Raw genomic sequence first — 230,686 nt, forward strand, 5'->3', positions numbered from 1 at the left:
AAACTTACGACAATCCACGACGAACAACCAAAGGTTATTCAAGTTCCTTTTGACAATACCGATTCTCAAGCGGATGAAAATGAAGCGGTCGTCCCAGAAACACTTGAAATTTATGAGGAGTTTTCATTATGACACAAACTACTAAATTTCCGCTTGAACTCCTCACACGGCCTGCTCCAGAAAGGCTGGCATACTTTGAGAATTACACCGTAGGACATCCTCGACTTCAAGAAATCGCTGAAATTCTTATGCGAACAATTGCCGAACCCGCAGGAGCCTCATTTATCTTTGTTTATGGCCCCAGTGGTGTTGGTAAAACAACTTTACGACTGCGTGTTGAGCAGAAATTAACAGAATTAGCATTACCTAAACTGGAAAGCGATCGCGGTCGTGTTCCTGTTGTTGGTGTTGAAGCTGTAGCCCCAGAATCGAGAAACTTCAACTGGAAAGATTACTACACACGCGCCCTAATCGCCTTAGAAGAACCCTTAATTGATCACAAGTTTGATTATGGTGTGCGTGGTATCTCTCGCGATAATTTTGGAAAAATTAATGTTGAGTCAAAAGTAGTTGCACCTGCTCTACGCAGAGCTTTAGAAAATGCTCTCATCCATCGTCATCCAGACGTATTTTTTGTAGATGAAGCACAACATTTTGGCAAGATGGCAAGCGGATACAAGTTACAAGATCAATTAGACTGCCTCAAATCTCTAGCAAATATGACAGGAATTTTGCACTGTCTATTAGGAACATACGAACTACTTACATTCCGTAATTTAAGCGGTCAACTCTCACGCCGTAGTGTTGATATTCATTTCCGTCGTTATTGTGCTGACAATCCAGAGGATCTAAAAGCTTTTAAAAAAGTCTTATTAACTTTCCAGCAGAAGATGCCAGTTGCAAAAACTCCAGATTTAGTTAGTAATTTGGAATATTTTTACGAACGTACTTTAGGATGTGTTGGCATACTAAAAAATTGGTTAACACGCGCTCTTAAAGATGCTCTGGATAGAGAAGCAACAACAATCACTCTCAAAGATTTACAAAAACGCGCTTGGTCAGTTGCTCAATGCAAGAGGATGTTTCAAGAAATTGAAGAAGGTGAAAAAGAATTATCTGAAACTAAAGAAGATGTACAAAGCTTACGCCAGCTTTTAAAGTTGGAAAAAACACCAATCGCGCTACCAGAAGAAACGCCAAAAAATACTTGTCTGCAAAAAAACGTTGCCGAACGCAAACCTACAAGAGATCCCATTGGAGTGCAGCAAGATGTTAGCTAGTGCATTAGAAACATACGAATCTTGGGATTTGAAAAAGCTTTCTATTCCATCTCGTAGTCGGTTGTATCAATTACAGCCTGTTGGTATTAGAACACCAATGGTGGAAAGCCTTACAGGATATATAGAAAGATTAGCGGAGGCTCATTGTGTATCTCCAGATGTATTAATTTCACGAACAATCACACCACTACTAAAACAAATATTTTTAAAATCTCGAACTAGTAGAGATTTACGTTCTCTTTTCGACCGTGCCACAGCTATAAATGGTACAGGAAATATAGCAATAGATTTAGTACAAGCACTTAAAAACTTAACGCTTCTAAAAGATTTGGACTTACTGACCATGCTATTTTGGGCTGAAGTTATCCCCACGCGAAATTTGTTTCGTAGCCAAAGTGCTTGGTGTGCTGTCTGTTATGAAGAATGGCGTTTGACTAAGCAAGTAATTTATAAACCATTAATTTGGACTATAAATTCAGTTCAAGTATGTCCTTTACACAAAAGATATCTGTGTTTGCAATGTCATCACTGTCAGCAGAAATTACCACTACTAAGTTGGCGATCGCGACCTGGTTACTGTTCCAAGTGTGGTGGTTGGCTAGGTATGAATCTTCCTGTCAAGTCCTCCTCAGAACTTATAAATTGCTCAACTTTATCTGAAGAAGAATTACATTCGCAAACTTGGATAGTAGAGGTTATTGGTGAATTAATTTCTTCCACCCTATTTTTTAACTCTCCACCAGTAAAAGAAGAAATTACCAAATCTTTGAGTCTAGTCATAGATATAGTCACTGATGGAAATATAGCAGAGTTTGCCAGTTTGATAGGAATCCCAAAAAATACTTTATGGATGTGGCAAACGGGTAAAGCTTTACCAGTGCTTGATATGCTTCTCAAAATTTGTTATCGCTTAGAAATATCTCTGCTTGATTTACTAAAACCAGAACAACTTGCTGCTAAATCTTTTACGAAAATCTCACACAAAACTATTCGGCGATCGCCCACACGAAGAGCATCTCCAAAACTTTTCGATGCTAATCAAGTACAAGAGGCTTTGCTAACAATCCTTGCAAGCGACAATAAGCCACCACTGACAATGGAAGAAGTAGCTACAAGTCTAGGATGTAATAGGCGGACAATTTTCAGGCACTTTCCAGATTTATGCCGTGCTATTTCTGCCAAATACCGTAGTTATGGTAAAGCATGTCACACAGAAAAGATACAGCAGTCTTGCAGAGAAGTTAAGCAGATTGTACTTAAGTTGCATAATCAAGGAGAATACCCTTCAGAAGCTCGTGTGTCCGAAATAATGACTCATCCTGGATATCTCCGTTACAAACAAGTTCGTGCTGCTTTAAATGAAACACGACGTGAAATTCGAGTGTAAAGCTATTAAAATTAAAAGGGTAGACTTAATTAGCTTCTTTCTCTACAGATGGAAAATTGGAAGCATAACTTTGCCGCCCTCTAGTGGAACCATAAGCTTGCCATCACGGCAAAGTTATGGGTAAAGTCACAATAGCAAGTACTGGTAAGGACATTATCTTAAATGGACGTAACTGGATTCGAACCAGTGACCTCTACGATGTCAACGTAGCGCTCTAACCAACTGAGCTATACGTCCTTAACCACACGATTATCAATATTAACACATACATTTGTTAAAAAGCAAGATAAACAATCTAGATGATTTAAGTATGATTCGACCCTAGTGTTACGATTATTAAGGTTATCCGGTTCTGGTGTACCAGACGTAACTCTTAAAGTTCGGTGTAAATCCGCTACTTGGGAGCAACTGCGAACTGATTTGAGATTAGCTTGCCTAAGCGATCGCTTGGTTCCAAATTCAGTGAGTCAGGATGCCTACCGAAGTAGATTTATCAGTTCACATTTAAGCGAGGTACAGATGAGTGCGACTGCAAATATTTCTACAAGTGATTGTTTGGGTGTTCCCGACCACACTTTATTTGTTTGCAAAACCTGTGCCAGCGTTTGGCAAGATGGAAAACGTTTACCAGGAAGTGGCGGCGAACAACTACTAAAGCAACTTCAGCACTTAGCACAAGATTGGGACTTGCGAGATCGATTCCCAATTCAAGAGGTTGAATGCATGAGTGCTTGTAATCGTTCTTGTGTAGTTGCCTTTGCTGCCAAAGGCAAATTAACGTATTTATTCGGCGATCTAACCGTTGATGAGAGTGCATCTGCGGTATTAGAGTGTGCTAGTCAATACTATGCCAAACCAGATGGTTTACTGCCTTGGTCAGAGCGTCCAAAAGCACTGAAAAATGGCATTTTGGCCAAAATTCCACCTTTATGATTCGGATTTTAATTCTGGGTGGGACGGGAGATGCAGCACAACTAGCTGCTAGGCTCGCAACTATCCAAGGGGTAGAAGCAATCACATCTCTAGCCGGCCGCACGCGGGAACCATCAGTTCCTTTGGGTGATTTGCGCGTTGGAGGCTTCGGTGGTGTAGCTGGATTGGCTAATTATCTAGAAGTCATACAAATCGACTTGTTAATTGATGCAACCCATCCTTTTGCTTCGCAGATTTCTTGGAATGCTGTAGATGCTGCAACCAAAGTTGGAATACCCCATTTAATGTTAATTCGTCCGCCTTGGCAAAAGGTAAGTGGCGATCGCTGGATTGAAGTTGACAGCGTTGCAGCCGCAGCAACAGCCTTGCAAAACCAAGCACAGCGCGTGTTTTTAACAGTTGGTAGGCAAGAACTCGCCGCCTTTGCTCACCTCAAAGATATTTGGTTTTTAATGCGAACCATCGATCCTCCTGCTGCTGATGCTTTAGTACCACCGGGGATGTTATTGTGCGATCGCGGCCCCTTTACCCTCAATAATGAAAGCGAAATCCTAATTCACCACAACATCGATACCATAGTCAGTAAAAATAGCGGTGGTGATGCAACCTACGCCAAAATCATTGCGGCGCGAGAACTCGATGTGAAAGTTGTAATGGTGAATCGTCCAGCCATACCACCAGCAAATTACGTTACCAATATTGATGATGCATTGGCGTGGGTACTTGAAAACGGCTGACAGTTAACTGTCAACCGTCAATCCTCAACAACTAACAGGAACCGAAATCTCAAACTCTTGATTGTTTTTAATTAAACAAAAAATGTATCAACTGGTACAGAGCCAAAATCAGGTAATGTACCGTAGATTTCTAATCTAATTGACAAATCACTACTTGCTTGAAATCCTGCTACACCATCGTTGACAACCAAAAATAAATCCAAACCATTGTAGACAATAGCAGCACTATTAATACCGAGAGCTTGGTTGCCTGCCAATTTTCCATTAGCATCAATAAATACCTGTTTAACTAAATCTAACTCGGTTCCATAATAGTTATTATCTGCTGCACGAGTTAAGCTGACTGGTTTTCCTAAAGCTGTGCCATTTGCCGCGAGTAAATCGATTTTATCGCTGCCAATTGAATAGCCACCTATGACATCGGCTGCCGAAGCTGAAGATTGTCCAAACTGGAAAACGTAAATATTATTGTTGTCTATATCATCTGCGAAATAGTCTTTTCCAGCGCCACCATTAAAGATATCTTTGCCAGTGATACTATCAAGATAATCATCACCATTTCCTCCGTTGATGACATCATCACCTGCTCCGGCATAGAGGTAATCATTTCCATCTCCACCGTTGAGGGTGTCGTTGCCATTTTGACCATAAATAAGGTCACCACCTGCTAGTCCACTGAGTATATTGTTGGCGCTATCACCGCTAATTTGATTATCAAGGCTATTTCCTGTACCGTTGATATTGCCGCCATTGCCAACGAGGGTTAAATTTTCCAGATTGGCTGCTAGGGTATATGTAGCAGAAGCTTCGACTCGATCGATATCTGTAGTTGATGTTTCGATAATTACATCTAGGGTATTATCAACTATGTAAGTATCATTGCCTGAGCCACCGATTAAGGTATCAACACCTCCTTTACCATCAAGAGTGTCGTCTCCTACTCCACCGTTGAGAGCGTTATTACCAGTATTACCCGTGATTCTATTATCTAAGCTGTTGCCTGTACCGTTAATGGCAGCAGTTCCTGTAAGGGTTAATTCTTCTAGATTCGCCCCTAAAGTATAAGTAACAGAAGAGAGAATTGTGTCATAGCCATAGGTAGCAGTTTCGGAAATTACATCTCCAACGTTATCTACAACGTATGTATCTCCGCCAGCACCGCCGATGAGAGTGTCTAGGCCAGCTTTGCCATCAAGGTAATCATATCCATCACCACCAATCAGGCGATCGCTTTTACTACCACCAAATAATGAATCGTCACTAGCGCCACCATCTAGTGTAACTGAACCTAAAGTAAATCCAGATGCGTCTAAAGTATTCCAGCTACTACCACCAGTCAATACAGCTTGTTCAACGCTAATGAGTACATCAACACCATTGGCAATTAGGCGATCGTTGGTGAGAGTAAATTTAGCTAAATCGCCCGATTCTACTACTTTGTCAGTGCCAGCTCCACCATTGAGCAAATCGCTGTCAGTGCCGCCGGTGAGGATATCATTACCATCTCCACCGTTTAGAGTATCATCGCCCGCACCGCCAATTAAAGTGTCGTTACCAGCTTTACCATTAATAGTATTTTCTTCATTTCCTCCAGTCAATTTTTCACTAATATCAGTGCCATTAATTACCGTACCTGGCAAAGAAGGTGAAGGAATTGAAATTCTTAGATTGTATAACCCAGTAGCAGTACTGCCATAATATGCAGCACCAACAACAGCAAAATAATAAGTACCTATAGGAAGAGAAGTGAGGTCAATTCTTTCAGTATAGGGATAATTAGGTAATTGGTAACTAGTTACGTCATCATAACTATCTGTTGCAGGATTATACTTGAATAAAACGACATTATAAGTAGCTTTAATATTGACAACATCCGGCGAAGACAGTTCAATATAACTGTTCAGAGGTGCTGTGGAATCTAGTTTAAAAGTATACCAATCGATATCATTTGTAGATGCATTTGATGTCAGATTAGTTAAAACACCTGCACCTGTGTTAGTTCCTTTTAATGAACCTAAGTTAACTGCTAATTCTGCAATATTATTATTTTCTTTGTCAATAAAACCTAAATTATTAGGCATAAATTATTTTCCTGCAATAAAATAAATTTTTTCTGGTTGGACTGTGGTTGAATAGATACAAATTTAATTCAAGTTATGAGCAATTTAGAGTCATCAACAACAACTAAATTTAGTTAATTGACATCTAAGTAGAAGGACTAAATTAAACCTAACTTGAGGTTGCCGGGTTTCGACTACGCGGAAGTTGAGTTTCGACTACGCTCAACTTCCGCGAAGTCGAAACTCAACCCTCATTTTCTCAAGGTTCGAGCATTGAGCGCAGTCGAAATGCACCTTCTAAATAATTATGTCCACTTACTTATATGCGAGTTCGTTGATATTTTCAGATTAGACAAAAAAAGGGGAAAACTAGAGGAAATAATTCAAAATACTAAATTTGGGCAAATTTCAATACATAAAAATATCCCCGCCTTTTCAAATAAGCGGGGATATAAATAAAATCAAATTGCTATAGATATTATCCAACTGTTGCTAATGCTGGTTCTGCTAAAAAATATTTCAGATTTTCTTTATCAGCGGCAAATTTCAAATACACAGACGCCATTTCTGGGGTGAGAAATTCAATCATTAATCTGTTTTCTACCCAGAACTCAATTACATCGAAGAAAGAATCACGGTTACAGCGTACTACGCGCCAGCCTTCACGGGCACCAATTTGTTCGATTTCTTCCTGGGTACTGGATACAGAAATAGCTGCATGAATATCTGTAAACCTCGAACTAATAGCAGTATGCACAAATGCACATTCCTCGTCACCTTCACCAGGCTCTATTTGAGAACCTAAAGGATAAAGTTCAATGGCTGTACCGTGTTCATCGAAAGGTATAACCATATAACTGCCTGGGTTAGGAGGAAAAGGTACAGCTTGTGCTTTTAAAATTTCTGCAAGAACTTGGGCAACATGGTTGGGATTTCTAACAGCAATGGAAATATGGTGAATCATAATAATAATCTCAGTTCGATATCTTGTAGATTAGGAAACAATCGGGGAAAACTAGGGGAGAAAAATCAGACTAAATTTTACATTTTAAATTTTGGATTGAAGATTCAATGATATGAGGGTAAAATCTGCGATCGCCCATAGTAAAGGGTAGCCCAATAGGCTTGAAATCAGCCTACATCGCCGCAAGCCGTCGATGTAGGTAGTTCGCTTAAAATTCCCAGCTAAGTTGTAAACCAACGATATCCACACTACCTTCAAAATTACCTCTGAGGGCACCGACTGTAGAACTTGACTGGTTAATGTCACTATCGTTGACAAATACGTGAGTGTAACCAATATCGAAATTCAATGACTTGGAAGGTCGATAGCTAGCACCGAAACCAAGTAAGGTGCGATCGCCACCAGGTAAACGGGGTGTATTAAATTGTTCATCAATAGGGCTAGGGTCGTAAGTTACACCCGTTCGCAGTGTTAATTGCTTGCTCACAGCGTAATTGACCCCAACTCCAAAACGGAACGTATCATTCCAATTTTCCGGTTGTACGGTATCTGCTTGAACTGGATTGTCAAATTTAACTCGCAGTTCTTTAAAGCGGCTCCAGTTTGTCCAGGTGACATCGCTGACAATTGCCAAACGAGGATTAAGTTCGTGATATACAGCAAGCGATAAGGTATCGGGCAAGTTTAAGACTGCGTTGGCTCCTGTGTCTGTGAATTGTCCTCTAGCAGTTAAGGCTCTAGCGCTTACAGGTACTGTAAAATCAGCATTTCCCCTAATGTCTTGAGTAATTGGCGATCGATAACTCAAACCAATGCGCGTAGTTTTGGATGGTTCGTACATCACTCCTAAGTTGTATCCTACACTCCAATCAGAGCCAGTGACTTTGACAAAACCATCCGCCTGTTGTGATTGGGTGGGTAAACCAACACTTCGTCCAATTAAACCAAAGTCGATCGCATTTGAGAGTGTTGCCTGAGCATACTGTATATTTAGACCCGCACCAACAGAAAAGTTATCGCTCAACTTGGCTGCTACCGTAGGATTAATATTAATAGTTGTCAGTTTGGACTCCACTGCTTGGTAACGCCCAACCCAGTTACTCTCGTATTTCGTAGCTAGCCCAAAAGGAACGTTAATACCAATACCTAGTTTCAGGCGATCGGAAACGCTCCAAGCAGCATAAAGGTTTGGCACAATAATATCAACACCTGCTTCTCCACCGTTTCCACCTGATAATGGAACCCCTGTTGCCGTGGTAGAACCCCGATTTTGAAAAATGACTTTCGGGAAAATCACATAAGAAGCCCCAAAAATTGAATTATCTGGTAAGCGAGTCAAGCCTGCCGGGTTAAAGAAAATTGTGCTGGCATCATCAGCAGTCGCCGCACTTCCCGCAAAAGCATTTCCCAAACCCTTGACACTCTGTTCGTTTAGGGCAAATCCTCCAGCCAATGCAACACTGCCTGTACTGTTTGCTGTGAGTGCTACCAAAATTGGTATTAACAACAATTTCACTTGCAATTGCTTCAATTTATGCATTTGGAATTTTATATCTTGTGTTTGTTGTAATACTAATTTTGTATGAAAATGTACATCACAAGATTAGAATTTACGCACTAAAGCCACACAAAATTTACGTACAATATAAAGCTTGGCTATTTTAAAAAGAAATAAAAATTAATTTTGTTAGCATTCCATTACCAGAATATTTGGTATATTACCCAAGAAGTTGGTATTATCTTCAATACATTGCACAGATACACTAAATCCATTTAGAAAAATGCAAATATCACAAGAGATTTGCGGCTAATTTTGGCTGCTGAAGCATAAAACTTCAGTTTCAAAAGTAAGTAGACAGCTTGTTTTAAGCTTGAATTCTAACTTTTTAATTCTGCTGTAATTTTTTCAATATTCAACAGTAAACGGAGAAATGTCTTATGCGTTTTAGCCGCAAAATACCCATTGTATCTTTAATACTATCAACGCTGGTTTTATGGCAGCCTACTTTAGCTGACTCAAACAGCAGCCTTACCAGGGTTCGAGAACAAAAAATAGCATCTATTTGGAATAAAAATAAGTGTCCTGGAGGTATTTCACAAAGTTTTCGGTTGGATGGAGAACTCAATAATCCAACTACCTATCATTTGTACAAGCTGAAAAATTTGCGAAATACTTTAAAAAATCAAAACCCAGGATTAGTTACTGAAATCACTGTCAGCTTTCAAACCGGCTCAGGGCCAAGAACAGAAACATACTATGGAGTTCCTCTATGGGAGTTGATTAATAATCCAAAAGCCGGAGGTGGTCTAAAACCTGGAAATTCTGGAGTGAATCCTAAAAACTCTTTTCTCCGGCAATATATTTTAGTTGAAGCCACAGATTGTTATGGTGCAGTAGTGGCTATTGGAGAAATTCAACCCAACTTTGAAGGAAAAACAGTGCTAGTTGCGTTTGCAAAAAAAAGCAGTGATGGTAAAGTCGTATATTTAGCAGATGAAGGATTTGCTCGTTTAGTAGTTCCAGGTGATAAAGCTGGAGGCCGTTACGTTAGTAATGTGAGAAATATTATTGTATTATCTGCTCCTCCTTCTCCTTTGAAACCAAAATAGGCAAGAGGCAATTCTTAGTATCTTAGTTGTAAGTAGAGATAAAATCCCTGAGTTACTACATAACTTAGGGATTTGCAACTTGAAAACCCTATAACTAAGATTGGTATAGGACTTATACTGTTTCACTTTAAACTTGATACAAATACCTTGGTAAGGGCGCACAGCTGTAAAGCCCCTATGGTAGATTTATATGTATCAAGATTTTCGTGAAATGGTATTACATACAAAATATCCTCATCAATATTTATTGCCAGATGTAAATGAGGACAAACAAAATAATCCAGATGACATCGACGAAGTGCCAAAATAATGAAGTTGCATTAACGCCAAAGTGACCCGTGTTGTAGTTACCAGGGATAAAAGAGCGCACTAAAATAATCAACTGCAACAAGATACCAGTCAAAACGTGCAAACCGTGGAAACCTGTAAGCAAATAGAACGTGCCACCAAATACTCCTGAAGTGAAGCCAAAGGCCAGGCTATTCCATTCAATTGCTTGTCCAACTAAAAAGTAAGTTCCCATCGCCATTGTTGCTAAAAGAAACAGGCGAAATTTCATTAAATCGTGGCGTTGCAGGGCGCGTTCTGCTAAGTAAATTACAAAGCTACTGGCAACAAGAACTACTGTATTGATTGCCGGTTCTTTTACTTCTAGTCCAGAAACACCAGTCGGTAGCCAGTTAGGAGTTGTTGTTTTGTAGATGATATATCCTGCAAAAAAACTTAGGAAAATTACACTTTCAGAGAGTAGGAAGACAATGAAGCCAAACATTTTGTTGCCTTCTTCATCGTGGCTATGTTCTACCTCTGTGTGGTGTGATTCGTGGGAATTGAGATAGCTGTCCATTGGTAGAGTTTGGTTTTTGAGGGGTGAGTTTGAAACGCAAAGGGGAGGCAAAGGGAAGCGCACAGAGAAGCCGGAGCGGCGGCTTCCGCCGTTGGCGCAGCCCGCCGCAGGCATCTGAACTTCGGTGGTACGCGGAGGGTTTCTGCGTCTTCCCTGGCGTTATTCGGGGAGGTTTGCTGTTAAGGGTTCGGATTTGCCGTAGCCGTAGGGTTCGGAGACTATGATGGGGATTTGTTCAAAGTTTTCGACGGGGGGTGGTGAAGAAACTAACCACTCTAGTCCAATTGCCCGGTGCGGGTTTTCGGGTGCTTTCTCGCCTTGCATCCAAGAAATCACCATGTTGAAAATGAAGGGCAAGGTGGATACTCCTAACAGAAATCCGCCGATGCTGGCGATGAGATTCCAGGATGTGTACTCTGGGGCGTAGGAAGCGACTCGGCGTAACATTCCTTGCAATCCTAAGGGATGCATGGGCAAAAAGTTGAGGTTAGTGCCGATGAAGGTTAACCAGAAGTGTACTTTGCCCCAGCCTTCGTGGTACATCCGACCAGTCATTTTGGGGAACCAGTGATAGATGGCAGCATACAAGCCCATTGTCACGGTGCCGAAGAGGACGTAGTGGAAGTGTCCGACTACAAAGTAGGTATTGTTAACGTGGACATCCACTGGCACGGAGGAAAGCATAATCCCTGTGATGCCGGCGAAGACAAACATCACTAGTCCACCCAAGGCAAACAGCATTGGGGTCTTCAACCGTAATTTTCCGCCCCAAATCGTTGCCACCCAAGCAAAGACTTTTATTCCTGTGGGGACTGATACAAACATCGTTGTCAGCATGAAAATTAAGCGCATCCAACCTGGCGTACCGCTGACGTACATATGGTGTACCCAAACAATACCGCTGACTACAGCAATCAAGATGGATGAAACGGCAACAACTTTGTAACCAAATAGGGGTTTACGGGAATAAACTGGGAAGATTTCCGAGAAAATCCCGAAGATGGGCAGAATTATCACGTAAACGGCAGGGTGGGAGTAGAACCAGAAGTAGTGCTGGAACATGACTGGATTTCCACCTCTGGCAGGGTCGAAAAAGGCGGTGCCTGCGGTGAGGTCGAGTAGCAGCATTACTGCACCTGCTGTGAGTGCAGGTAGTCCAAACAATTGGATGATTTGGGCGCTAAATACTGCCCAGACGAACAAGGGCATCCGGAAGAAGCCCATCCCTGGCGCCCGCATCTTGACAATTGTGGTGACAAAGTTCACTGCTCCCATAATCGAAGACACGCCAGATACCGCTACTGCTAGCAGCCAGAGGACTTGACCGTTGATTAAGTTTCCGGTGGGATTCTGGAGACTGACTGGAGGGTAAGCCCACCAACCTGCTTGGGCTGGGCCGCCAGGAATAAAGAAACTGCTCATCAGCAGAATTCCGACTACTGGTACCATCCAAAAGGCAACGGCGTTGAGGCGGGGAAATGCCATATCTCGCGCCCCAATCATCAAGGGTACTAGATAGTTGGCAAAACCAACGAGTGAGGGAAATGTCCACAAAAACAGCATCACGGTGCCGTGCATGGTAAACATGCCATTGTAGACTGTGCGATCGACTAAATCTGATTCGGGTGTCATCAGTTCTCCCCGAATTACCATTGCAAAGATGCCGCCGACGAGAAAGAAAATAAATGAGGTAACGAGATATTGAATACCAATAACTTTATGGTCGGTGCTAAAGCTGAAGTATCGCTTCCAGTCGCCTGGAGATTCATGGTGAGAAATTTCACCAACGATACTAATGCCATCAATAGGAACATTAGTCATGAGTTAGTTTCCTTTTAAGAAATTCAGGGAGTCGGGAGACGCGATTAATCGCGTCTGTACAAGAGGTTTTTCAGCCAGGGGAATTGACTAGAGGAGGTGCGGCAGGTGGAACTGTAGCCCAACCAGTTTTGACTGACTGATTGGATGTTTGAGCATACTCATAAGCCGCTTGGTTTTTGGCTGGGGATGGCTTTTGAGTTGCGGCTTGGGATAGCCATTGATGGTATTCTTCAGGAGATTCGACAACCACATTGGCTTGCATGGTTGCAAAATATGTGCCGCTGTATTGGGAATCTGTCAATCGGTATTGGCCGGGACGGACGGGAGTAAATTCAAAGTCGATCGCATGGTTGGGAATAATATCCTGTTTAAGGCGAAATGCAGGAATGTAAAACCCGTGCAGAACGTCTTGGGAGTTTAGCGCTAAACGCACGCGGCGATCGCTCGGTAAATGCAATTCACTACTAGTGACATCTCTCTCTGGGTAATGGAAGACCCAAGCCCATTGTTTGGCTATTACATCAATTTTTTCTACTGGTTCTAAACCTGATGCCACCAAAGAACTCTCCTTGTCTCCTTGTCCTCCGAAGTTTGGATCGGAGGAAGCCTCCGCTCCAACTTCTCTCCTTATCCCCTTGTCCGTCTTGGGTGCTGCATAAGCTGATTCCATTCCCAAGGGATTATGCAGGTGAACTAATTGGGAGGGGCCTTGAATTCCCATTTGTTCGTATACTTGGTAGCTGTAACCTGCAATCCAAAACACCAACAAAATTGGGATTGCTGTCCAGACAACTTCTAAGGTGATATTACCTTCAATGGCGGGGCCGTCGGTAAAGTCATCTTTAACTGCGCGATGGAAGATGACAGAATACATCAAAGTACTCGTTACTCCCAAAAAGATGAAGCTACCAAGGGTTACTAAGAAACTAATCAAATTATCAATTAGTTGGGATTCGGCTGCTGCTTGTGGAGGAAGCCAAGAGTAAGCTTGTTGGCCGATCCACAGACTTGTAGCGGTAACTGCGATCGCGCCTGTAAGCAGCGTCAAAATATTTAAAATTTTCTGGATTTTCATGGTCAATAGTCAATAGTCATTGGTCATTGGTCATTAGTCAATAGTCATTGGTCATTGGTCATTAGTCATTGGTTATTAGTAAAAAATAAAGGACAAATGACTAATGACAAAGGACAACAGACAAAGTGATTTATTTGAGTGTTTTGTTGAGGTCTTGGCCTAGTTGTAGTAGTCTATCTGCTGTGTTATGGACGCCAAACTCGGTAGCCAGTTGCGCTCCTAGCGTGCCGTGGAGGAACATCACAAACATGACGGCTAGACCTGCGAGTAAATAACTCCATTGCACTTGTCTGTCTGTCTGTCTATATTCTTCTTTGCTCCAAACGAAGCGCTGCCATCCTCTCCAGATGGTCATGCCAACAATTACTGCTAATAAGAACACACCACCGACACCATGCCAAATCATGGTTTCCATTGCCTGCAATCCCCAGGCACTTTTCACATTAGCTGGTGGTGTTGCCAATAGCATTTCATAAAAACCTGCTCCCACCGTGAAAAATGTAATGATGCTGGAAGCGAACATGTTGTACCAGCCAACTTCAAAGAAGTTGTCACGTTCGACGGTAATTCCCAAAAATTTGAAGACCCATTTTTGGAAGGGGAACAAAACACCGACGATATCGAAGGTGATACCGATGATGAATAAACCCAGTGTCAGATGGACTAAGTTGGGATGGATGGGAATTGTGTAAGGTAGTCCGTTTGCGCCGAGTTGGCCGTGCAATTGGTCAATCAGTTCTGAGTTCATTACAATAAACCATCCTTTACGGCTTCCACAACTGGTACTGTATGCAGTCCATACACCCAAACAAGCCGATCTCCCAGATATACCTGCAAGCCAACTATTAAAGTTAAAACTAGTCCGGCTCCGAGATAATAAATCGATACTTTTTGCGGGTTACGGGTACGAATTACATAGCGCCAAGCTGTAATTGCGGCGATGATTCCGGAAAGCGACCAACCAATTAATGTATGCAAATTCAGCACTGATTTAGCTAGGCTGTAGGGTTGTGCTAAACCAGCTTCAAATTGACCGAAAATGATGGCAACAAAAATAGCGATCGTAGCGACAAACATATTCCACCAACTCACTTCAAAAAGGCGAGTTTTACCAGTGAAATAGCCAACTACATCGCAAAAAAAGGAAAACAAGACCATCGCAATTACGAAGTGGACAACGATGGGGTGAATCGTATCTGGATACGGCAAATTATGGTCATTCAAAGATGTAAAATACTCAAGCATTGTGTTCTCCTGGACATATTTACCGCACTGGAACTAAACTTCAAACTTTTATGGACACTCACTAACATCACCACAAGTATCCATCCATAAATGACCGGAATCTGTTCAACGGGAATTAGTTATCAGGTGAGAATTTTCCAGAATCATTCATTAGTAATCAGAATCCTTGCAAAATCAATGCTTCCACCCCTGCTTGATTTTGTTCGTGTTATCAAACTTGGCTATCCAAGCCTGATTAATTCTGATTCTGAATTCTGAATTCTGAATTATTACTTGATTATTCCCCCTTATAACCTCGATAACTGTTCGCTGATTTAATATTTGCGCGGTGCAATATGTTTAGTCATGTCTTAACTTTTGGTAGTCAAATCTGGTGAGTTTGCCTACAGACAATATTTTTGCTGGAGATTCCTTCCCTCATGCCGACAATTTACAACAGCAATTGTTAATCTACCTAAATCAAGTCGCTGTTGTTTGTTGATTTGCTTAACCTATCTTTTAGCTTAAGTAAATTTTTATGAATTGTCAAAAAAATAAAAAATAAAAGTTTAAAAATTATTCAACTAGCAATAAAAATACTTTTTTATGTATCTAATTTAGCATAATTAAAATATTATTAAACATAAATACAATACTTTTATGTAAACTATTTCACATTTACAAAATATTTATTTGTAAAATAAATCACAAAAATATATAATCTTCAATAGTTGTGGGAAAAGTAAGGAATAGGAAGATGGCGAGATGAGGTAGACAAGGGATAAGAATTAATAAGTAATGCCCTATGCCCCATGCCCTATGCCCTATAACCATGCCTTATAACCATATTCGGCGGGTATGAGGCCTAAATTAGTGTCATTTAAAATTGTAGTGATTGGTACTTCATTAGGTGGATTATCGGCATTGAAAATCATTCTCCAAAATTTGCCAGCGGATTTTCCAGTCCCGATCGCGATCGTGCAGCACCGTCACAAAGAGTCGAACAACGCACTGCGGCAACTATTACAAGAATCGATTTCCTTGCCGATTCGAGAAGTGGAAGACAAAGACGAAATACTCCCAAGACATATCTACCTAGCTCCAGCAGATTATCACTTGCTTGTTGAACCCGGTCACTTTGCTCTTTCCACTGATGAACCTGTTTCCTATGCCCGACCATCAATTGATGTGTTATTTGAGTCGGCAGCCGATATTTATGGCGAGCAAGTTATAGGTATAATATTGACAGGAGCCAATCATGATGGTATGGAAGGTTTAAAAAAAGTAAAAGCGCGGGGGGGAATCACTATTGTACAAGAACCCGCCACAGCAGAGAGCTGCATTATGCCAGAGGCAGCAATTTCATCTGTTGCAGTAGACTGGATTTTGACACTAAGAGACATTGCTGACCAAATGGTCAAGCTTTGTTATTTATCACGGAAATGAACCCATGCAGATGGAACCCAAAGTAAACATCCTCCTGGTAGATGATAAGCTGGAAAATTTACTCGCACTAGAGGCAATCCTAGAAAAACTAGGTGAGAATCTGGTGAGAGCTACTTCTGGGGAAGAAGCTTTAAGGTGTCTGCTGCATCAGGATTTTGCAGTGATTTTGCTGGATGTGCAAATGCCAGGGATGGACGGCTTTGAAACTGCAACTTTGATTCGCAATCGGGGGCGATCGCGCCATACACCAATCATCTTTCTTACCGCCTTCAGCACCAGCGACCAAATGCTGTTTAAAGGCTATGCCTTGGGTGCAGTGGATTATTTACTCAAGCCCATCGACCCAAATATCTTAACTTCAAAAGTCACAGTATTTGCAGAATTATTTAAGAAAACAGAAGCCGTCAAGCTACAAGCAGCCCAACTCGTAGCCGTTAATGCCGAACTCAGGCAAAGTGAAGAAAGATTTCGTTCCCTCAGTACCTGTTCCCCAGTTGGCATCTTTGAAATTGATACAGAAGGACGCTGTAGGTATACCAATCCGCGTTATCAGATAATTTGTGGTGTAAAAGCGGCGGAAAGTGTAGAAAAAAGTTGGCTGGAATCGGTTCATCCTGAAGATAGAGAACGAGCAGTAACTAGCTGGTCTAGCTATATTAATCAAGGTCGCGACTACTCCGAAGAATTTCGTTTTCAAACTGCTCATGGCAATGTTCGCTGGGTTCAGGTTCGCTCATCGCCGATGCTTTCCGGCCAAGGGGAATTACTGGGGTATGTAGGCACTCTCGAAGATATTACCGAACGCAAGCAAGCCGAAGAAGTCCGCGCTCAAGTAATTCGAGAACAAACGGCAAGACAGGAAGCTGAAGCGGCAAATCGCATGAAAGATGAATTTCTCGCGGTTCTCTCCCACGAACTCCGCACGCCTCTAACTTCCATGCTTGGCTGGTCAAAAATCCTGCGTTCTAAGAAACTTGACGATAAAGCCACTTCCCGCGCCCTAGAGGCGATCGAACGCAACGCTACATCTCAGATGCAACTAATTGAGGATATCTTAGATGTATCAAGGATTATCCGCGGTCAGTTGCGATTAAATATATGTGCTGTAAATCTGATCTCGGTGATGGAAGCAGCTTTAGAAGCAGTGCGTCCTTTAGCAGAAGCAAAAGACATTCAATTAAATACTGTGTTGGATACTTCCGTTGGTTCAGTGTATGGCGATCCAGCCCGTTTACAGCAAGTTGTATGGAATCTATTAACCAACGCCATAAAGTTTACACCCAAAGGTGGTAGGGTAGAGGTCAAGTTATCTACCTATTTTGGATATTCAATTAACGATAGCCCTGATTTAGCGAGTAATAGAGCTTCTTTGTTATTGGAATCTAAAAATGAAAATTCCAATTTAAACACTGATGAAAGTAGCAATCCAAAATCCAAAATCGTTCGGTCGAGCGAAGCCGAAGTCCAAAATCCAAAATTTCAGTACGCCCAAATTCAAGTAATCGATACAGGCATTGGCATCAGTCCAGAGTTTTTACCGAAAGTATTCGAGCGTTTCCGGCAAGCAGACAGTACCACAACACGATCGCACAATGGACTAGGACTAGGACTAGCGATCGTCCGTCACTTAGTAGAACTGCACAAAGGCACCATTTCAGCTGAAAGCCCAGGTACGGAACAGGGAGCAACCTTTACTGTCAGACTGCCATTGCTACAAGACAATCGGGGTAACAAAGGTAGTAGAGAAGCAGGAGAAATTTCCTCTGGTGGGGCTTCTACTCCCTTGGCGGGATTAAAGGTTTTAGTCGTAGATGATGAAGCAGATACCCGTAACTTTCTCAGCTTTATGTTTGAGGACTATGGCGCAGTTGCCACTGCGGTGTCATCAGTGGATGAAGCCTTAGCAGTACTAGAACAAGCCAAACCAGATATTTTGATTAGCGACATCGGCATGTCAGAACAAGATGGTTATACGCTGATTCGCAAACTCCGTTCTTTAGAACCAGAAAAAGGCGGACGCATTCCCGCGATCGCTTTAACTGCATATACGCGAGAGGAAGACCGCTTGCAAGCACTTGCAGCCGGATTTCAACAGCATCTGCCTAAGCCAATTGACCCCACTAAATTAATTCGTGTGGTTGTTAATGTGTTGAAACTACCTGTGGAAGTCCCGGTGAGTTAGTGGCACAGAGAAGGGGACGCGGGGAATGACTAATGACTAATGACTAATAACTAATTAAGAAGAAGTTAGGGCGTGTTTTTTGAGATCGTCTAAGGACACTACTTCTAACGCTCTAGGGTGAGTTGCTGAAAGGATTACTGGGGGAGCAACGCCGGCTTCGAGGGCTTCTTGCCAGCGAGAAGCACACAAACACCAGCGATCGCCAGGCTTGAGTCCAGGAAAATTATATTCAGGAGCAGGTGTACTCAGGTCGTTCCCACGGGATTTGGTAAACTCAAGGAATTCTTGCGTTAGTTCGGCACATATAACGTGCGACCCAAAATCTTGACCACCTGTACGACATAAGCCGTCGCGGTAAAACCCAGTCATGGGGGAAGTGCAGCAAACTTCTAGTTCTCCGCCGATTACGTTTGAATTCATTGCTTCACTGGCAAAAGTATCAGTTTAATTCTACCAAGGTCGGCTTGGTTCTGAGGCAGGAGGCAGAATTCAGAATTGAGTATCTGTAGGGTGCGTTATGCTTCGCAATAACGCACCCTACGTCTACGTCTATTTCAAAAATAAAATATGAGTCCTATAGAACGATTGAGTATTAAATATTACTAGAATTATGAATGTCTTTTTTTGCATAAAGTATTGACTAATTCTGAGTTATGAATTCTGAATTCTGGCTTAAATTGCCTTTTCAAATTAACCATTATTTAGTTCCATTAAAGAAAGTTTTTCGTTGGAATAAAGCCATTTTTCAAAATTGCTTTTACAGCGGGGCCATTCTTTATCTGTCATGGCAAACCAATCGGTATCTCTGTTTTTTCCACGCACAAACATATGTTGTCGGAAACGACCTTCATAAATGAATCCCATTCGTGCAGCGGTAGTCCGGCTTGCATGGTTGAGAGAATCACACTTCCATTCAACTCTACGATAAGAATGGCGATCGAAAAGATGTTGAAGTAATAAAAACTGTGATTCTGTATTGACTTTACTTTTGTGGACTGCTGGAGTAAACCATACATGACCGATTTCAGCACGACCGTGATTGTGAGCGATCGCCAGTAATGCTACAATTCCCACTGGAGTATTTGCTGAATTTTCAAACACTGTCCAAGTCAGAGGATCGGACTTACCTACTAGATTTTTTTCCATCCAATCTTTCATTATTGAAGGGCTATCAAATGGGCCGTAAAATAAATAATTCCATACGGCTTCTTTTTCAGGACTCCCGTGCGAAGCTGCATATAAAGTATCTATATCTCTTTCTAGAATTAAGGGATTAAGCGTGACAAATTGACCCTTGAGTTGTAAAAAATCGGGTAGCTGCCAAGTTCGATTTTGCATGATTTTATAACTTTCCAATTTTTGATTTTACATTTTGGATTAAAAGCCTTTGTTACAAAGCTGTTCCAATAAGTTCAAAAAATACTTATAGCGGTTCCTAAGCAAATAAGGTACAGAAATTTGTAGGGCCGCAAAGCTTTACGCCCCTACCTAGTACTTCACGCTTATCGAGAAATGCTACACAATGCGATTTTGGTATCATTTGTTATTTTTTATTTTTACAGCAATTTGCAGTTGAATAGACCACAGTAGGGGCTTTAGCATTGTTGTGCCCTTACGATAATTTAGTATTCAAGCATGTATTCCATCCAAATGAAAAGCGCTGTAAGAATTAGGTTTAATTGTCTGTTATATTAAGCTCAAAAATCTTGATGAACTGGGAATTTATCCACAAGATTACGAAAGCTTATACCAATTTAATGTGAAGCTGCACTAAATGAGTAACTCTCTATTCTTGGCGCTCTTGGCGTACTTGGCGGTTCGTTTAATATTCTGTGCATCTTCATATAGAATTGGTATTAGAAGCAAATATCTTGATTAATCGAATGTATCAAGAGCTTACCTTGTTATACGGTGGTACGCCAGATGGGAAATTTCCCGCGCTTGACTTGAGTCAACCCAGATCTGTGTTTGTTATTGCTTGGATTCAAACTCATACCAAGTTGCAATCAAACGTATATTGCCCCCCTGCTTCCCCTGCCTCCCCTGCCTCCCCTGCCTCCCCTGCTCCCCCTGCTTGCCCAAACTAATATTTTTGAACGCAACTCGGTATCAGGCGATCGCTTGCGGTACAATTATCCCACTTGGCGAAAAAATCGGCGAAATTAAACGTCTGTTTGTGGAATCGGCTTGGCGCAAACGAGGGGTGGCTAAGGCTAAGGAGGGTTTTGATTCCGTAATATCTGGAGTGTTAACCAATACCTCCTACCCTTTTGCCTCATCTTTAGGAGGATTTGGCGGACACCAAAAAAGGTTTTTGCTGGAGACGCCAAGAGATTGCAAAATTCCCCGCATCACCTGTGTGCAGTACATCCAGTGTCCTAAATCGTCATACATGCGATCGGGATTAAACTCTACGTTGTAATGCAGCACATTGGGAAGGTCTAAAAATTCATTACTAGATTCGGGAGAAAGCAACAGCAGGTGAAATGGCTTTTCCTGGCATTGTTTTCGCAGCTTGTAGACCAAATCCATCGCACCACTGCGATCGGCAATGCCTGTACGGACGAAAAGTACTTTATCGCAGTTTTGTATTGTATGCCAAAACCTTTCTGAGCGGGCGCTGTAGCGAAGGCGCATCCGTTCGTGGACGGGAGACATATCGTTAACAGGGTCGTCTGTGTCCTCGACTTCGTGAGCAAAGGATAAACCAGTCCATTTACTGTGGTAGATTCTGCGTTCATCGGGATTGTAATGCAAAAAGGCAGGATTCCACATGTCATAAAAACGGTTTTCGATGATATCCGCGATGTCTGCAATCTTGGTGGTGCGCGTTAAATCAAAGGGAAAGGCGGGACCGTCATACTCCATTTTATATAGCATCATTCTGACGGCACAGCGATCGCCCAGTGGCAGAATCGCAACTCGATTAATATCTGATAATTTACATTTATATTGGAACAGCACCGCTGACTTTGGTGGTGCTTTCACTCGACTTTCCAGCCCCTTGTTGCCAATCATCATGGTACGGAAGGGAATGTCAGGGTGCAGGGGATCTTCATAGACACCAGGCGGAATGGCTTTGAATGCTAGGCGAATCTCCTGCCACATCGGATGGATATTATACTCGTTGTCTGATTCGTTAATCACCCAGAGGTGGCGTTCGTCGGCTTGTAAAATCCCCAAATGCCCGTCATAGAATAAAAGATTTGAGTTATTGGGCGAAAACAGATTGAAAGCGGCGCTGTATTCTAAATCTGCACCAGGGGGGATGTCCACTGTGGTGGCGATCGCTCTATCTTCTTGTACGGCAAAGAACGGGAGTGTCTCTGGTTCGGCAGACTTAGCAATGTAGATACCGGGGAGCGATCCTGCCTTGTTTTTCAGTGCAGTTTGGAGTTCCTGCCAATAGGGAGCTATGGTGTAGGTGTGTTGCGATGGATTGACGATCCGCAAACGCCTCTCTTCAATACAGCTAGAGATATAAAAGCCTGCATTGTCAAGGTAAACGATGACTTCATTTGGCTGCTGGAAGCGTTGTTTTTCTTTTGCCAATTCGCTTTTGTCGATGGCAAACAAGTCTAGGTTAATTGCCTCATACATCAGGCGGTGGCCGACGGTGTTGGGGTGAGCCGGATCGAAGGATATCCCATCTTTCCACCGTCCCTGACCATTATCCAATGCTGCCAACCAATCGAGTACAGGAACGCCCCAATTCACCATCCGGTTGTGTGTGTCTTTTAAGAGCCAGTGATGTTCTGAGGAATAATCGTTGTTAGGATAGACTGCGCCGAGAATCGGACGTGCGCCCATGTCCCGCGTCATTTTCACCAGCTGCTGTAAACCGCTTTCAAACCGTCGCTGGATTGCGCGACGTTCGTGGGGAAGACAGTAGGCTAACCCTTCGTTACCCAAAGACAAAGCAATAATTACGATATCTGGTTTTTCTGGCCTGACGACTGAGGCAAATCGATTGATTGTTCTGGTGACATTCGCCCCGACTTCGGACACGTTTGCGAGTTCATGTCCATATTTTTCCTGCAAAGCCTGTGCTAATAGCCAAGCCCAACCTCTTAGGAGCCAAGCTTTATGACCTAAGGCCACAGAACTGCCGATGACCGCGATTTTCACCTTTTGGGACTCTTCGTTTGGGGGCATCGTCACAGCAGGTTCTTCAAGAAAATATCCAAAGGGATAAGGCTGCAAATAACCGAACGCGCCATCATCCACAACAATTGTTTTGGACTGATTTTCAGGCTCAATTGCCAGCCAGCGATTCGGGCCGAAAGCTTCCCAGCGAATACTGCCGTTTGAGTCTATACGCACATACTTGTATTCAACTGTCTGGCTTTTACCTGACTTCAAAGACGGCGCAAAGTTGATTTCTGTATCTGTCCACCATAAAGGATAGCGATCGCAACTTGTACGCAAAGGCACACATTTTTTGATATCCCACAGTCCCAACTTTGTAGTAGAACCTACAATACCGATGAATTCACCAGTTTGAGTAGATGCACTGATCTGGAATCGATACATAAGTTTTTCCCTGATTTAAATATTACGATACCAGATCGAAAATTTGAATCCTAAAAACTATTTTGACAATATCACATAGAAATCTTCAGAGCAATTCTCAATTCTACAATTCAGAGTTAGTATATTTTATCGGATAGATTCAAGATAGTAGCATATCTTTAGATATTATTATCTTCACTTTATTGATAATAACTAGAAATCATCTTGGTTTAATGAAAAGTAAAGGTATCTTTAAATAAAGGTAAAATTTGGCGATCGCCATACAGCAGATTTCAAACCCAGTCACCAATCCCTTTTACTTTTGGATTCTCAATTCTGCTGTATTTATTTATCATTGCGAATCCAGTCTTTCTAACAGGTCTTCGCGAGATAAATTAGGTAATTCGAGTAAAAATCTAGCAAATTCATCTGCTGGTAACTGTAAGAAACTATCGATGACTCTCGCCAATTCCTCATCCACAGAACCAAACTTGAATTTCAACAAATTTTCCATTAGCTGACGGCGTTCTTGCTGTACTCCTTGCTGTACTGTGGTTTGTTCCCATTGTTGATAAGCTTGCGATAAATTCATAATTAGTTCCCGATCTTCATCTGTTAAACTTTGTTGTTGTTGAACTATAACTATCCGCCAATTAGTAATCAGTTTGAGAGCATTTTCTCGCAAAAGATTGTTTTCTGGGAGCGCCAATAATTCACTAACAGCTTGGCGTTGTGTTTCACCTTTGCCTAAAATCCTTAACCACAATGTGTCATTAGTTATAGGTAGTTCGTTAATTGCTATTATTACCGTCCTCAAAGATTCCGGCAGCAAATAAACACCATTAGTCCAGGTTTCTAGCTCTAGTTTAGCTGCAAAACTGTTAAGCAAATTATCTGAAGCACTAGGAGCCAAAATCCACAATCGCGCTAAATTAGCTTCCGGTAAACTGGTTTTTTCGCGCTTGGCTTCACGTTGAGAATGTGCGATGACATAAAGCAATTTCAAAAGACAGTTTCGGACTTCTGTCTTGCTAGGCTGATTGCGAAATGGTTCTAGCAACGCCGTACTTGTACTAGTAGCTATTCTTCCAAGTAATCCTAGTGATTCCACTTGTTGAGAAGATGTTGCTGTCTGGGAGAATAGCACATCTACTTGGCGAACTTCGTCAGTGATTTCTTTATTTACCTCTACCTCTCCCAAAGGCGAAAGCAACTCTTGTAAAAACTGCTTTGAAAACTGGTCGTAAGGCTGTCGAGTCATAACGAACGTCTGAACTGTACTGTATTTTACAAGAGTTGGGGATCTCTCCCTCACCGCCAACACTCAACGTCAGAGACGAGTTTAATCTCTTATGTTTTCCGGAAATTAAGAGGTAATGTCAGAAAAACTAAATAATATGACTCACTGAGTAACCAGGTCATGATCCACCACATAATTGGTAAATTATTACAAGGGCGTTACCAAATTGTCCAAAGCCTGGGTGCAGGGGTGTTTGGACAAACATACATTGCCCTAGATGTAGATTACCCAGACAATGCCAAATGCGTAGTTAAGCAGATCAAAGTTAACAGTTTTGAATCTAACTACTTGGACACGCTGAGGCTGTTGTTTTTAACTGAAACTGAAACTCTCAAGCTTTTGGGAAGCCATCAGCAAATTCCTGAATTCATCGCCTGCTTTGAAGAAAACAAGCGATTTTATTTGGTGCAAGAGTATATTGAAGGACATGCGCTCACTGCGGAATTGCCCATTAATCAAGAGTGGGGGTCTGTGTGGAGTGAAAGGGAAGTTGTAGAATTTTTATTAGATGTCTTAGGTATTCTAGAATTTGTTCACTCCCAAGGTGTTATTCATTGCGATATCAAACCAGAAAATTTAATTAGACGTGCTGCTGATGGCAAGTTAGTTTTAATTGATTTTGGCTCAATCCAATCGATTGATTTTGGTATAGGTGCGGAATTGCCTATTCATAGAATTCCCGTCACTTCGTTGGGGTACATACCACCAGAACAATTTATTGGTGAAACACAACCCAACAGTGATATTTATGCTTTGGGAATGATTGCTATTCAAGCTTTAACTGGGCTAGAACCACTACAATTAAAAGCCGATCCTTATACTAATGAGATTATTTGGCGTTCTCAAAATACGCCAGTTAATGATTATTTAGCTGCTGTTCTCAGCCAAATGATCCGCTACGATTACCAAAAACGTTTTCAGTCTGCGGCTGAAGTTCTGCGAGTTCTCAAACAAATGATTTGGGAACCTCAGCCAACACAAATATTAACACCAGATATTGAAGATGATAAATCCCAGAATCCTGTTTCTGGAAAATTATCGCCATTATTTACAGGAATGAAAGTCGGACTAGCGGCTAATTCTTTGTTGATGGGAGTTGGTGTATATTCTTTAGCTAATACTTCACCTGCGTATTCAGAAACAGAGACTTTATCTCAAGCAAAAAAAGAATATCAAGCAGGGGATTTGCAAGAAGCGATCGCACTAGTTAAATCAATTCCCTCCCAAAGCAATATTTATCCAGAAGCTCAAGCCACAATCGAAGTATGGCAAGAGCAATGGCAAGTAGCTGCACAACAATATCAGTTAGCTTTAGCAGCCTCTTATGAAAGTCGATGGTCTGATGTTATTGATGCGGCTCGTCAAGTTCCAGATATTTTATATTGGCGAAATAAAACAAATAAATTAGTTCAACAAGCATACGTAAATATTCAAACACAAACCGAAGATTTATTAGCTAAAGCTTATGAAAGTGCCAGTATAAAAGACTTTTCTATGGCGTTAGAATATTTGCGCCAAATTCCTAAAGAAAGTTCTGCTGGTGCTATAGTTCAAGACAAATTAGCTGAATATAATCGCAAGCGGCAAATTAGAGCAGCTTACTTTTTGAATAAAGCCTACTATCAAGCATCGATTGGTAATTTTAATAGTGCTGTCAAGTTACTGAAAAATATTCCTAGTGATACTTTAGTTTATGCTGAAGCTCAAGTTAAATTAAATGAATATACTCAAAAACAACGCGTGTTAGCTCAATATCAAAAGGGAGCTTCTGTAAAAAGAGCAAATGAATATGTTCTTAAAAACTCAGATACTAGAATTCAATATGTTCGGGGAGTAAATTAACTGCAAGAGGCTAATATTCGGTAGTTATACTAATTCGCAATTCATAAATTATGAAATTTCTAATAGTAGCCGCCTCTCTGTAAACAGAAAGGCGGTTGGGGCTGAGTTACTATGAATAAGCATCCATTGGCAGACAAGAACAAACGAAATTCCTGTCACCAAAGGCTGCATCAATGCGGCTGACAACAGGCCAGAATTTATGTTCGCGCGTCCAAGGCGCAGGATAGGCAGCTTGTTCGCGGGAATAAGGATGATCCCATTCTCCACTGAGCAAACTTTCAGCAGTATGAGGTGCGTTCTTTAAAAGATTATCTTGGATATCTGCCTTGCCTGATTCGATTTCGGCTATTTCTTGGCGAATAGCAATCAAGGCATCACAGAAACGATCTAACTCTTGTTTTGATTCGCTTTCTGTTGGTTCCACCATGATTGTACCTGCCACAGGCCAGGAAACAGTGGGCGCATGGAAACCATAATCCATCAAACGCTTAGCGACATCATCGATTTCGATCGCCGCAGATTTTTTGAGCGATCGCAGATCTAAAATACATTCATGGGCAACTAAACCATTTTTCCCTTGATATAAAACAGGATAGTAAGATTCAAGTCGCTTAGCGATGTAGTTAGCATTGAGAATTGCCACTTTCGTTGCTTGGGTTAAACCAGCCGTACCCATCATGGCAATGTACATCCAAGAAATCACCAAAATACTTGCACTACCCCAAGGTGCAGCCGCCACAGCACCAAGATGAGATTTTCCACCTGACTTGTCGATAGTGACAACAGGATGTCCGGGTAGGAACGGTACGAGATGAGAAGCAACGCCAATAGGCCCCATACCAGGGCCGCCGCCACCGTGAGGAATGCAGAAAGTTTTGTGTAAGTTTAAGTGACAGACATCCGCGCCAATATCACCAGGACGGCAAATTCCCACTTGGGCATTCATATTTGCCCCATCCATGTAAACTTGTCCGCCGTGGCTATGAACAATTGCACAGATTTCCTTAATTGACTCCTCAAAAACACCGTGAGTCGAGGGATATGTCACCATTAAAGCGGCGAGTTCTGACTTGTGCTTTTCAGCTTTCGCTTTCAAATCCTCAACGTCAATGTTACCTTGTGAGTCGCAGGCAACCGCTACTACCTTCATACCGCACATCACCGCACTGGCTGGGTTTGTCCCGTGTGCTGAGGTGGGAATCAAACAGACGTTGCGGTGTCCTTCTCCACGGTTTTGATGATATTGGCGAATTACTAAAAGTCCGGCGTATTCACCTTGAGAACCTGCATTTGGTTGCAGAGAAATTCCGGCAAAACCAGTAATTTCAGCTAACCACGCTTCAAGCTGCTGAAACAGGATTTGATAACCTTGCGTTTGCGATGCTGGGGCAAAAGGATGAATCTTGCCAAATTCTTCCCAAGTTACCGGAATCATCTCAGCAGTTGCATTCAACTTCATTGTGCAGGAACCCAAAGGAATCATCGATGTTGTTAGCGACAAATCCTTGCTTTCTAGCCTGTGGAGATAGCGCAATAACTCTGTTTCTGAGTGATAGCGGTTAAAGACTGGGTGTGTGAGGTAGGTGCTGGTGCGGGCGAGGGTTGAATCTTGCACAGGTGATTTGCGCTGTGCTGCAATTAAGTCTCCAATTTCTTTAAAACCGAAAAATAGACTCTCAGGCGCTCCAAAAATCTCCCAAAGCTCAACTAAATCATCTACTGTAGTTGTTTCATCTAGAGAGATGCCAACGGCAGTATCATCAAAAACGCGCAGGTTAATATTCCGCCTTTGGCAACTTTCGAGAATTGCTTCCAAGTTGTGTGTTCCCAGCTCCACCCGCAGTGTATCAAAGAAATTTTCGGAACTAATTTTGTAACCCAGATGCTTTAGTCCTGCTGCCAACATTAAAGTTAGCTGATGGATATTTTCGGCAATTTGCTTGAGTCCAGCAGGGCCGTGATAGACAGCGTACATACTCGCCATCACCGCCAGCAGCACCTGTGCTGTGCAGATATTACTAGTAGCTTTTTCGCGGCGGATATGTTGTTCGCGGGTTTGTAAAGCTAAACGCAATGCAGGCTTCCCAAGAGCATCTTTTGATACTCCGACAATTCGCCCTGGAACCGATCGCTTATACTCTTCTTTAGTAGCAAAATACGCTGCATGAGGGCCGCCAAAGCCCAAGGGTATACCGAAACGTTGGGTGCTACCCACAGCAATATCAGCGCCAAATTCACCCGGAGGGGTAAGCAAAGTTAAACTTAAAGGGTCTGCTGCTACCGTCACCAATGCACCCTGAGCATGGGCTTTTTCGATAAAAGCGCGGTAATCGTAAATAGTGCCATCGCTTGCTGGGTATTGCAGAACAGCACCAAAAATCGGTTCCTCAAAATCAAATGTTTGATGGTCGCCGACAATGATTTTAATCCCCAATGGTTGAGCGCGAGTCTGCAACACATCAATGGTTTGGGGATGGCAGTCACGAGAAACAAAATAGGCATTGGCCTTATTTTTGGAAACGCCGTAGCTGAGGCTCATGGCTTCGGCGGCGGCTGTGGCTTCATCGAGTAACGAAGCGTTGGCAATTTCCAAACCTGTGAGGTCGATAATCAAAGTTTGGAAATTCAACAGTGCTTCCAATCTTCCTTGGGCAATTTCTGGCTGATAAGGAGTGTAAGCAGTATACCAACCGGGATTTTCTAGAATATTACGTACAATTACTGGAGGGGTAATGCTGTCGTAATATCCCATACCAATATACGACCGGAAAACTTGGTTTTTGCTCGCAATTTTTTTTAACAATGCCAGTGCTGCGTATTCGCTTTCTGCCTCTGGTAACTTCAGCGGTTGCTTGACCCGAATTGCTTGCGGTACTGTTTGGTCGATGAGGTCATCTAAACTAGAAAACCCCAAGACTTCGAGCATTTGCTGGATGTCATCGGAGTTCGGGCCAATGTGTCTGGGAGCAAAACTACTTAACTTTTGACTTGTTTCGTTGAGCAGATGGCGATCGCTAGACTTTAAATTAGGAAGATTCAATACCACAAATTACTCTCCAGATAATACTATATTAATATTTTGCAACAAATACTGATAAGAAGTTAGTGTAATTTATCAATTTATCTAAATTTGATAACTTAATTTTACTAAGAGTGGGGCATTGGGCATTGGGTATGGGGAAAGGGGAAGGGGTAAAGGGGAAAGGGGAAAGATTAAATTTATTCCTTTTCCCTTTCCCCTTTAACCTTTTCCCCTGCTCCCCTGCCCCCTGCTCCCCTGCCCCCCTGCTCCTCTGCCCCCTGCCCCTCCGCCCTACTCCCCTTCTACCTGAGCGCGGTATTCATCGGCAGTCAAGGCATCATTCACTTCATCGGGGTCATTGACACGTACTTTTAAAAACCATCCTTCACCGTAGGGGTCATCTGATACTTGTTCCGGATCTTCAATCAAAGGATCGTTGCGTTCTACGACTGTGCCAGTCACGGGTGAATTTAATTCTTCAACGGCTTTCACTGATTCAATAGTGCCAAATGTATCTCCCTTTGTCACTAAATCGCCAATTTCTGGCAATTCCAAAAATACGATATCGCCCAGTTCATGTACCGCAAACTCGGTAATACCAATGGTGGCAATATCGCCATCTAGTCGCACGTATTCGTGAGAATCTAAGTATCTAAAATCTTGAGGATAATCAAAAGACATATCACTACCTCTCCCTTGTCAAACAATTTATTGCCTTAATAGTCATCCAAGCCATATTCGATAATGAACCTTGCTTGATAATTGAGTAACTCACACAAGCAGTACTGAGTAATGAGTGAAAAAATGTGATTTTCACTTCTTTACTTGCTACTCGGAACTCAGCACCACTGAAAACACATTATTCCTCAAAAACCTCAGCACTTATCAGTTAGCAACACGATTTTTTGAGCGATAGAAGGGACGTTTCACCACAACTGCGGGGTAAGCTTTGCCGCGAATCTCAACTTCTAATGGCTGACCAACAGTTGCTAGCTTGGTGGGAACGTAGCCTAAAGCAATGGGATAACCAAGTGTGGGCGATAAAGTACCACTGGTGACTTCTCCCACAACTTTACCTGTTGATAGAATTTGGTAGCCATGACGAGCAATGTTGCGTCCTTGGGTTTGCAAACCTACCAAGCGCCGTTGCACTCCCGCAACTTTTTGCTGTTCTAAAACTGCCCTACCAATAAAATCGCCTTTGGTGTCTAGGTGAACTAGCCAACCCAAACCTGCTTCTAAAGGCGTGGTGGTGTCGTCGATGTCTTGGCCGTAAAGTGCCAAAGCTGCTTCTAGCCGCAGGGTATCTCTCGCACCGAGTCCACAAGGAATGACGCCATTATTATGAAGACTTTGCCACAATTCTAATGCCACATCAGGGTCTACCATCACTTCAAAGCCATCTTCTCCGGTGTAGCCTGTGCGGGCTATGAAGCCTGGTTTACCCAATACCGTGGCTTCTAGGTGACCAAATACTTTGATTGCTTGTAAGTCCTGCTGCACTAAGGGTTGGAGATATTTAATAGCTTTTGGCCCTTGTACGGCAATTAAGGCTTTTTCTGGTGAAAGGTCTTGGAATTGCACCTCATTTGGTTCGAGGTGTTGCAATAGCCATGCTTTGTCTTTGCTAGTGGTTGCCGCATTGACTATAATAAACGCCCTTTGTGTACCAGTGGTGTCTTCACCTTGATAATAGACAATGATGTCATCAATAATTCCGCCTTGGGGATTTAACAAGACAGTGTATTGTGCTTGACCGGGTTGCAACCGACTCAAATCTGAAGGTACTAAAGACTGGAGTTGGGATATGAGGTTTTTACCTTGGAGAGTAAATTTGCCCATGTGGGAAATATCGAACATGCCGGCTGCATTTCTGACAGCTTCATGTTCGCGGCTAATTCCACTAAATTGTACCGGCATTTCCCAACCACCAAAGCTGGTAAAGCGTGCTTTGAGTTCTACACCCAATTGATATAAAACAGTCCGCGCCAAAGATTGGGCGTTGTCTTCTTGATTAGCCACAGGTATTTATGCGATCGCACCTCAACATCTCTCTATCCTACGAGATGCTTTCGGGTTTGAGAGAATAGTTTGAGGTAACAAACAAAAGCCTCCGCAATCAGAACACACAATTGATAACTCAGCACTCTCTACTGAGGTTTAATAGTTAATGGTGGAAATGTTGAGATTTGTTAATTTAACATTATGAAGTATCGGCAAATACTAGCTAGCTTTATCTTAGCCATAGCTCTTTTTGTTTTTCCCCTCTCGGCGCAAGCTGCGAGTTCTTCCAGTATTACCCGTTCTGCTGGAGAGAACTTGCAGAGCAAGGATTACTCCGGCCAAAGTCTAATTGGCACTGAGTTTACCAATATCGATTTAGAAAATGCTAACTTTAGCAATGCTGACTTACGCGGTGTTGTGTTTAACGGTACTGTCTTAGAGGGAGTAAATCTGCATGGTGCAGATTTTAGTAATGGCATAGCCTATCTAGCAAGATTTAAGAACGCTGATTTAGGCGATGCAGTCTTGAGTGATGCAATGATGCTGCGTTCTACATTTGATAATGTTGATATTACTGGCGCTGATTTTACGAATGCAGTTTTAGATGGAACGCAAGTGAAAAAACTTTGTACGAAGGCGAGTGGTGTCAATTCTAAAACTGGTGTGGATACCCGTGAATCTTTAGGATGTAGTTAAAACTTAACAACCCCTTCTTCTTCCTTGGTGGAGAAGGGGTTGTTTAATACTTTTTAGTTAAGGCAATAGACGCGATAAATCGCCGTCCTTACAATACCTTCGGGTTAATTGCTTTTAGACATCATGTTTTTTATTTAATGTCAATATAAAAATAGCTTTATTTGAGCTTCAGAAGGTCAACATTGAGCTTCCGAGGGTCAACATTGAGGTTTGGAACTCGAAACAAGAAATAAGATTTACACACTCATACCAATTTTCTATAAACTTGCACTAAATAATTTAATCTCTCTTCTTGCTATTTTCTTGGCGCTCTTGGCGTTCTTGGCGGTTCGTTTTAAAAATAAAGTGCATCTTCACAGAGAAATGGTATCAGATTGCCCAACCTCCTTAAAAAGGGAGGAACCGGAATCAAAGTCTCCCTTAAAAAGGGAGATTTAGAGAGATCTAAGACTTTTGATACCAACAAGAGGACTTTTTAAACATCCTCTAATACTCGCTGACGAATCTTTGATACTTGTGAATGCAATTCAACCTTCGACCTCTCTCATAGCCGATGCCCCATGCCCCATGCCCCACATCCTAATTCCAATCTTGTTCTTCTTTCTTGCCGCGACTTTTATAAATACCGCCCAAATCATGCAGTTGACGAGTTTTTTCAAAAAGCTGGGCTTCGGTCAAACCCCACTGCTGCAAGACTTTATCTAAATCTTTTTGAATGTCTCTCGCCCCTGGAAAGCCTTGATAACGAATTCGCAATCTAGCTAATTCTGCTAAATTATAGTCTGTCGCTTGTTGAGCGAGTAAAATATCAATAAGGGGGCGATCGCGGTTATATAGAGGGTGCTGTTGTTCTTTTCCGCCCGTTGCTTCACTCATCGTAATTCCTGAGTATTGAGTGCTAAATCCTAAATTTTTAGTTTATCTGAACGTTGGGCATTGGGCATTGGGCATGAGGCATTGGGCATTGGGGACTTGTTCATCTCACTCAAAAACTCATTAATGAAGCCCAAAGACTCATTAATGCGGTTCAAAGACTCATTCATGAAGCCCAAAGGCTCATTAATGAACTTCAGAACCTTCAGAACCTCAATCTCCATGCCCAATGCCCCAGACGGCAACTACACCTGAAGTCTTACGGCTCTCACCACTGCCAGTCAAATTTAAATAAAGTTACATTAGTCCATAAGAAAATACAAAAATCTTTAGATGAGGGTGAATCTTATATCACCCAAAATCGAAGCAGCAAGGGAGCAAGAACCCGCTATGTTTGAACACTTCACTTCCGAAGCCATTAGAGTAATTATGCTAGCTCAGGAGGAGGCCCGTCGCCTGGGACACAACTTCGTAGGAACTGAACAAATTCTCCTGGGTTTGATGGGAGAAGGAACTGGGGTTGCTGCTAAAGTGCTGGCGGAATTAGGCGTTACTCTAAAAGACGCACGCCGCGAGGTAGAAAAAATTATTGGTAGGGGTTCTGGCTTTGTACCGCCAGAAATTCCTTTTACTCCTAAGGTGAAAAGCCTCTTTGAGCAATCGTTTAAAGAAGCTCATAGTTTGGGACAGAATTACATTAATACTGAACACTTACTCTTAGGATTAACAGAGGCAGGCGAAGGTGTCGCCGCCAAAGTACTGCAAAATCTAGGGGTTGATTTCAAGACAGTCCGCAGTGCGATTATTCGCCGTTTGGGTGAAAATTCACCGGCTTTCGCTGGTGGTGGTAGTCAAAAGCGCACCCAAACCCTAACTATGGAAGAGTTTGGCAGAAATCTAACTAAACTAGCACAAGCAGGTCAACTCGACCCCGTAGTCGGTCGCGAGAAGGAAATTGAGCGTGCTGTGCAAATTCTCGGTCGCCGCACGAAAAATAATCCCGTCTTGATTGGGGAACCAGGAGTTGGTAAAACTGCGATCGCTGAAGGTTTAGCTCAACGTATTGTTAATCAAGATATCCCCGAATCGTTACAAGATAAGCAAGTCATCAGCCTGGATATGGGTTTATTAGTGGCTGGAACTCGCTTCCGTGGCGATTTTGAAGAACGGATCAAAAAAGTAGTAGAAGAAGTCCGTTCTGTAGGCAATATCATCTTGGTGATTGACGAAATTCACACCTTAGTCGGCGCTGGTGGTACAGAAGGCGGCTTGGATGCAGCTAACATCCTCAAACCCGCTTTAGCACGGGGCGAACTCCAGTGCATCGGCGCCACTACCCTCGATGAATATCGTAAGCATATCGAACGCGATGCCGCACTAGAGCGTCGTTTCCAACCGATTATGGTCGGCGAACCATCAGTTGAAGAAACCGTACAAATTCTTTACGGCTTGCGCGGTGCCTACGAACAGCACCACAAAGTCACAATTTCTGACGCGGCAGTGGTAGCAGCAGCCAAGTTGTCAGACCGCTATATTAGCGATCGCTTTTTGCCAGATAAAGCAATAGACTTAATTGATGAAGCTGGCTCCCGCGTTCGTCTGCGGAACTCTCAAAATTCTGCCAATAGAGAACTCAAGCGCGAACTCGCTGGGGTGACCAAATCCAAAGAAGCAGCAGTCAAAGCCCAAGATTTTGACAAAGCCGGACAACTACGCGACCAAGAATTAGAACTCACAGCAAAACTGCAAAGTGAACTAGCAGAAAGTGAGAAAAATCTCAATACTGCTGTAGTTGATGAAGAAGACATCGCCCAAATTGTCGCTTCTTGGACTGGCGTACCAGTCAACAAGCTCACTGAATCTGAGTCAGAGTTGCTCTTGCACCTAGAAGACACTCTGCACCAGCGGCTTATCGGCCAAGAGCAAGCAGTCACATCTGTGTCTCGTGCCATCCGTCGCGCCCGCGTCGGTCTAAAAAATCCCAATCGTCCTATTGCTAGCTTTATCTTTTCCGGGCCCACTGGCGTTGGTAAGACAGAATTAGCTAAAGCCTTGGCAGCTTATTTCTTTGGTTCGGAAGAAGCAATGATTCGCTTAGATATGTCCGAATACATGGAAAGCCACACCGTCTCCAAATTAATTGGTTCGCCTCCTGGTTATGTAGGATACGACGAAGGCGGACAGCTAACCGAACTAGTGCGGCGCAAACCATACACAGTGCTGCTTTTCGACGAAATCGAAAAAGCACACCCTGATGTATTTAATATGCTGCTGCAAATCTTGGATGACGGTCAACTAACCGATGCCAAAGGCCGAAAAGTCGATTTCAAGAACACGCTGATCATTTTGACTTCTAACATCGGTTCCAAGGTGATTGAAAAAGGCGGTAGTGGTTTAGGCTTTGATTTTGACACCCAAGCCGACGCTAGTTACAACCGCATTCGCAACTTGGTAAATGAAGAACTGAAAAATTACTTCCGTCCAGAGTTCCTCAACCGTCTCGATGAAATTATCGTCTTCACCCAGCTTTCTAAGGATGAAGTCAAGCAAATTGCTGACATCATGCTCCGTGATGTTGCTAGCCGCCTAACGGAAAAAGGAATCACTTTAGAAGTTAGCGATCGCTTCAAAGAGCTTGTGGTACAAGAAGGCTATAATCCCAGCTATGGCGCTAGACCATTACGCCGAGCAATTATGCGCCTCTTGGAAGATTCTCTCGCCGAAGCACTGTTATCTGGTGAAATTGTAGACGGAGATACAGCGGTTGTTGATGTTGATGATGACTCTCAAGTAAAAGTCCAAAAATCAGCAAAACGAGAGCTGCTATTGGCAAATGTTGGCTAATATTTATACCTAATCACTTTTTGCTGTAATATTTTAGGAACACTCTAGCCTCTTGTTTAGGCAGAGCCACCACAGGGGCATCTCAGACAAACATCAGTGAAATGGTATTATATCTTTCACCTCTGGTATTTCTACCAGAGGTTTTTTTTGGATAAATTTTCTGACAATTGAGCTATATTTGCTTGCTATATTTACCCAACTCCTACCAAAGGCTGGGTTATTTCAAGTTTCTGACGTGGCGATCGCCCTGTCAACATTTCCACTACATCCATTCCATTACCAATTACACCCGGTACGCTGGGATAGCCTGCACTCGCGCCTACCAAAAAGAGGTTCGGTAATTCCGTCACATATCCCAGACGATTTAAACCAACTTGTTTGGGAATTAATTTTGCACCGTAAATATTACCTTGGGGTTGTCCGAGATAAAATTCGCTGGTGGTGGGTGTACCGTAAACTTTCATTCGCGCGTAGTTGTCCACATCTGGAATCAAATCTCGCACGCTTGTCATCATCTGCTGATAAACTTCCCGTTTTCTGGCTTTATAGGCTTTTGGGTCGGTTTTATGCAGATATTCAAATGGTTCGTAGGAACAGACAGTAGCAATTTCTAAAATGTGATGTCCTTCTGGCGCCATCCCTGGTTCGCTGGATTTCATCGTCGGACACGAGAGGAAAATCCACGGATGGCTGAGGTCTCCCTGCAATTGTTGTTGATATTCTTTGTTGAGGTTGCCTGTGGGATAATACCAAATATTCCAGTTACCGATGCCGTAGCGTTGCGGATCGAAGCGACTATCTAAACCCAGGTAAATATTAAAAGCACTAGCTGAGTATTCGTAACGGGTGAGGCGTTGACGTTCTTTGTAACTCAAAGCTTCCGAATCGTGCATCAACTCTACTGTTAATTTCGGGTCGAGGTCGCTGATATAAGCTTTACTGGCGCGATAAGTGATTCCATCGGCAAGTACGCTATGGACGGTGCGGTTGCTAACTTGAATATGGTTAACCGGGCTTGAATACTTGATTACACCTCCACCTGCGGTAATTACATCTGCAATGGTGTTAACAAAGTGTTTAAAGTGATGTTTTGGATAATAAGCGCCTTCTGAGTAGTCCCAAACTAGGGAAGTGTGGGTGAGTAGGGCAATTTCTTCGGGTGGTAGTGCATAGTCGCCACTTTGCCCCGCTAATATTGCTTGCAGTTTGGGCGATAATCTCGCATCATTATATAAATCTTGTAGTGTCCACTTCCGCTTGCAAAATAAATTAAAATATTTTGGTAACTTCAACCAATCAGATAATTTGCGATCGAACCAGCGTACTTCCTGTACCAAGTTGCGAATTTCTTGGTGGAGTCGTTGAATTTCATTGCAGTAATGGTTAATTGCTTTAGCTTCTTCTGGAAATGTGGAAAGTAAACGCGATCGCAAATTTTCCCAACCCAAAGGAATTTTAAAATCTACCTCTGGTGTAATGACGCGATCGATACATTCAGGATGGAGGCTATTAAAGGGTATATTTTGTCCAATATAATCGAGAAATTGACTTATGGTCTGACCGGAACCACATTGAGAAATATAATGAACATCAGCACAAAAACTGTATTCTCCATAATCAAAGGTGTGGCAACATCCACCAGGTAAATAATGTTGTTCTAAAACTGCTACTCGGTAGCCTTGTCGGGTTAAACAAGCTGCGGCGGAAAGTCCACCCAGTCCGGCTCCTAGAATTACGTAATCGAAGATTTCCATCTCAGCCTCCTCTGACAATATTGATTTATCTTGATTTCGGTGTTATGGTTTTTTTCACCGTTTTTTACTTGTCAAAATGGCAAAACATTCAGGATTTTTTCATCTAGCTTTGTAGTTTTCAAGCTTATGAAAATCAGGTATAGCAGCCAACAGGCTTAAAATTCTGTTTTTGCCGATGTTTGAGGATCGGTTTATGTCCTAATCTCACTAGCAGCTGCTATTGAATGACCATTGAGTAGAAGGTGTAAGGATTTTTATCGATGATAGTGGCAATTGCATCATTACTAAATGTTTTGATATTTAGCCGCGGCACTTTTGAGCCAACAACCTAATTCACATTTAGATGCCCTGAAGGGTGTTTAAAGTAGCCACATAATTTCGCTGCAAATCTTTGTGAAAACTTGCAGATAGTTAGGCGGCGATAATTTAATAATCTAAGCTTTTTAGTTCATCTTCTATGTATTCAGATTATCTAAGCTGGCAAGAATTGTTTGACAATATTTGCTTTTCTTTATAAAAACTATCTTTAGTTGAAATTAGCTAAAATGATACTTAGCAAATAAGTGTAGTAACTAATGAAAAGACTATTTTGATTAACTTAAAATTTGAAAAATTAACATTAAATTTTAGAAAATCATCTTGATAATTCCAATAAACTATAATACGTAATTTGCTGTTGTGCAGATTACAATTGACTAATGACTAATGACTGATGACCAATGACCATTAAGCCATTTGCACCACTTGTAGGGCAACAGCAAGCCATAGAATTGCTTACTGAAGCTGTTAGGCAAAAACGAGTTGCTCCAGCTTATTTATTTGTCGGTCCAGATGGTGTAGGCAGGAGTTTAGCAGCCAGGTGCTTTGTGGAATTGCTATTTTCTAGTGACATGGAAATCACTAGTGCTTTACAAAACCGTTTGCGTCAAGGTAACCACCCAGCTTTATTGTGGGTGCAACCAACTTATCAATATCAAGGACAACGATTTACAGCAGCACAAGCGGCTGAAAAAGGACTCAAGCGTAAAGCGCCACCTGTAATTCGACTAGAACAAATTCGCGAGATCGCCGAGTTTCTCAGTCGTCCACCTCTAGAAGCACCAAGGAATGTGGTAGTGCTAGAGGAAGCCCAAACAATGGCAGAAGCCGCAGCGAACGCTTTACTCAAAACTTTAGAAGAACCAGGACAAGCAACGTTAATTTTAATTGCACCTACAGTTGAGTCTGTGTTGCCAACTTTGGTGTCACGCTGTCAGCGCATTCCTTTTTATCGCTTAGATGCACAATCTTTGGCTGTTGTACTCACACAAACAGGTCATCAAGAAATTTTGCAACATCAGGCAGTATTGAATATAGCAGCTGGCAGTGCGGGAAGTGCGATCGCATCTTACGAGCAATTACAAGCTATTCCCCCAGAATTACTAGAAGATTTGCAAAAAGCTCCCAAATCCTACCGCAATGCTTTGGAGTTAGCCAAAAAAATTGATAAAGATTTAGATACAGAAGCGCAACTATGGTTAGTTGATTATCTTCAACAATTTTACTGGCAGCAGTGGCATCAAACCAAGGCGATCGAGGAGCTAGAACAAGCTCGTAAATACTTGCTTGCTTACGCTCAACCACGGCTAGTTTGGGAATGTTTGCTTTTATCTATATTTCAAAAATCAACACTTTATTTATGATAGCGATCGCCCAACATATTCACAGTTATCTATACTCTAATTCGCGATCGCTACCATACCAATGCTAATTGTATGATTATTCACACGCTAAAATAGTTGTAGCAGCTTTTTGTATCTCTCAGACACTTACTCCGATGTTTAAGTGTCAAAATACATCTTCACAAGACACTGAAAATTTACTCAATTGCCAAAAATTCTGGAAAACAAAACTCTTGGTAGAGATGACTAATCTAAGCTGCCAAATTATCGTCTTTGAAGATTCCATCCCTGGCTCATCATGAACTTAGTACGGACAATTCCAGCTCTTCTTTTAGGGGCTAGCTTGGTTGCACTTTCCCCGCAACTTTGCACTGCTTCCACCGTTCAAAAGATACCTAACCTTGCCCAAGCATCAACTAATTTGCCACTGATTAAATCAGCAGGACTGTCCCCTGATATGAATGTACCTTGGTCAAAACCCGTGAGAATCCTCGACCCTTTTGAAGGCGAGTTTTTTGGAGTTTTTGACCGCAATTATTTAGGTGGTTATTTATACCGTAATGGTTCAAAACAAGTTATTAGTTTGTGGACTCCTTCAAGCGTTAGACTACTGGTAACAGTAAATTACGGTCAAGCTGAGTCTTCTTTCTATACCGCAGGTTATCTGTATCCCAGACCAGATTATCTGAGGTTTGTGACTACCCAAAAAGTAGATAAACTTTTGGTCAAGGTCAGAGAAAAAGTTTTTCAATTAGACGGTTCAACAGGCACGTTTGTTGTTAATCAAGAACTAGCCACTGCTTTGAAAAATGCTCCAGATGAGAACTTAGACATCAGGTTAGTATTGGAAGGAGGTCAAACCGTTGATAGTGAAATTGGTAAGGGGACGGTGAAAGCTTGGCGAAGTATTTACTAAGCAACAAATTTCTCCTCTCGAACAGGAAGTTACAAATTACACAAAACCCCTGATCTTGGTTAATCAAACGCTAACATTCTTTCTTGTCTGCTTCCTTGCCCCCTCGGTTCTTCCACCTCCTCTGCCCCATTGCCCAGACCCTTTTATTAATCATTTTTATTTATTGAATTAAAAAATAAATATAATTGTTTTTATCGTTGAAAGTATTTAAAGTAGAGTTAGCCGGTCAACAATGGGTTGATTGTCAAGTTTTTCTTAGCAATAGCTTAGGGAAATGGCTTCAGTGAATTTGTATATTTAGGTGTGGGTTTAAAATATTACGCCTGTGGTAATCTCTAACAAATCAGAATACGCACTTTTAGCCCTGTTAGAGTTGGCAACTTGCTACCCTAACGGTGACGCCCTGCAAATCCGAGAGATAGCAGCATTACAAGATATACCGAACCGCTACTTAGAACAACTCCTGGCAACATTAAGGCGTGGAGGTTTAATTAAGAGCATACGCGGAGCCAAAGGTGGCTATGTTTTGGCGCGAGATCCCAGGACAATCACAGTGCTGGATGCTTTTACCTGTATGGAAGGTTCGGATGCTGTTGCCTCTACTTGCGAACCGCCTCCCAGCACAGTAGAAGGTGAGCTAATTCAAGAAGTTTGGCAGGAAGCACGTGAAGCTGCTAACTCAGTATTGCAAAAATATACACTTCAAGACCTTTGCGAACGGAGAACAATCCGACAACAGAAGGAACTGATGTATTACATTTAGTAATTTAGCTTATATCTGGGCGGGCGATACGAACGGTGTACAAATCAAAATTCTGGCAACTTGGATTTTTTATGCTGTTCTCAATCAATTATGTATTGATGTAGCGTAGACGCGTTCGCGGAGCGTCTCCGACAGGAGAAGAGAAGCGGCTTGCCTTTGGCATCGCTCTTAACCAACCTTTAGACCGAATTTCTACAGAGATGATTTTCAGGAGTTTATACCATTTCTCCCAAGCTGTTCTCCGTGGTGATGCTAGTGAGGCTATTCCTTATCTTGTCGAACATCAAAGGCTCTTTGGATTGGTAAAAACAAGGCGTAAGCGCCATCGAGAAGTTGAGGCTTACACCCAACAAATTTGGGCTTTATCTTCTTAAGTTGTGCAACAGGCGTGAGGTACAGATAATTGTAGAGAACATGGCTGTGCCCCTACCCGGATACTTCATTTATCTGAAATACGCTGTATTTTACAAATAAATAGTACAAACTAAAACCCATATTTCATAGTCAATAGTTGAGAGTTTATCAACTATTGACTACTAAATCTTGACTAATCTCTTAATAAGATACAGCCACTTTTTCATCCACTATCTGAGCATTTTCAGCAACAATTTTGCGGAATAAATCACCTTCAATTGTCTCCTGTTCTGCGAGCAAGTCTACTAAACGCTCCAAAACTACGCGGTTTTCTTGCAATAGTTCTTTTGCTTTGATGTAGGAATTGTTGACAATTTCGCGGACTTGGGAATCAATTTTGGCGGCAATTTCCTCGGAATAGTCTGATTTATTCATCCAGTCGCGTCCTAGAAATACTTCTCCACTCTGATTTTCTAGGGACAACGGGCCTAATTCTGACATCCCAAACCGCGTAACCATTTGGCGTGCCATTCCTGTAACTTTTTGCAGGTCATCTCCTGCGCCTGTGGTCACTTCTGGCTTACCAAAAACAATTTCCTCGGCAGCCCGACCGCCCAAAGTGGCAGTGATACGTGCTTTGAGTTGGGAACGGGAAATCAATCCTTGTTCTTCGTTGGGAGTAAACCAAGTTAATCCCAGTGCTTGGCCGCGGGGGATGAGGGTAACTTTTTGCACGGGGTCGTGGTCTTTGAGCAATGTACCGACTAAGGCATGTCCGACTTCATGATAAGCAATTAAGCGCTTGCTCTTGCTGTCTACCAAGGCGGTGCCTTCCATACCCGCAACTACTCTATCTACAGCGTCATCGATTTCTAAGATGGTGACGGCTTCTTTGCGTCTCCTAGCTGTGAGAATGGCAGCTTCGTTGAGTAAGTTGGCTAAGTCTGCGCCAGTAAAACCAGGAGTGCGGCGGGCGATCGCTTCTAATGATACGCTAGGGTCAATCTTCTTATTCCGGGCGTGGACTTGTAAGATTTCCAGCCTTCCCTTTAAATCTGGCGCATCCACCATCACTTGTCTGTCAAAGCGTCCTGGCCTCAGCAGGGCTGCATCTAATACATCCGGGCGGTTAGTGGCAGCAATAATAATGATGCCTGTGTTACCTTCAAAACCATCCATTTCGGTCAGCAGTTGGTTGAGGGTTTGCTCTCGCTCATCATTTCCGCCACCGATACCAGTACCCCGTTGTCTACCTACGGCGTCGATTTCATCGATAAATATCAGGCAAGGTGCATTGTCTTTGGCTTTTTTAAACAAGTCACGCACGCGGGATGCACCCACACCAACGAACATTTCCACAAATTCCGAACCGGAAATGCTGAAGAATGGTACGCCCGCTTCACCAGCGATCGCTTTTGCTAGTAAAGTTTTACCTGTACCAGGAGGGCCAATTAGCAATACTCCTTTGGGAATACGTGCGCCCACAGCAGTAAATCTTTCTGGCTGTTTCAGGAAGGTAACAACTTCTTGCAATTCTTCTTTGGCTTCTTCAACCCCAGCGACATCTTCAAATTTCACACCAGTTTTTGCTTCCATTTGGAAACGAGCTCTGGATTTACCGAAATTCATCGCTTGGCTAGAAGCATTAGTAGAACGACGCAGGAACAATAGCATTAAAGCTATCAACGGCAAAATCCACATGAGATTAATCAACAAGCCAACAGCAGCCCGACTGTTCGCAGAAGAAATCTCACCAAATTCAACATTCTTATCTTTGAGAATGTTAATCAATTCTGTATTTTGCGCTAAAAGTCTCACCTGTTGCGGTGATGTGTTCTCTTTTTGCCCTTTGAGATAAACCCTTGCTATTTGTTCGGCTTCATCAAGCTCAACTTTTTCGATTTCTCCCGCCTTCGCTTTCTTAATCAACTCACCATAATTTAAAGAGTTGCTCTCTGGTTTTTGTGCCAAAACAGGAGTACTTCCAAAAATTCCTGGCAACATCATCAAACTAGCTGCTAGCCCACCAATCCAAGCAACGCGCTTTGACGACTTCTGTTTTATCAACGCTTTTTTTCGCAAATTTGTCATAATATTTACCCTTTGTCTGCTGGCAGAAGTTGAGCTGTGGTTTTATGCCTATTCTTCTAGCAAAAATCCCAATAACTGGATATTACAGTTTTCTTATCTAGTCTAACTTCCAGACAAAAACATTCCCAAATGTCTCCCAACTATTGCATAAACTCAATCAGCTAGATAATTTACACAGAAATAGTTATAGCAGTTGCCAGTTAGATTAGGACATAAATCTATCCCAAAACCGACACCAAAATATTTTGAAGCCTGTTACTTGCTGTATAAGCCATAAGTTAGAAGACCTGCTGCAACTGGCTCCGGAATCGTTGGCGAACCATCACCCTTGGTAGGGGAAAAAACCAAGAATTTTTTCCAAAATTTTAATTTGACACATTCTGATACAAATCGCTAAAATAAACATAGTCATAACGACTTCGTCTTAAATGGCTTTGCGATCGCAGGTAATTAGTAATTTGTGAGTTAATTATGGTGAAAATTGTTGGTATTGGCGGTAGTTTAAGACCTAATTCTTATACCCAGCTGGCTTTGGAAGTTGCAATGCAAAGAATAGAAGCCTTAGGTGGGGAGGTAGAGATTCTCGATTTACGGCAGTTGCAGCTACCATTTTGTACTGGTGCAAAAGAGTATCCAGAATACCCAGATGTGAAGCGGTTGCAGGATACAGTTAGTGACGCTCATGGGTTAATTTTGGCGACACCTGAATATCATGGCGGGGTTAGTGGTGTTCTGAAAAATGCTCTGGATTTGATGAGCTTTGACCAACTATCTGATAAAGTGACGGGATTGATTAGTGTATTAGGGGGTCAGCCTAACAGTAACGCGTTGAATGACCTCAGGCTAATTGTGCGTTGGGTGCATGGTTGGGTGATTCCAGAACAAATTGCGATCGGACAAGCTTGGGGTGCTTTCAGTCCTGAAGGTAAGCTATTAGATGAGAAACTTTCTCAAAGATTTGACCAATTTGCCCAGAGTTTAGTTGATAACACTCGCAAGCTACGGGGTGTTAATTAGTTATAGGTTGAGCATGAAATTATTGTAGGGTGTGTTAGGTGCATATTTCGAGATTATTTGTCACAAAAATATGAAATGAGCGCCTAACGCACCGCTATATCTAGGAATCATATTTGATTGGAAAAAATTATTTTAAATCGAGAGAATAAAGAACATAAAAACTTTTGAAAGTATTGTATTTAATCAGCTAATTGCTCATATTAATACTAATTTTAAAAATATGGTTTCTATATTAGACATATCACGTAACCTTTGCAACTTAAATTTAATATCAGAACAAACGTACCAGCAGATAGAGTCTTCAATGGAAGAAGGTGAAATGCCTAGTCGTTCGACGTTGCTCTATAAACTTGGACAGGAGGCAGTGAACCGCCGACTTAACCTTGATTTTCCTACCTTGTTTCAAGATTTTCCTACCTTGTTTCAAGTTACTATTGCATTTGAAGCACCTGCTGAATTTACTGAAGAAATGCGCTTAGAATTACTGCAACTGTTAGAACAACTCAAACAGTCAGGAGTTATTACCGAACGTGTTTATCAAAGACTAGAAGCAGATATTAAAGCTAGTCATATCAAAATGGATATCGAGCTATTTCAGCAAGCCGAAAATCAAATGGAGGTTTATGAGAATTTACAACTCAATGATTTAAAACCCTACCTTAAAACCTTGCGTTCTAGTGGTATATTATCTGCTGATGGTTACACGAAATTAATACAAGACATCCAAACAGAAAATATTGCTAGTAACATCGACTTATTTAAACACTTTGATCGTACAGTAGTTTTTAACATCAACGATTACTCTAAAAAACTGTATGATTACTTGCCAGAAATTTATCAAAGCATTGTTAATATGCTCCATGAATCAGGCATAGCAAACATTAAAATTGGTAGTTTTTCGGTTGATGAGAAAATGATATTTTCAATATATACGAATGGAAAGAAATATCAGTATAATTTATATCCAGTTATCAAAAATAAATTTTCTATACCTATCGCTGAAAGAAGAGAATTTTTTTTCTTATTTAATAAAATACTGCGGGATATAGGTTCGTCGTATCGATTTTATGACATAGGAACTGTTAGCGACGAATTAATAGGTCTATCAGCGTTAGGACATACTAATAAATTTGGATTTATTGCACTTAACAATAAGCAATTTAAATTATTTTTGGATAAATCATATATTTTTGATCTCAATAATTTTTATGAACAAGAAAAATATTTAACAACAGGCCGGATAGAGGAAATTATTACAATTTTAGAAAAAATAGGATTATTAAGTCACTTAACAGCACAACAAATAAATATAGCTGAAGATAATATTAGACAAAGTTATATCACTAACTACAACCAATTATTGGAAGCTTTCGATACTTTTGTTCCTACTATTGATTTGGAAGCCACTTCTACAGAGGATAAATATAAGCGACTTATCCGTAAATTTGCAGAGGTTTCACGAGGTAATTTCACACCAACTGACATTTCATTTGACTGGAAAAATAATCAAACTGCTGAAGTTTCTTTTAAGTTGAATGGCAAACACTACTTTACAAATCTTGAATTTCAAGATGATTTTGTAGACGATCGTAGGCTATTTAGTTTAATTCTACAATTAGTGGATCAAACTGTAGCTAATGATGGCAGATTTTATCCACTTTATGAGAAGCGTAATTATATTACTGGGTACATTTTTCTAACTAGCGAACAGCGCAGATTACTCGAATCTGAAAAACTGCTTGTACTTTATCCATAAATATGATTTTAAAAATAAAATCCTAGCGGTATAACAAAGCGGTGCGTTAGGCTAAAGCCATAACACACCCTACTTAAAATTTACTCAATTCAGAATTCTTTAGATATTTATACTTTGGGGAATTTGAGAAGGTAGCAAGAATTTGTAAGGCATTATTCTTGTATGATTCCTTTTAGTAATTTCTTGCTCAATTGCTTTGAGTTGATTTTGAAAAGTTGCCAAGGCTGAATTAATTTGTGGCTTGGATTTAAAGTATGAGTTCGAGTATTGCCCTAGCTGTGTATAGTAAACTGAGCCAAGCAAATAAGTTACCTTAAGTTGGGTTCTGGCTTGCTCTATGGAAGGTAGCATACTCATAAAGTCGCCTTGTTCATCGAGACTTGTCGGCGCTGGGGAATAACTAGCTAGAGGAAAAGCAGGTGCGTAAGTCATGAGTTCACCTTGGGCAAAATTAACCGCAGCATGTTGAGCACTAGCTGTAAAAATAATAGTGGAAACAGCATCAATTAGATAATCTAGGGTTTTAATTCTGCCTGAAGTATCTTCACCAAAATTCTGGAGGCGGCCTCCTTGTTGTGAGATTAATTCCTTCGCCCAATTTTGTAAAGCTTGGTCTGCTAGTAGTTGTTGCTCGCTGATATAGTAACTGCTCAAATAAGCACGCACCCATTGATGAATCGCGTTCCAAATTAGCAGTCCGTCATCTCGATAAGGATATTCAGGTAATTTATGAGTATTATCAACACGGCGACTTGCTAAGATATTGGGAAACATTGCATCGTTGAAATGATGCAAATAATCTTGGGCAGCTTGAACAGTGAGTTGGCGATCGCTCTCTATTGTACTAGCTAAAAGTTCATCAACTTGACGGCGATCGGCAACTAAGATTTTATGAGCGCCGTAATTGATTAATATAGTTCCTTCAAAGTGAGGTTCCAGCAAAATCCTTAAATGATGGTTTGCTGGTAATCGTCGCTTAGTAGCAATTACGAAAGGTTCGATAAATAAGTGAGTGCGACCAAGATGGCTAACTAGTTCATGGTAATTGCTATCGGCCATTTGCACAATACTTTTGGCGATCGCCCAGTTCTCGCCATCAAGAGGTGTGAACACTGGATGTTCGGACTTACATTGAATAGCTAGCGGTACTAAAGACCGAGATGGGTTGCTAGCTGGGGGTACTACAAATAATGCTAAAGGCGAATAGATATACTTTTGCTGATTTGGAAAACTCCCATTTTTCATGTTTTTCAACATAGAATAATCAGCTTTATAAAGCCGACCTTCTTGCCTTGCAGCTTCCAGGGAATCATTAGGAATACCGACAATTCTTTGGTATTGTTCGTTGCTAATTCCTAAAGTTTTTTCTTGTTGCAATACCTGTTCCAGCATCAGCGGATTTGGCCCAGCAACCTGCATATAACCAAAAACTAAGTCCTCTTTAAATCTAGAGCTAATCTCTGGTAGAGGTATTTTCGCAAATAATTTATTATAATCTTCAATACTTGGATTCATTGTCGATGTGCCTGTAGAAAAGTCTACTTCCATAGGCAAAGGTTGATTGTTTTCTAGCTCCAACAATCTCGCATCAGAATTAATGATTTGCTTGAAAGCATTACTTAATAAATCTGTGAGTGAATCTTCTAAACTAAATGACGATAAAAATTCTACATTTCCTGATTCATTATTGAATTCAAGTAACTCAAACTGCTCGTCAACAGCTTGAAGTTTTTCTTCAAATTCAGATATCTCTGTTGCATCAAATGAAACAATATTTGATGGTTCGGCAGCAACAATTTCATCAGTAATATCTTGAGTAATTGATGCTATAGTTAAGGCAATTTTTTCTAAATCTTGGTAACTTTCAGCATCTTTAATTTTTTGCTCTATATTTTTTAAAGCTTCTACTTTATTATCTATGACTGAGGTATTATTTTCAGCATCATCTATATCGAAAGAAATACCGCCCCTGAATAAGCCCGAAAAGTTACTAATAGTATCATTTACCAAAATCAGCGTGATCTTTTGAGCTACTGCAAGTACCCATTTTAAATTAGGTAACTCTTGAATTGGGAGTTCTATTTTAATGGCTGGTAATGGCAGGGCACCTGTCATTGCCAAAGGAGGTATATAACTGTAATTGTATTCATACTGCATGTATTGTAATGATGCTTTACTAAGTTTGACTAACTTGTATAAAAGCACCAAAAGGCTTTGTAAATCTCCTTTAGACAGACCTAAAGAAGAAGATATAACGTGAGAAGTGAGAGACATTTCCGCTCCTAATTTTTAGTATTCCTTGGCCACAAACATCAACTAAACGCATCTAGCCTTAGAGAGATTTTTCTAAGATTTGTAATCTATCAAAGATAGCACAAGGCATAAAAATTCAGTAAACAATAATGATTTTTTATGTTAAAAGTTGTTAACTATTTAAGCAAAATTGTTTAGAATTATCAAAATATATTTATTAGCAATAAAACCAATTTTTACATCCGTATAAAACACAGAATAAAAAACTTTTAACAGGGTTAAAAGTTTTTTAATATATAACTCGGTTATGAAAAATTTTATTTCATTTACCTGTAATCTGTTGCATTAAAAATAATGGTTTGCAACCACGATCTTGAAAAAACATTGACATATTTACAATTTAATGCAACTAGATGCTGTGCCATAAATTTAGGAATTACCACTAGATGCAAATTAGAATTTTAGCGATTTTTTGTTTAAGTCTTATCAGTATAAAATTAATTATTGGGCAGTACCGATACCATCGCACAAATGCTTATCATCTTCTGATATGTCTTGGCTATATGTAAGATAGTTTCGCGTCCAATCACAGGCATTATTTAGGAGTGGATTTAAAGCCAGCAGATCTAAATCCCAAATAACGATCGCACTTTTATTATTGACTGTAGTAACTAAGGTTTTGCCATCAGGGCTGAAGATGACATTGCCTACAGTATGCTAACTGCAAATCAGGTTGTTTTTCCTGTAGTAGCGGTATTAAACCCCCTAACACTACCGATGATTTACCGCTACCAGAAGCACCTAACACAGCTAAAAAGTTGTGTTCGCTCAACTTTTGTTGCAGTTGGGTAATTAGTTGTTCTCGCCCAAAGAAAAATTCCCGGTTTTCCACCCGGAAAGGATACAAACCCCGGAAGGGACAACGAGAATCATAAACTGGTGGTTGGTGACCTAACGCCAAACCATGAAAGTTGATGTCTAGTATTTCCTCGCAGAGATTGTTAATTTCTTCTAAAGCTTGTTCTCGTTCTTTGAGGGCTTCTTTGCTCAAAGCTGCGGAATCTGCACCTAAGATATTTTCTAGCTTCTGGGCAGGGATCTCGAATTTTGGTTGCAGTGTTGGCGCTCTTTGTGGTAATAATTCAGCCAGACCTTGTAAACCATATTTGATTTCTGCGGTGGTTAGTTGGCGATCGAGTTGGTCAGTAAATAAAGGTCGCCCGCCCAAACGGCTAAACAATGCTGGAACTGTAATATCGCCGCGCTTTGCTAAAGCGGCTGTTGCTTCATGCAAAGCAGAGTCCACCTCTCCCGATGCTCTGAGTTGTTTATAAAAGTTTTCTATTAGCGTTTCGGCTGTTTTAATGGTGACTTTATCGGTCATTGCCACCACCGCCGGCATCCCCAAATCCCGTACTAATCTTTGTCCTAAGCCTCCTAACGATCCTTCGGCATCAGGGCTGGCGCTTTCGCAAGTACAAAGAAAGGTAAAGTGGGGTAGCCCTTTGGCTCCACGTAATGGGCGTAATCGGTCTAGTAACTGTGTTGCAGGGATGGCTTCCACTGTATTATCAGCTTTTGACCAGTAGACAATGGTTTCACCATTATCCATTACCCTACCGTGACTGACAAAATGTAGTATTGTATATTGTTTGTTGCGATCGCTCAGGTGAGTACACAGTTCGTCTATTGTGGGTAAACCAATAGCTCCATCAACTGTTGCCAAAATATCGCAAGGTATTTCCCCCAGTGCAGACTTGACGCTATTAACGCTGGCTGCAACATCAAATTGAGCTAATTTATACTTTTGGGAATCGCTGGGACTAGCAACTAAAACCAGCGCCCGCAAGTCTCGCCGTCCAATGGGGGGAAAGCGGCGGTCAGTAATTGCCGGAATGTAGAAAGAAAATGGTACTCGTTGGTTTAGTGCTAATAACTCCCATTCACCATCGATAGGGGCGCAGAGTTTTTCCCAACGTAAAGTTCTTAATTGTGGATCTGATGCTTCAATAAACAGCAACATTCTCAGTGGTTCGTCACTTTCGCGCATCGCACCAACAAAGGCATCGCGTACATCATCTCGAAATAAATTTTTTCCTAGCAATTTACCGTAATCTTTGGGCTGTCCGAGAAAACTGATGAGCTGCTGAAAATTTTCAGCACTCAGTTCGAGAGTACCTTCCGAGCGTAATGGCAGGAGTTCGCCAAATCGGGTGTGTTCTACAACAATTGGCCAGTTATTTTCTGATTTGCGCTGGATAGTAATCTCGAAGGTGTTCATATTTTGGGGGGAGATGGGGAGATTGGGAGATCGGGAGATGGAGATATGGAGAGAGGAATTTTTCTCAGTCCCCAGTCCCCAATTCCCAGTTCCTAACTTAATTTCTTCAAAGTTTCCAGTAGGCTAACTGTCGCTGAAAGTGCTGCTTGGAGCTTTTCTGTACGGTCAGCAGAAGCTTGTTCGACTGTCTGGGCAAATTGTTCTAGTGCTTGGTTGAGGTTTGTCTGAGCTTGTTGGATTGCAGATGTGTTAGATGGTTGCGGTGTTGTAGGTGCAGTCGGTAAATTTATTGCTGCGATAACTGCGCGATCGCCACTTGAATTATCGCTCACAACTAACCGAACTGCGGGGTCGCCAATAATCGCATAACTGCGGGCGTCGTTGTTTGCTGTCCACATATCAGACAAATTCATCGGATCGGCAGTTGCGCCATATTTAACTTCTTCGAGTTCGGTACTCAAATCAGATGAAAGTTCGGCGTAGCGTTCGTTGAAATATTCAACAGCTGACCCCACGGGATGACCTTCTAACAGTCTCTTGAGCGTACTTTGAAAGACTGCTAATTGTTTGCCAGTGCGTCCCCAGACAAAAGAGCAACCCCAAGCCCGTTCTACGTGACCGATGACAGCTAAAGCGCCACCTTTGGGATGGCTCAGAAGCCGACGGGGTAAAGGAGCAACAAAAGCATTAGGAGCGATTTGTAATCTTTCATTGGAGCCTTTTCTATGAGCAAACTCATCAAATTGAGGCGTACCGGCACCATAACAAGCAAAGTGAAAGGCAATTAGCCCTAGCAACTTAGCATCATCGCCAACATCGTCCGCAGAGAAGTAAAAATCTTCGGGAATTGGTTTTTTACCCCACTCTCTACCAGGCCAGTCCTGACAGAGCAAAGCACCCTGATGGCGTAGTTGTCGCTCATCACCGTTGGGAAAGCCCATACCGTGACTAGCAGTGAACAACAAAGCAGGTGTTTCTTCACCACCTAATATTTTCGCTAACCGCGCCTTTGTAGCTTCTTCTGCAAGTAAAGTTTGTACTGCCCAACTATTATCTTTGTTCTCGTCAAGCATCCAGTCAGCTAAGGGCTGAATCAAGTTTTTAGCACTGAGTTCAGTGGCCGCATCACCTTTAGTACACACACCGAAAAAGCTAGCTTTACGAGCCAGATTTAAATCAGTGGTTTCAGCCTGTACGACACTGCGAGCATACTGAGCATATTCTTGGGGCGTATCAAAGTAGATCCGACCTACAGCATATTGAACATCAAGTTGGTATTGGAAGCGATAAGGAATAGTTTCCGGATCGCCAACAATCAACAGATAATAAGGCATTTTATCTGGGTCAGCAGGGCCGGGGCCGACTCCATGACGCGACAAAAATTGATTCTTCGATTCTCCTGGACGATAGCCCTTGGCGCCGACATATTCCTGATAGTAATTTTCGTTATTTTTCGTCGCTTGCCTTTGCCGATGTTCTAACAGTTCCTTGAGTGCTTCCCTGATTGCTGGGTCGGCATTATAAGCGAAAATAACTCCCCAACCGGTTTCTGCAAGGTTTTTCGGATCTACACCTTCTATCGGCGCAAAGTCGGGTTCTAAACCTTTAACATGGGAATCTTTTCTTTTGAGTTCGCTGATTTCTGTAGGATCGAACTCTTCACCCTGAGCAATTTTAGAAACCTGCTCTGGTGTCAAAGGAGGCAACAAATAATCTCCCGATGCACCGTTAATTCCATTGAAATATAGCTCTTGTGTCAGTTGTTCAATGCTCATCTTACGCAATCCTTCTATTTCTAATTCACTGGATAAGGCAAAAATAAAAAGTTAAAAGGTAAAAGATAAAATGGTTGCGATCGCTCTAATTTTTCTGATAACGAAAAGGCGATCGCTGAAAATTTCCTAATATTAATTACAGAAATTCTCTTTTTACTTTTTACCTTTTACTTTTGACTTTTAACTACCAAAAGCTGCTGACCACACAGCATGAGCTACTTCTGGTTTATCAATGGCATTGTGAGCGCCTACAAACTGATCTAGTAAGCTAGGAGGAACATAAATATAATCATTACTGTTGAGGTTGTAAATTTTTCCCGGTTCAAAGTTGTAAGGTTTGTTCAGAGGTTGCATGTATGTTATGTCGCTGCTGATGTTCAAACCATCACCTTGGATTCCATAACAACCAATGGCACCAACACCAGGATAAATTGATGTATCAACGCTAAAGTCTATATCTTGACCGCCAAGTATTCCCAGCGTCCCCGCCATAGGATAGGCATTCTTGACAGCCTTATCATATATAGATTGGGTAGTAATAATTGGCCCTGCAACTTTATTACCAGTAATAATAGAGCGGAAGTAACCAGGACGATTGTTTCTATAGGGGACATTTGCACAGAAACCCCAGAGTGAAAAAGCGCCTTGTATTAAAGCAAGAGAATTAACCGGACGAAGTAAATTTTTCTCGTCAGTACCTGCTACGATGGCTGAGACAAAAATACATCCAAAACTGTGCCCCATCAGATGAAATCGCACACTATTATCTGTCACCTCTTGGAGTCTATTTAACAAATTGAAGCCGCTGGTTCGACCGATTTTCCTAGCTCGGTCTTTCATTTTCCAGAAAGATAACAATCTCGGAACGTTCAAGAATGCATCAGCCGCTGATTTTACACTTGTCTCAATTCCGAAACTGACATCTTCGTCTTCTTGTGCAAGGCTAGCTTCATATACACTATCGGGATCTAAATTTAAGGATTCGCTTTCACCCCAGCCATCTGCATCTTCTCCTTCACTGCTCGAAGATGCTTCTTTAATCAAAACCTTATAAGCTTCACGTACTTCAGATGGTAATGTATCGGGTGCAACGTCATATTCTGTTGCTGCTGAAAAAATTGTTCTCAGGGCATCTCTAGCAGCTTCAGTATCAGCAATACTCTGAGAATACTGATTAATTAACTCTTCCTGAGAATTATCTGTAGCCTCAAAAGACACAATTGTTTTGTCTGTGGTGACTGCATTCAGATTTTCATCTCCCCAAGGCTTACTAGGCCAATGCAGGCCAATTAACAATGGGCGAAATCCTGGCCTTAACTGTTGCATTTTTTGAATATCAGCTTCGTTTTTAGCCATAGCTGCAATCCATTTGTCATATTGATCTTTTGCCGCAGGAATGTCACCTTGCCATCCGTGGCTCATCAAAAAAACATCTGTGATTGGCTCCCCAGATTTCCTAGATTCAGATAATATATTTAGTACTGTTTGGCTGATTGACTTTCCATTGTTTGCGCGTTCTCTGCCATTAGCGTCAAAAGCGATTAAGTAGTAGGCTAAATCAGTTCCAACTAATGTTTCTGGCATGTGTAAATCCTTCTATTTCAGCATTTTATTTAATTAAAAAAACAAGAAAAACATTACATTCGTTCCACAAAAATGTGGCTGCTGTTATCAAACAGCACCCCTATTTTTTGCATATTTACTGGACAAACATTTCGCTACCAAATCTTTTTAGATACTCAATAAGGTAGCGAAATTATGGTTTTTTCCTAATCTCTTGATATTTGCGTCGGTCTAAACTTTCATCGTCATTACTAAGATTTTGGCGTATTTTTATACACAACTGGTATAAGATAGTTAACGCCAAAATTTGCTGTGTGACTGGTCATATCATGTCCCGTTAAACACTTATCATTGTGGAGGACGCTCTGACGCACAGCAATTTTAATAATAAGCGATCGCCTGGATTTCGATATCAAGAGATTGTAATCTTTTAGTACCTAGCCAATGTGATATTACTGGTTACAGAATAACTTTAACAATGCTAGCTAACCTGAGTGATAATACTGACTTTAAAGGGAATTTTACTTAAAGTGAGATGAAAAAAAATAATTGGATCTCAGTATTTTGGTGCAGACGTAAATTAACGCTTGAGGAGTATCTGCAACGGTGCGATCTAAAGACTTGAACTGTATCTGTGCTTGAAACTAAGCATCAATCTGGAGTGGGCAAAGCTTTGCCCACCCTACAAAATTAAACTTAATGGTGGTGATGATGGTGATGGTGATGGTCGGCTAATTGGGGATTAACTGCCACAGCTTCCTCTGACAATAACTGTGCAATATGAGCATCAGCCCATTGAGCCGCCATCCCTAAAAATTCCGGATGGTCGTTGACGCAAGGCATTTGTACGTAATTTATACCAGAATGCTGTTTTTCCAAAGCATGGATGATGTGATGTACATCCAACAGAGTTTCGTGGTTTTCCGTAGCAAAACCTATTGGCATAAATATCACTATTTTTGCACCCAACTGAATCAAGTTATTTGCTGCTTGTTGTGCATTTGGCTGCGTCCATTCAATCAAAGGCGTGTCGTGATTGAGCCAACCTACGGAGATTAGAGGATAGCGGTTAATCAACTTATCCCGTACTAAATCATATAGTGCCTGACTTTCGGTAATTCCAGAGGTAAATCCTTTGGCTTTGTGCGGACAGCCGTGATTCATCAGTACAATCCCGATTTGGGAAGGTAGGTAAGCTGCTGCTAAATCAGCGTTAATTTTCTCCTCAACTAAATGAGCCATCAAATCGATGTAGGCTGGTTCGTTGAAGAAAGAAGGAATATAGCGCTGTGCTTTCACCCAGTGTTCTTCACCATCAGCCAACTCAACAAGGGCATTATTAACTTGCTCGATCGCAATCCCACTAGTAAAAATAGAATCAACAACTAGCAGTGGATAAATTAGCAGCTTATCGAAGCCTTGGTTTTTGATTTCTGCCAAGACTTGTTTGGGTAAGAAGGGGGCGCAGAAGTTGAAAGCTTTGAAAACTTGGACGTTATTGCCCCATTTTTCTTGTAAATTCTTCTCAATTCCAGCCCGCTGTTGTTCAAAGATGGCATTGTGTGGAGAAATAAAATCGTGGTGTGTGTGTCCCCACTCATGACGGTCAAATAGTGCTAGAAGTCGTGCCAGCGGCGGATAAATCCAGGTTGGCACTGGTGCGAATTTGGCGGTGAGTAGATTTAAAGCCTGTTCGTTATAGTTAGCGAAATCTTCGTAGCTTTCGACTTCGCCATAGCCCATAAGCAGTACAGCTACACGGTCTTTACTTGATAATTGCTCGTGAGTATGTTGTAGTTTTTCCGGCGTTGCAACCACAATAACTTCCTCAATATAACCAGAGTGCAGAGAATTTAAAGCTAGGGGATTAGCTTGAACGTTTCCCCTATTACTAAATTATTATCACATCCCCCCGGATGGGATAAGTGTAAAAATCAAAATAATACATCAAAAGACATACTTTGGCGATCGCTAGATTTCTTGCAGAAGTTCTTGCACCGATATTGTAAGCTGCTGAGAGATCGCGGTTATATTCTTTGCCAGTTTTCAAGAGAGCTAGTAAGTAATTAACCCTTGCCTAAGTCCTGGGGAATCATAATGACTGAGTGACTTCAGGGGGCAGTTTTATGTGCCCGAACATTCCCGGCATTAAATTTGTGGCTTTTTTAAGGGCAATTTTAGCAGTAAAACTACGACTGTTGGGGTTTGCAGAAGGAATAATTTGATTTACTTGTCCGCGCACAGAACGCTTGAGAGCATCTAGCTGCACTTCCACTTCATCTCCTTGTTTCACCAAGGACTTCATTGACTCTGGTACTACAACGCTAAACTGCAAGCGATCGCTACTTTCCAATGTTACTAAAGGTTGTCCAAAATCCGCTATTGCACCTACTTCTATATGTTTCTTAGTGACGACTCCAGCGAATGGTGCTTTAACAATGCTGCGGTTTAGGTTAGCAATCGTTGGCTTTACTTGTGCTCGTGCTTGCTGAACTTGGGAACGCGCCTGCTTTACTCCTACTCGTGCTTGCTGGACTTGGAAGCTTGCCTGTTTTATGGCAATTTTGGCTTGCTCAATTTCCCGCTTGGCTTGTTCAATCCCAGCTTTTGCCTGTTGAATGCGAGCTTCAATTAATGCTACCTCTGTATTGGCTGTATTTAGTTGTAATTGGCTGACTGCACCATCTTTTTGCAGCATAGCCATGCGTTGTTGATTTAATTGAGCCTCAGCTAGTTGTCCTTGTGCTTCCTGCAATTTGGCTTCGGCTTCTTGTTGATGAACCTTTGCTCGATCGAGTTGTGCTAGCGCTTGAGTTTTGTTTGCTAAGGCTTGAGTTTCAGCAGCAGTCGCAACTGTTACACCTGCTTGAGCTTGGAAAATCACAGCCGATGCTCGATCGCGTTGTGCCTGGATATCTTTGACATCAATAAGGGCAATGATTTGACCTGCTTTAACTGTGTCACCTTCTTGCACTGGCAAAGTTTTAATTTGTCCCATAACGCGACTGGTAGTAGTGACGGTTTCTACCGCTTCTAAGGTACCATTCAAGGGGATTCTACCCAGATTCAATGCTTTGTTGGTCAGGGTCGTTTTTACTTCTATAGGTTTGACAGTGCTAGTTATAGTAGCAGTATCCGCCGAATTAGAAAAAAAGGATAACACGATAGCTCGCAAGCCTGCGATCGCTAAAAGGGCTGCTAAAAAAAACATATCGTATTTCATTCGCTTACCTTTAACGAGACTGTTACTAACTGCCAACTATACAGTTTAGTATATAATTTCACTCCCTAAGAGGCTTCCAACTAAAAAATCGCAAGGCCAACGCTAAAGGCGATCCCAAATAGCTACTATAGGGCGGAGATTGTAAATAGTTGGAACCTTAATTGTGAGTGGTAAAGATCGCCCAGTCCATCAACTAGCTCGTTCTGGAGATGTTCAAGCTCTGAGGGCATTGCTCGATCGCAATCCGGAATTGGCATTAGCCAAAGGTTGGTTCGATCGTCTCCCTATTCACTGTGCGGCAGAAGGTGGAGCAGTTGAATGCGTGCAATTGTTGATACGGATGCAGCAAGCGAGAGGTTTGTTTGGATTCGTCAGCGGCTTATCCAGTCAGCCGGCAGTTGTTGACTTGCCCGATAGTTTACACGCCTGGACTCCCCTGTTTGAAGCCGTCATCAAAGACTCTCTAGACTGCGCCAGACTGCTACTCGAACATGGGGCGAACCCAAATGCCAGAAGTACAAAAGACAATCGTCAAGAGACTCCATTATTTCATGCAAAATCCCTGGAGATGGTGTTGCTTTTGGAGGAGTATGGAGCCGATCTCGATGCCATCTCTTGTGCAAATCAATACGCCTTTGAAGCAACTGGGTGGCGATCGCTTGAACTGCTGCAATTTTGGCTGAATCGAGGTGCGAACGTCAACCATGTACCTGGTTTTCAGAGTCCACTTTTACATACTGCGATCGGTTTGCGCGAGCCTGAAGGAGGCTCTATTCCTCAAACCGAATCGGTCAATTTACTTCTTGACTATGGAGCAAACCCTAATTTACCAGAAAGGTATGAAGGCAATACGCCATTACATGTTGCAGTATTGGCAAAAAGAAGCGATATTGCGCGGTTGCTGCTCGATCGCAAAGCAAACCCCAATGCTCAGAACTATATTGGTGATACGCCGTTGCATCAAGCAACAAAACATCGAGAGGTCGAATTGTCTCAACTCCTAATTGAGTATGGGGCTGATGTGAATATTCGCAACCTGCATCGTTGCTGTGCATGGGATAATGCACGAGAATTTCCTGAATTATTAGCGATTCTAGAACCTCATTGGCTCAATCTGCCTAATCCTCGCCCTACCCCACAACAGCTAATTGAGCGCATATTATCTATTCCTGAATTTGCTCAAGCAGGGCTTACTCCTTGCTCAAAACAAGAGATTAGACATTTGGAGCAAAAGTTTGGGGTCATACTTCCCGAAGCTTACAAACAGTTTCTTCAGGTGATGGGTAAATGGGCAGGTGGCTTTATAGCTACTGACCACTGGAATGCTTTCTATGAGTCTGTGAAGGACATGGCTCAAAGCGATCGATTCGCACAATTTGAAAATCTACCTCAACTGCCCCACAATTACTTTGTTTTTGCTTCTCGGTTAGGGTCAACCAATCTATTTTTTGTTGCAGATGGAAAGGATGACGATCCGCCAATTTACTACTTCGGTGATGAAACTGAAACCACTATAGAAAAACGCTATGATTCCTTCTGGGATTGGATCGAAGAAATGGTGATTTACTACGAGTACTACAACCAAAAAGGAGTTTTATAATTTGGATTGGGAATTGCTATTAGACTATTTCATTCTGGCGAAATTTCCCGATAAGCTTGCCGACACTGCTCGTAGTTGTCTGGCAGAATCTCAGCATTACCAAAACATAATTGCTCGTGAGTGGTAATTAAAGTTTCATAAGGCTGTATGGGGCTTACAGACGATCGCAATATTTGTAGATATTCTCCATCTGTACGGCTTTTTTTGTGAGGTGCGATCGCTTGCTGATGCAAATGCTGTAACATCGCTAAATAAAGACAACGGCAAGCTTCACGGTAGTTACCTTGGCGGTAAAATTTTTGCGATCGCTCTAACAAAACATCAATGGATGACTCATTAAAGCTATTTTTTACACCAAAATCGGTAAAATTACCTCCCCTACTCAGCCAAGAATATAAATAAGGACTGAATTCTCGCCATAACCGCCAAGCTACCCAAGCTACAAATAAGCCTAGTATTACCCAAAACAGGAATTTCAGTAACTCACCTACCCAAGGGCTAATTGACCATCCATCGGGCAATTCTGGCAAAGACCTTTCCAAGCGGTAAAACTGGTATTCCCACCATTCTCCTATTTGTTGTTGAAATTGAGAAAGCTGCCAATTCCAGTTAGTTTTTTCAAAAGTATCTGTCATAGGGGAGGAGTGGGGCAAAGGGGCAAGGGGGCAGGGGAGGCAGGGGAGGCAGGGGAGGCAGGGGGGCAGGGGAAAAGGTTAAAGGGAAAAGGAATAAATTTAATCTTTCCCCTTTTCCCCTTACCCCTTTCCCTTTCCCTTTCCCAATGCCCTATTCAATTGAGTCTTTTTTTATCATTATCCAGCCGATAACGGCAAGTAGCCCACCAAATGCAAGAAATCCTAGATCCCAAGCTAATTGATTTGGCCCTGGTTTAACATGATGGATACCGAGAATTTGATGGTCAATCAGTCCTTCAACTACGTCGAATAACCCAGCACCAATAAGTATTGAACCAATAAAGGTTTGTGATGACCAAGGAACATCATCACGCCCTCCGGCACGCCACAGTAAAATTATTCCTGCTACGGTTAACACCCAATCGAAAGCATGGAATAAGCCGTCCCATATCATATTCAAATCTTCATTGGCAACATTTGTCAGAGGTCGAATGTTGCTCAACATGTGATGCCACTGAAGTAACTGATGCAGTAGAATCCCATCAACAAACCCTCCAAGACCCAAACCAAGAACAATTCCTGCAATAATCAAGGGTGTCCTTTGCTTGAGGGTTGTACTCTTCGCCTCCATCTTCAACCTCATAGATAAGCTTTTTACCAAAATAGAATTGTTTTGATAACCATATCTTCTATCTTGAGGCAAGTGCGATCGCTCAAATTAAAATGAGTCAATCTTCAATTTTGATTTGCATACCTGCTTTGGCTGGGTCGAAATTTTCAGGAAAATGGGTATTGCGATCGTAATCAGCTTTTTCCAGGTTCGCTCCTTCAAGATCGGCTTGATGAAGATTAGCAGACATTAACAATGCTCCCCTAAGATCGGCATCTCTCAAATTAGCTTCACTCAAATCGGCGAAGCTTAAATCAGTTCCCCTTAAATTAGCACTGCTCAAATTAGCTTCACTCAAATCAGCATAGCTGAGGTCAGATCCTCTCAAATTAATACCTTGTAGATCGGCATTACCCAATTCTGCTTTGTTAAAATCTCGTTTTCCTGCTGCATACCTCTCCACAAGAGTAGCAGCATTATTAACGGGTTGTTGAGAATTTATTTGAGACATACCTCACAGGCTATATCATTAATTTCTTTCTTTTACTAAGGATTACATCATACAGCAGTTTTCTTTTGCATGAGGTACAAAGTCACTGGTTTTGAGGCAGGAGGCAGAAGAATAATCTACATAGATGTTCTTAGATTACATTTTATGGTGACTTTTTGCTTAAGTTGACACCAGTGAGTACTGCTGTGCCCTTACGGATAATTGATGTGTCGCAAACATTATTTGAATTGGTATAAAGCTTAAAAAAATTAGGTTCTTCAGTAATTGGTATCCTAAATAAACCTAGCAAAAACTGAAAATATCACTCTCAAACATAACTCTCCATCCACCCGATTGCGGTAAAGTTGCAAATAAACGTGCATCTACCAGGAGGAAAGAGCCATGAAAGCAGTCTTGATGACAGCAGCTGGCAGTCCGGAAGTTCTGCAAGTACAGGACGTACCAAACCCTGCTGTTCCCGTGGAAAACACCGAACTTTTAGTCCGCTTAGTGGCGGCTGGTCTTAATCCCATTGATACCAAACTTCGTAGCCGTGGTACTTTTTACAGCGATCGCCTACCAGCTATTTTAGGATGTGATGGTGCAGGTATTGTGGAAGCTGTAGGTGCTGGCGTACAAAGATTTCGCCCAGGTGATGAAGTATATTTTTGCTATGGCGGTTTGGGGGCACACCAAGGCAATTATGCTGAATATACTGTTGTGGATGAGCGGTTTGTGGCACGTAAACCTGCGTCTATTTCCTTTGCCGAAGCAGCAGCAGCACCTTTAGTTTTAATCACAGCTTGGGAAGCTTTATACGAACGCGGACGATTGGAACCTGGGGAACGAGTTCTGATTCATGCCGGTGCTGGTGGTGTCGGACATGTAGCAATTCAATTGGCAAAACTCAAAGGTGCTAGTGTTTCTACTACTGTAGGTTCTCAAGAAAAAGCTAATTTCGCCAAACAATTAGGTGCTGACTACACAATTTTATACAAACAAACTGATTTTGTACAAGCAGTATTAGATTGGACAAATGGCGAAGGCGTAGATTTGGCCTTTGATACCGTAGGCGGCGAAACCTTCCACAAAACTTTTCCCGCAGTACGGGTGTATGGCGATATTGTGACGATTCTCGAACCAGATGCCAATACTGTTTGGAAAACTGCTAGACTACGTAATCTCCGCATTGGCTTAGAATTAATGCTGACGCCAGCATTGCTCGGATTAGAAGAGAGCCTCCAGCATCATGCAGAAATTCTCGAACAATCTGCCACTTGGATCGATGAAGGTAAGTTAAAAATTCATGTCAGTCACAAGTTTCCTTTAGAAGAAGCGGCTAAAGCTCACCAATTACTTGAAAGTGGTTCTGTAACGGGTAAAATTGTTCTGCTGATTAGGGATTGAACGATCGAGCTTGCATAAATTATTTTTTCAACGCAGAGGCACACAGAGGTTAAACGCAAAGGTACGCAAAGTTTTTTCTCTGCCTACCTTTGCGTTCCTTTGTGTTTTATTAATTCTTCTCTTCCTGACTTTACCTGCTTGGGCAGCGCCACAACCAGAACGCACGCCTTTAACTCTAGAATTATTACAAGAACGACTGCGTACACCGACACTCCGCGAAGGTAGTTTGACGGTAGATTTGCAGAAGATGGTAATTGATTTACGCCCAGAAAATGCTAGTTTTCGCGATGCTTTTTACCAATTACTACGTAAAGAATTGGGTGCAAAACCTCTGGGTTTAGACTTGAGTTATGCTTTGATTTTAGGGGATTTTGTAGGCAGTGATTTGGGTTTAAGAACGCCTTTGTATGCTCAGGCGATCGCTCCGATTTTTACTGCTAGCGAACAACAAGAATTAGAACGTTTGCGCTTTGTTTGTTTGGAATTATTGGCAATAGCTTTACCAGACTCTAAAGATTGTCGATCGCTTTTGGCAACATCCACCCAACCAGGCGAAATTACTGTTTTTCGTGGTGCTTTGATACTGGCGCAAACTCGCTTCAATGGAGAAGTAAAGTTTTCTAATACATTCTTTCTTCAATCTGTAGATGCACAAAACGCCACATTTGTCCAAGCCAGTAATTGGACTGAAACCAGGTTTGCTCGTCCTGTTAGTTTTAGCAGTGCTAACTTTCGACAAACAAGCAATTTTTTTGGCAGTATTTTTTTTGAAAAAGCTAATTTTAAACAAGCTCAATTTCAAGAAACCATTGATTTTCAAGGTAGTTTTTTTGAAAAAACTGCCAACTTCAATCGGGCAAATTTTAAACAATTAGCTAAATTTAATAACGTGCAGTGGCAAGAAAATGTTGATTTTTCCTATGTGCGTTTTGCTAATCAAGCACAGTTTAATAAAGGTAATTTTAATCAGCTACTTTTCTTCAAAGAAACCACTTTTGAACAAGCTGTGATATTTCGAGAAGTGGATTTTAACCAAGCGGTAAATCTCCAAGGCGCGAGTATTATTAACCAAGCAGACTTTAGCGATGCCAGATTTAGCAAGGAAGCTTTTTTAAATGTATCTGGTCTAACTTTTAATTCCAACCAAGCGAAAATTTTAGGTAATCCTGGTGAAATTGGGAGAATATTTTATGTACCTACATTCCAAGGAAACCAAAATATATTGCGGAATTTGGGGCAAAATTTCCGTCAACAACAACAAGTTGCAGATGCTAATGATTTAGAGTACACAAAACAAAGATTGAGATTAATAGAATTAAGCCGCAATTTGACGGCTACAAATATTAATAGTGTAACTATGACAAGTTTGATAAAGTTAGGTTTTTCTACAACTGAATCGGAAGCCATTGCTGAACGTCGTTTAGTAAAACCATTTCGCAATATCACCGAGTTACTTACTTTAGCAGACATCAGTTTAGAAACGTATACCAAATTAAGCGATCGCTTGAGTGTTGGCGAACCTCTTTCAATAGGTACATGGTTACTCGAAGCTTGGAGTTGGTTGGCATTAAGCGTACTGTTGTTGTTGAGTGGTTATGGTACGAATTTTTGGTTAGTATTTGGTGTCGGAGGAGTAGCGATCGCTTACTTCGGTTTGCTATTTTGGCTAGTGGATCGGTGTCGCCGTTTGCGTCCGATACCAATTGTTCCTACATCCTACGAAACCATTTCTATATTAATCAGTTTTAGCGTTTTAGAATTCTTGAGCTTATTAGCTATTTTTCGCAATGCAGAACAACCTTGGCTGACATTGGGGTGTCTTTTAATAATTATTGTTCCTGTTCCGGTGGCTTTATTAATTCAACTTTACCAACAAGGCCGTTATCATGATTTAATGGATATTTCCTACTTTACAGAAGACGGAACATTTAGGCAATTACGATTGTTAATTGGACGTTTGCCGGTGATTCCTAGAAATCAAACATTTCGTGAAAGATACATGCCTTTGTTGTGCGATCGCCGTTGGAATTGGCTCAATTATTATGATTTTAGTCTCAACAACATAGTGAGATTAGGATTTAATGATATTCGCTTGCGAGACGAACATTTACCAGGTATTATTTCTGCACTTGCTTGGTATCAATGGAGCCTGGGTTTAATGTATATTACCCTAGTTTTGTGGACACTCTCGCGCACAATTCCCGGATTGAATTTGCTAATTTATTTGAAGTAATCTTGCCTAAAATAGCAAGTTTTAAATTACAGCCAATGAATGTTTGTCAGGGAGAATATTTTAAGAAATAAAACTGTTTCGTTCATTCTGCTGAGAGCCAAGCTTGTAAATCAGCCATACTAGCAAAATCTAACAGTGCTTCACCCAAATTTTCTAATTGTTCTAGAGAGAGACTTTCAATACGTTCGCGCAATTGTTGAGGTAGTTCTCCTACACGTTTAGTTAGTTGACGAACAATAAGCGATCGCGCTTCCGCTTCTCGTCCCTCTTCTCGTCCCTCTTCTCGTCCTTCTTCTCGTCCCTCTTCTTTGATTTCTCTGTAAACTCGCGTTTCTTTGAGTGTTATTCCTAACATCGATTCAACCTAGCCAAGCCTGTAAATCAGCCATACTAGTAAAATCTAACAGTGCTTCACCCAAATTTTCTAATTGTTCGAGAGAGAGAGTTTGAATACGTTCGCGCACTTGTGGAGGTAATTCTCCTACGCGTTTAGTTAGTTGACGAACAATAAGCGATCGCGCTTCCGCTTCTCGTCCCTCTTCTCGTCCCTCTTCTCGTCCTTCTTCTCGTCCTTCTTCTCGTCCTTCTTCCTTGATTTCTCTGTAAACTCGCGTTTCTTTGAGTGTTATTCCTAACATCGATTCAACCTCCTTTCGACTTAACCGTTCAAATTTGTACACCATTATTGTAGTCACTAACTCAATTATGGCCTTATTTGCAGTTTCAGGCTGTTCAACAGAGGAACGTTCAAGCAAATATCTTGCTTCTTGTGGTGCAAGTTCATCATCCAGTGTAGTTAACACCATCAACGCTATCCATATAGGTAATTGGCGAATATTCCCCAATTCATCTAAATACACTCGATGTATTTGCTCGCTGTTAAGCAATCCCCGATGGGGATGAATATCGGTTTGTTCGATACTGCGAGATGGGTAAATAATTACTGCTTGCCAATCACTAAATCTGGCGCGGTTGCGGTAGAAATATAATGATGATTCTGCAAATACCCTTTCATAAAGTTGTTCATCTTTTTGGAACTGCACTTCACAAAAATAAACAACCCCAGCACCTTCATTTTCTGGTGGTAAAAATACCCCGTCAATTTCAAATTTTGGTTCTTTGACGGCGACTGAATCAAATCGATAAAGCTCTGCATTGATCGGAGGATTTGTCAATAATTCAAATAGTAAACTTGGTGATTGTTGGAATAGTTTGTAAAAGATTGAGTCTGGACGCATGAAAACATTAGTAATTTTTATGTTTATGGGTGAAGACAAAACCAAAAGCGATCGCAGTTATTATTCTTGAAATAATTCAACTGCGATCGCTCTTAATATTACTTCCCTATAATTTGTAACAAAGCTTGTCGATAAATCTTTAGTCCTTCTGCATTCAAATGGTCGCCATCACTGGTAAAATCCTTTTTCAAAACGTTATTTTCATACAATGGTGCTACTCCTGCTGCGGCAACTGGTATTTTTTCTGTTTGGGCAACTTGATTAATTAGAGCATTGATTTGTTCTACTCTAGAATTGGGTGCTGCAACAGTTGGATCTGAGCTAGCCTCAACCGTTGAATAAAAAGCCGGAATCAGAAAAACCTCTTTAGCTCCTATTGTGCGAACAAGTGCGATCGCCTCTTGCAGATTCTTGCTAAACAACTCATCACTAATTCCATACAAAGCATCATTTCCGCCTACAGCAATAATGGCTTTTTCACATTTCACGTTAGTAGGAATTAAAGTTTTCAGTTGTTCTAGTAAGGAAATTGTACTTAAGCCATTTAACCCAAAATTAAAAGTACCAGTGCCAAGAGTATTGCCAAGTCCTGCCGAAATCGAATCACCGAATAAACAACCTGAAAACTGTTTATCTTGGGCGGCTAGTGTTTGATATTGGAGTGCAATTTTCCCTAAAGGAGAAGAAGTTACATTGTCCTTTGGCGGTGCATCAGCAGAACCAGAAGATGAATCTGCCAAACCAACTAATCGGGAAATTTTTGACACATCAATTACTAGTTCTTCACTGGGATAGGCTTCTAAAAATGTGAGAAGTCCTAAACCTTCTGATGATTTAGCTCCCAGGATAATAGCAGATCGTAGCGCTTGGATATTGGCTTTATCCCGACGAGCGATCGCTTGGGAAACAAAAGATAAAATTTGTTTGCCCGTTGGTGTATTTACCAACTTATCTAAAGCCACAATATCAAGCGACATCTTCACTTGCAGCGCATCTTGAAATTTCTGTTTCTCTTCAGCACTGAGACGACCTAAAATAGTCTGCAAATTAGCAGAAACCTTTTGCGTCTCGCTATAATTGCGTATATCTGCTACAGGGATCCCTTGCTCAAATAAACCGTATCTAACAACAACATTTTCGGCTGCCAAACTAGGCGACACAGCGAAAATACTATGCAGTAGTGGAAATATTGAGTAACCAGATAGGCTTAGTAAAAGACGATAAAAAGATTTCATCACAAAAAGCTAATAAGTGAAAGGCTTAATATTTAATAGTAATACTCAATAGCGACAATTCGACTGACCAAGCGATCGATATAGCCTATTTCACATAAATTAAGTACGCGAGTAGGGGCAAAACATTTTGTGTCCTTACAATTATCTATACGTCACTCCGAGAGCAATTTGCTATATGTGTAAGAAACCACAACTAACGGCATTAATCATTAACCAAGAAATCAACTGTAGTTATGAATTGTGTAACAGAGGGTATTCTATCTTAAAATGGTTCAAAACAATCATATGTCCTTTGGCGGACTATTTTGCCATTTTCAAATTCAATAAATTGAGCAAAATAAGCTTTTATCTGTTCTCCAGATGGAATTTTTCCAAGTGGAACTGCAATTTTAGCTGTCCAGATTGCTTCTAAAATTACTGTATTGCCTACAACATATAATTTTTGGATATCAAATTTTTGGCTGATTAGTATGTTTTTACCTTTTAATGACGCTTCTTTTAAATCTTCTATATTTCTTTTGGCTCCATTAGGTATTAAGCGATTCGGGTATTCTATTTGCTCTACTGATTGAGAATAATAAATAGCGAGTTCATCTCCTGTTTTGCCCTCTTCTATTGCTTGCAGATAATTTTTAGCGATTGTTAAGATATCTTGTTGTTCATTTGCCATATTTGTTAATAAAAAAGATTTGATTTCTCCTTGAAATTATAGAAACCATATTGGATGCAGAGCCAACTGGACATAGTGCTTAGGATATGACTGGAGTTTAGACTGTTAACTGTCAACAGTCAACGGTCAACAATAGCAAGAAAATATTTTTTTACTTAGAAGTCTCTAATACTTGATTTTGGGAATACTCAAACCAATAGGTGCGAGGATAGAAAAGTGATAGAAGAAAGTGCGTATTGGGTAGCGTGGTCGCAAATTTCGGGGATTGGGCCGGTATTACTGCGACGGCTGCAACAGCATTTTGGTACGCTGGCAACCGCTTGGAACGCTACTAAGGTAGAGTTAGCAGAAGTAGAGGGTTTTGGTTTTCAAACGCTGGAAAAAATAGTACAACAGCGATCGCGCCTACATCCAGAACAGCTATTCACCAAACACCAACAGGAAAACCCTTATTTCTGGACTCCAGCAGATGCAGATTATCCCCGCTTATTACTGGAAACTCCCAGTCCCCCGCCGATTTTGTACTATCGCGGTGAAGTTGAACTCCAGGAAAATCTCGGACAAAAGCCGCTAGTTGGTATTGTTGGAACCCGCCGCCCTTCAGAATATGGCATTCGTTGGACTCGTCAAATTAGCACAGCTTTGGCTAAAAATGGCTTTACAGTGGTTTCTGGAATGGCAGAGGGAATTGACACAGAAAGCCACGCCGCTACCATGAAAGCTGGTGGAAGAACCATCGCAGTTTTAGGAACTGGGGTAGACGTTGTTTATCCGCAAAAAAATCGGGATTTGTACAAGCAAATTTTGACAGCTGGGTTAGTTGTGAGTGAGTATCCCACAAAAACCCCGCCCGATCGCACTCACTTTCCCCGCCGCAACCGCATTATTGCAGGCATGAGCCGCGCTATCTTGGTTATGGAAGCCCCATTAAAATCTGGCGCCCTCATTACAGCCACCTACGCCAATGAATTTGGTAGAGATGTCTATGCATTACCAGGAAGAGTGGACGATTATCCATCCCAAGGTTGTTTGAAGTTACTAACTCAAGGCGCTTCTTTGATTCTCAAAGAATTAGACGAATTATTAACAATGCTGGGAGCAATACCACAAATTGATAGAGTTGAGCAATTGTCAACAGTACAACAGTTAAGCTTGCCAACTTTATCACCCGAATTGCAACAGGTAATGGATGCGTTCGTCCTTAACGTTGCCGAAGGCATCGCCTGTGATACTTTACCCTTTGATTTAATAGTCCAGCAAACTGGCATGGCTGCTGGCTCAGTCTCCAGTGCTTTGTTACAGTTGGAACTTATGGGTTTACTCTCCCAACTACCGGGAATGAGGTATCAAAAGAATTAGTCATTGGTCATTGGTCATTAGTCATTAGTCATGGAAAGAAGCAGGGGAGATGAGGAGACAATTTACAATAACCCTTTCCCCTTTCCCCTTTCCCCTTTCCCCTTTCCCCTTTCCCCTTGTCCCCTTCCCATGCCCCAATTCTTAAAATATGCCAAGTAAATATGCCTTCGCTGACTGGGGCTGTCACGATCTTAATAAGTAAAGAGTAAAAGGCAATCTATTTTGACTTTTAACTTTCTCCTTTTGTTCAACTTTCCACAACGGGAGGTTTAATCTTGAGTAAATTGAAAGTTGGTATCAATGGCTTCGGTCGAATTGGACGACTTGTGCTTCGTGCTGGACTAGATAATCCCAACATCGAGTTTGTCGGCATTAACGACCTAGTACCACCAGATAACCTCGCCTACCTATTAAAGTACGACTCAACCCACGGTAGATTGACGAGAAAGGTTGAAGCCAAAGAGGATGGTATCGTCATTGATGGCCGCTTCATTCCTTGCGTATCCGTTAGGAATCCTGCGGAGTTGCCTTGGGGACAACTAGGCGCTGATTATGTCGTGGAATCTACGGGACTATTCACCGGCTATGAAGGGGCAGCAAACCACCTTAAAGCGGGTGCAAAGCGAGTAATTATTTCCGCTCCCACCAAAGATCCAGATACAGTTCCTACTTTATTAATGGGTGTTAATCATGACTTGTTTAACCCCAGCAAGGATCTAATTGTCTCCAATGCTAGCTGTACTACAAACTGTCTAGCTCCCATTGCTAAAGTTATCAATGATAACTTTGGGTTGACTGAAGGCTTGATGACCACAGTTCATGCTATGACTGCTACCCAGCCAACGGTAGACGGCCCCAGCAAAAAAGACTGGCGGGGTGGTCGAGGCGCAGCCCAAAACATTATTCCCTCCTCCACAGGTGCAGCTAAAGCTGTAGCACTGGTTTTACCAGAATTGAAGGGTAAGTTAACTGGTATGGCATTCCGAGTTCCAACTCCTGATGTCTCCGTAGTTGATTTAACTTTCAAAACTGCCAAAGCCACCAGTTACAAAGAAATTTGTGCTGCCATGAAAGAGGCTGCCAACGGTGCATTGGCAGGTATTTTGGGTTACACAGATGAAGAAGTAGTTTCCACTGATTTTCAAGGTGATACCCATTCCAGCATCTTCGACGCAGGTGCTGGTATTGAGTTAAACTCCAACTTCTTCAAAGTCGTTGCCTGGTATGACAACGAGTGGGGCTACTCGAATCGCGTGGTTGACTTGATGTTATCTATGTCACAAAAAGAACAACTCGCGCCGACGCCTGCTGTGGTTTGATTTGTTATTAGTCATTAGTCATTAGTCATTGGTCATTAGCTTTTGACTCTTGACTTTTGACTTTTGCCTGTTGCCTTTTGGCCTTTGGGATTTGGGTTAAATGGTAAATACCCGAAAATAAAACGCAATCTAGTATCTTTACTTAGCAAACCAGTGATATGAAGCACGTGTGAATTTGGATGCCATTTGCGATGTTTAAGGCAAGTTAGCTTGGGCATTGCATAATGCCAATTCTCTAAAGCAGATTAAAGATTTAAACCGGGAAACCCAAATAAAATCTGAAAGCTGTTAATTAGGAATTCTGAATTGGTTTCAGGCATCCACGTCGCAGGTTATTCCTTCAACCCTTAATCCCTATGCGTCGAACCAAAATCATTTGTACTGTTGGGCCTGCTACATCTGCACCTGAAAAGCTGCAAGCCTTAGTAGAAGCTGGAATGAATGTGGCACGCTTGAATTTTTCCCACGGGGCTTATGAATTCCATGCCCAAACGGCGCAATATCTCAGGCAGATTAGTGCTGAGCAGCAAAGACCGATCGCTATTATGCAAGATCTGTGTGGGCCAAAGATCCGCTTGGGTATCTTACCACCAGAAGGGTTAAATGTGGAAGCTGGGAGTGAAGTTACCTTTGTTTTGCAAGAGAAGGGTGAAAGTATTGACGAATTGCCTTTACCATTGCCGACTTTGTTTGCAATGGTGCGACCGGGCGAACCAATTTTAATTAATGATGGTCGCGTCAAGCTGATTGTTACAGATCGCGACGCCGATCGCATTCGCGCACAGGTGAAAATTGGCGGGTTAATTTCCACCCACAAAGGAGTTAACCTACCACAAACTCCTTTACCTGTGAGTTCGATCACCGAAAAAGACTTGCTAGATTTGCGTTTTGGGATTCAGTTGGGTGTAGACTGGGTGGCAGTGTCTTTTGTGCGATCGCCACAAGATTTAGAACCCGCCCAAAGGATGATTGAAGCTGCTGGCGCTTCCATTCGCTTAATTGCCAAAATCGAAAGAGCAGAAGCAGTAGAGCAATTTGACTCCATCCTGAAAGTTGCCGACGGCATCATGATTGCCCGCGGCGATTTAGGTGTGGAAGTGCCGATTCATGAAGTGCCTCTGATTCAAAAAGATATCACCCGCCGTTGCAATCAAGCTGGCAAGCCCGTAATTACAGCCACGCAAATGCTGGAGTCGATGATTAGCGCCCCCGACCCCACCCGCGCCGAGGCAACGGATGTAGCTAACTCCATCTTGGATGGCACAGATGCGGTAATGCTTTCTGGTGAAACCGCTGTGGGAGAATATCCTATCGCCGCTGTCCAGATGATGCACAACATTGCTGTGCGAACAGAACAGGCTTTAGATGAGGGCAGCAGACGTTCTTGGTGTCACGAACCAGGTAGTCTCAGCGTTACCGAATCGGTGGCAGAGGCGGTGTGCCGCATTGCCTACGAAACCGGCTCAAAGGCAATTCTGTGTAACACAACCTCAGGCAGTACGGCGAGAATGGTGTCTAAATATCGGCCAACTTCTCCGATTATTGCCTTGACCTCCGACGCCACCGCTTACCGTCAGCTAGCACTTTCCTGGGGAGTCGAACCTTTATTGATTCCACCAGTCCACCATGCTGAAGAAATGTTTACAAATGTGGTGAACAAAGTCTTAGAAAGAGGTCTAGCGAAAAAAGGAGATCAGGTGGTGATTACCTCTGGTGTCCCAATTGGTAAATCAGGAACAACTAGCTTAATCAAAGTGCATTCCATTGGACAGCCAATTTCTGCATAAGCCTCTAGAATAAGGCTGTGACTCTGGAGGGGAGTAGGGAGATGGGGGGATGGGGGGATGGGGAGGCAGGGGGAGAATAATTCCTAACTCCTAACTCCTAACTCAGCACTCAGCACTAACTTGGAATTTAAGTAAATCCTAAACAAACATCACGGAGTATCTTATGTCTAAAAGTTTACTAGAACAATTGCGAGAAATGACTGTTGTGGTTGCAGATACAGGGGATATCAAAGCAATCGAAAAGTTTAAACCCCAAGATGCTACCACAAATCCCTCCTTGATTACTGCTGCGGCGCAGATGCCGGAATATCAAGAAATTGTCGATCAGACTTTACTCCAAGCAAAAAAAGATGCTGGAGCCGGAGCTACCCAAGCACAGATAGTTACTCTGGCGTTTGACCGTTTGGCGGTGGCTTTTGGATTGAAGATTTTGCAAATTATCCCCGGTCGCGTGTCTACGGAAGTGGATGCTCGTTTGTCCTATGATACTGAAGCTACCGTTACTAAAGCACGGGAATTAATTGCTCAGTATAAAGCTGCTGGAGTTGGCCGCGATCGCGTGTTAATTAAAATTGCCACCACCTGGGAAGGCATTCGCGCTGCGGAAATTCTGGAAAAAGAAGGTATTCATTGTAACCTTACCTTGTTGTTTGGTTTGCACCAAGCGATCGCCTGTGCAGAAGCCGGCGTTACCTTAATTTCTCCCTTCGTCGGTCGGATTCTCGACTGGTACAAAAAAGATACTGGACGGGATAGCTACCCAGCAGCCGAAGATCCAGGAGTTTTGTCAGTCACCAAAATCTACAACTACTACAAGAAATTCGGCTATAAAACCGAAGTTATGGGAGCTAGCTTCCGTAATATTGGGGAAATTACTGAGCTTGCAGGTAGTGATTTGTTAACAATTTCACCATCGCTTTTGGCTGAATTACAAGCAACTATTGGAGAACTGCCACGCAAACTCGACCCTGCTAATGTAGCAAACTTGGAAATTGAAAAATTATCCATTGATAAAGCTACCTTTGACAAGATGCACGCTGCTGACCGCATGGCAACTGATAAACTAGACGAGGGCATCAAAGGTTTCACCAAAGCACTAGAAGACCTGGAAAAACTTTTGGCAGACCGATTGGCTCGCCTGGAAACAGAGCCAGTAGCAAGTCATTAAAATCTGACAATAGCTAATGGTTAGTGGTTAATCAAAAACCACTAATCAGTTAATTGGCGTTGCATAAAATAGGTATGATTCTTTTAGGGTGGGCATCCATAACCGCCCGAAAATAAAAAGGACGGGCAAGACACCCATCCGACAAAACTATCAAAATCATCCCGCAAATATGCAACGCCAATTAATTACTTACTTGTCTGAGATTAATACCATTGCCTGTAGTATCGTTGCCGCCTCAACTCCCGTTGTCTCAATTGCTGCTGTCGAATATTTTGATCTCTTCTGAAACGGTCGCCTCGTCGAATTATTCGAGTTCGTCCGTAAGGATCGCGTCGGATTATTTGATATCGTCCAGGCTGGCGTCGTTGAATTATTCGAGTTCGTCCGTAAGGGTCGCGTCGGATTATTTGATATCTTCCTATCCCTAAAGGCTGGCGTCGGATTATTCGATATCGTCCTGACCGCCGTTGAGCAATTAAAAGCTCTCCTTTTCGATCTCCAACTAGGTTAGCCTCTGATGCCGCACTTTGTTCGTTAAAACCATTACTTAGAGAAATATCTTTCGCTTGTGCTAATGAGGGCGGATACACAAAGGCAAATAGCAATAGTGCTATCGAGGATAGCTTCCTGAAACCTTTCATGTTTTTGCTTCTCTAAATTTTCGCTTATAACTTTATTAAAACACTTTAAAATCAGTAATTATCGTTCATACACTTTTTTTTAAACTCAATTTGGTATGAAATTCTGTATTAAAATTTAATTCTTATGAATGATTGTCAATTTAATAAAAATATGTACTTAGAAAGTGTTTAACCGAACCTGATATGACACCGATGGCAGCTGTGCGCCCCTACAATAACTGTAATCTGCTGTAAATTCCCAATTAAGGATTGCAGTACATACATTGTGCAGGATCGGCATATTCGCTGCCATTAGGAAATAATTTTTCTTGACTAAACCCACATTTTTGACATTGATAAATAACATTCAGAGTTAAAGCAGTTGGCATATCGCACATCGCACAAGGTAATCCGGGAATTCTTTCAATGACTTCAAAACCAGGCGTAGAACATTCTGGACAACAGCTTTTAATTTTTCTGATTAAATCTTGAGTAGCCTTAGCGATGTTATTCATACGCGTAGGGTTATACATTGCCCGCATATCTGTTTCCAGATGTGCTTTACCTGTCGGTGAGTTGTTGATAACAAAATTCACAGCTTCTACAAGTTGATTTTCTGTAGTAATGCCTTTAATAATTTGCTTACTATCTTGAGGAGATTCGCTAAACATAACGACTAAACCGTGTTCGGGAAAGCCTATCTTTTTAGCAAATTGAAATGCCTGCTCGACGCTTTCTACAACAATATGATTATGATTAGTTTCTAAAGAAAATTCTTCTCCAATAATTTGGAAATTATATTTTGTATCTAAAAGAATTACAATTTCTCTATTACTAGAAATAAAAGGTATGCTAGGGTGAGGTAAAAAACTACCTTCACTAGCTAGTGCTAAAGTTTCGCCAGTCAATTCTAATGCTTTTTTTGCTTTTAATATAGCAGCTTCAATTTGATTGCCTGGACGTTTAATATCTCTAGTAAATGTACCAAAAGCATCGGTATTAAAATCTTGAGGAACGATAACTTTAATTCCTAATGCTTCTAAAATTGGAGCGATCGCTTTTTCTTTGCCGTGCATTGTTGCCAATACTGCTACTCGATTAGTAAATAATGAATTTGTTTGCATTTTTTACCTCTTTTGAAATAGCCAAAGTCCTCCAGAGGATATTAACAACAAAGGTGTCAACCAATCACCCCAGCGCACATATAAAGTCTTTGTTTGCCGCCGATAAATTGTTTCGGCATGAGTTTCGTAAGTATTATATCCAGATATCCACAAAGTCCTCCCGTGAGGATCGACAAAGGCTGAATATCCTGTATTAGTTGCTCGTGCTGACCATCTATCAGTTTCGATCGCCCGCATGATATCCTGTGCGTGATGCTGGAACGGCATAGACGGACTGTAATGAGCATCGTTAGAAGAACTGAGAATAAATTCCCCACCCGCCGCAGCTTGATAGCGAAATTGTTCGGGAAAAGCAGATTCATAACATATACTAGCGATCGCTCTACCAAAAGGAGTGTCAAATACCTGTTTTGCTGCACCCGCAACTTGGTGTGCATCCAAAGGCGACAACCGTTGAACTATTGGCCCTAAGATTTCTTCAAAGGGAATATATTCTCCCAAAGGTACTAATTTCGCTTTGTCGTAGCGGCTGACAATTTCACCTCGATTGTTAAAAGTAAACAAGCTAATTGTATAGCTGCGCCCTGTTTCCCCAAAAGCGCCAATCCAAGCGACTACGCCTTTTTCCTTCACTGCTGCTACCAAAGCAGTTGCCATCAAGTTACGCTGGAAAACAGGTAAAGCCCCCTCTGCGGTAAGCACTGCATCGACACCTTGATTTGCTAAAGCTATATAGCCATTAGTGTAGTTTTCTTCAGCCCGACGAAACCCTTCGGAACTCCGCAAAAGTCGGTTAGGAATATTACCTTGAACAATCCCGACTTTCAACGCTGCTTCTGGTGGTTGGGCGATGGGACGGCTGTATAAGATAAAACCTATTAAGTGTAAGCTAATTAATAACCCGACGCTAGTAGCTAAGTATTTATTAACGAACCGCACAGACACAGAGAAGCCAGTGCGTTGGGCGGGTTCCCCGACTTGTTCGCTCTTAGCGTTCCCGAAGGGTAGCAACTGGCGCGACGCAGAGAGAATTTTCTCTGTGCCCTCTGCGCCTCTGCGGTTCGTCCATCCTTCAGCAATCAACCCATTCACAGCGACTATTGCCGCAGTCACAGTATTAGGCCCAGATATCTGTCCGAGGTGTACAATTACGAGATTATGCGGGCTTTGCGTGTAAGCAATAGAACTCCACCACAGAGGCCCAGCACTCCACAGACTCTCTAACCCACACCACACCGCTGTACCAATTACTACGCGCAGCCAAGATTTCTGCTCCCCCAAGCGAAGCATCACAGCCGCCCAAATACTAACCAGTATCCCTCCCAAGACACTGATGAATCCCCAACAAAAAAGTGCGATCGCCAAACTCGGCCACCAAGGAACGCCTAACCAAGTCATGGGATGAATTCCCATAATCCACGAAAGGGCGATACCGTGATAAGCGATACCCCACAAGAAGGCAGGGGAAGCAGGGGGGGATTGGTTTTTGGATTTAGAAGAAGTAACAACTAACACCCACAAGGGGGCTAGGGCAATCCAAGCCAGGAACCATGCGCCGACGGGGGCAACGGTCACCCCCATCAAAACGCCACTGCCTAAGCCAATCAACCAAGGAGGTAAGGAGGTTATATGCCCTTGCCTCCCCTGCTTCCTTTGCTCCCCCTGCTTTTTACTCTGCTTCTTCTGCATCACCACTATCAGGTGGAACTACTGCTACTCCAGTAATAGCGTCGTCTTCATCTAAACGCTGCACTCTTACCCCAGTTGCCGATCGCGATTGTATGGAAATTGCATTTACCGCTTGCCGAATGATAATACCGCGATTGGTGACCATCATAATTTCGTCATCATCGTTGTTCACAATGCGTAACGTTGCTAATTGGTCTTTGGTTTTGCGGTTTTTGAATTTGGTTGCCATTAAACCCTGTCCGGCACGGTTTTGCAGGCGGAATTGGGCGACTGGGACGCGCTTACCATATCCTCCCATTGTAATTACCAACACCCAAGGGCCGACACTGCCATTGCCTGGTACTTCTGCTGACTCTTCATTGATTTCGATTTCTTCGGTTTCAATTTCTTCAACTTCGGCTTCTGTACTGGTATCCAAAGTCTCAAGAATTGCCGCAGGCAGAATATCCATACCCACCAATTCGTCTTTGTTTTTCAACTTCATGGCTTTCACCCCACGAGTCGCCCTACCTAAAGGACGTAGTTGTTCGTGGTTACACCGGAAGTGAATCGCCATTCCATGACGAGAACCAATAATCACGCTGTCTTCTACTCTGGCGCGTCGTACCCAACGGAGTTGGTCGCCTTCTTCTAAGGAAATAGCAATCAAGCCATTGGCGCGAATGTTATTAAAAGCTGCCAATTCGGTTTTCTTGATATTACCGCCTTTGGTGAGCATCACCAAATATTCCTCGTTGCTAAATTCGTCAACGGGGACGATGGAGGTAATTTTCTCTTCCTTGGGAATCGGTAGCATTTGGACGATGGGCGTACCGCGACTGGTGCGGGAACCCACGGGAATTTGATAGGCTTTCAGGCAGTAAACTACGCCGCGTTCGCTAAAAAATAAAACGCTGTCGTGGTCGCAGCAAGTTAAGAAATGCTCGACGGTATCATCATCTTTCACCTTGGCTGCCGCTTTGCCTCTGGTGGCACGGCTTTGGGCTTCAAAGGTGTTAACGGGCATCCGTTTAATGTAGCCTTGCTCTGTCAGTAAAATTACGGCTTTTTCGTTGGCAATTAAGTCGCGTTCGTCTATTTCGCCTTCCCCTGGTAAAATTACCGTGCGCCGGGGTGTGGCAAACTTAGTTTTCAGTTCGGTAACTTCGGTTTCAATGATTTCCAACACCCTCTGCCGTCGTGCCAAAATATCTTGCAAGTCGGCAATCTTGGCTTGTAATTCTTCGTGTTCCAGACGAATTTTGTCTGCTTCTAAGGCAGTCAACCGCCGTAATTGCATTTGCAAGATGGCATCGGCTTGCACTTCCGAAAGTCCGTAAGTCGCGATCAACTCGCCTTTGGCTGTGGGTGCATCCGGCGCATGGCGAATCAAATTAATAATCGCATCTAAGTGGGACAGGGCAATCAATAACCCTTGTAAAATGTGGTCGCGTTCCTCGGCTTTTCGCAGTTCGTAGCGAGTGCGTCTGGCAATGGATTCGATGCGGAAATCCAAGAAGACGGTTAAGAACTGCTTGAGGGTGAGTACTAGGGGTTCGCTGTTCACCAACGCCAGCATGTTGGCGCCGAAGTTAGCTTGCAGTGGCGTTTGCTTGTAGAGATTATTCAAAACGACGCGGGGATAAGCATCGCGCTTGAGTTCGATGACAATCCGCATCCCGTCGCGATCGCTTTCATCTCGGATATCTGCGATGCCCTCTAACCGCTTTTCGTTCACCATTTCGGCGATTTTTTCAATTAGCGCCGCTTTGTTGGTTTGATAGGGCAATTCGGTGATGATGATTGCTTCTCGATCTGGGCGTCCCCGCTGTTCCACCGTTTCAATTGTCGCAACGCCACGCATGGTAATCGAACCGCGCCCGGTGGTGTAAGCTTCTCGAATGGCAGCTGTACCCAAAATTTGGGCCCCTGTGGGAAAGTCGGGGCCGTGGACATAATGCATTAATTCCAGATCGGTGATTTCTGGATTGTGAATCAGTGCCACCAAGCCGTCAATTAATTCGCCCAAATTATGCGGCGGAATGTTCGTTGCCATACCCACGGCAATCCCAGAGGAACCGTTGAGCAGCAATTGGGGAATCCGGGCTGGGAGTACTGTCGGTTCTTGCTGGGAACCGTCGAAGTTATCCGCAAAGTCTACGGTTTCTGATTCGATGTCATGCAATAAGCCAGCAGTAGTTAAAGCTTGCAAGCGACATTCTGTATATCGCATTGCCGCTGGGGGATCGTTGTCCACCGAACCGAAGTTACCATGCCCGTCTACCAAAGGCGATCGCATGGAAAAATCCTGCGCCATCCGCACCAAAGCATCATACACAGCCGTGTCACCGTGGGGGTGATATTTACCCAACACTTCCCCCACCACACGGGCACATTTCTTAAACGGGCGATCGTGCAGCAGACCTAGCTCGTGCATTGCGTAGAGAATGCGACGATGCACAGGTTTTAGACCATCCCTCGCATCTGGCAGCGCCCGACCCACTATCACGCTCATGGCGTATTCCAGATAAGACTGCGACATTTCGTTTCGCAAGTCTGTCGGGATAATCCTCTCCTGTGAGGTTGTCATAACCTAAAAATCTCCAAAAATCGTAGATTTTAGCTTTTTTACTCGACACAGCGCAAAATTATTCTAAATTGCTCTTGAATAATTGCCATAATCTGATATAATTCTAGCATGTGTTGTCTATTCCTGCCCGAATAGCTCATTCAAGTATCAAATCAAAAATATAGTAAATAAGTATACTTACTAAAAATAAATGCCTGAAACAGAAGGCTATAGATCAAGAGTGAAATTCAGTAAATTAACTGAATTTAAATATATTTGTGTCAAATAAGTTACTAATTTGAATCAGTTGAATTCTTTACAGAAATTACTTAATTTCTAATGTTATTAATTAGACTTTATTATTGAAAATATCCTCTGAATTGCCAATTAGTATAAATAGCAATTTAAGTCCCAAGGTAGTGTATGCCTTGCAACTAAAAAATTTAAGCTTGGCGTATGAGTTCGGGGAAATAACCATGAATAAGGAAACAGTTCCTAGTCAAGCTGAAAAGACGAATCCAGAAGGCGATCGCTCACAATTAAGTCCGGAGGTACTTGACAAAATCAAACACCCTCCCAAAATGGACGATGTGATTCGCGAGCAATCGCCCGAAGAACGCAAAGGTAACCCAGCTTTAGTACCGGAAATGTTAGAGCAGCCAATCGACGAATTATAGCAGGCAATAGGCAACAGAATTGAAAGTCCTTTGGTGTCAAGGTTTTATCATCAGTTTATGTTCTAAACTATGCCTCGACTGCCATAACTTAAACTTCTTCCAAATCGAAAACTAGAGTTTTTCAAGAGGGAACAGGGAAGGGATTTTGAAAAAACTAGGGGTTTCAAAGTAGACGTGGTTTAATTACCTAATTTTCTATAATTTTTTCGATTTGGTACCCAATCCCTAATCCCCAGTCCCTTACTAAGTAAGCGGACACAATTATTTAGAAGACGCATTTCGACCCTTCTCTACGAGAGGCGTCGCCAACGGCAAGCTCAGGGCATCGCTGCGCTCAATGCTCGAACCTTGAGAAAATGAGGGTTGAGTTTCGACTACGCGGTAATCGAGCGTTCGCGTAGCGTCTCGTAGAGAAGTCGAGATTCAACTTCCGCGAAGTCGAAACCCGGCAACCTCAAGTTAGGTTTAATTTAGTTCTTCTACTTACAAATACTTCTGCAACAATAACCCTAACTTTTCTTTCGTTGCTGCTGGTGCTTTATCTAATTGAGTCAAAATCGCATATTTCAAAGCCGAATGTGCTTCACTTGGTGGTGGATTTTCACTTAATCGCCGCACAGTTTCTTGAATCACCTTTTGAGCGTTCACCGCATTCCGCAGCAAATTGCCAATTACCATTTCCACTGTCACGCTGTCATGGTCTGGATGCCAACAATCGTAATCTGTCACCAACGCCAAAGTTGCATAAGCAATTTCCGCTTCCCTAGCTAACTTCGCCTCTGGTAAATTCGTCATCCCAATGATTGTTGCACCCCAACTGCGGTAAAGATTTGATTCTGCCTTTGTGGAAAAAGCTGGCCCTTCCATGCATACATAAGTACCACCGCGATGGAGAGTGACTTCTGGTAAATTGAGAGAAGCGATCGCATCTGCTAACACAGCAGCCAAATTCTTACAAATCGGATCGCCAAAGGCAATGTGAGCCACAATTCCTTCACCGAAAAACGTTGAAATGCGATTTTTTGTTCTGTCAATAAACTGATCTGGCACCACCATATCTAATGGTTTCGCCTCTGCTTTCAACGAACCCACAGCACTAGCAGAAATTAAATACTCCACACCCAATTGCTTCATCGCATAGATATTAGCGCGAAACGGTAACTCAGAAGGTAAAAGCGTGTGATTGCGACCATGCCGCGCCAAAAAAGCTACCCGCGTCCCATCCAAAGTTCCTAGAATCAAAGCATCAGATGGCGAACCAAAGGGAGTCTGAACTTGCACTTCTTCAATATCTTTGAGCGCATCCATTTTATACAGACCGCTACCACCGATAATTCCGATACTAGCTTGAGGCATGATACTGAACCTTTTCCTTGCTGATCTGCTAAGTTATTTTACAAGATAGACAAAGAGGTAATTATATAAGCTTCAAGCAACGACCATTCTGACTTCTGACTCCTGAATTCTCTTTCACCCTTTTACTTTTGCCTTCTTTGGTGATTTCTGAATTAACGGAGCTGTCAACTGATGATTGCGATTAAACAGAGCAAAGAAAGCTAGGATAATAACGCCGATGATGGCGATCGCTGTCCCTGATGCCTGTGCAAAAATAATCACAATCTGGTAGCGTATGGCATCAGTAGGATTTGCCCCTGCAAGAATTTGACCAGTCATCATTCCTGGTAAACTCACCAGTCCCATCACCATCATTGAATTAATAGTCGGAATCATTCCTGTTCTCAAGGCTTCTTTGATAGTTTGATGCGCGGCTTCCCAACGGGTTGCACCTAGACTCAGTAGCGCCTCTATTTCGCCGCGACGATTGGTCAAGTCTTCCATAAACCGATCTAAACTCAAGGATGTACCCGTGAGCGCATTACCTAACACCATACCCAAAAAGGGAATGAGATATTGAGGTTCGTACCAGGGTTGTACGCGCAAAATACCGCTAACTACTATCCCCGTGACTAAAAACGAACCACTCAAAAGCGAAATAAAATTATTCCAATAAATACTAGTAAATCGTCTACGCGTGCGATTAACGCTGGATATACCAGCGATAACGGTCATGCCCAAAGCTAAAAGTATAATTAACACAGGGTTGCTGAGAGTGAACACCCACTGCAATATGTATCCCACCATTAACAGCTGCACTGCCATCCTTAAGGAAGCTATTACTAGACTTTGTTCAAGCCCCAACCGCAGACCAAAAGAAAGCCCCACATTGATCAGAATAAACAAAGTTGCTAAAGACAATTGTCCATAACTAATCTGGATATACTTGGTTTCCATCACTTTCTTCCCTTTAACAAAGCAGTAATATTCAGTTGGGTATTCTGTATGACTCGCTAACGCTACACTATCAGTGGCGCGTCAATTTCCTACTTCATTAGGTGATTTCTAGCGAAGAAAATACCAATGCTGACGAGTTTCGACTCCGCTCAACTCTCGACTATGAAGTTGGTTGAGCGGAGTCGAAACCAACGGCCGGGGTAAATTCATTAATGGAATTCACCTTAAATTCTGAATTCTGACTTCTGACTTCTGACTTCTGAATTCTCTTTTAAGGTAATTTGACGGTTGGTAATGCGTTCCAATTGGTTAGGGTCATGGCTTGTCCACAGATATGAACGTTGTGAGTGTTCGTGTTGCCAAGCTGTAACTAAAGCCTCTAAACTTTGGGCAGTTCCAGCATCTAGCGAGGCAGTCGGTTCATCTAGTAGCAGTATCGAAGGTGAAAGTTGCAAAGCTCTCAAAAAAGCGACTATCTGCGCTTCTCCACCAGAAAGAGCGCTAACCGGACGCTGCAAAAAGTCAGGTGTTTTATGCAAAAGATGTAGATAATCTAAAATCAACTCGCGGTTGTAAATTAGATGGCGGTGAACAGCTAATCGATAAACTTGCTGGAGATTTTCCTCCACAGTTCCTTCCCAAAGGGCTGGGCGTTGTTGCAAATAAATAATTTGGGAACGATAGCTGGGCATAAAGTGAGAATTTATCGCCTGTCCCTGAAAAATAATTTGTCCTGCTTGTACGGGATCGAGACCAGCTAATGCTCGTAGAAGTAAGCTTTTACCAGAGCCAGAAGCACCTATCACCGCTACTCGCTCCCCTGGAAATACTTGAAAGCTAAGGTGACTCCAAATCCAGCGTTGTTCAACTATTCGCCCTAAGTCTTGTACCGAAAGAATAGGGTTTTGAGTCAGTCGATCTTTCATGATTTGAAAATGGGGAGTGGGGAGATGGGGAGATGGGGAGATGGGGAGATGGGGAGAATAATTCATAACCAATGCCCAATGCCCCATACCCCGACATGACTTAGAATACTTTTCGTCCTTCTAGATGGGCTAGGATATCAGAGCGATCGCGCCACACAGGACGCAATTTTTTCTTGGCGAACATGTTTAACTGGTCGCCAATATGCGGCGATCCCGGTTGAGTTGCATTGCCGTAGCTGGTGAGTGCCATTGCTCGTACAGGGTTAGAAAATTCAACAGCAGCAATATAGGAATCGCCAAGTTCGGATTTAAACTTCCCATCTGACTCCGGTGAAAAATAGAGGCTTCGGAAGATCCCAAGGGGATCTGCACCACCATTGCCAGGTAAATCGATATTGCCATAACGCAGCCGAAAAACATCTCCCCAAGGCAAATCTATAGTTCCATACGTCTTTTCTATTTCCGCTGCTACCGCTTCGAGTGTTGTAACTGCACTTTCTGGATTAGCTAAACCATCGGGTGTGGTACGTGGGGAATTTTCACTCCAAGGTTTACTAAATGTCTTATCTAAGTCCAGCTTTTGAACCCAAAAGGCAAATAGTACCGCCCCTCGACTATCTGCATTGGCTTGTCGATCCCAGGTTTCTAGAACATTAGCTGCTTTTTGCCCCAAATCTTTACCGTACTTGCGGGCAGCAGGAATTAAATCATCCAAAAGGCGATCGGCCATTTCCATCCGGGTCGAGTGCTTGTATGCAATCATTTCATCAAAAGAGATTTTGTCATCTTCAGCCAACATCTTTACAGAACGTTGCGAACGGAAATCCATGAAACGAGGTGCCATATAAGCCGGGTAATCGTCTGCTTTAATCGCAGTTGGGAAGGTAGTTGTCCAAGGTGGATCGTTAGTATTTTGCAACCAACCGCTTTTAGGATCGACTATGCGCGGTAAATCTTGATATGGATGGATTTTTGTCCATAAAGTTTTAGATGTATCGCCAGGAATGATACCTTGCCAATATGCAAAATCTCCTTGTTGACGTATCGGCACTTGACCGTTGAATAGGTGCATAATATGTCCTTCTCTATCGGCATACATGACTGTAAACATCGATAGTTGCAGGCGTTTGAGTGCGGTTTCAAATTGGTTGAGGTTCTTTGCTCGTGCCATATCCCACCACTGTTGGAGTACACCTGGTCGGTCAAGACCGGCAACTCTCAGTGCTATGGCTTTACCATCTTTCTCAACTACCACAGGCCCGTGGATGGAACTCTTGACTACTAATGGTTGTTGTTGCAAAGAGCCATCTTTCTGCTTCACCTTCAAAGGCAGGGTTTTGGAAAGGAATTTGCGAACTGTGCCATCAAAGAGGTAGCCATTATTTGCCAGTTTAAGTTCATACAAATCCCAACCATCGTATGTGTTAACGGTGTGAGTCCAACCTAAATTGTTGTTGAAAGCGATCGCCAATACGGGAATACCCACAAGTGTCGCTCCATAAGCATCAATTCCCGGTGTGGTTATTTGGGCTTCGTACCACAAAAATAAATCCGACCAAGGTAGATGGGGGTTGGCTAGCAACATTGCTTTCCCACTTGCAGAATGGGAAGGTGCGATCGCCCAACCATTAGATCCTGCTTGCAACTTTTTTTTGCTCAAATCGAATACCGGGCCGGGATCGACCACAAAGGTGAAATTGAGTACCCGATGTAAGTGAGCCATGACATCTTCGCCGTTGACTGGTAGGACTACCTCAACGCGATCGTCAATCGAGTTTCGATTTTGAGAAGCATAAGCATTGATCCCAGCGGCAAAAGCATCTAGATACTTGCGAAAACTTGGGTTCTGTGCTTGATACCAAGCACGAGAGCGTTCTGGTACTCCCATACTCAGCACCCAACGATCTGAGTCTAGATATTCTTCACCCCAGTATTCGGCCGCACGCCCCCGTGCTTGACCATAAAGACGCAAAAGCAAATCTCCATGACTTTGCATTTGCGCCCAACCAAAGGCATAAAAGGCACTTTGGTCATTTTTACCGTAGATATGCGGTATACCATAGGTATCCCATAATATCTCTGTCGATTTGGTTGGTGTAGCTATAGTTTGGCTACCAATAAATAAAACCAGTATCAGGCTGAGTATTAAGGGTAAAACTCGTATTGATTTTCTTCTGTAACTTTTTGGTAAAATATCAAACCTCATTAACACCACCATGTGTTAGGTATAAAGTCTATTTCAGGGATTGGCCATTGGGCATTTGTCTCCCGCGCTTCCTCTGCCCCTTTGCCCCCACTACGTTTTTCCAGTTAGATTTAGGTTCATCTAAACAATACCAGTTTGTTGAGAAAATATATCAAAACTTTCTGAGCATATTTTTTAGTTTGAAAAATGGTGTAATCTTTGCATGATAATGTAATCTATATATTTATCAAGAAAGATTATCAATTTAATGATTAGAAAGCTGCTAAATATTGAGAGGCGGAATTTAGAGACTTTTTCATCTAGTGCAGTTCGCTGTAGGGACTTTACAGTTGTAAAGCTCCTACAGAGGTTTTAATTAGCCGAAAATAGCTGTAAAAAACACATAACCAGCAAAGCGTAATATTTTCAACTGACAGCAGGATAATGATCAAAGCCACTATAGTGTCACTGAAAGGATTGAAAAAGCGGCAAATGTCGGGCTTTTTTGGTCTGGTTTTGGGACTTTTGATGTTGCTAATTTGCTTGGTGTGCAGTGTGGCGCTGGGTGTAGCAGAAATACCTCTAGATCGGGTTTTGTCATCTTTTACAGTCTTTGATGGTGACTACGATCGCTTAATTATTCAGACTGTGAGATTACCGCGATCGCTCGTTGCTATTCTTGTAGGATCTTCCTTGGCAGTCTCCGGAGCGTTAATGCAAGGTTTAACACGCAACCCTTTAGCAGATCCAGGGATTTTGGGTATTGAGTCGGGTGCAGCAGTAGCGGTGGTTGTGGCGACTTTTGTATTTGGTAGTGCATCCCAAGATGTGTACGCGATTGTGGCATTTCTAGGAGCAGCAGCCACAGCAATATTAGTTTACTTCCTCGGTTCTTTAGGACGGGGAGGAGCCACTCCGTTAAATTTGACGGTAGCAGGTGCAGCTTTAACTGCTCTGATCTCTTCTGTCACCACAGGTACTCTAATTGTCAGCCAACGCACCCTAGAAGAAATTAGATTTTGGTTAGCTGGTTCGCTATCTGGCCGCGATGTGGATATGTTTTTCCAAGCATTGCCCTTCGTCCTCATTGGATTAATCATAGCTTTTGCCCTTGGCAGACAAATTACTACCATGAGTTTGGGTGAAGACGTAGCTAAAGGGTTAGGTCAACAAACAGTCTGGGTCAAGATTATGACTGCTATCAGCGTAGTTTTACTGGCTGGAAGTTCCGTTGCCTTGGCAGGGCCAATCGGTTTTATTGGTTTAGTCGTTCCCCATATAGTCAGATTTTATATTAAAGCCGATTACCGTTGGATATTACCTCATTGTGCAGTTTTGGGGGCTATTTTACTTTTGATTGCAGATATTGGCGCTCGTGTGTTGCTCAAACCACAGGAGTTACCTGTAGGTGTGATGACAGCACTTGTTGGGGCGCCCTTTTTTGTTTACCTAGCTAAGTCAAAGGTGAAAAAATGAAAGTTGATTGGCTAGTCATTCGTTCCCAGGCGATATCCTTTCGTATAGATCGGCGCGTACCAATCATAGTGCTATGTTTGGCAGTAGCGATCGCACTGGCAATGGTGATGAATTTAGGGCGGGGTGAATATCCAATTGCACCTGGAGATATCGTGAAAACTTTATTGAGTTTAGATACGGGAAACCCAGACCATACATTCGTGATTTACGATTTGCGTCTACCCCGCACCCTTGTAGCTTTGATGGTGGGGGCGGCGCTGGCAATTTCTGGCACTATCTTTCAAGGATTGACACGCAATCCGTTGGCAGATCCCAGTATTATTGGCATTAATGCTGGGGCGAGTCTAGCGGCAGTTAGCGTAATTGTCTTATTTCCAGCAGCACCAATTTACACCTTGCCACTATCGGCTTTTACTGGTGCTTTGCTGATGGCTATTTTAATTTATTCCCTGGCTTGGAATAACGGGAGTTCGCCGATTCTATTAATTTTGATGGGTATTGGGTTATCTGCGATCGCCAGTGCCATAACCAGCTTAATGATTACCTTTGGCGAAATTTATAACGTTAACAATGCTTTGGTATGGTTAGCTGGAAGTGTTTATGGACGCACTTGGGAGCAAGTATTTTCTTTATTACCTTGGTTGGTTATTTTTATCCCAATGGCTTTGACATCGGCAAGACATTTAAACGCTCTCAACTTGGGAGATGATGTTGCTAAAAGTTTAGGTAGTCGAGTGGAATGGCAACGTGGTTTACTCGTGCTGGTGGGGGTAGCCTTAGCCGGTGCAGGAGTCGCCACCGCCGGCAATATTGGTTTTGTGGGTTTAATTGCGCCCCATTTAGGACGACAGTTAGTAGGTAGCACCCATGAAGCCTTGATTCCTACTTCCGCACTTTTAGGGGGAGTAATTGTTGTCATGGCAGACTTCTTAGGTAGAACGTTGTTTGCACCTATCGAACTTCCTTGTGGAGTAGTAACCGCTGCCATTGGCGCTCCTTATTTTCTGTATTTATTAATTTGTAATCGGAAGAAATAAAAGGATATTTTATTAACTAAAACCCAGGTTTTTATAAATCTAAAATCTAAAATCTAAAATCCAAAATGGTTTTATTATGAAAGGGTTGTCAACTAAAAGTCTGTCTTTAGCTTATGATGGTGCTACGATTATCCGTGACTTAAATTTGGCAATTCCCGGCGGACAAATTAGTGCTTTAGTTGGTGCTAATGGTTGTGGTAAATCAACTTTGTTAAGAGGCTTGGCAAGATTACTCAAACCCCGTGACGGTATAGTATATCTTGATGGAACTTCTATTTTGAATCTTTCTACCAAAGAAGTAGCACAACAGTTGGGTATTTTGCCCCAAGGGCCAGTAGCACCTGAAGGGTTAACAGTACGAGATTTAGTAGCACAAGGACGTTATCCTTATCAAAATTGGTTACAACAATGGTCGGCAAAAGATGAAAAAATTGTACAACAGGCGCTAGAAATTACAGATTTATTGAAGTTGGCAGATAGAGCATTAGATACTTTGTCTGGCGGACAACGACAAAGAGCTTGGATTGCTATGGCGCTGGCCCAAGATACAGATATTTTACTTTTAGATGAACCGACTACTTTTTTGGATTTGGCGCACCAGATAGAAATTTTAGATTTATTGTACGATTTGAACCAAACTCAAGGACGAACAATTGTAATGGTGTTGCACGATCTAAATCAGGCATGTCGTTACGCTGATTATTTAGTTGCTGTGAAAAATGGTCGAATTTTTGCTGCTGGCGAACCAAAGTTAGTGATGACAAAAGAAATGGTTCTGGAGGTTTTTGGATTGGAGTGCCGTATTATTCTCGATCCGGTTGTGGAAACTCCTATGTGTGTACCAATAGGACGCAAAGGAAAAATAAATCATCAGCGAATCGGATAAAATATTTAATTACAAAAAACAAACCAGTCGTGAAAAGAGTATCTCAAAAGTCTAAAAAGCCAAGTTATCCTCTAAAACGTTTGCTCAATTATGGCAGCCAATACCGCATGCAAATTTGGCAGGCAACATTATTTAGTATCATTAATACAATTTTAGATTTAGCACCGCCGTGGTTAATTGGTGTTGCGGTGGATATTCTCGTAGAACAGCAAAATTCTTTCATTGCCAAATTAGGTGTCAAAGATATAATCTGGCAGTTTTTCTTGCTTTCGGTTGCCACGATCGCTATCTGGATATTAGAATCAGCTTCTGAGTACGCATATACTAGACTTTGGCGTAATTTAGCCCAAAATATCCAGCATGATTTACGGGTAGATACTTATAACCACGTACAAAAATTAGATTCAGCTTACTTTGAAGAAAGTACTATTGGCGGTTTGATGTCAATTTTGAATGATGATATCAACAGATTGGAAGATTTCTTGGATTTTGTAGCTAGTGAAATTATCCAAATTATCACTTCAGTTCTGATTCTAACTTGTGGTGCTTTCTGGATTTTACCAGCTTCGATTACCTTGGGAACATTGTTGCCCATGCCTTTTATTCTTTGGGGTTCCTTTACTTATCAAAAGCTGTTAGAAGAGCGTTACGCCGAAGTGCGAGAAAGAGTAGGTTTTCTGAATTCAAGATTGGAAAATAATCTGAGTGGAATTACCACAATTAAAAGTTTCACTGCTGAAGCTTATGAAAGTGCGAGATTTGCTGGAGAAAGCGAAGCATATAGGAAAAGTAACACCAAAGCAATTAAACTTTCTGCCGCATTTACTCCTTTAATTAGAATGCTAATTTTAGTAGGGTTTACAGCCCTATTATTTTGGGGAGGACTGGCAACATATAGTGGAAAGATATCTATTGGTAATTACAGTGTTTTACTGGTTTTAGTACAAAGATTGTTGTGGCCATTGGTAACATTAGGAGAAATATTTGACAAATATCAAAGGTCAATGGCTTCTACGAATCGCATCATGGATTTATTAGATACTCCCATTAATATCATTCCCGGAAAAAAATCTTTACCTGTTGAACAAGCACGTGGTGAAATTGATTTCAAAGAAGTCACTTTTGCCTATGCGGATAGAGAGCCAATAATTAAAAACTTATCTTTACATATACCCGCAGGTAAAACCATCGCCATTGTTGGTTCTACAGGTTCTGGTAAAAGTACTTTAGTAAAATTATTACTGCGATTGTATGAAATTGCTGCTGGAAGAATCACTATTGATGGTATTGATATCCAAGAATTAAATTTAGATGATTTGCGTCGCAGTATTGGCTTGGTAAGTCAGGATGTATTTTTATTTCATGGTACCGTTGCTGAAAATATCGCCTATGGTACTTTTGATGCTAGAGATGAAGAAATAATTGCTGCTGGAAAAATTGCCGAAGCCCATGATTTTATTATGCGGCTACCCCAAGGTTATGAAACAATAGTCGGGGAGCGAGGACAAAAATTATCTGGCGGACAACGCCAAAGAATTGCGATCGCTAGGGCTGTTTTGAAAAATCCACCAATTCTAATTTTAGATGAAGCCACATCAGCGGTGGATAATGAAACTGAAGCTGCTATTCAGCGTTCTTTAGAACGAATTACTGAGAATCGAACTACAATTGCGATCGCTCATCGTCTTTCCACTATCCGCAATGCCGATTGCATTTATGTAATGGAATATGGAAAGTTGATTGAGTCGGGAACCCATGAAGAATTGCTGAATAAAAATGGAATTTACACTGGTTTATGGCAAGTGCAATCGGGTGTGAAATGATTTAGTTGAAGAAGAATACAGAATTCAGAATTCAGAATTGGTTAAAACTCGACCCACAAAAGGATAGAGTTTTAATAAAGAATAATATTTATGCGGCGAGACTCCATTTTTTATAAACTTTTTCAGCAATACCCTACTTTGCTATTTGAACTCTTGACAAATCCACCGACAAATGCGGATACTTATAGATTTGATTCGGTAGCTGTCAAAGAACCCAAATTTGAAATTGATGGGGTATTTTTACCACCAGAAAACGAAGGTGTAGGAGTTGTATATTTCTGTGAAGTACAGTTTCAGAAAGATGAAGAACTTTACGAAAGAGTATTTGCAGAGTCTTCGTTATATTTCTATCGCAATCGTGATAGATTCAGCGATTGGGAAGCAGTGATAATTTATCCATCTCGGAGTGTTGAACAAAGTGATACTAATCCCCATCGTTCATTGCTCAATGGTGGACAAGTGCATCGGGTGTATTTGGATGAATTGGGTGATATTCGCCAATTACCTCTATGGGTAGCATTGATGGTGTTGACTACAGTAGAAGAAGAACAAGCACCACAAGAAGCTAGATATTTACTGGAGCGATCGCGCCAAGAACAACCTCAACCATCAACTGGCGTCATAATAGAGTTAGTCACGACGATAATGGTGTACAAGTTTGAACAATTAAGCCGAACAGAGGTAGAGTCTATGCTAGGAATCACGCTCAAGGAAACGAGGGTTTACCGCGAAATTAAGGAAGAAGGAAGACAAGAAGGACGAGAAGAAGAGGCTGCTAACTTGATTATCCGACTCTTGACTAAGCGGTTTGGAGAACTCCCCCAAGAAATGCGCTTCTCAATTTCTGGTTTATCTTTACCTGTTTTAGAAAATTTAAGTGAGGCATTGTTAGATTTTACCAGCTTGGCTGATTTACAAGCTTGGTTAATAGCAAAATAAATGAAATTCTAGCTATGACTTTACAGATGGAATTTGCGCGAAAATAGCAGATTGTAAAACTTGCGGAAGCTGTTCCCAAACTACAGCACCTTTACGGCTTTTGATATACATTTGCATAAATTCTACTAAGCTTGCTGCACTTTCTTCTGGCGTCAAATCGACAAACAGATAGGTGGGTTTATCCTCGCTTGATACAGCTACGACACAGCCGCGATCGCAAGCCCACAAACAGCCAACTGACTGAATTTTAAGTTCATCATTGGGCAACTTGCTTATGCATAAACTTTTCAATTTATCAAGTAAGATATCGCCATCAAAAGGCGGATTATTTGGTTTTTCTTCAGATGAACGGTGACAAGATTTACATACAAATATAGTGTGTTTAGGCATAAAGTTAAGGAGTGTTGACAAGGTATTTGAATAAATCATCAATTACTGCATCAGTGGCAATAATATGCGTCGCAGACCATGATGTAATATTGACATGATAAACATGATTTTCTCGAACAGCTTTTAGCTGTTTCCAAAGAGGACTTTGTTGTTTTTTTTGCAGAAATTGATTTCCACCGTTGTCAAAGGTTGCCACAAATAAAATATCGCCATCAGCTTTTTTTAATTCCTCTAGGGAAATACCGACTGCTCCATAAGGTGACTCGATATTTTGTGAGGTTGGCCGCTGCAAATTAGCATCCTTCATAATCGAACCAACAAATGAGTTGTTGACATCAATTAATAGTTGATTACCATTAACATACATCAAAGATATTTTTTTGTTATGATAGCGACTTTTTAATGCTGATTTTAGCCTGTCTATTCGCCGATCGTAGCGATCCCAAAGTGCTTTTTCAGCTTCTTGCTTTCCTAATGCTTCAGCCACAAAACTCAGATGTTTTTGCCAGCGTGAATACTCAAGTTCGCCCAAAACTGTCGGAGCAATTTCAGACAATTGAGGATAAATTGACTTGAACCAATCTACACCGATAATCAAATCTGGTTTGAGTAATAATATTGCTTCTAAATTTGGTTTATCAAATCCAAGTAATTTTATGTCATCTATTTTATATGAGGATTTTAGAAAGTTTTCTTCCCGGTAATATTCATTCGTAGTGCCAATTGGTTTAACGCCAAGTGCCAGCACATTGCCTAAAGTAGACAAAGATAGAGTAACAATACGCTGGGGTTTATTGGGAACACAGGTTTCTCCCATTGTATGTTTAACTATGTGGCATTCGGCGGTTGACGAATGGGGAAGGTAAGATACAGTTTTAGGAACTTTATAGTTGCAAGCTGCAATCAGAATAAATCCTAAAATACCTAATATTAGCCAACAGAAAAATTTTCGCATTATTGCCTGCTTCATGTAACAGAACAGTATTGTAGAGTGCGTTACGAAGTTTGTAACGCACCATTTTTAAAGGTTTGGTGCGTTACGCGATCGCTAACACACCCTACATATCTGTGGATTACAACAGACTTTATCTAAAATTGACTATTAAAACCGCCATGATATGGTTCCTTGCACAGTAAATGGCTGTCCGTAGAAAACACGGCTAGGAGTAAGCGCACTTTCAAAATAGTCTACATCAAATAGATTTTTGAAGTTGAGGGCAACTCGGAATCTATCTCTGTTATAGAAAATAGTTGCATCAGTCCGGACATAACTAGGTAGCTCGTAACTATTGTCTAAATCTCCAGCACGTTCGCCTACAAAAAACAAGCCAATCCCCGCCCCTAAACCTTGCAATTTACCTTGTTGGATTTCGTAAGTTGTCCATAAGTTGAAAGAATGGTCAGGTGTATTTGGCAATCGATTTCCTGCAAAACTAATATCTTCAGTAATGCGTGCATCAATATAAGCGTAGCCTGCAAAAATATTCCATCCCGGCAAAATTTGACCTGCAATACTCAGTTCAATACCTTGGCTTTGTTGTTCCCCTGTTTGGATTTGAAAACCTGGATTAACGGGATCGTCTACCAACACATTAGTACGGGTCAAATCATAGAATGCTAGCGTTGCTGAAAGCTGATTGTTCAAATCTGCTTTAACCCCAACTTCATACTGACTAGCTCGTCCTGGGTCGAAAAGATTGTCAAAATTACTGAAAAAGATTGTGCCTCTTGCTGGTGTAAATGAAGTCGTATAGCTGGCATACAGCGAAATAGCGGGGATGGGTTGATACACAATCCCAAATCGAGGACTAAATGCACTATCTGACTGGCTCGTTTCTGTGCCTGCGGTGAAATCTTCAAATTTCTGATTGAAAGTATCAAACCGCACACCTAACAATAACTTCAAGTTATCTGTAAATGCAATTTGATCTTGAAGATAAAATCCTAATGAGTCCGTTAGTACTTTCTCTCTATCATCGGTGGTAAAAGGCTCACCTATCGGTTGACCATACACCGGGTTAAATATATCAATCGGTACAGCAGCAAAATCTACATATCTTGGCGTTCTACTACTAAACCGATTCCAATCGAGTCCAAATAGTAACTGATGTTGAATTGAACCTGTAAAGAATTTACCAACTACATTTGTTGTCAAAGTGTAGTCTTCATACTGAATATCATATTCTCGATAGAAACGATTGAAAGTTCGATTATCTTCATCCAAACTCGTGGGAAGCGTAATTTTGTCGTTGTAATTGCGGAAAGTTGCTCGAAAAGCATTGCGTAACAACCAGTTGTCGCTAAATTTGTGTTCTACTCGATATCCAAGCCTGGTAATTGTTTGTTTGATTTCATCTGAAGGTTCGCCGTAGTTGCGGTTGCGGGATACTTCCCCATTTGGGTTAGGTAAAACACTGCCAATGACGGGTACTCCAGATGCGTAAGAATCTCTTGTCTCAACGTATTCTCCCTCTACGTTCAGATTGGTTCTATCACCAATAGCCACACTGAAAACAGGCGAGATGCTCAGATTTTCACTATTTAAGAAATCGATAAAACTGCCGGAATTTCTGTAGGCTGCATTGAGACGATACAAGGCTGTTTTCGAGTCATTTAATGGCCCCGAAAAATCAAACGCACCTCGGTAGAAACTATAGCTACCAACGCTTGCATCAATACCATAAAAAGGCTCGCTTAGGGGTTGTTTAGTTATTAAGTTAATGCTTCCCCCCGGATCTGCTAAACCAAATAATACTGATGCTGGCCCTTTGAGGACTTCCACTCGCTCGATATTGGAAAGTTCAACAGCTTGTCCTGCTGAAGGATCGGGTAGTCCATCCCGAAGAAAACTGTTACCCGTTCTTTCATTGACCTCAAATCCGCGAATTGTATAGCTGGTCAATGCACGAGAAGTATTAAAACTTTGAACTACACCAGGAACATTTCTGAGCGCATCTTCTAAACGAGTAGCCTGCTGGTCGCGCAATACTTGTTGTGGTACAACCTGAATCGATTGGGGAATATCACGCAAAGGTGTATCGGTTTTCGTTCCAGTCGTGGCATCCGTTACCCGATAACTATCTGCCTCTCCTGTCACCACCAATTCAATCGGCTCATCTGATTGTGCTGTTGATTCCTCTGGTGGTGTCTGGTTTGCTGGCTCTTGTGCTTGTGGTGTTTCGGGCTGTTGCGGTGTCTGGTTTGCTGGCTCTTGTGCTTGTGGTGTTTCGGGCTGCTGTGGTGGCTGCTGTGCTGTTGCAGCAGCAGAAGTTATACCAAAAACCAGCCCTGCATTATCATCAAATAACTCAACCGTTGGTAAGGCATTCTCACCTATCACGGTCACGCGAACAGTATTCGCATCAAGATTCGTAGCCGTTATTTCAATAATTCCCGCAAGTGGTTTTTCGGAACGAAATATAAATGCATCGCCGTTAGGTAAACGCAACTGAGCATTAGGAATATCGGCAATAAAATTATTATCCGTACTGCGATTTGTAACTTGCAGTTGCTCTCCAAGAGGTGTTTCTAAAATTAGCTCCACACCAGTCTGCGTTGGATTTGCTTTCACTCCCGCGATCGGTACGACTCCATCCCCACTTGTTTGTTGTGGATTCGGAGGGTTAGTTGGTGTTGGTGACTGTACCAGCATTTGGGCGCTAGTAGCAGGAAGTTCAATTTCACTTAGCTGAGAAATATTTTTAGTTGTTTCATCCGACTTTGCTCGTTGTAGTGGACTTCCAAGCTCAAACTTTAAGAGTCGCGGTTTCCTGGTACTGGGGGCTGATATTTGAGATTTGCTAATGACAAATTGTTTATCTGTAACTGCAACCCTCTGCCTCCGATCTAATCTAGATTTCCATACCCTCTGGGTAGGAGATTCGCCTTGAACATCCTCTGGTACTTGCTTACCTTTAGCAGGAGTGCTTATAAAAACAACAACCGCACCTGTCAGCAACAGGCTTTGAAAAAATCTATCTAACTTCATTTATCCGCTTACACTCGATCGCACTACTTGAGGGCATCTGAAGACGCAATGACGAACTTTGAAAAAGATTGTCATTTAAATTAGTTGAATCATATTATGAAGTGATACCAGACACAAGATAATTCATAATCTTTTTTATTTAATTTCGATAACAATCAATAATTATTTTTAAACATTTATTTGCTTGATAGCTAAGCAAGCATAGTACTAGTAGTTAAAAATACTTCGATAGACAATACTTTAATAAGCCAAAATAACTTGTTTAATTAGCAAATTTTACGAAATAAGATGAAATTAAGCCTTGTTGTACAGTGGTGCATGGAGAGTTTAGACCGAGAGATTTCCATGCCCTAATTGTGGGCAAACAGCTTGTAATTCATTGTCATGAGGTGAAAGTGATGGTTTCTCTATTAAGATAAACTTTTCATAAATAAAAGTGATGTTATCTTTGAAATCAAAAAAAGATATCTATGATTGTACTCTTGCTAAAGCAACTCATTCTCGTTAGTGTAATCAAGGATAAATAAAAATTACTCGCAATAATCTAGATATTTATCCAGGTAAATCACTATTATTTAGCGTTGAGACAGTCTAAGTGGTTGCCTTAGTTAATTACAGCTGATTGCAAGTTAGTGAGGTTTAGTATTTTGGTCTGCAAGCCAGATAAACAGCCTTTTTTACTCCTGACTCCTGAATTGTGCTGAAGAATTAGATAAGCGATCGCGTCAAACAACTGCTCAATTATAAACATTAGATTTGACTGGTAGAAATGCCTTATTAGACACTAAGTCAAATCGTTCGTGAATGAAAAATCAACATTCATTGGAGATGAAAATAGGTATAAAACAACGTCAAACTTCCAGTGAAACCAAGTAAGGATGTTGGAGTTTTTATGAAAGTTCAGGTGAGGGAATCAATTTTAAGAATCAAAAATCCTACCGTAAAAAAATTTTCAGAGTTATGGAAACAATATCAGCCTTTTGTAATTGAAGATGTTGCTAAAGATTGGGACGCTTCTAAGAAGTGGTGTCATCAGTATCTAATCGAGCAATGTGGAAATAATCTTGTTCCCGTCCGTTTTTATCAACCAAAGTTTTGGCATAATTCTGATAACTATGCTTATGAAGATGGTTACGAACCTAAAAAAGAAATAAAATTTCATGAATATATTAACAACCACATAGAAAAAACAGTTCAGGAAAATAATTTAGAATGTTACTTATCTGAAGCATATTTTGAAGACCGATTTCCAGAACTTGTTCGAGATATAACCTATCCAGAATACTTCGATAGGAAAGCATTTGTTACATTCTGGTATGGTTTTTCAAGTAAAAATTTTTCTTCAACTACTAACCTTCACTTCGATCCGCTACATAACATTTTTGCTCAAATTCGAGGCAGAAAAAGAATACTTCTATATCCGCCTTCAGATTATTTGTCATTTTATCCGCCTCTTGATGGTACTTCTGGCGTAGGATTTAATAGTAAGGTAAATCCGGATCTCTCCAATTTAGAATTATTTCCCAAGTTTCCTCGACAAGATAAAATAGAAATTATCCTCAAACCGGGAGAAATACTCTACATACCTCCTTTTTGGTGGCATCATCTAACAGCGGTAGATGAAAACATATCATTATCATTTTGGTACGATCTGAAAATTGAAGATTTTTTCAGACAAAAAAATATGTTGTCAGTTTTTTTGAATATTGCGCCTCATTATATTTACTATGCAATTTCTTCAGGAAAATTCCTGGAATTTATGCGATTTTTGAAGACGATGTTTAATTGATTGTCTGATGAAAAAATAATATTGGCGAAATATAAAAGCTGACATTAATCGATGAGAAATTAGATAAGCGATCGCCTTGAAAGATTTGATTTATCAAAATGCTTGATGAGATACATATACAATACTCATTATGACTCAAAAGTCAGATGTTAAATAAACTGTTCGGAGTATCGAGCGATAAATTAAAAATTAACATTTATTCTATGTGTAAAAAATAAAACAGCGTTAACCTTCAATTGTAAACCAGGAGAAATGTTGGAGTTTTTATGAAAGTTGAAGCTAGTAAATCAATTCTAAGAATCAAAAATCCTAGTAAAAAGGAATTTTCAGAAATAGCGAAAAATTTTCAGCCTTTTATAATTGAAGATGTTGTTAAATATTGGGACGCTTATAAAAATTGGTCAGATGATTATCTGATAGAAAAATGTGGAGATAATCTAGTTCCAGTCAGGTTTTTTCAGGAAAATTTTTGGAATGATTATAAGAACTTTGCTTATGAACGGAGTTACCAACCTCATCAAGAAATTCAATTGAAGGAATATATCAATAATGGGCATAATGTAGAGTGTTATTTAAATGAGGCAGTTTTTGAAGAGCGTTTTCCTCAACTTGTTGGAGATGTAAATTATCCAGAATACTTCAATGGTAAGGCGTTTGTTAGGTTGTGGTTTGGTTTAGTAAGCAAAACTTTTTCCTCAAGTAGCAGCCTTCATTTTGACGCCGAACATAATCTTTTTGCTCAAATTCGAGGAAGAAAAAGAATAATTTTATATCCGCCTATAGATTATTTATCATTCTATCCACCTCTTGAAGATGCAACTGGCGCACTATATGGTAGTAAGGTAAATCCAAATGCTGTAGATTTGGAATTATTTCCGAAATTTCCTTGGCAAGAAAAAATAGAATTTGTACTTCAACCGGGAGAAATGCTCTACCTACCTCCTTTTTGGTGGCATCATCTAACCGCAGTAGATGATAATATTTCCTTATCATTTTGGTACGGCGTTAAAATTGAAGATTTTTTCTGGCAAAAAAAGATGTTATCAGTATTTTTTCACACCGCGCCTCATTATTTATATCATTCAATTTTTGCTGGTAATTTCAGTTTTTTGAATTTCTTTAAATTCTGAAAAGTAATCCAAATAATTTATGAAAGATTACATAGGCTTGTCGATATTTTTCACAAATGAAATAGGATCGTTCTAAAAAATTTATTTTCTGAAATTAAGAGAAATTTCATAGAGTTTTAAGTTGAATATAAAAATGAATAAATTTCCTGATTTGTTTGATACGATAAATAATCTTTCTACAGTTGTCGAACTACTGCGCTTGCGAAGTTGTACGCAGCCAGATATAGATGCTTTTACATTTTTGTTAGATGGGGAAACAGAAAAAGCAACACTAACCTATGAAGAATTAGATAGGCGATCGCGTCGAGTAGCTGCTAAATTACAAGCATTGGGTTTGGCTGGGGAACGCGCTTTACTACTTTATCCAGCAGGACTAGATTTTTTAGTTGCTTTTTTCGGTTGCTTGTATGCGGGAGTTGTGGCTGTCACTGCATATCCGCCGCGAAATGAACGTAACACGCCGAGAATCAAGGCAATTTCCATAGATGCACAAGCAGCGATCGCTCTGACAACAACAGAAATTTTGCCGTCAGTCCGGTCTTTAATGACACAAAAGACCGATTTAGAATCTTTGCAGTGGTTGACTACTGATAATCTTGCACCAGGAATAGAAGACACTTGGGAACAACTTTCTATTCATCGAGATACTTTAGCTTTTCTGCAATACACCTCTGGTTCTACAGGCACGCCCAAGGGTGTAATGATTAGTCATGGAAACCTATTGCACAATGCAGCTACGACTTACCAATTCATGGAACATTCCCCAGAAAGTAAGTTCGTGACATGGTTACCGATGTACCACGATATGGGTTTGATTGGGGGAATATTGCAGCCTTTGTATGGAGGTTTTCCTTGCATCATCATGCCTCCAACTTCCTTTCTCCAACGTCCATATCGTTGGTTGCAGGCTATCTCTGAGTACAAAGGGACAACGAGTGGGGGCCCTAACTTTGCCTATGAGTTATGTACTCAAAAAATTACTCCCGAACAAAAACAAACTCTCGATTTGAGTAGTTGGAGTGTGGCATTTAACGGCGCTGAACCGATTCGTCATGATACTTTAGAACGGTTTGCAGAAGCTTTTGCCGAGTGTGGCTTCCGTAAAGAAGCATTCTATCCTTGTTATGGAATGGCTGAAACAACTCTGATGGTTTCTGGTGTTGAGAAAGCAACAGCACCGACGATCGCAACAGTCCAGAAGTCTGCATTAGAATGCGATCGCGTTGTTAAATCATCTCCTCAAAATGAGAATATTTATCATTTTGTTAGTTGTGGCCGAGTCATACCAGAACAAGAAGTAGTAATTACCAATCCAGAAACACTCAATAGTTGTCAGCCGGATGAAATCGGGGAAATTTGGGTATCCGGGCCGAGTGTTGGTCGAGGTTATTGGAATCGTTCTCAAGAGACAGTAGAAACCTTCGGTGCTTATTTAGCAGACACAGGCAAAGGCCCTTTTCTCCGGACGGGAGATTTAGGTTTCTTGGACAATGGCGAACTTTTCATCACGGGTAGAGCCAAAGATTTAATTATTATTCGCGGTCGCAATCTTTATCCGCAGGATATAGAATTAACCGCCGAACGCAGTCATGCATCATTACGTTCTGGTGCTAATGCAGCATTTACAGTAGAAGTTAATAACGAAGAAAGATTAGTAGTTGTACAAGAATTAGAGTTTCGCGCCAAGCCAAATTTAGTAGAAGTAGCTAGTGCAATTCGCCAAGCGATTACTGAAGAACATGAAGCCCAAGTTTATGGCGTAGTTTTAATTAAACCAGGTAGTATTCCTAAAACTTCTAGCGGTAAAATTCAACGTCGTGCAACCCGCGCTCAGTTTGAGAATGGCGAACTGAATGTAGTTGCAAGTAATCTTCTCAACATTAGCGATATTCCCCGAAAAGAAACTCGATTACAGCGTTCGGAGTTATTGGCACTTTCCCCAAGAGAATATCAAATAGTTTTAGAAGGTTATTTAATTGAAATATTGGCAACAGTACTTTCAGTTCCCGCAGATGATATTAATATAGAACAACCATTAACCACACTGGGATTTGATTCTTTAAAAGTATTTGAGTTAAAAAATTGCATTGAAGTTGACTTAGAAATAGAAGTATTTGTTGCAGATTTCTTTGAAGGAATGAGCGGGCGATCGCTCGCAACCAAAATACTCGCTCAAATCACCACAAAGGCTTTTATATCCTCAAAGTCTCTTAGCAAAATCCCGCCAACCGAAGTTTATCCCCTATCTTTTGCCCAGCAGCGACTATGGTTTCTTGACCAATTAGAACCGGGCAACCCAGCTTATAATATTTCCTTAGCTGTTAAACTCAAAGGTCAGCTTGAAATTAATTTACTAGAACAAAGTCTGAATGAAGTTATCGAGCGACATGAAACTTTAAGAACTACATTTACAACAGTCAACGGACAGCCGGTACAAATTATTGCTGATTCCCTAAATTTATCTTTATCGCTAATCAATCTAGAATCAGAGGAGGATGTTACAGTCCAACAATTCCTAACTCAACAAGGTCAACAACCTTTTGACCTCACCAAAGGGCCATTGTTCCGTGCTAAACTTTTGCGCCTAGCAGAGCAAGAGCATATTCTTTTGCTAGAGATGCACCACATAATTTCTGATGGCTGGTCTACTGAAGTATTTTTACAAGAGACTGCATTATTTTACAAAGCATTTTTAACCAGAAATGCTTCACCTTTAGCGGAAATTTCTATTCAATACAAAGACTTTGCACACTGGCAGCAACAATGGTTACAAGGGGAAATTCTCCAAAGCCAACTATCTTATTGGAAGCAACAACTTGCAGGTATACCCGCAGCATTAAAACTACCGACCGACCGACCAAGACCTCTAGTACAAACCTCAAACGGCGCTCAACAATCCATTGAGTTATCTGAAGTAGTTATTAAAGAACTCAAGGCGATCGCTCGTCAACAGGGTGTCACTTTATTTATGTTGCTATTGGCAGCATTTCAAACTTTCCTCTACCGTTACACGGGACAAGATGATATTGCTGTCGGTTCGCCTATCGCTAATCGCAATCGCTATGAAATCAAGGGGTTAATTGGCTTTTTTGTCAATACCTTAGTACTGCGTACAGATATCAGCAACAACCCGACTTTTAATGAGTTGCTGACGCGGGTAAAAAAGGTAGCTTTAGGAGCCTATACACATCAAGATTTGCCCTTCGATCGACTCGTAGAAGCAGTGCAACCAGAGCGGGATACGAGTCGGACACCGCTGTTTCAAGTCATGTTTAATGTTCAAGATTACTCGCAGTTACCAGAAATGCCCGGTTTGGCATTGAGCTTGGTAAAAATAGAAACCCAAACAGCGCAGTTTGATTTGAGTTTATCCATTGAGATTACAAAGCAAGAAGTCGCGGCATCCTTTTATTACAATACCGATTTATTTGATGCTTCTACCATTACTCGAATGCTGAGGCATTTTCAGAATTTACTTTCAGGTATTGCTGCAAATCCTCAAGCTCGGCTATCCAACTTACCATTATTGAGCGCGGCAGATTGTCAGGATTTACTACAACTGAGTAGAAATCAGTCTCCAATTCCCAATTCCTGCGAACAATGCATTCATCAATTGTTTGAAGCCCAAGTAGAACGCACGCCAAATGCAGTTGCAGTAGTCTTTCAAAACCAGCATTTAACTTACAGAGAATTGAATCAGCGGGCAAATCAAGTAGCACATTATCTGCGTTCCTTGGGAGTTGGTGCAGAAGTGCGAGTTGGTATTTGTATACAGCGTTCTTTAGAAATGGCGATCGCACTTTTAGGAATCCTCAAAGCCGGAGGAGTTTATGTACCTTTAGATCCGGCTTATCCAAAAGAACGCCTCGCCCTGATTTTGAAGGATGCTCAGGTGTCAGTGCTGCTGACTCAGAAATCACTGCTGGCTGTTTTGCCTGCACTGGAGTCGCAAATCGCGTGCGTGGATACAGACAACGCCATCGCCCAACAAAGTCAAGAAAATCTTGTCAATCGCACCCAACCAGAAAACCTTGCCTATATTATTTACACCTCTGGTTCCACGGGAACTCCCAAGGGTGTGACGATTCAGCATCGTTCTTTAGCTAGTTATGCCAAGATTGCTTGTTTAGAGTACCAGCTACAAGCAAGCGACAGGGTGCTGCAATTTGCTTCCATCAGCTTTGATGCCGCTGCTGAAGAAATCTTTCCCTGTCTGATCTGCGGTGCTGCTCTGATACTGCGTACAGATCAGACCATCGCTTCGACGCCTCAATTTTTACAGCATTGTCGCGATTGGGAGATAACTGTCTTAGATTTGCCTACCGCCTTTTGGCATCAACTGACTGCTGAATTAGCAACAATAAATTTAGTACTTCCTGATACTCTGCGATTAGTAATTATTGGGGGTGAAAGAGCCGACAGAAAACACCTAACAACATGGCAGCAACACGTAGGTCAACGGGTACGCCTGGTCAACAGTTATGGCCCTACAGAAACAACAATTGTGGCCACACTCTGTGACATAACAGCACAGACGCCTGGTGAAGTGCCCATTGGCAAAGCCATTCCCCAAGTTCAAACCTATGTCCTCGACCTGGATCTCCAACTCGTGCCTGTAGGAACTCCTGGGGAATTGTATATTGGGGGTGTTGGTGTTGCTAGGGGTTATTTGGAGCGATCTGACTTAACAGCAGCAAAGTTTATTCCTAATCCCTACAGTTCAAAACCTGGGGAGCGTCTTTACAAAACCGGCGATTTAGTTCGCTACCTCAAGGATGGTAACTTGGAATTTGTCGGACGTAGCGATCGCCAAATCAAAATTCGGGGTTTTCGCATTGAATTAGGAGAAATAGAAGCTTTACTCAATCAACACCCGGCTGTACGAGAAGCTGTAGTTGTTGCTCGTAATGATGACTCAGATAGCCAACGCTTGATTGCTTATGTAGTCGGTCAGTATCAGCTAGAAACAGTAGAAGCCTTAGACACTCAACAAACCTTAGAGTGGGAAACTGTCTTCGATAGCCTCTATAAAAAGTTTGATAGTTCTCAAAACTCCGGCTTCTACATCAAAGGTTGGGAAAGCAGCTACACAGGAGCATCTATTCCCGACGAACAAGTGCGCGAGTGGATGGAGCAAACCACCGGGCGCATCTTAGGTTTGCAGCCCAGCCGAGTTTTAGAAATCGGTTGTGGGGGTAGCGGTCTGATGCTTTTCAACATTGCCCCTCATTGCCAGCAGTACTGGGCAACAGACCCCTCACAAAATGCCCTGCAAATTCTCCAACAGCAGTTGGATACTTTAGAGCAGCCATTAGCAGGAGTCACACTCAGCCAAAGAAGTGCTTTAGATTTTGACGATGTGGCAGAAAATAGCTTTGATGGCGTGTTAATTGTCTCTGTGGCTCAGTACTTCCCCAGCATTGACTATTTACTCCAGGTTTTGGAAAAAGCAGTCAAAGCTGTAGAACCAGGCGGCTTCATTTTTCTAGGAGATGTTCGGAGTCTGCCTTTATTAGAAGCATTCCACGCCTCAGTTCAACTTTATCGCGCCCCAGAGACTCTTTCTAAAAAAACCTTGCAACAGCGCGTCCAGAAACAGTTATTTGAAGAAAAACAATTAGTCATCGATCCTGCTTTCTTTACTGCTCTCAAACAGCATCTACCTAAAATTAGTCATGTTGATATTTTGTTAGAGCGCGGTTGCTCCCAGAATGAACTAACTAAATTCCGTTACGACGTAATTCTGCATGTGGACGATACACCAGCTCCAACGGCAGATATCTCTTGGTTGGATTGGAGCAAACAAGAGGTCACCCTTTCTTCTGTCCGCCAAATGCTCGAAGAAACTGCACCCCAATTTTTAGGTCTTACCCATGTACCTAATGCTCGCGTCATTGCAGACATTCAGATTGTGGAGTGGTTAACAAATAATGAGCCACCGGAAACTGTAGGTGAACTCAAGCAGGTCTTAAACTCCTTTGCAGGTCAGGGTATAGAGCCAGAAGTCTTCTGGGCATTAGAAAAAGACCTACTTTACTCAGTTGCTATTACTTGGAATGATGCACGCAGCTATGACGTTATCTTCAAGCGTTCTACGCCTAATGTGAGACAGTATTTTTCCTTACCTAGTAGTTCGCCAAGTAAGCTTGGCGGGGTAAAGGGTAAGGGGGAAGGGGAAAAGGGTTTAAATCCCTTACCCTTTTCCCTTTCCCCTTTCCCCAGCCCTCACCCAGCTTTGAGTTGGCAGACTACTAGTGCTGTATCTTCATTGTCCCGTCCTTGGCGCGATTACGCTAATACTCCCTGGCAAGGAAGCTTGGCTCGTGAAAGAGTGCCTCAACTGCGAAATTTTCTGAGAGAAAAGCTACCTGAATACATGGTGCCGACGGCTTTCATATTCTTAGATGCACTTCCTTTAACCCCCAATGGCAAAGTCAATCATCGTGCCTTACCGTTACCAGAGAGTTACTCTAACCAAAACAACCTCTATGTAGCTCCCGAAACAGAGCTAGAAGAAACCATTGCTAGCACCTGGCAAAAAGTACTCGGTATCGAGAAAGTTAGTATTAATGATAATTTCTTCGATCTGGGCGGACATTCTTTACTGATTTCTCAGGTAAACGCACAACTACGAGAACAGCTGCAACGCGATATCTCAGTGGTAGAAATGTTTCAATATCCTACGATCAATTTGTTAGCAAAACATCTCAGTCAAGAGCAACAGGAGCAACCTGCTTTTAAAGAAGTTCAGAAACGCTCTGAAAAACAAAAACTTGCTTTAAATCGACAAAAACAAGCTTATAAATCGCGGAGATAGACTGATAGTTTTGAGTAGATTTGGCTAAATTAAAGGATTGATAAGGTAACTAAAATGAGCGCGGTAGAATTATTAAAAAATGATAGTAAGAATATCATTATTAATGAAACAGGGCAAGATATTTTGCAATTACCAGTATCAAAAACTTTAGATAATTTCAAGTCTTTGGGGATGCTTCTGTTTCGAGGTTTTAATGTCAATTACGAACAGATGAAAGTATTTGCCGAGCAATTTAGTTCTACATTCATGGGTCAATACAGTAGACCTATTGTTGATTTAAACAACAAGTTTATTACGTTAGTAGACTCAGGAATGCATTATATTGCTCCCCATTGTGAAAATGCTAATTCACCTTTTAGACCTGATGTAGTTTGGTTTTGTTGTGCTGTGCCAGCAGCAGAAGGTGGTGAAACTTTATTTTGGGATGGTGTTGAAGTATGGAAAGCAATGAGTGAAGAATTGAAACAATTATTTGTTGGGCAAAAAATTCGGTATGTCCAAAAATTTTTGGCTTCTCATTGGCAGCAATTTTTAGGGGCAGGTGCTACGATAGATGATGTCAAGAATACACTAGAAGCTATCGAAGGTTTAAATTACAAAATCAACCAAGATGAGTCACTTATCTTAGAATATGTATGCTCTGCTGTGGTCAAAACCAAGTATGGCGATCGCGATGCATTTGCTAATAGCATAATTTCAGAATATAGAAATCCCAGAGGAATCGTAACTTTTGCCAACCGCTCTGCAATTCCTGTAAAAGTTATCAATGAAATCCAGAAAATTATGGATAATTTGACTGGTTTTATTCCCTGGATGCCTGGAGATTTGGTGATGATTGATAATTCGAGATTTTTACATGGACGTAAATCTTTTAACGATAAACGGCGGAGAATTGTGACTTTACTTAGTGATATTAAAGAAGGTAGCTAGAGACACGATTAATCGCGTGCGTGTATACAGGTTTTTTGCATAAGTCCTAGCTAATTTTGCAATTTTCAGAAGTGCTGACTAAGGAAAAAGAAACTAATGAGTAGGGTAGAAACTAGTGAATCAATAGAAGGGGTAGCTATTATTGGCATGGCTGGGCGTTTCCCTGGTGCTAAAAATATTGCAGATTTTTGGCAGAATTTAAAATCTGGTGTGGAATCTGTCTCTATTTTTACGGATGATGAGCTAATATCTGCCGGAATTAATCCAGCACTACTAAATGATAAAAACTATATAAAATCAGGCTCTATATTAGAAGATATTGAATTATTTGATGCAGCATTTTTCGATTTTAATCCCAAAGAAGCTGAGACTACTGACCCACAACATCGCGTCTTTTTAGAATGTGCTTGGGAAGCTCTAGAAAATGCTGGTTATGACTCCACTAGATGTGAAAGCCGCATTGGAGTTTATGCAGGCGCAAGCCAAAGTCACTATTTATCTTTTAATTTAAATACTGATAGTGTTGGTTCGGCAAAATGCTATCAAACTTCTATTGGAAATGAAAAAGATTTTCTCACTACTCGTGTATCTTATAAATTAAATTTAACTGGGCCGAGTTTAACTGTTCAAACAGCTTGTTCTACCTCATTAGTTGCGGTTTCTCTTGCTTGCCAAAGTTTGCTCAATTATCAATGCGATATGGCTTTGGCTGGGGGAGTTTCTATTAACGTTCCGCAAAAAACCGGTTATTTACACGAACCAGGAGGAACTTTATCCCCGGATGGTCACTGCTATGCCTTTGATGCCAAGGCGCAGGGTATAACTATTGGTAATGGTGTAGGAATTGTTGTCCTCAAGCGACTGAGCGAAGCGATCGCAGATGGCGATTGCATCCATGCTGTAATTAAAGGTGCGGCTATTAATAATGATGGTTCTGCAAAAGTCGGCTTTACAGCGCCGAGTGTAGATGGTCAAGCAGAGGCGATCGCCGAAGCAATGATGCTTGCCTCGGTCGAACCTGATACAATTAGCTACATTGAAGCTCACGGTACTGGTACACCTTTAGGCGACCCCATCGAGATAGCTGCACTCACCAAAGTTTTTCGCGTTAGTACCGATAAAAAGGGTTTCTGTGCCATTGGTTCTGTGAAAACCAACATCGGTCACCTCGATGCTACCGCCGGAGTTGCAGGGTTAATCAAAACCGTTCTCGCTCTCAAACACAAGGAAATACCACCTAGCTTAAATTTTCAGCAACCCAACCCACAAATCGATTTTGCCAATAGTCCGTTTTACGTAAATACAAAACTCACTGAGTGGAAACAGGGAATAACCCCTCGCCGTGCTGGTGTGAGTTCTTTGGGTATGGGAGGAACTAATGCTCATGTAATTCTTGAAGAAGCGCCTGTTTCTAAAATAATAAACCAAGGAAGAAAGTATCAATTGTTGGTACTTTCTGCCAAAACAAACTCTGCTTTAGAGACGCTGACTACAAATTTAGCTAATCATCTGCAACAGCACCCAGAAATTAACTTTGCAGATTTTGCTTATACGCTGCAAGTCGGTCGCAGGCAGTTTAATCATCGCAGGATATTAGTGTGTGAAAATAGCCGAGATGCGCTGAGTGCATTTCAAGAGCAGGCTTCCCAACGAGTTATTACAAACTTCCAACAAAATACCCATCCGTCCATTGCTTTTATGTTTCCCGGCCAGGGCGCTCAGTATGTCGATATGGGTAAAGAACTTTATCAGAATGAGGCAATATTCCGCGAGCAAGTAGACCGCTGTTGCTCAATTTTAAAACCTCACTTGGGACTAGATTTGCGTTCGTTACTTTATCCTGGGGAAAGTGAAGTTGAGGCGACGGCAGAAAAATTAAAACAGACTGATATCGCTCAGCCAGCACTATTTGTAATTGAATATGCTTTGGCTCAGTTGTGGATATCCTGGGGTATTTCTCCTAGTGCAATGATTGGTCATAGTATCGGGGAATATGTAGCAGCATCTTTAGCAAATGTGATATTTCTTGAAGATGCTTTAGCCCTGGTTGTCATGCGTGGAAAACTAATGCAACAAATGTCACCAGGAGCTATGCTTGCGGTTTCATTACCAGAGGCAGAAGTTATTAGTTTACTCAATGCAAATTTGTCTTTAGCTGCCATCAATGCTCCTGGTTCGTGTGTAGTTGCGGGAACTTATGCAGCTGTAGATGCACTTCAAGAACAACTGACAGCAAAAGGTATAGAATATCGCCGCCTGCATACTTCCCATGCCTTTCATTCTCAAATGATGGAACCGCTGAAGGAGCGATTTGTTCGGGAAGTTAAAAAAATTAAATTAAATCCTCCCCAAATTCCTTTTATATCGAATGTTACCGGAACTTGGATTACAGCAGAACAAGCTACAGATGCAAATTATTGGGCGAGGCATTTACGGCAAACGGTTAACTTTAGTGGTGGAATTTCCCAATTATTACGAGAAAAAAATCGTATTTTATTGGAAGTAGGGCCAGGGCGAACTTTGTATACCTTTGCTAAAAAATGCGCTCTACCAAGTACCGAACAAGTAGTATTAACTTCATTACGTCATCCCCAGGAACAAAAGTCAGATGTTGCTTTCTTATTAAACACATTAGGTCGTCTATGGTTGGCTGGAGTTGAGATAAATTGGTCTGGCTTTTATACTAATGAATGCCGTTATCGAATTCCCTTACCCACTTATCCTTTTGAACGCCAACGTTACTGGATTGAACGTGAGAAAACTGCCAATAATTTGGTTGAGTTCGATGGTAAAAACCCAAATATTTCAGACTGGTTTTATGTTCCAACGTGGAAACAAGCAATTTTACCTCCAAGGGTAAAATCAGCAGAACGAGTAGAGCAAAAATTATGTTGGCTAGTTTTTGGAAATACAGATAAATTCGGCAGAAAAATTACTCAATGTCTCGAAGAGAGCGGTCATGATGTTATTACTGTAGAGCCAAAAGAACAGTTTAACCAAATTAGCGATCGCCAATTTAATCTTAATCCCCAACAGCCAGAAGATTATGATACTTTGCTCGCACAGTTAGAAATATTAGGTAAAATTCCGGATAGAATTATTCATTTGTGGAGTATCACAGCAGACGAGCAGACACAGGGGAGAATAGAATATTTTGAAAAGTGTCAAAATCTAGGTTTTTATAGTCTATTATTCCTCGCACAATCTCTTGAAAAACAGGATATTACTCAACCAATAAAGATTTTTGTCGTCACAAATAATATACACGACGTGACAGGTGTTGAGAGCTTAAATCCAGAACAGGCAACTATATTAGGAATGTGTAAAGTCATTCCCCAAGAGTATGCAAATATTACTTGCCGCAGTATAGATGTCGGTAGTATTGAAGAGAATATAGACCAACTAATAGCGGAGGTATGCAACGAATCATCGGATTTAGCGATCGCTTACCGCAGACATCATCGCTGGATACAGACTTTTGAGCCAATTCCTGGAGATGATTCCACAAATTGTCCTCTGAAAGAATTTGGTGTTTATCTAATTACTGGTGGCTTGGGTGGTATAGGTCTGGAACTGGCTGTATACCTGGCAAAAACAGTAAAAGCAAAGTTGATTTTGGTCGGAAGATCCTTTCTTCCCCAGCGCGATGAATGGCAACAATGGCTAAAAACTCATGGTGAGACAGATGAAGTAAGCCGGAAGATATTGAAAATCCAGGAACTTGAAAAACTGGGTGCAGAAGTGATGCTAGAAAGCGCTGATGTTGCCAATGAAGCGCAAATGCAAGCAGTAATGAATCGAGGTAGCGATCGCTTTGGTAAAATTAACGGAGTTATCCATGCAGCAGGCATCAAATTATTTGGAACTGTTCGAGAAATAAATTGCAGTGAATGTGAAAAGCAACTGCAAGCAAATGGTCAGGGACTATTTGTTTTAGAAAAAGTTTTACAAGGGATAGAACTTGATTTTTGTATATTGATATCTTCTTTATCATCAATGTTGGGTGCATTAGGCATGGCAGCTTATCCAGCGGCCCATCTATTCACTGATGCCTTTGTTTATAAACATAATCAGACAAAGCAAACAGCTTGGCTCGCTGTAAATTGGGATAATTGGCTCACCAATCAACTTGCTGAAGAATTAGCTGGCAAATCAGAAAGTGCAAATGATGTATTTATGACAGCTAGCGAAGGAGTAGAAGTATTTAAACGTGTATTATCTCTAAAAAATCTCACTCAAGTAGTTGTTTCAACGACTAATTTACCAGCTAGAATAAAACGCTGGGTTGGGCGTGAATCATTACAAAATTCCAAATCTTCGCTGCCAGCAGAATCACTGCACTCTAGACCAAACTTACACAATATTTATGTTGCTCCGAGAAATGAGACAGAGCAAATTCTCGCTAACATTTGGCAAGACGTTTTGGGATTTGAACGAGTAGGTATATACGATAACTTTTTGGAGTTAGGAGGAGATTCTCTCCTCAGCATTCAAGTTACAGCTAGAGCAAATAAAGCTGGGTTACGTCTTAACAATCAACATTTATTTGAATATCCAACGGTTGCAGAATTAGCAGAAATAGCAAGCAGAACTCAGAATGTTTTGAGCGAACAAGGATTAGTACAAGGAGAAATACCTTTAACGCCTATCCAACATTGGTTTTTTGAACAGAATTTAGTCGATAAACATCATTGGAACCAAGCTATCTTACTAGAAGTACAACAACCTATTGTTCCAGCTTTATTGACCCAGGCAATACAATATTTGCTCGTACATCATGATGCTTTGCGTTTACGTTACGTCGAAAATGAATCTGGCGTCCAGCAGATTAATATACTTCCTGATGAATTTGTGCCCTTTGTGCAAATAGATTTGTCGGCAGTACCAGATTCGTTGCAAGAATCTGCTTTTGAATCAGCTGCTAATCAGTTGCAAGCATCTCTGAATCTTTCATCAGGGCCACTTTTACAGATTGCTCTTTTTGACTTAGGAACTAAGCAACCTCAACGATTATTATTTGCGATTCATCATTTAGTAGTTGATGTTGGCTCTTGGCGAATTTTACTTGATGATTTAGAAACAGCATACCAACAGTTAAATGAAGGCAAGCTAATTCAATTGCCAGCCAAAACAACCTCCTTCAAACAGTGGGCGGAACGCTTAATTAAATATGCCAAATCTACAGAGTTGCAATGGGAAGAAGTTTATTGGTTGTCAGCTTCTCGTGAGTCGGTATCACCGTTACCCGTAGATTATCCACAAGGGTCAAACACTGTAGCATCGGCAGACACGATATCAATAACACTGAGTGTTACCGAAACCCAAAGACTACTAGAAGAAGTGACAGTAACCTATCGAGTTCAAATGGAGGAAATTTTATTATTTGCCTTAAGACAAGTAATTAGTAAATGGACTGGAACAGAATCACTGTTGGTTGATTTAGAAGGAAATGGAAGAGAGGTAATTTTTGATGATATAGACGTAGCTCGGACTGTCGGTTGGTTCACTAATATTGCTCCTGCATTTTTAGATTTTGAGGAAACTTATCGGCCAGGGGAAGCATTAAAATTAGTGAAAGAGCAACTACGGAATTTTCCAAATCAAGGTCTTGGCTATGGCGTGCTGCGATATTTGAGTGATGATTTAATCGTTACTGAAAAAATACGTTTATTACAGCCAGCAGAAATTATTTTCCTTTACCTTGGTAACTTGGAAGAAACCTTGCCAAAATCTTCTTTGTGGAAGCTATCTCAAAAATCTTGCGGACATGTTGTTAGTTTGCAAGGAAAGCGCAGCCATTTATTAGAAATTAATGGTTTGATTGTTGATAATCAACTAAAAGTTGATTGGATTTATAGCACAAATATGCATCAAACAGAGACAGTTAAAAAATTAACTGAAGACTTTGTAGAAACTTTGCGATCGCTAATTAATGATTGTCAATCTTCTGGATTAACAAATTACACACCTTCTGATTTTGCAGAATTTCAGTCTAGCCAGTGGAGTCAGGCTGATATTGATAATATTTTGGCAAAAATTGATAATTCTTAAAATTTTTTCACAATATTTACTCATGATTTATAGGAGCGATCGTAGTGAAACTAGATCAAACAATTTTCTCAAATTTATATTATCAGTTAATGCTATTTCTCCACCGTAAGGATTTAAGTAAATTATTACCATTGTATGACTGTAAATGGAATCCTCATTTGTTTGGTCAGCATTATCAATTTCATTTTGCACCTTTAAGAACTAAAAAATTAAAAATTCTGGAAATAGGTATAGGTGGTCTCGAAGTTGGCGTATCCGGTGGTTATGCTGACGATCCATATTCTGGTGGCGAATCTTTAAGAATGTGGAAGAATTATTTTACTAATAGTCTGATTTATGGTATTGATATTGTAGATAAAACAGCTTTAGAGTCAGACAGAATTAAAATTTTTCAAGGAAGCCAAGAGGATGAGGCTTTTTTGAAAAAAGTTGTCGAAGAAACAGGAAAATTAGACATTATAATTGATGATGGTAGTCATCATAATGACCATGTAATTAAAACATTCAAAGTTCTCTTTCCAGAACTTAATGATGGTGGAATTTATATTATTGAAGATACTCATACTTCTTATATACCTAGTTACGAAAATTGGTCTAAGTTCTCGGACGATACTGAGCCTCCCGAATGGTCGCAATATGGGGGAAGCTTAGATTTATACGACCCCAAAACCATGATGAATTTTTTTAAAAGACTAGTTGACTGTTTAAGCCATCAGGAATTTTTCCATCCTGGATATTTACCTAATTATTTCGATGAACATATTGTTGGTATGCATTTTTATCGCAATCAAATTTTTATTTATAAAGGAAATAATACGCAACCAGGAAATGTGATGGAGAACAATGTATTAAGACCAGAATTTTTACAAGAAATCGGTATAGATTCAGCCCATGAATTAGGTTTATTTTTTCCGAAAATTGACGATCCTACGAAATTATAAAAATAATTTTATATTAATAAAATGAAAAATATTGAAGATTTTTATCCACTTTCTCCGATCCAGCAGGGCATATTATTTCACAGCCTTTATGCCCCAGACTCAGCAGTTTATTGCGAAGTTTTCAGTTGTAATATCCAAGGAGAACTGAATATTTCAGCATTTAAGCAAGCTTGGGAACAATTGCTAGAACGTCACGCGATTTTGCGAACGTCTTTTGTTTGGGAAGGTTTAAAAGAACCTGCTCAGATTGTACACAAGCAAGTTCAGTTGCCTTGGGAGAAACAAGATTGGCGTGAAATTGAAAATATTACGCAGCAAAAGCGTATCGAAAGTTTTTTAGCCGCAGAACAACAGCGCAGTTTTGATATTTCCCAAGCACCGTTGATGCGGTTAACTCTGATTCAATTAGCCGAAAACAACTATGAATTTATTTGGAGTCAACATCACTTGTTACTGGATGGGTGGTCTTCATCTTTGGTGATGGATGAAGTTTTTGCGTTTTACAAAGCATTTAGCTCGAATCAAAATTTATCTTTAAAAAAACCTCGTCCTTACCGAGATTATATAGCTTACCTACAACAGCAGAATCTCTCCAAAAGTGAGACTTTCTGGCGACAGTATTTGCAACAGTTTACAGTAAATACTCCTTTGGGTGTAGACTACACCTCTAGTAATTTGCCTGATGAAAATAAAGAATATAAACAACAGCAAATTAAACTATCAACAACCGAAACATTAGCATTGCAGTCTTTTGCACGACGGGAACAGCTAACTTTAAATACTTTAATACAGGGCACATGGGCTATTCTCTTGAGTCGTTACAGTGGCGAGAACGATGTTGTTTTTGGAACTGTTGTTTCTGGTCGAGGTAATTTAGCTGAAACTGAATCAATGGTGGGGGTGTTAATCAACACTTTGCCACTGCGAGTGCGTGTAAATCCAGAAGAATCTCTTATCTCTTGGTTAAAGCAACTGCAAATACAGCAAAATGAAACGCGCCAGTATGAGCAATGCCCATTAATCAAAATTCAAAAGTGGAGTGATATACCAACTGGGCAACCTTTGTTTGAAAGTATAGTTAATTTTCAGAATTACCAAACAGATTTTTCTAAACTAGAACAAGTCAGCAATTTAAAAATATCTAATATTTGTAGTTTTATGCATCCTCATTATCCACTCACTGTTTCGGTGAAGGTGGATTCAGAATTATTATTAGAAATTTTCTATGAAAGCTCTCGGTTTGAATCAAGTACAATTGCTCGGACGTTGGGGCATTTTTGTACATTATTATTGGGTATGACAGCCAGCCAGCAACAGCGTATTAAAGACTTGCCGTTGCTGACTGCACAAGAACATCGCCAATTGTTGATAGATTGGAATAATACCCAAGTTGATTATCCTCAAAAGTGCATTTATCAGTTATTTGAAGCGCAAGTAGAAAAAACACCTGATGCAGTAGCAGCAGTATTTGAAAACGAGCAATTAACCTATGGCGAACTCAACGCCAGAGCGAATCAATTAGCGCATTATTTACAACAACTGGGAGTAAAGCCGGAAGTTTTGGTAGGGATTTGTGTAGAACGTTCCCTGAATATGCTTATCGGATTATTAGCGGTACTCAAAGCAGGCGGAGCATACATTCCGCTAGATCCGAGTTATCCAAAGGAACGATTAGCATTTATTTTAGAAGATACTCAAGCTCCAGTATTATTAACTCAAACGTCGCTTTTAGAAGTACTACCGCAACAAAAAACCCAAGTTGTTTGTTTAGATGCACATTGGCAGAAGATTGCACAACAAAGTCAGGAGAATTTATTTTCTGAACTAACTACTAATAACCTAGCTTACGTCATCTATACATCTGGCTCCACAGGCAAACCGAAAGGCGTACAAATTCCTCACAGCGCTTTGAGCAACTTTTTGTACTCCATGAAGCAAAGGCCGGGATTAACCGAAAATGATACTTTACTGGCAGTTACGACTTATGCTTTTGATATTGCTGCCTTAGAACTTTTCCTGCCAATTATAGTTGGTGGATGTTTAGTTATTGCTAGTCGGGAAATAGCCTCGGACGGAATTCAATTGTCAGCAAAACTAACAGACTCAAAAGCAACAGTTATGCAAGCGACACCAGCAACTTGGCAATTACTTTTAACAGCAGGCTGGAGTGGGAATGATTTATTAAAAATTCTCTGTGGAGGAGAGGCTTTACCTGGATATTTAGCCAACCAATTATTGCATCGGTGTGTTTGTTTGTGGAATATGTATGGCCCTACAGAAACTACGATTTGGTCAGCTGCATCTGAGGTAGAAACTGATAGGAAAATTATACCGATTAGTGGCGCGATCGCTAATACGCAACTTTACATTTTAGACCAATACAATCAGTTAGTTCCTGTAGGCGTACCAGGGGAATTACATATCGGTGGTGACGGACTTGCACGAGGTTATTTCAACCGTCCCGACTTGACAGCAGAGAAATTTATACCAAATCCATTTAGTGAAAAAGCTACGCGTTTGTATAAAACAGGAGATTTAGCCCGCTATTTAGCAAATGGAGAAATAGAGTACATTGGTCGAATTGACCACCAAGTAAAAGTCCGTGGTTTTCGTATTGAATTAGGAGAAATTGAAGCACTCCTCACCCAACATTCCGCAGTCCGAGAAGCCGTAGTTGTAGTACGTAAAGATTCATTAGATTCTAAAAGAATAGTCGCTTATTTAGTCCCTGAAAGCCAAGAAACATTAATAGTTTCTGAACTGCGTAGCTTTTTGGAGTCAAAATTACCAAGCTACATGATGCCAACAAATTTTGTAATTTTAGAGGCACTACCGCTAACACCTAATGGTAAAGTTGACCGTAAGGCGCTACCCGCACTTGATAAAGTACTTCCAGAATTTGAGGAAAACTTTGTTGCACCTCAAACCGCTATGGAAAAACAATTAGTGACGATTTGGATGGAAGTACTGGGCTTACAGCAGATAGGAATAAACGACAACTTTTTTGAGTTAGGCGGGCACTCACTTCTAGCAACTCAAGTGATATCTCGTATTAATAAAAATCTTGATATCGAATTGCCAATACGGCGAATTTTTGAACTACCAACAATCGCAAAATTAGCCAAAAACCTTGAGGCAAAACAGCTAGATATCAACTCACTACCACCAATTGAACGAGTTTCACGAGACAAAGAACTACCTTTATCCTTTGCTCAAAAAAGATTGTGGTTTCTAGAACAATTGGAAAGAGGAAGTTCTACATATAATATGCCCGCTGCCGTTTACCTGAACGGACGTTTAGATATAAGTGCTTTAGAGCAAACTTTTAAAGAACTCTTACGCCGCCAAGAAGTATTACGGACTAGCTTTAAAAAAGTAAATGGAAATCCCGTACAAATAATCGCTTCATCTGTTCCTATTTCTGTGCCAATCATAGATTTAAGTGAAATTTCACCACAAAAGCAATTTGTTACGGTACAGCAGTCAATTTTGGAAGAAGCCCAACGCCCTTTTGATTTAACTAAAAGTCCATTGCTGCGAGTTAATTTATTGCGTTTAGCTGAAGAGTCTTATGTATTAGTGTTAGTAATGCACCACATTATTTCTGATGGTTGGTCAATTGGCGTACTTATTCGTGAATTATCTGCGCTTTATGCAGCTTTCAGCAAAAAAGAACCTTTATCTTTAGCAGAATTGCCAATTCAATATGCAGACTTCGCTTACTGGCAAAATCAGTGGCTGCAAGGAGAAGTGATGGAGAAACATTTATCTTATTGGAAACAGCAACTTGCTAACTTACCCCTACTGGAATTACCTACCGACTATCCCCGTCCTGAAATCCAAACTTTTCGCGGTAGTACACAACATCTAAAACTATCAAAAGAACTTTGTGAAGAAATTAAAGCATTAAGCCGTAAGGAAGAAGTCACTCTATTTATGACTCTATTGGCAGCATTTAAAAGCTTAATACATTACTGTACAAAGCAAGATGATATTGTTATCGGTACTGATGTTGCTAACCGTAATTACCCAGAAACAGAAAATATTATTGGTTTTTTTGTTAATCAATTAGTATTACGTACTAACCTGGCAGGTAATCCAACTTTTCAGGAATTATTGAAACGCGTTCGTGAGGTGACATTGGCTGCTTACGAACATCAAGATATGCCATTCGATCGGTTAGTATTAGCTTTGAAACCAGAACGAGATTTGAGCCGTACACCTCTGTTTCAATCTAAGTTTGTTCTCCAAAATGCTCCAACACTTCCACTAGAACTTCAAGGCTTGAAGTTGAAAATTGTCGAACACATTGACAATGGCACAGCTAAGTTTGATTTACTACTTACTATGTGGGAAACTGAACAAGGGTTAAGTGGTAGTTTGGAATATAGCACAGACTTATTTAACGCTACTGCGATCGCTAAATTTATTACAGATTATGAAATAATTTTGCGTGCCGTTGTTACTCAACCTAATATTAAATTTGCAGGCATAAAAGAAATATTGGCAGCAGCAGACAAGCAAAGGCAAGAGGCAAAACAAGAAGAATTTAAACAAGCCCGCAGTCAAAAATTTAAAGCATTTAAATCGCAACCTAAACCTAAAGTAATTAACTTATCGCCAGAACAATTAATTACAGAATCTTTTTTAGAGTCTGGAGGTAAACTTCCTCTGGTTATTTCGCCTAAATTCAGCGATTTAAATTTGCCAAATTGGGCTGAAAAGAATCAAGAATTTATCATCAATAACTTATTTAAATATGGAGGAATTTTATTTAGAGGTTTTGCTATTAATCAAAAAGAGGATTTTGAACAATTCGTTAGTGCCGTATGTCCTCAATTAATGCCTTACACAGAATCTTCCACACCTCGTACTAAATTAAGCGAGAAAGTTTATACTTCTACTGAATTTCCTGCTGACCAAACTATTGCCTTACATAATGAATCATCCTATGCCAATACCTATCCGATGAAGATATGGTTTTGTTGCATAGAACCTGCAAGCGAAGGAGGAGAAACTCCAATTGCTGATGTGAGAAAAGTATTTCAACGTATTCATCCTCGCATTAGAGAACGCTTTCAAGAAAAAGGCTGGATGTTAGTTCGCAATTATGGAGATGGATTTGGTTTACCTTGGCAAAAAGTCTATCACACAACAGACAAAACTGTGATGGAAGAATATTGTCGTAATGCTTGTATTGAAGTTGAGTGGAAAGATAACAACCGTTTAAGAACTCGTCAAGTCCGTCCAGCCATAGCAAAACACCCAAAAACAGGTGAAATGGTTTGGTTTAACCACATTGTTTTTTGGCATGTATCGAGTTTGCAAACACAATTTCTAGATAAATTTTTCAGCGAGTTTACACAAGAAGATTTACCTTACAACACTTTTTATGGCGATGGTTCTCCCATTGAAGACTCAATTATTGCAGAAATTCGTGAAGCTTATCAACAAGAAATGATTGTTTATCCTTGGCAAAAAGGGGATATATTAATGCTCGATAATATGTTGACAGCCCACGCCCGTAATCCCTACTCTGGTTCGAGAAAAATTTTAACTGCAATGGGCGAACCTTTTCAGCATTATTTTTAATAAATTATCTCTCTGTGTTCTCAGCGTCTGTGCGGTTCGTTTAAAAAATTAACTGTATCATGAATAATCAAGTAATCCACGGTTTTCAACTTTCACCACAACAAAAACATTTATGGCTATTACAACAAGAGAACAATAGCCTTAGTTATTATTCATTTAGTGCGGTGGAAATTACAGGTAATTTAAATATAGAGACGTTGAAGACTGCCTTCAAAACTATTATCAATAGACATCAAATCCTTTGCACGAGTTTTCACTGCTTACCAGGAATGAATATTCCGCTACAAGTGATTGAAAACAGCAGTGATTTGTTAATAAAAGAGCATGACTTTAGAGCAATTCCACCAGAAGAACAAAATAATACTGTTGAATTACTAGTTGAATCTATTAAACAGCAAAATTTTGACTTACAAAAATCATCATTACAAATATCTTTAGCTACTTTATCAGAATCTAGATATGTATTACTGTTAAAATTACCTGCATTCTACGCAGATCCAAATTCACTCAGTAATTTATTAGCAGAAGTAGCTCGCGCTTACACTGGGAATTTATATGATAATGAGCCAGTGCAATACATTGTTTTTTCAGACTGGCAGAATGAATTATTAGAGTCAGAAGAAGCAGAAATTGGTAGAAAATATTGGCGAGAAAAAGATATTAACCATATTTTTAGCTTGAAACTACCAAATGAAAATGTATTTTCTGAGAAAACTGAATTTAAACCACAAATTTTTAGTCAGATAATTCCGCCTCAACTGATAGCTAAAATAAATGCGATCGCCGAAAAATTTAATACTACTGAATCATCATTATTACTAACATGCTGGCAAATACTATTATGGCGTTTGACTAATGTACCAAGTATGGTTGTTGGTACTTATTGCGATGGGAGATCGGAAGAAGAACTCCAAGCAATGCTGGGACTACTTGCCAAATATGTGCCAGTGGATTGCTATCTGCAAGGTAATTTAAAGTTTAGCGAAGCTTTAGAGCAAATTAGTTTGAATCAAAATCAAGCTTATGAATGGCAAGATTGCTTTAATTGGGAATTAATTTCAGGATTAGTCTTGCCCTTTTGCTTTGAGTTTATAGAGCAAAATCGACAAATATTGACTACAAGTACAGTTAAATTTTCTCTAATACAGCAATATGTTTGTTTTAGCAGGTTCAAAGTAAAATTATCGTTTCTACGTACTGAAAATTCTCTTCACGCTGAATGGCAATATGATTCAGACTTATTCTTGCCAGAAGATATCGAACGATTATCAGGACAATTTTCTACTCTCTTAGAAAATGCAATTAACGCTCCAAATGCACTGCTAAGTCAATTAGAAATACTCAGCGATATTGAACGACAAAAACTGTTGGTTGAGTTTAATAATACAGAAACTGCTTTCCCAGCAAACAAATGTTTTCATCAACTTTTTGCAGAACAAGTAGAACGCACGCCAGACAACATTGCTGTTGTTTATCAAAATCAGCAATTTACCTACCGGGAATTAAATAATCGTGCGAATCAGCTAGCTCATTACCTACAAAAATTAGGTGTTAAACCGGATGTAATGGTGGGGATTTGTGTAGAGCGATCGCACTTAATGTTAATTGCACTTTTAGGTATCTTAAAAGCGGGTGGTGCTTATGTACCGATCGAGCCTAACTATCCCTTAGAAAGAAAGGCTTTTATCCTAAATGATTCTCAAATGCTAGTGCTATTGACTCAACAGCATTTAATGGCAGATTTAGCTACAAATGAAATTAAAGTAATTTGTCTTGATAGCGATTGGGGAACTATAAACCAACAAAAAATTGATAACCCAATTACTACAGCGACTACATTAAATTTAGCTTATGTTATTTACACTTCTGGCTCCACTGGTAAACCTAAAGGAACTCTAATTCCCCATCAAGGATTAGTTAATTACCTCTGTTGGGCTACTCAAAGATATACAGTAGAACAAGGAGTAGGAACTGTAGTTCACTCACCTCTGGGTTTTGACTTAACTATCACCAGTCTGTTATCACCTTTATTAGTCGGCCGCACAGCAGAGTTATTATCAGAAGAACAAGGAATCGAAACACTTTCTCAAGCTTTAAAGAAAAGCTCGAATTTAAGTTTGGTGAAAATAACCCCCGCACACTTGGATTTGCTGAAACAACAGTTATCCAAAGAAGAGATAGTAAATAAAACAAGAGCTTTTATTATTGGTGGGGAAAATTTATTAGCCGAAAGCATTACTTTTTGGCAAGATATAGCCCCAGATACGATATTAGTAAACGAATACGGCCCTACAGAAACGGTAGTAGGCTGCTGTATTTATCAAGTTCCAATAGGAAAACATACTTCAGGTTCCATACCCATTGGTAAACCGATCGCTAATACTCAACTGTACATTTTAGACCAATATTTGCAACCAGTACCAACAGGTGTAGCGGGTGAATTACACATTGGCGGAATTGGATTAGCTAGGGGTTATTTAAATCAACCTGAATTAACAGCACTGAAATTTATTCCCAATCCCTTTAGCAAACAACAAGGCGATCGCCTTTACAAAACTGGCGATTTAGTTCGCTTTTTACCGAGTGGAGATATTGAGTATATAGGTAGAATTGATAACCAAATAAAAATCCGGGGTTTCCGTGTTGAATTAGGAGAAATTGAAGCCGTTATCAATCAGCATCCATCAGTATCTGCAAGTGTAGGGATCGTTCGGGAGGATAAACCAGGAAATCAAAATTTAACAGCCTATATAACTCTTCATCCAGACAAAACAATAACAATTTCTGAACTGCGGCGCTTCTTACAAAATAAATTGCTTGACCATATGATACCAACAGGCTTTATGATATTAGAAGCGTTTCCACTAACATCTAATGGCAAAGTAGACCGTCGAGCATTGCCAATGCCAGATGCCCTACGCCCAGAATTAGAAGTTGCTTATGTGGTACCACAAACTGAAGTAGAAAAAACAATAGCTTCAGTTTGGCAGAAAGCTTTAAATCTTGAAAAAATAGGTATTCACGATAATTTCTTTGAAATTGGCGGTCATTCATTACTTTTAGTTACAGTTCACAGCCAATTGCAGGAAATATTAAATGCAGAACTATCAACCCTTGATTTGTTTAGATATCCCACCATCAATTCTTTAGCGGAGTATTTAAGCTCATCTACAAATAAAACAGTATCTTTACAGGAAACTGAGATCCAAACAGAGAAAATTTCAGCTGGTAAAGCGCAACAAAGAAAACGTTTGCAAAAACTTAAATCAGTTGAAAATAATTAAGGAATTTATAAATTATGAATAGTCCAACTGAAACTTATTCTAATAACGGTTCAGAAATTGCAATTATCGGATTAACAGGAAGATTTCCTGGGGCAAAAAATCTTGATGAATTTTGGCATAATCTCCAAAATGGTGTAGAGTCAATTTCTTTTTTTAGTGACGAAGAACTATTAGCATCAGGAGTAGATTCAGAACTTATTAGTAATCCCAATTATGTGAAAGCCAATGCTATTTTAGAAGATGCAGAACTTTTTGACGCTGCCTTTTTTGGTTTTAATCCCAGAGACGCAGAAATGACCGATCCCCAACACCGAATTTTTTTAGAGTGTGCTTGGGAAGCGTTGGAAAACGCTGGATATAATTCGGAAACCTATAATGGTGCCATAGGTGTTTTTGCTAGTTCTAACTTAAGCGGTTATTTACTAAACATTTATTTTAATCAAAATATTAGAAACTCAATAGACGAACATCAGCTAACAATTGCTGCTGATAAAGATTATCTGGCTACACGTACTTCTTACAAACTTAATTTAACTGGGCCTAGTTATGCAGTTCAAACAGCTTGTTCGAGTTCATTAGTAGCAGTACATTTAGCCTGCCAAAGTTTGCTCAACGGTGAATGTGATATTGCTTTAGTTGGTGGCGTTTCTATCAGTGCATCAAGAAAAACTGGCTATTTATATAAAGAGGGAGGTATTAAATCTCCTGACGGACATTGCCGTGCTTTTGATGCTAAAGCACAGGGAACCGTAAGTGGAGAAGGTGTGGGAATCGTTGTATTAAAAAGATTAGAAGATACATTAAATGATGGAGATTTTATTCATGCTGTGATTAAAGGTTCTGCCATTAATAACGACGGTTCAAACAAAGTTAGCTACACAGCACCCCGGATAGAAGGTCAAGCCAAAGTTATTAAAACCGCTCAATTTGTTGCAGAAGTAGAACCAGAAACAATCACTTATATTGAAGCTCACGGGACAGGAACTTCCTTAGGAGATCCGATTGAAATTGCTGCACTAACGCAAGCATTTCAAAGTAGTACAAAAAATAAGAATTTCTGTGCAATTGGTTCTTTAAAAACAAATATTGGGCACCTAGATGCAGCCGCTGGTGTTGCAGGTTTAATTAAAACAGTTTTAGCTCTCAAACACAAACAAATTCCTCCCAGCTTGCATTTTGAGAAACCAAATCCTCAAATCGATTTCGCCAACAGCACTTTTTATGTCAACAATAAACTTTCTGAATGGAAAGCAGATAAATATCCTAGACGTGCAGGGGTTAGTTCTTTTGGTATTGGCGGTACTAATGCCCATGTAATATTAGAAGAAGCTCCACTTTTTACAAACCAAGGAAGTATTTCTCGTCCCTGGCATTTATTGACTATCTCTGCCAAAACTCCAACAGCATTGGAATCTGCTACAAGTAATCTTGCTAATTATTTGGCACAGCATCCTCAAATCAATATTGCCGATGTAGCTTATACTTTGCAAGTTGGTCGCCGAAATTTTAACCATCGTCGAGTGTTGTTATGTCAGAATATTTCAGATGCAATAAAAACACTAACAGCGCCAGATCAACAAGGAGTTTTTAGCAGTTGTTCAGAAACCCGTAACCATCCAATTGTATTCATGTTTCCCGGACAGGGAGCGCAGTATGTCAACATGGGACGGGAATTATATGAAACAGAATCAATATTTCGGCAACAAATTGATGATTGTTGTGAATTTTTCCAATCGCATTTAAATTTAAATCTTAAGGATATACTTTATCCCACAACATTAGGAACTACAGAAGAAAAACTTAAACAAACTTCCTTAACCCAACCTGCATTATTTGTAATTGAATATGCCCTAGCTAAACTTTGGATGTCGTGGGGCGTGCATCCACAAGCGATGATTGGTCACAGCATTGGCGAGTATGTAGCGGCTTGTATTTCTGGTGTTTTTTCTTTAGAAGAGGCACTGACTTTAGTCGCAATTCGCGGACAATTAATGCAAAATCTCGAACCTGGATCGATGCTTTCTGTTTCTATTTCTGCTCAACAAATACAACCAATGTTGGGTTCAGAACTTTCTTTAGCAGCGAGTAATACACCATCTCTTTGTGTGGTTTCTGGTGCTACAAATGCCATAGAAATATTACAAAATAAATTGACTGAGCAAGGTATAGATTGTCGCCGTCTGCATATGTCTCATGCTTTCCATTCTCAAATGATGGAGCCGATTTTAGAGCCATTTGTGCGACACGTTAGAAAAGTCAATCTGAAAGCACCTCAAATTCCTTTTGTTTCTAATGTTACCGGAACTTGGATTACGGCAGACCAAGCAACCGATCCTAACTACTGGACTAAACATTTACGACAAGCGGTATTGTTTAACGAAGGAATTGCTGAACTGCTGCAACAACCAGAGCGAATATTTTTAGAAATCGGCCCGGGACGCACATTAACTACCCTAACTAAACGACAGTTAGCTTCACAAACTATGGTGCTAACTTCGCTGCGGCATCCTCAAGAGCAAGTTTCTGATGTGGCATTTTTGCTTAATACTCTCTCTCGGCTTTGGTTAGCAGGATTACCGATAAATTGGGCGGGCTTTTATGCTTGTGAGCAACGCAAACACATTCCTTTGCCTACTTATCCTTTTGAGCGTCAGCGTTATTGGATTGAGGCTAATTCTGAAACTGCGTTATCAACAATATCGCCAAAATCATTAGGTAAAAAGCCAAATATTGCTGATTGGTTTTATATCCCAAGCTGGAAACAATCTACACCAATTGAATTATTCCAACCAATTGAAAAAAATACCTGCTGGTTAGTTTTTATAGATGACTATGGAGTTGGCAATGCAGTTACCAAACAACTCGAACAGCAAAGTCAAGATGTAATTATAGTTAGAGTTGCTGATAAATTTACTCAGAGCAACAAATATACATATACTATTAACCCGCAACAAAAAAATGATTACGATACTTTGTTTAAAGCACTGCAAAAGCAAAGTTTGATTCCAAATGCGATCGCTCATTTTTGGAGCATTACACCAAATGATAGTTTACCTACTTTTGAAAGTTGTCAGAAGCTCGGCTTTTGGAGTTTGTTGTATTTGGCGCAGGCATTAGGAAAGCAAAATATCAGTGATTATTTAAAGTTAAAAGTTGTAACTAATAATTTATATAATGTCATCGGCGATGAAAAGCTACGCCCAGAGAAATCAACGATATTGGGTGCTTGTAAGGTAATTCCTAAAGAATATTCAAATATTCATTGCTCTCTTATTGATGTCATAATTCCTACTGCTCAAATCACCCATAAATTTGCCAAATATCTGATTACAGAAGTAACAACCAAGCAAACCGAAAATATTGTTGCTTATCGGGGATATTATCGCTGGATTCCAACCTTTGAAAATGTACGTTTAGATGAAAATATCCCAGGTAAAGCTAAGTTAAAAAAAGCAGGAGTTTACTTAATTACTGGTGGACTTGGCGGTATAGGTTTGGTGCTGGCGGAACATTTAGCGAAGACAGTACAAGCTAAGTTAATTTTAATTGGTAGGAAGGGATTACCAGAGCGATCGCAATGGCAACAATGGCTAGAAACTCACGATCGTCAAGATTTTGTTAGCCGCAAGATACAAAAAATGTTAGCACTTGAAAAATTAGGATCGGAAATTGAGATTAAAAGTACTGATGTCGCCAGCTACGAAAAAATGCAGGTAGCTATTAGTGAAGCTTTAGAAAAATTTGGTCAAATTAATGGCGTCATCCATGCAGCGGGTATTGCTGGCGGTGGCATGATTCAACTCAAAACAGAGGATGTAGCAAACAGTGTCTTCGCAGCAAAAGTCAAGGGCACATTAGTATTAGAACAGATTTTAAAGTCCAAAAATATTACTTTAGATTTCTTGGTACTTTGTTCATCCCAAAGTTCTATCTTGAGTGAATTTGGACAGGTAGATTATTGTGCCGCCAATGCATTTCTAGATGTTTATGCAAATTATCGTGCTTCTCAATCTGACGAATTCACAGTGTCAATCAATTGGGATACTTGGCAAGAAGTAGGGATGGCAGTAGAGACAACACTACCAGAACAATTAAAGCTGCAACGTGAAGAAGAAATTAAAAAAGGAATACTACCTCAAGAAGGTGCTGAAGCTTTTAATCGTATTTTGTTAAGTGGTTTGCCTCGTGTTGTTGTCTCAACCCAAGACTTTCAACAAGTAATTGAACAGAATAATTCTTTCAATTATGTAGACCAAGATTTAAGTATTTTATCGGAGACATCAAAAACAAATTCTGCCGAATATAGGCATCCACGTCCGAACTTAGCAAATGCTTATGTTGCTCCCCGTAACGAAATCGAGCAGACTCTAGCGGATATTTGGCAACAATTTTTGGGAATTGACAAGGTGGGTATTCATGACAACTTCTTTGAGTTGGCAGGAGACTCAATTATTACAATTCAAATTGTTGCCAAAGCTAACCAATTAGGCCTCAAGTTAACTTCTCAACAAATGTTTCTACACCAAACTATTGCTGAATTAGTAATAGCAGCAAATTTAAATGAGACTAAGCAAAATGATTTCAAAGATGAAGAGGTTTATCTTACACCGACTCAGCAGCGAGCAGAAAAATATACACCCTCTGATTTTCCCAGAGCTAACTTGAACCAACAAGACTTAGACAAATTGTTCGCAAAAATCAACCGATTAAGTGAGAAAAAAGCATAATGAAACCAGAAAATGTAGAAGATATATATGAACTTACACCAGTTCAAAAGGGAATGCTATTCCATTGTTTGTATGCGAAAGAATCAGCCTTATATTTTTTCCACCACACCTTAACTTTACATGGGCATCCAAATATAGAGGCTTTTGAACAAGCATGGCAGCAAGTAGTAGATAGACATACTATTTTGCGTACAGGATTTTATTGGGAAGACATTGATAATCCATTACAAGTTGTCTATAAACAAGTAAAAATTAGTCTAAATCAATATGATTGGCGTGGTATTGAGCAAGCAGAACAACAAAAGAAATTGAAGTTATTTTTAGAGAGCGATCGCCAATTATGTTTTGACTTTTCCCAACCATGTTTAATGCGTCTCTCTCTCATTCGTCTTGCTGATGATTGCTATGAATTTATTTGGAGTAATCATCATATAATTATAGACGGTTGGACAACTCCGATAATATTAGAAGAATGCCTACAAATTTACGCAGCACTTTGTGAATCCAAACAAGCTAACTTACCGCCAGCGCGTCCTTTTAGGAATTATATCGACTGGTTACAGCAACAAAATATAGCTAAGACCGAAAGTTATTGGCGGCAAGCACTACAAGGAGTAAAAGTACCAACTCCCTTAACTTATATAGAAAATAACCAACTACCTGACCAAAAAGAAAGGTATGACGAAGAAAAAATTCAATTATCACAAGCAACTACAAAAACGCTGCTATCTTTTGCTACAAAAAATCGTCTAACTCTTGCCACATTAGTTCATGGAATTTGGTCTATTCTTCTGAGCCGTTACACTTGTCGTGACAATATCATGTATGGATGTACTGTTACAGGAAGACCAGTAGACTTAGCCGACGTACATACAATGGTTGGTATGTTTATAAATACCTTACCAATTAATGTCAAGTTAAATCCTAACCAACAAGTGTTGTCATGGCTACAATATTTTCAGACCCAATTAGTAGAAGCACGGCATCATGAATATACTCCCCTAACACAAATTCAAGGCTGGAGTGAAGTACCTCGAAATTTACCTTTCTTTGAAACAATTGTTGTAGTTGAGAACCTTCCTGTTAGCCAATTTGTCAGAAATTGGAAAGGCGATATAGAATTTGAACCGACTGGAACCTATTACAGAAACAACTATCCTCTGAATTTAGTTATCTATCCCGAATCAGAAATTATAGTAGCAATTTCATACAATGCTTCTAGATTTGATATTCCTACAATTACTGGGATAATTAGAGATTTTCAAGTACTTCTCGAAGAAATTATCAATAATCCTGGCGTTCCAATCAAAGAACTATCACTTTCGACACCACAACAACAGCAAATATTAACTGCTTTAGAAAAAGAAGCATCATTTGATTGGCAATTAGCTGCAACATTTTAAGGTATTAAAGCATGATTATTTCCTCTGCAATAGAAAGAAGATATAAGCTCTCAAGTGATGAATTCAAAAAAAGTTATGTTGAACTAGGTAAACCAGTCATAATTTCTGGAGTAATTTCCAATTGGAGTGGGTTTGATAATTGGTCTTTAAAATACTTAAAAAAAATCTCTCCATCTCTAAATATTTATGCCAAGAGATTTAGCAATAAGGAAATCGAAATATGCCGTTTGACGATGAAAAAATATATAGAGCTAATAGAAAGCTATGAAAAAGATAGTGAAAATTGTCCTCTACCACCATATTGCCATGACTTACCTTTATTTAGCTTAATTCCTTCACTAATAGAGGACGTTAAACCATTTCCTTTTGAATATTTGCCTGAATGGTATTGGTACAAGTGGTGGCGTTACTGCCAGTTTTTTTTAGGTTGTTCTAACAGTATTACACCGCTACATTTTGATTGTCTTCTCACTAACAATATCTTTTTCCAAATTGCCGGACGCAAACAATTTACCATCTTATTAGCTGAAGATGCCAAATATTGTTATCGCCAAGGCTGGAGATGGTTTAGTGTTAATCCAGAAAATCCAGATTTTAATAAATATCCTGATTACAAAAGTGCTAGACCGATTACATTTATTGTCAATCCTGGGGAGATTTTATATATGCCTCCTGGAACGCTGCATCATGTTAGAAGTTTAGATATGTCAATTTCTTTCAATATCGATTGGCATACTCAAAAAAGTTCCTTAACTGCTTTAGCAGCTATTAAAAAAGGGATGCCAGTTCAAAATTTATATTACAACTGGTTATTAACGATGGGTTTAGTATTTAAAGTACCTCCTCAAATAATTTTCAAATTCTATAAATCTTATCTCAATTATGTTTCTTAAGAAGTATACGCTCGGTTTGTAATTCAAATCTAAAAATCTCATGAACATATTTGAAAAGCGTGAATCTAACGTCAGAAGCTATTGCCATAATTTTCCGGATATCTTTCATAGAGCTAAAGGTTCTATAATTTATTCCGAATCAGGGAAAGAATATATTGATTTTTTTGCTGGAGCAGGGGCTTTAAATTATGGACATAACCATGATTATATAAAACAAAGGGTTATTTCATATTTAGATGCTGATGGCATTGCACATGGACTGGATATGTATACTTCAGCTAAAGAAAAGTTTTTAGCGAAGTTTGATGAAGTCATACTCAGTTCAAAAAAACTAGATTATCGCATTCAATTTTGCGGCCCAACAGGAACAAATGCAGTAGAAGCTGCTTTAAAATTAGCCAGAAAAGTTAAAAAAAGACCTGGTATTTTCTCCTTTATGGGAGGATATCATGGAATGACTTTAGGCAGCTTATCAATTAGTGGTAATGTCGGAATTCGAGCAGGCGCAATTGGTACATCAAGTAATGTAACATTTATGCCTTATCCTTATGGATTTATGGAGAGTTTTGACACAATAGAATATATACAATCGGTTTTAAATGACGTTAATTCTGGAATTGAAAAACCGGCAGCAATAATCTTTGAAACAGTGCAAGCCGAAGGTGGAGTTATTGTCGCTCCCATTGACTGGATGCAAAGATTAAGAAAGTTGTGTAATGAGAATGATATTTTATTAATCTGCGATGATATTCAAGTCGGCTGCGGTAGAACGGGGTCTTTCTTTTCTTTTGAAAGAGCAGATATTGTTCCCGATATGGTAGTACTATCTAAATCAATTAGCGGGTATGGGTTCCCCATGTCGCTATTATTAATTAAGCCAGAGTTGGATATCTGGGAACCGGGCGAACATAATGGTACTTTTAGAGGAAATCAATTAGCATTTATTGGAGCAACAGCGGCTCTAGAGTATCGAGAAAGTTTTGATTTTGAACAAGATGTGAAAACCAAAGAGCTTTTTTTGAAAAATTTTCTCACTCAAAAAATAGCATCAATTAGTGAAAAAATTGAAATTCGCGGGATTGGAATGATTTGGGGAATTGATTTAAAAAGTTTTGTCGATCGCACTTTATCTCAACGTATCGCATCGCGTTGTTTTGAGCTAGGATTAATCATTGAAAAAGCAGGCAGAAATGATAGTGTACTTAAAATTCTGCCACCTCTAATAATTGATATGTGCAGCTTGCAAAAGGGTTGTTCAATTATCAAAGCAGCCTTTGATGATTGTATATCAAATTAGATTTATACCAATTCTGTATGAAGATGGACAGAATTAAAAAAAACGAACCGCCAAGAACACCAAGAATGCCAAGAATAGAGCATGACTTCTTCAGTGCAGCTTCACATAAAATTGGTATTACGTATTAGTTGATTTGCCAAGTAGTTGATTACTAGGAAAAGATTATGGGTTTACATCTACACTCGCATGACACATTCTCTGAAAAAATTTATTGGATAAATAAACTATCAGGAGAATTACCAGAAACAAATTTAATGCTGGACTATGTAAGACCTTTATTCCCTAGTGCTAGCAAAAAATCTCTCAGCTTTGACTTATCAAATGATTTATCTCAAAGAATTATTAAACTTGGGAAAGGTTCTTATTTTTCAATTTATTTAATACTTTTATCTGCCTTTAAAATATTGCTACCAAAATATACGCGAAACAATGATGTTATCGTTGGCATACCAGTATATGAAAAAATTGGAACAGATGACGTAAATAGCAAAGTGATTCCTTTGCGTACCCAAGTTATACCTCAGCTTTCATTCCAAGATTTTGTTTTGCAAGTCAAAGATGCTGCCATAGATGCTTATAGTCATCAAAATTATGATTTTAATGAATTAATTAGATTATTAGAAATACCGACGATTACCAATCGCTCTCCAATTTTTGATATAGTAGTTTTACTAGAAAATATCCATCAAAAAAGCCACTTAAACCAACTCAATAATGACATTACAATTTTTTTTACGGTTAATGGTGAAACTATTAGTGTTGATATAGAATATGGCGAACATCTGTTTGAAGATGAAAATATTAAATTTATGAGCAGATGTTATGTCAATGTTCTAGAAAGTTGCCTGAATAAAGTTGATGTTAAAATTTCTGATGTTGTTTTATTAAAAGACTCTGATAGATACAAATTATTACAGGACTATAACAACAATATTAAAGAATATCCAGTCGAACAGACAATAAACCAATTATTTGAAAAGCAAGTATCTCACACTCCAAATAATATAGCTGTAGTTCATGAGCAAACTCAATTAACTTATGAAGAACTAAATCATAAAGCTAATCAGGTAGCTGAGTTGTTGCGGAAATTAGGACTTAATCAAGGAGAGTTTGTAGGGATTTTCAAAGACCGCGATATTAATTTTATCATTGCTATCCTTGCTATCTACAAGGCAGGTGGAGCTTATGTACCCATTGATAGTACTTATCCACCTAACCGAATTAAATATATGCTAGCTAATAGCGAAGTGAGGTTTTTATTTACAGATGCTTCGTTATTGAATGCTTTATCAGACTTAGCAGAAGGTTGTTCGCAGCTATCATCTATTATTTGTTTAGATAGCTTAGTTAACGGTCAGAAATTAGATGGCGATCGCCCAGGATTAAAGATATATAATAAGTTAGATTTTGAACATCTGCCTAATGATAATATAGAACCTATTAATGATGCTGCTGACCCAGCTTATATGCTCTATACTTCTGGGTCTACAGGATTACCAAAAGGAGCGATTGTTAGGCATGATGGGGCAATTAACCATATTTATGCTCAATTTGATGAGTTACAGCTAACAGAAGAATTTTCTTTTCTTCAAAGCGCACCTTCATCCACAGATATTTCAGTTTGGCAATTTTTAGCACCGCTTTTAATCGGCGGCAAAACAGTAATAGTAGATGTAGAAACTGTAGGAATTCCTGATAAACTATTTAAGGCACTAAAATCAGAAAAAATTACAGTTGTTGAATTAGTACCTGCATTATTTGGCGGCTTACTCGAATATACCTCCCAGTTAGGAAGTCATGAAAGAGAATTACCCGATTTGAAATGGATGATGGTTGTAGGAGAACCAGTAACGGTAAGTTGGGTAAATAAGTGGCTCCAGATATATCCTGAAATCAAAATTGTTAACGCTTACGGCCCTACCGAAGCTGCTGACGATATTACTCAATTTATTGTTAACCAGCCTTTTGCTGAAAATCAGCGCACAGTACCAATTGGTAAACCATTAGCCAACTTGAATATCTACGTTCTAGATGAGCAAATGCAACTATTACCGATTGGCGCTCCGGGAGAAATTTGTGTTTCGGGAATTGGTGTCGGTGCGGGGTATTGGAAAAATCAAGAAAAAACTAATTTAAGTTTTGTTCCTAACCCCTTTTCAGATAATAGAAAGAAGTTACCACCAAATCGTCAGGATTTAATTTATAAAACTGGAGATTTAGGCAGGTGGCTGGCTGATGGAAATCTTGAATTCCTTGGACGCATTGACCATCAAGTAAAAATTCGCGGTTTCCGAGTAGAACTTGGGGAAATTGAAACATTTTTAAATCAGCATCCGAATGTACGTGAAAATGTTGTCATAGTTCAAGAAGACCAACCAGGTAACTTATTAATTGTTGCTTATCTAGTTGCTAAAATATCGCCAGTTCCTAGTATTAGTAAATTGCGTAGTTTCTTAAAAGAAAAATTACCCGACCACATGTTACCTTCTGCCTTTGTGATGCTAGAAAATCTGCCTCTAGCACCTAGCGGAAAGGTAGATAGGAAAGCTTTACCAAAACCAGATAATCTTCGCCCAGTACTAGAAACAGCTTATGTATTGCCGCGAAATGAGATGGAACGTACAATTGCCGATATTTGGCAGAAAATTCTCAAGGTGGAGAAAGTTGGCATTCAAGATAACTTTTTTGACCTTGGCGGGCATTCGCTAAATGTGCTTCAGGTTTACAGCAAACTGCGAGAGCTTTTTAAACCAGACTTAGCAATAACTGACCTATTTAAATATCCAACAATCAGTTCTATATCTCGATACTTGAACCAAGAAGAAGATGACAGCTTTGAAAATCAAAGCAATGAATTAAATGAACAAATCGAAGCTGGCAAAGCCAGATTAAAGCAACGTTTTTTACAAAAAAGACAACAGAAAGTGTAACGGCTAACAGCCCAATGAATTATGGAAAATTCAGGATATTTCAATAATACAACTGGTTTGGAAATAGCGATTATTGGCATGAGTGGCTGTTTTCCAAAAGCTCAAAACATCGAGCAATTTTGGCAAAATCTTCGAGACAGAGTAGAGTCAATTCATAAATTTAGCGACCAAGAATTAAAAGATTTAGGTGTAGATGCAGCTTTAATAAATGACCCGAACTATGTGAAAGCAGAAGGTCGAGTTGAAGGTATAGATTTGTTTGATGCTTCATTCTTCGACTTTAGTCCTAGAGAAGCAGAAATTCTAGATCCTTCACTGCGCTTTTTCTTAGAGTATTCATGGAAAGCACTAGAGGATGCTGGTTATAGTTCGCAGATATATAAAAAACCTATTGGAGTTTACGCTGGTACGAGTTTTGGCAGCTATCTACTGAATATTTATTCTAATTACGATTTGATAGCATCTGTAGGTGGTAAGCAAATAGAAAAAGGAACTTCTCCAGATTACGTTACTACACTTGTTTCTTATAAATTAAATTTGCAAGGACCAAGTTATGCGGTTCAAACTACTTGTTCGAGTTCGTTAGTTGCGATACATTTAGCTTGTCAAAGTTTGCTTAGTGGTGAGTGCGATATTGCTTTAGCTGGAGGAGTTTCAATCTCAACAGCAGACGGTTATTTATATCAAGAGGGAGGAATTGAATCTCCCGACGGACATTGCCGTGCTTTTGATGCTAAGGCTGCGGGAACCGTAAAAGGAAGAGGTTTAGGTCTTGTAGTTTTAAAACGATTAGAAGAAGCGATCGCCGATGGAGATTGCATCCATGCTATTATCAAAGGCTCTGCTATTAATAATGATGGCTCCGATAAAGTTAGCTACACCGCACCCAGCGTCAATGGTCAAGCGAAAGTAATTCGAGCAGCCCAAGTAATGGCTGAAGTCGAACCCGATACTATTAGCTATATTGAAGCACATGGAACCGGAACTTCGTTAGGCGACCCCGTTGAAATTGCTGCATTAACGCAAGCTTTTCGTACTAAAACTCAGAAAAAAGGATTTTGTGCCATTGGTTCTGTAAAAACCAATATCGGACATTTAGATTCAACTGCCGGTGTAGCAGGTTTAATTAAAACTGTTTTAGCCCTAAAACACAAACAAATTCCTCCTAGTTTAAACTTTGAAGAACCATCGCCTCAAATTGATTTTGCTAACAGTCCCTTTTATGTAAATAATCAATTATCAGAGTGGAAAACAAACGGTACTCCTCGCCGTGCGGGTGTTAGTTCCTTTGGTTTTGGTGGCACAAATGCCCATATAATTTTAGAAGAAGCTCCAACGCAGCAGGGGAGTAGAGGAGCAAGGGATCAGGGGAGAAAATATCAATTGGTGCTACTTTCAGCTAAGACGAATACAGCACTAGAAACTGCTACAGAAAATCTCGTTAATCATCTACAAAAGCATCCAGATTTAAATATTGCTGACGTTGCTCATACTTTACAAGTAGGTCGCTGGGCTTTCAACCATCGCCGCATGGTAGTTTGTCAAAATCAAGAGGATGCTATTAGCGCATTGCAAGACCCGCAAAGAAGTTTTACTTATTATCAAGAACCTTGTAATCGCTCGGTTGTGTTTATGTTTTCCGGGCAAGGTTCGCAATATGTAAATATGGGTCGAGAATTATATGAACATGAAAGTGTATTTAGAGAGCAAGTTGATTATTGCTGCGAACTGTTAAAACCTCACTTACAAATAGACTTACGTACAGTTATTTATCCCAGCGAAGAAACAGTTACAGAAGCAACACAAAAATTACAACAAACAGCAATTACTCAACCAGCATTGTTTGTAATTCAATATGCCATGACCAAGTTGTGGATGTCTTGGGGCGTGCGTCCTGAGGCGATGATTGGTCATAGTATTGGAGAGTATGTAGCTGCAACTATAGCCGGAGTTTTCACTTTAGAAGATACCTTAGCGATAGTAGCAATGCGAGGAAAACTCATGCAAGAGTTACCTGGCGGTGCTATGCTTTCGGTTCAGCTTTCAGAAGAGAAAATACAACAATTTCTAGAAAAAGGAATTTCTTTAGCTGCGATTAATGCACCTGCTTCTTGTGTATTGTCTGGTTCACACGCAGCAATAGATAAATTGCAAGAGAAGCTGCAACAAATAGGTGTAAATTGTCGGCGTTTGCATACATCTCATGCCTTTCATTCCGAAATGATGTCACCCATCATTGAGACTTTCATTAAGTCTTTAGAAAAAGTAAAACTTAATCCTCCGAAAATTCCTTTTATTTCCAATGTTAGTGGAACTTGGATTACTGCAAGCGAAGCAACAGCTCCTAAATATTGGGCAAAACATTTAAGGCAACCAGTACGCTTTCACTTAGGAGTTTCTGAGTTATTGAAACAGCCAGAGCAAGTATTATTGGAAGTCGGCCCGGGAAGGACTTTAAGTAGTTTGGCTAAACAACATCAAACAGATGCAACAACACTAACCTCTATACGACATCCTCAAGAGCAACAATCAGATATAGAATTTTTACTTAATACTTTGGGTAAACTTTGGTTAGTAGGGCTGCAAATTGATTGGTCTGGTTTTTATGCAAAAGAAAAACGTCATCGCCTACCTTTACCTACTTATCCTTTTGAGCGTCAACGTTATTGGATTGAGGTAAATAAAAATGCAACTTTGGCAATGATGTCGCCAAAAAAATTAGATAAAAAGCCAGATATTGCTGACTGGTTCTATGTTCCTCGCTGGAAAGAATCGACGCCTGTTGAACTTATTCAAGCGGATAAACTCCTAGAAGAAAAGCCATCTTGGTTAATTTTTGTTGATAACTATGGAGTGGGAGTAGAAATTGCCCAACGACTCAAACAACAAAATCAAGATGTAATTTTTGTCAGTGTTGGAGATAAATTTGCTAAACTTGATGGCTCGAATTATGTAATTAATCCCCAACAAAAGGATGACTATGATACTTTATTTCAAGCACTACAAGAACAGAATTGGATTAACGAAGGAAGGCAAATCGCGCATTTTTGGAGTGTAACTCCTAACGATATTTTACCTAGTCAAGAGCTAGACCCAGAAACACAATATCAATTTTTTGAAGATTGCCAAAATCTCGGTTTTGATAGTCTGTTGTTCCTTGCACAAGCCTTGGCGAAACATAATATCATTGACCCAATAAAGTTAATGGTTGTCACCAGCAATCTACATGATGTCACTGGTAATGAGAATTTATGCCCTGAGAAAGCAACTATATTAGGGCCGTGTAATGTAATTCCACAAGAATATCTCAACATAACTTGTTGTTGCTTTGATATCGTACTTGCAGACTCTAAAACTAAGCCATTACCAACACTAATAGATTCACTGACTATAGAATTTACAGCACCAATAACTGACAATTTAATTGCTTATCGGGGCAATCATCGCTGGATTAAAACTTACGAAGCTGTACGTTTAGATGAGAGTATTACCAGCAAAACCAAGTTAAGAAAAGGCGGTGTTTACCTAATCACTGGGGGTCTTGGTCGCATTGGTTTAGCAATGTCAGAATACTTAGCAAAAACAGTGCAAGCTAAGTTGATTTTAATCGGTAGAAAAGGCTTACCAGAAAGGCATAAATGGTCTGAATGGCTACTAACTCATGATGAATCTAATGAAGTTAGCCAAAAGCTGAAAAGAGTAATGATGCTTGAGGAATTAGGTGCTGACGTTGAAGCGATTAGTGCTGATGTAGCTAACGAACAACAAATGCAAAAAGCTATAGAATTAGCTAAACAACGCTTTGGTGAAATTCATGGTGTCATCCACACCGCCGGAATTAATGACGACGCGTATTACACTATTGAAGAAAGTTCTAAAGCTCAAAGTCAAGCACAATTTAGTCCTAAAGTATACGGGATATTTGTTTTAGAAAAAGTTTTGCAAGGTCAAAAGCTAGATTTTTGTTTATTCACATCTTCCTCATCATCTGTATTAGGAGGTTTGGGGTTAACTTCTTATTCTGCTGCTAACATTTTTATGGATGCTTATGCTCATAAGCAAAACCAAACAAATTTGTTTCCTTGTATTAGCGTAAACTGGGATACTTGGCAATCTCAAGAAAGCGATATCGAAGACCTAACTGTGGGAGTAGCTTTAGAAAAATTACGCATGACATGGAAGGAGGGTATAGATGTCTTTAGCCGCGTATTATGTTTAAATAGAACTCCTCAGATTGTTGTTTCTGCGGGAGAGTTGCAACCGAGAATTGAGCAATGGATAAAACGGCAATTTTTACACAATAATGCAGATACTTTATCGCTCCATTCCAGAGGAAACTTACAAAACGAGTATGTTCCAGCTAGTAATAAAGTAGAGCAAATAGTTGCGAAAGCTTGGCAGAAAGTTCTAGGAATTGAAAAGATTGGTATTTATGATAACTTTTTTGATTTGGGAGGTAGTTCTTTAATTGGTGTTGAGCTTATCTCCCAGTTACAGAAAGAATTAAATACTCATATTCCGATAATCAGCATTTATGAAAGACCAACTATCAGTTCGCTTGCCGAGCTTTTAACCAGCGATGAAGAAGTTGTTTTGCAAAAAGATTCTTACCGTCCTCAAGTAAGGTCTGCTTCAATGAAGCGTCGCAAAGAAGCTAGACAAAATCATCGCAGAGCTAGTCAAAAGTAAATAGTCAAAAGCATAAATCCTTGGTGGGGTATAAAATGGCATTAAGTCAGCAAAATTTATTTTTAGAGAATGAGCTAACGCCACAGTATGCGGTTGCTAATGAAGTGATGCAATTATTTGCACCATCTAATAGCTTAATCTCTACAGAAGCTACGATGGCTATTGAAACTGATGTATTGATTGATAATTTCTTAAATGCGATTAATACTAATTCAGATATTGAATTTAATTCATTAATAGAAACATTTACTGATAGCCAAGTTCCAGTTAATCCTGCTGACTTCGATACCTATCTTGAATATTTAGCAAATAATGTTATTAATCATTCAATACGTACATCTTCACCCCGATTTATAGGTCACATGACCTCTGCGCTGCCCTGTTTTGTACGACCTCTGGCAAAATTGATGACAGCGATGAATCAGAATGTTGTCAAAATAGAAACAGCGAAAGCTTTTAGCCCTTATGAGCGTCAGGCTTTGGCAATGATTCATAGATTAATTTATAACTTTCGTGACGAATTCTATAGCGAGCATATCCAAAATAGTCAAAGTACTTTAGGCATATTAGTTTCTGGTGGTACCGCAGCAAACATTATTGCATTATGGTGCGCTCGTAATAAATCTTTGGGTGCAAAAAATAGTTTTCCGGGTGTAGAAAAAGCAGGTTTACCAGCAGCTTTAGATTACTACGGTTATCAAGGAGCAGTAATAATTGGTTCTGAATTGATGCATTTTTCTTTTGAAAAAGCAGCAGATTTATTAGGTATAGGTACGCATAGTTTAATTAAAATTCCTACTAATAAAAACAATCAAGTGGATTTAGTAGCCTTACGTCAGGCTGTTGCAGACTGTCAATCCAAAAATTTGCATATAATTGCGATCGCTGGCGTTGCCGGTACTACTGATTCTGGTAATATAGACTCACTTTCAGATATTGCAGATATAGCCGAAGCTGCAAATGTTCATTTTCATGTAGATGCAGCTTGGGGCGGGCCGCTAATATTTTCCGAACAACATCGACAAAAACTTGCTGGTATCGAACGCGCTGATTCTGTCACAATTGATGGACATAAACAGCTGTATTTACCTATGGGTATTGGCATGGTATTCATGCGCGAACCACACCTAGCTGCATCGATTGAAAAAAATGCTAGCTATACCATGCGTAAAGGTTCATTCGATTTAGGAAAACGCGCTTTAGAAGGTTCTCGTCCGGGAATGGCATTATTTTTACATGCTGGGCTACATCTGATAGGTTTGAAGGGTTATGAATTTTTGATTGATGCAGGTATTGAGAAGACGCAATATATGGCCGATCGTATCAATGCTATGCCGGAATTTGAGTTACTATCGGAACCGGATATCAATCTACTTCTTTATCGTTATATTCCACAGTCTTTAAGAGAAGTTGCTATTAAAAAGCAATTAACAGAAAGTGATAATCAACAAATTAATATATTTAATGAGCGTTTGCAAAAAAGTCAGCGTCAAGCTGGTCGTAGTTTTATTTCGCGGACAATAAAGAGAATTAGTTGTTTGGACAAAGAGATTTCTGTAACTGCGTTGCGTGCGGTAATTGCTAATCCGTTGACAACTAAAGATGATATTGATGCGGTTTTAAATGACCAAATTCAAATTGCTTTGGATTTGGAGATATTAGATTGTTGAGAAGCTTTTATCTCACGCAGAGACGCAGAGGCGCGGAGAGGAACGCAAGAGTATGTGTAGTTATTGGTAAAAAAGATGAATAACTCTCAAGAATTTGGCAATTTTGATGATAGAGATGAGATAGCTATTATTGGGATAAATGGTAGGTTTCCAGGGGCAAATAATGTCGATCAGTTTTGGGAAAATTTGCGAGATGGAGTAGAATCAATTTCGCGTTTTACAGATGAGGAATTGCTAGCTGCTGGCGTGGAGCCAAGTTTGCTCAATGACCAAAATTATGTAAAAGCAGGCAGCATAATAGAAGGTATCGAGTTATTTGATGCTGCTTTTTTTGGATATACTCCCAGAGAAGCTGAAATTACAGATCCCCAGCATCGGATATTTTTAGAGTCTGCCTGGCAAGCTTTAGAATCTGCGGGCTATGATTCTGAATCTTATAAAGGGAAAATTGGGGTTTTTGCTGGTGTCACTAATAGTAGCTATTTATTTACAAATTTAGTTTCTAATAAAGAATTAATAGAATCGGTAGATGCTTTAAATATTTTTATTGGTAATGAAAAAGATAATTTAAGTACGCAAACTTCTTATAAATTAAATCTTACTGGTCCGAGTATTAATATTCAGAATAACTGCTCTACATCATTAATAACTGTACATTTAGCTTGTCAAAGTTTGCTCAATGGAGAAAGCGATCTTGCTTTGGCTGGTGGTGTTTCCATAGCCAAGTTACCTCAAAAATCTGGGTATCACTATCAAGAGGGAGTTCTTCATTCTCCTGACGGACATTGCCGGACTTTTGATGCTAATGCTAAAGGAACAGTGTTTGGCGATGGTTTGGGAATTGTTGTGTTAAAAAGACTGGAGGATGCTATTGCTGATGGAGATTTTATTCATGCTGTAATTAAAGGTTCCGCTATCAATAATGACGGCTCTTTAAAAGTTGGTTTTACAGCACCTAGTGTTAATGGTCAAAGAGAAGTAATTGCAGAAGCACTCGCTTTAGCTGGTGTTGAAGCCGATACTATTTCTTATATTGAAGCTCATGGAACTGCCACACCCTTAGGAGATCCCATTGAAATCAAGGCTCTCACACAAGCTTTTCGTACTAGCACAAATCGGAAAGGTTTTTGCGCTATCGGTTCAGTAAAAACTAATATTGGACATTTGGATACAGCAGCAGGTGTGACAGGTTTAATTAAAACAGTTCTGGCATTAAAACATCAAGAAATACCACCTAGCTTACATTTTGAAAAAGCAAATCCAGAAATAGATTTTGCTAACAGTCCTTTCTATGTAAATACCAAATTATCAAAGTGGAAAACTAACGGTTTACCTCGTAGAGCAGGTATAAGTTCTTTTGGCGTTGGTGGAACTAATGCCCATGTAATATTAGAAGAAGCTCCAACGCAGCAGGGGAGCAGCACTTCGGCTACGCTCAGTGACCGAGGAGCAGGGGAGCAGGGGAGAAAGTATCAATTGCTAGTACTTTCAGCTAAGACGAATAGAGCACTAGAAACTGCTACAGAAAACCTCGCTAATCATCTGCAAAAGCATCCAGACTTAAATCTTGCTGATGTAGCTTACACTCTAAAAGTAGGCCGTCGAGCTTTTGAGCATCGGCGTATGGTAGTTTGCCAAGACTTGAATGAGGCTGTAAAATTACTTCAAAATCACGACCGAGAACGTGTTTTTGACTACCATTTTCAGCCAACTCGTTGCCCTGTTATATTTATCTTTTCTGGGCAAGAATTGAAAAAATTCAACATTACCAACGAATTATACGAAGTTGAAGCAACATATCGCAAGCATGTAGATGATTGTGCCGAAATTTTGCAATCTCACATCGGTTTTGATATTCGCGATTTCCTCTTTTCAAGCTCAGATAAAATTGCCGCCGCTAACCTTAACGACGTAGCATTATTTGTAATTGAATATGCCCTGGCTCAGTTATTGATGTCATGGGGCGTGCTACCAGAAGCAATGATTGGTGAGGGTATTGGTGAATATGTTGCAGCTGCGATCGCAGGTGTATTTTCTTTAGAAGATGCCCTAGCAATTCTAACAAACAAGGGAAAAAAAGTTAAACTCAACCCGCCACGCATTCCTTTTATTTCCAGTTTAACTGGTAGTTGGATTACAGATGCACAAGCCACAAATCCCAACTATTGGAATCAAAATTTACAACATAATGTTAAATTATCCGATAATATATCTCAACTATTAGAGCAGTTTGAAGGTATTTTTCTAAATGTAGGGACTGGACAAAACTTAAGCAGATTAATTAAAGAACATTTAAATATTAATACCAAACAACATTTACTAGCTTGTTTACCTCAAAACCAACAATCAGCTGTCAGTTTTTTGTTGCAGACATTGGGGCAGTTATGGCTTTTTGGTGTCAATATAGATTGGTCAGAATTTTATAGCGAAGAAAGGCGTCATCGTTTACCTTTACCTACCTATCCTTTTGAAAGACAAAGGTATTGGATTGAGGCGAAAAAGCCAGGGCAAGATAATAATCATAGTTCGGTTTCACTCGTTAAACAACCCGATATAGCTGACTGGTTTTATATTCCTTATTGGAAGCCTTCTTTACCTCCAGCCAAACTCAATAGCCAAGAATTAGTAGCTGAAAAATCTTGCATTTTGGTATTTCTCAATGAATGCGGCTTCGGTATCAATTTAGTAAAACAACTAGAAAAACAAAACCTAGATGTAGTTCAAGTCAAAGTAGGTGACAGCTATACCCTACTTGACAAGTCTGAATATACTATCAATCCAAAAAGCCATCACGATTATGATGTTTTATTTGAAGAATTATTGAAACAAAATAAGTTGCCGAAAAAAATACTTCATTTATGGAATGTTACAGCCATAGATGACCGAGAATTAGATATTCTAGAATTAGAATTAGCCCAAAATCATGGATTTTATAGTTTATTATTTATTGCCCAAGCTTTAGGAAAACGCGAAACTACTAATGATTTTGAAATCACAGTTATTTCTAACAACCTACAGCCAGTAACGGAAACTGAAGTACTTTCCCCGGAAAAAGCAACTTTGCTCGGCCCAGTTAAAGTTATTTCTCAAGAATATGCAAATATTAATTGTCGTAGTATTGATGTTATCCTTCCTCAGGATGGCAGTTGGCAAGAAGAAAAACTAATAGAAAATTTACTGGCAGAACTGACAGTTGATAAAGCGGAAAAGTTAATTGCTTATCGAGGTTTGAATCGTTGGGTGCAGAGTTTTGAGCCAGTGCGTTTTGAGAAAACTAAAACTGAAAAACCGCGACTACGAGAAAAAGGAGTCTATTTAATTACAGGTGGACTCGGAGGTATTGGACTTGTTTTAGCAGAATATTTAGCTCGAACTGTACAAGCAAAATTATTATTAGTAGGACGTTCTGCTTTACCCAACAAAAATAAGTGGTTTCAATGGCTATCTAGTCACGATGAAACTGATAGTAATAGCTGTAAGATTCGCAAAATTCAAGAACTTGAAAACTTGGGTGCAGAAGTGTTGGCGATCGCTGCTGATGTCAGTAATATAGAACAAATGCAAAGTGCGATCGCTCAAGCTCAACAACAATTCGGTCAACTCAATGGCGTTATTCACGCTGCCGGGATTCCTGGAGGCGGCGCAATTCAACGAAAAACTCCAGAAGAAGCAGAAAAAATTCTGGCTCCCAAGGTAAAAGGAACAATAGTTATTGATACAATCATTAAAAATATTGAATTAGATTTCTTTGTTTTAGTCTCATCAAATAGCTCAATTGTAGCGGAATTTGGGCAAGTAGATTATTCTGCCGCGAATGCTTTTTTAGATGCTTACGCTCACTGTAATGCTGGAAAGCAAAACCGATTTATTACAAGCATTAATTGGGATACTTGGCAAGAGGTTGGAATGGCAGTAAACACACAATTGCCGGAACGACTCCAAGAATTACGCCTAGAAAATCTTAAACAAGGTATATTACCCCATGAAGGTGTAGATGTATTTCAGCGGATTTTAGAAAATACAATCCCTCAAGTTGTAATATCTACCTCTGATTTATTGGAAGTCTTCAAACATTACAACTCTAACAATAAAACACTAGAACTAGACTTTTTTGAAACCGTCAATTCATCCAAATTAAAATATCCCAGACCCGAACTAAGTAATGATTACGTTGCACCGCGCAGTAAAGATGAGCAAAAGCTAGTTGATATTTGGCAAGAAGTTATTGGAATTGAAAGGATAGGAATTTATGATAACTTCTTTGAGCTTGGCGGTGATTCACTTATAGGTATTCAGCTTATCGCTATCCTAAATAAGCAATTTGATTCAAATCTTTCTGTTGCCAAGCTGTATGAATGTCCAAATATAAGCTCTATGGCAAATATTTTTAGTCCTGCTGAAGAATCCGATAAAAGTAGTTTTGAACAAAGGCTAAGTAGAGGACAAAGGAGAAGACAGTTAACAATTCAAAATTCAAAATTCAAAATTCAAAATTGAAGATAATAAAGTCATGGAAGAATCAACAGTAAATCTAGATATAGCAATAGTGGGAATGTCTGGTCGTTTCCCTGGTGCGAAAAATATCGAGGAATTTTGGCAAAATATCCAAAATAAAGTTGAGTCTATTTCATTTTTCTCGAATGATGAATTAGCAGATTTAAATTTAGAAGCGGAAGTTTTAAACGACCCAAATTATGTTAAAGCTGCGTCTTTATTACCAGATATCGAACATTTTGATGCTAGATTCTTTGGCTACAGTCCAAAAGAAGCAGAACTAATTGACCCACAACATCGTCTATTCATAGAATGTGCTTGGGAAGCTCTTGAGAATGCTGGATATGACCCAGAAACATACAATGGTTTGATTGGGGTTTATGGTGGCGTCAGCACAAATACTTACTTTTTTAATAATATATATAATAACGTTAATTCCAGGGTTATTTCTAATAACTATACTTTTAATAAAGATTTTTTGACCACAAATGTTTCATATAAATTAAATTTAAAAGGCCCAAGTATAGGAGTTCAAACTTACTGTTCTACTTCATTAGTTGCCTTACACTTAGCTTGCAAAAGTTTACTTGATGAAGAGTGCGATATTGCATTAGCTGGTGGAGTTACAATTATCGTTCCACAAAAGTCTGGTTATTACTACGAACAGGATGGAATTTTATCTCCCGATGGTCATTGTCGAGCCTTTGATGCTAAAGCACAGGGTACTATTTTTGGCAGTGGATTGGGAATAGTTGTATTAAAAAGATTGCAAGATGCCATAGCAGATAGAGATTATATTCATGCAGTTGTTAAAGGTTCAGCAATTAATAATGATGGCTCTTTAAAAGTTAGCTATACCGCGCCTAGTGTAAATGGTCAGGCTGAAGTTATTGTAGAAGCTTTAGCAAATGCTGGAATAGATGCTGATGATATTTCTTATATAGAAACTCATGGAACTGGAACCGCTGCCGGAGATCCAGTAGAAATTGCAGCGTTGACTAAAGCTTTTCGTGCTTTTACACCAAGAAAAGGCTTCTGCGCTATCGGTTCAGTCAAACCAAATATCGGACATTTAGATATAGCTGCTGGCATAGCAAGTCTAATCAAAACGGTACAAGCATTAAAATATAAAAAACTACCTCCTAGCATCAATTTTGAAGTTCCCAATCCGGAAATTGATTTTGAAAATAGTCCTTTTTATGTTAATACTCAACTGACTGATTGGAAAACTAATAATACTCCTCGCAGAGCAGGAATTAGTTCCTTAGGATTTGGTGGAACCAATGCCCATGTAATTCTGGAAGAAGCACCGGAAGTTACATATTCTAATAAATCTAGACCTTGGCAATTAATATTATTGTCAGCAAAAACTAGCACAGCTTTAGAAAGTGCAACTGAAAATTTATTAGGGTATTTTAAAGAAAATCCAGAAGTAAACTTAGCTAATGTTGCTCATACTTTACAAGTTGGGCGTAGAGCTTTTAACCATCGCCGGATATTGGTATGCCAAAATGTTCGAGATGCTGTCACTGCATTAGAAACACAGCAGCAAGAACGAACTTTTACTGTATATCAAGAGTATAGAGAACAGCCTGTCATTTTCATGTTTTCTGGGCAAGGATCGCAATATCTAAACATGGGTCGGGAACTCTACGAAGTCGAAGCAACATTTCGCAAGCAGGTCGATACTTGCGCGGAGATTTTGCAACCTCACCTCGGTCTTGATATCCGCGATCTACTTTTTCCAAAATCAGAAGAAATTACCATAGCTAACGAAAAACTACAACAAACAGCCTTCACTCAGCCAGCATTATTTGTAATTGAATACGCCTTGGCTAAGTTATTGATGTCATGGGGTGTGTTACCTGCGGCGATGATTGGTCACAGCATTGGGGAATATGTTGCAGCTGCGATCGCAAGAGTATTTTCCCTTGAAGATGCCCTATTGATTGTGGCCAAAAGGGGACAGTTGATGCAACAGTTACCGCCAGGGAATATGTTAGCAATTAGGCTTGGTGAAAAAGAAGTGCGATCGCTAATTTCCAACTCTGTAGAAATCGCTGCAATTAACAGCCCAACTTCATGCGTAGTCTCTGGAACAAAAGAAGCGATCGCCAGACTAGAAAAGCAATTATCCTCTCAAGGAATTGAATGTCGTTTGTTGCATACATCCCATGCATTCCATTCTCAAATGATGTCGCCAATCTTAGAGGAATTTGGGCGATCGTTCCAAAGAATTAAACTCAATCCACCACGCATACCCTTTATTTCCAACGTAACTGGTAATTGGATTACAGACGCACAAGCTACAAATCCTAATTATTGGAGCCAGCATTTACGACAAAGTGTAAACTTTTCTGATGGGATTTCTCAACTCTTAACGGAGTTTGAAGGTGTTTTTTTAGAAGTCGGGCCGGGGCGAACTTTAAGCACATTAACCAAGCAACATTTAGATATCAATGCTAAACAAAATGTCCTGACTTCTTTACCTCACGTGCAAGAGCAAAAATCCGATGTCAGCTTTTTGCTAGAAACATTAGGTAAGTTATGGCTTTTTGGTGTAAATATAGATTGGTCGGGATTTTATACCCACGAACAGCGTCATCGTTTACCTTTACCTACCTATCCTTTTGAACGCCAAAGATACTGGCTCGATCCTAAATCTTCATCGACTTCTTTAAATACTAAATTACCACCATTAGATTTAATTCCAGAGCCAAAAAGCTTAGAACAAGTAGGCAACGTAGAATTAAGCATTACTCCAACAGAAGCTATAGAAGCATTTAAAAAAATATTATCTCTAGAACAACCAACTCAAATTTTTATTTCTACAGTAGACAATGAAGGTAGACAAAATTATGTATTGAATCTTGATTATTTAGCAAACTCAAAATCAGCTAATCAATTAGATTCATCCCCACGCTATTCTAGACCGCAATTGAGTAATTCATATATTGCCCCGACAAATGAGTTAGATAAACAAATTACGGAAATCTGGCAAGAAGTACTTGGAATTACAGAAGTTGGTATTTATGACAACTTTTATGAATTAGGAGGAGACTCTCTCATTGCTACTCAATTGGTTTCTAGATTGCGAGCCAAATTTCCTATAGATTTAGCACTACGCGACCTTTTATCGCAAGCCATGATACCAGTTAAACAAGCAGAAATGATAGAGCAACTTCTATTAGAAAAAATAGAAGATTTATCCGAAGAAGAAGTAGAAGCTTTTTTAAGTAACTAATAAAGTATTTCATTCAAAACTTTAGCCAATAACAGGAAAAATAGTCTATGTCTTTACTAAATGCTCTTCCCAACTATGACACCATCGCTAGTTTACAGAACGAATTCAAGAATACACCTGAAGTTTTAGTACAAGGTATATTACCTGCTTTAGACCAAGTATTGTTATCACAACTTTTTCCAGAAAGCCATATTCTTGAACTTGGTTGCGGTTCGGGATATTTAGCGCAACAGCTTAACATCAGAGGATATAAAGTTACTGGAATAGATGCTTCTGAAGGTATGCTAAACCACGCTAGAAAAAACGCGCCTGAAAGTGAATTTATCCTTAGTGATATACGTCAGTTTGATTTACCACCCATCTTTGATGCTGCTTTAGCCAATGATGTTTTTCATTTCATTCATAACAAAGAAGATTTGAAAGCAGCATTCAAAAACGTATATACCGCACTTAAGGATGGCGGTGTATTTGTGTTCAATATCCCCATAACAGACTGGCTACATGAAGCTGCTCAGAACAACAATTTTAATATTGTTAATATCAGCGATCGCAGTTCCTTAATAGAATTATTCTACTACAAACCCGAAGACAGACTTTGGGAAATTAAAGTCACAGGATTTGAACTAATAGATAAAAACTGGCAGCGTTCAGACACCGTTTGGTTAAGAAAAGACCACTTTTTAGTAGAAGTTGAATCAGCTTTAAAAGATGCTGGCTTCACACAATTTAATTACTATAACACCAGAGACTTTGGAGAAACCGAAGACATAGCTTGCTTTGTTTGTCAAAAAGCGTCTCTGAATGCAGGGAGTGGGGAGTAGGGAGTAGGGAGTGGGGAAAGAAAATCTTTCCTCTCCCTCCTCTCTGCGCCTCCACGTCTCTGCGTGCAAAATATCTTTAACCTCTCATTAAATACTATCAATGAATAATAATACTAATTTATCCCCAGCCAAAAAAGCCCTCTTAGAAAAATGGAAACGAGGTAAATTTCAAGCTGAAACTATTCCCAAACGCCAAATCTCTTACAACATCCCCTTATCCTTCTCCCAACAAAGACTATGGTTTATTGACCAACTTTACCACGGTAGTTCCTTCTACAATATTCCCATCGCTTTTCATATCAAAGGACAATTAAATATTACTGCACTTCACCAAAGCCTAAATGAAATCCTCAAACGTCACGAAATTTGGCGCACAACATTTAGACTTGTAAATGGACAACCAATGCAAGAAATAGCACTTGATTTAACTTGGGATTTACCCATTATTAATCTAGAATATTTATCAGATCGGGATTGGGAATCCGAGGTTAAACAAATTGTAGCCAAAGAAGCAACAAAACCCTTTAATTTAGCTAAAGGACTTTTAGTCAGAGCAACTTTATTACGCTTAAACGAACAAGAACACGTTTTGCTTGTGACCATGCATCACATTATCACCGATGGATGGTCTTGCGGCGTATTTTTGCGCGAATTGTCAACGCTATATCCAGCTTTCTCCACAAATCAACCTTCTCCCTTACCCGAACTGCCAATTCAGTATGCAGATTTCGCAATTTGGCAACGCGATCGCATTCAAGGAGAATTCCTCGCAAGCAAGTTAAAATACTGGAAGCAACAACTAAGCGGCGAACTTCCTCTACTCCAACTACCCACAGACCGCCCGCGACCTAGCGTCACAACTTTTGCAGGTGCCAAGCAATATTTCACATTCTCTACAACCTTAACTAATGCCCTCAAACAATTAAGCCAGCGAGAAGATGCCACATTATTTATGACCTTGCTGGCAGCTTTTAATATATTGTTATATCGCTACACAGACCAAGAAGATATCTTAATTGGCTCTCCAATTGCTAACCGCAACCGAGCTGAATTAGAAGGAATGTTGGGTTTATTTGTTAATACTTTAGTATTGCGTAATAACCTCAGTGGCAATCCCACCTTCCACGAATTTCTACACCAAGTCCGTCAGGTAACTCTCGATGCTTACGCACATCAAGACTTGCCTTTTGAGATGCTTGTAGAAGAATTGCAACCCGAACGCAACTTAAGCCGAAATCCACTTTATGAAGTCATGTTCGTTCTGCAAAATACTCCAACAAACGTGCAAGAAGTATCTGGATTAACTTTACGTACTTTAGACTTTGATAGCGGTACATCTCAACTAGATATTTTCCTGTCGATGTTTGAATTCCAAGAGGGATTAACAGGTTATTTGGAATACAATACAGATATTTTTAATGCAACAACGATTAATCAATTTATAAATAATTACCAAACTTTATTAGAAAACATCGTTGGGAATCCAGAGCAGCGTATCTGTGAGTTATCGTTACTAACGAATACTGAACTAGAGCAATTATTATTTAACTTTAATCAAACCAGTGTAGAATATAAAAATTTATCTCTCAATCAACTATTTGAACAACAAGTTGAACTAACACCTAATTCTATAGCTTTAATTCATCAGTCTGAACAACTAACTTATCACCAACTTAACTATAAAGTTAATCAACTGGCAAATTATTTACAAAAGCAGGGTGTAACCAAAGAAACCTTAGTTGCTATATGTCTAGAACGCTCAATAGACATGGTAGTAGGAATTTTAGCTATTCTCAAAGCTGGCGGCGCATACATTCCTCTAGATCCAAGTTATCCAGTTGAGCGTTTAAATTTTATGCTCTCGGATTCGCAAACATCGATATTAATTAGCAATCAAGAAATATTAGAAAAACTATCATTATTTTCCCCTAAAAATATTTGTCTCGATATCCACAAAGATGAAATTGCTCAACAAAGTCCAGAAAACCCCATTAACATTTCCAAACCCGATAATCTCGCCTATATCATCTATACTTCTGGCTCAACTGGAAAGCCAAAAGGTGTTCTTGGCACTCATCGCGGAACAGTAAATGGCTTACACTGGCTATGGAAAAATTATCCCTTCACTCCAGAAGAAGTTTGTTGTCAGAAAACAGCTATTAGTTTTGTAGATTCTCTTTGGGAAATTTTTGCTCCTTTACTTCAGGGAATTCCTACAGTAATCATCAGCAATGCAACTCTACTAGACCCGCAGTTATTTATAGAAACTTTAGCGCATCACCAAGTTACTCGGATTATAGTTGTACCTTCATTATTACGTTTACTTTTAGATAATTATCATCATTTAATTAAGAAATTATCACAGCTAAAACTCTGGATAACTAGCGGCGAAGCACTATCTATTAACTTAGTTAAAACTTTCCGAGAAGTCATGCCATTTGCAAAACTAATCAACCTTTACGGTTCGTCGGAAGTTTCTGCTAATGCCACTTACTACGACACCAGTTTGTTACAAGACCAAGCAAACACCGTCCCTATCGGCCGTCCTATCGATAATACTCAAGCTTATGTGTTAAATCGCAATTTACAACCAACACCTTCAGGAGTTGTGGGCGAACTTTATATTGGTGGTGATGGTTTAGCGAGGGGATATTTACATCGTCAGGAATTAACCGAAAAAAGATTTATTGATAATCCATTTATTCCGGGAACAAAGCTTTACAAAACAGGCGATTTAGTGCGTTACCTTTCTGATGGTAATCTCGAATACTTGGGCCGTCATGACGAACAAGTAAAAATCAGAGGCTTTCGAGTAGAATTAGGTGAAATCGCTAGTGTTATTACACAACATGCAGACGTGCAAGATTCTGTTGTAATTGCGGTTAATGATGCTGAAGAAAATCAACGTTTAATTGCATATATTGTCACAGACAAACAGGATATAACCACACAATTGTTGCCATATTTGCAACAAAAATTGCCTAATTATATGCTCCCCTCTGCCTTTGTGGTCTTAGATACACTACCACTTACACCTAACGGTAAAGTAGATAAGCGTTCTCTTCCTACAGATGAAGTTACCAGAGCAAATACTACTAAAACTTTAATTACTCCCCGGAATTTTACAGAGTTATCATTAGTAAAACTTTGGGAAAATCTCCTAAACACTAGTTCTATCGGGGTAACAGATAACTTCTTTAACTTGGGCGGACACTCATTTTTAGCTGTACGCTTAATAGCTCAAATTCAAGACAGATTTGGCCATAACCTGACCCTCTCTACTCTATTTGAAAACCCCACAATTGAAAAATTAGCCGCAATTGTTAGTCAGCCATTCCGCGAGAGTTCTAATTCTCCTGTGGTAGCAATTAACTCTTTTGATTCCAAGCTACCTTTCTTTTGTATACATGGTGCTGGCGGGGGCATTAATCACTATATCAATTTATCTCGAAGGCTTGGTGAAGATTATCCATTTTACGCTTTAGAACATAACCCCGATACAGAGGAACCTGAAATTATTTCAGTAGAAGAAACTGCATGTTACTACCTGCAAGAAATTCGTAAAATACAGCCAAATGGCCCTTATCTTTTAGGAGGTCATTGTTACGGTGGCGTACTTGCTTTTGAAATGGCACAGCAATTACAAAGACAGGGTGAAAGAGTAGATTTGTTAGTTGTAATTGATGCCATACTTTCAGAAACACGCATTGAACCTACAAAAGATGATGATGCCAAGTTCTTACTCCGCATGGCTGAATCTATCAAAACTGATAGTAATATAGATTTTTTAGTTTCTTTTGAAGAACTGCGAGATTTATCGGTCAACGAACAACTTAATTTAATTAATCAAAAAGCAAACTTGATCTTTACTGAGACAGAGATTAAAGATTTTATCCGTTATTACAAACTCTTCAAAGCTCATGTCCAAGCAATGCGAGATTATGTGCCAGTCGTTTATCCTCATTCGATGACTTTATTTCGAGCTAAAGAAGAGATTATTCATGATTTTGAAAGTGCGGAATTTCATACTGACGATCCCTTACTAGGTTGGGGGAAATGTTCTAGCCAACCTATTAAACTTCTCGAAGTTCCTGGGGATCATTTCTCAATTTTCGTAGAACCTCATATTCAAGAATTAGCTAAAACTTTGAGAGTTTGTATTGATAATGCTGAGTGCAATCTAAATAATGGGAGTAAAAGAAAATGATGAAACTACCCCCAGGGCCGAAAACACCATTTTGGCTGTTAGGTCTACAATTTGAGTCTAATCCTTTTAGCTATTTGGATGCTATTTACAAGCGTTATGGTGATATCGTCACTATCATGTCTGGTGCTACACCAATTGTTTATATTAGTAATCCTTTAGGCATAAAAGAAATTTTCACAAATACTAAAGAAATTATCGCCAGGGGTGCATTAAACGAAGAATTTGCCTTTATCACAGGAAATCAAGGAGTTCTACAACTCGATGGTTTAATTCACAAAAATCGGCGTAAACTTTTAATGCAAGCTTTTCATGGAGCGCGGATGCAAGCCTGTGGACAAGGTATCTGCGAACTCACAGAAAAGATGATGAGTAAACAACTACTTGGCAAGCCTTTTGTTGCATACCCAGTCATTGAAGATATTACTTTTAAAGTGGGTATAGAGCGTGTAATCGGTTTGAATGAAGGAGTACGTTACAACAAAATTAAAGATTTATTTGCATCTTTACTTAAACGCGATCGCCAATCTCCTATACTTAAAATTATTAGCAATTTTTTTGGAGAAATAGATTTAGGTAGATGGAGTCCACAAGGATATTTCCTGCATCTGCGGCGAGAACTTTTCCAATTACTATTGACTGAGGTTGAAGAACGTCGCCAGCAAGCAGATTTTTCACATACCGATATACTTAGCGATTTGTTATTGGCTCGTGATGAAACAGGCGAATCATTAACCAATGAAGAAGTACGCGACCTTTTAATATCACCTATATTTGCATCCGGTGATGCTTCTGGAACTGCTATTAGTTGGGCTTTATATTGGATTCATAGCTTAAAAAATGTTCGAGAGAAATTACTCGAAGAACTTGATAGTCTTGGTCAAAATCCAGATCCAATGAGTATTGTTACACTACCATATTTAAGTGCTGTATGTAATGAAATTCTGCGAATTTATCCAACTCAATTATTTACATTTCCTAGATTAGTAGAATCGACCGTTGAGATTATGGGCTACGAACTACATCCTGGTACGATACTTATTGGTAATATTTATTCGACCCATCAGCGCGAAGATTTATATCCAAATCCCAAAGAGTTTAAACCAGAACGCTTTTTAGAAAAACAATTTTCTCCTTACGAATTATTGCCATTTGGCGGCGGTTCTCGCGTCTGTATTGGTGCAAATTTTGCCATATTTGAAATGAAACTTATATTAGCAACTATCCTCTCAAACTATGAATTAGAGTTAACAAGTAAGCGTCCAGAACGTCCAAAATTTGCTGGTTTGATTTGTTCTCCTGCAAGTGGTGTGAAGATGGTTATACACGGTCGGCGTCAGCAATTAGAAAAATTAAAACCGCTTGTTTCTAAATTGTTTTAATTCTTCGTTTTAGTTGTTTATTTAGTTGATGCACGCAACATCAAAATATATTTAATTTAGGAGAAATCGGTATGAATCAGAGTTATAAAGGCGCAGTCGTCATTACAGGAACATCTACAGGTTTGGGTAGAGCAACTGCACTTTTATTAGCCAAACAAGGGTATCAGGTTTTTGCTGGAGTCCGCACAGAGAAAGATGCACACTCACTAAAGCAAGCTGCATCTGGTAATTTGACACCAATTATTATGGATATCACAAAAGCCGAAGAAATTAAATCTGCTACTGAATTTGTCTCGCTAGCAGTTGGCGATAAAGGCTTATTCGCATTAATTAATAATGCAGTTGTAGCCGTAGACGGCCCTTTAGAATGTATTCCAATAGATGAAGTTAGATTGAATTTTGAAGTCAATGTTGTTAGTCAAATTGCTGTCATACAAGCATTTTTACCGTTGATTAGACAAGCCAAAGGACGCATTATTAATATCAGTGCAATTTGTGGTAGGTTAGCTCTACCTTATAGAAGTCTTTTATCTGCTTCTAAATTTGCGATCGAAGCAATTACAGATTCTTTGCGAATGGAATTATTTTCTACTGGAGTTGAAGTTATTTCCATCTTACCAGCAGGAATAATAACACCAGAGCAGGCTGACAAAGTAGAAGCTAGCTATCAGCAAACATTAGCAAATATGTCACCGGAAATTAAAGCCATATATGGCAAGAATTACAAAACCTATATGCAAGGCTCGGTAGAAGATAATCGCAGCGGAGGTTTACCAGCTGAGAAAGTGGCAAATAAGATTCTTCAGGCTTTGGAAGCTCGTAAACCTAAAAGACAATATTTTGTTGTGCAATCATACTGGCGTCTGAATATGTATGCTTTATTTAAAAGGTTAGTACCGCACCAATATTTTTATGACAATTTTTATCAGGATATGCGAAAAGGAATGGAACTTGATTAGTAATTTTTTGCTGTAGTGATTGGCTTTGATTTTTTTAATGACGCTCAGTTTTTGGAAAAATCAAAAATAACTTCTATATCAAATTATTTTTAAGTAAATAAAATACAGAAAGTAAAAATGCCAACTCAATATGTGAAAGAACTTCTAGCAAGAGACTGTCGTTTTTGTTCTTTGGTTTCCAAAGCTAATGGAGAAGATTTAATTGGGACAGCAGGTACTTGCGAACATTGGTTGATTATGGAAGTTCCGCAACCTTGGCCGCAAGAAATTTTTCAAGAAAATCCCATTATTAAGTCAGTAATAGGTTTATTCCAAGAGTTGATTTTTCAGCATGGGGTTAATTTAAAACCGATAATAATTGCCCCTGACCGCGAATATTCTTATCCTGGTTTTACTCGCATTTTCTACTATTATCGCCCTGGAAAACTGTTTTCTCAGTTTGAGAAACAAGAGTTTGTGGTTCCGGAAAGTAAAGCCGCTGATTTGTTAACAGCAATATTTCAGCAGTTGATACAACAACCCAACAATTTATCGCAATTTCAGCAATATCAACAACAAACAAGCCACATTCGCGAACTGATGGTTTGCACTCATGCTCAAGTTGACGTTGCTTGTGGCAGATTTGGAACTCCCATCTATCGACAATTGCGTAAAGAATACGCTCCTATTTCTAATGGTAAATTACGAGTTTGGCAAACAACTCACTTTGGCGGCCATCAATTTGCTCCGACATTAATTGATTTACCAAGTGGCTGTTTATGGGGACATTTAGAGCCAGATATATTAGATTTATTAGTACAACGAAATGGCTCAGTTTCTGGTTTGCGTGAATATTACCGAGGATGGACTGGTTTAAGCAAATTTGAGCAAATTGTTGAGCGCGAAATTTGGATAAAGTCTGGTTGGAGTTGGGTAAATTATTTGAAAGCAGGCAAAATAGTGGCGATGGGAAAAGATGGCGACTGGGCGGAAATTCAGATTGATTTTGCCCTTCCAGACGGTAGTATTTCAGGTGCTTATGAAGCCAAAATAGAAGTTTGTGGTGAGGTGATGAGTGCATTTAACTCAGCAAAAGAGATGGAGTTAGAAGCAGTGAAGCAGTATCGTGTTAGTCATTTGGTTAAGGTTGAGTAAACAGCAAATTAGAAAACTAAAAAATGGCTTTACAAAAACAATTTCAAATTACTAATGAAATCCTTGATGGTAACATTGTTAAACTAATGTTAAAGCTATCAATTCCTAGTACTTTAGGAATATTGATGCTGAGTTTAAATACTTTTATTGATGCTTTATTTGCAGGAAGGTTTATTGGTGAAAATGCTTTGGCTGGTATCTCGCTGGCACTGCCAATTATAGCTATAATAAATGGATTTGCTTTTTGTATTGGGGTGGGTTCTGCTTCTGTTCTGAGTCGGGCTATTGGTTCTGGAGACGTTAAAACTCAGTCCAAAATATTTGGTAACTTAATAGTTATGAGTGGTGTAATTTCACTTTTCATTACTATTATTGGTTATAAGTTTGGCAAAGAATTAATTTTTTTAATGGGTGGAACTGGTGAAGTTGCTTTAGAAGGCGTAAAATATTTTAATACTTATATCATAGGTTCAGTATTTTTGATTTTAGCGGAAGCTTGTAGCAATCTGATAAAATCAGAAGGTAAGATTAAATTAACTTCAATATTTGATTGGGTTTTTGTTATTGTTAACATTCTATTGAATTATATATTTATTAGTGTATTTCATTGGGGAACTCAAGGGATTGCTCTGGCTACAGTTATGGCAATGGTTGTTTATAGTATTGCTAATTTAGGTTATTTTATTGTTGGTAAAAGTTCTATTCCAGTTAATTTTAAAAAAATCGCGATCGCTATAGACTTAATTGCCGCAATCTTATCAGTTGGCATATCAGAACTTTTTTATCCGTTTACCATATTACTACAAGATTTTGTAGTCTTTAATTCAATTTCTAACTATGGAACAAATACTGATATTGCTTTCTTTGGAGCAGCGGGAAAAATAATCTCAATTATATTTATTCCTATTTTTGGTTTTTCCCAAGCATTACAACCTATAATTGGCATGAATTATGGCGCACAAAACTATGGAAGGATAAAAAAAGCATATTTAACTTTTGCAACTATTGGAACTATTTTATTAATATTAATTTGGCTTCCCTTACAATTATTTCCCAGAACATTTTTAGAAATAATTCTGCCAGATGTTAGATTTACAGAAGACGATCTGCTAAATTTTAGGCTTCTCAGCATATTAATGCCAATATGGCCTTTAGCACACTTTAGTAATACTCTTTTTATATCTATAGGCAAAGGTAAAACTGTATTAGTAGTAATTTTGTTAAAAAGCATAATCTTGACTGTGCCAATGGTTCTATTCTTTTCAAGATTTGCAGGTGTCACAGGCATATATTCTGGTATGCTATTTGCAGATATCGTATTTATGTTAATTGTATTAGTATTAACAATTTTAGAATTTAAATCTTTAAGTTCTCTCAAAGTTGAAACAACAAAATATTAATGTTCATCATTAAATTATGACCAGAGTATAAACCAACATTAATTAACATCAACAGGTGAATTATGTATCAAAATGACAAAGAAGACACAACAATCTACAAAGTTGTAGTCAATCATGAAGAACAATATTCCATTTGGCCATGTGACCGGGAAAACCCTATTGGTTGGAAGGATGTTGGTAAAAATGGTTTGAAGCAAGAGTGTCTGGATTACATTAAAGAAGTCTGGACTGACATGAGGCCGCTTAGTCTTCGGAAAAAGATGCAGGAAATATCTGGCAGCATCTAGTAAGTAGATGTGCGTTTAAAAAAGAATTGAGAATTCAGAAGTCAGAACAAAAAACTAAAAAATTTATGCCTGAGACTAATTATTTTAGCATGGCGATTAATACACTAGTTACACAAAATTCAAAATTGAATTCTGTGTGGCTGACTCATAAATTCTTTTATTAAAAATGGAGACTTTTTATGCTCGCATCATCAATGACTAAGAGACGAATATGGTTTATTACTGGTAGTTCAAAAGGCTTAGGTCGAGCATTAGCAGAAACGGTGTTAGAGCAGGGTGACGCTGTAGTGTTAACTGCAAGAAATCCAGAGTTAATACAAGATTTAGCAGCCACCTTTTCAGAACATACATTAGCGGTGCAACTTGATGTTACCAAACCTGAAGAAGTACAAGAAGCAGTAAAACAAGCAATTACTAAATTTGGACGTATTGATGTACTTGTTAATAATGCTGGATATGGAATTTTAGGAGCAATAGAAGAAGTCAGCAATGAAGAAGTTCGCTGTCAGTTTGAAACGAACTTTTTTGGTGTTTTAGAATTGCTACGGACAGTACTACCTTATATGCGACAGCAAGGCAATGGACACATAGTTAATATTTCATCGGTGGGTGGATTTGTTGGCTATGCGGGTACGGGAATTTATAATGGTACGAAATTTGCAATAGAAGGTATTTCTGAAGCATTGGCTCAGGAAGTTACACCTTTGGGTATTAAAATCACAATAGTCGAACCTGGTGCTTTTCGTACAGATTTTGTGACGCGTTCTCTTGTTATCGCTGATAGCGAAATCAAAGACTATGAAACAGCGATTGGTGAAATGCGTCAAGGTGCGCGAGATATATTAGATAATAAATTGGAATTTCAGGAACCAGGCGATCCGAAAAAAGCAGCTTTGGCAATTATTAAAGCAGTTAATAGCAAGAATCCGCCACTGAGATTGGCGTTAGGAGAAGATGCTATTTATGCTATTAATGCCAAACTGGAGTCGGTGAAAACAGAACTAGATACTTGGAAAGAAGTGTCTCTAAATACTGCTTTTGATGAACTTGTGAGTAGTTCAACTTAATTGGATTAAACTGGCATGTTGGCTATTGACTGTGGAGTAAGGTGACAGTTTGGACATCTTTATCACCTCTTGCAGAACAATTATTTAGAAGACGCATTTCGACTTGTCCCAAGGGGAGACGCTACGCCAAGCAAGATCCCGTTCGCCCTTGGCGTTCCCGTTCGCGCAGCGTCTCCGTTAGGAGAAGGGTAGGGTACGCTCAATACTCGAACCCTGAGAAGACGAGGGTTGAGTTTCGACTACGCTCAACTTCCGCGGAGTCGAAACCCGGCAACCTCATAAGTCCGCTGTTTCACAAGATAGTCAGATCATTGGCAGTCATCAGTCAACACTCGTAATGCCTCATTTGTATTCACACAACTTGAAAAGTAAAACTCAAACTTGCCCAATTATTCACATCCAGGATATATGAGTCGGTTGCTGTGCCGTTCATTTCAGTTTTGATGAAGCTGGCGTTATGCAAATCTTGGAGTAAGGCTTGGACAACATCTAACGATTTTGACAACGGGGCAATTGGATGCTGTTCTGGTGTGGGATACTTTGCAGTGTTTAAGACGGCGAGAGTCGCACTCAAGGGAGCAATACTAAAAATTAGTTGTTGTTCGGAAAAGAAGGCTGGCCCTGGTATTACCCATTCAGAACCAGCATTAGTTTGGGGTAAGGTGAGAGTTTCACCTGGGGCGATGACAACTTCTCGGAAAAGCGGTTTATTGTCTGTAGTGTCTGGTTCTTGTGGAGTTTCCCAAGAGTAGAAGACAGTTGCGGTCTGATTATTTTTTAAACCTAACAAAATTAAGTATACTGGGCGATCGCTTTCATTTTGCAGCCGATATTGCATTCGGCTACCAATAGGGACAACGGGAGTAGGGAGTGGGGAGTGGGGAGTGGGGAGTGATTTTTGAGAAGTGATTCGTAGTGTTTGGCGTTGCGTTAACGCCTGAGGTGATTTATCGCTAATTATCTCTAGGGTTGCTTTGATGGCTAGGCGGGAAGAACCTTCATTTTCTGTGAGTCGCCATAATTTGGCTGCTAGCAAAGTGGATAATTTCGGTGCTAACCGCAGTACTGCAACTTTTACCGCTTCGCCAACTTCGCCTGCGGTGTCGGGAATTAACTCGCCATCGAGAGTAAAAAGTGCATAGCGACTGGGTGCTTGCTGGAGCTTACCAAATATATAATCAGCTGGTTGCTCTCCTGCTACTACGGTGGAAACACGAGCAGTAGCGGCAAAGCCACTTGTGGCGTCTACTCGTTCAATTCTTTCCAGCCGATTATCCAGAGCAATTATTAAATTAATATTTTTTGGTAAAACGCGGACTGCTTCTTGGACAAGTTGCCCGACTTGGGCCGGAGTTGCACCTTCAATTTTGAAAAGTTGCGCTTTTGCTGTTAGCCCACTACGCGATCGCAATACTAATTGCTCTGTTGTTGGTAGAGTCAATCGAGAATTCACTCCGTAGTATACCAGCACTTGAGGCGGTAATCCTGCCAACCACAGCTGCACTGTTTTGCCGTCTTCTTCAACGGCTCTGACCACGCCCTCTCCACCAATGTCGCTCTCTGGCAGTAGAGAGGTTACATGTAACGTCTCTACATGTTGATTTTTATGCGTACTTAATAAATCTGGTTGCTGTTTGCTACCCAGTTTGTACAAAGAATTTGCCACATGAGAAAGAGCAACTTGAATTTTAGTGGCTGGTGTAGTTTCCCATAAATACTGAGTCAAAGCGTAGGTAAATAACCCGGCACTAAAACCAGAAAAGACTGCTTCCCTCGCTGACTGCTTGGAATTTGAAGTAGCAGTTAACACAACAGGAGTGCTGCGCGATTTTTGAGTTTTCAGTTCTTTAAGAAAATCAAGTTCCTCTGCTACGAGCTTGGCTTCTGGCGATTCTTGGAGGGCGCGAATTTTTAATCCGATGGCTGAGCTAGGAGCAGAATAACTCGTATCTAATACTGCTGTGACTCGGTTTGTCGGCAGCGATCGCAATAATAATAGTAAACTTTCTTCTAATAAATAATTGACTATTTGTTCATTTTGTGTAATTTGAATTTCATTAGCTGACACCAGAGCATTTTGCATTGTATCTGGCGATGTTTCCAATTTTACCCGGCTGCCATAGCCACTAAAGTGGAAGACAACCACATCGTCAGGTTGAGCTTGCTTGCCCAGGTGGTCTAAAAAAGCTGCCTCAATGAATTCCCTGCTAGCTTGTTCCTCTGTTAGGGTAAGAATATCTGACCTTTGGAAGCCAAAGCGATGAATTAAAAGTTCTCTTTGCAGTTCCACATCAGTGAGGCAACCACCCAAAGACGGAATTTTTGGGTATTGGTTAATACCTATTAATAATGCCAACTTCCGCGGACTGGGTTGTGCCAAAGCGTGGTAGTAGCGGTTTCCCAAACTCAACCACTCAGCTTCAGTTAGCCCCAATACGGCAAGTATTGAGCCAATTCTGTTTAAAAACGTGCGCCGTTTCATAAATTAGCCATCAGTTCTCAGCCTACCAGCTAGCAGCTTAAAGGTTTGAGGCCTGTAGTGTAAAGGGGGAGGTGGGGAGATTGGGAGGTGGGGAGGTGGGGAGGTGGGGGGACAAGGGGGACAAAGGGAAAGGGGTAAAGATTAAATGGCGTTGCATAATTGCGGGATGATTTATCTCACGCAGAGGCGCAGAGACGCAGAGAGAATAAGGAGTTGAAAATTTCAATGCATCAAAATTCATCCCCTGATTCAGCAATGCCGATTAAATTTATTCCTTTTCCCTTTTCCCTTTAACCTTTTCCCTGCCCCTCCGCCCTAAACCGCCACCTCTATCCGCATTGCCCGCGCCAACTCTGCGGCTACTTCTGGGCGGGAAAATTCTGGTGGAGGTAATTCGCCGCGTCGCAGCATTTCTCTAACTTTGGTTCCGGATAGGTGAACGCGTTCTTCTGGTTTGCTGGGACTGGTTTTAGTCGTTGCCATCTGCTTGGTACGGGTGCAGTAGAAAGCGTGTTCAAATTTCATGGGCACAATGCCTAATTCACTTGGCTCAAATTCATCAAAGATGTATTGAGCATCATAAGTCCCATAATAATCACCAACGCCGGCATGATCCCGACCAACGATAAAGTGAGTACAGCCGTAGTTTTTGCGGACTAGAGCATGGAATATTGCTTCGCGAGGGCCAGCATAACGCATTGCTGCTGGATTAATTGCCAAAATTACCCTGTCGTGAGGGTAGTAGTGTTCGAGCAAAATTTCATAACAGCGCATCCGCACGTCGGCGGGAATATCATCATCTTTGGTTGCGCCGACTAATGGATGTAAAAACAGAGCATCCACTGTTTCTAAGGCGCACTTTTGGATATATTCATGGGCGCGGTGGATGGGGTTGCGAGTTTGGAAACCCACAATAGTTTTCCAGCCATTTTCGCGGAATATTTGCCGTGAGGCTGCGGGATCTATTTGGTAAGTGGGAAACTGGGGATGCGCTTCCCGTTGCAATAGCCAGATGTCACCAGCCAGATGTACTGAACCTTGGTTATATAGTACCTGCACCCCAGGATGATTTGCATCATCAGTGCGGTAGACATTAATTGCCTCGCGGGTTTTATCGTAGTGATATTTTTGGGTGAGTTGCAAAACTCCAACAAAGCGCCCTGCGGGGTTATCTAGGCGAATCAAGGCACCTTCTTTGAGAGGGGAAGCTACTTCTTCGGCTACCGATAGTGTAATTGGGATTGACCACACAAGACCGTTAGCTAGTCGCATTTCTGTTACAGTGCGATCGTAGTCTTCCTGGTTCATAAAACCTGTGAGTGGACTAAAACCACCGATCGCAATCATTTCTAGATCGGAAACGGCGCGATCGTCAAGCTGCACTCGCGGCAAAAAGTCAGCTTTTGAGAGAAATTCCTCTCTTTGTTCTGGTGTGGCAATACGGTTAACTAACTGTCCACCGTGGGGGGCAATGGCATCTGGATGGTGACTCAACGTAATCCCCTCTTGTGATAACTGTTATTGTTTCAGACTATGTACTAACTTACCAAATGGTGGGACAAAAGAAATGGGGCATGAGGAAAGGGAAAGGGGTAAAGGGAAAAGGGGAAAGATTGAATTTATTGCTTTAACCTTTAATCTTTAACCTTTTCCCGACTTCTGCAAGAAGTCTATTCTTCGGTATAGCGGCGCGGTGTATAAACCCAAACATTACCATTGTTGCGCTTGATAATTCGGGTTTTTGTGGAACCGACGAGAATAATAGTTCGCATGTCGGCGGTAGCTGGTGCTAATTCCTCAAGTGTTATTACCTTCACAGTCTGTCCCGGCCTGCCGAGATTCCGTCCTAAGACTACTGGTGTATTCGGTTTTCGATGTTGCAACAAAATATTTCTCGCTTCTGCCAGTTGCCAAGTACGGTCTTTGGAAACAGGGTTGTAGAAAGCAATTACAAAATCAGCTTCGGCAGCAGCGGCAATTCGTTGGGCGATCGCCGACCAAGGCTTTAAGATGTCAGAAAGGGAAATTGCACAGAAGTCATGCCCAAGAGGCGCACCAATGGCTGCTGCTGCTGCTTGCATGGCTGAGATCCCTGGTGCCACATGAATGTCGATACTTTCCCATTCCGGTTTACCATAGCGATCGCATACTTCAAAAACCGCTGTTGCCATTGCATAAATACCGGGGTCGCCAGATGAAACTACAGCTACATATCGCCCAGATGCCGCTAAATCCAGCGCCATCTTTGCCCGTGCTTCTTCTTCCCGGTTATCGGACTCATGCCGTTGCTTGCCATCACCGAGAGAACCGATTAAATCTAAGTAAGTTTTGTAACCTACAAGATCGGTTACCGACTTGAGTATTTCCTTGACTTCCCCAGACATCCACTCTTGACTGCCGGGGCCTGTGCCAATAATCGCTAACCGTCCGCGTGCTTGACCGATGCTGTTGGGGTCGATGGGCTGCTGGGCAATGGCGATCGCAATCCGCTGGCCAGAAGATATGGGAGATGCCCCTGTGGCGGCGATCGCTATGGCTTGTACGGGGCTATAACCTTGGGAAAGTAAGTTTTCTAACTGATTTGAGGTGAAAAACCTAGCAGGCACTTTCAAGGCGCTAGCTACAGCGTGGATGGCAGGATCGGCGGCGGTGGTGATGGGTGCAAATATGCCAGCGATTGATGCAGGTGTGAGTGCGGCATCAGCTAATAGTTGATGTACTAGGACTAGTGTTTGGTCTGCATCAATGATGCCATCAATGGCGATCGCTATAGTTGCAGGGTGGTAGACAAGGCAGTTGGGCGCAGGAGTCACCAAACGTTCTGTAATCTGGATGGACAAATCTCCATTTGCATCTATAGGCAGTTTGCTATCGCTCAACCAAGGTGCTGTGCCTTCTAGTTTGACTTGCGCCCCGGCAAGTAAATCTGAGATAAATTTTTTGGCATCGTCTGGGTTTGCTAAATGGTATCCGGGGGGAGGAGACAACAGCGTTGTACCCAAACGTAAATCTCCCGTAGTCGTGATTGCAGGTTTGACATCAAGAACTTGGGCAATGCGGCGTGCCAAATCATTTACCCCACCAAGTCCGCCCAAAAGAGGAACAACAGCGCTACCATCTTCAGCCACAGCTAGCACTGGTGGTTCCTGTCGTTTGTCAGAAAGCATCGGAGCTAGCGTCCTAATCAAAATACCAGCAGCACAAATGCCAATCAGCGGCGTTCCTTGAGCAAATAACTCGCGCAGCGTCTCGCCAAAATTCCTGAAGCTGACATCAACCCCAGACGTGCGACCCTCTAAACCATATAATGTCGAGCCTGGTAGGACGCTGATTATTTTGCGTGCTACTGCCACGCTATTTTGACCTAATACTATAATGGCGGGTGCAACGTTCATCATTAATGAATTACAAATTACGAATTCTTCAATTAGTACTTTAAATTCATAGCTGACTAAATATTTAAACGATGAGGCAGACAAGGGGGACATGGCTTCGCTAAGGGAAAAGGGTAAAGGTTAAAGGGAAAAGAGAGATCTTTCCTTTCCCCCTTGCCCTTTGCCCAATGCCCCATGCCCCATGCCCAATGCCCAATGCCCAATATCAATTAGCTTTACGCTCTTTGAGTACCCGATCTAGCAAGTCTCTTGCAGGTTGCGCTTTAGCTAAGGCTGCTTGATGGTCACTATGAGCGCGAACAAGGCGAAAAAGACTGCTCATACCTGTTTTGAGTTGCTCAAGTTCTTCGCCAGTAACCAGTTCTCCATCAAGCATCCGTCCAATCAAGGGTTTGATGTCCCCCACTTCTTGACGGACTTTTTGGAGCTTTTCTACGGAACTCAGTAAGGTTTTTAGCGAATTTAATATATCATCAATATCCTGGCTACCCTCCACCGACTCAAGTTCTTCTTCGCTTGTTACAGTATCTTTGTCTGAAATTGTAGGCAATTCTTGTGCAGAAGTTTCACTTTTAGCCCCGTTTGCCCGTGCCATTAACGTTTCCTCAAGGAATTTTTCTTAGTGTATCGCTTATTCTAAGTTTCTCAAGATAATATCGTCATAATTCGTTAAATAAATAGTGATAAATTTCTAAATAAAAAAATTGATGCATAATCTTTTATATTTATCATCTCTTCGGTGTCTCAGTATGTTAATGGTTCATTAGATTAAACACAGCGATCGCATCTTCTTTGTTACTACTAGAATTCAGAATTCAGAATGAACTATGCTCCACTGCGCTAACAGAATTCAGAAGTCAAACAGTATTTATACTTGGCTGGACTGGAGGCTAAGTTTGCCTACTTTTATGGTATTGGGAATAGAAGACGCAAGCAGAAAAACTTTCTCTTTGTCTTGTGGTTAGCAATGCCCTTTAAAGCTTTAAATCGTTCTGCAAAACCTATACTAAATGATAGATGGCAAAGATAGCGATCGAATACAAGAGCGATATTGACGATGAGAATCGTCCAGCAGGCGCGACTTCGATATGATTGCGAGAAAGTCTAATCAAACCATTGGCTTTAACTGTCGTAGTTGACATTGTTCTTGTGAAAAAGATTTTGCAAAATCACAATTAAAGCTCAGATAATATTTTTCTTGAATCTCATCTTGGGATGGTTGAAGTTGGCACATCAGTTCCATAATCACTGTGTGGTCAATGATGTCATCAACATCGAGTATGACTTCCCTTTCAATTGGTAATTCATCGCTGTCTATCGCCTGATAATAATTTTTCAAAGGTTTATGATTCTGCACATAGACATCATGCAGCATACTAATTGAAGTCAACTACGTCGGGAAATTCAAAATTCAAAATTATCAAACGCCACCCATCCGTGGGGCTTGTAAGCATCCTTCAAATTCAAGTTCAAAATTCAGATAATTCCAAGCATAACGACCCCAACGGTATAGCTAAAATTGGCGCTGGCGTGAATCCGCAGGAAGTTATTGTCCAAAGGTGTAAGTAATTGCGCTTGATTCTCTCAATGATGCACCATAGTGGATAACTCTTAATCTTTAAGAACAATTACGCTTAATAGATTTATAATTATAAAGCTGTTAAAAGCTATAATTTTTCAAAAATTAATCAACTCATTTTTTGGCTTTATGCTTGCAATACAACAGTTGTAGGCGATAAAGACGAGCTTTGGTGAAGAAATCTATAAATTTTGTTTGTAGATCTAGTCAAAAAACTTTAACTATTATAATTTTATAGTTATATAAATAAATAGTGGATTAACAGCGCATCATGGTTAATACCCTACCTCAGTCTGCCCCCAAGCAACCAAAAGCCGGAATCAAAGAGCCAAGCCAAGAAACTATACTGACTCCTCGGTTTTACACCACAGACTTTGAAACCGCTGCCAATCTGGATTTGTCTGCTCAGGAAACTGAGTTAACAGCGATGCTCGAAGAAATGCGATCGGACTACAACCGCCACCATTTCGTTCGAGATGAGGCGTTTGAGCAATCGTGGGAACATATTGGTGGAGAATCACGCCGAGCTTTTATTGAATATCTAGAACGTTCGTGCATTTCGGAGTTTTCTGGGTTTTTGCTGTTTAAAGAACTATCCCGAAAACTCAAAGGCCGCAATCCGCTTTTGGCGGAAATATTTCAGTTGATGGCGCGTGATGAAGCCCGCCACGCTGGATTTCTCAACAAAGCAATGGGAGACTTCAAAGTTTCCCTCGACTTGGGGACAGTTACTAAAACTCGCACTTATACGTTTTTCCCGATTGAGTGGGTGATTTACACAGTGTACTTATCAGAAAAAATCGGTTACTGGCGTTACATTATTATTTACCGCCATTTACAAAAGCATCCAGAAAACCAGTTTTATCCCATCTTCCGTAAATTTGAAAGTTGGTGTCAGGACGAAAACCGTCACGGAGATATATTCAAGGCACTTTTACGTTCTCAACCGCAACTCTGGAACAACTGGAAAGCTAGGCTGTGGAGTCGCTTTTTCTTGTTATCGGTATTTGCTACCCACACGCTAACAGTTCACGAACGTGCTAGTTTTTATGATTCTCTCGGACTCGAAGCAACGGAATTCGATCGCCAAGTCGTTCGCAAGACTAACGAAACTGCGGGACGAGCTTTTCCTGTAATGTTGAATACCGAACATCCCCAGTTTTTCCCGCGTCTGCAACGATGCTCAAACTACAACTTGAAAATTGCAGAGATTGAGCGCAGTTCTACATCAAAATTGGTGAAGCTGATTCGCAAACTACCTTTGATTGCAGCAATTGTTTGGAATCTACTGTTACTTTACCTCATCAAACCCATTGATGCTGAGGCTTTGCGGGAAACTGTGCGTTAGCTTTTTGAAGCGATCGCTCATCCTCTATCATGAATCGTACCATCGGATGCGATCGCACCTTGGAAATCAGGTATTCTCTTGTTCAAAAAATTGCTGTTTTGCTCCGGAGAGTTTTTAGGCTTTCCGCCTGCTGTTGGACGCGTTCGCTAATGCGATCGCACGCTAGTTCGCAAAGTTCAAAAATCATCGGATCGACAATCTCGTAATAAGCACTGGTGCCTTTGGGCTGACGAGATAAAATTCCTGCCTGAGTTAATACTTTCAAATGCTTAGATAGATTTGCCTGTCCTAAGCCAGTAGCCTCGGCAATTTCCATCACATTCATAGCACCTGACTTGAGACAGGTCAAAATTTGTAAGCGACTTGCTTCTGATAAAACCTTGAAGTAGTCAGCAACCGCCACGAGAACAGCTGGATCGGCCTTAGGTGGCTTAGTTTTTGGCATAGTATGATTTAGCGATCGGCACAATAGTTATTTAATAGTTTATTAGTAATATAGCTAATTGCTAATTAAATTTAATCAAACCCTCAACGGGCAACGTCAAATCCCATCCCTTTCACAAAATACCTGTTAATGCGATCGCTCTCTACCTGTTCTATGCTAGGTCAACCATAATTACAAATTTAGTCGCTAGATCGGCAGTTAAATAAGTATTTGTACTAGTTTTTATTCGTAGATTATTTACAGTGTTTTTTAAGAAGAGATGTAGCCAGTTCAAAACTATTAGGTTGAGTTTGCACCGCATAAGCTTCTCTTTCTAAATCTTGCCTGTGGATATCGCTATAGTGCATAAAAAACGGTCGAGCATAATTGATAGGCTGAATATTCAAACCTAAAGTTTTTATTTTTCCTTTACCCGCACATACTTGTGCGGCATGAACAGCTTCGTGAATTATGGTTTGAGTACCGATTTGTAGGTCAAATACTACTGGATTAATCCAAATTTTTTTGCTCGCTTCCTGTAATAATCCATAGGCACCGCGCTTAGGCGGCAACTGAATTATTACCTGAAACCCAAATTTTTCTAATTGATTTTTTAAATCGATAAATTTTCGTTCAGGGGTGGTTGTTTGAGAAAGTAATAATAAAAAATTTAAAAGTACAGTTTCTATCATTAAATTTTATAGTTATTAAGATATTTTCATCATTCATCATGATATAACAATTCTAAGTAATTCGTGAGAGGCAAGATACCCGACTTATTTAAAAAGTAGGGTATCTGTGACTTTTGGCGATCGCCAATTATTTCACTAAATCCTTCACCTTGTTCATAATACTCACTGGGTCAATCCCTTGATGTGGATATTGTTCCCACAAACCGCCACAGCCTTCTTTATGAGTACCAAGATAAGCATATTTGGGAGTAAACCCACGCTCTAATAACCAACTACCAAAACGGCTGCCTAATCCAGTTCGACGATTAAAGGACTCGACCACAAGTACAAAAGGAGCATTACCAATTTTTGCGATCGCCTCTTCGTCAATAACGTTTAGAGTTGGTTTATTAATTAAACCTATATCTAAACCTTCTTGCTTGAGACGCTCAACGGCATCGAGAGAGCGATACAGAGCATCACCAAAGCTAACAATGTAGCCTTGCGTTCCTTCTCTAATTACTTCATCTTTACCAGGAACAAATTTATAGTCCCTACCAAAAAATTCATGACCATTATTGTCGAGAATGAATGGTACTTTAGAACGAGTCGAGAAAATAAACCGCAGTCCAGGTTCAAAGAATACAGACTCTACACAGGCTTTCATCTGATTGGCATCAGCTGGAAAGTAAAGGCGTGTTTGGTAGCCATCATCTAAACCATTGTCAGCGAACATATTATTTATGCCGAAGTGGCAGGTATTATCCGCCATATCGTCGATGCCTGCATGAGAAAAGTGACAAAGCACATTCGAGTAGTTCAACCGCGCCATCGTAATCTCTGAAATACACATTTCTAAGAAAGCGCTAAAGGTTGCGAAAATACCTTGTTTTCCTGACTCCATGCCAAAGCCGGCAGCAGCAGAAAAGTTGCTCCGTTCCATAATGCCAGAGGAAATAAAAATTTCCGGGTAAGCTTCGTGAATTTTCTTCAGTCCGCACGAACCTTCAAGATCGCTATCGATGACTCTGACGTTTTCCTTGCGTTCTAGTTCACTGAGGCGACTTAAAACAGCAACCATCGCATCACCGAAGACGTTGCGATTAGCATCCCATTTATTACTGGAACCAAGAAAAGTGTAGGTTTGTTTCGGTTTTTGAATACTCTTGATGTACTCGACAGCAGCAGTTTGTCCCCGTGATTCGAGATATTGGATTGCTAAATCTACAGAAATCACATCGTGACCGTGAGTAGAACCTTCTAAACCTGCAATACCAGGGCACATGGGGCGTTTATTAATAATGGCAACTGGGCCGGGAGTATTCACAGCTTCGTGAATCCGATGGTATAGATCATCTATGTCTTCCCCATTTCCTTCGAGTATCTTCAATCCATGTCCTTGTAAGGTTTTGGCGACACTGAAACCAGGGAGATATTTTGAAGGATGTCCGGCGATCGTCACATCGTTATCATCAATGATGAGTTTGACGTTAAGATGTTGAGCTACAGCCAAGCGAGCAGCTTCAGCATCGTTGCCTTCTTGCTGGGAACCATCCGAACCAAGACAGAAAACTACTTTACCTGGATTTGCCATTGCCACACCATTGACGTAAGGCCATATATGTCCTAGTCGTCCAGAACTAAACTTGACGCCGGGGGTTAGTCCTAATTCTGGGTGTCCTGGTAAGCCGGAGTGTGCTTGGCGATAGTGTAGGAGTTGTTCGCTTGGTAATTGGCCATGCAAAGCTGCCATTAAATATTGAGTTGCAACTCGATGTCCAGCCTCATCAAAGAAAATCGGCACAAACTTATCGGGTGCTGAATTAAACAAGGCATCAAGTACGATCGCCTCTGGTACTGTGTCATAAGGCCCTCCAGTATGGCCGCCTACCCCTGTAGCAGCTCCAGTGGCTGTAAAAAACACGATCGCATCGCGACACAATTGAATGTTTGCTTTTAGGTTCTCTCGTTGCTCCAAGGTAAGAGTTGCATTTGCAACATCGAGAACCACTGGCTTGTAAGCACTCAAATCAATGGGAAATTGAACGTTAGTAACAGTCATAATTTATTCCTGGGATTTTAAAGGGATTGGGCATTGGGCATTGGGCATAGGGCAGTAAACAGATAACTGATAACTGTCATCTGCCAATCCCAAAGCAGCGTTTATTGACTATCAACAAGCTAAGATTGTTAAATCTTGCTTGCACGAATGTGCTTGAATTTATTTAAAGTTTCTGGGAAACATGCACTAACCTGCATACCTATGAGTATAAACTCACAAACGTGCAATTTCAAGATCAAATATGCAATTTCCGGAAAATAAATTATGCTAACTGCGGAGCGACGACAATTTATCCTAGAGATTCTGCGGCGTGACAAAAAGGTGCTGTCATCGGAACTGAGTGCGGTTTTAAAGGTTTCTGAGGATACGATTCGCCGGGATTTGCGGGAATTAGCCGAATCCGGTTTATTGCAACGCGTTCATGGGGGGGCGCTTTTAATTTCGCCAGCGATCGCTTCTTATGCCGATCGCCAAAAGCAAGCGCCGAAAGAAAAAGAAGCGATCGCCCGTGCAGCTGCCAAATTAGTCTCTCCAGGGCAGGTGGTAATTTTAGATGGAGGTACTACAACTCTCCAAGTAGCTCGTCATTTGCCTTTGGAATTGCAGGTGACAATTGTCACAAATAGCCCTCCCATTGCTGTTGCCTTAGCAGAACATCCCCATATAGAAGTTGTAATGTTAGGCGGAAAACTCTACAAAAAAGCTTTGGTAAATGTTGGGGCTACTACAGTTGAGGCATTACGGATGATTCGTGCAGATTTGTGCATGTTGGGAGTGTGTAGCGTACATCCAGAATTTGGAATTAGCGTACAGAACTTGGACGAAGCGCATGTCAAACGAGCGATGATTGCTGGAGCAGCGGAGGTAGTTGGATTAGCCACAGAGGAGAAGTTAGACACTGCTGCTCCTTATGTTGTGGAATCGATTCATGCCCTAACTTACCTGGTAACAGCACCAACTGTATCAGATCGGATACTAAGTTCTTACAAAGCGTTGGGTTTAGCGATCGTTCGTGAGTAGATAAGGGAACTGGAAAAAATAAATATAGGACTTACGTATTGACAGAAAATACCAAATATGGATGTTTGAAAAACCACCTCTTTCGTAGGGGTACAGCACTGCTGTGCCCTTACACCCAGCGTTTATTTACCACCAAAGAATGATTAATAAAAGCCTGAAACAACCGATGCATATAAACGCACACCATGATTAATTTGTACAGTGCGTAAGTCCTAAAATAATAGGTTTAGATGGTTGACTGTTGACTGTGAACCGTCAACGATCGACAGTTATTCGTGTCTCAATTCTCAATGCCCAATGCCCAATGCCCAATTCACGGTTTAAGTACAACTTTGATACAGTTATCTGTCCTTTTATTGAAAATTTCGTAGCCGTGCGGTGCTTGGTCTAGCGGCAGAGTATGGGTGATTATAAAAGATGGATCTATATCACCATTTTCGATGTGAGCGAGTAATTTGGGCAAGTACTTATGAACGTGGGTTTGCCCCATTTTGAATGTTAAGGCTTTGTTCATGGCAGCACCCATTGGCACTTTGTCTATGAAACCGACGTAAGCGCCAGGAATTGAGAGGTGACCGCCTTTGCGACTAGCAACCATCATTTGTCTAAGCACAATTGGTCGGTCTGTTTCTAAACGTACTGCTTGCTTCGCCTGGTCGTACAAATACTGCAAATCCATACCGTGTGCTTCCATTCCCACAGCATCAATAGAAGCATCCGGGCCGCGACCGCCCGTCATTTCTTTGAGGGCTTCTCCGACATCGACTTTCTCATAGTTGAGCGTCTCGACATTGCTATATTTCTCGGCTAGCTGTAGGCGTTCAGGAATTCGGTCGATCGCAATTACACGTTCAGCACCAAGAAGATAAGCACTCTGAATGGCGAATTGTCCCACTGGGCCGCAGCCCCAAATTGCGACGGTATCACCAGGCTCAATATTGCAGTTTTCTGCTGCCATGTAGCCTGTAGGTAATATATCTGTAAGAAAAAGTACTTGTTCGTCTGTGAGGGTGTCTGGAATTTTAAACAAACCGACATCAGCATAAGGAACGCGGGCGTATTCGGCTTGACCTCCTGCGTATCCACCCAACATGTGGGAGTAGCCAAAAAGACCAGACGGAGAATAACCCATCAATTTTTCTGCTAACCAGGCATTGGGGTTAGAATTATCGCACAGCGACCAGAGGTCTTGTTGACAGAAATTGCAGTGACCGCAGGAAATGGGAAATGGTACGATGACGCGATCGCCTTTTTTCAAATTCTTAACAGCACTGCCTAATTCAACGACTTCGCCCATGAATTCATGACCCATGATATCCCCCTTTTCCATTGTGGGGACGTAGCCATTGTAAATGTGCAAGTCAGAACCGCAAATTGCAGTTGAGGTGATTTTAACAATAGCATCGCGCGGATTGAGAATTTTTGGATCGGGTACTGTTTCGACCCGCATATCGTTAGCGCCGTTCCAGCAAACTGCTTTCATTATTTTTCCTCATTGGTCATTGGTCATTGGTCATTAGTCATTAGTTTTGGACAAATGACAAAGTGCAAAGTCGAGCCACTGCATTCTTATCGCCCTGCATCGGAATCTTGTGGCGTTGAGCGGAGGTTTCCGACCATCAGAACTTTGTACCAGAGGACAAATGACAAATGACAAATGACCAATGAGAAATGACAAAGGACAATAAATAGCGATGTAAGCGCATTAGCCTAGTTAATTCAAGGCTGCAATCTAACTTTTATGCAATTGTCTTTTTTGTGCTTGAATAACTCAAAGCCTTGCTTTGCTTCTGTGAGGGGCAAGTGATGTGTGAATACAATAGATGGATCGACTTCACCTTTCAAAACGTAATCCAGCAAGATAGGCATATACTTCTGACCGAACATTTGTCCCATCCTGAAGGTCATAGCTTTGTTCATGGCAGCACCCATTGGTATCTTGTCTACAAATGCACCATAAACACCCATGATTGAGAGGGTACCAGCTTTGCGACCGCTTACTATCATTTGCCGCAGTACGTGGGGGCGATCTGTTTCTAAGCGAACTGCTTGCTTGGCTTCATCATAGAATCCTTCTAAACCAGAGGCGTGCGCTTCTAATCCCACTGCATCAATGCAAGCATCGGGGCCCCGTCCTCCGGTCATTTCTTTGAGTGCTTCCCCAGCATCAACTTCTTCATAGTTGATGACTTCTGCTTTGGCAAAATCTTTAGCTAGTTGTAGCCGTTCGGGAAATCTGTCAATACCAATGACGCGTTCTGCACCCAAAAGATAAGCACTACGCATAGCAAACTGTCCAACCGGGCCGCAGCCCCAGACTGCTACGACATCTCCAGGCTTGATATTACATAAATCTGCACCCATGTAGCCAGTGGGAAAGGCATCAGAAATTGGTAGCAGCTTTTCGTCAGGAATATCTTTAGGAACTTTGATTGCACCCAAATCAGCAAAGGGTAAGCGCACGTATTCTGCAAAAGCACCTGCATAGCCACCAAAAGCGTGGGAGTAGCCATAAATGCCTGATGTAGAATAACCGTAGACTTTTTCTGCCATCCAAGCGTTGGGGTTAGAGTTATCGCACAATGACCACATCTGGCGTTCGCAGTAAAAGCAACCGCCGCAACCAATCATTGAAGAAACAACGACGCGATCGCCTTTTTGCAATTTCTTGACTTCACTACCAATTTCAACGATTTCCCCCATAAATTCGTGACCGATAATGTCACCGGGTTGCATCGTTGGGATATAGCCATCGTAAATGTGCAAGTCAGAACCGCAGATTGTTGACGATGTGACTTTGAGAATAGCATCGCGGGGGTTAAGTATTTTGGGGTCTGGCACTGTTTCCACCCGCACATCGTTAGCGCCATACCAACAAACAGCTTTCATAGTTTATACCAATTTCCTAAAAGTTTGAAACAGATCCAAATTCACAAACCCTTATCAGATAAGGATTCCTTCATTTTGAATTTTGAATTTTGTTAGCGCAGCGTTAGCGAGCCCGCGAGCGTCATTTTGAATTGGTATTACCCTTTACCTCTTGGTTGACCTTCTGTTGTGGCAATTTCGCCTGCTTCCATCAGCATTTTGAAGTGGCGTAAATCTTCTGTCAGGTTATGTTTTGGGTCTTCACCGAAGAGTTTAGCGATTGCATTTCCAATCGCACCACCAGGCGGGTTAAATTCTCTGACTACTTTCACCTCAGTACCGCGATTACCTGGCGCTGGCTTAAAGTGAACTACACCTGAGTTTTGAAATTCTGCACTTTGAACTGAAGCCCAGGAAATTATTTCGTTTTCTCTGTCTTCAACGATGACTGCATCCCACTCTAAGGTTCTATCTAAGAGTCCTTCAACAATCCAGTGCGTTTTCTTCTCGTCGTACACCTTTACTTCTTTGAGATGCTTGATGAAGCGCGGTAAATTTTGAAAGTTACGCCAAAATCGGTAAAGTTCTTCTGCTGGTTTGTTAATGGTTACAGTCTTTTCAACTTTGACTTTTTGGTTCGTCATCATTACCTCTTGTACTTGCTGGTTATATATTTTGTTGTTTTCTATAAAAATTTGAACAGATTTGTCTACGGTTATATATTTTTTAAACTTTTATTTGTCAATTAATTGTCTTTCAATAGTCTTAGTTTTTTCAAGATTTTGCTACTGCAAAAGTAGTAATTAGATTTTGTTTACTTACCCAAATTTTCCCTACTCAAACGTTTACTAAAGCTTGAGGCGGGGAACTTAAAGTAAATATTTTTTCGCACTTGAACAGCGCGATCGCTCCAATTTACTAACACTAATTTCAGCAAATCAGAATTGATAAATAGTCTACCTAGAGAAGTGAAAAATCTCCTCAATCGCAGGGTATGATGTCTGGAATGTATTCTGCTTGTTAATTTTGCTCTTTATTAGTAGCCTAAAACTATCAATAATCAACCTTTAGGGTGATTTAGTAATTTAGAATAGGGGGAAAATAGTTATATTTTGATTGTTTCTAGCGAGATCTGAGGCAAGCTTGACTAGATAGTTGCGAAATTAAGGGTGCGATCGCAAAACAATAAAATTTTCGGCTGATTCTAAATAGAAAATTCAAAATCTAAAATTACTACGTTTTTGTAATTTGCTGAAGAAAGTTTATATTCAAATCTAGTTTATTACCTAGCCATAGGGCGCGATCGGTGTGGTCTGTCAAATCATCGCCTGTTTCAGGATGAACGAGAATATCCAAACCTTGACGATTTAGCATTAACCAGGGGACGACTTTTTCAAACTGATTTGGTAAGAAAGCAACTTGATACATTCCTTTTGGGTGAGGGCCGATAGGCTGGTCAAACCAGCGTCCAAGCCTTACCTCAAATCTAGCGCCTAATCCTTCACGCACGTGGGCGGCGACATCACGAGTTGAGGTATCAAAGTAGACATGAGCGTGAAAACCAACGATCTCTGTAGTATCTTGTTCCATTGTTTCTAGCTCCACTTTCTACTCTCAAATCTAATTTTTTTGTCACTCAAAAAGCGTTGGCGTTATCCCAATTTTACCTAGTAGGTGCAGCTAGCGATCGCTTCCATAATAATTATTTCTAAAAATCTTTGTAACACACAAATCAGTTGTAAGGGCGTACAACTGTACGCCCCTACAAATGTTGTATCACTATATCAACTATTTCTTAAACTCACCCCACCTCAAAAAGGTCATGCATTTGAGTTAATAGTCAACAGTCATCCATGACTTACGCAATTTAATACTTAGTTAACGCTTGAAGCACTTGTAGTTTCTTTAACAAGTTCATCTTTTTTAGCGATAACGGAAAGATGTACAATGTGTACTGAACAAGGAGCATGGTGAAGGACGTAGTTGCTCACACTACCTAAAAAGAATTCGGTCAGCCCAGAACGACCGCGACGCCCCATCACAACTAAGTCGGCGTCATAACTACGTGCTAAGTCACAAATAAGGCGACCGGGATTTCCAAGATTTTGTGTAAATTCCGTAGTAATGCCTGCTGTATTAGCTTGGGCACAGAAAGATTGTAACATTTGGATACCTTGAGTTTTAAAGGTCTCCCACTGCTTTTGGTATAACTCGAAGTTTTGACTGTTTAATCCCGGATAATAGTCAAAATTAGATACCATAGGTACATAAGGGCTACCTTCTTCTTCTGGTGATAGGACATGCAGCAGCATTAAGCTAGCTTGTGTTAACTGTGCTAAACTTAACGCTTGGTCAAAAACCCTGTGCCCTACTTCCGACCGATCTAATGCAACTAAAATCTTTTTAAACATATATACCCCCAGTTCTATTGGTAATTAATTGGCCTTTACGATTTGGGATTTGCAGATGCTGGATTGTTGTAAATGAGCAACCCATCTGCTATGTTTGCTGACATTTTGAATAACCGTGCAGTGCTAACACTACAAGAATTGCAATCAAACAACCGATGCAGAGTGTCAGTTTCGTAATTTTTGAATTTTAAATTCCTAAAACTTTTTAGTTTGATAGTTATATTTATAGCAAAAGAATTTGAGTTAGTTGTGAAGAAAGCAAATGCATTTAACATTTAATCTTTCTTCAAACAGCGCCACCCTTAAATTGAGTTTGGGGCTAAGGCGTATTTATTTAGAGGCTAAAAAACCTGCTTTACAAAAGTTAATCAAGCGCTAATAGTTTTTCATCTTAAACTTGTAGGGTTAGAGCGTGTTTTCAAACTCGTTATATGCTAAAAAAAGATGCGATCGCTTTGTGATAACGAGCGACCGAGGAGACTTAAGTAAGAAAGCTGGGCCAAGTTAAAACCGTTACTAACACCAGAAAAACCAAAAACAGGTAAGCCAAATAATCACCACTGCACAGTGGTGAATGGTATCCTTTGGATACTCACAACCAAAGCGCCGTGGCGAGACCTCGCGGAACGTTATGGGAAGTGGCCAGCGATCGCTCTTCAGGTCGGGTCATCCCACAAAATCGCATTGCTCCCTTTTAATATCTGCGATCGCATCGCTATAAATACTTAATTTATCTTACAGATGTTCAGATCGAAAATGTTAGTCAGAGAAATTTATCTTACTAACATAATTATGTTCTGAACCAAAATTTTTCTATTCTCTGGCAATAACTATATCATTAGATTTAATAACTGCATAAGCTTCTTTTCCTACAGCTAGTTCTAACTCTTCAGCAGAAGCTCTAGTAATAATCGAGGTTAATTCTACTTTGTGGATAATTTCGATAGTTACTTCACTATTAACTGCTCCATAAACTACTCGTTTCACGACACCTTTAAGAATATTGCGAGAGCTAACTTTTAATGGTTTTTTAGGAATGTTACTTTCTAACTCAGGCTTTTGAGTGTAAATATATTCTTCTTCTTCCAGCTTGGTTGGTACTGATATTGGTGGTGAAGAGTGCTGATTAAGACTACGCACTAGTTCGCGCAAAATTTCAGTCTTAGTACGTTGGGACTGTTCGCAGAATTCTTCTAAAATCTTCCGCTCCTCTTCAGAGGTTTGAAATGTGACCCATCCTTGTTCTTTTCTTGGCATAATATTATCAATTTTGGTTACCTTGTTACGATTCTACCAAGTATCAATTCGATGTATCGTTTGAGTAATAACATTTTTTTCTAACTAATTTCTCCATTTTGCAGGAAAATTCATCAATTAATCTCATACATTTAACTATATAGATATTTATTTTTTGTAGATCCAAAATAATTTGTTACTTGATAATCGATAACCCTAATTACACATATACCAACAAAAATGGTAAAAGAGGATGCTTATTAACTGGCCTGCGTGTTAGGCAATGTTAACGTCCGACGCTGTTAAGTGTTAGCCTCAACATCCCCATTTTAGGGCTTGATATCTTGTCTTTTCTTAGCCTTTTGGCGGTTGCAGGGTTAATGTAGCAGAAAACTCGGCGAGCGATGTCTACGACGAGCTACGCCTACGCGCGAGTACCATAGGATTATTTCATGTGAGTTCACAAAAAGGTGATGAAACACCTCAAATCGCGTTCTCAAGACCTGCGGAGTTTGTTTGAAAACAATATCACCATCGAATACGTCGCAGAACCCCTCAAAGCCATGCCAGCTGATGCAGAGGTGACACAAGTGCTGCATTGGATGGAGGCACAAAATTTTGATGTCATCGGTGTTGAAACCGGGGATACTATTAGCGGTTATGTAGAACGCTCTAGTTTGATTGAAGGTAATGGCAAATGTAGCGACTATCAACGGGTATTTCATCCTAAAGAATTAATTGCCATTTCCACCCCACTGATGAAGTTACTACCCATTTTGCAACAAACTCCCCGATTGTTTGTTCTCGACTGCAATCAAGTGACTGGAATCGTTACCTGTGGCGACTTGCAGAAAGCACCCGCGCGAATGCTATTGTTTGGCTTGGTAACACTGCTAGAAATGAATCTTCTGCGGTTGGTGCGGCTTTACTATCCTCAAGATTCTTGGCAACAAATCCTGAAAAAAGAGCGGTTAGAAGTTGCTCGACGGCTATGGCGAGAAAGCCAGGAAAGAAACGAAGCTACGGATTTGTTAGATTACCTGCAATTCTGCGATAAGCGAGAGTTAGTTTTAAATCAACCAGAACTTCTCGAACAGCTGGGACTCAAATCCAAGCGGTTTGGCGAACGTTTCCTCAAGTCTGCCGAACAGTTGCGAAACCGATTAGCTCATGCCCAAAATTTAGTCACTGGTTCGTCTTGGACAGAGTTGATTTCTCTAGCAGAAGCGATGGAAATGCTGTTAATTCGCTGTGAAGAAGTTGAGTAAAATTGATTGATGGTTTTGCAACCAGGCTACTAATTTATAATTCCTAAATTACAGCAATTTACAGTTGAATAGACCACAGTAGGGGCACAACATTGTTGTGCCCTTACGATAATTTAGTATTCAAGCATGTATTCCATCCAAATGAAAAGCGCTGTAATCGATAGAGCAACTTCATTTATCAATGGAGAAACTAGAAATATAATCAATATTTCATAACAAGCGGATTTCTAGTAACATCAAGGGTTTAAGACCCCAACCATTACACATAGTATCAGTTGAGTTGAGGTTTAAATCCCCAACTCCAACTGTCTTGAATTTTTAATTTTTAATTTTGAATTGTTAATCGTGGGGTATTAATTAGGAATTACGTAGCTTGCTTCTCGTCGGAGGCGAGTATTAGGAATTAGTAATTATTTGAGTACCTGTATACTTAGGAACCCATCCTTCTGCATTTGCAAAATAGCGTACTGCTTTGAAATTCAATGAGGCATTTGGGCTGCACCAATGCTCAACCCCTGCGGGAATGTAGAGATAATCTTGTGCCTGAATTAAAAGCTGTACTTGGCTACCATTAGGTCGCACGAAGCCATAAATCATTTCTCCTGCCAATACATAGAGGGGTTCAGCAGCATTGTGAGTGTGGTAACTACCGTATGTTGCTATCAACTGGTGAAGATTGGGGGAACCTGCATGGAGATTCAGCAAGTCAGACCAGAGAGCCTCATTTTCTTGCTGGATAAATTCAAAGACGCTGTTATGAAGTTCTATAATATAAAGTTTTTCAGACTCTGTTAAAACCTCTTGGTCTACCAGATTTGGGAAAAGGAGCGATGTTCCTGGGTCGTAGTGTCTGAGTTGAATACCAAGAGGGGCAAGTTCACGAACTATTTCGCCTAAATCGCTCTCAATTGTGCCGTCATCAAGTAGGAGGTTAGCCATGATAAAGAAGACTAATTAACTATTAAGAAAAGTATACTCAATTTTTTATTCAAAAACCACTATTGCCGATTGACAAACCGGGGAATGGGAATGGGGCATGGGGCATGGATAAGAGGTGTGGGAGGTGTGGGAGGTGTGGGAGGTGTGGGAGGTGTGGGAGGTGTGGGAGGTGTGGGAGGTGTGGGAGGTGTGGGAGGTGTGGGAGGTGTGGGAGGTGTGGGAGGTGTGGGAGGTGTGGGAGGTGTGGGAGGTGTGGGAGGATGAAAAAGAAATCTTTCCCCACACTCCCCACACTCCCCACACTCCCCATCCCCCCATGCCCAATGCCCAATGCCCAATACAAAATAAATTTATCAATAGAATGATGCTGTTTGGTGTCATTAACATCTAAGCTAGTACGGGTGAACTATTTTGAGTGTGGAATGTCTGACTTAATTCTGTTTTGGCATCGTCGCGATTTACGCATTTCGGATAATACGGGATTGGCTGCGGCACGGCGGCAGAGTCCGAAAGTGGTGGGTGTGTTTTGTCTCGATCCGCTGATTTTGGAACGAGATGATGTTGCCCCGGTGAGGGTAACTTATATGATTGGTTGTTTGGAGAAATTACAACAGCGATATGCCGAAGTTGGCAGCGAGTTGTTAATACTTCACACCGATCCCGTGCAAGGGATACCAGCTTTAGCTGAGGCGTTATCAGCGAAAGCTGTTTTTTGGAATTGGGATGTAGAACCTTATTCCCAAGAGCGCGATCGCACCATTATAAATGCCCTCAAAGAAAAAAGTATTGAGTTTCTTACCCAAAACTGGGATCAAATTCTCCATTCCCCAGAAGAAATACGGTCGGGTAGTAATCAACCTTATACGGTTTATACTCCCTTTTGGAAAAATTGGATTAGCAAATCTAAGAGTCAACCAGTAGAAACTCTGCAAAATGTTGAGGGGTTAACGGAAGCTGAACGGGAAATTGCAAAACAAGCAGGAGCGATCGCATTACCTTCTGCAAAAGACTTAGGATTTATTTGGGATGGAGGATTAATTCTTTCACCAGGAGAAGCGGCGGCGCAAGAACGGCTAGAGGAATTTAGCACTAAAGCCATTACTGAATACCAAGAACAGCGCAATTTTCCCGCAGTTGATGGAACATCGCAACTGAGTGCAGCTTTGAAATTTGGCGTCATTGGCATTCGCACTGTCTGGCAAGCCACAACCCAAGCGCAAGAAAATAGTCGCAGCGAAGAAGCAACAGTAGCTATCCGCACATGGCAACAGGAACTAGCTTGGCGCGAGTTTTATCAACACGCAATGTATAACTTTCCCGAATTGGCTGATGGTGCTTTCCGCGACGCCTTCAAAAATTTTCCTTGGGAAACTAACGAAGAACATTTCCAAGCTTGGTGCGAGGGTAGAACTGGCTACCCCATTGTGGATGCAGCAATGCGGCAGTTGAATGAAAGTGGCTGGATGCACAATCGTTGTCGGATGATTGTCGCTAGTTTTCTCACCAAAGACTTACTAATTAATCCCCAACTGGGAGAAAAATACTTCATGCAGAAACTGATTGATGGTGATTTATCTGCTAATAATGGCGGTTGGCAATGGAGTGCTTCTAGTGGGATGGACCCCAAACCCGTGCGAATTTTCAACCCAGCCAGCCAAGCGCAAAAATTCGATCCAGATGGAGAGTACATTCGCCAATGGCTGAGAGAATTGCGGTCTGTGGATACAGAATATTTAGTTACTGGTAAAATTCCACCTTTAGAACGCCATGCTGCTGGCTATCCAGAACCAATTGTAGACCATAAAAGACAACAACAGCAGTTTAAACAGCGTTATCAACAACAAAAAACTGTCAGTGGTGTTTAGTAACTGAAGTTGCGAACGCCAAAGCCTTGAGGCGTTCTCCCACAGTAGCCGCACTACCGATTATGGGCAATTCAGCGGACATCATATTATCCTATAATTCACTGAGAACTTGATTTTAGCAGGATTGCAGTCTTGTATTTTGGATGCTTGACCGCAAATGCCCTGATACTTTAATGTGGCTTGTTAATAAATTCCGCAAAAACACCGTTACTTAATTCGTGTTTCCGATCAAAACTGAGAGCATCCAGTTGATTAGGGTTTATTTATGACCAGCCCTGTAACGACGGTTATCCAGGTCAATCTAAAGATGGCTCTGGAGGTAGCTCAAGAATTGGAGCAAGCTCCATATACCAAACTCGGTGCTTATTGTTTAGAAATTTTGCGAGAAATAGGATGTCCTGGTACTGAACTCCCAGATAACTTACGAACTCGCGATCAGCAGCTTAATTTCATCACTGGCTTTGCGTCTTATGCTTTTGGGGAGGTACAAAGTGTCCAAAGCATTAATTGAAGATATCTTTAATGATTCGGAAGAGGCACAAGAAATTACTTTTCCTGCCACAGATCGAGATTTATTAATTTTAACAGAAAAATTTTTAGGGTTTGAAATTCCCTCAAAGGTTTTCTTGCAAGCTATAGCGATCGCTGCTTACGATAGTGCATCTGCTTTTCGCTACGTTGATAATTATTTGGCTATCCTCAAGAATAAGAATAAGCGTAAGCATAAAAAATTACTTGCGTTCAAGGCTGCGGCTAATTGTGAAAATAATTGAGTCGTTTTCTCACAAAGTAATACCATTTTTTGTTTGAGATTTTTGATTTTGTTCGGGCGTGCATCTTCTAAAAAATGAGTTACTCAGTCAGCGGATTTTTGGTAACTCCATCTATTGAATCCTGATTTAAATCGGTATAGCTAAAACCCAATAAGGTTTAAGGTTTAGATAAGATAATTTGCATCACCAATGTTTTATCTAGAGACGTTGTATTACAACGTCTCTATATACATTTGTTTTAATGATTGACGATTAAAAACAATTAGGAACTACCCCAATACTTGTCGGTTAAGGGGAAAAGGGAAAGAAAAAACCTTTAACCTTTTCGCCAAATCCAATTCCGAGTTAAAAATCCACAAAGCGTGCAGTATTAGGAACTACCCAAGACAAATTTGTTCGTACCTTTTGCCAGCAATATCCCAAGTGAATTCTGCTTCTACTAGTTGTCTGGCATTTTGTGACAGTTGCGATCGCAATTGTGGATTCTCGAATAATTTACTAATTGCGGTGACGTACTCGGCAGGTTGATTGGCTCGTAATGCACGTAGTGGTTCGCTAGCACCGTCTACAGCTAATCCTTCTAAACCGCGATCGCTTCCTACTACTGGTACGCCAGCTGCCATTGCTTCTAAGGTCTTATTTTTAATGCCAAATCCAGTCCGCATGGCTACAACGCAGATGGTTGCTTTATGTAAATATTCTACCATTGAAGGTACGCGTCCAGTAACATTAATTCCAGGTTTTTTACCAAGTGCTAAAACTTCTGGTGCTGGGTAAGAACCGACAATATCAAAAGTAGTATCAGGATATTTTTTTTGGATTTCCGGCAATACTTCATTGCTGAAAAAGCAGACAGCATCAATATTCGCTAAATTATCCATTGCACCAATAAAAATTAAACGATGTCCCCCAGGATCGCTGGTACGATTCGGGAAAGAAACTAAATCTACACCATTGGGAATAACAGTAATTTTAGTATTTGGATTAAATTGTTGTATTTGCAGTTTATCTTCTTCGGTTGTGACAACAATTTCTGAGAATTTAGCACAGTAATTTTGTTCGTAACGACGCAAAAGCGGCAGATTAATTTTGTCTCTGATTCTATTTTCAGAAATGCCTGTTGCTAGTTGGTTACGACAAGTAGCGTAAACAGAACTATGAATATTAACTATGGTTTTTAGCTGTTTCTGAAAATGTGGCTGCACATAAATTTCATTGACGCTATGTTCGCAGGTAATCGCATCAGATTTTCCGGCTTCTACCCAGTTGTTAACCCAGGTTTGCATCTCCAGCGAATAGCGGTTGAGTACGCTTGGCGGCGTACCGTATAACAAAAATTTACCAAATCTGTGTATTTTTTTTAACATTTTGGCTGTATTTGTCGGTTCTTGTGGGCGATCGAAAACTACCAAATGGCCCACATGATCGCGTAATGCTATTAATTCAGCATCAGTAACACTGGGATCTCGTTGAGTAACTAGAGTCACATTATGAGAGGCAGCTAAGTACTTAAGTAAATAAAATGTCCTAACTTGGGTTCCCCCCCTTGTGGGTGGGTAGGGAAAGGTGGAAGATACCATTAAGATGTTCATACAAGTAATGCATCAAATGTGATACATACACCATGACTGATTCATGCTTGTATGTCATCATAAGTATCCCTTAATATATGATTTGTAAAATTTTCATAAATTAAAGCAAACAAAAAGCTAGTTACTCATTAACAGCCGATGATGGTAAATTTACTGTATAGTTCCATCTCATCTGTTGTTTTTACAGTCAAGTATAAGTCAGTATATAACTGTCACTGACAAAGTGCTGAGCGAACAAACTAGTCTAGAAGTTAAGTAGGATTTAGCAAAATGAAATCATTTGGTATTTATACGCTTGCCAATGATACTGTATACGACCAATTAGTTGCTTTGCTAAACAGCATTGAGGTAAATGTTGGAGAGAATATTCCTGTTTGCGTGATTCCCTATAACCAGCAATTAGACCTGGTTAAACAGGAAATCAAATCTAGAAAAAATGTCACACTTTTTGAAGATTGGGAAGCAATTAACCGCTGGGATAATTTTATCAATGAGCTTTGGGATGCTCATCCAAGAGCAAATGATTCCAAATTCAATCGTCCAGGATGGTACAAAGGCTCTGTACACCGAAAGTTTGCTTCTTTTAATGGCGAGTTTGAGAAATTTGTGTTTTATGATGCTGATAGTTTAGCCATGAAACCAATAGATGATATTGTTGAAAAGCTTGATAATTATGATTTAATATTCAACGATTGGGAACATGCTAAACCCAAAGAAAAAACCCAATTAAATCTGGAAGTACTTGAAAAAGCAACCCAACTAACAGAAACCGAATTGCGTGCAAAAATTCATTGTGATAGCTTTTTTGGTTCTAAGCGGTTGCTTTTCGGTGGCGAAGATTTGGATATAATTAAACAAAGATGGATTGAAAAACGTGAATTTGAATGGATTCGTCCGGGTTCTTGGTGGTCTAGTTCTGGTATATTCGGTTATATAACTTTATACGGCGATCCTCGAATATTTAACTTTACCCTCAGTCCCAATTCTCAAGATAGAACAGGTAACTGCGCTAATGCAGACCGATTCGTGAATATTAATAATGTTCTTTACAATCAAGATGGTTTAAAACCAATTCATCGCATTCACTACATGAGCTATTCTTCTATTGACTTTACCCGTTTATGTCAAGGAGAAGATGTGAATATCGATTATAGAGATGAGTTTTTATATTATAGATTTCTCAAAGAACCAGAACGAAAACCAAAAGAGTTGAAAGTTCCTAGCGTGATGTCGCAAATGAATCGTTTTCTAAAAAAATCGCGGAAGAAACTTCAGAGAATGATTTCTTAAAGGAGAATTCAGAATTCAGAATCCAGAATTCAGAAGCATAGGAGGTTGGGTTGAGTATATCATTAGCCAACAAGAGCTCGATCGCGATCCAAGGTTGAATGATGATGTTATAATGGGGTAGGCGTAGCCCGTCGCAGACATCGCTCTACTTTAAAGCGTAAATCGGCTTAACCTAAAACAACGCGATCGCGTCCTTGTCTTTTAGCATGAGAAAGTGCTTTTTCCGCAGCATTAACTAAATTAGCAGGCTCAGTTTCAACTGCGGGAATAATACTAGCTACGCCTAAACTAACAGTCAAAACAGGAGCGGGTAAACCACCAATGCTAGGATACTCACACTGAATTGCCAAAGCTTTTATTTCCTCTCGAATATATTCGGCGATGTACATTGCAGCAGCAACATCTATTTTCGCAAGAATCACAAATTCTTCACCACCATAACGAGCCACTAACACCTCGCTATTTTCATCTCTAAAATCTCCTTTTGGCAAACTTGCAGAAAAATTAGTAGGAGGATTAGCCATTTTCGCACAAAACGATAAACTATTATTACCTAGTAAGCATTCTAGGCAGTTACGGATAGTATTAGCGATTTCTTGTAAACACCGATCTCCTGCGGCAACACCGTAAGTTTTATTATAAATTTTGAAATAGTCAATATCGCATAAAATTAGTGATATTGGGGTGCGTTGACTAACAAAGTTCTGCCATTCAATTTGTAGGAATGTTTGGAAATAGCGGCGATTTACTAATTGAGTTAGTTCGTCCAAACTACATAAAACAACTAATTGTTGATTTTCTACTTTCAAATCTGCAATACAACTATTGTTAAAATTTTCATTTATTTTTAAATGTTCGCGAAAATATAAACGATATAATTCACATGCGGGAGTACAGCGATCGCCTTCTAAATTTATTAGTCCCATTCCCTGTAATTTATATGCCAATGCTGGTTCTAATTTCACATAACTTTTAGCGTTAATTACTCGATCGAAGGCAGCTGCTAAATCTGGTTGATTTCGTAATGCTAATATATATTGCCTTAAATATTCATGATAAATTCCTGATTCTGTAGGTGCTTGTTGCAATAGCTGTTTTAAATTGCCTTGTAATCCTCCTTTACCTACAAGATGATATAAAGCCAATCGTACCAAATAAGGATGTCCCCCCAGCATTGCCATTAAGCTATGCGCGTCTTCACCATCTGTCCAATCCAAACCGTGACGTTGTGCTAAATCTTGCACTTGTTCTTTTGTAAACAAAGCCAATTTAATCGGCAAACCAATATTAAATGGCGATTGATTCAGTTTTATGGGAAAAAGAATTTCCGTGGAGTAAACCAGAACCAAGCGGAGTTTTTGCCAAATTTCAACTGCTTTAGCTTGTTCGTGCCACGAACGTACTAATAATAACAATTCTTGAGCAATTTCCTGATAATCAAACACCCAATCGGCTTCATTCAAGACCAAAACCAAAGGAGTTTCCAACACAGATAACAAATAATTTTGAAAATAGATAGAGCAGCTGACTTTGCTACCCATCTCTTCATCCCAATAATCATTGAGTTTTGGTTCTAGCTGTAATTCGCGACTGACATTGGCACAAAACCAGCGCAAAAATTTATCTAAATTGGCAAATACTGTTTTGTCTGCTTGCTGAAAATCTAAACTCACGGTGCAGAAGTTTTGCTTTTTAGCGCGTGCAAGCAACCGCAAAACTAAAGAGCTTTTTCCCATTTTCTTGGGTGCTTTGATGCAGATGACACTCCCCGGTTGAGTTATTTCTGCGTAAGCAAGTTCCTCAATTGGCGCACGAGAAATGTAGAATCTGGAATTTAGAGATACGGGGCCGCTAGGAAATTCCAAGGATATGGCTGTGGCAGCTTGGTTAAATTCCCTAAGTAATTGCTGATGTGCTTTGCCAAGGCGATGATTTTCTACAGTCTGGCGGAAATTGGATTGATTTATCGATTCTTTGTAAAAATCACTCAGAACTTGCCATAAATCACCAGCAACTTTCCTGACCCGATCCTCAGGATAATTCCCTTCAACTGCAATTTTGATGTAGGTTTTTCCTTCCCAGGCAGAACGTAATACAATTTCTTGGAGTGTTGTTAAACCGGTAGCTTGACTGGCTTTTAATAAGAGTACTACTTCATCTATAGTCATTACTGATTGACTCTAATTAAGCATAAAATTGTCTCATCAGGATTATTCTTGACAAGTGTTATGTCGCTTGTTGTGCGTGGGTAAGAGCTAGCCTTTTCCAAAAAGCTACAAATAAGTCTGGATAATTTTTGGTATCTTCAGATTTTTGATGCGATTTTATCATAGATTTTTTTAAAATTTTTATTATTTTTGAAATTTTGTGTGATTTTATCTAATTTTTTGAGACATATTTGAGAAGAATGCCGCAGGCTAGTTTGCAAATTTATTTGTGGAAAAAATCCAAAATCTAAAATTTTTTATTCATTTTAATGATTGAGATTTACCGATTCCCTTTTAATCACTACTAATCAACTACCAAAACAGCTGAACCTGCAATTTTCCCAGTACGAAGGGCATCTAAAGCCTCATTCGCTTGAGCCAAGGGAAAAGCATTTACTTCAGTACGGATCGGAACTTTGGGCGCTAAGGTAAGAAATTCTTCACCATCTTGGCGAGTTAAATTAGCAACAGAACGCAACACCCTTTCTTCCCAAAGAATGTCATAAGGAAAAGAAGGAATATCGCTCATGTGAATTCCAGCACAAACTACGACGCCGCCTTTGGTAACTGCACGTAAAGCAGATGGTACGAGTTGACCTACGGAAGCAAAAATAATCGCTGCGTCTAAAGGTTCTGGGGGTAATACATCTGAGCCGCCCGCCCAAGTTGCACCCAATTGACGGGCAAACTCTTGTCCTTCAACATCGTTGAAACGGGTAAAAGCAAACACTTGACGTTCTTGATAACGAGCCAGCTGTATCAAAATGTGAGCAGCCGAACCAAAGCCATAAAAACCTAATTTTTGTGCATTACCTGTCATTCTGTAAGCGCGATAGCCAATTAAGCCGGCGCACAAAAGGGGGGCAGCTTGCAAATCGGTAAAGCTAGGGTCTAGGGGAAAGCAAAAGCGGTAATCGGACACAGTGTATTCTGCATAGCCACCGTCAATATTATAACCAGTGAACTCAGCATAATCACAAAGATTTTCACGACCGGAGGCACAGTAAGGGCAGCGATCGCCACAAGTATAACCCAGCCACGGAACACCAACTCGTTGACCAACACTAAATTTATCAACACCATCACCCACCGCCTTTACAGTACCGACAATTTGATGCCCAAGTACTAAAGGTAGTTTGGGATGCGTCAATTCTCCATCAACTATATGCAAATCGGTGCGACATACACCGCAAGCATGAACGCGAATCAGTACTTGTTGTGAGTTAGGTTTTGGTATCGGTAACTCTCCTAGCCGTAAGGGTTGACGCGGTGCATCTAAAATCATTGCACGCATAAGCAACTCCAAATTTTTTAATTATTTAGTGCCAAGTAGTTTATGGTTTTGTGCAAAATACAAAGTTTATGAGTGAAAAATTAATCTCGCTTTAAACCACAACCCAAGCAACGCATACAAACAGAAAAAGCTGCTAAAACTGAAATAATCTCAAATGGCAATTGAAATGACAAGGGAGCTAAAGAAAATCCCCAAATCAGAGAAATTGTCCCAGTTACCATAGTTGCAATGCGATGAATTTCGTCTTGAGCTTTCCAGGCTAAAAACAAAATTCCTAAACCTATTAATAATAATATTAAACTACCCATAAGCTTATTCACTACTTAAAAGCTAAAAATCAATTATCCAAACCTGCAATGTTAACAGAAATTGTATCTACCAATTTTTTGACACTTCCCTTCTCTATATTATCTGTAGGCACAACCTATGTAAAACTATGCGTTGACGCCAGATTCTAATCTTGAGTTTGGCAATTGCCACTTGTATTTTACTGGTTTGTATATTCACTCCCAGACTGATTATACCTCCTACCGATCCTCAGCAGGCGATCGCTGTCTATGTCGTATACTTTTACTGGCATTCGTAACTCGTTTTACCTAATAGCAACGCTGGATTAATTGTATACCCATAGGGTGATTGGAACTATTTTACACTCTAGATTCGTCTCCAGTGACAATTATCATTGTGATTGCAATGGTAAGTGCTGGTTTGCTGTCGTTTGTGCAATCTCTTGGTGTGGTTTTAGGTTCCTTGGATTGCCCATGCATTGGAACGGTTAATTCCTGATGGACAAAACCAAAATCGGCAGCTTGAAACGTCAAAGAAGCGATCTGTGTAACTCGTCCACGATTGAAGTTTTTTAAACTTTCATTAAAGCCAAATTTATTACTATTAGTAAAAACTCAGAGAACAAGTACTTATAACCATTTTTATAGCTATTTAGTTTTTCTATGAAGATGCAAACAAACTATTTTAACTAGCACTAAACTAGTGTCAATATATGGCAGTAACACATAAAGGAAAGTAATCTTACATTGATCGATGAACTCTCCGCAAGCTATAGAAAGCGAGTTTAAGATTGCAATTCTAATTGTAAGTAGGTGACGCTGACCATACACCGATCGCCGCCTAATCATTAAATTACCAAAAATTTAGTAAGCTATACGCTTTTAAATTGCATAGCTACTCACGAGTTTCCTTAACCGCTGATGTTAACTGTCAACCGTCAAAAGCCAAAAATGTGCTGCTTTCGATGCGTGACAGCTTAAACCATTTTCTAACTCACAACTGTGAACTAACATTTATGCAGATGAATCAGAAGCTTTATCTATACTCTTCTCTGGCTAAATTCCGATTACTCAAAAAAAGTTACACTGCCAAAATCATGGTAGTGGCATTTTTGGGAACTCACGTACCACTTTTGGTTTTAATTTTCAATATCGTAACTTCCAACTCCTATCCTTGGGAAATAGCAATCCGAGTGCTGCTGAATGCTCTTTTGGCTACATTAGGAGGAACAGCGGCTACCCTTTTTGCATTACACTACCTACTCGCCCCCGTAATTTTAACATCTGCGGCATTGCGAGACTACTTGCAAACCAAAAAATTACCAGAACTGCCTACAGAATTTGGCGATGAGGCAGGCACGCTGATGGCAGATACTTCACAAACTCTCCACAAATTAGATGAGTTGATCCACCAGATTACTAATTATGACAATTTGACTGGGTTACCGAATCGGGATTTATTTAGCGATCGCCTTTACCAAAATGTGTCACAATCTCAGAATCCCCAGCAATTGATTGCTGTTCTTTCCCTGAGCATTGATGATTTCACCGGTATAAGTCATGGGTTGGAGCATGAAACATCTAATCATTTATTAAGAGCAGTTGCCCAACGTTTGACAAGCTGTATTGGTAAAACAGATATCTTGGCGCGTTTGACTCAAGATGAATTCGCCATCGCTCAGATGGATATCTTATCCTTTGAAAAAGTGGTTAGTTTCACAAAAACCCTACAGAATATACTGTCTAAACCCTTCTTCATAAATAACCAGCAAATTCATATTACAGTCAGTATAGGTATTACAATTAGTGACTTAGGCGATCGTAATGGTGTGGATCTCCTATTACAACAAGCTCACATAGCACTGTACCAAGCAAAACAGCAAGGAGCTAGCCAGTACCAGTTTTATTCACCAGAAATTAACGCTCAGTTGCAAGAACGACTAGCACTGGAAAACGAATTACGTGGAGCGCTGGAACGAGGCGAAATCGTAGTTTATTACCAACCGCTGATTGATTTACACACTCAAGAAGTCACAGCAGTAGAAGCACTAATACGCTGGCAGCATCCTACAAGAGGTTTGGTTTCTCCAGCAAAGTTTATTCCCATTGCCGAACATAACGGTTTAATCGTACCTATTGGTGAATGGGTGTTGCGAACCGCCTGCACCCAAAATCGAAACTGGCAACTTGCAGGACTACCCCCAATTCGCATGTCAGTTAACCTTTCGGCTCGACAATTTGAACAAGCAAATTTAGTCGGAGTTGTCAAACAAATCCTAGAGGAGACGAAACTGCAACCATCTTATTTGGAACTGGAAGTCACAGAAAGCTCCTTAATAGTTGATATTCAGCACTCCGTGAAAACCCTCAAACAATTACGAGAACTAGGAATATGGCTAGCTTTGGATGATTTCGGCACTGGTTATTCTTCTCTCAATTATTTGAAGCGCTTTCCTGTGAACATGCTCAAAATCGACCGCTCATTTGTGCAAGACGTGACATCAAATTCTGATAGCGCCGCAGTCACCGATGCCATCATTGCATTAGCCAAAAGCCTCCAGTTGAAAATTACCGCAGAAGGGGTGGAAACTCAAGAACAGCTTGACTATTTAAAAAAACGTGGGTGTCAAGAAGGGCAGGGATATTACTTTGCTATCCCTACTCCCGGCGAAAGAATCACCGAGATACTCAAGCAGAATTCTCAGCAAAAACAGGAGATAGCTGTATACTAAATAGTTGACTGTTGACTGTTGATTATTGACTGTCAACAGCTTCCACTAATATTTTACAAAATTAAAATAGGATTGCTAAAAGACTTTTGAAACATTCTCTCAAGGTTTTTTGCCTTATTCCCAATATGTCTTCCAATCATCTTTGAAAGCTTGCTGTAATTTCTTCATATAAATATAAGTTTTAATTTTTACCATCCATACATTATTGTTGTCGCTGCCGACTCCTTTACAAATAACACCTTCGGCTACACCATATTTTCCTTCTCGAACATCTTCAATAAATTGACCTGTTAATTTCCCACGATAAACAACTCGTGCAATGTTTAAGTGACTAAAATCTTGAATAAATTGTTCGGGAGCAATAATACATTTGTTAGTTTGTACATCAAAGAGAATTAGTTGTTTCAGGTCATCCTTTCGATGCATTCCGGCAAAGGAGTTAGTTCCCAAAAATTCTGTAAACACAGTAATTTCTGGGTATTGATAATTTAAATTTTCTTGAAATACTCTTTTTAAAGGATTAGCAAAATCTCTGTTAAAAATCTGCGGAGCTTCTTCTAAACCTGGATGTGCTTTGTTGAATTGTGCAATCCCCATATCATCCAAGTCAAAGCGATCGCGACGCGTACCAAAAGCATACCATCCAAGCTCCAAATCCCAAAGCCAGTGGAGATTTGTACCGTCATATTTCTCAAAAGCTATACAACGCTTCCAAGGACAATTTTTGCTATCTGGAATTTTAGGATAAACAAGTTCCACTCTTGCCATTGGAATAAAAACAAGCTTGTAAATTAATAAGAGAATCTTTAATTCTGAATTCTGACTTCTGACTTCTGAATTCTTGTTACCAAGGATTACCTATCATTGTGAATCCAGCCCAATAATAAGGATGCATAAATGATTCATCAGCTTCCTCAATACTTTCAGCAGGCAAAGGCAAGTTACCCACCGCTCCCAAACCTTGAATTTGGCCATCCTTTAAGTAAATCTGCCCTTTTACCATAGCTACTTGAGCTTGTCTCAAAGCCTCCGCTTTAATTGGATATTTTTTTAAATTCTCATAAAATTTTGTCATCAATGCTGCTGTACCAGAATCGTTAACAGACCAAAGACTGGCAACACTAGTTTTTACACCTGCCAGCACTGCTAAACCCGCAAACCCAAGTTCTGACTCTTTATCACCCAAAGCTGTCCTACAAGCACTCAGCACTATCATTTCTACTTGAGGTTCGTTTAATCGCAACTGGCGTAGTTGGTCTAGACGTAGCTTGTCCTCCCACAGTTGAATATAAGACTTGCTTAAGCCGCCAGCCACAAAATCGGCATGAGTCGCCATGTGAATAATGCCAAAAGGTTGTTGACGCCGGACACTTTTGAGATTCTGTAAAGTAGCTTGCTTGTCCAATAACAATTTGCCTTGCCAGAGTTTAGATACCAATGTTGAGATCTCTACGGGAACTGCTGGTAAAGGATTTTGCCCTTGAGTACTTTCAGAAACCCCCAGGGCTAAAATTTGAGATTTTCTAATGTCTGTATACAGTGTGTTAGTTAAGCTCAGACTCGGCATCAAGCCTATACTGTATTTTTCTACCAAAAATTGTTTACCATCATGGAGTGCTGCCATTGGAGTTGAACGTAAACCAATGTCTGGTAGAAAGACTAAATTGTTAATTTCTCTAGCTTGTAAATCTGCCTCCAGTGGTGCAATTATCCAACGATAAAGTTGTTGAGATGAACGCAAATAAGCAGTGCGGCGACGGTTTTGTGGACTTACAATTCGATCGCGAAATTCTTGAGCTACTTGTAAAACTTTGGCTCTAGTAGTTTCTGGAATGCGCTTACGAATGGGGTTACCTTTTCCAGTGACTACTACTATTTCCAGTTCGTCGCTATCGTTTTCTAGTAGGCTATTCAGCTGTTTAGTTCTCTCTGGGATAATCTCTACAGGCACAAAACTAATGTAGATAAATGCAGGTTTTACACCAGTAGCTTTCTCAATTTTGCTAGCAATTTCTTTGGCCTCATCCAGTGTTTTAATTCTGGGATTGGGTATACCTAAATAATCACCAAAATCACCTGTGAAATTATCTTCGGGAGTAGGATTGGTATTAATTACAGGGTCACCAATCTTAGGAATGTTAGAAGGGGGGTTACCTGGATTAGTTGGATTACATTGGAATGAGCAGGGAGGAACATCAGGAATTTCAGGTTCGGTAGGAATCCCAGGTTCGGTAGGAATCCCAGGGTCGGTAGGAATTCCAGGGTCAGTAGGAATTCCAGGGTCAGTAGGAATTCCAGGGTCGGTAGGAATTCCAGGGTCAGTAGGAATTCCGGGGTCGGTAGGAATTCCGGGGTCGGTAGGAATCTCAGGGACATTGACGTTGATTGCTACCTGTACGGGTTCTGAGGATGAAACTACATCGCTGGCTCTAACGCTGAATGCATTTATTAGCCCTGTGGTATCTGTTGGTGGTGTGTAATTTAATGTTTCGCCTATAGTTAATGTGTCTCCCGCAGCTAAAACCGTATCACCTCGTCTCAGGGTTCCTGCTTGGATGGCATCAATGACAACGGTGGTATTATCTAGATTGACATCGCTAGTGCTGGCAGTAAATGTGAAGCTTAAGGTTTGATTGGCTTGGGCATCAGATGATAGGAGGGTGTTTGTTGTCAGTGTGGGCGGGGTGTTTACGGATGTAATGGTGATGCCGTTTGGTGTGCCAGGAGCATCTCCACCATTGGACAAAACTTGAAAGTTACTTGTAGGAGCGATCGCAGTTGTTCCTGTAGTAATTGTCCCTGCTAGACCATTGACACTAGCATCACCTACAACAAAATCTACATTGTCTGCGCCACCATCATGTCGAATGCTAACAGTACCTCCCGCTAAAGGTTGAACGTTAACACCTCCTTCACCAACAAAAAATCCACCTGTTGCGATGGTGTCACCCGTCCCCGATCCTTGGATTAGACCGTTAGTTAGCACTTGGACATTACCACCTTGAACGGTGTTACCATCAACAAAGTCGTCGGCTATGGCTTGAGTGTTGATGCTGGTAAAACTAATATTGCTGCCAGCAGTATTGGTAGTTTGTAAAGTTACATTGCCAGCTGTAACATTTCCAGTCCCATCCACTCCAGTGGCACTTGCTGAAGCATTAATAGCGTCATTAACGGTAATATTATCTGTGGCAGTTAAGGTGACTGCGCCAGCCGTGCCGACAAAATCGCCACCTCCTTCTTTGACTACAGAGGAGTTAATTGCCCCAGTGGTGATACTGCCGCCTGTGGTTGTTCCTACCACATTACCAGCCGTACCTGAGTTACTAGCATCATTTGAAAAGGAATTAATTGTACCTGTAACGATATTGCCTGCGGCACTCAAGTTGACTGTTCCAGCTGTATTAACAGTCAGAAACCCTCCAGTGTTGCTAGTATCAAGATTATTTAGAGTAATCCCACCACCGCTGCTTGCGACTGTAATATTACCCGCCAAGTAGCCTTGGCCACTGGCGATAATGTTGCCCGCACTAATGTCGCCAGTCGCAGACAAGTTGACATTACCACTATTGCCAGAAGAATCGGTACTGGTATTAAAATTGCCCAGCGATAAACTGGCTCCGGAAATGTTTATTGCTCCTCCGTTGGTCTCAATTGTGTTGGTGGGGTCAACAAAGTTTACAGAACCAGTTTGTGAGGACAGCGTGAAGCTACCGCCAGTGCCCAAGTTTAATGTAGCAACACCATCGGTTGTGACTCCAGGTGTAGCTCCAGTGATGTCATTGATGGTAATATTGCCTGTGGCTTGTAAGTTGATGTTTGCACCGGAGGCTGCGATCGCTTCCCATGAAACTGTATTCGCCCCAATATCTGCATCGCCAAAAGCAATGTTGCCAGCTGTGCCATCAAAAGTCCCTACTCCACCATCGATAATAGTCAATGTGCTGGGGTCTAGCAATAATGTACCAAAGCCACCATTGGCGGCTGAAGTATCTACCACACCGTTGAAGGTCAAGAAATTTTTGCCTGATACTTCTACAAAACCACCATTGCCAGAATTTGCTCCTCCACGTGCCGAAATATTACCAAAATATTGGGTTGCGTTGTCACCCCAAACAATTACCCGTCCGCCATTTCCATTTAAAGTACTATCGGCATTAATTACAGAGTTGGAGTTAACATAAGTCTGCTGTGCATTGGGTAAAGTCCCCTTTCCTTGGTAATCGCCACCAATTATTACACTACCGCCGCCATTGGTTCCAGAGGCGTTAATATTGGCATCAATTACTCCCACTTTTGTACCCAAAGCAGTTACTGTGCCGCCTGTTTGGCTGGATACATCCACTGTGCCAGAAACAATGTTTGTACCTGGAGTTGTAGGAATTTTGACGTTAGAGCCTGTTAATTGTACTGTGCCATCAGGATTAGCAGTTAACCCAGTGTTAGTATTACCAACGGTGAGCAATTCTGGCAAAGATGCAATGGGAATTGTCGAGTTATTGGGCTGGTTGCTACTAGAAGCCAAGGGTTGAATTTCTAGACTCAAAACATTTCCTGGCTGACTGAGGCGCACCCAATTTTGACCTGGTACGGATGTGACGGTAATCTGTCCTCCTGGTGCTGAAATTTGCCCAGTGTTTACCACCGTACCACCCAATAAATTCAAGTTCTGCCCCGTACCGACTGCCAAATTCCCAGCATTCACGATCGCTCCTGGTTGGCTAGTACTAAAGGCAAATCCATTGGGATTTCCTACTAAAACAGTGTAATCATTAACACCTATGGCATTGAACCAACTGCTGCCAAAACCGATGCCGTTGGCTGTTGTCACCGTGAAAGCACCAGGTACATTTAAGCTGGCGTTTGCTCCAAAAATGAATCCGGCTGGATTCATCAAGAACAAGTTAGGGCTACCACCAGTTACTTGAATTAAGCCATTGATGATGGAAGGATTACCGCCAGTGATTCTACCAAGGATATTTTGTAGGGCTGGGCTGGCTTGAAAGTTGGCGATTTGTTCTGGTGAAATTCCAAATTGTTGAAAGCTGTGGAAGAGATTAGCGCCATCACCAGAAGTTGTACCGCCGGTGATATCGAGTTGATTGCCGTTGGGAGTCACAATTGTGTTTGTACCATCAGCAGCAGGAACAATTTGCTGTGCTTGGGCTAATTTGGGACTGATGGCACTCAAAAGTGGGGCAAAAACTAGTATTGAAGCGGCGATGCTGGAGAGTAAAGATTTTTTTACAGAAAGCAGAGATTCTATGCAGACGTTTGAAGAAAAAAGATTTTCGTTACTAACTGTGCATGGCAGATCCTCTAAGGTTTGCCAGGGGCCTTCTTTCACCTCTGCCCCCCTGCTCCTCTGCCCCCCTGCTTCTCTTTTGCGCCGCAAAATAAAGCGACCTGTGGAAAATTCTACATCGATTTGTAACTTATTTGCTAATCCGCGCCGCCAAAGTGCTTGGGCGATCGCCTTTTTTGACCAGAGAATTTGTTCGGTTTTTCTAGTAACAGAGGTGCTTTGAGAATGAACTCGGTAGAAGTAGAGGGGCTTTTTAACTCGTTGAACTTGGGTAACTTCAGAAAGCCTCAAACACAAATCGTAATCATAAGCAGTAATATTAAAAGACCCGTTGACACCTCCCACTCGGTCGTAAACAGAACGACGCATGAGGCGGAAGTGGAAAGTCATGAAGTTTACCAGCAGACCTTCTTTTGAGTAGGGAATATCACAGCGATGACCGTAACCGATAACTTTCCCGTCTGCATCGATATTTAAGTAGTCAGTGTAAACAAGTCCGGTTTCTGGGTGCCGATTCAGGACTGCGGCGGTTTCGGCTAGGGCGGTAGGGGCAAGGATATCATCATTGTCAAGTATACCGATGTAGCTGCCACTGGTTTGATTAATCGCTGCTTTACAAACGGCAGCTGTTCCTTGATGCTCTGCTTGTATTAGCCGTACTCGCGCATCCTGCTGAGTATATCTTTCGACCATAGCCACTGACCCATCTGTAGATCCATCATCCCAAATTAATAGCTCAAAGTCTTGCCATGTCTGGGCTAAGACGCTGGCGATCGCTTGTTGAAGATAAGCCTCCCGATTGTAATTAACGATGACAATGGAAATCAGTGGTGACATCGAAGTAATCCAAGTTTTCTACCTATTACCAGGATATAATGCTCAGGGCTTTTACTTAGGTAATCATTGCTGTTTATTATTTTTTAGTTACAAATTTTCTTAAATTGGCATGTCAGAAATATGATATTCAAATATTCATACACCGTAAATCGGCGAGCAGTTATTCAGTTATCGGTTCGCTGATAACTAGAAGGACTAAAACTCGATATCGCCGGGTTTCGACTGCGCTCAAACCTCTTAGAATAAGCTTACCGAGCATTGAGCGTACCCTACCCTTCTCCTAACGGAGACGCTGCGCGAACGGGAACGCCAAGGGCGAACGGGATCTTGCTTGGCGTAGCGTCTCCCTTTGGGAGAAGTCGAAATGCGTCTTCTAAATAATTGTGTCCACCTACTTAACTGTTCAGACACCCCACCGAGGATCGATGAGAAAAGGAACAGAAACTAGTGTTCAGCCCAAAGCAATGACTCAGCCAAGAATTTTCTCTCTCTGTCATCAATTAGAGGCTTGGCAAAGTCTGGCAAATACTAAATGGAATCAGCACAGTTTCAGTTTCAAATGTGGCTTGTTAATTCTACCTGCGGTCTGGATTTTAACCGCAAGTGGACTGAGAGCTACAGCTAATAACTTTACACTAAACTCCGATGGAGATAGTAGTTACCCAGAGTTACAAATCGTACAGGAAACAGAACCTTCCCCGGTAACTGAACCTAATCAACCCACACCAAACCCCGAATCATCGCCAGCACAACCAGAAACGCCACAACGCATTCGAGTCCGCAAAATTCAGGTTATAGATAGCACGGTTTTTAGTGAAAATGACTTGAATGCAGCTGTCAAGCCGTTTGAAGAACGAGAGTTGACTTCAGAAGAAATCAGACAAGCAGCAGACGCCGTTACTCAACTTTATCTAAATAAAGGCTATCTCAATTCCAGGGCGGTTCCAGAGACTCAGCAATCTAGTACCGCCGATGGAATTGTGGTCATTCGCGTCATTGAAGGAAGTTTAGCTCAGATAGACATCCAAGGAACGCGGCGACTAAACCCATCTTATATTCGTAGTCGCATCGAATTAGGTGCTGGTGTCCCTCTGAATATTGGTAAGCTGGAAGACCAACTAAAGCTATTGCGACTCGATCCTTTGTTTACAAATGTCGAAGCACGCTTGCGTCCTACGGGTAAAGTTGGTCAAAGTGTTCTGGTTGTCAGAGTTGAAGAGGCAAATCCTTTAACTGGTAGCTTGGGTGTAGATAACTATTCGCCTCCGAGTATTGGTGGAGAAAGATTAGGTGTCGAACTGCGCCATCGTAATTTAACTGGGATGGGAGATGAGTTAGGAGGCTATTATTTTCACTCGTTCACAGGTGGTTCCGATATCTATGATTTTAGGTATCAGGTTCCTGTGAATGCTATGGATGGGAAGGTACAAATTAGAGCTGCATTTAATCGTAACAGAATCACTCAAGCGCCCTTCGATGCCTTTGGAATTCGGGCAAACCAGGATCTTTATGAAATCAATTATCGCCAACCATTGATGCGATCGCCACGAGAAGAATTTGCCCTATCTTTAGGATTTACCTATCAAGATGGTCAAACTTTTCTCTTTGACAACCTTGCAACCCCCTTTGGTATCGGCCCCGACGCTAATGGAGTCAGCCGTACCAGCGTCATTAAGTTTGGTCAAGACTATATCAAACGCGAACCCCAAGGTGCTTGGTTTTTGCGATCGCAATTTAATTTTGGCGTTGATATATTAAATGCCACAATTAACAATGACCCCATACCCGATGGTCGCTTTTTCAGTTGGCTGTTTCAAGTACAGCGCGTCCAGCGACTCACCAACGACCAATTATTACTCATTCAAGCAGAGTTACAGCTAACACCAGATAGTCTGTTACCTTCCCAGCAATTCGTCATTGGTGGCGGACAATCAGTCAGAGGATATCGTCAAAATGTGCGCTCAGGGGATAATGGATTTCGGGTAGCGATCGAAGATAGAATTACGGTGCAACGCAATGAATCTGGATTATCGACGATTCAACTAGCACCATTTGTTGATATGGGAGCCGTTTGGAATAAGTCAAATAATCCCAATCAGCTACCAGACCAAACTTTTCTGATTGGCGCAGGCTTAGGATTATTGTGGAATGAAGCCTTTGGCATTGATAATTTAAATTTACGACTCGATTATGGATTTCCATTCATTGATTTGAGCGATCGCGGTAATAACGTTCAAGATAATGGCTTTTATTTTAGCGTCCGGTATCAGCCGTAATTGGGTTGGGGAGATGGGGAGATGGGGAGATGGGGAGGTGAGGAGATGAGGGAGAAAGTAATTCTTCTTTCCCCCCATCTCCCCATCCCCTTATCCCCCCATCTTCTTCCCCATGCCCTTTTTCATTTTTTATATAAAGCGCGATATTCCCAAGGATTGACAAATTTAGTATCGCTCCAAATGCCAAGCTTTTGGTTTTTGGCTTGTGCTTCGGCTTGTTGAATTAAGTCTTTACTAGGACATTTATTTAAATAAGGACGATATGCTTTTGCTAAGCCTTCTTGCAATAATACTTGTTGGATGAAAGTGCCATTTTTTAAACGAACTTCTGCAACTTTACGTCCATAACGATCGCTATCAGTAATATTCAAGGTGACACGTTCGCCTCCTTGTTGTACGAGTTGTTGCACGCGTTCTTGAGCTTTAACGCCCCAACTAAATTGATTGCGATCGCTACTAACTTTACTTTGCTTTTCTTTATTGGTATGAGCTATTTCTGGTGCATCTACGCAAGCAAAGCGCACAGTAACATTTTTCCCATTAGCATCTTTTACTACTATAGTATCACCATCACTCACTCGCTCAACCACATCTCCAGAATTACCAATCAGGCGATCGCAGCCCATCAAACCCAAAATTATGATAGTTGCACAAAGCCAAAATACCGCTACTTTAATTAATTTTTTCATCTAAATTCACCAAATTATCTTTGATGCATGATAATTAAGTATTCAGTAACCAAGAGTCATACAGCAGTTTTCTTTTGTATGAGTTACAAAGGCACTGGTTTTGAGGCAGAAGGCAAGAGGCAGGAGGCAGAAGAATAATTTGATTTGTGAATCCTTGGTTCTGTACTTCATTTAGTTGCAAACTGCTGTAATATTTGAAAAATCAATAATTTTATGCTGTTTGATTTTGTTCAAATTCTCAACTTCATATATCTAACCCTTATTAATTCTAGCTTCTGAATCCTGAATTCTGAATTCTGAATTCTGATTTTTATGTTTTCGGAGAGATTGCAAACATATCTGAATTTTTGTATCTATTAATTGATTACCAAAAGGCAATCGTTCGCCAGTCACCCAGGCTTCTTGAGGTTGACACTGATATATTCTGCGGGGTGAATCATTTAAGTAATCATCAGCCGTGCGATTGTGTTTTCTCTTAGCACGATTTAAAAGTAACTTCAAAATCTTTTGTGTTTCCTCTGACTGTAATTCTGATGCCGTTCCAGAAAAATACAAACCATCTGCTGTACCTTCAGAAACACTCGAATTAAAAATAGCGATCGCTACCTTCCCATCATTACTATATAAATTCTGCGAATGCTTCGACTCAATAGCCGAACTCCAATAAATATTGCAGTTATCATCATAGGCAAAAAATACAGGCGATACCCAAGGATAACCATCAAAAGAACAAGTAGACAAAGTACAATAAATATTATTTTCCATAATCTGAAATGCTTTGGCGATCGCTTCTGGATTTTGAAAATCAATTGTATTCACCCACCGATTCCCAACACTTGCAGATTCAAACATAATTTATTCTCAACTCTTCCTCTCTGCCCCTCTCCGCCTCTGCGTGATTAAACTAAAGTTGATTTCGCGCCTTCAATTGCAGATATCGTTCAACCAACTCATCAGCAATCTGATTAGCTGGTGCATCTAATACTAATACACCTTTTTGTTTCAGTTGAGCAAATGCCACTTGTCGTTGTGCCAATAAATCTAATGACACTGCACGTACATAAGCATCTGTAACATTTTCACTAAAAGTATGTGCCAAACGATCGACTTGCGGATCTCGCAAAGTCACGCAAAATGGCAGATAGCGCGGTGCTAACTTGGAAAGTGCAGCCAACAATTCCATAGAAGCGGTGACATCAACTAAATCAGTAATCACCACCACCAGCGCCCTACGAGTTTGTCGCTGCACAACATTTGTCACCGCACCTAAATAATCAGATTCAAATAACACTGGTTGAATTGGAGTCAGTTTATCAATTAGCTGATTCAAATGAAGTTGGCCGCGTTCTGGGGGAATCCACGTATGCATCTGGCGGTCAAATACACCAACGCCAACACGATCGCCCCGATGCAATCCCGCCAAAGCTAACGATAAAGTTGCATTCAAACCCCAGTCAAACCGCTGTAAACCCTGAACTTTTGCCGTCATTAACCTGCCGCGATCGAGTAAAATCAGCAAAGTTTGTTCCTGTTCTGGTTCCAGAACCCTCACCAATGGCGGTGAGTTACCATAAGCACCAACCCGACGGGCGGTAGCTTTCCAATCAATAAACCGCAAATCGTCACCAGTGCGATAATTCCGCAGTTCGGCAAACTCTGTACCGATACCCGTTTGCCTAGCTTGGCGCATCGATCCCGATGATTGGAGTGTCAGGCGAATTGTCAGCGATCGCAACCCAATTAAATCGGGATAAACTTTCACTGGCAGACTTTGTAAAATCTGCCAATCGTCCCAAGCTAACCCCCAAACTCCCAATTGTCTGACTTGAATATTTCCCCAAGGAAATTCTCCCCGTTGTGTCGGGTTAACGGTATAAGTTAATTCCTGGGTGCTGTTACTGGGAATAATCGCCTGTAGTCCAGGTGCAGATACACCAAAACCTGTTGGGTAATAATCGCGGATTTGAATTTGAGCGTTGACTTTTTGTGACGTTACTTTTAATACAACTGGATTATCCCGCCCAATGGATAAGCGTGGCGGTAATTCGCGGGTAATTTGCACGCGATAACGCCGCACCTGCAAACCATCTGCAACCATTAATAAAATAACTGCGACATCAAATAACAAAGTGATGGCGATGGTTGCTTTAATGGGGAGAAAAAAGGATAGGATAAAGGCGATCGCAATTCCTAAAACTAATAATAAATAAACTCGTTTAGAAGGAACCATTTTTTTCAGTCAGGCAATTTTAGATTTTAGATTTATCGAACAGAATTCAGGAGTCAGAATTCAGAATAAATAGAGAATTTTCCGAAGAAGTTAAACTTTAGGTTAGCACGCTATCAACAGTTGTAGGGTAGCACAGCTAGCTGTACTACCCTACGGTAAAAAAAACGCGCCCTTGGTTTGGGCGCTCATATTAAGTAATGCTTAGAAATTGTAACCAACGCCTAATAGCAAGCCGACATCAGTTTCATCCATGAAAGCGGCATTGACAGCACCCGTAAGGGTGAACCGAGTACCTAGAGGAACGTCTACACCACCAGTGAGCAATAATCCAAAATCAGTATCGAGATTAGCTTCAATGGCTACGCCTGCGCCCAGGTAAGGAGCTATACTAAGAGTTCGTTGACCCACGGAACCTGCTGCGCGTGGGGTGAAATCATAAGTTAAGGGAACCAAAAATACTGTATCGTCGCCAAACAGCACTGATGGCCGTACTGATATGGAGTTTGTCAGACCAAGTTTGCTGATGACTGTAAAGTTACCTTCACTCAAAGCTGTATCGCCGCCGCTCAAACCAATGTTACCAGCAACACCAATATAACTTCTACCGCCACGAGTAGCTCTACCTACATCAACACCAGTTCCACCATCAGCATTGCCTCCATTTTGGGGCTGATTTAACTGACTGAGATTAATATCAGGCGGGATGAGGACTTGGTTAATTGCATGGATAACACCGTTGCTAGCTGGGACATCCGCTTGGATGACTCTAGCATTATTGACTGCGACTTGATTATTAGCGCGATCGATTTGAATATTTACAGGTCTTTCTTCAAAGGTTTTCAGTTCGCCATTTGTGAGTTGGCTAGCAGTTACCGCACCGGGAACTACGTGATAGCTCAAAATCTTAACCAATGCTTCTTTGTTTTCTGGTCGTTGCAATTGTTCTAGGGTAGAAGCAGGTAAAGCGGCAAATGCATCGTTAGTGGGAGCAAAAACTGTATAAGGGCCGGGCTGTTGAAGAGTTTCTGCTAAACCGGCTGTTTTTAATAAAGAAGTTAGTGTTGAAAAAGAGTTACTGGATGCAGCCAGAGAAACAATGTCGTTACCTGTTTGATTGCCAGTACCAACTCCACCCACAACATACTGAGCTGCTGGCAGATTGCTAGCAATGGGTTGCAACCGTCCCTGTCTAACTAAAGCTTGATATAAAATTGCTGCTGCTTCAGCACGAGTCAGAGGTTGTTGGGGATTGAGTTGTTTGACATCTGGGTAGTTGACAACAAGATTAGCTTGTGTTGCTGCTGCTACACTACTAACCGCATAATTAGGGATAGCTGAAGCATCACTGTAGGAAGTATTAAGAATATTTGTATCGCTAGCAGACAAACCCAAGCCATTGCTGATAGAAACGATCGCTTCTACCTTGGGTATTTGTTGATTTGGTCTAAATACATTCCCTGGATAACCCGACAAAAACCCGATTTCGTAAGCGTTTTGAATTGCCGCAGCTGCCCAGTAGCCAGCAGGAACATCACTAAATCCACCCGCACTCAATTGGCGAATTCGGTTTTGATTGCCGAAAGCCTTTTGAATTAGGGCGGCAAATTCCGCACGAGTCACAGATTGATTCGGTCTAAAGCTGCCATCAGGAAAGCCACTAATTACATTATTATCAGCTAGAGTTTGGATAAATGGACGTGCCCAGTAATCTGAAGTGACATCCGACAAATTAACTGTTGAAGTTGGTGCAGGTGTAGCAGATGGAGTAGTAGATGGAGTGGTACTGGGAACAGTATTTTGAGATGAAGCTGGTGTAGAAATTACGATGGGAGCTACTGTAGCAGTTGTCATTCCAAAAACTAGCAAAGCTACTCTTAGTGATGACCAGCGAAACAGACTAGACATTACAACATCCTCCAGGAAAAAAAGTTGCTGAACGGGGCAAAAGACAAAATGCAAAAGGCAAAAGGCAGAATTCAACAAAATTGTGATTGAACGCTAGTTTTACTTTTTGCTTTTTATGGGATTTTTCTAGAACCGCAGATAACACTAAGAATAAAAAGAGATACTGTGGTCATCTGATATATTGCAACAATAAAGACAGTTACTACAGTCTGGCGATTTAATCAGGTCTATAATCGCACTCAATCAACTTAATTAATTGGCTTTTAATAGCCGTGCCTTTATGATTGCCGAGAAAGGTGAATAGGGTCAAGCTTAATGCATCATGAGATTTATTAATATTTAATAAAGGAAAATATGTATTGGCGGTATAAGTAGTATTTTTGAGCTATTGTCTAATTTCCGCAACTAACTAATGGCTGTAATTTGGAGTAAATCTTTCACTCTTTAGATAGTTGTCGCTTATGCAACATTTAATAATGCTAAAGTTTAAATCAGCGATCGCAATCAAAATTTTCGACTCTCGATCGCTGATTTTTGACTAGCGATTAAATAGAAACTAGGTTTTCAAGCCAGCAATAGTAATTCGATTTTATTTTTGAACTTATAGGAATTTGCAGTCGATCATATTACAGTAGAGGCACGCAGTTGTACACCCCTATAATAAACAAATTTTCAAAATGTATTCAATTCAATTGAATACCGCTATATTTGCGTAGGTAGAGATGCAATTACTTGCGTCTCTACGAAAGTAGAGAATCACCTTTTTCAATTGAAAGCAAGTTTTTTACACAATCAAATAGAAGTTCTAATATAAATACTGTTTTAGTTAAATTTTCTGAATTCTGGTATAAGTAGGTGGACACAATTATTTATAAGACGCATTTCGACTCCGCTCAATGCTCAGTAGTCTGACTAAAAGAGGGTTGAGCGCAGTCGAAACCCGGTAATTAAGTTAGGTTTAATTTAGTCGTTCTACTTATCTTGTTAACTAATCTGCTTTGAAGAGGCATACCAAATCCGTGTTAAAAACCTCCTTTATACGCAATTCCAAAGATTATTTTAGTGAAATGGTATAAATTTCGGCTGCAACACAGTTGTTGTACTGTGCCGCAGCGATAGTTGATTTAACCCCGAACCGGGAGTGAGATGGAAAACTCAGAGCCTTGTCCCAATTGGGACTGAACTTGCAGCCCACCATCATGTTTATCGACGACAATCTGATGGGCGATCGCCAAGCCTAACCCCGTTCCTTTGCCAACTTCTTTAGTGGTAAACAAGCGATCGAAAATCTTAGATTTAACTGATTCATTCATGCCTTTACCGTTGTCATAAATACGAATTTCAACCACATTTTGTTCGGATAATAATGCAGTGGAAATCGCGATTTGTTGGGGATGATTTTCTAACTCTTCAAAGCTTGTTTGCTGTGCTATTTCATCGAACATATCAATCGCATTAGCCAGAATGTTCATAAACACCTGGTTAAGTTGACCGGGGAAGCAATCAATTTCAGGGATATTACCATAGTTGCGGATAACTTTAATGGCAGGCCGATTTTCATTGGCTTTGAGCCGATATTTGAGAATCAACAGCGTACTATCTAACCCTTCGTGCAAGTTGACTTTAACTTTGTGTTCTGTATCGGCACGAGAGAAGGTACGTAGGCTGGTACTGATGCCTTTGATGCGATCGGTTGCGCCTTTCATCGAGTCAATTAACTTAGGTAAATCCTCCAACATAAACTCCAGGTCAAGTTCTTCGGCTAATTCGGCCACCGCACCCGTAGGTGGCTGATGCTGCTGATAGGTATCTAAATACTCACACAGATCTCGTACATAATCTTTGGCATTGTTAATACTGCCATTGAGGAAGCCGACGGGGTTATTAATTTCGTGAGCCACCCCGGCCACCAAGTTACCCAAAGTCGCCATTTTTTCGCTTTGCACAATCTGAAGCTGAGATTCTTGCAGCTGTTGAGTATATGCTTGGGCTTGCTGATAGAGACGAGCATTCTCCAGTGAAATCGCAGCTTGGGCGCACAGCAAATTCAGTACCTCAACGCGATCGCGGGTAAAGGCTCCCGTTGCCAGGTTATTTTCTAGATAGACTATGCCCAGCAACTTGCCCTGTTGCAGAATTGGGCTGCACAGCAGACTCTTGGGCTGTTGGTTTTGGATATACGCATCGCCGAGCAATAGCGGCTCTTGTGCGGCATTACTAATCACAGCAGGCTGCAAGCTGCGTTTGACTTTTGTTACCACACTGATTGGCACTATACCACTATCGACAAGCGACTGGGTTGGATGCAAAATCTGGGTTTCGATTTGGCGCGATGCCGTAAGTTCTGCCCTCGCCTGAACTGTGAGATTTTGCCCCTCACTCAACATCAAAGCGCACTGCGTCGCACCAGAGGTTTGCATTACCGTCAGCAAGAGAGTAGCAATTAACGGCTCAAGCTCGATTTCACTGGAAAGAGTTTGCGACGCTTTGAGGATGGCAACCAGATCCAGAGAATCAGAAAGACTGGTGGAGGAAGTACTAGTCGAGGTGACAGTTGCAGTGGAAAATAAGGTTTCGTCAATAGAAAGTGGTGTCTGCGCCCCTTGGAAGATGGGAGCTAGCAGTTGGGGATAGCGAGTTTCCAAGTCAGCGAGTTTGGCTTTCGCCCCCCAGCGAGCATAGCCATAGTAGGACTCAATCAAATAAGCTTGGGCGATTCGCTCTTTGTTCCAATCCAGGTAGAATTTTGCCGCCAGTTCATTGCCAAGGGCTGCTTCCTGAGAATAGCCATTGGCTTTGGCACCCGCGATCGCCAGATCGTAAAATTCTATAGCTTCGGTTTTGCGATCGAGAACGCGATATTTTTCCGCTTCTACTAGATGATATTTGTGCAAGTAATTCATGGGGCCATAATCTGCCCAATCTTTTAACTTAGCTTGATTTTCTTCCATTCGCTGCCATCCCGGTTCTGACGGGGAAATTGATTCACCACGATTAGCCAGCAAGGTCAGAGAATCATAAAAATAGAAGATTGGTTCAACGATACTTCCCATCCCACCAGCTAAATAATGTCGCGTTTGAGCCGCATCGTGTTGGGCTTTGGCAAAGTCTTGCAGCCAGTAATTTAACGTGAAGCGATAAAGGTAAAAGAAGGATAGTCGGTAAAAATCGACTTTGGCCTCATCCACAACTTTCTGTTCGTAGGCATCCTGGCGTAAGGGAATTTCTTGTTCTGACTGACCCAAGAGAATTTGCGCCGCTTGCCAGTAAGCTAAAACACAGTTTGCTGCCGTGACTTGGTGGAGGTCGGACAACTGCTGGTAATAGGCACGAATCTGAGGTTCGAGTTCAGCGAGGGGTTGACCGTACCAATACGCATTAAAGCAGTACAACTGGGCATCGTAGCCCATAAATTCTAGATTGCCGGTTTCCAACCCGGCTTGATATCCATCTAGTAGAATAGGCAGCGTGTCTTGCAGATGGATTGTCCAAGAACCCACATAAGCCCCCATTAACATGGCAGTTGCGGCTCGAATGTTTTTGGCATCGGGTTCTAAGGCGAGTTGGTATCCTAATTGCCCAAACTGAGGCACTTTTGACATATCGCCCCACAGCATCCTCAGTTGGAAGGCGTAACCCACGTAGCAAAACGCCGAAACCGGACTGTTGCCAAATTGAATCGATAATTTAACCTGGAGTGCCACCACCAGGAAATAAAGCTTTGTGCCAGACATATAACAAACTGGTGTCAGCCGCGCCGCATTTTGCATAATTGCTAATTGCTGCGGATCGGTCATTTTCGGCAGATGAATGAATGACTCAATGGAACGACCCTCAATTAAAGCATCAATTTCTTGCTTCAGGAGGCGAATATCATCTAGGGTTGGTTCGTCTGGCAAGTTTACGCCCAACATCCGAAAGACCGATTGACCGATCGCGATCGCCTCGACAAATTGATTGCGGGCGACCAACGCCTGAATTTTGACTTGATAGACTGGCACTTGTTCTAGAGGCGTTTTTGCATGATGAATTACCGCTTCAATCCACTCCTCCATCTGCTCAAAAGCACCAGCCAAAAAAGCGACCTCGGCAGCTAAGTCATGCAGAGTTAGTGTCATTTCGTACTGCCGTTGCCAAGCGTCCTCTCCCAGCAATTGCAGCCCCACTGTGGCATATTCAAGGGCGGCTTGATAGGCAGTTGCTAATCTAGCTTTGCGGCAAGCAGTGAGGTTGAGTTGAGCGAGTTCGTCCCGTTGGTGTTGTTCCTCAACCAGTGTTGTTCCATAGTTCAACTGATTGACGATTTCAAAAATGCGCTCTTCTCTAGCAGCTGGAGAAACTTGTTGCAGCAGAAGTTGTCCGATTTGGTAATGCGTCGTCTGTTTTTGCTCGTCAGGGATCAGGGAATAGGCGGCTTGCTGGACGCGATCGTGGAGAAAGCGATAGGAACAGTTAAAGGTTAATGGCTGCTGTACTTCTGCCACGTGAAGTTCTGATAGTTGGTAGAACTTATAGACATCGCTGATGGGCAAAATCACGCCTTCTTGCAAGGCTTTCCAGAGGTCGAGCGCGATATCTTCAGGCGATCGCTGATTGACAATCGCCAGGGTAGACAAATCGAACTGAGCGCCAATGCAAGCCGCCAGCTTCAAAGCAGTCTGGGTAGCAACCGGCAATTTTTGCAACTGAAGTGCCATGAACTCGACGACATCGTCCGTGAGCGCGAGTAACTTCACCGTTGCCAAGTTACATTGCCAATGTCCTGTCTGGAAGTCAAAGGAAATGTAGCCATCCTCATGCAGTGCTTTGAGAAATTGGGTGAGGAAGAAGGGATTCCCCTTGGTTTTTTGATAGACCAACTCTGAAAGCGGTTGAGCCAGTTCAGTTGAGCAACTGAGGGTATCTGCTGTTAACTGATTCACATGGGCTTGACTCAAGGGTTGTAGGGTGAGGGTATGGATAAAGGTTTGCGCTTTTTTGACCTCATCGAGCATCAGCATCAAGGGATGAGTCGGGAACACTTCGTTATCCCGATAAGCTCCGATGACGAATAAATAACCGCGATCGCGTTCTGTCAGCAGTAGCTTCAGCAAGTTTAGCGAAGCTGAATCAGCCCATTGCAAGTCATCCAAGAAAATCACCAGTGGATGCTCTGGCGTGGTGAACACCGTGATGAACTTCTGAAACAGCAGATTGAAACGATTCTGAGCCGCACTACCGGAGAGTTCTGGTACTGGGGGTTGTTGGCCGATGACCTGTTCGAGTTCCGGAATCACCTCGATGAGTACCTGGCCATTGTCACCTACTGCCGCCAGGATTTTCGCTTTCCACTCAGCTAGCTGCGCGTCATCGCTGCTTAGAAGTTGACCCATCAGGTCGCGGAAGGCTTGGATAAAGGCACTAAACGGCAGATTGCGGTTGAACTGGTCGTATTTACCTTTGATGAAATAGCCATGCCAACGTACAATCGGCTTATGCACTTCATTGACGACGGCAGTTTTGCCAATACCGGAAAAACCTGCCACCAGCATCAGTTCGGAGGCTCCGTTGGCAACTCGCCCAAAAGCATCGAGTAAGGTTTGAACTTCTTGTTCTCGTCCGTAGAGTTTTTCGGGAATCAAAAAGCGATCGCTAATATCCCGTTGCCCTAAATCAAACCAGGCGAGTTTGCCCGCAGCATGATATTCTTCCTGGCATCGCAACAAATCGTGCTTGAGACCGAGAGCGCTTTGATAGCGGTCTTCGGCATTCTTGGCCATCAGTTTGCGAATGATTTCACCGAGCATGATGGGCAGATCGGGATTGCGATCGCAGATAGAGGGTGGTTGTTTCGCTATATGGGCATGAACCATTTCCATTGGCTCGTCTACTGGAAATGGTAACTGTCCCGCGAGCAGTTCAAAAAAGGTAACTCCCAAAGAATAAAAATCGCTGCGATAGTCAATCCCCCGGTTCATCCGCCCGGTTTGTTCTGGTGAGATATAGGCGAGTGTGCCTTCTAGAACGTTGGGATTTTGAATCTCTTGGGTTTCGCGGGGTAACAGGGAGGCAATGCTAAAGTCAATCAGCTTAATCTCCCCCGTTTCTGGTTGAATCAGAATATTAGCTGGTTTAATGTCTTTGTGGATAATCCGTTGCTGATATAGCTGGTGGAGGATATCTACAATTTGCAGGGCAATTGGCCAGAATTGTTCGACACTCAAAGGGGCAGCCTGGATGTAATCGCGTAGGGAGATGCCACCGATGTCTTTCATTACCAAAGCATAGCCATTTTGGTATGGTTCTAGACTCAGCGGTTGGACAATGCCTGGGATGTCGAGATTTTTCGCGATCGCATACTGATTGCGAAACTGCACCAATTCGCTGAAGCTGGGATAGTTGTGCCGCAGTAGTTTAATAATGACTGGTTTTCGATCTAATTCCCTAAGAGCGCGATGTACTAGGGTATTGGAACTCGAATAAATTAGCTCGTTTATGCGATAACCAGCGATTGTCAACATAAATCTTATTTTTATATACAAATCTTTTTTTATCTATATAGAGAATTCCCGTTTTAAGATTATCTTTAACTTTTAGAGACAAAAGTTAATAATTATGGTCAAATTTGCGATCGTTTGCTCTAAAATTACTGGCTCAAAATGTCATTAATTAACTAGAAAAAACTAAAACAACTTATACCAATTCTCTAAAATGGGGCAACACATATTCGCCCCGAAACCTAGATCGGTGCGGGTTTCCCGACTTGAGGCGACTGTCGTCGGCTCTGCCAACTTGTACCGCTAACGCGGAACCCGCAGGTTAGCAACTGGCGTGCGGTTTCTAAGCGCCCGTTTCGCTTAAGTTGACAACTTTTTTTGTCTAAAACAATGACTAACAAAAGCATTTTTGCCACCCATCATCCTCAAAGCGGTTTAATGGGGAGCTGAGGATTACAGCAGTTAGTAGCAACGCAACCTTTCTGCCCGGAAGCACACCCTGTCCAACTGTGATTATCTGTATCGGCTCCCCCTGCGACTAATTCCAGTTCTTTATCGGATAATTCTCTGTTAGTTTCTAATTCAGAGAAGTCTAATGCTGGCAGCACCAGATAGTAACGATCTGGAGTTTCTCCTAATACACTAACTTGGATATTAGTTGGAAAATTCAATCCTTTCTGTGCCATTACAGTTTTCGGGTCAGCAATTAAACGACTGCGAAAGTTTGAATCTTGGGCTGCTCGTGCAAGCAATTGCACTTCGATTTCCAGCATGTGGGCTGTTGAGCTTATCGAGTCATAATTATCAGATGTTTGTGTTGTTTAATTTAAATCTTTTTGAGTGTCTAATGCTGGCAGTACTAGATAGTAATGACTTGGTGTTTCTTCAACTACAGTTATTTGTATTTGAGTAGAAATATTCCATCCCTACTCTGCTGCAACTGCTAGAGGAGCGGCAATTAAACGACTGCGAATTTGTGAATTTTGTACTGCTTGTGTGAGCATTTGTGCTTTAATTTCAAACATTGTCACTCTCCTAATAAAGATATTGTTTGTTTTTGATGTTTGATGGAGTTTGAAGGTAATCATTTGACTACCTTCTGTATCACTCCTTGGGAGAACTGAAATCAGAATATGTAGCCTTTGAAATTATCAAAACTTACGCACTCAGATCCCCCAACCCCTTAAAAAGGAGGCTTTAGAATTTCCTCCTTTTGAAAGGGCGCTAGGGGGGATCTAGGTTTCAAGCTAATGCTGCTGTTACTCCAATAGTAACTGCCACAGTTGAAGCAGCAGCATCACAGCCTTTAGTTGCAACGCAACCACTTTGCCCAGAAGCACAACCTGTCCAACTGTGATTTTGCGTATCGCTTCCGCCTGCAACTAATTCCAGTTCTGCATCGGATAAATCTCTGTTAGTTTCTAATTCAGAAAAGTCTAATGCTGGCAGCACCAGATAGTAACGATTTGCAGTTTCTTCTAATACACTGACTTGGATATTAGTTGGAAAATTCAATCCCTTTTGTGCCATCACAGTTTTCGGGTCAGCAATTAAACGAGTGCGAAAGTCACAATCTTGCGCGGCGCGTGCTAGCAATTGCACTTCGATTTCCAGTATGTGTGCTGTTGAATTGACATCAGAATTTTCAGGTGTTTGATTAGCTAAATCTTGAGTACCTAATGCTGGCAGTACTAGATAGTAATGGCTTGGCGTTTCCTCAACTACAGTTATTTGTGTTTGAGTCGGAATATTCCATCCATACTCTGCTGCAACTGTTAGAGGGTCGGCAATCAAACGATTGCGGAAGTATGAATCTTGTACTGCTTGTGTCAGCAATTGTGCTTTAATTTCAAACATTGTCGTTCTCCTAATAAAGATGTTGTTTATTTTTGATGTTTGGTTTGAAGGTAATTGTTTGATTGCCTTCTGTATTACTCTTTGGGAGAACTCAAATCAGAATATGCAACCTTTGAGATAACTAGGAATATTTCAGTTCGATCAAAATGCTTGAAAGCTAGTGACATCAGGCTATTGCCAATTTTCTTCAAGACCAAATATTTTCAAAACTGCATAAATCAACTCAGGTGTTTCCAATAAGTTAGGTAAATCGATTGGAACATCATCTACTCAAGTGATGATGGAGGTTTTATTTCAATAACTTGTTAATTGCAATGCTGAAGAAAGTTTCTATAGACGCTATATAGCAATTTAAAAAAAGAATGCAACAAATACACGCGCTCAAACTTTTGTGATATGTATTTTTCTTAATTTTGAATACTTCGACTGCGCCTTTCGGCTGCGCTCAAGACAAGCTCAGTACAAGTTTTTAATTGTTAAAAAGGTATCATACCAATCATATATGAAGATGCACAAAATATTAAACGTAGACGCGCAGCGGCTTGCCGCAGGCTACCGTCAAGTACGCCAACGCGCAGCGTCTCGTAGAAAGAGCGCCAAGAATAGAGAGTTACTCATTTAGTGCAGCTTCACATTAAATTGGTGTCACATAGTTACACAACAAAATAACCGTGGGTACTGTAACCCGTGTTTCAGCTTTTACAGGTGTTGTGCTGCTTTTTACACCCAGTGAAAATTTCACAAAAGGTAGTAGTAAACCTAGCATTTTTCTAGGTTTGCGGGAACGTTTGCAAGGGTCTGGTCAGGTACTCGCTTACTGCATTTGTGCTGGATTTTTACTAGTGATTCTGGCGTGGTCCCTCGTCTCTGAAGTCAATGCTTGCATTAATGTCTCTATCATGCATAGTTTGGCAATTTTCACAAGTCTAAAATCTTACATCTAGGGGGAAACTGCCAACTTGATTGAGGCACACATGACATGCTTTGCGAATCATTAGACGAAATTATTAGTTCCGCTATGGTGTTTACAGTGAATTTGATTTGTTCTTCGGTGTGCAAAGCAGAAACCATAAAACGCAGTCTCGATAGAGCTGCGGGAACAACTGGCCATCCAATCGGAAACACATTTATTCCTTGTTGACGGATAACATTTGCCAATCGAGCAGTTTCAGTATAATCGCCGATAAGAATGGGTATAATCGGGGAATCATGACTAGCTCCAACGTTCAAACCCTTATTTCTAGCTAAAGTTCGGAAAAGCTCGGCTGTTTGATGCAACTTCGCCACTCGTTGCGGTTCGGCTTGAATAATGCGGAGTGCTTCTAAGCTTGCTGCGGCGCTAGCTGGTGGCATTCCAGCTGCAAAGACATACCCTGGAGATGTGTGCTTTAAGTAATCAATTAATGGCTGACATCCGGCAATATAACCGCCACAACCCGCCAGAGCTTTACTTGTCGTTCCCATCCATAAGTCAACATCTTGAGGCGAAACTTGAAAATATTCGCCAATGCCTCGCCCGGTTTTACCCAACACTCCGAGGGAATGAGCTTCATCGATTATTAACCATGCTTTATGACGCTTTTTAATTTCAATAAATTTTGGTAAATCGGGGATGTCCCCGTCCATACTAAATACACCTTCCGTCATAATCAGCGTGCGTCGGTAGTTTGGTCGATGGATAGACAATAAGTCATCGAGAGCTTGCCAATCATTGTGGGGAAAAGGCATTGAAGTTGCGCCAGACATGATAGTACCTTGAACGGCGCTGTTGTGGACAAAGCGATCGTAAAGGATTAAGTCACCAGCACCTACGATATGTCCAATAGTATTGATATTAGTAGCGTGACCGCTGGCATACATTAAGCAGTCTTCGACGCCAAACCATTCAGCAATTGTTTTCTCCAATTCCTTATGTAAGGGCGTTCTGCCAGAAATCAGTGGCGTCGCTTGCAGTGACGTTCCATAAATTTCCAAAGCTTTTTGGGCTGCTTTAATAACTCTAGGTTCGCCCGCTAATCCTAAATAATCATAGTGGGAGTATTCCAGCAATTCTCGCCCATTAATTATGGTTGTTGATGTAGAGAATCTAGCTTTTTCAGGAAAGTAAGGATAGTCAAGTTCGCCGTTTTCATAAATAGACAACCGTGACTGTAATTCTAGGTATTCGGGTAATAAGTCAAACTGATAGTTTTCTGGTGGAATCTCTGCAAAAGAGGTGGCGTGAGGTTTATCTGGGGAGTTTGACAGCGAGTTTTCTTTTTCATTAGACTCGACAACAAATAATCTGCCAGCCTTGTTTAACTGTTCCGCTAGGTAATGGCTCAACTTGCGAATTGTCGAATAACTGTAAATAGTATCCTCAGATAGCGACAGTCCAGAACGCTCTTTTAAATCTCCAACTAACTCGATCGCTTGCAGTGAATCAAGACCGTACTCGGTGAAATGAGCAGTAGGATTTATTTGTTGTGGCTCTCGTTTGATTTTTCTGGCTAACCATTGCAGCAACCACGTCTCTATAACTATAGTCTGTTCCTCTTCGAGAGAAGATGGTCGAACACTATCATGAGTACAAGTCTGTTTCTCGACTGCTAAGTGTGGAAGGTTGCTGCCAACGCGATGAGCTTCTAACATTCCAGCTTGGTAGAGTTTACAGCATTCTTGGCGCTGGATCTTGCCGCTGGATGTTTTGGGAATTCTCGTTGTTTTGAGTAGCACGACATCGTGAATCTGCAACCCGTGTTGCAGAGCTACGGCCTTACGGATGTTGGTGATGATTGCATCCGTATCTAATTTCCGCAGAAATTGCCGTTCGACTTCCTGCACTACTACCAGTTGTTCTATCCCATCGACTTCGACTAAAAAAGCTGCACCGCTGTTGGGGTGAAGTGCTGGATGGCTATTTTCTACAGTTAACTCGATATCTTGAGGATAATGATTTTTGCCCCGAATAATCAGCACGTCTTTCAAACGACCCGTAATAAATAGTTCCCCATCTTGGAGAAAACCCAAGTCCCCGGTTCGCAGAAATGGTTCAGAGTTAGTGTCACAAACATAAGCCTGAAAACAGGACTCAGTTAGCTCAGATTGCTGCCAATATCCCTTTGCTACATTACTACCAGAAATCCAAATTTCTCCGATGCGCGAACTAGCGCACTCAATTAATGTTTCTGGATCGACGATTTTGATTTTTTGGTCTAACCAGGCTTTACCGCAACTAACAACCCTCTTAGTATCAGCATCCTTGCTGGCAGCAACGACTTGGTTTTGAGTTAACGCTGATGCGGAAACATCTAAAACGACAGGTGGCTGTGTACGCACTCCTCCGGAAACGAATAGGGTAGCTTCGGCCATACCGTAACAGGGATAAAAAGCTTCCTGACGAAAACCGCATTCTGCAAAAGTCGCAGCAAAACTTTCTAAAGTTTCTGCTCGGACGGGTTCGGCTCCATCAAAAGCAAGTGTCCAACTACTCAAATCAAGACCGGCGCGATCGCTTGCTGTCGTTTGACGAACGCACAGATCGTAAGCGAAATTAGGGCCGCCGCTGGTAGTTCCTCCATATTTGGAAATTGCCTTTAGCCACCGGATCGGCTTCTGCAAAAAGGCTACTGGAGGCATAATGATGCAAGGGACGCCGAGATAGAGGGGTTGTAGAGTATTGCCAATCAGTCCCATATCGTGAAATAACGGCAGCCAAGCAACGATCTTTGTCGCTTGAGTGTGGCTGAAGGCTGTTTGGATACTCTGTTGGTTGTCGAGTAAATTGCCGTGACTCACCATTACACCTTTTGGGTTTCCCGTAGACCCGGAAGTATATTGAAGGAAAGCTAGGGTGTCACGACTTACAATTGGTTTATGCCATACATCATACTGTTGAGGGTCAACTTTATCTGTAGCCAACCATTGCAGGGCTGCGAGATCCGGTGTATTGCGGATGTGTTTTTCTACGGAAGCTAAAACAGTAGAGCTTGTCAATACCACAGTAGCTTGAGAAGAAGCTACGATCGCCTGCAATCTAGATAAAGATTGATTCTGGCGGGGAGGGTAAGCGGGAACGGCGACAATGCCAGCATACAAACAACCGAAAAATCCAGCGATAAATTCCAACCCAGAAGGATACAGTAGTAAGGCACGTTCTCCAGGCATTGTGAAAGTTTGAAGCCGAGATGCGATCGCTCTTGCCTGTTCATCTAATTCTCGATACGTTAGACGATGTGATTCTGTTTCTCCGTCTTGCAAAAAAATAAAAGCTACAGACTCTGGCTGTTCTAGTGCTCTATATTGCAGCAGCTCTACTAAAGTGCTAGCTGAGTTTTCTTGTTCGTGTAATAAACCTTTGAGATTAGCAACCATTTTAGTTAAATCCGCCAATCAAATATTAGTGGGATAGATTCAAAGCATCGTAATAATTATTGGATGAGACAAGTCGCCTCTAGTGTTTTTTGAGGTTCATCTATTGTTTTCGGTATTACTCCATAATATTTATCATCGCTAGCGGGTAGTAGCTTTGCTAAATGAATATGCAAAGCGCGTGGAACTAAATTTAGCGGTTTAAGTAAAATAAAAGGTATTCCTAATTCTATTCCCAAAAAAGCCTTCCAAAATTCCACGACGGCGCGTTTATTTGCTTTTGCAAGGTTATTAATACTACAATATATCATTTGTTTCCTGAGCTTTCTTAGTTCTTGTGCTGCTTGCTCTTTACCGTAGAGTTGTACATATATTCGTAGACTATTAAAACTGTTTTCTGCAACATCCTTCTCATATGACTCTAAATCATCCCTAATTTCTTCAATGACCATCATAGGTTTCAAAATATTGAAGAAATCTTCGTTGTATGGAATGCCTTTTAGCTTATATCCTACTCTCAGCAGAAAATAAATATCTGAAGAGCGCATATATGTGATATTTAAAAAGTTTTGTTCATTAATTTCTACTTCTCCTAACATAATTTCACTTTCCTGAATGAAATATTTTTCTAAGTTATCTAACTCATTTTGTATTTCTAAATCATAGATTTGATACCTGTTTAAGAGATTTTCTACATTTTTTCTCCACAGAGTTTCTGTATATAAATTACCCTTATTTTGTTGTTCTTCACATTTTAAATCGCCATTATATATATATGCTTCCAAGTGCAATAGTAAAGGATATATAATTTTGTACTCTCTTTCCGTATAGCTGCCTATCAGCTGTAATAGTCGATCGCACTTTAACAGCGCACGAGCAGATTTTAATACTTCATAGTATGAAATTGTTGTTTTGTCCCGCTCTGGAGAATACAACTGAGAAAATATCTTTTCATACATATAGGCTTGTCTAGTTTTTTCTTGCCTGACTAATTTCAGTGACAAAAACAGCAATGTTGCGATCGCTAATGTAAATAAGGCTAATATAGCGGCTGTTAAACTGAGCATAATAATCCTCGATCGTGTAATTCATGTACTAAATTTTACTGTTTGATGAAATTGTACATTTTGCTCTCAACTAAGTAGAAGGACTAAATTAAACCTAACTTGAGGTTGCCGGGTTTCGACTTCGCTCAACCCTCGTCTTCTCAAGAATCGAGCATTGAGCGCAGTCGAAATGCGTCTTCTAAATAATTGTGTCCGCTTACTTATAATCTGCTTTGCGCCTCTGAATTTACAGCGTTTTGCAAGTACACGAGGTACACACCTCCCCAACCCTCCCCAGAGTTCGGGGAGGGTGCGCGGTAGCGCGGGTGGGGTATTTCTGTATCTCACAAAGTTGAAATCTGGTGTATATCGACAAGCTTGAAAGTAAGTTCACAAATAATTACAAATTAAAAGTAATTGGTAACTAATTCATAACTAGGTTCAGCTTAAAGGAGAAAAGAGTATTTAAACTGAACCTAGCTAATTTCGATCGCTTATACTTGTACGCCCCAGGTAAAACGGTTAAAAATAAGACTGTAATGTACCGCGGCGTCTAATGTCTAAAGTTGCACAATGAAATGCACCGCCAAAGATGTTATAACTCATAAAATTACAAGGTATTGGTTTAAATCCCCAATCTTTTAAGGCACGAATTGTTGGTTCTTGAGACTTTTCACATATTACCCTCTCTTCGTCTAGCAGCAAAACGTTCATACTTAACCACGTACTGCACAAAGAAGCATTTCCATTTAAATAGCCTCCAGTTATGATGGCTGGTTCTGGCGCCACCAATACATCCCATGATTTTAAAATTGAAGGCAATCTATCAACATCAATGTATTTTGGGTTAATCATTACTTTTCCAGGGCCCAATGGCACAAATGTAGTATCAATATGCATGGGCTGTTTTGATTTTGTCTCAATAATATGAACCTGGAATTGTTCTCCTAAATGGCGTCTTACCCAATTAATTCCCGCGTCGTTAGTTACATTACTCTTGGTGACAAAAATATCTCTACCGCAACGGACAAAATCTGCTGCGTCAAAAACTACTTCTGATTCATTGATTACATATCGTATCGGTTCCTCTTTTTTGGGAATAGTGTATTTTTTGTCATATAAAGAATCTAGTAGAGGAGGCTTGGGAGCAGAAGTCCATTTCGCTCCTTGCTCAAAATATTCTTTGAATAGCGAATAATAGGCATGACGTTCAAAATAACGGCTTCTCCATGACATAGGTGCCTCAATTATTTCATTGCCGATGACTAGAAAACAGTCTCGCGGGCAAGCTCCACAAAAACCCCTAGATGACCAATTTGGGGTAGAAAATTTTCGATGGTAGTCAGTGATACTAGGTCGTCTGACTTTAACACCTTCTGATTCAAGAATATGGATAAACTCATCCAATTCTTTTTGTGCTGGCTCAATAGCCCATCTGCGGGGGATTCTATAGCCACCTGCAAAAAGAAGAAGGTTATAAAGGTCTTCAGGAATACAACCTAGCAAACCTATGTGTCTAGGAGGATTGCTAGCACCTTCTATTCTACCGACAACAACTTCCTCTAATAGATCCCATTCATTATACGAATTAACAACGCATTCAGTTGTTATAGAAACACCATTTTCATTGGGAATTATATCTCGCTCCAATTTATTTGCTACTGACATTTTTCTCCTATCTTTTTAAATGTTTCAATTCTGTGATATATTTTTTGTAGGCACTTTAACCCAGTTCACAAATCTCAAGGAACTAGGGTAATTTTGGAAAGATAAAGAGTGAAATCTGAAGGTATGACAAAGATATAAAGCAGATTCGATCGGGTAAATAGCAGTTAAAACCTTGTGAAAATAAGGTAGTTTACTGGGCTTGAAACGCATGAATTCAAAAGCTAAATCAGCCCAAAATTCCATCGCACCTACCCGCAAAAAGCTATCCAAACCAATGTAATAAATCAGATTTTAATATCACTTCTGCTTTATTTTTTTCTGACTCCCGATCGCTAATATGGTTCTTGTTTATCCGATTCAATTACCGCATCGTTATAGCGTTTATCTGCGGCCGAAGACATTGTGACAACGATCGGATATCGGGTATGGGCTGAAGCGTGATTTTAGAATTGCCGTTGTGAGAGACAATAACTCTACTACGGAACACCCTATCTCTTCATACTCTTATTTTGGCAACGGTATTGTACGAGCTATCTTTTAGTCCTGTTAATAATTGATGGAACACAGTGCGAACTTCGATTAATCGTTCTGTCACATTATCACCCTGCACCGCCCAAAGAATACTTTCATTAATCGCACCATTAATCATGGTTGCTAGAACTTCTGCGGATTGGGCTTTGAAGTGACCGTCGGCGATCGCCTGCTTGACCCCTTCGAGCAATAAGCCAAACCCATATTCGCGATCGATGCGATTCAACTGTGTCCAACTGAGTGCAGCCGGAGCGTCAATCAGTAAGATTTGCTGTACCTCAGTTTTGGCAACTGCATCGAGAAAGGTATCGCAACCAAGTTGCAATGCCTCAAATGAATCCGTTGCTACCTGGGTTGCTCTCAGTATTTCCTCTTGGATTTCGGCTTGCATTTGTTCGCATACAGCCCGTAGCAAATCTGCGATGCTTTGAAAGTAGTTGTAAAATGTATCTTGCGTGACATCCATCTGAGCTAAAATCTGTTCCATACTGGTGTGAGCGTAACCCTGTTCGGCAAAGAATTGGCGGGCAATGCGAATAAATAGGGCACGGTTTTCTAATGATTGTTCGGCTTTGGTTTGCTTACCAATAGAGGATGGATTGGCAGACATAGAGGCAGTCAATATTTACGTATAGGTACTTTGTATTTTATCATTCTGATATTTTGCATCTAACCGGATAAATACTGAATACGTAAATTATATGTAGAAATTTCTACATAAATTTTAAATCTTAATTATTAAATGCATAATTTACTTAAAATACTTAGTAAAAGCTGAAATATTTGTAACTGCCTAACTAGTAGTTCGCTTTCGTGACTTGGCTGTTTAAAGGGAAAAGGGGAAAGGTTTTAAATCCCTTACCCTTTCCCCCCGCGTATTACTTCCTTTAAATTTGCGCCACTCTCACCATATAGACTATATGTAGCCTTTGAGACTATTAGGAATTTAGAGGTACAAGAGAATGTTCAGATGGGGTATCAATCCCCATCTGAGACTACGAAAGTCTGCATCTTGCGCTGCTCGTGCAAGCAACTGCACTTCGATTTCAAGCTAATGCTGCTGTTACTCCAATAGTAACTGCCACGGTTGAAGCAGTCTCATCACAACCTTTAGTAGCAACGCAACCACTTTGTCCAGAAGCGCAGCCTGTCCAACTGTGATTTTGCGTATCGCTTCCGCCTGCAACTAATTCCAGTTCTGCATCGGATAAATCTCTGTTAGTTTCTAATTCAGAAAAGTCTAATGCTGGCAGCACCAGATAGTAACGATTTGCAGTTTCTTCTAATACACTGACTTGGATATTAGTTGGAAAATTCAATCCCTTTTGTGCCATCACAGTTTTCGGGTTAGCAATCAAACGAGTGCGAAAGTCACAATCTTGCGCGGCGCGTGCTAGCAATTGCACTTCGATTTCCAGTATGTGTGCTGTTGAGTTGACATCAGAATTTTCAGGTGTTTGATTAGCTAAATCTTGAGTATCTAATGCTGGCAGTACTAGATAGTAATGACTTGGTGTTTCCTCAACTACAGTTATTTGTATTTGAGTCGGAATATTCCATCCATACTCTGCTGCAACTGTTAGAGGGTCGGCAATCAAACGATTGCGGAAGTATGAATCTTGTACTGCTTGTGTCAGCAATTGTGCTTTAATTTCAAACATTGTCGTTCTCCTAATAAAGATGTTGTTTATTTTTGATGTTTGGTTTGAAGGTAATTGTTTGATTGCCTTCTGTATTACTCCTTGGGAGAACTCAAATCAGAATATGCAACCTTTGAGATAACTAGGAATATTTCAGTTCGATCAAAATGCTTGAAAGCTAGTGACATCAGGCTATTGCCAATTTTCTTTAACACCAAAGTTTTTCAAAACTGCATAAATCAACTCAGGTGTTGCCAATAAGTTAGGTAAATCGATTGGAACATCATCTACTCAAGTCATGATGGAGGTTTTATTTCAATAACTTGTTAATTGCAATACTGAAGAGCTATATAGCAATTTGAAAAAAGAAGGCAAAAAATACACACGCTCAAATCTTTGTGATATGTAGTTCTCTTAATTTTGAATTTTTAATTTTGAATTTTTAAAAGGGTGTCACATGGTTACACAACAAAATAACCTTTTCCGAAAAAAAGCCTTAGAAAATTTATCTTCCCCTGAACGCTTGGATCGGGTGATGACTGTTATCCAGCCGATGCATTGGTTGTCTTTAGCTGCCCTTGGTTCGTTGGTAGCAACGGCAGTTATTTGGAGTATTGTTGGTCGTATACCGATAACGGTTTCAGGACAAGGGGTGTTAGTTTATCCAAGTAAGGTTGTATCGTTGCAAGCGCCGGCTTCGGGACGAATCCTGGCGATGAATATTAATGTTGGTGACTATGTAAAAAAAGGACAGGTGTTAGCAATCATCAACCAAGCTGAACTGCAAAGCCAATTACAGCAGCAGCGTACTAAGCTAGCTCAATTAGAATCGCAGAATTACAGTTCTAATTTACTCCAAGGGCAACGCAAGCTAGAAGAAAAAAGAGCGATCGCTCAGCAACGTCTCAATCTCCAGCAACGTCTCCAACAAGCAATCAGCTTGACTCCTATTTTGAGAAATAGAGGTTTGAGTTCTCTGCAAGTACAACAGCAAAACTTACTCCAAAGTCGAGCGATCGCTGTCAGTATGATTTCCCCCCAACGCAAAATATATGAGGGACTCCAAAAGCTGCAAGCAGAAGGAGGAATTTCTCAGCAAAACCTTTTGGAGCAACAACAAACATACTTAGATGCTGTTAAAAAAGTGTCTGATATTGATGCTCAACTCAAACAACTTGATGTGCAACAGGTGGAAATAGAAAAAACCTACCGCGAAAACTTCAGCCAAATTAATGATTTTCAATCCCAGCTACAACAATTGGATGCTAACGAAAAAACTAAAATTGAGCAAGATTTTGACACTGCAAGCAACCGACAAAATCAAATTCAAGAAGTCAAACAAAATATTGCTCAATTACAAGTGCAATTAAATCAAAACAGTCAAATTGTTAGCGAGTACAACGGACGGGTTTTAGAAATTAGTACATCTTTTGGGCAAATTGTTTCTCCAGGAAGCTCTATCGCCGTCATCCAAGCAGAGGAACCATCTGCTAAACTCATGGGTCTGACTTTCTTTTCTGTCGGTGATGGTAAGAAAATTCACGAAGGAATGAAGGTACAAATTACACCTTCTACAGTAGAGCGCGAACGATTTGGCGGCATTGTCGGTACTGTAACCCATGTTTCAGCTTTTCCTGCAACTAAGGAGGGTGCTTTAAATGCGATCGGTAATGCAGAGATTGTGCAAAGCCTAATGACTCAAGGGCCTCAAATTCAAGTTGATGCAGAGTTACAGCCAGACGACTCAACCTTTAGCGGCTACAAGTGGTCTTCGTCTAAAAACGTTGATATGAAAATTTCTTCTGGAACCACCACTAGCGTCAGAGTTACTACAGAAGAGCGATCGCCTATCAGCTTTATCTTTCCTTTTCTCAAGTCTTTAACTGGTGTAAATTAACCTCACATAACAAAAATGCTGTCACAACTACAAGTAAAATTTACCAAGAAAAATAATCGCCGTCCGATTTCTACTGCGATCGCTTCTGGATATAAAGAAATCCGCCGTCGTACCCCGACTATTTTACAGATGGAGGCGGTAGAATGTGGTGCTGCTGCTTTAGGAATTATCTTAAGTTACTACGGTCGGATTGTACCCCTGCCGCAATTACGTCAGGATTGCGGCGTATCGCGGGATGGCAGCAGAGCTGTAAATATCCTCAAGGCTGCTAGAAGTTACGGTTTGAATGCCAAAGGGATGAAAGCAGACTTAGATGGACTGCGGCAGTTGCAATGCCCTTACATCGTTTTTTGGAATTTTAACCATTACTTAGTTGTAGAGGGATTTAGTAACAAGCAAGTTTATATCAACGACCCCGCAACTGGGCCGAGGTCTGTATCCTTAGAAGAATTTGATACAAGTTTTACAGGTGTTGTCCTGCTTTTTACACCTAGTGAAAATTTCAAAAAAGGTGGTAGCAAACCTAACATTTTTCTAGGTTTGCGGGAACGTTTGCAAGGGTCTGGTCAGGTACTCGCTTACTGCATTTGTGCTGGATTTTTACTAGTGATTCCCGGAGTGGCATCACCTATATTTTCTCAACTGTTTGTAGATAATGTTTTGGTGCAAAACAGGCAAGATTGGTTGCGACCGCTTTTGTTAGGAATGATCCTGACAGCGATCGTTAATGGACTGTTGACATTACTACAGTTAAAGTTTTTGCGCCGGATGAAAATTAAGTTATCTGTGGGGATGTCGAGCCGATTTTTATGGCACATTCTACGCTTACCTGTAAGTTTTTACGATTGCAGATTTGCTGGAGAAATCAGCAGCCGCATCCACCTAAACGACAGATTAGCCAATCTGCTTTCAGGGAAGTTAGCTACAACTGCGATCGCCGCAGTCATGGTAATTTTTTATGCTATTGTTATGCTGCAATATGATGCGGTATTAACCTCAATTGGCATTATCTTTGTCGCCATCAATCTCCTGATTTTGCACAAAATCTCTCGGTGGCGCGTAGATGCCAACATCAAATTAATACAAGAACAAGGAAAAGTTAACGGAGTAGCTATTTCTGGTCTTCAAAGTATGGAAACCCTGAAAGCATCTGGCTTAGAATCTGATTTCTTTGCTCGGTGGGCGGGTTATTATGCCAAATCGATTAACGCATACCAGGAAGTAAATATAACTAACCAGACTTTAGGAATTTTGCCCTCGTTCTTATCAGCAATTACATCAATGCTAGTTTTAGTTATTGGTGGACTGCGGGTTATGGATGGTAATCTGAGTATCGGAATGCTAGTTGCATTTCAAGGATTAATGCAAAGTTTTATGGAACCTGTGAATAATCTCGTTAGTCTTGGTAGCGACCTCCAAGAAGTCGAGGGTAGTTTAAATCGCTTGGATGATGTTTTGCAAAACCCAGTAGTTCCTGAGTTGACAGAGGAAACACAGCAAGCACAACAAGTTTTTGCTAATTACCTTCAACCTAAATTGCAAGGGTATGTCAAGTTGGAGAATGTGACATTTAGTTACGGCGAAGTAGAAACTCCTTTGATTGAAAACTTCAATTTATCAATTAAACCAGGACAGCGAGTAGCATTTATCGGTAAAAGTAGTTCCGGTAAGTCTACCATTGCCAAACTTATATGCGGGCTGTACCAATCAACTCAGGGAGAAATTAAGTTTGATGGTATACCTAGAAACCAAATTCCTCGTCAAGTCATAGCCAATTCTATCGCCTTCGTAGAGCAAAATATTTTACTATTTGCTGGTAGCGTCAGGGACAATTTAACTCTTTGGGATACTACTGTACCTGAAAATTCCTTAGTGCAAGCATGTCAAGATGCAGCGATTCACGATGTTATCCTCTCCTTACCTGGGGGCTATGATAGTAAACTCTCAGAAGGAGCTACTAATTTAAGCGGCGGTCAAAGACAGCGTTTGGAAATTGCTCGTGCTTTGGTTAACAACCCCTCTATTCTGATCTTGGATGAAGCAACCAGCGCCTTGGATACTGAAACAGAAAAAATTATTGACCAAAAACTACGTCAGCGGGGATGTACTTGCATTATCGTGGCGCATCGGCTGAGTACTATCCGCGATTGTGATGAAATTATTGTCCTCGATCGCGGAAAAGTGGTGCAACGGGGGACTCATGAAGAATTGCAACAAGTCGAAGGATATTATTCGCAATTAATCGGTAGTGAGGGGTGAAGTGAGAAAATTTCGTCATTACCGTTTGTTTGTCAAGCTGCGCCAAATTTTAACTTTTTTCAACGCAAAGGTACGCAAAGGTTAGCGCGAAGGTACGCAGAGGTTTTCTAAAAATAACTAGGCGCATCTTCATAGAGAATCAGTATTACGCTCAAATCAACTCTTCTCAACTCTTACTCTCTGCGACTCTGCGACTCTGGGCGAACTAAATTCATATTCTCAATCACCAACACTTTAAAAGAAAAATATATGCTAAAAAAAGTGCGTTTATACCTCTATACAAGCCAAAGATGGCAACGCAGATTGCAAATTCTCCTTTTAGCTATGTTGGGGCTAATTTTCACCTTGAGTTTTCATATCCTTCCGGCTGAATCTAAACTTACTCAATTTTCAGAACAGTCGATTAGAGAAAAAGTTTCAGCACCAACAAACCCCGAACAACTAATACAACAAGGCAGAACTTTTTATCAAGCAGAAAAATTTACTCAGGCAGCAGAAAGCTTGCAGCAAGCTGCACAGATATATGAATCCCAAAAAGATGACTTAAACCAAGCTTTAGCGTTAAGCTATCTCTCTTTAACACAACAGAAACTAGGACTATGGAACCAAGCAAAGGCAACAATTTCTAGCAGTTTAAAGTTACTCACTAAAGCAAAGCCCACTACTAAGGAAGCAAAACAAATTTTAGCTCTTGCTCTCAATACTCAAGGTAGTTTACAACTAGCATTAGGACAAGCTGAATTAGCTTTAGAATCATGGCAACAAGCAGCTAAAACCTATACTCAAATCGGCGATACAGCAGGTCACATTGGTAGTTTAATTAACCAAGCTACAGCTTTAGAATCTTTGGGATTTTCTACCCGAATGATGAATATTTGGCAGCAAGTAGAGCAAAATCTCCAAGCACAGCCCGACTCATTACTGAAAGTTTTAGGATTACGTAGTTTAGGCAATACCTTAAGAGTGAGGGGCGATTTAGAAAAGTCTCAGCAGCTATTAGAGCAAAGTTTAGCAATGGCTCAAAATATGGAATTGCCTCAAGAAGAAAGTGCTACTTTGTTGAGCTTAGGTAATACTTTATATAGTTTTGGCAACAAAAGTCTACAACGGGGCGCAAGTAGTGAAGAAAATTCTCTGCCACTACATTGTAACTACGGCTTGATTTCAGAAAATGCTAAAACATATTATCAAAATGCCGCAGATTTATACTATAAAAGTGCGAGTAAATCTACATCAGCGATCGCTAAAATTCAAGCCCAACTCAATCGGCTAACTGTATTACTATCTCTTGGGCAAAATCTCTCAAATGAAGAGTTAGAATTATTACAATCTAATCTAGCAGAACTCACCCCAAGCCGAGCCGTAGTCTATGCTCAGGTAAACTTTGCCCGAAGTTTAGTATGTCTCAATGAAGCAAGTCAAAAAACAAAAGAAAATTCCACCTTCAATGTAGATAAAATTTCCCAGATATTAACAAAAGCTGTGCAACAAGCCCAAGACCTGCAAGACCAAAGGTCTGAGTCTTATGCATTAGGTAATTTGGGTCAGCTATACGAACAGACTAAACAATTATCCCTGGCTCAACAATACAGCGAACAAGCCTTGAACCTGGCACAGGTAATTGATGCATCGGATATTGCTTTTGAATGGCAGTGGCAGTTAGGTCGTCTACTCTTGGCGCAGGGAAATTCCCAAGCAGCAGTGGCAGCTTACACTGAAGCAGTCACCACTCTCAAGTCTTTACGTACTGATTTGGTGTCCCTCAATTCCGATCTTCAGTTTGACTTACGCGATCGCGTAGAACCAGTATATCGGCAGTTAGTTGGTTTATTATTACAACCTGAGAAACCGAGTCTGCAAAACTTAAAGCAAGCTCGTGATGTCATTGAAGCGTTACAGTTAGCTCAACTAGACAACTTTTTTCGAGATGCTTGTTCGATTGTTCAACCAACCTCAATTGACGAGGTGGTTAATAATGCTAACCCTGCCACAGCAGTCATCTACCCAATTATTTTGGCAGACCGTGTAGAGGTGATTGTCAAGTTGCCGCATATAGAGCAACTTCATCACTACAGGACTTACAAAGCAAAAAGTGAAGTAGAGACAGTACTAGAACAGTTACAGAAAAAACTTAAGCAACGTTATACATTTAGCGATCGCCAGGCGCTTTCTCAACAAGTATACAATTGGTTAATCCAGCCTTTAGAGGCAGACTTGGCTCAAAACCAAATCAAAACCCTAGTGTTTGTATTAGATGGTTCCTTACGGAATATTCCGATGGCAACCCTCTACAATGGCAAGCAATATCTCATAGAAAAATACAGCGTCGCCTTATCTCCTGGTTTGCAACTGCTAGAACCCAAATCAAAACCAAAACGATTTGAGGCTTTAATCGGCGGACTAACTCAATCGCGCTTCGGTTTTAGTTCCCTACCAAATGTCGCCGATGAATTCAAGGAAATTCAAGCAGTTATTCCCTCTAAAGAATTCATCAACCAAGCCTTTACCAATAAAACCATTGAAAAGGAAGTCAGTTCTCTTTCTTACCCTGTGGTACACTTAGCAACTCACGGCAAATTCAGTTCTCAACAAGAAGATACATTTATTCTTACTTGGAATGGCAAGATTAATGTTAAGGAATTGCGTGAGGTATTGCAAACTAGAGAGCCAGTTGTAGGACGTGCATCTCAAGTACCTTCTCCCATCGAATTACTCGTTTTAAGTGCCTGCGAAACAGCTACCGGAGATAAACGCGCTGCTTTGGGACTGGCTGGTGTCGCTGTGCGTTCTGGCGCACGTACTACTCTTGCTTCTCTGTGGCAAGTAGACGATAAATCCACTGCAATGTTGATGAGGGAGTTCTATCGCCAGTTAAAAAATAACCCTGCCTTGAGCAAATCAGAAGCCTTGCGTCGCGCCCAGGAGTTCATTTTCCAAAATTACCAAGAACACCCCTTTTATTGGGCCCCCTACGTTTTAGTAGGTAATTGGTTGTAAATTCCATAGAAGCGATCGCATTCACATTGATTGTTGACTGTTAACAGTTCCTAGTAAATGTTTCTACAGTGCGGTCTAAGTAGGTGTACACAATTATTTATAAGACGCATTTCGACTTCGCTCAATGCTCGATAGCTTGACTAAAAGAGGGTTGAGCGAAGTCGAAACCCGGCAATGTCAAGTTAGGTTTAATTTAGTCCTTCTACTTATTTACCTGAAAACTATTGCAATCCCAACAAGTTATTAAAATCTGAATTAAATAAGGAGAAGTATGATATTTATACTTGTAAATTAAATAACAAAACACTGTTACTTAGTAAATAAAAACAACGAAGATGTTAAACTTTGTTAACTTAGATGGCATCTCAACACTACCAAAGCGTGAGAACAATACTGATAAATTCTCTACTTATCTCATGCTTAACCAT

146 protein-coding genes, 1 tRNA gene and 3 pseudogenes (2 of these 150 running past the window's edge) are annotated in these 230,686 nt (G+C 40.7%); 70 read left to right on the plus strand and 80 right to left on the minus strand.

All coding sequences use genetic code 11. The annotated features are described in order from the left end of the window. The 3 genes in view from NSTC745_RS28270 to NSTC745_RS28280 are tightly spaced (each overlapping or abutting the next) and all read left to right on the plus strand, a layout consistent with a single transcriptional unit that may run on beyond the window. On the plus strand, positions 1-132 hold the 3' end of the coding sequence (locus tag NSTC745_RS28270; RefSeq protein ID WP_445633954.1) for a TnsA endonuclease N-terminal domain-containing protein. Its footprint begins 2,571 nt before the window's first position; the window shows 132 of its 2,703 coding nt (coding positions 2,572-2,703); its start codon lies off the left edge, out of view; the stop codon is at positions 130-132. After that, a complete protein-coding gene (locus tag NSTC745_RS28275) occupies positions 129-1,280 on the plus strand; it encodes an AAA family ATPase (protein WP_445633955.1) in 1,152 nt (383 codons plus the stop codon). The genes NSTC745_RS28270 and NSTC745_RS28275 overlap by 4 nt, the downstream gene beginning before the upstream one ends. Continuing rightward, positions 1,270-2,667: a TniQ family protein gene (locus NSTC745_RS28280; RefSeq protein WP_445633956.1), complete on the plus strand. Its 1,398-nt coding sequence runs from the start codon at positions 1,270-1,272 to the stop codon at positions 2,665-2,667. The genes NSTC745_RS28275 and NSTC745_RS28280 overlap by 11 nt, the downstream gene beginning before the upstream one ends. A gap of 163 nt (positions 2,668-2,830) precedes the next feature. On the opposite strand, the gene NSTC745_RS28285 is transcribed toward NSTC745_RS28280, so the two are convergent. Then, positions 2,831-2,904: transfer RNA gene (locus NSTC745_RS28285), tRNA-Val, on the minus strand. 282 nt (positions 2,905-3,186) lie between these two features. Here NSTC745_RS28285 and NSTC745_RS28290 point away from each other — a divergent pair. Continuing rightward, positions 3,187-3,600, plus strand: coding sequence for a DUF1636 domain-containing protein (locus NSTC745_RS28290; RefSeq protein WP_445638708.1), 414 nt, complete (start codon positions 3,187-3,189; stop codon positions 3,598-3,600). Continuing rightward, complete coding sequence (locus tag NSTC745_RS28295; protein ID WP_445633957.1) at positions 3,597-4,337, plus strand: cobalt-precorrin-6A reductase; 741 nt, start codon at positions 3,597-3,599, stop codon at positions 4,335-4,337. Before NSTC745_RS28290 ends, NSTC745_RS28295 begins: the two co-directional genes overlap by 4 nt. Positions 4,338-4,408: 71 nt before the next feature. Here the strand turns inward: NSTC745_RS28295 and NSTC745_RS28300 are convergent, their stop codons facing one another. The 3 genes from NSTC745_RS28300 to NSTC745_RS28310 all read right to left on the minus strand — a co-directional run bounded on the left by NSTC745_RS28300 (position 4,409) and on the right by NSTC745_RS28310 (position 8,877). Next, positions 4,409-6,418, minus strand: a complete 2,010-nt coding sequence (locus NSTC745_RS28300; RefSeq protein WP_445633958.1) for a bluetail domain-containing putative surface protein — start codon at positions 6,416-6,418, stop codon at positions 4,409-4,411. Positions 6,419-6,875: 457 nt separating this feature from the next. Then, positions 6,876-7,361 carry a hypothetical protein gene (locus NSTC745_RS28305; RefSeq protein WP_445633959.1) on the minus strand — a complete coding sequence of 162 codons (486 nt, stop codon included), beginning with the start codon at positions 7,359-7,361 and terminating at the stop codon, positions 6,876-6,878. Positions 7,362-7,569: 208 nt separating this feature from the next. Further along, positions 7,570-8,877 carry an OmpP1/FadL family transporter gene (locus NSTC745_RS28310; RefSeq protein ID WP_445633960.1) on the minus strand — a complete coding sequence of 436 codons (1,308 nt, stop codon included), beginning with the start codon at positions 8,875-8,877 and terminating at the stop codon, positions 7,570-7,572. A 422-nt stretch (positions 8,878-9,299) separates the two neighbouring features. Between NSTC745_RS28310 and NSTC745_RS28315 the strand changes: the two genes are divergently transcribed. Then, positions 9,300-9,971 (plus strand): hypothetical protein, encoded by a 672-nt coding sequence (locus tag NSTC745_RS28315; RefSeq protein WP_445633961.1) that lies wholly within the window; start codon positions 9,300-9,302, stop codon positions 9,969-9,971. A gap of 244 nt (positions 9,972-10,215) precedes the next feature. Here NSTC745_RS28315 and NSTC745_RS28320 read toward each other — a convergent pair whose 3' ends face one another. The 5 genes from NSTC745_RS28320 to NSTC745_RS28340 all read right to left on the minus strand — a co-directional run bounded on the left by NSTC745_RS28320 (position 10,216) and on the right by NSTC745_RS28340 (position 14,959). Further along, complete coding sequence (locus NSTC745_RS28320) at positions 10,216-10,818, minus strand: cytochrome c oxidase subunit 3 (protein ID WP_445638709.1); 603 nt, start codon at positions 10,816-10,818, stop codon at positions 10,216-10,218. A 159-nt stretch (positions 10,819-10,977) separates the two neighbouring features. Next, positions 10,978-12,639 (minus strand): cytochrome c oxidase subunit I, encoded by a 1,662-nt coding sequence (ctaD, locus tag NSTC745_RS28325; RefSeq protein WP_445633962.1) that lies wholly within the window; start codon positions 12,637-12,639, stop codon positions 10,978-10,980. 70 nt (positions 12,640-12,709) lie between these two features. After that, the gene (locus NSTC745_RS28330; protein ID WP_445633963.1) at positions 12,710-13,714 is read right to left on the minus strand and encodes a cytochrome c oxidase subunit II; all 1,005 of its coding nucleotides are present in this window, start codon (positions 13,712-13,714) and stop codon (positions 12,710-12,712) included. A gap of 130 nt (positions 13,715-13,844) precedes the next feature. After that, on the minus strand, positions 13,845-14,462 hold the full coding sequence (locus NSTC745_RS28335) for a DUF2231 domain-containing protein (RefSeq protein WP_445633964.1): 618 nt from the start codon (positions 14,460-14,462) through the stop codon (positions 13,845-13,847). Further along, complete coding sequence (locus NSTC745_RS28340; RefSeq protein WP_445633965.1) at positions 14,462-14,959, minus strand: DUF2231 domain-containing protein; 498 nt, start codon at positions 14,957-14,959, stop codon at positions 14,462-14,464. The genes NSTC745_RS28335 and NSTC745_RS28340 overlap by 1 nt, the downstream gene beginning before the upstream one ends. An 852-nt stretch (positions 14,960-15,811) precedes the next feature. On the opposite strand from NSTC745_RS28340, the gene NSTC745_RS28345 reads away from it, so the two are divergent. Together NSTC745_RS28345 and NSTC745_RS28350 are read left to right on the plus strand one after the other, a co-directional pair. Beyond that, a complete protein-coding gene (locus NSTC745_RS28345) occupies positions 15,812-16,384 on the plus strand; it encodes a chemotaxis protein CheB (RefSeq protein WP_445633966.1) in 573 nt (190 codons plus the stop codon). A gap of 4 nt (positions 16,385-16,388) precedes the next feature. Then, entirely contained in the window at positions 16,389-18,566 is a 2,178-nt protein-coding gene (locus tag NSTC745_RS28350; protein ID WP_445633967.1) for a hybrid sensor histidine kinase/response regulator, read from the plus strand. Between the two features lie 54 nt (positions 18,567-18,620). Here NSTC745_RS28350 and NSTC745_RS28355 read toward each other — a convergent pair whose 3' ends face one another. The 5 genes from NSTC745_RS28355 to NSTC745_RS28375 all read right to left on the minus strand — a co-directional run bounded on the left by NSTC745_RS28355 (position 18,621) and on the right by NSTC745_RS28375 (position 24,339). Beyond that, complete coding sequence (locus NSTC745_RS28355) at positions 18,621-18,986, minus strand: DUF2237 family protein (RefSeq protein WP_445633968.1); 366 nt, start codon at positions 18,984-18,986, stop codon at positions 18,621-18,623. 270 nt (positions 18,987-19,256) lie between these two features. Then, the gene (locus NSTC745_RS28360) at positions 19,257-19,904 is read right to left on the minus strand and encodes a GNAT family N-acetyltransferase (protein WP_445633969.1); all 648 of its coding nucleotides are present in this window, start codon (positions 19,902-19,904) and stop codon (positions 19,257-19,259) included. 771 nt (positions 19,905-20,675) lie between these two features. Then, positions 20,676-20,822 carry a hypothetical protein gene (locus tag NSTC745_RS28365; protein WP_445633970.1) on the minus strand — a complete coding sequence of 49 codons (147 nt, stop codon included), beginning with the start codon at positions 20,820-20,822 and terminating at the stop codon, positions 20,676-20,678. Positions 20,823-20,828: 6 nt separating this feature from the next. Continuing rightward, positions 20,829-23,099, minus strand: a complete 2,271-nt coding sequence (locus NSTC745_RS28370) for a DUF1796 family putative cysteine peptidase (protein WP_445633971.1) — start codon at positions 23,097-23,099, stop codon at positions 20,829-20,831. A 331-nt stretch (positions 23,100-23,430) separates the two neighbouring features. Beyond that, positions 23,431-24,339 (minus strand): hypothetical protein, encoded by a 909-nt coding sequence (locus NSTC745_RS28375; protein WP_445633972.1) that lies wholly within the window; start codon positions 24,337-24,339, stop codon positions 23,431-23,433. 159 nt (positions 24,340-24,498) lie between these two features. Here NSTC745_RS28375 and NSTC745_RS28380 point away from each other — a divergent pair, with 159 nt between their 5' ends. Further along, positions 24,499-26,220 carry a protein kinase domain-containing protein gene (locus NSTC745_RS28380; RefSeq protein ID WP_445633973.1) on the plus strand — a complete coding sequence of 574 codons (1,722 nt, stop codon included), beginning with the start codon at positions 24,499-24,501 and terminating at the stop codon, positions 26,218-26,220. A gap of 109 nt (positions 26,221-26,329) precedes the next feature. On the opposite strand, the gene gcvP is transcribed toward NSTC745_RS28380, so the two are convergent. From gcvP to gcvT, 3 genes are all read right to left on the minus strand, one after another. Beyond that, positions 26,330-29,266 (minus strand): aminomethyl-transferring glycine dehydrogenase, encoded by a 2,937-nt coding sequence (gene gcvP, locus NSTC745_RS28385; RefSeq protein ID WP_445633974.1) that lies wholly within the window; start codon positions 29,264-29,266, stop codon positions 26,330-26,332. A gap of 267 nt (positions 29,267-29,533) precedes the next feature. Next, positions 29,534-29,923 (minus strand): glycine cleavage system protein GcvH, encoded by a 390-nt coding sequence (gcvH, locus tag NSTC745_RS28390; protein ID WP_445633975.1) that lies wholly within the window; start codon positions 29,921-29,923, stop codon positions 29,534-29,536. A gap of 204 nt (positions 29,924-30,127) precedes the next feature. Beyond that, positions 30,128-31,264: a glycine cleavage system aminomethyltransferase GcvT gene (gene gcvT / locus NSTC745_RS28395; protein ID WP_445633976.1), complete on the minus strand. Its 1,137-nt coding sequence runs from the start codon at positions 31,262-31,264 to the stop codon at positions 30,128-30,130. A gap of 183 nt (positions 31,265-31,447) precedes the next feature. Between gcvT and NSTC745_RS28400 the strand changes: the two genes are divergently transcribed. Continuing rightward, positions 31,448-31,942: a pentapeptide repeat-containing protein gene (locus tag NSTC745_RS28400; RefSeq protein ID WP_445633977.1), complete on the plus strand. Its 495-nt coding sequence runs from the start codon at positions 31,448-31,450 to the stop codon at positions 31,940-31,942. Positions 31,943-32,521: 579 nt separating this feature from the next. Here the strand turns inward: NSTC745_RS28400 and NSTC745_RS28405 are convergent. Continuing rightward, on the minus strand, positions 32,522-32,818 hold the full coding sequence (locus NSTC745_RS28405; protein ID WP_096538702.1) for a DUF3288 family protein: 297 nt from the start codon (positions 32,816-32,818) through the stop codon (positions 32,522-32,524). Positions 32,819-32,847: 29 nt separating this feature from the next. Continuing rightward, on the minus strand, positions 32,848-33,039 hold the full coding sequence (locus NSTC745_RS28410; RefSeq protein WP_445633978.1) for a hypothetical protein: 192 nt from the start codon (positions 33,037-33,039) through the stop codon (positions 32,848-32,850). 166 nt (positions 33,040-33,205) lie between these two features. Here NSTC745_RS28410 and NSTC745_RS28415 point away from each other — a divergent pair, with 166 nt between their 5' ends. Further along, positions 33,206-35,659, plus strand: coding sequence for an ATP-dependent Clp protease ATP-binding subunit (locus NSTC745_RS28415; protein ID WP_445638710.1), 2,454 nt, complete (start codon positions 33,206-33,208; stop codon positions 35,657-35,659). Positions 35,660-35,850: 191 nt separating this feature from the next. Here the strand turns inward: NSTC745_RS28415 and NSTC745_RS28420 are convergent, their stop codons facing one another. Further along, positions 35,851-37,413 (minus strand): phytoene desaturase family protein, encoded by a 1,563-nt coding sequence (locus tag NSTC745_RS28420; RefSeq protein ID WP_445633979.1) that lies wholly within the window; start codon positions 37,411-37,413, stop codon positions 35,851-35,853. 719 nt (positions 37,414-38,132) lie between these two features. Between NSTC745_RS28420 and NSTC745_RS28425 the strand changes: the two genes are divergently transcribed. The 4 genes and pseudogenes from NSTC745_RS28425 to NSTC745_RS28440 all read left to right on the plus strand — a co-directional run. After that, positions 38,133-39,095, plus strand: a complete 963-nt coding sequence (locus NSTC745_RS28425; protein ID WP_445633980.1) for a DNA polymerase III subunit delta' — start codon at positions 38,133-38,135, stop codon at positions 39,093-39,095. Between the two features lie 277 nt (positions 39,096-39,372). Further along, positions 39,373-39,990, plus strand: coding sequence for a hypothetical protein (locus NSTC745_RS28430; protein ID WP_445633981.1), 618 nt, complete (start codon positions 39,373-39,375; stop codon positions 39,988-39,990). A gap of 325 nt (positions 39,991-40,315) precedes the next feature. Then, a complete protein-coding gene (locus tag NSTC745_RS28435) occupies positions 40,316-40,753 on the plus strand; it encodes an RrF2 family transcriptional regulator (protein WP_445633982.1) in 438 nt (145 codons plus the stop codon). 4 nt (positions 40,754-40,757) lie between these two features. Continuing rightward, positions 40,758-41,127: pseudogene (locus tag NSTC745_RS28440) on the plus strand (hypothetical protein); the annotation flags it as partial. A gap of 181 nt (positions 41,128-41,308) precedes the next feature. Here the strand turns inward: NSTC745_RS28440 and ftsH are convergent. Further along, positions 41,309-43,198, minus strand: a complete 1,890-nt coding sequence (gene ftsH, locus NSTC745_RS28445; RefSeq protein ID WP_445633983.1) for an ATP-dependent zinc metalloprotease FtsH — start codon at positions 43,196-43,198, stop codon at positions 41,309-41,311. A gap of 471 nt (positions 43,199-43,669) precedes the next feature. Here ftsH and NSTC745_RS28450 point away from each other — a divergent pair, with 471 nt between their 5' ends. Together NSTC745_RS28450 and NSTC745_RS28455 are read left to right on the plus strand one after the other, a co-directional pair. Further along, positions 43,670-44,215, plus strand: a complete 546-nt coding sequence (locus NSTC745_RS28450) for an NADPH-dependent FMN reductase (protein ID WP_445633984.1) — start codon at positions 43,670-43,672, stop codon at positions 44,213-44,215. 304 nt (positions 44,216-44,519) lie between these two features. Then, positions 44,520-45,971, plus strand: a complete 1,452-nt coding sequence (locus tag NSTC745_RS28455; protein WP_445633985.1) for a hypothetical protein — start codon at positions 44,520-44,522, stop codon at positions 45,969-45,971. 99 nt (positions 45,972-46,070) lie between these two features. On the opposite strand, the gene NSTC745_RS28460 is transcribed toward NSTC745_RS28455, so the two are convergent. The 7 genes from NSTC745_RS28460 to NSTC745_RS28490 all read right to left on the minus strand — a co-directional run bounded on the left by NSTC745_RS28460 (position 46,071) and on the right by NSTC745_RS28490 (position 57,054). After that, a complete protein-coding gene (locus tag NSTC745_RS28460) occupies positions 46,071-48,245 on the minus strand; it encodes a lipoxygenase family protein (RefSeq protein ID WP_445633986.1) in 2,175 nt (724 codons plus the stop codon). Between the two features lie 664 nt (positions 48,246-48,909). Continuing rightward, positions 48,910-50,505: an nSTAND1 domain-containing NTPase gene (locus NSTC745_RS28465; RefSeq protein ID WP_445633987.1), complete on the minus strand. Its 1,596-nt coding sequence runs from the start codon at positions 50,503-50,505 to the stop codon at positions 48,910-48,912. Between the two features lie 92 nt (positions 50,506-50,597). After that, positions 50,598-52,280 carry a hypothetical protein gene (locus tag NSTC745_RS28470; protein ID WP_445633988.1) on the minus strand — a complete coding sequence of 561 codons (1,683 nt, stop codon included), beginning with the start codon at positions 52,278-52,280 and terminating at the stop codon, positions 50,598-50,600. Positions 52,281-52,460: 180 nt separating this feature from the next. Continuing rightward, a complete protein-coding gene (locus tag NSTC745_RS28475; protein WP_445633989.1) occupies positions 52,461-53,864 on the minus strand; it encodes a hypothetical protein in 1,404 nt (467 codons plus the stop codon). Positions 53,865-54,539: 675 nt separating this feature from the next. After that, positions 54,540-55,661, minus strand: a complete 1,122-nt coding sequence (locus NSTC745_RS28480) for a ferrochelatase (RefSeq protein WP_445633990.1) — start codon at positions 55,659-55,661, stop codon at positions 54,540-54,542. Positions 55,662-55,734: 73 nt separating this feature from the next. Next, positions 55,735-55,893: a hypothetical protein gene (locus NSTC745_RS28485; RefSeq protein ID WP_445633991.1), complete on the minus strand. Its 159-nt coding sequence runs from the start codon at positions 55,891-55,893 to the stop codon at positions 55,735-55,737. Between the two features lie 42 nt (positions 55,894-55,935). Beyond that, the gene (locus NSTC745_RS28490) at positions 55,936-57,054 is read right to left on the minus strand and encodes an HlyD family secretion protein (protein ID WP_445633992.1); all 1,119 of its coding nucleotides are present in this window, start codon (positions 57,052-57,054) and stop codon (positions 55,936-55,938) included. Between the two features lie 175 nt (positions 57,055-57,229). Between NSTC745_RS28490 and NSTC745_RS28495 the strand changes: the two genes are divergently transcribed. Then, on the plus strand, positions 57,230-58,666 hold the full coding sequence (locus tag NSTC745_RS28495) for an ankyrin repeat domain-containing protein (protein WP_445633993.1): 1,437 nt from the start codon (positions 57,230-57,232) through the stop codon (positions 58,664-58,666). Positions 58,667-58,695: 29 nt separating this feature from the next. Here NSTC745_RS28495 and NSTC745_RS28500 read toward each other — a convergent pair whose 3' ends face one another. The 3 genes from NSTC745_RS28500 to NSTC745_RS28510 all read right to left on the minus strand — a co-directional run bounded on the left by NSTC745_RS28500 (position 58,696) and on the right by NSTC745_RS28510 (position 60,422). Next, positions 58,696-59,301: a DUF4129 domain-containing protein gene (locus NSTC745_RS28500; RefSeq protein ID WP_445633994.1), complete on the minus strand. Its 606-nt coding sequence runs from the start codon at positions 59,299-59,301 to the stop codon at positions 58,696-58,698. 151 nt (positions 59,302-59,452) lie between these two features. Continuing rightward, entirely contained in the window at positions 59,453-59,932 is a 480-nt protein-coding gene (locus NSTC745_RS28505; RefSeq protein WP_445633995.1) for a DUF2243 domain-containing protein, read from the minus strand. Between the two features lie 97 nt (positions 59,933-60,029). After that, positions 60,030-60,422, minus strand: coding sequence for a pentapeptide repeat-containing protein (locus NSTC745_RS28510; protein WP_445633996.1), 393 nt, complete (start codon positions 60,420-60,422; stop codon positions 60,030-60,032). A 381-nt stretch (positions 60,423-60,803) separates the two neighbouring features. Here NSTC745_RS28510 and NSTC745_RS28515 point away from each other — a divergent pair, with 381 nt between their 5' ends. Both NSTC745_RS28515 and NSTC745_RS28520 read left to right on the plus strand, forming a co-directional pair. Beyond that, on the plus strand, positions 60,804-61,808 hold the full coding sequence (locus NSTC745_RS28515; RefSeq protein WP_445633997.1) for a zinc-dependent alcohol dehydrogenase family protein: 1,005 nt from the start codon (positions 60,804-60,806) through the stop codon (positions 61,806-61,808). Positions 61,809-61,818: 10 nt separating this feature from the next. Then, positions 61,819-64,041, plus strand: coding sequence for a pentapeptide repeat-containing protein (locus tag NSTC745_RS28520; protein WP_445633998.1), 2,223 nt, complete (start codon positions 61,819-61,821; stop codon positions 64,039-64,041). A gap of 82 nt (positions 64,042-64,123) precedes the next feature. On the opposite strand, the pseudogene NSTC745_RS28525 reads toward NSTC745_RS28520, so the two are convergent. The 4 genes and pseudogenes from NSTC745_RS28525 to NSTC745_RS28540 form a co-directional block, all read right to left on the minus strand. Continuing rightward, a pseudogene (locus NSTC745_RS28525) lies at positions 64,124-64,405 on the minus strand (DUF4351 domain-containing protein); the annotation flags it as partial. After that, the gene (locus NSTC745_RS28530) at positions 64,401-65,279 is read right to left on the minus strand and encodes an Rpn family recombination-promoting nuclease/putative transposase (RefSeq protein ID WP_445633999.1); all 879 of its coding nucleotides are present in this window, start codon (positions 65,277-65,279) and stop codon (positions 64,401-64,403) included. The gene NSTC745_RS28530 and the pseudogene NSTC745_RS28525, both read right to left, overlap by 5 nt. Positions 65,280-65,377: 98 nt before the next feature. After that, entirely contained in the window at positions 65,378-66,514 is a 1,137-nt protein-coding gene (locus NSTC745_RS28535) for an alpha/beta hydrolase (protein ID WP_445634000.1), read from the minus strand. A gap of 262 nt (positions 66,515-66,776) precedes the next feature. After that, on the minus strand, positions 66,777-67,184 hold the full coding sequence (locus tag NSTC745_RS28540; RefSeq protein WP_445634001.1) for a nuclear transport factor 2 family protein: 408 nt from the start codon (positions 67,182-67,184) through the stop codon (positions 66,777-66,779). 216 nt (positions 67,185-67,400) lie between these two features. Here NSTC745_RS28540 and dprA point away from each other — a divergent pair, with 216 nt between their 5' ends. The 4 genes from dprA to NSTC745_RS28560 all read left to right on the plus strand — a co-directional run bounded on the left by dprA (position 67,401) and on the right by NSTC745_RS28560 (position 72,817). After that, complete coding sequence (gene dprA, locus NSTC745_RS28545; RefSeq protein WP_445634002.1) at positions 67,401-68,543, plus strand: DNA-processing protein DprA; 1,143 nt, start codon at positions 67,401-67,403, stop codon at positions 68,541-68,543. Between the two features lie 275 nt (positions 68,544-68,818). Then, on the plus strand, positions 68,819-69,862 hold the full coding sequence (gap, locus tag NSTC745_RS28550) for a type I glyceraldehyde-3-phosphate dehydrogenase (protein ID WP_445634003.1): 1,044 nt from the start codon (positions 68,819-68,821) through the stop codon (positions 69,860-69,862). Between the two features lie 356 nt (positions 69,863-70,218). Next, the gene (gene pyk / locus NSTC745_RS28555; protein ID WP_445634004.1) at positions 70,219-71,649 is read left to right on the plus strand and encodes a pyruvate kinase; all 1,431 of its coding nucleotides are present in this window, start codon (positions 70,219-70,221) and stop codon (positions 71,647-71,649) included. Between the two features lie 163 nt (positions 71,650-71,812). After that, entirely contained in the window at positions 71,813-72,817 is a 1,005-nt protein-coding gene (locus NSTC745_RS28560; protein WP_445634005.1) for a transaldolase, read from the plus strand. Positions 72,818-73,020: 203 nt separating this feature from the next. Here NSTC745_RS28560 and NSTC745_RS28565 read toward each other — a convergent pair whose 3' ends face one another. The 4 genes from NSTC745_RS28565 to gyrA form a co-directional block, all read right to left on the minus strand. After that, a complete protein-coding gene (locus NSTC745_RS28565; RefSeq protein ID WP_445634006.1) occupies positions 73,021-73,458 on the minus strand; it encodes a hypothetical protein in 438 nt (145 codons plus the stop codon). Positions 73,459-73,700: 242 nt separating this feature from the next. Further along, on the minus strand, positions 73,701-74,561 hold the full coding sequence (locus NSTC745_RS28570) for a DUF6671 family protein (RefSeq protein ID WP_445634007.1): 861 nt from the start codon (positions 74,559-74,561) through the stop codon (positions 73,701-73,703). A gap of 3 nt (positions 74,562-74,564) precedes the next feature. Then, positions 74,565-76,250 carry an apolipoprotein N-acyltransferase gene (lnt, locus tag NSTC745_RS28575; protein WP_445634008.1) on the minus strand — a complete coding sequence of 562 codons (1,686 nt, stop codon included), beginning with the start codon at positions 76,248-76,250 and terminating at the stop codon, positions 74,565-74,567. Then, positions 76,231-78,819 carry a DNA topoisomerase (ATP-hydrolyzing) subunit A gene (gene gyrA / locus NSTC745_RS28580; protein WP_445634009.1) on the minus strand — a complete coding sequence of 863 codons (2,589 nt, stop codon included), beginning with the start codon at positions 78,817-78,819 and terminating at the stop codon, positions 76,231-76,233. Before gyrA ends, lnt begins: the two co-directional genes overlap by 20 nt. A 455-nt stretch (positions 78,820-79,274) precedes the next feature. Between gyrA and NSTC745_RS28585 the strand changes: the two genes are divergently transcribed. Beyond that, a complete protein-coding gene (locus NSTC745_RS28585; RefSeq protein ID WP_445634010.1) occupies positions 79,275-79,475 on the plus strand; it encodes a hypothetical protein in 201 nt (66 codons plus the stop codon). Positions 79,476-79,958: 483 nt separating this feature from the next. On the opposite strand, the gene NSTC745_RS28590 is transcribed toward NSTC745_RS28585, so the two are convergent. The 4 genes from NSTC745_RS28590 to NSTC745_RS28605 all read right to left on the minus strand — a co-directional run bounded on the left by NSTC745_RS28590 (position 79,959) and on the right by NSTC745_RS28605 (position 84,899). Beyond that, entirely contained in the window at positions 79,959-80,831 is an 873-nt protein-coding gene (locus NSTC745_RS28590) for an S-methyl-5'-thioadenosine phosphorylase (protein ID WP_445634011.1), read from the minus strand. Between the two features lie 114 nt (positions 80,832-80,945). Then, the gene (locus tag NSTC745_RS28595; protein ID WP_445634012.1) at positions 80,946-81,767 is read right to left on the minus strand and encodes an ABC transporter permease; all 822 of its coding nucleotides are present in this window, start codon (positions 81,765-81,767) and stop codon (positions 80,946-80,948) included. 224 nt (positions 81,768-81,991) lie between these two features. Beyond that, complete coding sequence (locus tag NSTC745_RS28600; protein WP_445634013.1) at positions 81,992-82,759, minus strand: ABC transporter ATP-binding protein; 768 nt, start codon at positions 82,757-82,759, stop codon at positions 81,992-81,994. 34 nt (positions 82,760-82,793) lie between these two features. Beyond that, positions 82,794-84,899 (minus strand): acylase, encoded by a 2,106-nt coding sequence (locus NSTC745_RS28605; RefSeq protein ID WP_445634014.1) that lies wholly within the window; start codon positions 84,897-84,899, stop codon positions 82,794-82,796. Positions 84,900-85,322: 423 nt separating this feature from the next. Between NSTC745_RS28605 and NSTC745_RS28610 the strand changes: the two genes are divergently transcribed. From NSTC745_RS28610 to NSTC745_RS28630, 5 genes are all read left to right on the plus strand, one after another. After that, entirely contained in the window at positions 85,323-86,354 is a 1,032-nt protein-coding gene (locus NSTC745_RS28610; RefSeq protein ID WP_445634015.1) for a FecCD family ABC transporter permease, read from the plus strand. Continuing rightward, a complete protein-coding gene (locus tag NSTC745_RS28615) occupies positions 86,351-87,391 on the plus strand; it encodes a FecCD family ABC transporter permease (protein WP_445634016.1) in 1,041 nt (346 codons plus the stop codon). The genes NSTC745_RS28610 and NSTC745_RS28615 overlap by 4 nt, the downstream gene beginning before the upstream one ends. Positions 87,392-87,467: 76 nt before the next feature. Further along, a complete protein-coding gene (locus NSTC745_RS28620) occupies positions 87,468-88,277 on the plus strand; it encodes an ABC transporter ATP-binding protein (protein WP_445634017.1) in 810 nt (269 codons plus the stop codon). A 107-nt stretch (positions 88,278-88,384) separates the two neighbouring features. Further along, positions 88,385-90,100, plus strand: a complete 1,716-nt coding sequence (locus tag NSTC745_RS28625; protein ID WP_445634018.1) for an ABC transporter ATP-binding protein — start codon at positions 88,385-88,387, stop codon at positions 90,098-90,100. Between the two features lie 90 nt (positions 90,101-90,190). Beyond that, positions 90,191-91,039, plus strand: coding sequence for an Rpn family recombination-promoting nuclease/putative transposase (locus NSTC745_RS28630; protein WP_445634019.1), 849 nt, complete (start codon positions 90,191-90,193; stop codon positions 91,037-91,039). A gap of 12 nt (positions 91,040-91,051) precedes the next feature. Here the strand turns inward: NSTC745_RS28630 and NSTC745_RS28635 are convergent, their stop codons facing one another. The 3 genes from NSTC745_RS28635 to NSTC745_RS28645 form a co-directional block, all read right to left on the minus strand. Beyond that, a complete protein-coding gene (locus NSTC745_RS28635; RefSeq protein ID WP_445634020.1) occupies positions 91,052-91,429 on the minus strand; it encodes a DUF1636 family protein in 378 nt (125 codons plus the stop codon). Between the two features lie 4 nt (positions 91,430-91,433). Beyond that, positions 91,434-92,384, minus strand: a complete 951-nt coding sequence (locus NSTC745_RS28640) for an ABC transporter substrate-binding protein (protein ID WP_445634021.1) — start codon at positions 92,382-92,384, stop codon at positions 91,434-91,436. Positions 92,385-92,531: 147 nt separating this feature from the next. Beyond that, a complete protein-coding gene (locus NSTC745_RS28645) occupies positions 92,532-95,417 on the minus strand; it encodes a TonB-dependent siderophore receptor (RefSeq protein WP_445634022.1) in 2,886 nt (961 codons plus the stop codon). Positions 95,418-96,279: 862 nt separating this feature from the next. Between NSTC745_RS28645 and NSTC745_RS28650 the strand changes: the two genes are divergently transcribed. The 25 genes from NSTC745_RS28650 to NSTC745_RS28770 all read left to right on the plus strand — a co-directional run bounded on the left by NSTC745_RS28650 (position 96,280) and on the right by NSTC745_RS28770 (position 158,552). Then, positions 96,280-97,206, plus strand: a complete 927-nt coding sequence (locus NSTC745_RS28650) for a cupin-like domain-containing protein (protein ID WP_445634023.1) — start codon at positions 96,280-96,282, stop codon at positions 97,204-97,206. Positions 97,207-97,472: 266 nt separating this feature from the next. Next, the gene (locus tag NSTC745_RS28655; RefSeq protein WP_445634024.1) at positions 97,473-98,336 is read left to right on the plus strand and encodes a cupin-like domain-containing protein; all 864 of its coding nucleotides are present in this window, start codon (positions 97,473-97,475) and stop codon (positions 98,334-98,336) included. Positions 98,337-98,469: 133 nt separating this feature from the next. Continuing rightward, the gene (locus NSTC745_RS28660; protein ID WP_445634025.1) at positions 98,470-105,153 is read left to right on the plus strand and encodes an amino acid adenylation domain-containing protein; all 6,684 of its coding nucleotides are present in this window, start codon (positions 98,470-98,472) and stop codon (positions 105,151-105,153) included. Between the two features lie 54 nt (positions 105,154-105,207). Next, positions 105,208-106,083 (plus strand): TauD/TfdA family dioxygenase, encoded by an 876-nt coding sequence (locus tag NSTC745_RS28665; protein ID WP_445634026.1) that lies wholly within the window; start codon positions 105,208-105,210, stop codon positions 106,081-106,083. Between the two features lie 96 nt (positions 106,084-106,179). Then, positions 106,180-112,134, plus strand: coding sequence for an SDR family NAD(P)-dependent oxidoreductase (locus tag NSTC745_RS28670; protein WP_445634027.1), 5,955 nt, complete (start codon positions 106,180-106,182; stop codon positions 112,132-112,134). 44 nt (positions 112,135-112,178) lie between these two features. After that, a complete protein-coding gene (locus NSTC745_RS28675) occupies positions 112,179-113,075 on the plus strand; it encodes a hypothetical protein (RefSeq protein WP_445634028.1) in 897 nt (298 codons plus the stop codon). A 21-nt stretch (positions 113,076-113,096) separates the two neighbouring features. After that, positions 113,097-118,667: an amino acid adenylation domain-containing protein gene (locus tag NSTC745_RS28680; protein WP_445634029.1), complete on the plus strand. Its 5,571-nt coding sequence runs from the start codon at positions 113,097-113,099 to the stop codon at positions 118,665-118,667. 59 nt (positions 118,668-118,726) lie between these two features. Then, positions 118,727-121,951, plus strand: coding sequence for a non-ribosomal peptide synthetase (locus tag NSTC745_RS28685; RefSeq protein ID WP_445634030.1), 3,225 nt, complete (start codon positions 118,727-118,729; stop codon positions 121,949-121,951). 14 nt (positions 121,952-121,965) lie between these two features. Continuing rightward, positions 121,966-126,678: an SDR family NAD(P)-dependent oxidoreductase gene (locus tag NSTC745_RS28690; RefSeq protein WP_445634031.1), complete on the plus strand. Its 4,713-nt coding sequence runs from the start codon at positions 121,966-121,968 to the stop codon at positions 126,676-126,678. Then, positions 126,678-128,081 (plus strand): condensation domain-containing protein, encoded by a 1,404-nt coding sequence (locus NSTC745_RS28695; RefSeq protein WP_445634032.1) that lies wholly within the window; start codon positions 126,678-126,680, stop codon positions 128,079-128,081. Before NSTC745_RS28690 ends, NSTC745_RS28695 begins: the two co-directional genes overlap by 1 nt. 11 nt (positions 128,082-128,092) lie before the next feature. Next, positions 128,093-128,974, plus strand: coding sequence for a cupin-like domain-containing protein (locus NSTC745_RS28700; RefSeq protein ID WP_445634033.1), 882 nt, complete (start codon positions 128,093-128,095; stop codon positions 128,972-128,974). Positions 128,975-129,014: 40 nt separating this feature from the next. Next, complete coding sequence (gene ectB, locus NSTC745_RS28705) at positions 129,015-130,271, plus strand: diaminobutyrate--2-oxoglutarate transaminase (RefSeq protein ID WP_445634034.1); 1,257 nt, start codon at positions 129,015-129,017, stop codon at positions 130,269-130,271. A 164-nt stretch (positions 130,272-130,435) separates the two neighbouring features. Further along, positions 130,436-133,201, plus strand: coding sequence for a non-ribosomal peptide synthetase (locus NSTC745_RS28710; protein ID WP_445634035.1), 2,766 nt, complete (start codon positions 130,436-130,438; stop codon positions 133,199-133,201). Between the two features lie 21 nt (positions 133,202-133,222). Continuing rightward, a complete protein-coding gene (locus tag NSTC745_RS28715; RefSeq protein ID WP_445634036.1) occupies positions 133,223-137,890 on the plus strand; it encodes an SDR family oxidoreductase in 4,668 nt (1,555 codons plus the stop codon). Between the two features lie 35 nt (positions 137,891-137,925). Then, positions 137,926-139,560 (plus strand): pyridoxal-dependent aspartate 1-decarboxylase PanP, encoded by a 1,635-nt coding sequence (gene panP, locus NSTC745_RS28720; RefSeq protein ID WP_445634037.1) that lies wholly within the window; start codon positions 137,926-137,928, stop codon positions 139,558-139,560. 75 nt (positions 139,561-139,635) lie between these two features. After that, complete coding sequence (locus tag NSTC745_RS28725; RefSeq protein ID WP_445634038.1) at positions 139,636-144,057, plus strand: SDR family NAD(P)-dependent oxidoreductase; 4,422 nt, start codon at positions 139,636-139,638, stop codon at positions 144,055-144,057. Between the two features lie 13 nt (positions 144,058-144,070). Continuing rightward, positions 144,071-147,298, plus strand: coding sequence for a beta-ketoacyl synthase N-terminal-like domain-containing protein (locus tag NSTC745_RS28730; protein WP_445634039.1), 3,228 nt, complete (start codon positions 144,071-144,073; stop codon positions 147,296-147,298). Between the two features lie 47 nt (positions 147,299-147,345). Beyond that, entirely contained in the window at positions 147,346-148,119 is a 774-nt protein-coding gene (locus NSTC745_RS28735; protein ID WP_445634040.1) for a class I SAM-dependent DNA methyltransferase, read from the plus strand. A gap of 100 nt (positions 148,120-148,219) precedes the next feature. Beyond that, entirely contained in the window at positions 148,220-152,326 is a 4,107-nt protein-coding gene (locus tag NSTC745_RS28740; protein ID WP_445634041.1) for an amino acid adenylation domain-containing protein, read from the plus strand. Next, positions 152,326-153,705 carry a cytochrome P450 gene (locus tag NSTC745_RS28745; protein WP_445638711.1) on the plus strand — a complete coding sequence of 460 codons (1,380 nt, stop codon included), beginning with the start codon at positions 152,326-152,328 and terminating at the stop codon, positions 153,703-153,705. The genes NSTC745_RS28740 and NSTC745_RS28745 overlap by 1 nt, the downstream gene beginning before the upstream one ends. 71 nt (positions 153,706-153,776) lie before the next feature. Continuing rightward, the gene (locus tag NSTC745_RS28750) at positions 153,777-154,664 is read left to right on the plus strand and encodes an SDR family NAD(P)-dependent oxidoreductase (protein WP_445634042.1); all 888 of its coding nucleotides are present in this window, start codon (positions 153,777-153,779) and stop codon (positions 154,662-154,664) included. A 117-nt stretch (positions 154,665-154,781) separates the two neighbouring features. Next, positions 154,782-155,798: a sucrase ferredoxin gene (locus NSTC745_RS28755; protein ID WP_445634043.1), complete on the plus strand. Its 1,017-nt coding sequence runs from the start codon at positions 154,782-154,784 to the stop codon at positions 155,796-155,798. A 23-nt stretch (positions 155,799-155,821) separates the two neighbouring features. After that, positions 155,822-157,198, plus strand: a complete 1,377-nt coding sequence (locus NSTC745_RS28760) for an MATE family efflux transporter (protein ID WP_445634044.1) — start codon at positions 155,822-155,824, stop codon at positions 157,196-157,198. Positions 157,199-157,260: 62 nt separating this feature from the next. Beyond that, a complete protein-coding gene (locus tag NSTC745_RS28765) occupies positions 157,261-157,485 on the plus strand; it encodes an MbtH family protein (protein ID WP_445634045.1) in 225 nt (74 codons plus the stop codon). A gap of 179 nt (positions 157,486-157,664) precedes the next feature. Next, on the plus strand, positions 157,665-158,552 hold the full coding sequence (locus NSTC745_RS28770) for an oxidoreductase (RefSeq protein WP_445634046.1): 888 nt from the start codon (positions 157,665-157,667) through the stop codon (positions 158,550-158,552). A gap of 352 nt (positions 158,553-158,904) precedes the next feature. On the opposite strand, the gene NSTC745_RS28775 is transcribed toward NSTC745_RS28770, so the two are convergent. The 5 genes from NSTC745_RS28775 to NSTC745_RS28795 form a co-directional block, all read right to left on the minus strand. Beyond that, positions 158,905-161,034: a caspase family protein gene (locus NSTC745_RS28775; RefSeq protein WP_445634047.1), complete on the minus strand. Its 2,130-nt coding sequence runs from the start codon at positions 161,032-161,034 to the stop codon at positions 158,905-158,907. Positions 161,035-161,349: 315 nt separating this feature from the next. Then, on the minus strand, positions 161,350-162,528 hold the full coding sequence (gene sat / locus NSTC745_RS28780; protein WP_445634048.1) for a sulfate adenylyltransferase: 1,179 nt from the start codon (positions 162,526-162,528) through the stop codon (positions 161,350-161,352). 176 nt (positions 162,529-162,704) lie between these two features. Continuing rightward, positions 162,705-164,432: a precorrin-3B C(17)-methyltransferase gene (gene cobJ, locus NSTC745_RS28785; RefSeq protein ID WP_445638712.1), complete on the minus strand. Its 1,728-nt coding sequence runs from the start codon at positions 164,430-164,432 to the stop codon at positions 162,705-162,707. A 202-nt stretch (positions 164,433-164,634) separates the two neighbouring features. Continuing rightward, a complete protein-coding gene (locus NSTC745_RS28790; protein ID WP_445634049.1) occupies positions 164,635-165,024 on the minus strand; it encodes a hypothetical protein in 390 nt (129 codons plus the stop codon). A gap of 513 nt (positions 165,025-165,537) precedes the next feature. Further along, positions 165,538-165,819, minus strand: coding sequence for a hypothetical protein (locus NSTC745_RS28795; protein ID WP_445634050.1), 282 nt, complete (start codon positions 165,817-165,819; stop codon positions 165,538-165,540). 460 nt (positions 165,820-166,279) lie between these two features. Here NSTC745_RS28795 and acsF point away from each other — a divergent pair, with 460 nt between their 5' ends. Beyond that, complete coding sequence (gene acsF / locus NSTC745_RS28800; RefSeq protein WP_445634051.1) at positions 166,280-167,356, plus strand: magnesium-protoporphyrin IX monomethyl ester (oxidative) cyclase; 1,077 nt, start codon at positions 166,280-166,282, stop codon at positions 167,354-167,356. An 82-nt stretch (positions 167,357-167,438) separates the two neighbouring features. On the opposite strand, the gene NSTC745_RS28805 is transcribed toward acsF, so the two are convergent. The 3 genes from NSTC745_RS28805 to NSTC745_RS28815 form a co-directional block, all read right to left on the minus strand. After that, positions 167,439-167,801: an ArsR/SmtB family transcription factor gene (locus tag NSTC745_RS28805; RefSeq protein ID WP_445634052.1), complete on the minus strand. Its 363-nt coding sequence runs from the start codon at positions 167,799-167,801 to the stop codon at positions 167,439-167,441. A 233-nt stretch (positions 167,802-168,034) separates the two neighbouring features. Then, positions 168,035-168,472 carry a hypothetical protein gene (locus tag NSTC745_RS28810; protein WP_445634053.1) on the minus strand — a complete coding sequence of 146 codons (438 nt, stop codon included), beginning with the start codon at positions 168,470-168,472 and terminating at the stop codon, positions 168,035-168,037. Between the two features lie 127 nt (positions 168,473-168,599). Next, on the minus strand, positions 168,600-170,513 hold the full coding sequence (locus NSTC745_RS28815) for a transketolase C-terminal domain-containing protein (RefSeq protein ID WP_445634054.1): 1,914 nt from the start codon (positions 170,511-170,513) through the stop codon (positions 168,600-168,602). Positions 170,514-170,777: 264 nt separating this feature from the next. Between NSTC745_RS28815 and NSTC745_RS28820 the strand changes: the two genes are divergently transcribed. Further along, positions 170,778-171,533, plus strand: coding sequence for a DeoR/GlpR family DNA-binding transcription regulator (locus NSTC745_RS28820; RefSeq protein ID WP_445634055.1), 756 nt, complete (start codon positions 170,778-170,780; stop codon positions 171,531-171,533). A 313-nt stretch (positions 171,534-171,846) separates the two neighbouring features. Here NSTC745_RS28820 and NSTC745_RS28825 read toward each other — a convergent pair whose 3' ends face one another. The 5 genes from NSTC745_RS28825 to NSTC745_RS28845 all read right to left on the minus strand — a co-directional run bounded on the left by NSTC745_RS28825 (position 171,847) and on the right by NSTC745_RS28845 (position 176,812). Beyond that, positions 171,847-173,016 carry a zinc-dependent alcohol dehydrogenase gene (locus NSTC745_RS28825; RefSeq protein ID WP_445634056.1) on the minus strand — a complete coding sequence of 390 codons (1,170 nt, stop codon included), beginning with the start codon at positions 173,014-173,016 and terminating at the stop codon, positions 171,847-171,849. A 236-nt stretch (positions 173,017-173,252) separates the two neighbouring features. Beyond that, a complete protein-coding gene (locus NSTC745_RS28830; protein WP_445634057.1) occupies positions 173,253-174,422 on the minus strand; it encodes a zinc-dependent alcohol dehydrogenase in 1,170 nt (389 codons plus the stop codon). A 137-nt stretch (positions 174,423-174,559) separates the two neighbouring features. Further along, the gene (locus NSTC745_RS28835) at positions 174,560-175,048 is read right to left on the minus strand and encodes an SRPBCC family protein (protein ID WP_445634058.1); all 489 of its coding nucleotides are present in this window, start codon (positions 175,046-175,048) and stop codon (positions 174,560-174,562) included. A gap of 586 nt (positions 175,049-175,634) precedes the next feature. Next, a complete protein-coding gene (locus NSTC745_RS28840) occupies positions 175,635-175,991 on the minus strand; it encodes a DOPA 4,5-dioxygenase family protein (protein ID WP_445634059.1) in 357 nt (118 codons plus the stop codon). Between the two features lie 284 nt (positions 175,992-176,275). After that, positions 176,276-176,812 (minus strand): universal stress protein, encoded by a 537-nt coding sequence (locus NSTC745_RS28845; RefSeq protein ID WP_445634060.1) that lies wholly within the window; start codon positions 176,810-176,812, stop codon positions 176,276-176,278. A 501-nt stretch (positions 176,813-177,313) separates the two neighbouring features. Between NSTC745_RS28845 and NSTC745_RS28850 the strand changes: the two are divergent. Beyond that, a pseudogene (locus NSTC745_RS28850) lies at positions 177,314-177,541 on the plus strand (transposase); the annotation flags it as partial. A gap of 84 nt (positions 177,542-177,625) precedes the next feature. Here the strand turns inward: NSTC745_RS28850 and NSTC745_RS28855 are convergent. Continuing rightward, entirely contained in the window at positions 177,626-178,069 is a 444-nt protein-coding gene (locus NSTC745_RS28855) for a TOBE domain-containing protein (protein ID WP_445634061.1), read from the minus strand. Positions 178,070-178,521: 452 nt separating this feature from the next. Here NSTC745_RS28855 and NSTC745_RS28860 point away from each other — a divergent pair, with 452 nt between their 5' ends. Further along, positions 178,522-179,316, plus strand: coding sequence for a hypothetical protein (locus NSTC745_RS28860; RefSeq protein ID WP_445634062.1), 795 nt, complete (start codon positions 178,522-178,524; stop codon positions 179,314-179,316). A 396-nt stretch (positions 179,317-179,712) separates the two neighbouring features. Here the strand turns inward: NSTC745_RS28860 and NSTC745_RS28865 are convergent, their stop codons facing one another. After that, positions 179,713-180,255: a cupin domain-containing protein gene (locus tag NSTC745_RS28865; RefSeq protein WP_445634063.1), complete on the minus strand. Its 543-nt coding sequence runs from the start codon at positions 180,253-180,255 to the stop codon at positions 179,713-179,715. 90 nt (positions 180,256-180,345) lie between these two features. Between NSTC745_RS28865 and NSTC745_RS28870 the strand changes: the two genes are divergently transcribed. The 4 genes from NSTC745_RS28870 (at position 180,346) to NSTC745_RS28885 (ending at position 182,893) form a co-directional block, all read left to right on the plus strand. Further along, positions 180,346-180,519, plus strand: a complete 174-nt coding sequence (locus tag NSTC745_RS28870) for a hypothetical protein (RefSeq protein WP_445634064.1) — start codon at positions 180,346-180,348, stop codon at positions 180,517-180,519. 158 nt (positions 180,520-180,677) lie between these two features. After that, entirely contained in the window at positions 180,678-182,120 is a 1,443-nt protein-coding gene (locus tag NSTC745_RS28875; protein WP_445634065.1) for a deoxyribodipyrimidine photo-lyase, 8-HDF type, read from the plus strand. Positions 182,121-182,385: 265 nt separating this feature from the next. Then, positions 182,386-182,631 carry a hypothetical protein gene (locus NSTC745_RS28880; RefSeq protein WP_096538458.1) on the plus strand — a complete coding sequence of 82 codons (246 nt, stop codon included), beginning with the start codon at positions 182,386-182,388 and terminating at the stop codon, positions 182,629-182,631. After that, complete coding sequence (locus NSTC745_RS28885) at positions 182,612-182,893, plus strand: hypothetical protein (protein WP_096538457.1); 282 nt, start codon at positions 182,612-182,614, stop codon at positions 182,891-182,893. The genes NSTC745_RS28880 and NSTC745_RS28885 overlap by 20 nt, the downstream gene beginning before the upstream one ends. Before the next feature lie 377 nt (positions 182,894-183,270). On the opposite strand, the gene NSTC745_RS28890 is transcribed toward NSTC745_RS28885, so the two are convergent. Further along, entirely contained in the window at positions 183,271-184,485 is a 1,215-nt protein-coding gene (locus NSTC745_RS28890; protein ID WP_445634066.1) for a glycosyltransferase family 4 protein, read from the minus strand. Positions 184,486-184,755: 270 nt separating this feature from the next. On the opposite strand from NSTC745_RS28890, the gene NSTC745_RS28895 reads away from it, so the two are divergent. Beyond that, positions 184,756-185,775: an Npun_R2821/Npun_R2822 family protein gene (locus tag NSTC745_RS28895; protein ID WP_445634067.1), complete on the plus strand. Its 1,020-nt coding sequence runs from the start codon at positions 184,756-184,758 to the stop codon at positions 185,773-185,775. A 167-nt stretch (positions 185,776-185,942) separates the two neighbouring features. Here the strand turns inward: NSTC745_RS28895 and NSTC745_RS28900 are convergent, their stop codons facing one another. The 3 genes from NSTC745_RS28900 to NSTC745_RS28910 form a co-directional block, all read right to left on the minus strand. Continuing rightward, complete coding sequence (locus tag NSTC745_RS28900; protein ID WP_445634068.1) at positions 185,943-187,943, minus strand: AAA-like domain-containing protein; 2,001 nt, start codon at positions 187,941-187,943, stop codon at positions 185,943-185,945. 343 nt (positions 187,944-188,286) lie between these two features. Beyond that, positions 188,287-189,276 carry a zinc-dependent alcohol dehydrogenase family protein gene (locus NSTC745_RS28905; protein ID WP_445634069.1) on the minus strand — a complete coding sequence of 330 codons (990 nt, stop codon included), beginning with the start codon at positions 189,274-189,276 and terminating at the stop codon, positions 188,287-188,289. Between the two features lie 80 nt (positions 189,277-189,356). Continuing rightward, entirely contained in the window at positions 189,357-189,584 is a 228-nt protein-coding gene (locus NSTC745_RS28910) for a hypothetical protein (RefSeq protein ID WP_445634070.1), read from the minus strand. A gap of 995 nt (positions 189,585-190,579) precedes the next feature. Between NSTC745_RS28910 and NSTC745_RS28915 the strand changes: the two genes are divergently transcribed. Beyond that, complete coding sequence (locus NSTC745_RS28915) at positions 190,580-192,295, plus strand: putative bifunctional diguanylate cyclase/phosphodiesterase (RefSeq protein ID WP_445634071.1); 1,716 nt, start codon at positions 190,580-190,582, stop codon at positions 192,293-192,295. A 114-nt stretch (positions 192,296-192,409) separates the two neighbouring features. On the opposite strand, the gene NSTC745_RS28920 is transcribed toward NSTC745_RS28915, so the two are convergent. Then, positions 192,410-193,063: a hypothetical protein gene (locus NSTC745_RS28920; RefSeq protein WP_445634072.1), complete on the minus strand. Its 654-nt coding sequence runs from the start codon at positions 193,061-193,063 to the stop codon at positions 192,410-192,412. Between the two features lie 76 nt (positions 193,064-193,139). Beyond that, entirely contained in the window at positions 193,140-198,437 is a 5,298-nt protein-coding gene (locus NSTC745_RS28925) for a CHAT domain-containing protein (RefSeq protein WP_445634073.1), read from the minus strand. 425 nt (positions 198,438-198,862) lie between these two features. Between NSTC745_RS28925 and NSTC745_RS28930 the strand changes: the two genes are divergently transcribed. Next, positions 198,863-200,713, plus strand: coding sequence for a ShlB/FhaC/HecB family hemolysin secretion/activation protein (locus NSTC745_RS28930; RefSeq protein ID WP_445634074.1), 1,851 nt, complete (start codon positions 198,863-198,865; stop codon positions 200,711-200,713). 122 nt (positions 200,714-200,835) lie between these two features. On the opposite strand, the gene NSTC745_RS28935 is transcribed toward NSTC745_RS28930, so the two are convergent. The 13 genes from NSTC745_RS28935 to NSTC745_RS28995 form a co-directional block, all read right to left on the minus strand. Next, on the minus strand, positions 200,836-201,402 hold the full coding sequence (locus NSTC745_RS28935; protein WP_445634075.1) for a thermonuclease family protein: 567 nt from the start codon (positions 201,400-201,402) through the stop codon (positions 200,836-200,838). 252 nt (positions 201,403-201,654) lie between these two features. Then, positions 201,655-202,254, minus strand: a complete 600-nt coding sequence (locus NSTC745_RS28940) for a pyridoxamine 5'-phosphate oxidase family protein (RefSeq protein WP_445634076.1) — start codon at positions 202,252-202,254, stop codon at positions 201,655-201,657. Positions 202,255-202,306: 52 nt separating this feature from the next. Continuing rightward, positions 202,307-203,632 carry a DUF58 domain-containing protein gene (locus NSTC745_RS28945; RefSeq protein WP_445634077.1) on the minus strand — a complete coding sequence of 442 codons (1,326 nt, stop codon included), beginning with the start codon at positions 203,630-203,632 and terminating at the stop codon, positions 202,307-202,309. Positions 203,633-203,833: 201 nt separating this feature from the next. Beyond that, positions 203,834-205,537: a fasciclin domain-containing protein gene (locus NSTC745_RS28950; RefSeq protein WP_445634078.1), complete on the minus strand. Its 1,704-nt coding sequence runs from the start codon at positions 205,535-205,537 to the stop codon at positions 203,834-203,836. Positions 205,538-206,661: 1,124 nt separating this feature from the next. Next, complete coding sequence (locus NSTC745_RS28955; protein WP_445634079.1) at positions 206,662-212,037, minus strand: trifunctional serine/threonine-protein kinase/ATP-binding protein/sensor histidine kinase; 5,376 nt, start codon at positions 212,035-212,037, stop codon at positions 206,662-206,664. A 218-nt stretch (positions 212,038-212,255) separates the two neighbouring features. Then, positions 212,256-212,429, minus strand: a complete 174-nt coding sequence (locus NSTC745_RS28960) for a hypothetical protein (RefSeq protein ID WP_445634080.1) — start codon at positions 212,427-212,429, stop codon at positions 212,256-212,258. A gap of 9 nt (positions 212,430-212,438) precedes the next feature. Further along, the gene (locus NSTC745_RS28965) at positions 212,439-212,786 is read right to left on the minus strand and encodes an NHLP leader peptide family RiPP precursor (RefSeq protein ID WP_445634081.1); all 348 of its coding nucleotides are present in this window, start codon (positions 212,784-212,786) and stop codon (positions 212,439-212,441) included. A gap of 469 nt (positions 212,787-213,255) precedes the next feature. Then, on the minus strand, positions 213,256-213,870 hold the full coding sequence (locus tag NSTC745_RS28970; protein ID WP_445634082.1) for an NHLP leader peptide family RiPP precursor: 615 nt from the start codon (positions 213,868-213,870) through the stop codon (positions 213,256-213,258). A gap of 918 nt (positions 213,871-214,788) precedes the next feature. Then, complete coding sequence (locus NSTC745_RS28975; RefSeq protein ID WP_445634083.1) at positions 214,789-218,223, minus strand: aminotransferase class I/II-fold pyridoxal phosphate-dependent enzyme; 3,435 nt, start codon at positions 218,221-218,223, stop codon at positions 214,789-214,791. Positions 218,224-218,279: 56 nt separating this feature from the next. Next, complete coding sequence (locus NSTC745_RS28980) at positions 218,280-219,287, minus strand: hypothetical protein (RefSeq protein WP_445634084.1); 1,008 nt, start codon at positions 219,285-219,287, stop codon at positions 218,280-218,282. Between the two features lie 501 nt (positions 219,288-219,788). After that, positions 219,789-220,934, minus strand: coding sequence for an amidinotransferase (locus NSTC745_RS28985; RefSeq protein ID WP_445634085.1), 1,146 nt, complete (start codon positions 220,932-220,934; stop codon positions 219,789-219,791). 496 nt (positions 220,935-221,430) lie between these two features. Continuing rightward, on the minus strand, positions 221,431-222,075 hold the full coding sequence (locus tag NSTC745_RS28990) for a TetR/AcrR family transcriptional regulator (RefSeq protein ID WP_445634086.1): 645 nt from the start codon (positions 222,073-222,075) through the stop codon (positions 221,431-221,433). 436 nt (positions 222,076-222,511) lie between these two features. Then, positions 222,512-223,126: an NHLP leader peptide family RiPP precursor gene (locus tag NSTC745_RS28995; RefSeq protein ID WP_445634087.1), complete on the minus strand. Its 615-nt coding sequence runs from the start codon at positions 223,124-223,126 to the stop codon at positions 222,512-222,514. Between the two features lie 436 nt (positions 223,127-223,562). On the opposite strand from NSTC745_RS28995, the gene NSTC745_RS29000 reads away from it, so the two are divergent. From NSTC745_RS29000 to NSTC745_RS29015, 4 genes are all read left to right on the plus strand, one after another. After that, a complete protein-coding gene (locus NSTC745_RS29000; RefSeq protein ID WP_445634088.1) occupies positions 223,563-225,002 on the plus strand; it encodes an NHLP bacteriocin system secretion protein in 1,440 nt (479 codons plus the stop codon). Positions 225,003-225,131: 129 nt separating this feature from the next. Further along, positions 225,132-227,261 (plus strand): NHLP family bacteriocin export ABC transporter peptidase/permease/ATPase subunit, encoded by a 2,130-nt coding sequence (locus tag NSTC745_RS29005; protein ID WP_445638713.1) that lies wholly within the window; start codon positions 225,132-225,134, stop codon positions 227,259-227,261. Between the two features lie 249 nt (positions 227,262-227,510). Further along, positions 227,511-230,258 carry a CHAT domain-containing protein gene (locus tag NSTC745_RS29010; RefSeq protein WP_445634089.1) on the plus strand — a complete coding sequence of 916 codons (2,748 nt, stop codon included), beginning with the start codon at positions 227,511-227,513 and terminating at the stop codon, positions 230,256-230,258. 335 nt (positions 230,259-230,593) lie between these two features. Beyond that, positions 230,594-230,686: the 5' end (the start) of a sigma-70 family RNA polymerase sigma factor gene (locus tag NSTC745_RS29015; RefSeq protein ID WP_445634090.1), read on the plus strand. The gene runs 1,551 nt beyond the window's last position; only the first 93 of its 1,644 coding nucleotides appear in the window; it begins with the start codon at positions 230,594-230,596; its stop codon lies off the right edge, out of view.

The organism is Nostoc sp. DSM 114161 (genome assembly GCF_052692665.1).

What these genes read in the sequence shown, in the direction of transcription:
- NSTC745_RS28430 (WP_445633981.1), top strand. Translation starts at nt 39,373, where the DNA reads ATGAACTTAGTACGGACAATTCCAGCTCTTCTTTTAGGGGCTAGCTTG.
- NSTC745_RS28920 (WP_445634072.1), bottom strand. Translation starts at nt 193,063, where the DNA reads ATGGCAAGAGTGGAACTTGTTTATCCTAAAATTCCAGATAGCAAAAAT.
- NSTC745_RS28315 (WP_445633961.1), top strand. Translation starts at nt 9,300, where the DNA reads ATGCGTTTTAGCCGCAAAATACCCATTGTATCTTTAATACTATCAACG.
- NSTC745_RS28610 (WP_445634015.1), top strand. Translation starts at nt 85,323, where the DNA reads ATGATCAAAGCCACTATAGTGTCACTGAAAGGATTGAAAAAGCGGCAA.
- NSTC745_RS28990 (WP_445634086.1), bottom strand. Translation starts at nt 222,075, where the DNA reads ATGTCTGCCAATCCATCCTCTATTGGTAAGCAAACCAAAGCCGAACAA.
- NSTC745_RS28750 (WP_445634042.1), top strand. Translation starts at nt 153,777, where the DNA reads ATGAATCAGAGTTATAAAGGCGCAGTCGTCATTACAGGAACATCTACA.
- NSTC745_RS28760 (WP_445634044.1), top strand. Translation starts at nt 155,822, where the DNA reads ATGGCTTTACAAAAACAATTTCAAATTACTAATGAAATCCTTGATGGT.
- NSTC745_RS28570 (WP_445634007.1), bottom strand. Translation starts at nt 74,561, where the DNA reads ATGCAAACAAATTCATTATTTACTAATCGAGTAGCAGTATTGGCAACA.
- NSTC745_RS28735 (WP_445634040.1), top strand. Translation starts at nt 147,346, where the DNA reads ATGTCTTTACTAAATGCTCTTCCCAACTATGACACCATCGCTAGTTTA.
- NSTC745_RS28755 (WP_445634043.1), top strand. Translation starts at nt 154,782, where the DNA reads ATGCCAACTCAATATGTGAAAGAACTTCTAGCAAGAGACTGTCGTTTT.
- NSTC745_RS28295 (WP_445633957.1), top strand. Translation starts at nt 3,597, where the DNA reads ATGATTCGGATTTTAATTCTGGGTGGGACGGGAGATGCAGCACAACTA.
- NSTC745_RS28450 (WP_445633984.1), top strand. Translation starts at nt 43,670, where the DNA reads ATGGTGAAAATTGTTGGTATTGGCGGTAGTTTAAGACCTAATTCTTAT.
- NSTC745_RS28685 (WP_445634030.1), top strand. Translation starts at nt 118,727, where the DNA reads ATGAATAATCAAGTAATCCACGGTTTTCAACTTTCACCACAACAAAAA.
- pyk (WP_445634004.1), top strand. Translation starts at nt 70,219, where the DNA reads ATGCGTCGAACCAAAATCATTTGTACTGTTGGGCCTGCTACATCTGCA.
- NSTC745_RS28965 (WP_445634081.1), bottom strand. Translation starts at nt 212,786, where the DNA reads ATGCTGGAAATCGAAGTGCAATTGCTTGCACGAGCAGCCCAAGATTCA.
- NSTC745_RS28765 (WP_445634045.1), top strand. Translation starts at nt 157,261, where the DNA reads ATGTATCAAAATGACAAAGAAGACACAACAATCTACAAAGTTGTAGTC.
- NSTC745_RS28745 (WP_445638711.1), top strand. Translation starts at nt 152,326, where the DNA reads ATGAAACTACCCCCAGGGCCGAAAACACCATTTTGGCTGTTAGGTCTA.
- NSTC745_RS28975 (WP_445634083.1), bottom strand. Translation starts at nt 218,223, where the DNA reads ATGGTTGCTAATCTCAAAGGTTTATTACACGAACAAGAAAACTCAGCT.
- NSTC745_RS28890 (WP_445634066.1), bottom strand. Translation starts at nt 184,485, where the DNA reads ATGAACATCTTAATGGTATCTTCCACCTTTCCCTACCCACCCACAAGG.
- NSTC745_RS28715 (WP_445634036.1), top strand. Translation starts at nt 133,223, where the DNA reads ATGGAAAATTCAGGATATTTCAATAATACAACTGGTTTGGAAATAGCG.
- NSTC745_RS28995 (WP_445634087.1), bottom strand. Translation starts at nt 223,126, where the DNA reads ATGTTTGAAATTAAAGCACAATTGCTGACACAAGCAGTACAAGATTCA.
- NSTC745_RS28355 (WP_445633968.1), bottom strand. Translation starts at nt 18,986, where the DNA reads ATGAATTCAAACGTAATCGGCGGAGAACTAGAAGTTTGCTGCACTTCC.
- NSTC745_RS28605 (WP_445634014.1), bottom strand. Translation starts at nt 84,899, where the DNA reads ATGAGGTTTGATATTTTACCAAAAAGTTACAGAAGAAAATCAATACGA.
- NSTC745_RS28335 (WP_445633964.1), bottom strand. Translation starts at nt 14,462, where the DNA reads ATGAACTCAGAACTGATTGACCAATTGCACGGCCAACTCGGCGCAAAC.
- NSTC745_RS28590 (WP_445634011.1), bottom strand. Translation starts at nt 80,831, where the DNA reads ATGCCTCAAGCTAGTATCGGAATTATCGGTGGTAGCGGTCTGTATAAA.
- panP (WP_445634037.1), top strand. Translation starts at nt 137,926, where the DNA reads ATGGCATTAAGTCAGCAAAATTTATTTTTAGAGAATGAGCTAACGCCA.
- NSTC745_RS28300 (WP_445633958.1), bottom strand. Translation starts at nt 6,418, where the DNA reads ATGCCTAATAATTTAGGTTTTATTGACAAAGAAAATAATAATATTGCA.
- NSTC745_RS28820 (WP_445634055.1), top strand. Translation starts at nt 170,778, where the DNA reads ATGCTAACTGCGGAGCGACGACAATTTATCCTAGAGATTCTGCGGCGT.
- NSTC745_RS28770 (WP_445634046.1), top strand. Translation starts at nt 157,665, where the DNA reads ATGCTCGCATCATCAATGACTAAGAGACGAATATGGTTTATTACTGGT.
- NSTC745_RS28465 (WP_445633987.1), bottom strand. Translation starts at nt 50,505, where the DNA reads ATGAACACCTTCGAGATTACTATCCAGCGCAAATCAGAAAATAACTGG.
- NSTC745_RS28725 (WP_445634038.1), top strand. Translation starts at nt 139,636, where the DNA reads ATGAATAACTCTCAAGAATTTGGCAATTTTGATGATAGAGATGAGATA.
- NSTC745_RS28670 (WP_445634027.1), top strand. Translation starts at nt 106,180, where the DNA reads ATGAGTAGGGTAGAAACTAGTGAATCAATAGAAGGGGTAGCTATTATT.
- acsF (WP_445634051.1), top strand. Translation starts at nt 166,280, where the DNA reads ATGGTTAATACCCTACCTCAGTCTGCCCCCAAGCAACCAAAAGCCGGA.
- NSTC745_RS28560 (WP_445634005.1), top strand. Translation starts at nt 71,813, where the DNA reads ATGTCTAAAAGTTTACTAGAACAATTGCGAGAAATGACTGTTGTGGTT.
- NSTC745_RS28810 (WP_445634053.1), bottom strand. Translation starts at nt 168,472, where the DNA reads ATGATAGAAACTGTACTTTTAAATTTTTTATTATTACTTTCTCAAACA.
- NSTC745_RS28510 (WP_445633996.1), bottom strand. Translation starts at nt 60,422, where the DNA reads ATGTCTCAAATAAATTCTCAACAACCCGTTAATAATGCTGCTACTCTT.
- NSTC745_RS28275 (WP_445633955.1), top strand. Translation starts at nt 129, where the DNA reads ATGACACAAACTACTAAATTTCCGCTTGAACTCCTCACACGGCCTGCT.
- NSTC745_RS28280 (WP_445633956.1), top strand. Translation starts at nt 1,270, where the DNA reads ATGTTAGCTAGTGCATTAGAAACATACGAATCTTGGGATTTGAAAAAG.
- gcvH (WP_445633975.1), bottom strand. Translation starts at nt 29,923, where the DNA reads ATGTCTTTTGATTATCCTCAAGATTTTAGATACTTAGATTCTCACGAA.
- NSTC745_RS28375 (WP_445633972.1), bottom strand. Translation starts at nt 24,339, where the DNA reads ATGACTCGACAGCCTTACGACCAGTTTTCAAAGCAGTTTTTACAAGAG.
- NSTC745_RS28825 (WP_445634056.1), bottom strand. Translation starts at nt 173,016, where the DNA reads ATGAAAGCAGTTTGCTGGAACGGCGCTAACGATATGCGGGTCGAAACA.
- NSTC745_RS28640 (WP_445634021.1), bottom strand. Translation starts at nt 92,384, where the DNA reads ATGCGAAAATTTTTCTGTTGGCTAATATTAGGTATTTTAGGATTTATT.
- NSTC745_RS28830 (WP_445634057.1), bottom strand. Translation starts at nt 174,422, where the DNA reads ATGAAAGCTGTTTGTTGGTATGGCGCTAACGATGTGCGGGTGGAAACA.
- NSTC745_RS28470 (WP_445633988.1), bottom strand. Translation starts at nt 52,280, where the DNA reads ATGAGCATTGAACAACTGACACAAGAGCTATATTTCAATGGAATTAAC.
- NSTC745_RS28730 (WP_445634039.1), top strand. Translation starts at nt 144,071, where the DNA reads ATGGAAGAATCAACAGTAAATCTAGATATAGCAATAGTGGGAATGTCT.
- NSTC745_RS28695 (WP_445634032.1), top strand. Translation starts at nt 126,678, where the DNA reads ATGAAACCAGAAAATGTAGAAGATATATATGAACTTACACCAGTTCAA.
- gyrA (WP_445634009.1), bottom strand. Translation starts at nt 78,819, where the DNA reads ATGACAACCTCACAGGAGAGGATTATCCCGACAGACTTGCGAAACGAA.
- NSTC745_RS28540 (WP_445634001.1), bottom strand. Translation starts at nt 67,184, where the DNA reads ATGGCAAATGAACAACAAGATATCTTAACAATCGCTAAAAATTATCTG.
- NSTC745_RS28500 (WP_445633994.1), bottom strand. Translation starts at nt 59,301, where the DNA reads ATGACAGATACTTTTGAAAAAACTAACTGGAATTGGCAGCTTTCTCAA.
- NSTC745_RS28515 (WP_445633997.1), top strand. Translation starts at nt 60,804, where the DNA reads ATGAAAGCAGTCTTGATGACAGCAGCTGGCAGTCCGGAAGTTCTGCAA.
- NSTC745_RS28900 (WP_445634068.1), bottom strand. Translation starts at nt 187,943, where the DNA reads ATGACTATAGATGAAGTAGTACTCTTATTAAAAGCCAGTCAAGCTACC.
- NSTC745_RS28585 (WP_445634010.1), top strand. Translation starts at nt 79,275, where the DNA reads ATGAATAAGGAAACAGTTCCTAGTCAAGCTGAAAAGACGAATCCAGAA.
- NSTC745_RS28615 (WP_445634016.1), top strand. Translation starts at nt 86,351, where the DNA reads ATGAAAGTTGATTGGCTAGTCATTCGTTCCCAGGCGATATCCTTTCGT.
- NSTC745_RS28815 (WP_445634054.1), bottom strand. Translation starts at nt 170,513, where the DNA reads ATGACTGTTACTAACGTTCAATTTCCCATTGATTTGAGTGCTTACAAG.
- NSTC745_RS28425 (WP_445633980.1), top strand. Translation starts at nt 38,133, where the DNA reads ATGACCATTAAGCCATTTGCACCACTTGTAGGGCAACAGCAAGCCATA.
- NSTC745_RS28880 (WP_096538458.1), top strand. Translation starts at nt 182,386, where the DNA reads ATGACCAGCCCTGTAACGACGGTTATCCAGGTCAATCTAAAGATGGCT.
- NSTC745_RS28420 (WP_445633979.1), bottom strand. Translation starts at nt 37,413, where the DNA reads ATGGAAATCTTCGATTACGTAATTCTAGGAGCCGGACTGGGTGGACTT.
- NSTC745_RS29000 (WP_445634088.1), top strand. Translation starts at nt 223,563, where the DNA reads ATGGTTACACAACAAAATAACCTTTTCCGAAAAAAAGCCTTAGAAAAT.
- NSTC745_RS28595 (WP_445634012.1), bottom strand. Translation starts at nt 81,767, where the DNA reads ATGGAAACCAAGTATATCCAGATTAGTTATGGACAATTGTCTTTAGCA.
- NSTC745_RS28360 (WP_445633969.1), bottom strand. Translation starts at nt 19,904, where the DNA reads ATGCAAAATCGAACTTGGCAGCTACCCGATTTTTTACAACTCAAGGGT.
- NSTC745_RS28955 (WP_445634079.1), bottom strand. Translation starts at nt 212,037, where the DNA reads ATGTTGACAATCGCTGGTTATCGCATAAACGAGCTAATTTATTCGAGT.
- NSTC745_RS28665 (WP_445634026.1), top strand. Translation starts at nt 105,208, where the DNA reads ATGAGCGCGGTAGAATTATTAAAAAATGATAGTAAGAATATCATTATT.
- cobJ (WP_445638712.1), bottom strand. Translation starts at nt 164,432, where the DNA reads ATGATGAACGTTGCACCCGCCATTATAGTATTAGGTCAAAATAGCGTG.
- NSTC745_RS28460 (WP_445633986.1), bottom strand. Translation starts at nt 48,245, where the DNA reads ATGTCTCTCACTTCTCACGTTATATCTTCTTCTTTAGGTCTGTCTAAA.
- NSTC745_RS28600 (WP_445634013.1), bottom strand. Translation starts at nt 82,759, where the DNA reads ATGAATTATTCTCCCCATCTCCCCATCTCCCCATCTCCCCATCTCCCC.
- NSTC745_RS28625 (WP_445634018.1), top strand. Translation starts at nt 88,385, where the DNA reads ATGCAAATTTGGCAGGCAACATTATTTAGTATCATTAATACAATTTTA.
- NSTC745_RS28645 (WP_445634022.1), bottom strand. Translation starts at nt 95,417, where the DNA reads ATGAAGTTAGATAGATTTTTTCAAAGCCTGTTGCTGACAGGTGCGGTT.
- NSTC745_RS28405 (WP_096538702.1), bottom strand. Translation starts at nt 32,818, where the DNA reads ATGAGTGAAGCAACGGGCGGAAAAGAACAACAGCACCCTCTATATAAC.
- NSTC745_RS28620 (WP_445634017.1), top strand. Translation starts at nt 87,468, where the DNA reads ATGAAAGGGTTGTCAACTAAAAGTCTGTCTTTAGCTTATGATGGTGCT.
- NSTC745_RS28330 (WP_445633963.1), bottom strand. Translation starts at nt 13,714, where the DNA reads ATGAAAATCCAGAAAATTTTAAATATTTTGACGCTGCTTACAGGCGCG.
- NSTC745_RS28790 (WP_445634049.1), bottom strand. Translation starts at nt 165,024, where the DNA reads ATGGCACGGGCAAACGGGGCTAAAAGTGAAACTTCTGCACAAGAATTG.
- NSTC745_RS28940 (WP_445634076.1), bottom strand. Translation starts at nt 202,254, where the DNA reads ATGTTTGAATCTGCAAGTGTTGGGAATCGGTGGGTGAATACAATTGAT.
- NSTC745_RS28860 (WP_445634062.1), top strand. Translation starts at nt 178,522, where the DNA reads ATGAAACACCTCAAATCGCGTTCTCAAGACCTGCGGAGTTTGTTTGAA.
- NSTC745_RS28775 (WP_445634047.1), bottom strand. Translation starts at nt 161,034, where the DNA reads ATGAAACGGCGCACGTTTTTAAACAGAATTGGCTCAATACTTGCCGTA.
- NSTC745_RS28875 (WP_445634065.1), top strand. Translation starts at nt 180,678, where the DNA reads ATGTCTGACTTAATTCTGTTTTGGCATCGTCGCGATTTACGCATTTCG.
- NSTC745_RS28350 (WP_445633967.1), top strand. Translation starts at nt 16,389, where the DNA reads ATGCAGATGGAACCCAAAGTAAACATCCTCCTGGTAGATGATAAGCTG.
- NSTC745_RS28845 (WP_445634060.1), bottom strand. Translation starts at nt 176,812, where the DNA reads ATGTTTAAAAAGATTTTAGTTGCATTAGATCGGTCGGAAGTAGGGCAC.
- NSTC745_RS28535 (WP_445634000.1), bottom strand. Translation starts at nt 66,514, where the DNA reads ATGAAATCTTTTTATCGTCTTTTACTAAGCCTATCTGGTTACTCAATA.
- NSTC745_RS28475 (WP_445633989.1), bottom strand. Translation starts at nt 53,864, where the DNA reads ATGCCAGAAACATTAGTTGGAACTGATTTAGCCTACTACTTAATCGCT.
- NSTC745_RS28630 (WP_445634019.1), top strand. Translation starts at nt 90,191, where the DNA reads ATGCGGCGAGACTCCATTTTTTATAAACTTTTTCAGCAATACCCTACT.
- NSTC745_RS28950 (WP_445634078.1), bottom strand. Translation starts at nt 205,537, where the DNA reads ATGTCTAGTCTGTTTCGCTGGTCATCACTAAGAGTAGCTTTGCTAGTT.
- NSTC745_RS28290 (WP_445638708.1), top strand. Translation starts at nt 3,187, where the DNA reads ATGAGTGCGACTGCAAATATTTCTACAAGTGATTGTTTGGGTGTTCCC.
- NSTC745_RS28565 (WP_445634006.1), bottom strand. Translation starts at nt 73,458, where the DNA reads ATGAAAGGTTTCAGGAAGCTATCCTCGATAGCACTATTGCTATTTGCC.
- NSTC745_RS28910 (WP_445634070.1), bottom strand. Translation starts at nt 189,584, where the DNA reads ATGGGTAGTTTAATATTATTATTAATAGGTTTAGGAATTTTGTTTTTA.
- NSTC745_RS28700 (WP_445634033.1), top strand. Translation starts at nt 128,093, where the DNA reads ATGATTATTTCCTCTGCAATAGAAAGAAGATATAAGCTCTCAAGTGAT.
- NSTC745_RS28840 (WP_445634059.1), bottom strand. Translation starts at nt 175,991, where the DNA reads ATGGAACAAGATACTACAGAGATCGTTGGTTTTCACGCTCATGTCTAC.
- NSTC745_RS28925 (WP_445634073.1), bottom strand. Translation starts at nt 198,437, where the DNA reads ATGTCACCACTGATTTCCATTGTCATCGTTAATTACAATCGGGAGGCT.
- NSTC745_RS28870 (WP_445634064.1), top strand. Translation starts at nt 180,346, where the DNA reads ATGGGGCATGGGGCATGGATAAGAGGTGTGGGAGGTGTGGGAGGTGTG.
- lnt (WP_445634008.1), bottom strand. Translation starts at nt 76,250, where the DNA reads ATGCAGAAGAAGCAGAGTAAAAAGCAGGGGGAGCAAAGGAAGCAGGGG.
- NSTC745_RS28805 (WP_445634052.1), bottom strand. Translation starts at nt 167,801, where the DNA reads ATGCCAAAAACTAAGCCACCTAAGGCCGATCCAGCTGTTCTCGTGGCG.
- NSTC745_RS28690 (WP_445634031.1), top strand. Translation starts at nt 121,966, where the DNA reads ATGAATAGTCCAACTGAAACTTATTCTAATAACGGTTCAGAAATTGCA.
- NSTC745_RS28855 (WP_445634061.1), bottom strand. Translation starts at nt 178,069, where the DNA reads ATGCCAAGAAAAGAACAAGGATGGGTCACATTTCAAACCTCTGAAGAG.
- NSTC745_RS28455 (WP_445633985.1), top strand. Translation starts at nt 44,520, where the DNA reads ATGGAAGAAGGTGAAATGCCTAGTCGTTCGACGTTGCTCTATAAACTT.
- NSTC745_RS28415 (WP_445638710.1), top strand. Translation starts at nt 33,206, where the DNA reads ATGTTTGAACACTTCACTTCCGAAGCCATTAGAGTAATTATGCTAGCT.
- NSTC745_RS28835 (WP_445634058.1), bottom strand. Translation starts at nt 175,048, where the DNA reads ATGATGACGAACCAAAAAGTCAAAGTTGAAAAGACTGTAACCATTAAC.
- NSTC745_RS29010 (WP_445634089.1), top strand. Translation starts at nt 227,511, where the DNA reads ATGCTAAAAAAAGTGCGTTTATACCTCTATACAAGCCAAAGATGGCAA.
- NSTC745_RS28530 (WP_445633999.1), bottom strand. Translation starts at nt 65,279, where the DNA reads ATGCGTCCAGACTCAATCTTTTACAAACTATTCCAACAATCACCAAGT.
- NSTC745_RS28905 (WP_445634069.1), bottom strand. Translation starts at nt 189,276, where the DNA reads ATGCGTGCAATGATTTTAGATGCACCGCGTCAACCCTTACGGCTAGGA.
- NSTC745_RS28970 (WP_445634082.1), bottom strand. Translation starts at nt 213,870, where the DNA reads ATGTTTGAAATTAAAGCACAATTGCTGACACAAGCAGTACAAGATTCA.
- ftsH (WP_445633983.1), bottom strand. Translation starts at nt 43,198, where the DNA reads ATGACAAATTTGCGAAAAAAAGCGTTGATAAAACAGAAGTCGTCAAAG.
- NSTC745_RS29005 (WP_445638713.1), top strand. Translation starts at nt 225,132, where the DNA reads ATGGAGGCGGTAGAATGTGGTGCTGCTGCTTTAGGAATTATCTTAAGT.
- ctaD (WP_445633962.1), bottom strand. Translation starts at nt 12,639, where the DNA reads ATGACTAATGTTCCTATTGATGGCATTAGTATCGTTGGTGAAATTTCT.
- NSTC745_RS28635 (WP_445634020.1), bottom strand. Translation starts at nt 91,429, where the DNA reads ATGCCTAAACACACTATATTTGTATGTAAATCTTGTCACCGTTCATCT.
- NSTC745_RS28340 (WP_445633965.1), bottom strand. Translation starts at nt 14,959, where the DNA reads ATGCTTGAGTATTTTACATCTTTGAATGACCATAATTTGCCGTATCCA.
- NSTC745_RS28305 (WP_445633959.1), bottom strand. Translation starts at nt 7,361, where the DNA reads ATGATTCACCATATTTCCATTGCTGTTAGAAATCCCAACCATGTTGCC.
- NSTC745_RS28380 (WP_445633973.1), top strand. Translation starts at nt 24,499, where the DNA reads ATGATCCACCACATAATTGGTAAATTATTACAAGGGCGTTACCAAATT.
- NSTC745_RS28945 (WP_445634077.1), bottom strand. Translation starts at nt 203,632, where the DNA reads ATGGTTCCTTCTAAACGAGTTTATTTATTATTAGTTTTAGGAATTGCG.
- NSTC745_RS28740 (WP_445634041.1), top strand. Translation starts at nt 148,220, where the DNA reads ATGAATAATAATACTAATTTATCCCCAGCCAAAAAAGCCCTCTTAGAA.
- NSTC745_RS28490 (WP_445633992.1), bottom strand. Translation starts at nt 57,054, where the DNA reads ATGTTTTTTTTAGCAGCCCTTTTAGCGATCGCAGGCTTGCGAGCTATC.
- NSTC745_RS28865 (WP_445634063.1), bottom strand. Translation starts at nt 180,255, where the DNA reads ATGGCTAACCTCCTACTTGATGACGGCACAATTGAGAGCGATTTAGGC.
- NSTC745_RS28400 (WP_445633977.1), top strand. Translation starts at nt 31,448, where the DNA reads ATGAAGTATCGGCAAATACTAGCTAGCTTTATCTTAGCCATAGCTCTT.
- NSTC745_RS28935 (WP_445634075.1), bottom strand. Translation starts at nt 201,402, where the DNA reads ATGAAAAAATTAATTAAAGTAGCGGTATTTTGGCTTTGTGCAACTATC.
- NSTC745_RS28710 (WP_445634035.1), top strand. Translation starts at nt 130,436, where the DNA reads ATGGGTTTACATCTACACTCGCATGACACATTCTCTGAAAAAATTTAT.
- NSTC745_RS28660 (WP_445634025.1), top strand. Translation starts at nt 98,470, where the DNA reads ATGAATAAATTTCCTGATTTGTTTGATACGATAAATAATCTTTCTACA.
- NSTC745_RS28980 (WP_445634084.1), bottom strand. Translation starts at nt 219,287, where the DNA reads ATGCTCAGTTTAACAGCCGCTATATTAGCCTTATTTACATTAGCGATC.
- NSTC745_RS28320 (WP_445638709.1), bottom strand. Translation starts at nt 10,818, where the DNA reads ATGGACAGCTATCTCAATTCCCACGAATCACACCACACAGAGGTAGAA.
- NSTC745_RS28930 (WP_445634074.1), top strand. Translation starts at nt 198,863, where the DNA reads ATGAGAAAAGGAACAGAAACTAGTGTTCAGCCCAAAGCAATGACTCAG.
- NSTC745_RS28505 (WP_445633995.1), bottom strand. Translation starts at nt 59,932, where the DNA reads ATGGAGGCGAAGAGTACAACCCTCAAGCAAAGGACACCCTTGATTATT.
- NSTC745_RS28680 (WP_445634029.1), top strand. Translation starts at nt 113,097, where the DNA reads ATGAAAAATATTGAAGATTTTTATCCACTTTCTCCGATCCAGCAGGGC.
- NSTC745_RS28985 (WP_445634085.1), bottom strand. Translation starts at nt 220,934, where the DNA reads ATGTCAGTAGCAAATAAATTGGAGCGAGATATAATTCCCAATGAAAAT.
- NSTC745_RS28370 (WP_445633971.1), bottom strand. Translation starts at nt 23,099, where the DNA reads ATGTATCGATTCCAGATCAGTGCATCTACTCAAACTGGTGAATTCATC.
- NSTC745_RS28915 (WP_445634071.1), top strand. Translation starts at nt 190,580, where the DNA reads ATGCAGATGAATCAGAAGCTTTATCTATACTCTTCTCTGGCTAAATTC.
- NSTC745_RS28895 (WP_445634067.1), top strand. Translation starts at nt 184,756, where the DNA reads ATGAAATCATTTGGTATTTATACGCTTGCCAATGATACTGTATACGAC.
- NSTC745_RS28655 (WP_445634024.1), top strand. Translation starts at nt 97,473, where the DNA reads ATGAAAGTTGAAGCTAGTAAATCAATTCTAAGAATCAAAAATCCTAGT.
- ectB (WP_445634034.1), top strand. Translation starts at nt 129,015, where the DNA reads ATGAACATATTTGAAAAGCGTGAATCTAACGTCAGAAGCTATTGCCAT.
- NSTC745_RS28410 (WP_445633978.1), bottom strand. Translation starts at nt 33,039, where the DNA reads ATGGAGATTGAGGTTCTGAAGGTTCTGAAGTTCATTAATGAGCCTTTG.